The sequence below is a fragment of the Nocardioides sp. genome, from assembly GCF_035576065.1.
GTDB lineage: Bacteria > Actinomycetota > Actinomycetes > Propionibacteriales > Nocardioidaceae > Nocardioides.
The window spans coordinates 1-195,759 of the sequence record NZ_DATLWX010000030.1; the positions used below are offsets into that span (position 1 = coordinate 1).

A 195,759-nucleotide genomic window follows, 5' to 3' on the forward strand; every position below is an offset into this window, starting at 1 on the left:
GCTAGGCAAACCCCTCTCGAGCCTCTCCCGCTCATAGGTCGGCACCCGGGTCACGCAGGCCAAATGAGAGCCACACGACGAGTCGAGGGCAGCCGATGTGAGAGCGACGACCCGGGCACCTGGACCGAGCCTCGCCAGGCACCGGTCGTGGGTCAATAGAACAAGTAGCCGATGAGGGGTCGGGGGAATCAGGGCAATGATTGGCCCGGGAGCGGAACCGCGTCCGGCACGAGCTCGAGGGTGTGGCGAGTGCCTAACGAGCTTCGCGGGTTGTCCCCGTAGACGATCGACAACGGGACCGGGATCGCACCCACTCCGGAAGTCGGGTCGGACCCGGCCGCAGCGCACCAACTAGGTGAGCCTCGGTGGTTGTCGGTGGGGCTCCCTAGGCTTCCCGCGTCACCCACGCCGCACCGCACTGGAGGAACCAATGACCGAAACTTCGGACGCTACTTCGACGGGCCGAGATGCCTTCGACGTCGTCCTCGGCGAGTGGCACGTGTCCAACCGGAAGCGTGTCGACATGCTGGATCAGGACAGCGACGAATGGGTCGAATTCCGGTCTCGGGGAGTACACCGACCGCTTCCGGGCCGTGCTGGGAACCTCGAGACGTACGAGACCTATGAGATGCCAGGTGTGGGCGAGTTTCACGGACTGGCGTTGCGTCTGTACGACCCAGCCGAAGACATTTGGCGGATTTGGTGGTCCTCCAGTCTCACCCCCGGCAAGCTCGACCCACCGTTGGAGGGTCGGTTCGACGCTGGCCGAGGCACTTTCGTTACCGACGACGTCATCGCCGGGCGCTCGATCAGGGTGCGATTCGTATGGTCCGATCTCGGCGTGGACCGCGCGAGTTGGGAGCAGGCGTTCTCGCGCGACGAGGGGCAGACGTGGGACACGAACTGGGTGATGAACATGACGCGCGCCGAAGGCTAGGAAGCTCTCGATCGATCTGCGTCCGCTCGCCGGGACCGTCGCCGCCAGCAATCCCGAGCGAGCGATCCCGTACTGGCACGTCGCCGCGAGCCGATCCTCGTACGCCGACTCTCTTGGAGACGCAGCACCGATACGTTAAGTGCGTGAGCGATTTCAGCGTGTCCTACCTCGGACGACTTCGACAACGCGTAGGCCACGAGTTGCTGTTGTGCCCTGGTGCTCAAGTCCTTGTGGTGCGACAGGACAAACACGTCCTCGTCCAGCGGCGCGCTGACTCAGGGGTATGGGAGATTCCTGCTGGCGCGTGCGAGCCCGGTCAGTCGTTCGCGACCGCCGCCGTTGCGGAGCTCGCGCAGGAGGCTGGGATCGTCGCCGAACCGAGTGACCTCGAACCGTTCGCGTCCTTATCCGATCCAAGCGTGCACACCTTGCACTATCCCAACGGCGACCGCGTCCACGCATTCGCACTCTGCTTCGTGCTGAGAGTGACCGGCGCCGCAGCGACATCCACCGATGGCGAGGCCTTAGAGCATCGGTGGTGCCTTCCCACCCTGATTCCCGAACCTGTGCATGGGCCGACCCGTGTGGTGCTCGATCTATTCGCGCGGTATGAGCAAACGGGCAAATTTCAGGCGCGTTAGACCGTTGTCGCGCGTAGCGGGAATGGTTGGCAGTACCCTCCAGCCGCCTGTAGGCGCGCTCTTGTGGCGAATGAGCGGATGAGCTCTTCGCAGCCCCTTCTCGCATCCCGCAGGGCCCATCTTCTGTACCCGTCGCCGCCAACCAGAAGTTGGCAACTTGTCCGCCGTCCCCAGCGAAAGTTGCCCGGGGCTCCGCTGCATCCCCGGCAGCCCCATCGGTGATCCGCAATTGGGGAGACCCCGCGGATTGCGGAATTGCGGGCGCTCGCTGCATTGACAACTGCCCAAGCACCTGGCGCGTCATAGTTGGGGGCGGACGGTCGTCCGCGCCGACGGGAGGCACCCATGCACCGCCCTAACCGCCTGAGGACTGCCGCCTTCGCTGTGTTGCTAGCAACGCTGTTATCAGGATGCGGGGCTACCAACGGTGCGCCTGCCGAAACCGCGCCTGTGGCGGAGGCTGCCGACACCACCACGCCGACCGCGGCCACCACGCCATCCGGGAAGGCGTCGACGACGTCCCCTGCCCCGCCACCCTGCAAGTCGCCCTCCGAGGTGCCGGAGGCGCAGGACAGTGAGGTCCTTGTCTACTTCACGTGCGCCGCCGGGATGGAGGGCGACTTTCACTCGTTCGCTCGTCCTGTTCGAGCGTCCGACTCGGTCGAAGAGCGGCTTAACGCGGCTGTCGAGGCTTACCTTTCGGGTCCCCTTCCCGGCGAGGGGCAGAACTACTTCACGTTCGCAGGCAAGGATGCGCTCAACTCGACCGACGTGATCGGACCCCGAGCGATCATCGACATCAACTTCGATGGAGTCGGGATGTCGACGAGTGCCCAGTCGGGTCACATATGGAACGTGCTGGAGCTACTCGCATTTCAGTTCCCCGCCATAAGCGAGATGGAGCCCCGGTGGAACGGCAGTTGCGAGGCGTTCGGTGCTGCAGTGCAGGCAGGCGAATGCCTCATCGCACGACGCAATGGGGACTACGTACCCGGAGCGTGATGTGCCCGCTATCGGTGGGGCACGTGTCTGCAGGCCCTGAGCTTGGCCCTTCGAGCGTCCACTCATCAGCCCGAGCGTCCCGGAGGACGAACGATCGCCGGGCACGCGGCGGGTAGACAGCCGTCGGCTGCTGCTCGAGTCCCATGGGGCCGGTCCGGTGAGGTGTTCGGGACAGGAGCCTTCAACGGCGAGCATTTGTCGGATTCCGTGAACTGGCCGTATGCAGTCGGCTCGCTCGTCCTCAGGCGAGGTAGAGCTTCCGCAAGCGTTCGGAGATGACCCAGGTCGTGCGGTCCCCCTCGTGGAGCTCGACCAGGACCCCAGGCTGCAGGTCGACAGAGCTGCCATCGTCGAACGTGACGGTCCCGCTGCCGCTCAGGACGAGGAAGAGCTCGTCGGACTCGACATCGACGTCGTTGCCGGGGCCGGCCTCCCACAGTCCAATCGTGTGACCGCCGAGGGTCGATGCCCTGCGCCCCGGGCTGCCGAGCACGCGGTCCGCTGTGGCAAGCGCGTCGGAACCTCCGTCCGGTTCGACTGGCTCGAGCATCAGGTCGGGGGAGAGGAGTCGTGCTGCCGCGGTGCCGGTGGTGTTCATGCGTCGACCCTAGGCGCGCGACGGCAAGGCGCGTCGCCCTGCGGCTCCACGCACCTGCGTGGAGCTACAGCTTGATTCGAGTCAGGTACCTGAAGGGTCCACGCACCTGCGTGGACCTTCAGCCCTGCGCTGCATGTTGACGGGGTCTTGGCCGGGGCGATCGCCATACTGCCGCCATGTGGCAACCGCTCCGTGAGTCCTCGGTCGAGGGCGTGCACCGCGTCCTCGCCGAGGTCGACGTGGCCTTCGGTGACGTGGTGGAGCGGAGCGTCGCGGATGTCGGCGAGGTGCTCGCGGCCGGATCCTTCTGGGGCGTTCACAATCCGGAGGGTCGCTTGGTCGCCGTGGCCGGGTCCGTCCACGATGAGGAGTGCGTCCTGCGGGTCGCGGCTGCCCACCCCGGTCGGGCTGAGCTGTTGGCCGAGGCCGTTCCCCTGCTCGAGGAGGCACTGGCAGCGGGAGCTCCGCTGTGGTTGCCGACCCAGGACCGCGACGCCGGGGCGGTGGCTGCCGCGCACGGGCTGGCGTCGGCGTACACCGATCTGCAGATGCGCACCCGCACGGCAGTTGCCTCTGCGGGCCCGCCACCGGCGGGGATGAGGCCTGCGCGAGCTGGACCCCTCGGGCCTCCGAGACGTCCACGACCTGGTGTGTGCCGCTTGGGGCGTGGAGGACCACTGGCCCGCGTTCCTCCGCCGGTTCGAGCAGGCAGCGCGCGAGCCCGCGATGTGGGTCCTGCTCGAGAACGAGGAACGTGAGCTCGTTGCCGCCGGCATCGGGGGCGTCGAGGAGTTGGGGGACGGCCGGTTCGGGGTGGTCCGCCACCTGGACGTCGCGCCGAGCGCCAGGCGGCGCGGGCTCGGACGCTGGGCGCTCAACGAGCTCCTCGTCCGGTTCGCCCACGCTGGCCGGGACGAGGCGCAGCTCGGTGTGCACGCCGACAACGTGTCGGGAGCGCCCGACCTTTACCGCTCGCTCGGGTGGAGCGTCGTCTCCTCGCAGGACAAGTGGGTGCGCCCGCCCTCCTAGTCCCGGGCGAGGCTCTCATGCGCGTCGATGAGCGACGGGCCGTACCACGTGAGCAACCGTCCGCTGACCAGCTCGGTCGGGGTGAGCGTGAAGGCCTCGGGGCCGTCGGCTGAGGTGAAGACATAGGGCTCGTCCGGCAGCAGGATGGCGTCCGCACCGGCCGCGTCCAGGTCCGCCACGTCCAGGCTCGGATAGCGCTCGGGGTGGTCGGCGTAGACGTTGTCGAGGCCGAGGCGACGGGCCAGGTCGCCGGTGAAGGTCCGGCTGCCGACCACCATCCACGGGTCTCGCCAGACCGGGATCGCCACGCGTCGATGCACGGGCGGCATGGGTGCGGTCCACAGCTCGGTCGCCGCTTCGAGCCACGACGGGCGGGGCCAGCGCAGGGCCTCGTCGAAGAGCCGTCCCAGGGACGAGAGCGCCTGCGGGACGGTCTCGATGTCGGTGACCCACACCCGGACGCCACGCTCGCGCAGTCGGCGTACGTCCAGCTCCCGGTTCTCCTCCTTGTTGGCGATCACCAGGTCGGGGGAGAGCTGCGCGATCTTCGCGACGTCGGGATTCTTGGTGCCGCGCACCCGGGGGACGTCGAGGTCGGTCGGGTGCGTGCACCAGTCGGTGGCGCCCACGATCGACCCGGGGTCGACGCTCGCCAGGCTCTCGGTGATCGAGGGGACCAGGGAGACGACGCGGCGTGCCGGGCCGGCCGCGGCGAAGGGTTCGAGGGGATGGCCGAGGTCGTCCCGAGTCACGTCCGTGGGCACGGTCAGACGTTGCGGCGGTACTGGCCGCCGACCTCGAAGAACGCCTCGGTGACCTGCTGCAGCGAGCACACGCGGGCAGCGTCCATCAGCACGGCGAAGACGTTGTCGCCGGAGGCGGCCGCGTCCTTGAGCCGCGCGATGGCCTCGGCGGACTCGGAGGTGTGGGCCGCCTGGAACTCGCGCACCCGACGCAGCTGGGACTCCTTCTCCTCCTCCGTCGCGCGGGCCAGCTCGACCTCGGGCGGGGAGACGTCGGAGTCGGGCTTGACGAAGGTGTTGACGCCGACGATGGGCAGCGAGCCGTCGTGCTTGCGGTGCTCGTAGAGCATCGACTCGTCCTGGATGCGACCACGCTGATAGCCGGTCTCCATCGCCCCCAGCACACCGCCGCGCTCGTTGATGCTGTCGAACTCGGCCAGCACGGCCGCCTCCACCAGGTCGGTCAGCTCGTCGATGATGAAGGAACCCTGGAGCGGGTTCTCGTTCATCGCGAGACCCCACTCGCGGTTGATGATCAGCTGGATGGCCAGCGCCCGGCGCACGGACTCCTCGGTCGGGGTCGTGACCGCCTCGTCGTAGGCGTTGGTGTGCAGCGAGTTGGCGTTGTCGTAGATCGCGATCAGCGCCTGCAGCGTCGTGCGGATGTCGTTGAAGTCCATCTCCTGCGCGTGCAGGGAGCGACCGCTGGTCTGGACGTGGTATTTCAGCTTCTGCGAGCGGTCGTTGGCGCCGTACTTCTCCTTCATCGTGATCGCCCAGATGCGGCGCGCGACCCGGCCGATGACGGTGTATTCGGGGTCCATGCCGTTGGAGAAGAAGAAGGACAGGTTCGGCGCGAAGTCGTCGATGTCCATCCCGCGCGCGAGGTAGGCCTCGACGTAGGTGAAGCCGTTGGCCAAGGTGAAGGCGAGCTGGCTGATGGGGTTCGCCCCGGCCTCGGCGATGTGATAGCCCGAGATCGACACCGAGTAGAAGTTGCGGACCTTCTGCTCGATGAACCATTCCTGGATGTCGGCCATCATGCGCAGGCAGAACTCGGTGGAGAACAGCGCGGTGTTCTGCCCCTGGTCCTCCTTGAGGATGTCGGCCTGCACCGTGCCCCGGACATGTGCCAGGGCGTACGCCGTCAGCTCGGCGTGCTCCTGGTCGTCGGGCTCGCGTCCCTCGGACCCACGGAACTTCTCGACCTGCTGGTCGATGACGGTGTTGAGGAAGAACGCCAGCACGGTCGGCGCCGGACCGTTGATGGTCAGCGACACCGACGTCGACGGGGCGACCAGGTCGAAGCCGTCGAAGAGCGCCGACATGTCGTCCAGGGTGGCCACCGAGACGCCCGAGGTGCCGACCTTGCCGTAGACGTCGGGACGGGGATCGGGGTCGCGGCCATAGAGCGTCACCGAGTCAAAGGCCGTCGAGAGCCGGGTCGCGTCACCGTCCTGGCTCAGCAGCTTGAAGCGCCGGTTGGTCCGGAACGGGTCACCCTCGCCGGCGAACATCCGGGCGGGGTCCTCACCGTCGCGCTTGAACGGGAAAACGCCTGCGGTGAAGGGGAAGTAGCCCGGGAGGTTCTCGTTGCGCCAGAAGCGCACGAGCTCGCCGTGGTCGGTGAAGCGGGGGAGCGCCACCCGCGGGATCTTGTTGCCGCTCAGGGACTCCTTGGTGAGCAACGTGCGGATCTCGCGGTCGCGCACCTTCACGACCTGCTCGTCGCCCGAATAGGACGCCACGACCGCGGGCCACGCCTCGAGCTGGTCGGTGACCTCGTGGGGGACCGCCTTGCGGGCCTTCTCCAGCAGACCCGCCACGCCGTCGACCTGCTCGCCGGCGTCGGCGAGCTCGCCCTGGACGACCTCGAGCCGCTGCACCCGGCGGGCCGCCTCGACGTGCGCCTGGGTCTGCGCGTGGTAGCCGCGGATTGCCTCGGTGATCTCGGCGAGGTAGCGCACGCGGTCGGTGGGCACGACCTGACGGATGCCCGAGGAGTGGCGTACGTCGACATGCGGCAGCGTGCCCTCGGTGACGGGCAGGCCGCTCGCGGCGAGCGTGTCGCGGAGGTGTTGGTAGAGCGCCGTGACGCCGTCGTCGTTGAAGGTGGCGGCGCTGGTGCCGAACACGGGCATGTCGGCGGGCTGCTTGCCGAAGGCCTCGCGGTTGCGGACCATCTGCCGGCCGACGTCGCGCATCGCGTCCTTGGCCCCACGGCGCTCGAACTTGTTGATGGCGACGGTGTCGGCGAAGTCGAGCATGTCGATCTTCTCCAGCTGCGACGCGGCGCCGAACTCGGGCGTCATGACGTAGAGCGAGTGGTCGACGAACGGGACGATCGCCGCGTCTCCCTGCCCGATGCCGGGGGTCTCCACGATCACCAGGTCGAACCCGGCGGCCTTCATCACTGCGATGACGGTGTCGAGGTGCTCGGGCACCTCGTGGGCCCCGCGCGTGGCGAGGCTGCGGAAGAAGATTCGATCTCCATCGAGGGAGTTGGCGCGGATCCGGTCACCGAGCAGGGCGCCGCCACCCTTGCGGCGGGTCGGGTCAACGGCGATGACCGCAACCCGGAGCTTGTCCTGCTGGTCGACGCGGAAGCGCCGCACGATCTCGTCGGTGAGGCTGGACTTGCCCGAGCCGCCGGTGCCGGTGATGCCGAGCACAGGGGAGGTGTGGGCGGCTGCCGCCTGCTGGAGGCGCGCCAGCATCTCGGCGGTGAGCTGTCCGGTCTCCGCCCCGGTCAGGGCGCGGGCGATGGCGAGGCGGTCACCGGCGAGGACGGCGTCGATGTCTGCCGGCCGGGCCTGCCAGGGGTCGAAGTCGCAGTCGGCGACGACGGAGTTGATCATCCCCACCAAGCCCATGCGCTGGCCGTCCTCGGGGGAGAAGATCGTCACGCCCGAGTCGCGCAGGCGCTGGATCTCCGCCGGCACGATGACGCCCCCGCCACCGCCGACGACCTTGACGTGGTCGGCGCCGGCAGCCCGCAGCGACTCGACGAGGTATTCGAAGTATTCGACGTGCCCGCCCTGGTAGGACGAGACCGCGATGCCCTGGACGTCCTCCTCGAGCGCGGCGTCCACCACCTCCTGGACGGAGCGGTTGTGCCCGAGGTGGATCACCTCGCAGCCCTGGCTCATGAAGATCCGCCGCATGATGTTGATCGAGGCGTCGTGCCCGTCGAAGAGCGCCGAGGCGGTGACGAGGCGGACCGGGTGCTGGGGCTGGTGGAGCTCGACCATGAGGATCCTCAGGCGGTGTAGTTGGATGTCCTACTACCACGATGGTAGGACATCCAACTACCTATGGGAAGCGGTCGGCGGCACGGCCACGTGGTCACCCGCGGCGGCACGCACCTGCCCGAGCAGCTCGGTCAGGCGCAGGACGTCCTCGAGCGGGATCCCGGGCTGCTCGAAGACGTGCTGGTTGAGCCCGTCCGTCGCTCGCTCGACGACCTCGCGGCCGGCGTCGGTGAGGGAGGCGAGCACCACCCGTCGGTCGTGCTCCCGGCGCAGGCGCTCGACGTAACCCTGCCGGACGAGACGCTCAACGGCACTGGTGACGCTGGTCGGGTGCACCTGGAGCAAGGACCCGAGGCGGGTCATCGGCATGGAGCCGGACTGCACGAAGGACAGGAGCCGCAGCACCTCGTAGCGCGCGAAGCTCAGGTCGAGCGGGCGCAGCACCGCATCGATGCGCTCGGTGAGCAGCTGCTGGACCCTGGCCACCGACGTGACCATGGCCATCCCGTCGGCCGCGTCGGACCAGCCGTGACGGACCCACTGGCCGTGAGCCTCGCGGATCGGGTCTCTCTCGGGCGCCATCCCGACAGGCTACGCGAAGACGATAGGACGTCCTAGCATCGTGCTCAGCCGACGAGATCGCGGAGCTGCTGGGCGCGGAACGGCTTCTGCAGCACGGCCTGCACGCCGAGCCCCTCGGCGTCGAGCGTGTGGACCCCGGACCGGCCGCTGACGACGATCACGCGGAGGCCCACGGCCCACTCGCGGTGCTCGCTCATCCACCGCAGGACGTCCTCGCCGCTCATGCGCGGCATCGTCAGGTCGAGCAGCATGAAGTCGTAGCTCTCGGCGCCCAAGGCTTCGACGGCCTCGACACCGTCGCACGCCTTGTCGACGAAGTGTCCGAGTTGCCCGACCATCTCTCCCAGGACATCGCGCATGTCCTGGTCGTCATCGACCACCAGGAAGCGGAGCGGTGCCCTGTCGGAGCTCATGTCCGACCGTACTGCGACCGGTCCTGAGCTGTATGGCGGATGGATCACCGATGGCCCCTGGTCTAGTCGGCCGGGGCGGCCGCGCCGACGGGGACTGGGACCACACGCCGACGCGACCTATGGCCCCGCGGCATGGGGACGCAGGGCCGTACAAGCCATTCTAGGACGCCCCGGGCCACGAACTAAAGCGACGGTGCCGTTGCTCCCGGCAGGTCCATGTGGGCGACGAAGACGTGGAAGTCATCCTCCAGGCGGCGAGACGACACATGCAGGCTCACCGGCACCTCCGAGCCGTCGGCCCGGAGGATCGGGACGGTGATCCAGAGGTTGAGCAGGGCGTCGCGACCGTTGGTGACATGGAGCGTGGTGCCAGCGATGTGGGCCTGGTGGAACCGTTCGGGGACGACGGTGAGGATGCGCTGACCGAGCAGCTCGTCCTCGCGGGAGTAGCCGAGGAAGTCGACCACGGTCGGTGTCACCGCGACGATGATGCTCGAGTCGTCCGTCACGAGGAACGCCTCATCGCTCTCGGAGAGCTCGTGGTAGACGTGAGCCCGGGCCGTGCCGGGGTCGAGGGCCGCGCGCGCCGAGCTGCTGGTCCGCCAGGGCTTCGGCTCCGCGAAATTTGCCTGGCCGGCCACTTCGCCGCACAACCACGAGCGCATCTCGGCCATCTCGGGTTGGGTCGGCGGGCTCAGGAGCGCGCCGCTCTCCGCTGCCGCCACTGCTCGGGTCAGCAGATCGTCAAGGACCTCGAAGTGCCGGACGGACTGGGCCGGGATGCGCACGACGACCCTCGGGGCGGTGACGACAGGCTCGACCGAGCTGGCCATGAGTGCCTCGGGGTCGGTGGGCAGCTGCGGCGGAGGCAGGTGCTCGTCGAGGATGCTGAGCGCGTCGCTCGCGGCAGCATGGTCGTCGAGAGCGTGGTCATCGCGCTCGAGCGCGTAGAGCAGGTGCTCCCTCAGCAGGGTCGCGGCGTGCTCCTGCCATGCCCAGTGCATGAGGAGCGGCATGTCGAGCAACGTCACCTCGATCCGGTCTGGTCCGGTCGCCAGCAGGGGTGCGGTGGGGCTGAGGAGTAGCGGACTGGAGAGGTCGCCGATCTCGAACCAGACGACCTTCCCGCCGTTGGTGAGTTGCGCGTCCCACCGGTCGGCGTGCTCCTCCACGATCCGCAGGCCGCGTCCCGTCCCGGCGGTGTCGGTCCACGTGCGGCGGATCGGCAGTCGGACACTCCCGTCCTCGACCTCCACCCTGAGCGCTGCCGGCTCGGCGGTGATCCGCAGGCTCACCATCGTGCCGGCGTGCACCACGGCGTTGGTCACGAGCTCGGAGACGACCAGCTCCGCCACGTCTCGCAGGTGGGTGGCCCCCGCAACCTCCAGGGCACGCCGCACCGCCCGCCTCGCCTGCCCCGCCGTCATCGGCTCCGCAGGAAGGTTCAGCTCCGTGGTCCCAGATCCGGTCACACTCACCACCAAGGACGTAGATCGGGGCCCACGCTCGGCAGCGGGCGATGGTTGAACCGTACCGGGAAACCCCGCCCCGGACTGGGAAAGGACCGACTACGGACGCAGATCAGCGGCCACGAGCAGAGCGGGTAGCAGTGCGTCCGCGATGACGGCATAGCCCGCACTCGAGGGGTGGAACCGATCGGCGGAGAAGAGCGACGGATCCCCGGCGAAGGCGCGGGACGCGCGCTGATCGGCGTCCGCGACGTGGCCGCCCGCCTCCACCACAGCTGCCACCTGGTGCTGGCGGAGGGACTCCCCGGCTGCTCGGACCGCGTCTCGCAGGAACGCCGGCACGTGCGGGACCGAGCTGAGGTCGGGTGCCGGAGCCACGACCACCTCGACGTCAGCCTCACGGAGCCGTCGTACGGCGGCCGCGAGGGCTTGTACGGCGTCTGCCACCGGCGCGCGATGGGTGAGGTCGTTGGCGCCGATCACCACCACCGCAAGGGACGGCGACCACGCCAGCGCAGCGCGGACCTGCGAGGCCAGACCGGAGCTCCGCGCACCCGGGACGGCGAACACCTGGACGTCCACCTCGAGCCCGCACAGGGCGAGGCCGTCCGCCAGGCGTGGGGCGAGCCGGTCGCGCTCGCGCGCCGCTCCCTGCCCCCATGCGATGGAGTCCCCCAGGACTGCCAGCCGAGTCACCATGTGTCAAGCAGAGCAAACGCCGCCAACTTCCCTCAGGGCTTCCCGGCGTCGGCGTAGGACCGCACGGTCGAGATGTTCAGCGGGAAGTCGATGCTGAGGTCGCGGAACAGCAGGCCCCCGGCGGCCGTGGCCGCCTCGGCGATCTGCTCGGCGGTCGCGTCGGCGAGCGCGGCCGGGGTGTGCACGACGACCTCGTCGTGGAGGAAGAACACGAGGTGCGGGCGGGAGTCGAGGGGACCGGTGTCGTGCAGACGCCACAGCCGGTTGCGCAGGTCGGCGATCCAGCACAGCGCCCACTCGGCACCCGTGCCCTGCACGACGAAGTTGCGGGTGAACCTGCCGTACGCCCGCCGCCGGCGCGCCTGGGCGTCCGGGTCGGCGGGGCGCCCGTCGGCGTCGAGCCCCCAGTCGTCGCCCAGGCCGGGTGATCCTCGTCCCAGCAGGGTCCGCACCACCTGGCCGCGCTCACCTGCCCGGGCCGCCTCCTCGACCAGGCCGAAGGCCTCGGGGTAGCGACGGGTGAGCCCGGCGACCATCCGGCCGCTCTCGCCGCTGGTGGCGCCGTACATCGCACCGAGCAGTCCCAGCTTGGCGTCGTTGCGACTGGCCACGGCCCCGTCGTCGACCATGCCCTGGTAGAGGTCGGCGCCGCGAGCCGACCGGGCGAGCGCGCGGTCGCCGCTCATGCCCGCCAACACCCGCGGCTCGAGCTGTGCCACGTCGGCGACGACGAACACCCAGCCCTCGTCGGCCACCGCCGCGGGCCGGATCTGCACCGGGAAGGACAGCGCGCCGCCTCCGTTGGACGACCACCGCCCGGTGCTGGAGCCGGCTGGCTGGTAGGACGGCCGGAAGCGGCCGCCGCTCACCCACTGGTCGATCCAGGCCCAGCCGTTGGTCTGGAACAGGTGAGCGAGGTGCTTGTAGCGCAGTAGCGGGATGATGCCCGGGTGCTCGAGCCTGCGCAGTGACGAAGCGCGGGTGTCCGTGGCGTCCAGCCCGGCTCGGCGCAGCGCCGCCAGCAGCTCTGGGCGCGAGTCGGGGTTGAGTGCCGGTGCGCCGAACGCCTCTCGCACCTCCGCGACCACAGCCTCGAGCCCCCGCGGCCGGGCACCGCGCGGCGGCCGCGGCCCGAGCAGGTCGTTGAGCAGCCGCTCGTGCACGTCGACGCGCCAGGGGACCCCGGCGTACGTCATCTCGGCTGCGGCCAATGCGCCCGCCGACTCCGCCGCGAGCAGCAGACCCAGCCTGGCGGCCTCGCCGGAGGCCGCCACCGCGGCCAGCTGCCGGGCATCCTCATGGTCGGCATCGAGGAACTCGACCCTGTCGTCGACGGAGAACAGTGCCGGATCCGAGGGCGTGCTCGGTCGCAGCCGGTCCCAGTGCTCGGACTCCTCCCCCTCGAGCAGCCGCGGATCCGCCGCGGGTGCCCGCCGCAGCAGGTGGCGACCCAGCCGCAGGTCGTGGCAGCGCTCGACCCGCACACCAGCGGCCAGCAGCGACGGATACCACCGAGCGGTGTCGTCCCACACCCAGCGGGGACCGTCTGCCTCCCGCGCCCGGACGTAGGCCTCGAGGTCGCCGGCCGCCAACCCGAGCTCGGTGCCGCCATCGCGGACCCGCACCAGCTCGCCCGGCAGGCGCGAGAGCGTGATGCGGGTCATGACGACAGCGTCTCAGCACCGCGCCGCGGTGTTACGTTCACCGCTCGTGGTCCCTCGACGAGCGGCCCAGCAAGGAAACGGGGAGAGACATGATGCGCAAACGCCTTGTGATCACGGCAACTCTCGTACTTCTGCTCGCTGCCGGTGGGACATGGCTCCTCCTTGACTCGAGGAAGGGGTTTCCGACGACAGCCAGCGCCTCCTACGACAGCAGCTCGGAGGCGGGCCCTCGCCCCACGAACGTGGGCGAGCTGGTCGCCACGGCGACCTTCACCTTCGAGGGGAAGGTCCTGCGCGTCGAGCAGGGCGAACCAGTGCCCTACGACGATGGAAGCGGAGACGTGACCGTCCCCCGCTACCTCGTCGTGGAGGTCGGCACCGTGTTCCACAGCCGGGACCCGGCGGCGACCGTTCCCTCCACCCTGCTCGTCTGGGACGGCTACTGGGAAGACGGCGTCGGCTACGAGCGGGAGCCGATCGGCTGGGCCCAGCCAGGACAGAGCGGGTTCTTTTTCGTGAGACAAGGTCGTGGACCCGACGGCGACTTCCGGGGTAGGTACACGCCGATCGCCGAGGGCCTCGCGCTGATCGGCGGAGAAGAGGTCGAGTACGGCCACGAGGGCGTCTGGCAGTCCCTGGGTTCGTCTGCATCCCCGGACATGTTCCGCAGCGCCATCTCTGAGGGTGCGAGAGCCGCGAGGAGCGGCGAGGCGGAGCCAGTCCTTCAGACGATCTGCTACCCGTCCGTCCCGGGCGATGAGAACTCCGAACCCATCTGTGTGGAGGAGTGATCCAGCCCTGACATCGCGCCGACCTAGGGTGAGTCCATGAGGGCCGTGCGCTGGATCTACGCGATCGAGAACACCTGGGACGCGAGGCGCCAGCGCCGGGCGGCACGCAGGTCCCCGGCGAACTTCCGCATCGAGGCGTACGGCGCACACGGGACCAGCACCGCCGTGGTCGTCCGCGGCCGGGTCGTCGACGACCCGCCCCTCTCGGAGGCCGTCGACGGCGAGGGGGTGTGGACTGCCATGCGGCGTACGCTCCGCGGCTTCCTCACCGACGAGCTGCCCGGGGTGCCGCTACGCGTGGAGGTCGCCGGCACGGAGGTGCTCACCACCTCCGACTCCGAGGGCTACTTCCTCGTCCAGGTGGCCCCGGGACCGCTGGACGGTCAGCTGACCACCGGCACCGTGGAGCTCGTCGGCGACTACCGCGGGGTGACCGGACCGCATACCGTGCCGCTCACCGTGCACGTCACCGCTCCAGGTGCCGCCTTCGGGATCGTCTCCGACATCGACGACACGATCCTCGAGACGGGCGTCCAGCGGATCGCCCGGATGGTCGTCCAGACGTTCACCGGCTCGGCCGTCACCCGCGTCGCCTTCCCGGGCGCCGCGGAGCTCTACCGCGACCTCACCCACTCCCGTACCAACCCCGTCTTCTACATCTCCTCCAGTCCGTGGAACCTGTACGCCTTCATCGTCGGCTTCCTGCGACACCGGGGCTTCCCGAGCGGTCCGGTGCTGCTGCGTGACCTGCTGGGCAGGGCGGCCGGCGAGCGGGAGGAGAAGCATGCCCGGATCCGCGAGGTGCTGGACCTGCACCCGGACCTCGCCTTCGTCCTCATCGGCGACTCGGGGGAGAAGGACCCGGAGATCTATGCCGACATCGTCCGCGAATATCCCGGCCGCATCCTGGCCGTCTACATCCGCGAGGTCCGGCTCGACCCGGGCGACGGCCGGGTGGAGCGGATCTCCGGCACCTGGGCCCACGAGACACCGTTCGTCCTGGCGGCCGACAGCGACGCCGTCCGCGCTCACGCAGAAAAGCTGGGACTCATCCCTCGCCATTCGTAGGCACCGAGGTCGACGCGGCCGACGACCGGGCGGCGTACGCGGGCGGTGGGATGGGCGTACTCCCAGCGAGCCCGCCAGCGAGGCGGCACCGCGGCACCCCGGTCGATCGCGCGTGAGCCAGCGCTGAGCCGGAAGTCGTCGCGGGCGGGGTCGACGAAGTCGGTCAGGCCGACCCTCTTGTTGGCCACCGACGTGACACCGACGAGGTTGGTCAGGTCGCCCGGTCCGACGAGCAGGTTGTTGCGCAGGTCGACCCGGCTGCCGTCGGCGGCAGCGACAAAGGTGCCGGCCGTGCGCCGGTTGACGAAGGTGTTGTTGACGACCCACAGCCGCCGCGAGCTGTTCGTGAGGCCCTCCGCGCCGTAGGAGACCAGGGCCGAGTTCTCGGAGTTGGGTCCCTGGATGATCACGTTGCCGGCGATGAGCGAGCTGCCCCCGTTGGGCAGGTCGATGGAATAGCTCGCGCTCGCGTCCCGGTCGGTGATCCGGTTGCCGGTGATGGTGTTCCTCGCGGCCCGGGACTTGAGCTCGTGGCCCACGTCGGCCCCCCACAGATAGCTGCCGGTGACGGTCAGCGAGCGCACCGCACCTACGTAGAGGTTGTGGGTGTAGCCGTCGCCGTTGCCGCTGCGGAAGAACCTCGAGTCCCGGATCACGATGTCGCTGTCCGGGTGGGCGCCGGTGAGGATGCCGTTCTGGTTGTCGTGGAACCAGCTGCGGGTCACCGTGAGTCCGGCGCCCTCCTGGCGGATGCCGGCGCCGTTCTGGTCGGGCACCGTCGCGCCGCTGAACTCGATGCGGTCGACCACGGTGCGATCGCCCGCGATCACCCAGATCGCCTTGCCCTGGGCGTTGTTCCCGGCTGCTCGCAGGTGGGCCCGGCCGCCGTCCCCGCGCAGGGTCAGGTCGTCCTGGGTCCAGGTCGCGACGTCACCGGAGTAGGTGCCGGCGTCGATCAGCACCGTGTCGCCGTCCTGTGCCACTGCCGCGGCGGCGCTGGGCACGGTGAGCGACCTGTCGGGGCCGACGCGCCACGTGTGCGGACCCTCCTCGACCGGCGCAGCAGCAGCGGGGGACAGCCCCGCGACGGTCAGGACGGCGGCGGTCAGGACCGACTTCCACACGGGTCGCATCGGACCATTGTGGAGGACTTGGGCGTAACCAACGCCCGGCGGTGCCGTTTGACCCCACGCACGCCCCTGCAAATCGAAGGAAGACCCCTCATGCGCAGAAGCCTGGCCATCATCGCCGCCACCACCCTCGTCGCCGCCGGAGGGCTCGCGTCCACCGTCGGGACCATCACGGCGTCCGCCAGCCCGGCCGACGACTACGTGGGCCCCTACTTCGGGGACAAGAACCTCCCGCCGGGGTGCATCAAGGACATGAGCCGGGACAACCCGGAGAACGTCTGCTACCACGGGAAGGTCGGGCTCAACGCCCTTGACTCCCCGAAGATCGACGTCGCCGTGCTCGTCCCGGCGTCGCCCACCGCCGAGCGCGACCTCCGCATCATGCGCCAGGCCGCCAAGGCCTGGGAGGGCGGCATCGACTACCTCTCCGGCGAGATGGGCCTCGACTGGCTGCAGCAGGGCGTGGACTTCAACATCTCGGCCGACATCGTCAGCCTCACCGAGGGCGAGCAGCCGAGCACCTACCCGTTGTACGACCCTGAGATCGTCATCCTCGCCACCAACCCGGTCGGCGGCATCGGCATCGGCATCGACCCCGTCTACCTCACCGACGCGATCGGTGTCCTCGACGAGAACGCCGCCCCCTGCCACAACATCGAGAACCCCTTCGCGATGGAGACCTGGGAGGGCATGCCCGGCTACGACGGCCACCACGGCGAGGGCGGCGGCTACTACGTCGAGGACTGCGGCGGTGCCGGCGGCAACGTGTGCTTCTCGGTCAACGGAGCCATCGACCCGGTGCCGGGCAAGACCGACACCTTCTCCCTCTTCGACCTGGTCCTCCACGAGACGGGCCACTGCCTGACGCTGGGCCACGTGGGTGACGGCGCCGAGGGCGCGTGGGGCCCCGTCCCGACCGCCGACATCATGGCCTACAGCGCCGACCCGGCCGGGCAGAGCAAGTGCGTCTCCACGCTCAACGTCGAGGCCTTTGCCACCCGCATGAGCCGCTACCTCGACGTCGACGGCGACGGTGCCGTCACCGAGGGTGACCACCTCGATCCGAACGACGTGGCCGGCGACGGGTCCAACTCCTTCCAGGTGCAGCACCCCGACGACCACCTGTACGCCTCGTCCACCGGCTCGGTCTGGGACTGCCCGCAGCCGGACTTCGGGCTCGTGCCCGGGACCCCGACCGACTGGACGCCGGAGCCCGAGGAGACCACCACCCCGGTGCTGACCGTCACCGACCCCGCCCACGGGGCGGAGACCAGCGACGGTCACGTCCACGTCGCCGGCACGGTCGAGCGCCGTACGAATGGTGCGCCAACCTCCCCGACCGCGTCGCACGACGACCCGGAGGGTGACTCGCTGACCAGCGTCACCGACATCCAGGGCATCCAGGCCGAGGTGAGCGCCCTCGACGTCGTCGCGACGCTCAAGGTGACCGACCTGTGGCCCGAGGGCGTGGTCGGTCTGCCGAAGTACGGCGTCAGCATCGGCGGGCGGGAGATCGAGTCGACCATCCCCGACCCGAGGAACCCCTCCCGCGTGGTCACCTACGACCACTCGATGGAGACCTACCTGCCGAGCGAGTGGTCGCAGTGGGACGCGACGGCCGACACGGTCACGTTCCGCATCCCGCGCAGCTACCTCGCCGGCGCCAAGGTCGTTGCGCCGTACGACGTCTTCGCGCTGACCAGCTATCGCTCGCCCAGCAACATGTGGACCGTCCTCGCTGACGACCGCGCACCTGACGAGGGATCGATCGGGGTCGCGGCGCCCGCCGGCGAGGCTGCCGCCAGCGGCACGTCCTCATCCTCCGGCGCCGGCGGCGGCGCAGGAGCGAGTGGCCTGCTCAACCCCGTCGTCCTCGAGCGCCCCGGCGGCAACACCTTCACCGTCACCGACAGCACCCTCGGCAGCACCGGCGGGCCCGGGCACGCGTTCAGCCTGCCCGTGCCGGAGGCAAGCACCGTCGAGCTGCTGCTCAGCTGGCCCGACGCCAGTGACCTCGACATGACCGTCACCGGGGCCGCCTCAGGTTCGGCCGCCACCGCGGGCCAGCCCGAGCGGCTCGTCCTCGAGGACGTCCAGGCCACGCTGGACATCAAGATCGACCCCTACCTCGTCGTCGGTGTGCCTTCGACGACGTACACCCTCCAGGCCACGATCATCCCGGCCGGCAGTGGCGGGGGAGGGACACCGATCGACTCCGACGGGGACGGCGTGAGCGATGACGCCGACGCCTGCCCTGACGTGCCCGGCACCGGGAGCACCGGTTGTCCCGTCCCCTCGGACGAGACCGTGACGGTGTACGTCGACGGCGTCGCCGTGGCGAGCGAGGAGGTCGAGTCCAGCAACGGAGCCGACAGCTACGCCCTCCACGTCACGGTCCCCACCGGGGCTCACGAGCTGAGGACGGTGTGGACGCAGGACGACGAAGTGCTCGCTAGCGACGTGCGGACGGTCGTCCACACGGCCCCCGGCGTGGACCGTGACGGTGACGGGGTCGCGGACGCTCGCGACAACTGCGTGCGGCAGCCCAACGCCAACCAGGCCGACCTCGACCGTGACGGCCAGGGCGACGCCTGCGACAGCGACATCGACGGCGACGGGCACTCCAACGCCAAGGAGCGGTCGGCAGGCACCGATCCCTACGACCCGGGGTCCTACCCCGGCCGCAAGAAGGGCAACCTCGTGTAAGCCCCCCACCAGGCGGTCCGGGGTCGGTGTCGTCGTTGTCAGGCGACCCTGGACCGCCGCTTGCGGAGCACGATGTCGACGCGCCAGAAGATCGCCGCGAGGGCGAGCGCGAAGAGCAGCACGAAGAACAGGTTGCGGGCGACGGTGGCATAGCCCAGCTCGACGACGTTGGCGAAGCCGTAGGGATAGTCGTCGAGCACGGCGCCACGGGCGAGCATCCACACGATCCACAACAGGGGTACGGCGAGGGCGCCCGGCAGCAGCCGGGCAGTGATCCAGCCGCGCGGACCCCAGACCGCCCAGACGACGACGGTCACGAGCGGCGTGACGGCGTGGAGGATCGGGTCGGTCAGCAGGGACCAGCCCTCCACGTCGATGCCGGGCGCCAGCACCACCTGGTAGACGATCGCAGTGACGGTGATCATCAGCAGCGACGAGAGTCGTAGGACCCGACGGGCGACCGTGTCCCGGAGCGGGTCCAGCGCGAGCAGCGTGACTGCCACCGCGACGGCGATGTTGGACCAGATCGTGAAGTAGCTGAGGGTGTCTGCCACCCGCGCGAGCGCACCGGCGGCGCCGTCCGGGGTGTCGCCGTACAACCCGGGCTCCACCGGTGCGTCCGCGTACCAACCGAGCGCCGAGAACAGCACCGTCAGCACGACGCCCGTCCACGCCACGCCCGCGTTGATGGCATAGGCGCGGTGAGCGGTCCGGCTGGTCTGCGTCTGGGCGGTCGTGTCGGTCACGACCGCAGTATGGGGCCACGAGGCCTCGACGCACGAGAGCCCCGCAGCAAGGCGCCGCGGGGCTCTCGGGAGTGCAACGTGGTCAGACCGTCAGGTCGAACCGGTCGTTCTCCATCACCTTCACCCAGGCGGCGACGAAGTCCTGGACGAACTTCTCCTGTGCATCGTCGCTGGCGTAGACCTCCGCGAGCGCGCGGAGCTGGGAGTGTGACCCGAGGGTGAGGTCGACGGCGGTGGCCGTCCACTTCACCTCGCCGGTGGTGCCGTCCTGGATCTCGTAGGCGCCCTCGGCGTCCTGCGAGGCCTTCCACCGGGTGCCCGGGGACAACAGGTTGGCGAAGAAGTCGTTCGTGAGGACTCCGACCCGGTCGGTCAGCACGCCGTGCGCCGCGCCGTCGTGGTTGGTGCCGAGCGCCCGCAGGCCACCGAGCAGCACCACCATCTCGGGGGCGCTGAGGTTGAGCATGTAGGCACGGTCCACGAGCAGGGTCTCCGGCTGGAGCTTCGAGCCGGGCTGGACGTAGTTGCGGAAGCCGTCGGCGCGTGGCTCGAGGACCCGGAACGACTCGACGTCGGTCTGCTCCTGGGTGGCGTCGGTACGCCCCGCGTGGAACGGCACCGTCACCTCGACGCCGGCGTCGCGCGCAGCCTTCTCGACCGCGGCCGATCCGGCGAGGACGATCAGGTCGGCCAGCGAGACCTGCGCGCCACCGCGGGCGTTGAACTCGGACCGGACGGTCTCGAGTCCCCGGAGGACCTTGTCCAGCTGCTCGGGCTGGTTGATCGCCCAGCCGCGCTGCGGCTCCAGGCGGATGCGGGCACCGTTGGCGCCGCCGCGCTTGTCGGTGTGGCGGTACGGCGCAGCCGACGCCCACGCAGTGGTGACGAGCTCGGAGACGGAGAGCCCGGAGTCGAGGACGGCCTGCTTCAGGCCGGCCACGTCGGCGTCGCTGACGAGCTCACCCTCGACGGCCGGGACCGGGTCCTGCCACAGCTGCGGCTCCGGCACCCACGGGCCGAGGTAGCGCGAGACCGGACCCATGTCGCGGTGCAGCAGCTTGAACCACGCCTTGGCGAAGGCAAGCCGGAACTCCTCGGGGTTGTCCAGGAAGCGGCGCGAGATCCTGTCGTACTCCGGGTCGAAGCGCAGCGCGAGGTCGGACGTCAGCATCGTGGGCAGGCGCTTGGGGGAGTCGGCGGTCGGTCCGGGGATGATGGCCTCGGCGTCCTTGGCGACCCACTGCTTGGCGCCGGCGGGGCTCTCGGTGAGCTCCCACTCGAAGCCGTAGAGGATCTCGAAGTAGCGGTTGCTCCACTGGGTCGGCCGGTCGGTCCAGGTGACCTCGAGGCCGCTGGTGATCGTGTCCTCGCCCTTGCCGGAGCCGTGCTCGCTGAGCCAGCCGAGGCCTTGGTTCTCGATCGGGGCGCCCTCGGGCTCCGGACCGATCAGGTCGGGGTTGCCGTTGCCGTGGGTCTTGCCGAAGGTGTGGCCGCCCGCGATCAGGGCAACGGTCTCCTCGTCGTTCATCGCCATCCGGGCGAAGGTGGTGCGGATGTCGCGCGCCGAGGCGAGCGGGTCGGGGTTGCCGTTGGGGCCCTCGGGGTTGACGTAGATCAGGCCCATCTGGACCGCGCCGAGGTGCTCGTGGAGCTCGCGCTCGCCGGAGTAGCGCTCGTCGCCGAGCCAGGTGTCCTCGGGACCCCAGAAGATCTCCTCGGGCTCCCACACGTCCTCGCGGCCGAAGGCGAAGCCGAAGGTCTCGAAGCCCATGTCCTCGAGGGCGACGTTGCCGGCCAGCACGAGCAGGTCGGCCCAGGAGATCTTCTGGCCGTGCTTCTGCTTCACCGGCCACAGCAGGCGTCGCGCCTTGTCGAGGTTGGCGTTGTCGGGCCAGCTGTTGAGCGGCGCGAACCGCTGCCCGCCGTCGCCGGCGCCGCCACGCCCGTCGTAGATCCGGTAGGTGCCGGCCGCGTGCCAGCTCAGGCGGATCATCAGCCCGCCGTAGTGACCGAAGTCGGCGGGCCACCAGTCCTGGCTGGTGTTGAGGACCTGCGCGATGTCGCGCTTGATGCCCTCGAGGTCGAGCTGCGCCACTGCGGCGCGGTAGTCGAAGTCCGAACCCAGCGGGCTGCTCCGGGGTGAATGCGCGTGCAGCACGGAGAGGTCGACCTGCTCGGGCCACCAGTCGCGGATGCCGTGCGGGCGGCCGCCGGTCTTCACGGTGGGCGAGTCGATGGCCGGGTTCTCGCTCTCGCTGCCCTCGGCGGTCGCCGAGCCGGGCATGACGGGGCAGCCCGCCTCTTCCTTCCGGTCGACGCCCTGGGGGCTCTCGGGAACGCTGGGGTCCTGGGTGTCGCTCATGTGCTTCCTTCCATGCTGCTGGCGATCCTTCTGGGTCACTCGTAGGGGCGTGCGGTCGCGCAGCCGGGGCAGGTGCCCCAATACACGACCTCCGCCTCGTCGACCACGAAGCCGTGGTCCTGCGAGGCGGTCAGACAAGGGGCGGAGCCAACGGCGCAGTCGACGTCCGCGATGGCGCCGCAGGAGCGGCAGACGACGTGGTGGTGGTTGTCGCCCACTCGGGTCTCGTAGCGGGCGACGGCGCCTGCCGGCTGGATGCGCCGGACGAGGCCGGCGTCGGTCAGCACGCGGAGGACGTCGTAGACCGCTTGGTGCGAGACGGCGCCGAGCTCGTTCCTCACCGTCGCGATGACCGTCTCGGTGTCGACGTGCGGCCGCTCCTGCAGCGCTGCCAGGACGGCCAGCCGGGGCCGCGTCACGCGCAGTGACGCGGCACGGAGCCGGGTCTCGTGCTCGCGCGTCGCCATGCCCCGACCGTAGGGGTTCTTCTGGAATGAATCAAGATAAAGCGGGTGCGTCAGGGTCGGATGTCCGGCAAACCTGCGTCAGGCTCCGCCTCCGGAATGGGTGCGCCCGGCTGGTCGTCGGGGTCCATCGGATCCATGCTCGGGTCACCTGCTGGCGCCAGCCCAGGCTCGGCGGCGGGTTCGGCGGGTGTGCTGGTCATGGCTCCTCCTGGGCGGTGACACTCGGACCTGAGTCTTGGGAGGACTCAGGTCCGAGCGAGTCGTGGGTCGCCTCACGGCTGGTCGCGCGTCAGGTGCAGGAGCCAGTTGTCGCCGGTGTGGATCATCGCGTAGCGCCGGGGCCTGCCCTGTCCGTGCAGGACGAACACGAAGCGCCGCTCGTTGCGGTCCTCGAGGTCCCACCAACCGGTGTCCGCGATGGTCTTCGTCGCGTCGGTGTAGGTCGCGTGGTCGAGGTCGTGGTCGTCGACGGCAACTGCCAGGCGGTCGGCTCGGGCGTCGGTCGGCAGTCCCTTCGGGACGGCCCAGGACCTGAGCACCCCGTCCTCCTCGAGGCGGAGGTCGAAGTGGTGGGACGGCCGGTGGTGCTCGTGCAGGACGAAGGCGGGCTGTCGGTGCTCGGGTGCCACGTGGGGGACGGTACCCGTAAGGGGGTAGACACGATTTGGTATCGGTGACTGGCGTGTCGGCCGCAAGAGGCGCATGCTGTGCTGTAGAGGCCGGGGGGGCGCTCGCCGCCGTGCGCGGGTTGGAAGGAAAAGCTGTGTTTGAGACCACCAACATCGCGACGCCGCGCGTTCCGCGACGGCGGATCGCCATCACCACCGACGGGGCGGTGACCGGGGCCGACGGGGCTGATCAGCTCGCCGCCGCCTTGCGGTACGCCACCCGGATGGCTGGCCAGATCGAGCCGCTGCTCGACATCGGACGTCTCCAGTGGTTGACGGCCCTCAGCGGCACCGCCGTGACTGCCCGGTTGGGCCACGGCGCAGGCGAGGTCCTGCTCACCGCGGAGGTCGAGGATCGCGGCACTCGTCAGCCCACGCCCGTGTCGGTGGCCGCAGGCGGCGCCAACACGGCGATCAGGAAGTGCCTGCGCCGGGTGCGAGACGACCTCTACGCCGACTGGTCCGCGGTCATGACCTGGGACAAGCGGATTGTCGGTGCTCTGCTGCCGGAAGGGAGTCGGAGCGGCTCCCTCGACGTGGGCGCAGTGCTGCCCGAGGTGGGCCTTCGGCTTCAAGCCGTGCTGGCATCGCTCGACGAGACCTCCCGGGAGACGGCCGTCGTCCTGGAGTATCGCGGCGGCTCCCTGCTGGCGGCTGCCGTCGAGGGTGATGTGTTGTTCGCCTTCGCCGACAAGTTCGACACCGAGGTGGCCGTGCCCCTCATCGACAAGGTGCGTTCGGTGCTGGCCCCGCACGACCTCGACCTGGTGTGGACCTGGGGCGAGAGCTGGACGCAGCGCTAGTCCGCGCGTCTAGCGTGTCCCCATGGTCGGCACACCGGGCGGTACACCAGACAGGCCAGCGACGTTCTTCGCCTCGGCGGAGGAGTTCCGAGCGTGGCTCGAGGCCAACCACGAGACCGCGACCGAGCTCTGGATGGGGCTGCGGAAGAAGCACGTCCCCGACCGCGGCCTGACCTGGGCTGACGCGGTCCCCGAGGCGCTGTGCTTCGGCTGGATCGACAGCGTGGCCCAGCGCATCGACGAGGACGCCGTGCGGCAGCGCTGGACCCCCCGCAAGTCCACCAGCATCTGGAGCGCGATCAACCTCGCGCACGTCGAGCGACTCGTCGCCGAGGGCCGGATGCGGGCGGCCGGGCTGGCGGCATACGAGAAGAGGACGCCCGAACGCAGCGGCATCTACGCCTACGAGTCGGGCCGGACGCTGAGCGACGAGCAGCGCGAGCGGTTGCTGGCCGACCCTTCGGCGGCGGCCTTCTGGGAGCAGGCGACGCCCTCCTATCGCAAGCTGGCCGAGAACTGGGTGGTCAGTGCGAAGCGCGAGCAGACCCGCGAGAGCCGACTCGTGCAGCTGATCGAGGACTGTGCCGCAGGCCGCCTGATCGCCCCGCAGCGGTATGGCGACGAGCCGAAGTGGGTCGCAAGAGCGGCGGCCGCTGCCTTCGATGTGACCTGACGCGCGAGCCCCACCCCTTGGAAGGAGCAGGGGCGGATTCTCCGTGGACGCTGAGGCATGATGCCTGCGTGTTCGTACGCCTCCTCGTCCCCGCTGCGCTCGTCCTGAGCGTGAGCCTGACCGCCGCGCCGGCCCTGGCCGAGCCCGACTTCAGCGTGACCGCCCACCGCGGCGCGCCCACCAGGACGCTGGGCGAGAACACCCTGCCTGCCTTCGGGCGTGCGCTCGCTGACGGCGCCACCGCCATCGAGACCGACTGGCGTCGGACCAAGGACGACAAGCTCGTGGTGCTGCACGACAGCGGTGTCGGGCGGACCACCAACTGCGCCGGACCCATCGGCTCCTGGACCCTGCGCGACCTGGTCAGGAAGTGCCGCGAGAACACGACGAAGCAGCCGGTCCTCACCGCCGTCGAGTCGCTCACGTGGGCCGCGGAGAACGACGCCTCCCTGATGATCGAGCTCAAGGGGAGCAACTGGTCGATCGAGCAGGTCCGCGCCGTGGTGACCCTGCTCAAGAAGTCCGACGTCTTCGAGCAGGTGGCGGTCTCGTCGCTGCGCCTCACCGTGCTCGAGCGCGTCCGTCGGCTGGCACCCAGGCTCGACACGCAGCTGATCGTCAGCGGCTGGCAGAAGGTGCGTGCCTCGCTCGGGAAGGTCCAGGGCTACAACGTGCCCGCGGCCAGCTTGACGAAGTCGCGCGTCAAGCGGTTGCACCGCAAGGGCGTGATCGTGGTCGGCGGCTACGCCGACTCGCCCGCGCAGTGGGGCGTCCTGTCCAGGCTCGGCGTCGACGGCATCGTCACCCCGTCCGTGCGCGAGTACGCCACCTGGGCGGACTCGGCGGGGTGAACATGACGGGAGACGTCGACACTCGCGCCTCGTCCTCGGCCGTGGTCGGGCTGGTGGCCGCCGCTCACATCGGCCCCGCCCTCGCCGTGACCGTGCTCGCGGCCCTGCTGGCAGCGGCACAAGAGCTCGACCCCGGCCGGTCCGCGCTCGTCGTGGCCAGCGTGCTGGCAGGGCAGCTGTCCGTCGGCTGGAGCAACGACCTCGTCGATCTCTCCCGCGACCATCACAACGATCGCCGCGACAAGCCCCTGGTCGCCGGCACCGTGCCGGTCGGCGTCGTCCGGGCGGCGTGCGGCGTCGCCGTACTGCTGTGTGTCGTGCTCTCGCTCGCGTGCGGCCTGGTCGCCGGACTGGTGCACCTGGCCTGCGTCGCGGCGGCCTGGAGCTACAACCTCGGGCTCAAGTCGACGGTGTGGTCGTGGCTGCCGTACGCCGTCGCCTTCGGCGCCCTGACGGCCTTCGTCGCGCTGGCCGGCGACGCCTTCCCGCCGTGGTGGTGGCCGGTCGGAGGTGCGCTGCTCGGTGTCGGCGCGCACCTCCTCAACGTGCTCCCCGACCTCGACGACGACGCCGCCACCGGCGTCCGCGGGCTCCCGCACCGGCTGGGCCGACGCTGGATAGCTCCCGTGGCGACTGCCGTGCTGGTGGCGGCGACGGCAGTGGTGCTGCTTGGTGGCTCGCCGCCGGTGGCGGTCGCCCTGCCTGCGGCCCTCCTCGTTGCTGCGCTGGCTGCCGTCGTGGTCACCGCGTCGGGCCGCGCCCCGTTCCTGGCGGCGATCGGGATCGCCTTGGTCGACGCGGCCATGCTGGTGAGTGCGCGATGACCAATCCGATCCCGTCGTCCCTGCACGTCCACCAGGAAGTTGCCATGAGGATCACGTCCGTCCGCGGTGCCCTGCCGCCGCACTCCCACTCGCAGGCGGAGATCACCGAGGCGTTCACGGGTGTGATCGCCCACGGCAGCCTCGACCAGGCCCTGCTCCGCCGCTTCCATGCCAACGCCGGTGTCGATCGCCGGCACACGGTGCTGCCGTTGGCGGACTATGCCGAGCTGCGCGACTTCGGGCACAGCAACGACCTCTTCATCGAGCATGCCGTCGAGCTCGGCGCGCGCGCCCTGGTCGATGCGCTCAAGGCCGCCGACCTGACGCCCTCCGACGTCGACCTGGTGGTGACGGCCACGGTCACCGGGCTGGCGGTCCCGTCACTGGACTCGCGGATCGCGGCCGTCGTCGGCCTGCGGCCCGACGTGAAACGGATGCCGCTCGTCGGCCTCGGGTGCGTGGCCGGTGCTGCCGGCATCGCCCGCGTCCATGACTACCTGCTCGGCCACCCCGACGAGACGGCGGCGCTGATCGCTGTCGAGCTGTGCTCGCTCACCCTGCAGCGCGACGACGTGTCCGTCCCCAACCTCGTCGCGAGCGGGCTCTTCGGTGACGGAGCCGCCGCCGTCGTCGCCGTCGGCTCAGCACGCAGCACCGGGCCGGTCGAGGTCCTCGCGTCGCGGAGCAGGCTCTACCCCGACAGCGAGCGGACGATGGGGTTCGACGTCAGCGGCAACGGCCTCCGGATCGTCCTCGACGCGCAGGTGCCGGCGCTGGTCGAGCGCTACCTGCGCGAGGACGTCGACGGCTTCCTCGCCGAGCACGACCTCACCCGCGACGACATCGGGTGGTGGGTCTGCCACCCGGGCGGGCCCAAGGTGATCGAGGCGCTCCAGACAGCCCTGGAGGTGTCGCCCGACGACCTGGCCCTCACCTGGGAGTCCCTGGCGCGGGTCGGCAACCTCTCCTCCGCCTCGGTCCTGCACGTCCTCGAGGACACCCTGCGCGACCGGCCCCCGACGCCGGGCACCTACGGAGTGCTGCTGGCGATGGGGCCGGGGTTCTGCTCCGAGCTCGTGCTGCTGCGGGCCTCAACGGGAGCCCAGTCGTGACCACCCTTGTCGCCTTCACCATCCTGGTCGCGCTCGTCGGCGTCGAGCGCCTCGCCGAGCTCGTCGTCTCCAAGCGCAACGCTGCCTGGAGCCTGGAGCGCGGTGGCGTCGAGACCGGCTTCGGGCACTACCCCTTCATGGTCGTCCTGCACACCGGTCTGCTGGTGGGCGCTCTCGTGGAGGCATGGGTACGCCGACCCGACGTGCCGTCCGCCCTCGCCTGGTCGATGTTGGGGCTGGTCATCGCGTCGCAGGCCCTGCGGTGGTGGTGCATCGGCACCCTGGGTCGGCGCTGGAACACCCGCGTGATCGTGGTCCCGGGGCTGCCGCCCGTGGATTCTGGGCCCTACCGCTTCCTCCGTCACCCCAACTACGTCGCCGTCGTCGTCGAGGGCGTGGCGCTGCCCCTCGTCCATGCCTCCTGGATCACGGCACTGGTCTTCACGGTCGTCAACGCAGGCCTGCTCACGGTGCGCATTCGCGCCGAGGACGCAGCCCTCGCGACCCTGCCCCCTGTGGAGTCCGGGGTCTCGGGTGCGTGACCTCATCGTCGCCGGCGGCGGTCCGGTCGGGCTCGCCGCCGCGCTGCACGCCGCCCGCGCCGGACTCGACGTCTCGGTGCGTGAGCCCCGGCAGGGTCCCATCGACAAGGCCTGCGGTGAGGGACTCATGCCCGGCGCCCTGGCCGAGCTCGATGCGTTGTCCGTGCACCCGGCAGGGCACCGCCTCGACGGCATCCGCTACCTCGACGGGTCCGGGGCCCGCGCGGAAGCAGCGTTCCGGGTCGGGCCTGGGCGCGGCGTGCGGCGTACGACCTTGCACGCGGCGCTGTCCGAGCCGCTCGCTGATACGGGCGTGAAGATCGACGACCGCGCCGTGAGGTCGGTGCGGGACGAGGGCGACCACCTGCTCGTCGACGGCGAGGCCACGCGCTACCTCGTCGCCGCCGACGGACTGCACTCGCCGGTGCGGCGGCTGCTGGGGCTCGAGGTCGCCGCGGGTCGCCGGCGACGCTTCGGACTCCGCTGCCACGTGGAGCAGGCTCCGTGGACGCCGTTCGTGGAGGTGCACTGGTCCTCCGGGGCCGAGGCCTACGTCACGCCGGTTGCGGGTGACCTGATCGGCGTCGCGCTGCTGACCGACGCGGGCACGAGCTTCGAGGACGCGCTCGAGGGCTTCCCGGTGCTGCGCGAGCGGCTCACGGGTCCCCGGTCCAAGGTGATGGGCGCCGGACCGCTCCGACAGCGCGCACGCCGGCGGGTGGTCGGCCGGGTGCTGCTGGTCGGGGACGCGGCGGGCTACGTCGACGCCCTGACCGGCGAGGGCATCGCGATCGGTCTGGCCCAGGCCCGGGCCGCCGTCGGGTGCGTGGTCGCCGAGACCCCCGCGCGCTACGAGGAAAAGGCCCGGCGGATCGGCCGCCGCCACGAGCTGTTGACCCACGCGCTGCTGATGGCCACCGCCCGTCAACCCGTGCGCAGGCGACTCGTCGCGACCGCGGCACGCGCCCCCTGGGTCTTCTCCGCAGCGGTCAACCAGCTCGCCCGACCGATCGAGGTGCCGGCGTGACCGCCGAGTCGGTGGTCCTGCTCGACGAGCAGGGCCGGGCCGTCGGCACGGCGGACAAGCGCGGGGTGCACCACGGCGACACGCCCCTCCACCTCGCCTTCTCCTGCTACATCTTCGACGAGCAAGGGTCCGTCCTCGTGACCCGGCGGGCACTGGACAAGGCGACCTTCCCCGGGGTGTGGACCAACGCCTGCTGTGGTCACCCCGCGCCGGGGGAGCCCTTGCCTGCGGCCGTACGCCGACGCGTGCACGAGGAGCTCGGGCTGCGGCTCGACGACCTACGACTGCTGCTGCCCCGCTTCCGCTATCGCGCCGTGCAGGACGGGACGGTGGAGAACGAGATGTGCCCGGTCTTCGTGGCGACGACGTCGGACGAGGTCCGGCTCGATCCGAGCGAGGTGGAGGCGATCCGCTGGGAGCCGTGGGCGGAGTTCCGCCGGGGGGTGCTCGACGGCAGCCGGCCCATCTCCTCGTGGTGCCGTGAGCAGGTCGAGCTGCTGCCCGCCGACCCGTTGTCCGCGCCCGCCGCCTCCGAGGAGGACCTGCCGCCTGCGGCGCGCAGGCTCAGCGCCCCCTGAGATCGGGAGCAGGCGTCAGACGCAGCGGATCCAGACGACCTCTTGGTGAGCCCCGCCCCCGGGATGGCGGATCCACATCACGCCCGCCTCGACCGGAGCTTCGCGGTCCTCCTTCAGGCAGGGGACTTGTCCGGTCCCGCTGCTCGAATCGGTGAACCACCAGATGCTCGACGCGTCAAGGCAGCCATGTCGGAGTCACCCCACTCCACGCTGGCGAGCCCGGTCTCGGGGTCTTCCAGGAAGGCTGTGCCCTCGACCGTCCGGGCTGACTTCTCGCCCCATGGAAGCTTGGTCCCCATGAACAGGCCGAGGCCGAGCAGCACGATCGTCGCGACAACGAGGACAGCCCACGGCACCGCCACCTTGGTCTTCAGCATTCCGGTTCCGTCATCAGCACGAGCCGAAGCGTAGGGGGCGATGGAAGACAGCGGTGCTTTGCTGCCACCTGGTGGCAGTGAACTACCGCTGTGTCCGGCCCTGCCCATCGGGGATCGGCTGTTCGCGGCCGCGGGCGAGGCGGTCCACCCTGGACAGGGCAGCAGGGATGCGATGGGGTCCGACCATCGCAGACACGATCTGTGCGGCCTCGGCCAGGTCGAGGCCGCCGGCCGTCGTCACGTAGAGCGGTCGGGTGGACCCGCCGCGGACGACCTCGGCGGCATGGGTGGCGCTGCGGAAGGGTGTCTTCGCCACACCGATGACGGGCAGCCCGAAGGCCTCTGCTGCGTGGGCGCCGAGACCGGGCCTGCCGTCGGGATCGAGGGTGGCATAGCCGTCGACCACCAGGAGCTGCAGCGGTAGGCCGACCTCCAGCACCGCCGCGATGCAGGGGAGCTCGCGTCTGAAGAGGGCCCCCGGCTCGTACGGCGCCGTGTTGGAGATGTCGACGACGTGCTCGGACACATGAGTCGAGAGAGTGAGCTCGTCACCGACGACCAGCGCTGCCCTCGCTCCGCCGCCGTCGTCGTACTGCACGTCGACTGCTCCGACGGCGGGACTCACGTCGGTTGCACGGTCATGATCTCCGCGCCGTCCTCCGTGATCAGGACGGTGTGCTCGCTGTGGGCGGTCCGGCAGCCGGTGGCACTCCGCAGCGTCCACCCGTCGGCGTCGGTGACGAGCTCGTCCGTGTCGGCCATCACCCAGGGCTCGAGCGCCAGCAGCAGACCGGGCCGCAACGCGAACCCGCGACCGGGCCGTCCCGAGTTCGAGATGTGGGGGTCCTGGTGCATCGTCGAGCCGACCCCGTGGCCGCCGAACTCCAGGTTGATGGAATAGCCCGACTCGGTGAGCACCGATCCGATGGCGTGGGACAGGTCGCCGATGCGGGCGCCGGGACGAGCAGCGGCGATCCCGGCGGCCCGCGCGCGCTCCGTGACCTCGATCATCGCGAGGTCCTCCGCCGACCCGGAGGTGCCCACGACGAAGCTGACGGCTGAGTCGGAGACGACCCCTCCGAGCGACACCGCGAGGTCGAGGGAGAGCAGGTCACCGTCCGCCAGGGCGTAGTCGTGCGGCAGGCCGTGCAGCACCGCGTCGTTGACCGACGTGCAGATGTGGTGAGCGAAGGGCCCGCGCCCGAAGCTCGGCGCGTAGCCGACGTAGCAGGAGAGGGCACCGGCCTCCACGATCATCGTCTGCGCCCACCGGTCGATGTCCAGGAGGTTGGTGCCGACCGTGCTGCGCGCCTTCAGGGTCGCCAGGATGTGGCCGACCAGCGCTCCCGCCTCTCGCGCCTGTGGCCAACGGCTCGGGCTCAGCACCTCGATCATGGGGACATCCTCGCGCAGTCGACGCAGCGCCGAGCCGTGGGCCGGGCCTCGAGCCGTGCTTCCGGTATGGCGCAACGGCACACCTCGCAGGTGCCGTACGTCCCTGCCTCGAGGCGACCGACCGCGTCGTCGATCTCGGCGAGGTGCGCGCGAGCCTGACGCACCAGCGCCCCGATCTGCGAGCGCTCGAAGGCGATCGTGGCACCCTCGGGGTCGTGCTCGTCATCGGCGTTGGTGTCGAGGGACGCAGCGACCACGGAGTCGTGGTCAGCCGTCAGCGCAGCCAGCCGGGTGACGACCCGCGCACGCTCGTCGTCCAGCAGCGCGCGTACGTCGTCCATCCCCTCACACTGCCACCCGCCACCGACGACGGGGACCTAGGCTCCGCGGGGTGACCTCCACCGCGCAGGCGATCTCTCCGGACTCGGGCACCCACTGGACCGAGCCCGGTGCCTGGCCGGTTGCGCCGGGGGTGCACCGGATCCCGCTCCCGCTGCCGATGGACGGGTTGCAGGCGGTCAACGTCTATGCCGTGGAGGCGGACGACGGGCTCACCCTCATCGACGGCGGCTGGGCCATCGAGGTGGCGCGCACCTTGCTGGAGACGTCGCTGCGCGGCATCGGGTTCGACGTCCGCGACATCCAGCGCTTCCTGGTCACGCACGTGCACCGCGACCACTACACGCAGGCGGTGACGATCCGCCGCGAGTTCGGCTCGCACGTCTCGCTGGGCATCGGCGACAAGGCGACGCTGGATCTCATCCACGCCGGCGAGCTCAGTGGTCAGGACCCCCACGTCGCGATGTTCGCCGCCGCGGGCGCGGCCGACATCGCGCGCCAGTGGGGAGACTTCACCCGCAACCACACCCCTGACCTGTCGCTGTGGGACTACCCCGACGAGTGGCTCGACGGCGACATCGCGCTGACGGTGGGACAGCGCACCATCGACGCCGTCCACACGCCGGGCCACACGCAGGGGCACTACGTCTTCGCCGACCGACCGGGCGGGCTGCTCTTCGCCGGCGACCACGTCCTGCCGACCATCACTCCCTCGATCGGCTTCGAGCCCGCGCTGGCCGACCAACCCCTCGGGGACTTCATGGCCTCGCTCGCCAAGGTGCGCGGGCTGCCCGACCTCATGCTGCTGCCCGCCCACGGTCCGGTCGCGCCGTCCGTGCACGTGCGCGTCGACGAACTGCTGGCGCACCACGACACCCGGCTCGGCCTGTGCGTGGCCGCCTTCGGCGACCAGTCGCTGACGGCGTACGACGTCGCCGACGCCCTCCCGTGGACCCGGCACGAGCACACGTTGAAGGACCTCGATGTCTTCAACGCCGCGCTCGCCACACTCGAGACCCGCGCCCACCTCGAGCTGCTCGTCGCGCGGGGCACGCTGACCCGAGGAGACGTCGACGGCGTGGTGCTCTACTCGGCCTGAGCCCTGCGCATCGGCAGGTGTGCGACACCGTCCTCGACGAACTCCGGCCCGCTGACCTCGAAGCTATAGCGGGCATACCAGTCGCTGAGCCCCGTCTGCGCGTCCAGCCGGATCTCGCGACCGCCGATCTCGGCCATCGCGGCGTCCATGAGCTCGCGCGCGAGCCCGCGGCCCCGGGCGGCCGGGGCGACCACGACACGGCCGATCCGGGCGCACGTCCCGTCGTCCAGCACCCGCAGGCAGCCGACGAGCTCCTGGTCGTCGGCGGAGCCGTCGGTCGCCAGGACGTGACGGGTGGCGGGTTCGAGGTCGCGCCCGTCGAGATCGGGGTACGGCGACTGCTGCTCGACCACGAACACCTGCTGCCGCAGGCGCCACAGTGCGTAGGCCGTGCGGCTGTCGAGGTCGTCGAAGCCCAGCACGCGCACGGTCATGTCGGCAACCTATCGCCCGACCCGCCGCCGGGTCGCCGAGCTCGGGTCGCGCTCCCCTCATCCGCACACACGAGAACGCGGGCACCCCGTCGCCGCCATGGCGTCGGGGTGCCCGCGTCAACGGACCTGCTGCTCCTGCCTACCGGGTGTAGGAGGGCTGGGACTGCGGGTTGAAGACGTCCATGCGTAGGCCCTTGGCCTTCGCGGTCCGCGGGTCGCGGATCTCCAGCACGTCGAAGCCGCGCTGGATCTCGTTGGAGTAGATGTAGCCGTTGTAGTAGTACGCCGACCACGAGCCGCCGATGACCGGCTTGGTCTCGTCGATCGGGCCGCGGTCCCACCAGCCGATCTCGACAGGGTTCTTGGAGTCGGTGAAGTCGAAGACCGAGACCCCACCCTGGTACCAGGCCTGGACCATGATGTCGCGACCGGGCACCGGGATCAGCGAGCCGTTGTGCGCGACGCAGTTCTCGGTGTTGGACTGGGTCCGCGGGATCTTGTAGTAGCTCTGGAACTCCAAGTCGCCGGCGACGATGTCGTAGATGCCGTTGGCGCCGCGGTTCGGGCCGATGTCGGGGTTGCACGTCGCGCCGCCGCCGCCGCCCAGCTCGTCGGTGAAGACGACCTTGGTGCCGGTGTCGTTGAACGTGGCCGAGTGCCAGAACGCGAAGTTCTCGCGGTCCTGGACCCGCTCGGTCACCACCGGGTTGGCCCGGTCGGTGATGTCGAGCAGGATGCCGTCACCCATGCATGCGCCGGCCGCGAGGTTCTTCTCCGGGTAGGCCGTGATGTCGTGGCAGCCACTGGTCTCACGGGAGTAGTTGCCGGTCGGGTTGCCCCCGTCCGGGAACAGCACGGGAGTGCTCTCCACAGCCGCGGCGGCCATGTTGTCGATCGGGATCTTCACCACGCTGATCTTGTCGTGGGGCGGCTGGCAGTCGGGGAAGGACGCGCTCGGGAAGTAGGACGAGACGTAGACGAAGAGGTCCTTGCCGTCCTGGCTCGGGGCGAGGGTGTTGGTGTGCGAGCCGCAGTTGGTCTCCACTGCTGCGACGTACTCCGGTGCTGCCGGGTTGCTGATGTCGAAGATCCGAAGACCCTCCCACGAGCTCTTGTTGGCGGCGCTCTGCGCGGTGCTGTTGCACGACGCGTCGCTGCGGCTGGAGTCGACGCTGAACACCAGGATGTCGTTCCACACCGACATGTCGCCCTGAGCGCCCGGGCACACGACCTGGGTGACCGCCACCGGGGTGGTCGGCTCACTGATGTCGTAGACCATGAAACCGTTGTAGTTGCCCGCGTAGGCGTACTGGCCCTGGAAGGCCAGATCGCTGTTCAACGCGGCCAGGTTGTCGAACGCCCCCTGCTTCGGTGTGTTGTGCCGCAGACGCATGTTGTTGCTGCTGGCGATCTCGTCCTTCGCGAGACTCGTCGAGTTGGGCCCCATGTCCGTCAGGTCGAGGCCGGGCTGACAGGCCAGGACGAAGTTGTCGCCCGCCTCGCGCAGCTCGGCTCGCTCCTCGGCAGTGCAGTCGTCGGCGCCGTTGGAGGCGCCGCTCTGCTGGCCCTGCTCGTGCTCCCCGTCGGACGCGGCCACGGGGCCGGCGACGAGGAGGCTGGCGCCCAGCGCCACGGCCGCGGCGGTGGCGCGCGACCTGTGACGTGAGCGGTGGGTGAGCGCCGTGGTACGACGCCGTGTGAACTTCATGGCTGAGCAACCTCCCGGAGAACGCCGCCCCTTGCGGACGGTGAGGATCCCTTCGTACCGTGCCCTGTGCTTCGAGTAAAGAGTCTTTGTCCACGTCGCCGTCCCAGCTCGGCCCCCGCGGCTGCTCGGCTGCTCGCCAGCGCCGTCGCAGGGGCGGTCGCGACCATGGCGCTGTCCGCCTGCTCCGCCGACGAACCGCCCGATCAGGCAGCGAAGCAGGAGGCGCGTCCCGGCGAGACTGCGACCACCCCCGGCGAGGTCGTCACCCTGCAGCCGGGCCTCCCCGGCGAGCCGGCGACGACTGGTCCCGCCGAGGTGGCGGAGGAGGAGCCCGAGAACCACTCCGACATCGCCTTCATGCAGATGATGATCCCGCACCACGCCCAAGCGGTCTCGATGGCCGAGCTCGCGGAGAAGCATGCCAGGACACCCGCCGTCCGCCGCCTCGCCGACCGGGTGAAGGCCGCGCAGGGACCGGAGATCCTGTTCATGGCCGCCTGGCTCGAGGAGCGCGGCCTGGACGTGCCCGTGGCAGCCGACCATCCGGACAGCTTCGACCACTCGGCGCACGGCCACGACGGGATGGAGGGCATGCTGACTCCCGCGCAGATGCAGACGCTCGCCCACGCGCGCGGAAAGCAGTTCGACGGGTTGTTCCTGCGCCGGATGATCCAGCACCACGCGGGGGCCATCGCGATGGCCGGACGGGCTGCCGAGGAGGGCACGGACCGCACCGTCCTCGAGGTAGCAGCCGACGTGTCGGTCACCCAGAACACCGAGATCGCTCGCATGCAGGACCTGCTGGGCGCTCTGTGAGGGCACACAGCACGAGGGCGACACAGCACGAGGGCCCGGACCTCTCCTGAGCTTCCTGAGCTCGCCAGCGCCGGACGCCCGGTCCCGGCGCCCCGGCGAGGCCCACCCTGCCGCGTCATCGGCGCTGCGGCGTACGCTGATCCCACAAGACAGGGGAGCACACCAGTGCTGAGAGTGCGGTTCGTCCGCAGACCCTCCGAACCTGATCCGGTTAGCACCGGCGATAGGGAGTCACACGCATGTTGCGTTGCCTACGAACGATCTCGATCGCGTCCCTCACCCTTCTGGCCACCGCCTGCAGCACCATGGGCGAGTCGGGCTCCAGCGCCACCGAGTCGAGCCCTGAGGCCGCCGCCGGCTCGCAGGAGGTCGGCGGGAAGGTCGTGCTGGTCAGCCACGAGTCGTTCAACCTGCCCAAGAAGCTGGTCACCGCCTTCGAGCGCGAGAGCGGGATCGACCTCGTGACCCGGTCGGCGGGTGACGCGGGGACACTCACGGCCAAGCTGTCGCTGACCAAGGGCAACCCCACCGGAGACCTGGCCTTCGGGGTCGACAACACCTTCGCGTCGCGTCCGCTCGACGAGGGTGTGTTCGCGACCTACGAGCCTTCCCTGCCCGACGGCGCGGCGGAGTTCGCGCTCGAGGAGGGCGCCGACAAGCTGACCCCGATCGACGTGGGCCACGTGTGCGTCAACGTCGACACGGAGTGGTTCGAGAAGGAGGGCATCGCCCCGCCCGAGACGTTGGCCGACCTCGTCGACCCGACCTACCAGAACCTCTTCGTCACCCCCGGGGCCTCCACGAGCTCGCCCGGGATGGCGTTCTTCCTGAGCACGGTCGCGGAGTACGGCGACGACTGGCCCGACTACTGGACGAGCCTGCTCGACAACGGCGCCAAGGTCGTCGACGGCTGGGAGGACGCCTACTTCGGCGACTTCACCCAGGGCGGCGGCAAGGGCGTCCGCCCGATTGTTCTCTCCTACGACTCGTCCCCGGCGTTCACCGTGCCCAAGGGCAGCGCCGAGTCCTCCACGGCCGCGCTGCTCGACACCTGCTTCCGGCAGGTCGAATATGCCGGGGTGCTCGAGGGGGCAGCCAACCCGGCCGGTGCCGAGGCGGTCATCGACTGGTTGCTGAGCACCGAGGTGCAGGCCGCCCTGCCGACGGCGATGTACGTCTTCCCCGTCAGCGACGAGGCCGAGGTGCCCGCGGACTGGGCCGTGCACGCCGTCCAACCGAGCGCGCCGTTGACGGTGTCGCCGGCGGACATCGCTGCCAACCGCGAGCAGTGGCTGACCGAGTGGACGGACGTTGTCACCAGGTAGGGCCGTCCGGTGAGGCGGTGGCTGACGCTCGCGCTGCTCGCCGCAGGCCCGGTCCTCGTGGTCGGCGTGTTCTTCGTGCTGCCGGTCAGTGGCATGGTCGCGCGGGGGTTCTGGGCCGACGGAGCCTTCGATCCCGGCGGTGTCCTCCAGGTGCTGACCCGGCCCCGGGTCGTCCGCGTCGCCTGGTTCACGGTCTGGAGCGCGGGGGCCGCCACGGTGATCTCCGTCCTGCTCGGGCTCCCGGCGGCCTTCGTGCTGCATCGCCTGGCGCTGCCGGGTCGCAAGATCATCCGGGCGGCGTTGCTGGTGCCGTTCGTGCTGCCGACCGTGGTGGTCGGGGTCGCGTTCAGGTTGCTCCTCGGCGAGGCCGGACCTCTGGGCTTCCTCGGGCTCGACGGCACACCGGTGGCCATCGTCGCCGGACTGGTCTTCTTCAACCTCGCGGTCGTGATCCGCGCGGTCGGCGCAGCCTGGGAGTCCCTCGACGTCAGGCCCGCCGAGGCGGCGGCGGCGCTGGGCGCCTCCCCGTCGCAGGTGTGGTGGACGGTGACCCTGCCGGCCCTGCGCCCGGCCATCGTCTCGGCGGCCAGCATCGTCTTCCTCTTCTGCGCCACCGCGTTCGGCATCGTGCTGACGCTCGGCGGCGTGCGCTACGCGACGGTCGAGACCGAGATCTATCTGCTGACGACCACCTTGTTCGATCTCCAGGCCGCTGCCGCCCTGTCCGTGCTCCAGCTGGTCGTCGTGGTCGCCCTGCTCGGGCTCGCGGCGAGGCTGCGGGCCGTCCCGGACCCGACGGCCGATCGTTCCTCGTCCCGTCCGCGGCGGATCCGTCGCGGTGACGGGCCCGCTCTGGTCGCCACGGCGTTGGTGCTGGGGCTCGTCGCGGCCCCGATCGTGACGCTGGTGCTGGGCTCGTTCCGCACCGAGGCGGGCTGGTCGCTGGGCAACTACCGGGCACTCTCCGGTGTCGGCAGCAACGACGCGCTGCTGGTGCCGGTGACCGAAGCGCTGCTCACGTCGGTGCGGACCGCCGTCGATGCGACCTGGATGGCTCTGATCATGGGACTGGCCGTGGCCGTGCTGGTCACGCGTCGCTCCCAGTCGCGGCCCGAGCGGCGGGTGCGTGGCCTGCTCGACGGCTTCTTCATGCTGCCGCTGGGCGTGAGCGCCGTGACCCTGGGCTTCGGCTTCCTGATCACCCTCGACCGCCCACCCGTCGACCTGCGCGACTCGGCCCTGCTCGTGCCGATCGCGCAGGCGCTCGTGGCGCTGCCCCTCGTCGTACGCACGCTCGTCCCTGTCCTCGCCGGGATCGACGACCGCCAGCGCCAGGCGGCGGCCTCGCTCGGAGCGTCTCCGTGGCGGGCGCTGCTGACGGTCGACCTGCCGGTCGTGTGGAAGCCGCTGCTGGCGGCCAGCGGCTTTGCCTTCGCCGCGTCGCTGGGCGAGTTCGGTGCCACGTCGTTCCTGGCCCGGGACGACAACCCGACCGTGCCGATCGTGATCTTCCGGCTCATCGGCCACCCGGGCGAGCTCAACTTCGGGATGGCTCTCGCCGCCTCGGTCGTGCTGGCCGGGACGACGGCGATCGTGATGCTCGCGGTCGAGCGGCTGCGCGTGCCGAGCGTGGGAGCCTTCTGAGGTGTTGGCACTCACGGACGTCTCAGTGGCCTACGACGGTGTCGTGGCCGTCGACGACGTGTCCCTCGAGATGCCGGAGGGATCCATCCTCGCGGTGCTCGGCCCCTCGGGGTGCGGCAAGTCCACGTTGCTGCGTGCCGTGGCCGGCCTGGAGCCGCTCACCTCCGGCAGCATCTCCTTCGACGGCCGCGTCGTCGATCGGTTGCCCACCCACAAGCGGGGCTTCGCGCTGATGTTCCAGGACGGCCAGCTCTTCGCGCACATGACGGTCGCCCGTAACGTCGGCTACGCCCTGCGCCTGCGCCGTCGACCCAGCCCTCAGCGTGTCGACGACCTCCTGTCGCTCGTCGGCCTCGAGGGGTACGCCGACCGCCTGCCAGCGACGCTGAGCGGCGGCGAGCGCCAGCGGGTCGCTCTGGCGCGGGCCCTGGCCGTGGAGCCGAGGCTGCTGCTCCTCGACGAACCGCTCTCCGCGCTCGACGCGGGTCTTCGCGAGCGGCTGGCGGTCGACCTGCGCAAGATCCTGCACGCGGCCGGGACCACGGCGCTGATGGTCACCCACGACCACGACGAGGCCTTCCAGGTCGCCGACCAGCTCGCGGTCATGCGGGCGGGCCGGGTCGTCCAGTCGGGCGCGATCGATGCCGTGTGGTCGGCTCCGGTTGACGAGGAGACTGCGCTGTTCCTCGGCTACGCCCGGGTGCTGTCCGGGTCCCCGGCGGCGACGGTGCTGGCGGCGGTCCGGTCCGGATGCGAGCGCCCCGTGAGCCCCCCGAGTCTCGCCCTACGCCGCTCCGCCCTCGTGGCCGACGAGCACGGTCCGCTCATCGGCACGGTCGAGTCGGCGAGGGCCACCCCCGAGGTGCTGCGGCTCGTCGTCGACGTACGTGATGTTGGCCTCATCGACGCCGTCGCTGCTCGGGACAGCCACTGGGGTCCGGGCCAGACGGTCCGGCTCAGCGTCGATCCGGCCCGGATCGCCCGCGTCGGCAAATCCGAGCAGTCACGAACGACTGCCTAGACTGACGGCCGTGTATCGCCCCGCCTACGCCCTCCTCATCGGGGTCGCCACCCTCATGGGCTTGCTGGCGCTCGTTGCTGCGATCACCCTGGACCGGAAGCTGGTCGACCCGGAGGGCTTCCTCGGCCCGTCGTGGCTGCGGCTGCCGCTGCTGGTGGCCGGAGCCTTCATGCTCGACATGCTGCCCCGATCCCTGTGGGCCTCGCGGATGAACCCCAAGCTGATCCCGGGCATCGTGCGGGAGCGGGTGCGCACGCACTGGACCCGCGAGCGACTGATCCTCGTGGTCTCGGGCCTGGTGTGCTTCTACGTCACCTACGTGAGCTACCGGAACCTCAAGTCCTTCCTCCCCTTCATCATGGGTCCGGAGAAGTACGACCGCGAGCTCCACCTGATGGACCGGGTGCTGTTCTTCGGCAACGAGCCGGCCACCGTGCTCCACACCATCTTCGGCACCGGCGTGAGTGCCCACGTGCTGTCCTCGATCTACCTGTGGTTCCTCCCGCTCGTCCCCCTCGCGCTCGCCGCATGGCTCGTCTGGTCGCGCAACATCACCTTCGGCTACTGGTTCGCCACGTCCCAGTGCCTGGCGTGGACGCTGGGCACTGCGTCCTACTACGCCCTGCCGACGCTCGGCCCGGGCTTCCAGTACCAGCACCTGTACCGCGACCTCGCCGACACGGGCTCCGGCTCGTTGATGGACACGCTCTACTACGCGCGCCAGGGCGTCATCGTGGACGGCACCGTGGGTGCTGTGCAGTCCGTCGCCGGCTTCGCCAGCCTGCACGTCGCGATCACCCTGCTGGTCGCCCTGATGGTGCAGTACACCCTGCGCAGCCGGATCCTGCACTGGGTCTTCTGGATCAACTTCGTCATCACCGTCATCGCCACCCTCTACTTCGGCTGGCACTACATCGCCGACGACATCGCCGGTGTCGCCATCGCCCTCGTCTCGTTCTGGCTCGGCGGTCTGGCCAGCGGCCAGAAGTTCGACCGTGGCGGCCTGGCCTCGCACCCGACGTCGACCACGTCCAAGGTGCCCGTCGAGGTCGACGAGCGCGTCTAGCTCGACGGCGCCTCGGCATCCAGCGGCGTACGGCGAGGACCTCGATCCCGCTCCGCGCGGGCGGTGCGTGAGTCAACTTTTCCGACGCGCCGAAAGCTGGCTCACTGACCGCTGGCGAGTCCTACAGGCGTGTTCCGGGAATTACATTCTTGTAGTTCGCAAGTCGACACGCCGTGGCCCCGTGTAATTTTTGGGAAAGTTGTTCCCTTTGGGGCTCCTGAGCACTAGCGTGCCTCGAGTGTCACCGGTGAAAGGGAAGTCACCGGTGGCCATCTACTGTCAAGGGGAACCACCGTGCAAGCCCTGTCTGCGTCTGCGCCACGTCGATCGTCGGTCCACTGGATCCTGGCGGCGACGTTGAGCCTGACCCTCGTCGGCGGGGCGCTTGGGGCGGTCGGGACGGTCACGGTCGCCTCCGCGGACGAGGGAGTCCCGTCCCAGCAGGACGTTGCTGCGGCGGGGGCGGCCGCAGACGAGGCTGCCAGGGACGTGTCCGCCGTACGCGCCGAGCTGGCCGTCGCCAACGAGCGCGTGCGCTCGTCCGCCGTGTCCGCAGCCCAGGCTGCCGAGGCGTACAACGGTGCACGATGGGCGGCCGACCAGGCCCGCAAGGCCGCGGCCGCAGCCACCGAGGCAGCAGTCACCGCCGAAGAGGACCTGGAGTCGAGCCGTGGGGTGTACGCCGCCTCGCTGCTCGACAGCTACCAGCTCAGCTCGGAGCTGCAGGGCTTTGCGGCCGTCGTCGAGGCCGACGGCATCGAGTCCGTCCTGGACACCTCCGCGACGTTGCAGGCGACCGAGGAGATCCTCGACAGCAAGTACGACGCCTTCAGCGCCGCCGCCACGCTGACGACCGTGGCCGACGAGCGAGCCGAAGCGGCGCTGGCCGCGGCCGAGGAGCTCGAGGATCAGGCTGCCGAGGCCCGCGAGGGTGCAGCCGCAGCGGAGGCATCAGCCGGCGCCCAAGCCGCGGAGGTCGCCCGGACCAGGACCGAGCTGATCCAGGAGCTGGCCGAGCTCCAGGGCACCAGCTACGCCCTTGCAGAGGCACGCCAGGCCGCGCTGGAGAAGAAGGCTGCTGAGGCTGCAGCGCGCGCCGCTGAGCAAGCCGCCGAGCAGGCTGCCGCGGAAGCCGCCGCAGAGGCTGCCGCCGAGGCAGCGGCCCAGAAGGCCGCCGAGGAGGCCGCGGCGACGGCGACCCCGACGCCCTCCCCGACTCCGAATCCGAGCCCCAAGCCGACGGTGACGCCGACCGCGACCCCCACCGCGACCCCCACCGCGACCCCCACCGCGACACCGACCCCGACGAAGGCGCCGGTCCCCACGCCGACGCGGACGCCCACGCCGACGCCGACCCCGACGCCGACGCCGACCCCGACGCCGACGCCGCCCGCGCCGACCGGTGACGCCGCCGCTGCCATCGCCTTCGCCACTGCGCAGATCGGTGACCCCTACAAGTGGGGCGCGTCCGGCCCGAATGCCTGGGACTGCTCCGGCCTGACGGCGGGGGCATGGGCAGCCGGCGGCAAGTCCCTGCCCCACTACTCGGTCGCGCAGTACACCGGGTCCACGGCGATCACCGCGGCGGACCTGGTCCCCGGAGACCTCGTCTTCTGGGGCTCCAGCTCGAGGTCGTCCTCGATCTACCACGTCGCCCTCTACGTCGGCGACGGTCAGATCATCCACGCCCCGCGCACCGGTCGCCCGGTCGTGAAGGAGTCGATGTACTCCTGGACGACGCCGAACTTCTTCGCCCGGCCCTGACGGCGGTGCCACAGCCACATTCCCGGCGCGAGAAATGTGGCTCACTCACCGCTGGTGCGGCGACACGTTCGCCAGGCCCTGACGGCGGTGCCACAGCCACATTCCCGGCGCGAGGAATGTGGCTCACTCACCGCTGGTGCGGCGACCCGCGTCACCGCCGAGAGCTGAGCGAGGGGTCAGGCTGTCAGCCGGACGGCGGCGCGACCTTCGCCGCCAGCTTCGCCGCCAGCTCCTCGGGGTCGAGGGTCCCGGCCAGGATCCGGGTCGTCGGCCACTGGGAGGTGTCGAGCCCCGAGAGCCGGTCGAAGACGGCCAGGTCTGCGGCGTACAGCTCAGCCAGGGACGCCAGGTCGGCGCCGGTCGGAGCCGTCCCGGTCACCAGCTCGGCTCCCGCATAGCGGTTGCGCAGGGGAGGGTGCTCCCGGAAGCGGGGCAGGCCCAGGTGGTCGGTGGCGCGGTCCACGGAGGCGTCGAAGTCGCTGAGCATCGCGCGGAACTCGAGCAGCAGCCACTGCGCGGGGTCGAAGACCGAGAACCCGCGCTCGAGCTGCGCGCCGTAGTAGCCGCGGGCGATGCCGGACATGTGCTTGTAGCGCATCGGCTTCACGTCGGTGGGCACGGAGGTCGGCAGGGACGTCGGGCGGAACTCGGTCAGGAAGACCGGCCAGTCAGGCCAGTCGGGGTGCCGGGTGCGCAGCATCGTCCAATGGGAGAAGAGTCGCTCGATGGGGTCGCGGAAGACGGCGATCAGCGGCAGGTCCGGGTCGTAGGCGCGCATGCGCTCGAGCGCGTGGGGCCAGAAGAGGTAGACCGGGGTCGAGTCGCCGACCATCGTGTGCACCTTGGCCCGTCGCGGAGCGGTGTAGTCGCGCTCGTAGTCGGGGTGGGCCCAGTCGTAGCCCTCGTCGTTGAAGAAGTGGGCCTCCTTGCGGGGAGGCCGGCAGACGAGACGGTGCTGGCTGATCGTCCCGGACAGGGTGGAGGTGCCGCTCTTCTGCACCCCGACGATGGAGAAGTTGTAGCGCATCCGTCCCAGATCGGTCTCGGGCTCGGGACGGTTCACGCGCGCGAGGCTACCTTGTGGGGCATGCCTACGACTGACGCTGTCGACCCCGTGACCGACGCCGGAGACCTCCAGCCCACGGAGGAGCAGCGATCCGAACCGACCGAGGTCCGAGCCGGCTACGTGCAGCCGGTCGTCGACGTGCCGGCCCTGAAGACACTCCTCGACGGCAAGTACGCCGATGAGCGCGACCTCGTCCGCAAGAACCTCGCCGAGCACCGTCAGATCCTGCTCGACGAGGAGACGATGACCACGGCCGAGTTCCGTGACCGCGTCCGCGACGTCGTCGTCGAGATGGCCGGCACCGGCCAGACCGGGATGGGCTTTCCGACCGAGTACGGCGGCGGCGGCGACATCGGCGCCTCGGTCGCGGCCTTCGAGACGCTCGCCTTCGGCGACCTCAGCGTGCTCGTCAAGGTCGGCGTGCAGTTCGGGCTCTTCGGCGGCGCGATCCTCCAGCTCGGCACGAAGGTGCACCACGACGCCTACCTGGCCGACCTGATCACCGGCCGGCTGATGGGCTGCTTCGCCATGACCGAGACCGGTCACGGGTCCAACGTCCAGGCGCTGGGGACCACTGCGACGTACGACACCGCGACCCAGGAGTTCGTCATCACCACCCCGGACGACGCGAGTCGCAAGGACTACATCGGCAACGCCGCAGCGCACGCAGACGTCGCCGCCGTCTTCGCCCAGCTCGAGATCGACGGCGAGGGCCGGGGCGTGCACGCGTTCGTCGTGCCTCTGCGGGAGGACGGCGAGGTCCTGCCGGGCGTCCGTATCGAGGACTGCGGCCACAAGATGGGCCTCAACGGAGTCGACAACGGCCGGATCTGGTTCGACGGCGTGCGGGTGCCGCGGGCCAACCTCCTCAACCAGTTCGCCGACGTCACCGCGGACGGTGTCTACGAGAGCTCGATCGACAATGCCAACCGCCGCTTCTTCACCATGCTCGGCACCCTGGTCCAGGGCCGGGTCTGCGTGGGTGGCGCCGGGATCAACGCGTCCAAGGTCGCGCTGACGATCACGACGAAGTACGCCGCGCGACGCCGCCAGTTCGAGGCGACGGACCCGGAGGTGGAGCAGCTGATCCTCGACTACGGCATGCACCAGCGACGGCTGTTCCCGCTGCTCGCCCGCACCTATGCGTTGCACTTCGCGCAGGAGTACGTCGCAGGCGCGCTCCACGACGTCTTCAGCGGGCTCACCGACGACGACCAGGCCCGGCGCCGGCTCGAGGCCCGGGCTGCCGGGACGAAGGTCCTCGGCACCTGGCACGCGACCCGGACGATCCAGGAGTGCCGCGAGGCCTGCGGAGGCGCGGGCTACCTCAGCGCCAACCGCTTCACCGCGTTGAAGGCCGACACCGACGTCTTCACCACCTTCGAGGGCGACAACCACGTCCTGCTCCAGCTTGTCGCCAAGGGCCTCCTGACCGACTACTCGAGCGAGTTCGAGGACATGGACCAGTTCGGGATGGTCAAGTTCGTCGCCGGCCTCGCCGTCGAGACCGTGCTCGAGAGGACCAGCGCGCACAAGCTCTTCCAGCGGATCAAGGACGTGCTGCCGGGCGGTGACGAGTGGGACCAGGAGGCCGGCCTGCTCGACTCGAACTACCACCGCGCCATGCTGCGGTTCCGTGAGGAACACATGCTCGGCGGCGTGGCCCGCCGGCTCAAGCGCGGCATCGACCAGGGGATGAACCCCGGCGAGGTCTTCTCGCGCGTGCAGGACCACGTCATCGGAGCGGCGCGGGCCCACGTCGAGCGCATGGTGCTGGACTCCTTCATCGAGAAGACCCGCGCGTTGCCCGACGGCGACCAGAAGGTCGCGCTGAACCTCCTGTGCGACCTGCACGCGCTGAGCACGATCGAGGCCGACCGCGCCTGGTTCATGGAGCACGGTCGGCTGTCCAGTGCCCGCTCCAAGGCCATCAGTCGCGAGGTCAACGACCTGTGCCGCAAGATCAGGCCGCTGGCCGTCGACTTCGTCGATGCCTTCGGGGTGCCGCCGGAGATGCTGCGCAGCGAGGAGCTGCTCGGCTGAGTGTCCTGCACTCCCCACGACCGGCAATACAGATCTGGCCCGCGCCACATCGAGAGCCTCTATACAGGACCTCGACGAGGGGTGGCACCAGTGAGCGGATCCACTGTCCAGCACCAGATCCTGGCCGCTGTCACCGACATCGGCCAAGCACTGAAGTCGGTCGCCGACACCAACGCGACGTTCATGGCCACCGCCGACAAGGCGACTGCTCTGGTCGAGCTGTCGCAGATTGAGGCGAGGGTCAGCGAGCTTCGGTTGCGGATTCTCGTCGACGCCGGGGACGTTGCCGAGGCGACCGGTGCACGCGACGCAGCAGCGTGGCTGGCGCACGCGACGCACGCCCGGTTCGAGGACGCCCACGCCGACCTGCGTCTCACGACCTCCCTCGACCGCGCCTGCGGGCCGTCGCGGCTGCGCTCCGCAAGGGCGCAGCCAACCCCACCCAGGCCCGCGTCATCGTCCGTGCCCTCGACGCCCTGCCCGACGAGGTCCCTGCCGAGGTGACTGCCGTCGCGGAGCAGGCGCTGGTGGGCTACGCGGCCGACTTCGGACCCCGTGAGCTCGTCCGGCTCGGTCGCCACATCCTCGAGGTCGTCGCCCCCGACCTGGTGGATGCCGCCGAGGGGCGACGGCTCTAGAAGCTTGAGGCTGAGGCCCGCCGGCACCCACGGCGGCGACGCCACCACCGTCATCGTCGCCATCACCCTCGACGGCCTGCGCACCGACCTCGCCGCAGCGGGACTGCTCGGAGGTGGACTCGTGCCGGGCGACGACAACATCGGCGACACGCTGTCGGCCGCGCAGGCACGGCGGCTGGCCTGTAGCGCCAAGATCATCCCCGCCGTCCTCGGCGGCAAAGTCCGAGGTCCTCGACCTCGGCAGGGCCAGGCGTCCCCTGGACCCTCGGAGGTCACACCGACCTCGTCAACGCCGTGCTGCTCTGCAGCCACCATCACCATCGCGCCCACGACACCGCATACCTGACAGAGCGACTACCCAATGGAGACGTCCGGTTCAGCCTGAGACCATAGCCTGCGTCCGGGTCGCTCGGTCGAGAGCCGGTGGACGCCCCCCTCACCGGACAATCCGTCCGGACGGCCTATACGGACAAACCCTCGCCCGCAGGCCGCATGGCCCGCGTCTGTCCGGTGAGGTTCGGGTTACGAGACGTCCGGAGCCGAGAGTCGGACGCCAAGGCGCGCTGTCAGTCTTTGAAACGTTCCCATGCTGCCTGACGGCTCACGCCGCAAGCAGTGCCAATGTCGTCCCAGGTCGCGCCTCCGTCACGCGCGGCACGGACGGCCTTCCGCTGCCACTTCTCCAATGTGCGGTGACTCTCTTGGATACCCGCAATGACACGCATTGGGTCGGACTTCCAGCCATCCTCAACAGTGAGGGTGACGCTGACAAGCGGCTCGACGCTTGTCGTCTGGCTGGTGTCTGTCATCTGAATTTCGTCCATGCGTCAAGGTTCCCTGACAGACAACAATCTGTCAAGCAGCCCTGACAAGCCCACCGCACCCCATCCGCGCCAGCAGGCTGCGACGAGCCGCCCGGCTCTGCCGCGACCCGCGGCTCATTCCCGAAACCCGATCGTCACGCGGAGGAGTGAGCCCCGGCTCATGACAGGAGTCCCAGTACTGCTGGCGGGCTGCATGGCGTGGATGACCACCTCGTCGGCAGCCGACAACGACAGAACCGCCCTGGACGCCACAGTGGTCGGTTTCCCGGGTGACCTGGTACTTCGGCTTATGCGGTTGCCGCGGTCCCGCTGTGGTGCCTACGGTGGATGCGTCGGAGAACCCGTCACGACAGATCCCAGGAAGAGGCATCGAGATGCGAGCAACGCACGCGCCCGTCCGCATCCGCCTCCTCGAAGGGACCCAGCGTGCAGCCCCGCTCCTCATCCGATCGCTCGCTCAACCTCGGCATCCTCGCTCACGTCGACGCCGGTAAGACCACCCTCACCGAACGCCTGCTCCACCTCGCCGGGGTCATCGATCGCCCCGGGTCGGTCGACGCCGGCACGACGCAGACCGACAGCCTCGACCTCGAGCGCCGTCGCGGCATCACCATCAAGGCCGCCGTCGTGGCGTTTCCCCTCGACGACCTCGTCGTTAACGTCATCGACACGCCCGGGCACCCCGACTTCATCGCCGAGGTCGAGCGCGTGCTCGGGGTGCTCGACGGTGCCGTGCTGGTCCTCTCAGCGGTCGAGGGCGTGCAGCCCCAGACCCGGATTCTGATGCGGGCGCTGCAGCGGCTCGGCGTACCGACGCTACTGTTCGTCAACAAGATCGACCGAGCGGGCGCGGACGTTGACGCGGTCCTCGACGCGATCCGGTCCCGGCTCACGCCGGACGTCCTACCCATGGGGACGACTGCCGGCCTCGGCGGCCGGACCGCGGCCTTCACCGCTTACGCCACCGACGACCCCGCGTTCCGCGAGCGCGAGACAGTGGCGCTCGCCGAGCACGACAACGCCCTGCTCACCGCGTACGTCGAGGGGCGGGAGCCGACGGCCGCTGAGCTGGCGTCCTCGGTCGCCGAGCAGACTCGCGCGGGCCGGCTGCACCCGGTGTTCGCGGGGTCGGCGGCCACGGGCGCGGGCGTCGCCGACTTGGTGGAGGGCATCGCCGCGTTCCTGCCGCCCGCGGACCTGGACGTCGACGGTCCCGTCTCGGGCCGGGTGTTCAAGGTCGACCGCGGTCCAGCGGGTGAGAAGGTCGCCTACGCTCGGCTGTTCGCCGGCGAGCTCCGGGTCCGCCAGCAGCTCGAGCTGACCGGCGGCCGGTCGGGGAAGGTCGCCGGCATCGAGGTGTTCGGGCATGGCCAGTGGGCACGCGCCACCAAGGCGCGGTCGGGCCAGGTCGCTCGGTTGCTCGGGCTCGGTGCGGTTCGCGTTGGCGACGGCTTTGGCGCGTCGGCGCGGGCGGAGGAGCACCAGTTCCCGCCGCCGACGCTCGAGGCGTCCGTCGAGGCGCTGGACCCCGCCCAGCGTTCCAGCCTCCGCGTCGCGCTGGCCCAGCTGGCGGACCAGGATCCCCTGATCGCGGCCCGCACCGACCAGGACGGCCGCCCGACCGTGTCGCTCTACGGCCGGGTGCAGCAGGAGGTGATTGCCGCGACGCTGGCCGAGGAGCATGGCATCGAGGTCGAGTTCTCCGAGGCCAGCGTGCTGCACATCGAGCGTCTGCGGCGGGTCGGGACCGCGATCGAGCGGTTCAACACCCCGTCCAACCCCTACGGCGCCACCATCGGGATTCGCCTCGCCCCCGCCGCCCCCGGGAGCGGGGTCGTCCTCGACCTCGACGTCGCGCTGCGCGACCTGCCGCTGTTCCTCTTCAAGACCGTCGACCACTTCACCGCTGTGATGAGGCAGCACGTCGACCGCGCGCTGGCGCGCGGCCTCTCGGGCTGGGCGGTCACGGATTGCCGAGTGACGCTGACAGAGGTGGGCTACACGTCGTGGGACGGCCCGCCGTCGCAGCGCGGCGATCTGCCGACGGCCTTGGACTATCGCAAGCTGACCCCCCTCGTCGTACGCCAGGCGCTGGCCGCGGCGACGACGCAGGTCTGCGAGCCGGCGCTCCGCGTCGACCTGGAGGTGCCGACCAGCGACGCCCCGCAGCTACTCCGACTGCTCGGCCGGTGGGGCGCCGAAGTCGCCGGCCAGACTGCGGCCGGGGACCTCACCCGGCTTGACGTCCGGCTGCTCGCCGCCCGGTTGCACGACCTACAGCACCAGCTGCCGGACCTGACCGGCGGCGAAGGCGTGCTCGAGGCGCGCTTCGACGGCTACCGGCCCGTCCGAGGGCGGGGACCGGTCCGGCGACGCTGATCAGCTCGCCCGCCGCGATCGAACCGCGTACCGGTGATGATGCCTGGCACCGCTGGGGCTCTGTCGCCGGTCTGGGTGAAGAAGGGATCCGGAACTGGCTGGACTTTGGTGCGGCCACCACTTGGGCGAACCTGACCGACGCTCAGCGAGAGCGCATCGAGGCATCGCTGGGGCGAGCGCATCTAGACGACGAACGTCGACGGACCGTCGCGTTTCACGCCGGCATCAAGCCCGCGCCCGCGCCACCCCGCATTGCCGACCTCACCGCCGCAGGCGACCCCGTCCGGCACCGACACCTCGAGTGACGGACGAAGGAAGCGGCGAAGGTGGCCGTTCGCCAATGGCTCCAAGTAGACGAGTGAGACGCAAACCCGGCAATCTGCTGTAGGTCTTGACGCGCGTGGTCGGACGTCCCGCTCGTCGAACCGCGATCGGTACAAGCTCCGGGGCGTGGGGCAGTGCGCCGGCGGCTGTGCGCGTTGTCCCGCAGACGTTCGGCATACGAGACTCGGCAGGGAGGAACCCAGCGCAGGATCGCGGACTTGGCCTTGGTGCCAGGCGCGCGAATCGCTGGCCGCCGCGCACGGGTCGCGCCAGTAGCTCGACACACGGCGAGCCGCCCCCTGGGGTCGGGTACGAGAGCGAGATCGCACATCTCTCTTGAGAAGGACCGGCCAGCGGGGGGCGCCGGGTTGGGTGGTCAGGATCGGTGGGGAGACACAGCGAGGTGCACCGCGAACCCGCCGAGAAGCGAGCCGGTGATCCAGCGTTGCAGGCGTTGTGCAATCGGTCGCGCGCTGAAGAGGGCGGCCACCCAGGCCGCGGCGAGCACCCAGCCGGCGTTGACCGTGACGGCTACGGCGATCTGCACCAGCCCGAGCATCAGCAGTTGCAGCGAGGCTGGTGCGGCGGGGTCGATGAACTGTGGGAGTAGCGCGGCGTACATCAGCGCGATCTTCGGGTTGAGCAGGCATGTGGTCAGGCCCATGACGAACAGTCTCCGCGGTGAATGCGGTTTCGTGCCCGTGTCGGGTGTGAACATGTTGCGACCCCCAGGACGCAGAATGCTCCAGGCCAGATACAGCAGGTAGGCGGCACCGAGCAGCTTCACAACGGTGAAGAGGGCGGGCACAGCCGCGAACAGGGCGGCGAGACCAGCGGCGGTCGCCATCAGGTAGGCGAGAAATCCGCAGGCTACGCCGGCGAGCGAGATTAGACCCGCACGCCGGCCCTGGGACAGTGACCGCGACACGAGATAGATCATGTTCGGGCCTGGAGTGATGACTAGGCCGAACGCGATTGCCGCAACTGCGAGGACGGCACCGAGACTGATCACGGGGTTACCGTACGTGAAGAGCGTGACGTCGGCGCCAGGCAATCCAAGGCGAGGTAGAGCGCCAGGTCGGCGGCCGCGGCGGCTCGGAGACTGACGCCAGTTCCGCAAGCGAATCCGGGTACGGGACTGACCTTGGAGTTGGCCTACGAGTCGGTCACAGCGGTCAACCAGCGCCGGAGTTCCATGCCCAGACCAACGGGCACGTCGAGATGGACGAGATGACCGGCACCGGGCAGCAGGGTGAGCGTGCTCGCTGGGATCGCAGCCTGCAGGCGGTGAGCACGGTCTACCGGAATCCAGGTGTCGTCCTCACCCCACACGATGTGGGTCGGGACGGCGATGGCGCCGAGGAGCGGTTCGAACTCGGCGGTGAAGGACTCGTCGGCTTGCTCGATCTGGCGGTAGAAGGCGGCTTGTCCCTCGTCGTCGCACCAGGGCTCTGCAAGCATGGCCAGGTCCTCCACGCGGAGACCGCGCCGGCTCGCGCCGGCGATGTAGGCCTCCAGCGCACCGCGATGCACGGTTGCGGGCAGCTGTGTGAAGACGGCCGCGTTCTCCTTGACGAGGGCGAAGAATGGCGAGCCCCACGGCCGTAGCGCGACGACGTCGACAAGGCAGAGCGACGCGTAGGGCACGTGGTGCAGTAGATGCGTGCGAAGAGATACGGCGCCGCCGTAGTCGTGCGCGATGACATGTGGTCCGTCGACGCCCCAATGCTCGAGCAAAGCGGTGAAGGCGGCAGCCTGCACGTCCAGATCGACGTCGTGCTCGGCGTCCTTCGACGAGGCGCCGTAGCCGGGCATGTCCCACAGGTAGACGGTGAAGTTGGTCGCCAGCGCGTCGGCGAACGGCGACCAGAGCGCCGATGACCACGGCGTGCCATGGCAAAAGATCACAGCCGGACCGGAGCCACGGCAAGCCCACGCGATGCGCCGAGCCCGCCAGTTGAACTCCTGATCAAGCATCACCGGCCAATCGTCGCAGAAGAGGTTTCAGTGTCCGGCTGAGGATCCCGCACCGGGTCACTCCGCGAGCCCATCCCGAACTGGTGACGATCCGTCATCAGACTGCCTCCGACGGGTGAAGGTCGGCTCCGAAAATCAGTGCTGGACCACCGAGCTTGTGGACCTCGCGCTCGAACGCCAGACCGATCTTGGTTGCGACACCCTGGGACGCCATGTTGTCCGGTCGAATGATCGCGACTAGGTGCTCGACTCCGAGGCCACGAGCGGTCTCGCGCACCGCTCCAGCTGCCTCGGCGGCGTACCCCCGGCGGCGCAGGGCACTGCGAACGTGCCATCCGACCTCAACCAGCCACTCACCCTCCACCTCCTGCATGGTCAGACCGCAGTCCCCGACGAACTCTCCGGCATGGGTCTCAGTCACCCACAGCCCGAATCCGTGCTGGGTGTAGTTGCGGCGCGTCCGCGCGATCCAGCCCTCGGAGCTGGCGCCAGGGAAAAGTTCCAACGTGGCGATGTCGGCTAGATCGGCCTCTGCCATCTCGCGGAATCGGATCCTCGTCGTCGGGGGTGGAAACATCCGAGCACTGTAGAGCGTCTCGCTCTACGGGCGGTACGAGCAGTTCTCGCCGTTCACGACCGGGAGGTGCGTCGCCACAACGAGGGGTCCCTGCATCTGCTCATCGCGCCAGACGAGGTCGCCGACACCCTGCTCGATGTCGCCGCCCACCTTGTCAAGCGCCACGCCAAGTCGACCCTCGCCCGCAAGGCCATCGGGCTTGCGCTCGGGCCCCGTCAGTGTCCACAGACGGATCGGTTTCCGGTGATGACCCCTGCCCAGGCTTCCGTGAGGGCGCACTGCGGGTCGCCGTTCGAGGCGTTAGGCTGTGCAGGCGCGGCCGGGGCCGCCGCTGGTCCGCAGGTAGGACGTGACGTCCACCCCGACGCTGTAGCGAGAGCCGGACGACCTTCTGCCCTCCCAGCCCGGCACGCGGACCGACGGGCGCTTTCACGGAAGGTGGACCTTCGTGGCCACTACGCATCGCATCCTGCCCCCGTCGCCCGACCTCGAGCAGCTGCGTCGCGACGCAAAGTCGCTGCTCAAGGCACTGCAAGCCGGAGATATCTCCGCCCGCGCCCGGGTCCACGCGGTGGCAAGCGGTCTCCCGGTTCGCCTGAGCACAGCCCAGCTCGTCGTTGCCCGCGAGTACGGCGTCGACTCGTGGCCGCAACTCAAGGAATTGGTCGACCGCGTGGTCGCCCAGGGCACGCGCTACGACGTCATTGGACACGGCTACGCGGCTTACCGCCGGCCCGACCCGCGGATCGCCGCTGCCATCCACGACGCCCTGGGCGACGCCCGAACGGTGCTTAACATCGGCGCGGGCACCGGCTCCTACGAGCCGACAGACCGGCCGGTTCTCGCAGTCGAGCCCTCGACCGCGATGGCCCAGCAGCGTCCGGCGCACCTGCCGCCGGCAGTGCGTGCCGTCGCTGAGAGCCTGCCGCTCGCCGACCAGTGCGTCGACGCCTCGATGGCGATCATGACGATCCAGCACTGGACCGACTGGCGTCGGGGTCTGACCGAGCTGCGACGCGTGACGCGCCGCAGGATTGTGCTCCTCACCATCGACGTCGCCGCCGAGGCAGACATGTGGCTTTTCGCAGACTACGCACCGCAATTCCTTACCAACGACAGCGCAGAGTTCCCCCTCCCCGAGGTCATGGCGTCTTTCCTCGAGGTACTGGTCGACGTGCGGGTCGTGCCGGTTCCTGCCGACTGCACCGATGGGATGGGCCTGTCCTTCTGGAGCCGGCCCGAGACCGTCCTTGACCCCGGCGCGCGCCGGGCGACCAGCGGCTTCGCGCGAATGGACGACGACGAGGAGCAGGCCATCGTCGACCGGCTGGCCGCCGACCTCAGCAGCGGGGCGTGGGACGAGCAATACGGTCGTCTGCGCATGCTGAGCGAGCTCGACGTCGGTCTGCGCCTGGTGGTCGCCGAACTGGGGTGACGTCGCTCCATCCAATCTCGGCGGCCAGCGGCGGCTTACGGCCAGTGCCTGCGCTCCGCTCAACGAACGGCTATCGGCTCCGCGGGCAGGCACCTGCAACATGCGGCGCCGGTCCCTTTCGGGACGGGACGGACGCCTCTCGATGCTCTGTGTCTGTCTACTTCACCGCGATGACGTCGACGGTCTTGATGTCGGGGCCGGTGGCGAGCAGGTCCGGTCCGATCTGACCCAGGGCCGCCGGGATCTGGCCGTTGAGGTGAGCCTGACGACCCTCCTCACCCTCGAACGTGTCGAAGATGCCGTACGTCGTGTCGCTGATCTTGAAGGCGTACCACGTCACCGTGCCGTCTTCGGCGACAGCGAGCTCGCGTCCCTGCTTCAAAAATTCGCCTAACGCGTCCCCCTTGCCGGCCTTGGCCTCCAGCAGGGCGAGCAGTCCTCGGTCGACAGCCATGGGTGGTTCCTCTCGTCGGTGTCTCTCGACACTACTGGGTCACCTGCGCCGGGGCTCGTCCACGTCGGGCGGTCCCCTCCTGGGCCTGCTCCGGGTTGCCCCCCTGCACTCACAGCATTCGTATGCTCGCCACGAACAGTTTGGGGCCACCCTCGACAAGCCGCGGCTGCACCTTCAGCGCCACCATCACTTCGGTCCCGTCAGACCGGGACATCGGGACGTCTATCCACTTGTCGAGGAGCACGTCACGGCCATGGGTGACGTGCAACGTCATACCGGCGATGTGAGCCTGGTGGAAACGAGCCGGGATGAGCATCAAGATACGCCGTCCGAGTAGTTCCGACTCGTCCGCATAACCCAAGAACTGCACCGCCGTGGCGCTTGCGGCGACGATCACGCTTGCCTGGCTCATCGCGATCAGCGGCTCGGCGGACGCAGCGAGCTTGCGCGCGGCGATCGCCACGGCCGCCTCCGGGTCGGGCGGCACGAAGACATCGGTCAGGGCCCGCCACGCGACGGGGCGAGCGCCTCGAGCCTGGCCCGCGATCTCGCTGCAAAGCCAGCCGCGCATCTCGGAGATTTCTGGCTGTGTGGGCGGACCGAGCAGCAAACCGTCTCGCGCCGCGACCAACGCCCGCGCCAGCGTGTTGTCGAGGACTTCGAATTCCCTCAGCGACGACGAGGGAAGGTGAAGCACGACCTGGGCCGCAGTCACGCCCGGCTCGACCGAGCTGGCCATGAGCGCCCCGGGATCGGTGGGCAGGTGAGGGACAGGAAGCTGCTCGCTCAACGTGCTGAGAGCGGCGCTGGCGCAGGCGTGGTGATCCAGTGCCTGGGGGTCCACCTCGAGCGTGAGGAGCAGGTACTCGCGCAGCAGTGTGGCCGCGTGCTCCTGCCAGGCCCAATGCATCAGCAGGGGTACGTCGAGCAGCGTGACCTCGACCGTGTCGACAGGCGGAGCCGTGGTGACCTCGAGTCGCGAGTGCCCTTCCGGCATCTGCCCGATCTCGAACCACACCACCTTGCCGTGCTCAGTCCTGGTCACGCTCAACCGGTCGACGTGCTCCTCGACGATCAGGATGCCCCTGCCGGTGCCGGCACTCGCCGACCAGCCCCGCATCACCGGGAGGTGACGACTGCCGTCCTCGACCTCGACGCGCACAGCAGCACCGTTGGCGACGATGCGCACACAGACGTCCGTGCCGGCATGGACCACAGCGTTGGTCACGAGCTCGGAGACCGCCAGCACAGCTGAGTCACGCAGCTCAGCGTCACCGGTCCCGCACAGCGCCTCACGGACTGCGCGGCGGGCACGGCCGACCGTCTGAGCCTCAGGGGGAAGCGTGAGCTGGGTCGTCGTCGCGACTGCGGACATGCCGATCATCAGCCTTCCTGGGGTCGCCCACCCGGGGGAAGTGCGCGGCCACTCGTACAACGACGCACGCGTCTGGAAGTCACTCCCGTGACGAGTGCGGGATCGTCTTTGAGCGATGACCGGTCCCACCATTCAGGTTGCGCCGGAGATGCTGCGCAGCGCCGATCTCATCGGCTGACCTGTCACAGATCTGCTTCGGCCGGTGTCTTGATGGCACCGAACCGATCAGAGGAGATGACATGCCCAGCAACTTCCGCATCCCGAAGGCTCCACCGACGGGCGCCTACGCCCGCGTCATGACCGTGGTCGCTCAGCGCATGTGGGGCGAGGTCCCCGACAACGCGCACGTCCTCCTGCACAACAAGCCGGTGCTCAAGGCGGTCTTCGGCTTCGAGGGCAAGGTCGCCAAGTGGAAGGCGTTGGACCCGGACCTCAAGACGTATGCCGTGATGGCCAGTGCCGCCACGATCGGCTGCTCGTGGTGCCTCGACTTCGGCTACTTCCTGGCTCACAACGACGGTCTCGACCTCGCCAAGATCCGCGAGGTGCCCCGGTGGCGCGACTCGGACGTCTTCTCCGACCTCGAGCGTGACGTCATGGCGTACGCCGAAGCGATGACTGTCACCCCGCCCGAGGTGACCGACGAGATGGTCGCCAGCCTCGCTACGGCGCTGGGTCACGAGGCGGTGGTGGAGCTGACGATGATGGTGGCGGTCGAGAACCAGCGCTCGCGCTTCAACTCCGCGATGGGTCTGGCGAGCCAGGGCTACTCCGACCGCTGCGAGCTCGCGCCACTCGCCGTACCCTCCCAGTCGTGAGCCGCACGGACGCCTTCGTCTCCCACCGCAACCTGCTCTTCACCGTCGCCTACGAGATGCTCGGCTCAGCGGCCGACGCGGAGGACGTGCTGCAGGAGGTCTGGCTGCGGTGGGCCGAGGTGACCGAGGCGGTGCTCGACGAGCGTGCCTACCTCGTGCGGGTCACGACCCGGCTCTCGCTCAACCGGATGCGGACCGCGGCGCGCCGGCGGGAGGAGTACGTCGGTCCCTGGCTGCCCGAGCCGTTGCTGACGGCACCCGACGTCGCCGAGGACGTGGAGCTCGCCGACAGCGTGTCGACCGCGATGCTGCTCGTCCTCGAGACGCTCCCACCGGTCGAGCGGGCGGTGTTCGTGCTGCGCGAGGTGTTCGACGTGTCGTACGCCGAGATCGCCGCGGCCGTCGACAAGACGGAGCCCGCCGTACGCCAGATCGCCCACCGGGCCCGGTCGCACGTCGAGGCGCGCCGGCCCAAGAACAAGGTCCCCCAGAGGGTGGCCAGCGAGGTGCTGGAGAGGTTCATGATCGCGACGGCGACGGGAGACCTGCAGAGCCTGATGGACGTGCTGGCGCCCGACATCGTGCTCATCACCGACGGTGGCGGGCAGAAGCAGGCGGCGCTGCGGCCGATCCTGGGCGTGGAGAAGGTGCTGCGCTTCCTGGCGGGCGTCTACGACGCCTCGAGCACCGCCGACGTGGTGATGGTCAACGGCGCGTCCGCGCTACGGCTGGAGCTCGACGGCGAGCTGGAGGCGGTCGCCACCTTCACCGTCGCGGACGGCGTCGTCACTGCGGCATACATCGTGCGCAACCCGCACAAGCTGGCCCGTCTCGACGGTCAGGTGCGAGCGCTCACCCGCTGAGGGGCGAGATGCTCAGTGCCCGCCGGTGGTCTTCAGGCGTGCGAAGGACGCACGGACCTCGGCCTCGGCCTCCTTGCGACCGACCCAGTTGGCGCCCTCGACGGACTTGCCGGGCTCGAGGTCCTTGTAGACCTCGAAGAAGTGCTGGATCTCCAGGCGGTCGAACTTCGAGACGTCCTCGATGTCCTGGAGGTGCTGGAGCCGCGGGTCGTGGGAGGGGACGCACAGGACCTTGTCGTCGCCGCCGGCCTCGTCGGTCATGCGGAACATCCCGATCGCGCGGCACTCGATGAGGCAGCCCGGGAAGGTCGGTGCCTGGAGGAGGACCAGCGCGTCCAGCGGGTCGCCGTCCTGCCCGAGGGTGTTCTCGATGAAGCCGTAGTCCTCGGGGTAGGCGGTCGAGGTGAAGAGCATCCGGTCCAGCCGGAGCCGGCCCGTCTCGTGGTCGACCTCGTACTTGTTGCGCGAGCCCTTCGGGATCTCGATGAGTACGTCGAACAGCAGCTGCCCGTCCGTCGAGGGGCGAAGCTCCGCCTGGCTGATCTCGTCGCGGACGTCGTCGGCTACCTGCTCGTCGGGCACTGTCTTCTCCTGGGGCGCGTGGAATGTTCGGCGCTAGTGTCGCGCACAATGGCGGCAAACGACCAAAGGAGTGGGGGCAAAACGCGTGGGACGTGACCGACGCCACCCCGCCGGGCCCGGTCCGTGGGCCCACTGGCTGCCCACGCTGCTCGTGCTGGCTCTCGTCGCTGCCGCCTTCGCGGCGCATCGCTTCGAGTGGGGGCCGCGCTACCTGGGCTGGTCCGACGACGACCCGACCAGTGACCCCGCTGCCGTCGCCCCACCGGCCGGACTCGAGCTGCCCGCCTGGTCGCCTCCGCCGCCGGTGGCGACCGCGACGGCACCAGCCGCGACCAGCGCCGCCGCAGTGGAAGCCGTCCTGGCCAAGGGGCTTCGCAACAAGACCCTCGGCAAGCACGTCGTCGCAGCGGTCGGCGACCTCGGCGGTGACGGGGCCGTCTGGACGCACCAGGACGACCAGTTCCTGCCGGCGTCGACGACCAAGCTGCTGACCAGCGTCGCGGCCCTCGCGGCCCTCGGTCCGGACGCGCGGTTCACGACCCGCGTCGTCCGGGGGGCCGGCCCCCGCGAGATCGTGCTGGTCGGCGGCGGGGACCCCTACCTGTCCAGCAAGCCGCTCACCCCCGAGGAGCGGGCGGCCACCTATCCGGCGCGTTCGGACGTCGTCACCCTGGCCCGGGCGGTCGCGGGCGGGCTGACGGGCCGCAAGCCGGTGAGCGTGGCCTACGACGACTCCCTCTTCTCGGGACCGACCAACAACCCGATGTGGCGCGCGGACTACGTCCCGGACGACATCGTCTCGCCGATCACCGCCCTCTGGGTCGACCGCGGCGCCTCCCCGACGGGATTCGGCCGCAGCGACGACCCGTCGCTCACCGCGGCAGCCACGTTCGCGAGCGCCCTGGCGAAGACGGGCGTCAAGGTCGTCGGCACCCCGACCCGGGTCGTGGCCGCCCCGGGCGCCGTCGAGCTCGCCAGCGTCGAGAGTGCCCCCGTGTCGCAGATCGTCGAGCGGGTGCTCGACGTCAGCGACAACGAGGCCGCGGAGGTGCTCGCCCACCATGTCGGGCTCGCGGTGAGCGGTGACGGTTCCTTCACGGGAGGAGCTGCCGGCGTGATCAGCACCCTGCAGGCACTCGGCGTCGAGACCGGGACGGACGTGGTGCACGACGGCTCGGGTCTGTCCCGGCTCAACCGGCTCTCCCCGGGGACCCTCGTGCAGGTGCTCCAGGTGGCGGCGCGGCCCGAACGACCCGAGCTGCGGACGTTGATCACGGGCCTGCCGGTGGCCGGCTTCACCGGGTCGCTCACCAACAGGTTCTCGGCCGCGGGAGTGGACGCGCTGGGCGACGTACGCGCCAAGACAGGCACCCTGAGCGGGGTGAGCTCGCTGGCCGGGGTCGTCGCCGGCCGTGACGGCACGGACATGGTCTTCGTGCTCGCGGTCGACAAGACGGGCAAGGCCCTCGAGTCGGAGGTCGAGGCCGCCCTCGACCGTCTGGCCGCCGACCTGGCTGCCTGCCGTTGTGGCTCCGGCTGAAGGGTCTGGTCCCAATCCCATGGCCTGCTGCGCGTCGCCCGGCATGCACGCTGGCTGCGTTCTCGTCAGTCGCCATGGCTCCGCCATGTCTCCCTCCTCGGCCTTGCCATCGCACACGCCGAACGACGCTCGCTAGGGCCGAGAATTGGGACCACACCCTTAGGTTGGCTGACATGACTGGAATGGTCGACTGGAACTTCGCGGTGACCCTCGGCGCCAAGGTGGCCGGGGACGGTCCCGAGGTCAGCCCGGAGGACGCGGCGGCCGCCGTCGCCGAGCTGCGGGCCGGCGCGGACAGGTCAACCGCGCTGGTGCGCGACTTCACCGGGCTGGTGGCCCAGGACAACAACGCGCCGGTGCTCGTCGTCGACCGCCGCGGGTGGGTGCAGGCCAACGCCGACGGCTTCGCCAAGATCATCGAGCCCCTGATCGAGAAGCTCGCCGCCAAGAAGGGCGTCCCCACGGGCCTCTCGCTCGCGATCGGGTCGCGCGTGACCGGGGCCGAGGTCGGGCTGCTGCTCGGCTTCCTCGGCACCAAGGTGCTCGGCCAGTTCGACCCGTTCCACGACCCCTCAGGGCGGCTGCTCCTCGTCGCCCCCAACATCGTCCACGTCGAGCGCGAGCTCTCCGCCGACCCCACCGACTTCCGGCTCTGGGTCTGCCTGCACGAGGAGACCCACCGCGTGCAGTTCACCGCTGTCCCGTGGATGCGCGACCACTTGTTCGCCGAGATGATGTCGCTGACCGACAGCATCGAGCCCTCACACCTCGCCGAGGACGCCCTGCGCCGGGTCTCCGAGGCCATCCGCGGGAGTGGCGGCAGCCTGGTGGACATGATGAGCACGCCCGAGCAGCGCGAGATCATGGATCGGATCACCGGTGTGATGTCCCTGCTCGAGGGCCACGCCGACGTGGTCATGGACGGCGTCGGTCCGTCGGTGATCCCATCGGTCGAGTCGATCCGCGCGTCGTTCAACGAGCGGCGCAAGGGCATCGGCACGCTCGACCGGGTCCTGCGCAGGCTGCTGGGCCTCGACGCGAAGATGGCGCAGTACCGCGACGGCGCCGCCTTCGTGAACCACGTCGTCGGCAAGGTCGGGATGGAACAGTTCAACGCCGTGTGGGCCGGGCCGGAGAACCTCCCGTCCAAGGCCGAGATCGGCGACCCGGACGCCTGGATCACCCGAGTCCTATGACGTTGCACCCCTCGCTCGCGGCCGTGCGCCGAGGCGTGCGGGCGGTGCTCGAACCCACCGATCCGGGCGCTGTCGTCGTGGTGGCCTGCAGCGGCGGCGCCGACTCGGTCGCCCTGTTGTCGGCGACGGTCCACGAGGGTCGCAAGCGCGCGCTGCGGGTCGTCGGCGTGACCGTCGACCACGGGCTGCAGGAGGGGTCGGCGGCCCGGGCGGACGAGGTGGTCGCGCAGATGGCCGCGATGGGCGCGGACGAGACCATGACGGCGACCGTCTCGGTCGAGGCAGCGGGGATCGGCCCCGAAGCCGCGGCCCGGCAGGCGCGCTACGCGGTGCTGGAGGAGGTCGCGGAACGACTCGGGGCCGCCGTGGTCCTGCTCGGCCACACCCTCGACGACCAGGCCGAGACGGTGCTCCTGGGCCTTGCCCGGGGGTCTGGCGGACGATCCTTGGCCGGGATGCGGCGGGGGTTCGACGTCTTCGCCCGCCCGCTCCTCGACGTACGCCGCGACGACACCGTCACCGCCTGCCAGGTCGAGGGCCTGACGGTGTGGCAGGACCCGCACAACTCCGATCCCGCCTACACCCGCGTGCGCGTACGCCGACGGGTGCTGCCGCTGCTGGAGGACGAGCTCGGCCCGGGGGTGGCCACCACCCTGGCCCGGACCGCCGACCAGCTGCGCGCCGACATGGCGCTCCTCGACGAGCTCGCGGAGGAGGTGCATGTCCGGGTCGCCGGCCCGCGCGGCCTCTCCATCCCTCTCCTGACTCCCCAGCACCCGGCTCTTCGTCGCCGGGTGATCCGCTCCGCGGCCCTCCTCGCCGGTGCCCCCGCCTCGGAGCTGTTCCACGAGCACGTCCTGGCCGTCGATGCGCTCCTCACCGACTGGCACGGGCAGAAGTGGATCGACCTTCCCGGGCACCTCCGCGCCGTACGCCGCGACGGGCTCCTCGTGCTCGAGCCGGGCCTGCCCCTAGGCTGACGGCCATGGAGTCAGCCCACCTCGAGAACGACCTGGTCAACGTGCTGTTCACCGAGGCCCAGATCCAGGACCGACTGGCCGAGATGGCGGTGCAGATCGGCGCCGACTACGAAGGTCAGGACCTGTTGATGGTCGGGGTCCTCCGCGGCGCCGTCATGGTGATGGCCGACCTGTCCCGCGCGCTTCCGGGACACTGCGAGATGGACTGGATGGCGATCAGCTCCTACGGCTCCGGCACCAAGTCGAGCGGCGTGGTGCGGATCCTCAAGGACCTCGACACCGACATCACCGGGCGCCACGTCCTGATCGTCGACGAGATCATCGACACCGGGCTCACGTTGAGCTGGCTCAGCAACAGCCTCAGCAGCCGCGGCCCGGCCAGCGTCGAGATCGCCACCCTGCTGCGCAAGCCCGAGGCCCTGAGCATGCCCGTGGAGCCGAAGTACGTCGGCTGGGACATCCCCAACGAGTTTGTGGTCGGCTACGGCCTCGACTACCGAGAGAAGTACCGCAACCTGCGCGACATCGGCACCCTGGCGCCGCACGTCTACTCCTGAAGCTCCTCCTCCGGGCGCTCCGCTTCACCCCGCCTGAAACAATGGTGCCGAACGGCACGACGGTTCGACCAAGACGACTGATCACCCCTGGCGAAAGATGCAAGTGAAGCGCATATTCAAGGGCCCATGGCTGTGGATGGTGCTGGCCATGTTCGCCGTCCTCCTGGCCATCCAGTACCTCGCACCCAACGGCGGCTACGACGAGGTCAAGACCTCCGAGATGACCTCCTGGATCGAGGACGGGGACGTCAAGGAGATCCTCTTCATCGACGGTGACCAGGTGATCGAGGCGACCCTCGACGACGACACGCGCCCGGGCACCCAGAAGGTGACGGCCCACTACATCAAGGGCGAGCAGGCGGCGCTGCTCGCCGAGGTCAAGAAGCAGTTCGACGAGGGGAGCATCGAGGAGTACGACTCCGACTTCCCCCAGCCCAGCGTGCTCAGCTCGCTGCTCTACACCCTGCTGCCGTTCGCACTCATCGTGCTCCTGTTCATCTTCTTGATGAACCAGGCCCAGGGTGGAGGGCGAGGCATCATGCAGTTCTCCAAGTCCAAGGCCAAGCTCATCACCAAGGACATGCCCAAGTCGACGTTTGCCGACGTCGCCGGCTGCGAAGAGGCGATCGAAGAGCTGGGCGAGATCAAGGAGTTCCTGCAGGAGCCCGCGAAGTTCCAGGCCGTCGGCGCCAAGATCCCCAAGGGTGTCCTCCTCTACGGTCCCCCCGGGACCGGCAAGACGCTGCTCGCCCGCGCGGTCGCCGGCGAGGCAGGCGTGCCGTTCTACTCGATCTCCGGGTCCGACTTCGTCGAGATGTTCGTCGGCGTCGGCGCCAGCCGGGTGCGTGACCTGTTCGAGCAGGCCAAGGAGAACGCTCCGGCCATCGTCTTCATCGACGAGATCGACGCGGTCGGTCGTCACCGCGGTGCCGGCATGGGCGGCGGCCACGACGAGCGCGAGCAGACCCTCAACCAGCTGCTGGTCGAGATGGACGGCTTCGACGTCCGCGGTGGCGTCATCCTCATCGCCGCCACCAACCGTCCCGACGTCCTGGACCCGGCGCTGCTGCGCCCGGGCCGGTTCGACCGCCAGATCCAGGTCGACGCGCCCGACCTCAACGGCCGCCACCAGGTCCTCAAGGTGCACTCGCGGGGCAAGCCGATCGCCGAGGGCATCGATCTGCTGAGCGTCGCGCGCCGGACGCCGGGCTTCACCGGCGCCGACCTGGCCAACGTGCTCAACGAGGCTGCGCTGCTCACCGCCCGCCAGAACGAGAAGCTGATCACCGCCGAGAGCCTCGACGAGGCCATCGACCGCGTGATCGCGGGCCCCCAGCGCCGTACCCGCCTCATGAACGAGAAGGAAAAGCTGATCACGGCCTACCACGAGGGCGGCCACGCCCTGGTCGCGGCTGCGCTCCCGGGCACCGACCCGGTGCACAAGGTCACGATCCTGCCGCGCGGTCGCGCCCTGGGCTACACGATGGTGCTGCCCGACGAGGACAAGTACAGCCAGACGCGCAGCGAGATGCTCGACAAGCTCGCCTACATGCTGGGTGGCATGGCTGCCGAGGCGCTGATCTTCCACGACATCACCAGCGGGGCCGGCAACGACATCGAGAAGGCGACCCACCTCGCTCGCGCGATGGTCACCCAGTACGGCATGAGCGAGCGGCTCGGCGCCATCAAGCTCGGCGAGGACAACTCCCAGCCCTTCCTGGGCCGCGACATGGGCCACCAGCGCAACTACTCCGAGGAAGTGGCTGCGGTCATCGACGAGGAGACCAAGCGGCTGCTGTCCACGGCCCACCAGGAGGCCTACGACCTCCTCGAGCAGAACCGCGACGTCCTTGACGCCCTCGTGCTCGAGCTGCTCGACAAGGAGACCCTCGACAAGGCGCAGATCGCGGAGATCTTCCGACCCCTGCGCCTGCACCCCATTCGTCCTGCCTGGACCGGTTCCGACGCGCGGACTCCCAGCGCCATCCCGCCGGTCGAGATCCCGCAGGAGATCCGTGACCGGGCCGCGGCGGGCGCCGCTGTCGAGCAGCCCGAGGGTGGGTTGATCCTCACGCCGCCGGGTCCCGGTGGCGACACGCACGGAGACGTCGTCGGCGGCAGCACGCCCGCGACGCCCCCGACCAGCACCTGAACGGACCTCCATGACCGACCGCATCAGCCTCGAGCAGCGTGAGGTGCCGGACTTCGACCACCCCCGTGCCGAGGCAGCCGTCCGCGAGCTCCTGGCTGCGATCGGCGAGGACCCCGACCGCGAGGGCCTGCGCGAGACGCCGGCACGGGTGGCGCGCGCCTACGCCGAGCTCACCCAGGGTCTGCGCCAGCGCCCGGAGGAGGTCCTCACCACGACCTTCGACATCGGTCACGACGAGATGGTGCTGGTGCGCGACATCGAGCTGTGGTCGATGTGCGAGCACCACCTGGTGCCCTTCACCGGGGTCGCCCATGTGGGCTACATCCCGGCGGCCACCGGCATGATCACCGGCCTGTCCAAGCTCGCGCGCCTCGTCGACGTCTACGCCAAGCGCCCCCAGGTGCAGGAGCGACTCACCACCCAGATCGCCGACGCGCTGATGGACCTCCTCCAGGCGCGGGGCGTCATCGTGGTGATCGAGGCCGAGCACCTCTGCATGACGATGCGAGGTGTCCGCAAGGCCGGAGCCCGCACCCTCACGAGTGCTGTCCGGGGGGTCATGTTGACGAACGCCGCGACCCGCGCCGAGGCGATGGCCCTGATCAACTCCAGACGATGACACGTCCCCGCGTGATGGGGATCGTCAACGTCACCCCGGACTCGTTCTCCGATGGTGGGTTGTACGCCGACGCGGAGCGAGCGGTCGCCCACGGGCGACAGCTGCTCGCCGACGGCGCGCACGTGCTCGACATCGGCGGCGAGTCGACGCGACCGGGTGCCCCCAGGACGCTGGTCGACGAGGAGCTCGACCGCGTGCTGCCGGTCATCACCCCTCTGGCGGCCCAGGGAGCGGTCGTCTCCGTCGACACGATGCGGGCGTCGGTGGCGGCGGCTGCGCTGGAGGCCGGCGCGCAGATCGTCAACGACGTGTCCGGGGGGCTGGCTGACCCGGAGATGCTCTCGGTGCTGGCAGGGAGCGACGCGACCTACGTCGCCATGCACTGGCGCGCGCACGCCGCCGCCATGGCGGACTTCACCGACTACGGCCCTGACGGAGTGGTCGAGGGCGTCCGCCGCGAGCTGGGGGAGCGGCTCGACGCGATCACCGCCGCCGGAGTGGACGCAGAGCGGGTCATCCTCGACCCCGGGCTGGGGTTCGCCAAGACGCCGGCCCACAACTGGGCGCTGCTCGCGGGACTCGCCTCGCTCGAAGCGCTCGGCAGGCCGCTCCTCATCGGCGCGAGCCGCAAGTCCTTCCTCGGCCGGCTGCTCGCGGACGGGGAGCAGCCGCGTGAGGTCGGGGAGCGGGAGTTCGCCCATGCGGCCCTGGTGGCGCTGTTGGCTGAGCGCGGCGTGGCCTACCTGCGGGTGCACGACGTGCGCGCCACCTGTGACGCGCTCGCGGTCGTCGACGCCCTGGCTGACGCAGAGACCGCAGGCGGCGTACGGCAGGGTGGGCTCCCATGACCGACGAGCTCACCATCAGCGGGGTCGAGTGCTTCGCCCACCACGGCGTGTTCGACTTCGAACGACGCCAGGGGCAGACGTTCGTGATCGACCTCACGCTCGGCTTCGACACCGCGACGGCTGCGGCCTCGGACGACTTGCAGGACACGGTGGACTACGGAACCCTCGTCGCGCAGGTCAAGGCGGCCGTGGAGTCCGACCCGGTCGACCTCATCGAGACCGTGGCCCAGCGCATCGCCGACGTGTGCCTGGCACCGGGTCGTGTTGAATGGGCCCGCGTCACGATCCACAAACCAGATGCACCAATTGACGCGACATTTCGGGATGTCGCGCTGACCATCACCAGGAACGCGAGGCCAGCACCATGACCGAGAGCCCCAATCCCAACATCGTGGACACCGACTCCCTCACCGGTGAGATGCACCCGATCCGCCGGGTGGTCGTCGCTCTCGGATCCAACCTCGGTGAGCGTTTCAACGCCCTCCAGGGCGCGGTCGACGCGCTGGCGGACACCCCCGACTTCTTCCTGACCGGCGTCTCACCCGTCTACGAGACCGAGCCCGTCGATTCCCCGGTCGGATCGGAGAAGTTCCTCAACGCCATCCTGCTCGCCGACACCACCCTGCCGGCCGCTCGCCTGATGGAGCGTGCGCTCGCGGTGGAGGATGCCTTCGACCGCGAGCGCAGCGAGCTCCGCAACGCACCGCGCACGCTCGACGTCGACCTCATCGTGGTCGGCGACCGACGTGCCGACGACGACTTCCTGCAGCTCCCGCACCCGCGGGCGCACCAGCGCGCCTTCGTCCTCCAGCCCTGGCACGACCTCGAGCCCGATGCGGTCTTCCCCGACCACGGGCCCATCGCCGAGCTCCTCGCCGAGCTCGACGGGTCGGGCCTGACCAAGCGCGACGACCTGGTGCTCGAGGTCCAGTGACGCAGGCGCCGGATCCTCCGGAGGGCCATCTGCGCCCCATCTCGGGGGCGGTGCTCGCAACGTCGGCGATCCTCGGACTGGTGTCCGGGTGGCTCCTGCGGCCGATCATGGTCCGGGCGACCGGCACTGCCCCGTTCGTCACCTGGATCCAGGCGCTGACGCTCGTCTTCGTCGCGGCCTTCCTGGCGTACGTCGCCTGGAACACCTGGCAGACCATCCAGGTCCAGCGTCGCCGACTGGACGGAAACAAGGCCGTCAACCGCCTCGTGCTCGCTCGCGCGTCTGCCATCGTCGGCGCGCTGGCGGCCGGCTGCTATGCCGGCTACGGCATCACGTGGCTCGGGGACCCCTCCGAGCTGGCCGGCGAACGACTCCTTCGCTGTGCCGTGGCGGCCATCGGCGGGCTGCTGGTCATGGCCGCCTCCCTCGGGCTCGAGCGCGCGTGTCGCGTGCCATCCGACCCTCCGGGGCCCTAGCCTGACCCCATGTCTTCCCTCCTGCCTCAGCAGTCACAGCCGTCACGCACGGCTGCCCGACGTCGCCAGCGCAGCACCCGCCTCAGCGTGGCCGTCGCGCTGCTGGGCTTGTCCGCACTGCTCGTTCTCGGTGCGGTGGTCTCCGGTTCCTTCCTTCTCACCGCCCTCGCGGGGGTGGTCGCAGTCCTGCTCGGTGGCGCCGCCACCAAGATGACCAACGCCGAGCTCGCAGACTCTCGGGTCGAGGCAGCACGCGACCGTGCGGAGCAGGCCCGCGCCTACGCCGCGCTCACTGAGCACAAGACGGCCGAGAACATGGCCTTCGCCCTCGACATGCGCCGCAAGATCGCGGCTCGCGAAGAGGTCATCGTCGGCCTGGAGAAGGCCCTGATCAACTCTCAACGCCTGATGTTCGAGCAGACCCGCAAGCTCGGTGCCGAGGCTCGACGGGCCGAGGGCGCTGAGCGCTCCTTGTCCGACTCCGAGGACCGGGCCGCCGACGCGATCGTCCTCGTCGCGGAGCTGGAGGCCGAGATCGACGTGCTCAGGGCCGAGCTCACGTCGTGGCGCACAGCCACCCCGGGCAAGCGCGCCAGCTCTGCCTGACATCTCGTACGGCACAATCGCTCGATGTGATCCCTGACGACAGCCGGTTCGAGAGTGATCCTGCAGAGGTGCTCGCCGACGACCCCGGACTTCCACAGGGTTGGCAGGTCGGGACCATCGACGGGGCCGACCTTTCTGACGTCGACCGCCTGATCGAGCTGCTGCGGGCCCACGAGCGTGCCGGCCGGGGCTGGGCGACCGGGTCCGAGGACGACGTCCTCGTCGAGCTGCAGGGCATCGAGATGCGCGAGAACGTCGTGCTCCGCGACGAGGTGGGCGTGATCCGGGCGTGGGGCAGCGTGCACGACCGTGCCGAGGGTCGGATGCTCTACGTCCACATCGTCGACCAGACCCTTCGCGACAGCGCGGCCCGGGCGTGCTCGGACCTCCTCTTCGAGTGGGCCAGCGGACAGGCGGAGCGGGTCGGGGCCGAGCGTGGCCGGACTGTGCAGCAGATCGACACCGGCGCCTTCGCCGACGACGTGCGTCAGCACGAGTGGCTCGAGGCAGCCGGCTTCGACAAGGTCCGCACCTGGTGGCAGATGAGTCGGTCCGTGACGCCTGAGGAGTCCGAGCTCGTCCCCGACCCGGCGAGCTGGGAAGAGGGCGGGGTCGTCTTCCGTCGCGTGGAGCGACAGGGTGACGGCATGCCCGACGAAGTGGACCTGCGGGCGGTGCACGACGTCCTCGAGGGCGCCTTCACGGATCACTTCAACTCCGCAGAGGAGACCTTCCACGAGTTCATCCACCGGCTGCGGGAGGACCCCGGCCACCGGTGGGACCACTGGTGGCTGGCCGAGGTGGACGGCGTGGCCGCCGGCGCCCTCGTCGGGACGGTGAGCACGGGGACGTCCGGACCGGACGGGTCCTACGTCGCCTACCTCGGGGTCCTGGCGTCGGCGCGCGGGCGCGGCGTCGCGAAGGGCCTGCTCCACACGATCATCGCGGACGCTGCGGCGTGTGGCCGCGATCGCGTCGGGCTCGAGGTCGACGCGGACTCCCCGACGCGTGCCGACGGGTTGTACCTCGCCATGGGCTGGGGCACCAAGTACGTCACCGAGTCGTGGCACAAGGACGTGCCCGTCCCGACCTGAGGGATCAGCGCAGCGATTCGCGCAGCGCCCGGTGGATGCCGTTGGGGGTGAGGACACCCACGAACTGCGCGCCGCTCCTCACGCCGACCATGGGCAAGTCGCCGCGCATCAACGCTGCCAGCGCCTCCTCGAGGGAGGACTCCAGCTCGATGGCCGCGCCGAGCTGGCTCGCGACGACGCCGTCCATGGGTTCGAGGTGCTCCTGACGAAGAGGCGTGACCGTGAGACGGCGCAACCCGCGCGTCGAGCCGACGAAGTCGGCCACGAAGTCGTCCGCCGGTCGGGCGAGCAGCTCCATCGGGGTGGCGTACTGCGCGAGGCGGCCGCCTTCGGCGAAGACCGCCACGCGGTCACCCATGCGCACTGCCTCGTCAATGTCGTGGGTCACCAGCACGACCGTCTTGCCCAGCTCGCGCTGCAACCGCAGGAACTCGTCCTGCAGCCGGGACCGGACCACCGGGTCGACGGCACCGAAGGGCTCGTCCATGAGCAACACCGGAGGATTGGCCGCCAGGGCGCGTGCGACCCCGACGCGCTGACGCTGGCCACCCGACAGCTGGTGGGGGTAGCGGTCGGCGTACTGCCCCGGGTCGAGACCGACGGTCTCCAGGAGCTCCAGGGCCCGGGCCCGCGCGGTGGACTTGGACTCGCCGTACAACAACGGCACGGTCATCACGTTGGTGATGACCTTCTGGTGCGGGAACAGTCCGACCTGCTGGATGACGTAACCGATGCCGCGACGCAGCTGCACCGGATCTGCGTCGGTGACGTCCGCGCCGTCGAGGATGATGCGCCCGGTGGTGGGCTCGATCAGCCGGTTGATCATCTTCAGCGTGGTGGACTTGCCGCACCCTGACGGTCCGACCAGGCAGACCATCTCGCCGCGCTGGACGTCGAGGTCGAGCTCCTGCACAGCGACGGTGCCGTCGGCGTAGGTCTTGCCCAACCCTTGCAGGCGGATCATCGCCTCGCCCGAAGCGGTAGCGTCCATGCCGTGACCCTACTCGCGGAGGCCGGCACCCACGTGCTCGCGGCCGCCGACGGGCCGTCGTGCTACAGCCGGGCGGTCAACGACTGGATCTGTGGGCAGTACCTCACCGACCGCCAGCAGGAGGTCATCGACGCGACGACCCAGCACGTCGTCCTCACCGTCGTCTCCGTGCTCGTCGGCCTGGTCATCGCGTTCCCGCTGGCACTCCTGGCCCGCAGGCTCCCCCGGTTGGAGTCGCTCATCCTGGCGGTCACCACCGGCATCTACACGATCCCGTCACTGGCGCTCTTCCCGCTCATGGTGCCCTTCACCGGGCTCACCGCGACCACAGTGGTGCTGGGGCTGGCGCTCTACGCCCTGACGATCCTGGTGCGGAGCCTCCTCGAGGGCTTCCGCTCCGTGCCCGACGAGGTGCGGGAGTCCGCGATCGGTCTCGGCTACAGCCGGTCGAAGCTGCTGTTCGGGGTCGAGCTGCCGCTCATGGTGCCGGTGGTGATGGCCGGGCTCCGGGTCGCCACGGTGTCGACGGTGGCGCTGACGACGGTGGGCTCGCTGGTCTCCTACGGCGGTCTCGGCAACCTCATCAAGGACGGCGTCAGCACCAACTTCCGCGCCGAGCTGCTCACCGCCTCGGTCATCTGCGTGCTGCTGGCGGTCCTGCTCGACGTGCTGCTCGTGGGTGCTCAACGGCTCCTCACGCCCTGGACCAGGAGAGTGCGGTCATGAACGTGATGTCCGAGGCCTGGCGCTACCTGCGTGAGGGTGACAACTGGACGGGCGACGGAGGTATGGCGAACCTCCTCGGCCAACAGCTCCTGCTGACGGTGACCGCCCTCGTGGCAGCCCTCGTCATCGGGCTGCCCGTCGCCCTGTGGCTCGGTCACCTCGGGCGAGGCGGCTTCCTGGCCATCAACGTCTCCAACGTCGGTCGTGCAGTCCCGACCTTCGCGCTGCTTGCCCTGCTCGTGGTGGCGGAGTGGCCGGGCACGCAGTCGTTCGGTCCCTACGGCCGGGCAGGTCTGGCGACGCTGATCGCCCTCACGCTGTTCGCGCTGCCGCCGATCATCACCAACGCCTACGTCGCCGTGCGCGAGGTCCCGGCGGACGTGCGCGAGTCGGCTCGCGGCATGGGCATGACGGGTCCGCAGCAGTTCTTCCGGGTGGAGCTGCCACTCGCCCTGCCCCTGGTGATGTCGGGCATCCGGCTCGCTCTCGTCCAGGTGTGGGCCACGGCCACCATCGCTGCCCTGGTCGCCGGGCCAGGCCTGGGCCGGGTCATCACGGACGGCTTCTTCCGCTCCAACTACGGCAAGGGGATCGCCGGTGCGATCGTGGTGGCCGCGGTCGCCCTGGTCCTCGAGCTGCTCGCCGCGCTGGTCCAGCGACTGCTCGAGCCGGCCCACCGAGTCGCGGCGACTCCAAATCGTGACGTGGGAATGTCGGCGGTTGCCTCTACGGTTGAGGAATCAACCGACGTCGTCGGCTGATCGCACCATCCGGACACGCGTGGCTGATGCCGCGGGACACAGAAGGAATTCCATGTTCGTACGACGCTCTCTCGCCGCGGTCATCTCCGTGGGCGCACTCCTCCTCGCCGGCTGTGCGGGAGACGACCTTGCCGACGACGACGGATCTGACCCGTCTTCGGCCAGTGCTGACAAGGGGTCGGTCACCATGGCCGGCCAGAACTTCCCCGAAGCCACCCTCATGGCGTCGATGTACGAGCAGCTCCTCGAGAACGAGGGCTACACCGTCGAGACCAAGCTCGTCGACTCCCGTGACGCCTACATGCCCACGTTCCCCGGCGACGTCGACATCGTCCCCGAATACGTCGGCGGCATCGTCAACTTCCTCAACACCCAGGAGAGCGGCGCCGAGGCCGAGCCGTTCGAGACCGGTGACGGCGCCCAGCTGGCCGAGGACGGCGCCGACCTGCTGGAGGCAGCCGGCATCACGCTCCTCGACACGTCGCCCGCGACCGACACGAATGCGTTCTTCGTGACGAAGGAATACAGCGAGGCCAACGGCGTCACGAAGCTCTCCGACCTCGAGGGGGTGTCGGTCACGTTGGCGGCCGCGCCCGACTGCGAGGGTCGCCTCGACTGCGAGGGCGGGTTGTCGGAGGAATACGGCATCGACGTGACCGAGGTGCTGCCGCTCGGCTACGCCAGTGACCAGACCTACCAGTCCGTGCTCAGCGGTGAGTCGGAGCTCGGCGAGACCAGCACTACGGACGGCACGCTCGAGTCCGAGGGCCTGGTGGTCCTCGAGGACGACAAGCAGATCCAGCCGGCCCAGAATCTCGTGCCGGCCGTGTCGACGGAGTGGCTCGCCGACAACCAGGACGTCGAGCAAGTGCTCAACGACCTGATGGCCGCGCTGACCACGGAGAAGCTGACCGAGCTCAACGGTCGGATCGCCGTCGACCGGGAGAAGCCCGAGGACGTCGCCGCCGACTTCCTCGCCGAGGCCGGCCTGCTCTGACGCCGGCCCAGCGTCAGCGGACCTCTGAGGGCCGCAGGGCAAGCGCGGCTGGGCCGACCGTCGACAGATCGAGCACCTCGCCCGGTATGTCGACGCGTCGGCCCTCGCCGTTCCCGGTCTGTGGGGCCGGGCCGGGCAGCGAGGCGACCCACGTCATCAGGGCGGCCGCGTCGGCACGCCGGTCGTGCTCGACCAGCCACCCGCACAGCCGGTGCACCGGCGGCAGCCCTGAGCCGGTCAGCGACCGGCGCTCCCCCCAGAACTCGTGCACCCCGTCGCAGAGCAGGGTCCACCACTCGTCGCTCGCGCCGGGGATCTCCAGGAAGTAGCGCCACAGGTCGCCGGCGAGCACCCGGTCGAGGAACACGCCTTCTACTGCCGGGTCCCCCGCCGAGCGGACCGAGGTGTAGGACATCCGCTTGGTCTCCCAGCGGTCCGCGAGGTCGCGCACGGACGATCGTTGCTGGGTGATCGAGGAGCCGTCGTCGCGGATGCGCCAGTGGTAGACGATCGCGGGCAGCACGTCGAAGGTGCCGGCCATGAAGGCGCGCGTGGTCGTGGGCTGGTCCTCGTAGCGGATGCCTTCGGGCCAGTCGAGCCCGGCAGCGTCCCAGAACGAGCGGCGAAAGATCTTGTTCCAGGCGAAGACGTCGCCGAGGATCTCGGGTCGCTGGGCGATCCGAAGGCCCGTCCCGCGCGCATGGAGGCGCTTCATCCACGGCGGCTCGTGCAGGTTGGTGTTGTCGAAGGGCGCCTCCCAGCGCACGATCGAGCCGGTCGCGAAGTCAGAGCCGGACTCGTGCAGCGACGTCATCAGCGAGGCCATGGCGTTGCGTGGCAGGGCGTCGTCGGAGTCGAGGAACGCGAGGAACTCGGCGTCTGCGTGGCGCGCCCCGATGTTGCGCGCTGACCCGAGCCCGCCGTTCTCGACGTGCACCACCCGGATCCGCGCGTCTCGCGATGCGTATGACTCGGCGATCTCACCGCTGCGGTCGGGCGACCCGTCGTCCACGACGATCGCCTCCCAGGACTTCCAGTGCTGCGCGAGCAGGGAGTCCAGGCAGGCGGGGAGGTAGGCCTCCACGGAGTAGGCCGGGACGACGACCGAGACCTGGGGGGCGAGCCGACGCCGCACGAGCCTCATGGGAGCGCACCTTAGGGCACGCCCAGCGTGCCCTAGTAGGCTCCCCGCCGTGACTGCTCAGGCCCGCGCCATCGACGAGATGAACCCCGACGGCGTCCCGCGGAAGGTCCTCTTCGTCGCAGGTGCCGGCCGCAGCGGCACCTCCACCATGGCCGGCATCGCGAGCAAGCTGGGCATGCACGTCCCGTTGCCCGAGGTGCCGCCGGACGCGTCCAACCCGCGTGGGTTCTCCGAGCCGCAGTGGGTGGTCGACCTGCACGACCGGCTGCTCAAGGAGGCCGGGGTCCAGGTCAGCGACTCCCGCCCCGGAGCCTGGTTCGAGACGGGCCGCATCTCCACCCGAGAGCCCGCCCGGATCCGGGTCGCGGAATGGCTCGAGCCGCACTTCGACGTACACCCCGAGCTCGTCGTGAAGGACCCGCGGTTGAGCTGGTTCCTGGGCCTGTGGCGGGTCGGCGCGATTCGCACCGGCGCGAAGCCGGTCTTCGTGACGATGCTGCGCCCGCCGGCCGAGGTGGTCGGCAGCAAGCAGAAGTACTACGCCAACAAGCTCGGCTCCGCGCACCTGACCGCCAGCTGGCTCAACATGCTGCTCCACACCGAGCGGGCCACGCGCGAAGAGGCGAGGTCGGCGCGGGTGTTCGTGCGCTACGAGGACCTGCTGACCGACTGGGTCAAGACCACCATGCACGTGGGGCACACGCTTGACCTGCAGTCGATCGTCCACACCCGCAGCGACCTGATCCGCGAGGTGCACCGCTTCATCGATCCCACGCTGCGTCGCGTCACCTCCTCGCTCGACGACCTCGCGCTGCCCCCGCGCCTGCACGAGCTGACCGGGCAGACGTGGGAAGAGCTCAACCGGCTGGCCGACCCGGACGGCGACGTCACGGAGGTCCACGCCACCCTCGACCAGCTCCGGGAGGCCTACACCGACCTCTACGAGGAGGCCGAGGCCATCAGCAAGTCGTCGGTCGTGGCGGCCCGCATCGCCGGAGCGCAGGCCGCCGCCGAGCCCGCGGAACCTGTGGCGACCGGCTTGGCCGACAAGATCCCGCACGACGTCCGGGCGAAGATCCCGCCGTCCCTGCGCCGCGGCGCCCGCAAGGTGCTGGGCCGCGAGCGGACGACAGGCCAACCGACAGGGGACCAGTGAGCGTCCCGATCGGCGGGGGCCACGGGCTGACGAACATCGAGGGGCACACCGACTTCGACATCGTGTGGCCCTGGAACGCCACGGAGGACAACGCGCCCCTGCGCCGAGGGGCGACGGCCGTGCTCCGGGTCAAGAACGAGGCCGACTCGATGCGGTTCGTGCTGCCGCCGCTCCTGCGGGCGTGCGACCACGTGCTGCTGGTGGACAACATGTCGACCGACGGGACAGGTGAGGCGGCGCTGGCCGTGGCCGCCGCACACGATCTCGCGTCCAAGTTCACCCTGGAGCACTATCCCTTCGAGGTGGCCCGTGCCGGCGCCGAGCACCTTGCCGTGCCCGAGCGCAGCGTCCACTCGCTGGCCTACTTCTACAACTGGTGCTTCTCCCACGTGCGCACCCGCTACTCGTGGAAGTGGGACGGCGACATGGTCCTCACGACCGAGGGGGAGGTGTCGATGGCCGACCTCTCCTGGCAGGTCGGCCGGGCCGACGCCGTCATCCGCTTCCCGCGGCACGGGCTGTACCTCGAGTCCGACACCCGCGCCTTCCTCGACCTCGGCCTGCGCAACATCGAGGAGTGGGGCTTCCCGATGACGCCGGACTTCGTCTACTCCAAGGCGCCGGAGTGGGAGATCCGGACGACGCCGAAGGAGATCCGCCAGTTCGCCCTGCCGCAGGGACTCGTCGTCGAGCTGAAGTATCTCGACGGCGACGAGTTCGCCCACTGGACCAACCCGGAGTCGTTCGCCACCAGCGTCCGCAACCGGCGCAAGCGTCGCGAGTGGCTGGTCTTCAACGCACTGAACAACGGCGAGGTCCCCGACGGGGTCATCGAGATCAACGCCCCGGAGGGTGAGCACGTCGTCGACCACGTGACCCACACCTGGCTGCCGCGGGCTCCACGCCCGTTCGTCGTCGACGATCCCGACCACGCGAAGCTGCACCTGCGCGCCTGAGGTCGTACGCCGCAGTGTCGGCTACGTCACGTTCACTTCCTGTTCCCAGGGGTGGCACTGCGGCGTACTGTCCGGGACAAGAGATCGAGCACCAAGTCTGGTACCCACACCGGCCCCGCCCAGGGGTGGTCGGCGGGACTGGAACGAAAGGGTTCGCAATGTCTCACTTCCGTGTGGGTGTGATCGGAGCAGGCCGTGTCGGCGCGGTCCTGGCCGCAGCACTGCGCGACGCCGGCCACGAGATCGTCGCCGCAGCCGGCGAGTCCGACGCCTCGCGCCGCCGCATCGCGTCCCTGCTGCCCGGCACCCCGGTCGTCAAGCCGAGCGATGCCGCGCGGGCAGCGGACCTGCTGCTCCTCACGGTCCCCGACGACATGCTGCCCAACGTGGTCGCGATGTTGAGCGCCAGCGGCGCCATCCGTGAGGGCCAGTACGTCGTCCACACCAGCGGCGCGCACGGGCTGGCCGTCCTGGCCGACGCGGCTGCCGTCGGCGCGCGACCGATCGCCCTGCACCCCGCCATGACCTTCACCGGCACTGAGGTCGATCTTCCCCGCCTGCGCGACGTGGTCTTCGGGGTGACCGCCGGCGACCGCGAGCGTGCCGTCACCCAGCAGCTCGTCGCCGACCTCGGTGGTCGGTCCATGTGGGTCGACGAAGACAAGCGCACGCTCTACCACGCGGGCCTGGCACACGGCGCCAATCACCTCGTCACGCTGGTCACCCAGGCCATGGAGATGCTGTCGGCCGCCGGTGGCGACGCCCCCGCCGACATCCTGCGCCCGCTCCTCAACGCCGCCCTCGACAACGCCCTCGCCCAGGGCGATGCGGCGCTCACCGGGCCGATCGTGCGCGGCGACGTCGAGACCGTCCGGGCACACCTGGTGGAGATCCGGGCCAACGCCCCGGAGACCACCGCGTCCTACATCGCGATGGCGCGGGCCACCCTCGACCGGGTCGTCACGGACGGCCGCATGCTGCCGATCCGCGCCGCGAAGATGGCCCAGGTGCTCGACGCCGAGTTGAGTGATGAAGTGGCTCCAGCCACGGTGCGGCCCGTCACTCGACTCGGACGCTCCTCGCGTCGATGAGCCCCACTCCCACCCTCGCGGACACTCGCGAGGAGCTCACGCACGCGCTCGCCGAGGCCCGCAAGCAGGGCCGCCGTGTCGGGTTCGTGCCGACGATGGGTGCGCTGCACGAGGGTCACGCCAGCCTGATGCGCGAGGCCGCCCGCCACGCCGACCTGGTCGTCGTCAGCATCTTCGTCAACCCGATGCAGTTCGGTCCGTCGGAGGACCTCGACCGCTATCCGCGCACGCTGCCCGACGACCTCGAGCTCTGCGCCGCCAACGGCGTCGCGTTCGCGTTCGCACCGGCCGTCGAGGAGATGTATGCCGGCGGCTTCAGCCACGAGAGCATCCGCGACGGCGTCACGGTGCATCCGGGCAAGCTCGCCACGATCCTCGACGGGGAGTCGCGGCCGGGTCACTTCGACGGCGTCCTGACCGTCGTCGCCAAGCTGTTCGGCCTCGTCCGGCCCGACGTCGCGGTGTTCGGGCAGAAGGACTACCAGCAGCTGACGCTGATCCGCGCGATGGTGCGCGACCTGTGCCTGCCGGTCGAGATCGTCGGTGCCGAGACGGTGCGCGAACCCGACGGTCTGGCGATGTCGAGCCGCAACCGTTATCTCGACCCCGCGCAGCGCGAGGCCGCAACCACCCTGTCCCGTGCGCTCCGAGCGGCGCAGGAGCGGGCGGCGTACGGCGTGCCGGCAGCCCGCTGGGCCGCGATGAGCGTGCTCAAGAGCGAGCCGTCGATCGAGCTCGACTACCTCGCCCTCACCAGCGTCGACCTCGGTGAGCCTCCGGACGACGGAGAGGGCCGGATCCTTGTGGCCGCCCGGCTCGGCAGCACGCGGCTGATCGACAACATGAGCATCGAGTTCACCACGCCGGACCGGAGGGACAGCTGATGCTTCGCACGATGATGAAGTCGAAGATCCACCGAGCAGTGGTGACCCAGGCCGACCTCCACTACGTCGGCTCGGTCACCGTGGACGAAGACCTCCTCGACGCGGCCGACCTCCTGGCCGGTGAGCTCGTCCACATCGTCGACGTCACCAACGGCGCGCGCCTGGAGACCTACACGATCGCCGGCGAGCGGGGGTCGGGGGTCATCGGCATCAACGGGGCCGCCGCACGGCTCGTCCACCCGGGCGACACGGTCATCCTGATCGCCTATGCGCAGGTGGAGGATGCAGAGGCCAGGCAGCTCCAACCGCACGTGGTCTTCGTCGACGCGGACAACCGGATCATGGCCACGGGCTTTGACCCCGCCGAGACGTTCGGCGACCCGGCGCTGTCCCGCGGCGACTCCCCGGCCCGCTAGCCTGCCCCGATGAGCCCATCGCCTGCCGCTCGGGTGCCGCAACGGCTGACCGCCCCCGATCCCGGCTGGACCACCCGAGCCGACGTCGTGGTCATCGGCTCCGGCATCGCGGGGCTGACCGCCGCGCTGCGGATCCACGCGGCGGACAAGAGTCTCAAGCTGCTCGTCGTCACCAAGGACGTCCTCAACGCAGGCTCCACGCAGTGGGCGCAGGGCGGCATCGCCGCGGCCCTCGGGCCGGAGGACACCCCCGACCAGCACCTCCACGACACCCTCGTGGCGGGGGCAGGCGCCTGCGACGTCGACGCCGTGCGGATCCTGGTCACCGAGGGCCCTGACGCGGTCCACGAGCTGATCGCGCTCGGCACCGAGTTCGACCACCACGAGGGGGAGCTGTCCCTGACCCGGGAGGGCGGCCACCTGCGCGACCGGATCGCGCACGCCGGCGGCGACGCCACCGGCGCGGAGATCCAGCGAGCCCTCATCGCCGCCATCGAGCGCGCGCCCGCGATCGAGGTCATCCAGCACGCCCTTGCGGTCGACCTGCTGCTCACCGAGCCGGACGAGGACGGCCAGGCAGGAGTAGCAGGCGTGACCCTGCACGTGCTCGGCGAGGGCCAGCGCGACGGCGTGGGCGCAGCGCACTGCCGTGCGGTCGTCCTGGCGAGCGGCGGGCTGGGGCAGGTGTTCTCGCAGTCGACCAACCCGAGCGTGTCGACCGGCGACGGGATGGCCATCGCACTGCGTGCCGGGGCGACGCTGCGTGACCTGGAGTTCGTCCAGTTCCACCCGACGGTCATGTATCTCGGGGCCGAGTCGCAAGGCCAGCAACCCCTCATCTCCGAGGCGGTCCGCGGGGAGGGCGCCTTCCTGGTCGACGGTCTGCCCGAAGAGGGCGGCACCCGGTTCATGGTCGGCCAGCACGAGCTCGCCGACCTCGCGCCCCGTGACGTCGTCGCCAAGGCGATCACGCGCAGGATGCTCGAGACCGGCAGGCCCCACATGTGGCTGGACGCTCGCCACCTCGGCGCCGAGTTCTGGGAGAAGCGCTTCCCGACCATCCTCGCCGTCTGTCGCCAGCACGGCGTCGACCCCACGACCGAGCTGATCCCCGTCGCCCCTGCCCAGCACTACGCATCGGGCGGGGTGGCCACCGACCTCGATGGCCGCTGTGATGTGCCGGGGCTCTATGCGACCGGGGAGGTCGCGTGCAGCGGGGTCCACGGAGCCAACCGGCTCGCCTCCAACTCGCTGCTGGAAGGGCTCGTCTTCTCGCGACGGATCGCCCAGGTCCTGCCCGGTGAGCTTCGCGCGTGGTCGGAGCCGGCCGACGACCCACGAGCCGCCGGACTCGTCGACTTCGAGCAGCGCCTCGAGCTGCAGGCGACCATGACCAGCCGCGTCGGTGTCCTGCGTTCGGCTGACGGGCTGACCGAGGCCATCAGCTGGCTGAGCCGCCTCGACGACGGCATTCGCGACGTCCCCGGTGTCGACGGCTGGGAGACCACCAACCTCCACGCCATCAGCAGCGCTCTCGCGCACGCCGCGCTCCGCCGCGAGGAGACCCGAGGCTCGCACTGGCGCGAGGACTTCGGTGACCGCGACGACACGACGCAGGCAGGCCATATCGACACGCGCCTCGTCGACGGCCGGCTGGAACAACGGTTCTGGCCGGCCGCGTCCACCGATCCATCGACTGTTGGAGACGTCACATGAGCTTCACCCCGTACGCCGCACTTCCGCCCGACCTCATCGCTGAGATCAGGGACGGGGGGCTCGACCCGGAGGCGATCTACACCGACATTGCGCGCGCGCTGGAGGAGGACCTGCCAGGAGGAGCCGACGACACGACCAGTGCGGCCACGATCTCTGCTGACGCGCGCGGCACCGCCGACTGGCAGGCCCGCGAGCCCGGTGTGGTGGCCGGCCTCGCGATCGCCGCCATGGTCTTTCGCTACGTCATGGGCGACGAGGTCGACATCACCGACCGTCTCAGCGACGGCAGTCGCGTTGCGGAGCGCGACGTGGTCATGCGGGTCGCCGGCCCGACTCGTGGCCTGCTCACTGCTGAGCGCACGGCCCTCAACTTCGCCTGCCACCTCTCCGGCGTCGCCACTGCGACCGCCACGTGGGTCGACGCCCTCGCCGGGACCAACGCCCGGGTGCTCGACACCCGCAAGACGCTGCCGGGATGGCGCGCCCTGCAGAAGTACGCCGTGCGCTGCGGCGGCGGCGTCAACCACCGCTTCTCCCTGGCCGACATGGCGATGGTCAAGGACAACCACGTCATCGCAGCGGGCGGTGTCGTGGCCGCCCTCGAGGCCGTGCGCGCGGCGTACCCCGACCTCCCCATCGAGGTGGAGGTGACCGACCTCGAGCAGCTGCGCGAGCTCCTCGCCGCGGGCTGTGAGCGCATCCTGCTCGACAACATGTCGTCGGCGATGATGGCCGAGGCGGTGCAGATCACTGCCGGACGAGCCGTGCTGGAGGCCTCCGGCGGCCTCACCATCGACCGGGCGCGCGAGGTGGCCGAGACCGGCGTCGACTTCATCTCGGTCGGGGCGTTGACGCACTCGGTCAAGGTGTTCGACATCGGCATGGACCTCCTCACCCCATGACTCTGCTCGCCGCTGACGTCCGCAACTCCGACACCGTCCTGGGCCTGCTCGAAGCCCGCGAGGTCGTCGCTCACTGGCGGGTCTCGACCGATGAGAGGCGCACTGCCGACGAATGGGCGGTCCTGCTGCGCGGGCTCCTGACGGACGCCGGTCGCGAGATGGACGGGCTCGTGGTCTGTTCGACGGTGCCGGCCGTGATGCACGAATGGCGCGACATGGTGGGCAGACATTTCTCCACAATCCCCAGTGTTGTCGTCGAACCAGGGGTGCGCACCGGGGTGCCGGTGCTCACGGACAATCCGCGCGAGGTCGGCGCTGACCGGATCGTCAATGCCCTCGCTGCGGCCGATGAATTCGGCGGGCCGGCGATTGTCGTGGACTTCGGCGGAACGGCGACCACGTTCGACGTCGTCAATCCCGCCGGCCAATACGTCGGCGGTGCGATCGCACCGGGCATCGAGCTCTCGCTGGAGGCACTGGGACAGCGCGGCGCGCAGCTCCGCAAGGTGGAGCTCCAGCGGCCCCGCACGGTCATCGCCAAGAACACCGTCGAGGCGCTGCAGAGCGGGATGATCTTCGGGATGGCGGCCCAGGTGGACGGGGTCGTGGCGCGGATGATCACCGAGATGGGCGTCCCGATCGACGAGGTGAAGGTGATCGCCACCGGCCGTCTCGCGCCCCTCGTGCGCGACGATTGCTCGTGCTTCACCGCTCATTCCCCCTGGCTCACCTTGCAGGGATTGCGACTCGTCTTCGAGCGAAACGCCTGAGGTGTTTGACTCACCGTTTTTCCATTCGTTTGGCACGAGCGGTCGAACGGGTCTTTAATGGAGACGCAATTCGCCTTGGAAGTCGGCTCGGGGACCCGGCTTCTCACCCCCACCTTGTGCAAAGGAATTCAGATGGCGCAAAAAGTCAGCATCGTCCTCGTCGATGACCTCGACGGCAGTGAAGCCGACGAGACGGTCACCTTCGGGCTCGACGGCACGACCTACGAGATCGACCTCACACAGCGCAACGCGGACGCCCTCCGCGAGGCCCTGAGCGGCTACGTCGGGCACGCCCGCAAGGTCAGCGGCGGCTCGCGCCGCGGCCGCAAGTCGTCCGGCTCCTCGGGCGGCGGCTCCGGCAGCAACTCGAACACCAAGCAGATGCGCGAGTGGGCCAGGGGCCAGGGCATGGACGTGTCCGAGCGTGGCCGGATCTCCGCGGACGTCCAGCAGGCGTACGACGCAGCGCACTGATCCGCTGAGCACACAACGCCGCCCCCTGTCGGGGGCGGCGTTGTTCGCTGAGAGCGGACGCCTCGGATGTGTCGGTGGGAACACGTAGGGTGGAGTCGGGCGTTGAGCCCATTGTCCGCACACCGCTGCCGGTGGCCTCGCGGACGCATATACGCAAGCTAGGAGCGCACATGTTCGAGCGGTTCACCGACCGAGCCCGGCGAGTTGTCGTGCTGGCCCAGGAAGAGGCCCGCATGCTCTCCCACAACTACATCGGGACCGAGCACATCCTGCTCGGTCTCATCCACGAGGGCGAAGGCGTCGCAGCCAAGGCCCTGGAGTCCCTCGACATCTCCCTGGAGGCCGTGCGCGCCCAGGTCGAGGAGATCATCGGCCAGGGCCAGCAGGCGCCGTCCGGTCACATCCCCTTCACCCCGCGCGCCAAGAAGGTGCTCGAGCTGTCCCTGCGCGAGGCGCTGCAGCTCGGTCACTCCTACATCGGCACCGAGCACATCCTGCTCGGTCTGATCCGCGAGGGCGAGGGAGTCGCGGCGCAGGTGCTGCAGAAGCTCGGCGCCGACCTCAACCGGGTCCGTCAGCAGGTCATCCAGCTGCTCTCCGGCTTCCAGGGCAAGGAGTCGGCCGCGTCCGGCGCCGCCGCCAGCGGGACGGCCGAGGCGCCGTCCAGCTCGCTGGTCCTCGACCAGTTCGGCCGCAACCTGACGCAGGCTGCCCGCGAGGGCAAGCTCGACCCGGTGATCGGGCGCGAGCAGGAGATCGAGCGCGTCATGCAGATCTTGTCGCGACGCACGAAGAACAACCCGGTGCTGATCGGCGAGCCGGGCGTCGGCAAGACGACGATCGTCGAGGGCCTCGCCCAGGACATCGTCCGGGGCAACGTGCCCGAGACCCTCAAGGACAAGCAGATCTACACCCTCGACCTGGGTGCGTTGGTCGCCGGCTCGCGCTACCGCGGCGACTTCGAGGAGCGCCTCAAGAAGGTGCTCAAGGAGATCCGCACCCGCGGTGACATCGTGCTGTTCATCGACGAGATCCACACCCTCGTCGGTGCCGGTGCGGCTGAGGGCGCGATCGATGCAGCCTCCATCCTCAAGCCGATGCTGGCTCGAGGCGAGCTGCAGACGATCGGTGCGACCACGCTCGACGAATACCGCAAATACCTGGAGAAGGACGCTGCGCTCGAGCGCCGCTTCCAGCCGATCCAGGTCGCCGAGCCGTCGATCGCCCACACCATCGAGATGCTCAAGGGGCTGCGCGACCGCTACGAGGCTCACCACCGCGTCACGATCACCGACGAGGCCCTCGTCTCGGCGGCCACCCTGGCCGACCGCTACATCTCTGACCGGTTCCTCCCCGACAAGGCGATCGACCTGATCGACGAGGCGGGCTCCCGGTTGCGCATCCGTCGCATGACCGCGCCGGCTGACCTGCGCGAATACGACGACAAGATCGCCGACGTCCGCCAGCGCAAGGAGTCGGCCATCGACGGCCAGGACTTCGAGGCCGCCGCCCGCCTGCGCGACGAGGAGAAGCAGCTCATCGCCCGCAAGTCCGAGCGGGAGACCCAGTGGCGCTCCGGTGACATGGACGAGGTCGCCGAGGTCGACGAGGAGCTCATCGCCGAGGTGCTGGCGGTGGCGACCGGCATCCCGATCGTCAAGCTCTCCGAGGAGGAGTCCTCGCGGCTGCTCAACATGGAAGAGGAGCTGCACAAGCGCGTCATCGGCCAGGAGGAGGCCGTCAAGGCCCTCTCTCGTGCGATCCGGCGCACGCGTGCTGGTCTCAAGGACCCCAAGCGTCCCGGCGGCTCGTTCATCTTCGCCGGCCCCTCTGGTGTCGGAAAGACGTGGCTGTCCAAGACGCTGGCCGACTTCCTCTTCGGTGACGAGGACTCCCTGATCCAGCTCGACATGAGCGAGTTCAGCGAGAAGCACACGGTCTCGCGGCTCTTCGGTTCGCCTCCCGGTTACGTCGGCTACGAAGAGGGTGGCCAGCTGACCGAGAAGGTGCGCCGCAAGCCGTTCTCCGTGGTGCTCTTCGACGAGGTCGAGAAGGCCCACCCCGACATCTTCAACAGCCTGTTGCAGATCCTCGAGGAAGGTCGTCTGACCGACTCCCAGGGCCGGGTGGTCGACTTCAAGAACACCGTCATCATCATGACCACCAACCTCGGCACGCGCGACATCTCCAAGGGCCAGAACCTCGGCTTCCAGCAGACGGGCGACGGCAGCAGCTACGACCGGATGAAGACGAAGGTCGCCGAAGAGCTCAAGCAGCACTTCAAGCCCGAGTTCCTCAACCGTGTCGACGAGATCATCGTCTTCCCGCCGCTGTCGCAGGAGCAGATCGTCTCCATGGTCGACAACATGATCGCCGGCGTCGAGCTGCGGCTCCGCGACCGCGACATGGCTCTCGAGCTCACCCAGCCGGCCAAGAACCTGCTGGCCGAGCGGGGCTTCGACCCCGTGCTGGGCGCTCGTCCGCTGCGTCGCACGATCCAGCGCGAGATCGAGGACGTGCTGGCCGAGAAGATGCTCTTCGGTGAGGTCGGCCCCGGCCAGATCATCCTCGTGGACGTCGAGGGCGAAGGCCCGGGTGCGAAGTTCACGTTCAAGGGTCAGAAGGTCTCGGCCATGCCGGACCTGCCCCCCTTCGAGACCGCGGACATCGTCGGCGACGGCGAGACCCTCATCGAAGGCCCTGACGACAGCGCTGGTCCGGTCGACATCGAGAAGTCGACCGACTGATCGACGAGCAGCACGGGCCTCCGACCTGTCCGGTCGGGGGCTCGGTCGCTTCTCCGCCCTTCGCGAGCTCCTCAGGCAGGTAGGGAGAACGCCGACGGACCGGCCGCCACCAGCAGCCCGTCGTCGACGAGGCTGGTCAGGCACCGATCGCGCTGGGTCGCCTCCGGCCAGACGGCCTCGATGCTGCTGCGGTGGACGGGCCCCTCGGCGTCTCGGAGGACCCCCATGATCCGCCCGCGGCACTGGCGATCGGTGCCCGCCCACGCCTGGCCCCGGCGGGGCGGCCCGTCGTGGGCAGGGCTCCCGGCCGCCAGCCAGGCGCACTGGTCCGCGATCGGGCACCGGGTGCACCGAGGGTCGCGGGCCGTGCACACCAGGGCGCCGAGCTCCATGACGGCGACCGCCCAGGTCGCCGCTGTCGGCGCGTCATCGGGCAACAGCCCCGACGCGACGTCGCGTTCGCCGCGCGTCACCGCAGGGGGAGGGAACTCGTTGCCACTGACGGCTCGACCCAGCACCCGGCGGACGTTGGTATCGAGCACGACGTGTCGCTGACCGAACGCGAAGCTCGCGATCGCCGCCGCGGTGTAGTCCCCGATCCCGGGCAGCGCCAGCAGATCGGCGTACGCCGAAGGCACCTCGCCCCCGTGAGCCGACACGATCGCCACCGCGGCCGCATGCAACCGGAGCGCTCGTCGGGGGTAGCCGAGGCGACCCCACATCCGCACCGCGTCGCCGACGGGATCGGCGGCCAGGGCAGCGGGCGACGGCCAACGCTCCAGCCAGGCCTCGTGGACAGGGAGCACCCGAGCCACCGGGGTCTGCTGGAGCATGAACTCTGACACCATCACCGACCACGGTGACGCTGAGTCCGAGCGCCAGGGCAGCTCGCGTGCATGCCGGTCGTACCACCCGAGCACGGGGTCGTGAAGCTCACTCATCACCTGAATCGTAGGTGCTTTGCCAGCTACGTCGGTGTGGCAGCACCGCGCACGATCCGCGGCTGTCTACCGTTGCGCCCATGCCCCCTTCGCCCCTTCACACGCGCGGTCCGTTGCCCGCACGCGTCTACTGGACACGGCGTCTGGTGCTGCTGGGCGTGACCCTGGCGTTGGTGGCGGGACTTGCGCGGCTCCTCGGCGCCGCCAGCGACGGCTCCGACGGGGGCGGTGACAAGGCGACCACGGCGGGTGCGACGACGACCACGACGACACCGGAACCCTCGAAGGATCCGGTCCGGCGCAAGCGCAAGAAGAACCGCACCCCCACCGAGCCGCCCCTCGCCGAGCCGTCCGGACCCTGCGTGAGCAGCGACATCGTCGCGACGCCGGTGATCGAGACCGCCACGGGCGACACCGACGTGCCGATCACGGTCAACCTCCGCACCCTGCAGACCGCTGCCTGCACCTGGCGGGTCGCGCCGGACAGCCTGACCGTGTCGATCACCTCGGGTGACGACTTCATCTGGTCGAGCCGCGAGTGCCCCGCCAGCATCGCCTTGCAGGACGTGATCGTCAGGTCGGCCACCGACACCCCCGTCGTGGTGACGTGGGCCGACGCGCGCCGCTCCGACGAGGAATGCTCCGCGCTGGCCGACTGGGCACGCCCGGGCTACTACCACGTGGAGGCTGCCGCCCTGGGTGGCGAGCCCACCGACGTCCAGTTCGAGCTGGTCCCCCCGCCCAGCGCCGTCATCACCAAGACCGTGACCCCGAAGCCGGAGCCGGCCCCGAAGGGCAAGACGGACAAGCAGGACGACACGGAGCACACGCCCGGCGAGCAGGGCGACGGCAACTCGGAGGGCTGAGCGAGCTCAGATGTAGCGCTCGGTGATGCTCGACTCGGCCAGCCGGGAGAGGCCTTCGCGGACGCTCCGGGCACGGAGCTCACCCACGCCCTCGACCGCCTGCAGGTCATCGATCCCGGCAGAGAGCAGCTGTTGGAGACCGCCGAAGTGTTCGACGAGGCGGTCGACCACCGCCGTCGGCAGCCGCGGCACCTTGGCCAGCAGCCGGTAGCCGCGGGGGGCGACGGCGCCATCGAGGTGCTCGGCCGAGCCGAGGCCCAGGACCGTCGCCACGGCTCCCTGGTCGACGAGGTCGGTGGGGGAGAGGTTGGCGAGGTCGGCCAGCATCGTCTCGGGCGTGGTCTTGCGCTTCTTGCTGGCGGGTAGGTAGTCGCGGACGACGAGCTCGCGTTCGGCGTCCACGCCGGTGATGAGCTCCTCGAGCTGCAACGACAGGAGCCGCCCGTCGGTGCCGAGCTCGAGGACGTAGTCGTCGATCTCGCTCGCGATGCGGGTCACCATCTCCAGTCGCTGGGCAACCGCCGCGACGTCGCGGACCGTGACCAGGTCTTCGATCTCGAGGGCCGAGAGGGTCGCGGAGACCTCATCGAGGCGGAGCTTGTAGCGCTCGAGCGTCGCCAGGGCCTGGTTGGCACGGGAGAGGATCTGGTTGGAGCCCTCCAGGACGTGACGGATGCCGCCGACGTAGGCGGCGATGGTCTGCATCGACTGTGACACCGAGATCACCGGGAAACCGGTCTGGCGGGCCACCCGGTCGGCCGTGCGGTGGCGGGTGCCGGTCTCGTCAGAGGGGATCGTGTGGTCGGGCATGAGGTGCACAGCGGCTCGGTGGATGCGGTTGATGTCCTTGTCCAGGATGATCGCGCCGTCCATCTTGGCGAGCTCGCGCAGCCCGGTCGCAGTGAAAGGGACGTCGAGGGTGAAGCCACCCGTGCCGATCGAGTCGACCGTCTTATCGATGCCCAGCACGATCAGTGCTCCGGTGCGCCCACGCAGGATGCGCTCGAGACCGTCTCGCAGGGGGGTGCCCGGCGCGATCTCGGCCAACGTCGCCCGCAGGCGTCGCATCTCATCGGTCGGCTCCGCCAACGTAGGTCCCTCCCCCAGACGTGCGCGGGCTCGCGCGCGGTCAGTCTAGGGGACTTCGACCACGTCGATCGCCGGTGGTGACCTGTGCCGTGCGGAGGGCCGAGAACACCGACGACACGTCAAGGACCGTCATCCCGTCCACGTCGCGACTGACCGGGCGGCGGGGATCGTCGGTGGCACCCGGCTCGCACGGGACGATGGCGACACGGAAGCCGAGTCGTGCGGCCTCCGCGAGCCGTTGTGGCAGGTCCCTGACCCGTCGCAGCTCGCCCGCCAGCCCGATCTCCCCCATGGCCACGACTCCCTTGGGCGGCGCCAGGCCGGTGGTCGAGCTGGCGATGGCGATCGCGATCGCGAGGTCCGCTGCCGGCTCGGTGATCCGGGCGCCCCCGACCGTCGAGGCGAAGACGTCGTGCTGGTGCAGCTTGATCTGGGCGTGCTGCTGCAGCACGGCGAGGATCATTGCGACGCGCGATCCGTCGATGCCGGACGTGGTCCGTCGCGGCCGCTCCAGGGGCGAGGGCGTCACCAAGGCCTGCACCTCGGCCAGCATCGGGCGTCGTCCCTCCATCGTCACGGCGACGCAGGTGCCCGGGACCTCCGACGAGTGGTGCTCAACGAAGAGCCCGGTCGGGTCCGTGACCGCTCGGATGCCGGCGGGCGACAGGTCGAAGCAACCGACCTCGTCCACCGGGCCGAACCGGTTCTTCATCGCCCGCACCATCCTGAAGCGCGAGTTGCGGTCGCCCTCGAAGTGGAGCACGACGTCGACGAGGTGCTCGAGGACGCGCGGGCCGGCGATGGACCCGTCCTTGGTGACGTGTCCGACGATCACCGTCGTGATGTTGCGGGTCTTGGCGACCCGGATGAGCGCCGCCGCGACCTCCTTGACCTGCGTCACGCCGCCGGGAACGCCCTCGATCCCGCTCGCGCCGATCGTCTGGATGGAGTCGATGACCAGCAGCGTCGGGCGGACCTGCTCGATGTGGGTCAGGACGGCGCCGAGGTCGGTCTCGGCGGCGAGGAAGAGCTCGTCGTGCACGCCGCCGGTGCGGTCGGCACGGAGCCGGACCTGGGACGCCGACTCCTCGCCGGTGACGTAGAGCGTGCGGGTCCGCACGCGGGCGGTCTGGGCGGCGACCTCCAGCAGCAGCGTGCTCTTGCCGACGCCCGGCTCGCCGGCAAGCAGGATCGCTGCGCCCGGCACGAGCCCACCGCCCAGCACCCGGTCGAGCTCGGGGACGCCACTCGTGCGGAACTGGGAGTCCTCCACCGAGACCTGTCCGATCGGCACGGCCGGGGTCGTCACCGGCGACGCGGACGTGCGCATCGTCGGCGCGGCGCTCTCGGCGACCGATCCCCACGCCTGGCACTCCCCACAGCGACCGACCCACTTGGAGGTCTCCCAGCCGCACTCCGTGCAGCGGTGGGCGGGCCGGGGCTTGGCGGTTTTGCTCATGCGCTGAACCGTAGGCGACGGCACCGACAGGCCTGCCCCCGTTATGCTGCAGGTGGATTGGAACGATCAAGGAGTCGTTGATGTCGCGCACTGAGCCTCGAGCCGCCGGGTTCATCCCCGTCTCGCCGCCGACGCTCGCGGACGTCGCCGAGCGCGCCGGGGTCTCGCGCCAGACGGTCTCCAACGCCGTCAACAACCCGGACCTGCTGCGACCCGGCACCCTCGAACGCGTGCGTCAGGTGATCGAGGAGATGGGCTACTCGCCCAATCGTGCCGCCCGCAACCTCCGCACCCGCAGCTCGCAGCTCATCGGGCTCCGCGTCGCTCCGGCCCAGGAGGGGACGGCCAACGCGATGATGGATCGCTTCGTCCACACCCTGGTTGACACCTCGGCCGACGCTGGCTACCACGTGCTGCTCTTCCCCGGCGACAACGATGACCCGGTCGGCGGCTATGACAACCTCCTGCGCTCGACGGCAGTCGACGCCTTCGTCGTCACCGACACCTACCTCGGCAACCCGCAGGCAGTCTGGCTCTCCGAGCACCGTGCGCCGTTCGTCGCCTTCGGTCGGCCGTGGGACCACCCCGACGCCACCCACCCCTGGGTCGATGTCGACGGCGCGGCCGGCACCCGGCTGGCCACCGAGCACCTGCTCGCGAAGGGGCACACGCGGATCGCCTGGATCGGCTGGCGCAAGGACTCACCCATCGGTGAGGACCGCCGGGCCGGCTGGCTGGGCGCGATGCACGACGCGGGCCTCCCCACGACCGGTCTCGCCTCGCGGGTGGAGGACTTGGTCCAGAGCGGAGCAGGGGCGGCCGCCGTGCTCCTCGACGAGTCGGCGCCGACGGCGTTCGTGTGCGCGTCCGACACACTCGCCATGGGCGTGCTGCACACGCTGTGGATCCGACAGCTCGCTCCCGGCACCGACATCGCTGTCGTCGGTTTCGACGACTCGCAGGTGGCGCAGGTCTTCCCCGTCGGGCTGACCTCGGTGCGCCAGCCACTCGAGGACGTCGCCGTCGGGATCGTGCGCGCCCTGGAGGATCTGCTGAGCCACCTGCCTGCTGCGACGCAGGGCCTGCTGCTCACCCCCACCCTCGCGATCCGGGAGTCCAGCTAGTAGCGGCGCCACCACACGTTGACCGCGTAGTCGACGTCGGTCCCCTCGTGCTCGGCCAGGATGGCATCCGCGAGGTCCGGGGCGAACTCGATCCGCACGACTGCCTCCAGGTCCGCGCGGCGCTCGAACGACCAGCCCATGTCGACCGGGATCCGGGTCCACCCCCGCACTGACCAGAAGCGCTCGACGACGTCGGGGTCGATCTCGGGGCAGCCCCGCCGGAACCACCCACCGAAGGTGGAGCGGCATGCGTCGTTGTCCACGACGAACGCTGTCCCGTCGCGGGCCATCACCCGGTCGAGCTCGAGCAGTCCGGGCTCGCAGCCGGGTCCGAAGAAGTAGGCCCAGCGCGCCTGCATGACGTCGATGCTGCTGTCCGCGACAGGGAGGGCTTGCGCCGTACCGACCTCGACCGAGACGTTACGCATCCGGCGAGTACGCCGCCGTGCCAGCGCCGCGAGGTCCTGGTGCGGCTCGACGCCGATGACTGTCGCGGCCACCGATGCCCAACCCGGCAGGTGGAACCCGCTCCCGCAACCCACGTCGAGGAACCGTGACCCTTCCCAGGACATGATCGATGCCATGGCGGCCTCGATCCGCCCGGCCGGGTCGGCAGCGAGGTTCTCGAGCTCGTAGGTCGCCGGGTGGTACCAGATGTTCGGCGACGGGATGATCAGAGTCGGACCAGCCCCGAGGGGGTCTGGAACTGAGCCGCCAGGATCCCGGGGGTGCCGTTGGGAGCGACCCACTCGACCTTGACGTCCTCGAGGGGGGCCTCGACGCTCTGGCCGAGCCACTCGCTGACTCGCTGCGGGTCGCCGGCGATCTCGAGGGTGGCGAGGCAGAAGTCCGGGTCGGCGCCGGTGCTCGGGTGCATCTCGGCCGGCGTCTCCCACTTGATGAAGAACGGCAGCTGCGGGTCGGTGATCAGGCTGTTGACCCCGATCTGCTGCCACAGCAGCTCCTCCCCGGTCGGCAGGTGCCGGTTGCCCTTGACGGCCTCGCGGCCGAGACGCGTCTCGAGCTCGGCGATGTCGTCCACCGCGACGACCCAGCCGAGCCAGCCGCCGCCGGCCGCGGACCGGGCGCGCACGGCCTGACCGAAGGGCGCCTTGTCGGAGGCGGGGTGGTCGAGGCACTCCACGATCTCGAGGTAGTTGCCCCCGTCCAGCGGCATGATCATGTTGCGGGTGCCGAAGCGCGGGTGGATCCCCCCCTCGGTGAACTCCTTGCCGAGCAGGCCCCCGAGGCGCTGGGCGGTGCTGGCGAGACCATCAGGTCCGGCTGCGAAAGAGAGGTGGTCCAGGCGCATGCAGGCATTCTTATCCCGCTGTCTGCGACGCCCGCACCGGGGGTCATGTTTTCTTGACGTCGAGAAAGTTGGGCCTAGCGGGGGTCTGCCGGATGGAGCGCCAGCGCGGACCGTGAGCGCACATGCGCCTCCGCGTGACGGACGAGCTCGGCGTATGCTCCCACGCCCATCAGCTCGGTCAGCTCGGGCGCGTGGGTGACGAAGACGGCGTCGACGGCGACGTGGGCCTCGGTGTTCCCCGAGCAGTACCAGTCGAGGTCGTGCCCGCCGGGACCCCAGCCGCGCCGGTCGTATTCCCCGATCGCCACCTCGGTGTAGGACGTGCCGTCCTGGCGTTCGACCGTGCGGTAGGTGCGCCGGATCGGCAGCTGCCAGCACACGTCGGGCTTGGTCTCCAGCGGGTTGCGGCCCTGCTCCAACGCGAGCCCGTGGAGCGCACAACCGGCGCCGCCGGGCCCCGTCCCGGGCCCGAAGTCGGCTCGGTTGTGGAACACGCACGCGCTCTGGCCGGCGTGCTCGCGGGTCCGCGTCTTCCGCTCGCCCTCGTCGTCCTTCTCGATCCAGTCGCTCTTCTTGACGCTTCGGCCCGGGTGGAACTGCCAGTGGTCAGGGGTGAGCTGGGCGACGTACGCCGCAACACGCGACTCGTCGTCCTTGTCCGCGAAGTGCGCCCCCAGCGTGCAGCACCCGGTGTCGGGCGCGTCCGCGTAGATCCCCTGGCAACCCTGGCCGAAGATGCACATGTAGCTCGACGTCAACCAGGTCAGGTCGCACCGGAAGACCTGGTCCTCGTCGGCGGGGTCGACGAACTCGACATAGGCACGTGGGAACACGAGGTCGACTTCAGGCACCACGCGATCCTACGGGCGACCCTCGCGCGTCAGGCTTCCCTAGTAGTTTGGACCCATGCGTCTGGGCGTGCTCGACATCGGCTCCAACACGGGTCACCTCCTCGTGGTGGATGCGCACGGTGGCGCGGCCCCCCTTCCGGCCTTCTCCCACAAGCAGGCCCTTCGGCTGGCGGAGCACCTCGACGAGCGGGGGGCGGTGACACCGGCCGGCATCGACGCGCTCACTGAGTTCTGCGCCTCGGCCGTCCGGGTGGCCGACGACAAGGGGTGCGAGGACATGCTCGGGTTCGCCACCTCGGCAGTGCGCGACGCCGTCAACTCCCACGAGGTGCTTGCCCACGTCAAGGCCGTGAGCGGCGTCGACCTCGAGGTCCTCTCCGGCGAGGACGAGGCCAGATTGACGTTCCTCGCCGTACGCCGGTGGTTCGGGTGGTCTGCGGGCCGGCTGGCGATCTTCGACATCGGTGGCGGCTCGCTGGAGATCGCCGGCGGCTCGGACGAGTCCCCCGACGTCGCGTGGTCGCTGCCACTCGGTGCCGCGAGGCTGGCGCGGACGTGGTTCGCGGGCGACCGGCCCGACGACGAGACGGTCCGTCGGCTGCGTCGGGAGATCCGCACCGAGATCGCTCGTGACGCCGGCAACCTGCTCCGTCCCGGTCCGCCGGACCACGCGGCCGCCACGTCGAAGACCTTCCGGTCGCTGGCCCGCATCTGCGGCGCCGCACCCAGTGGCGACGGCGCCCTCGTCCCCCGCGTGCTGGAGCGCCAGACCCTTGCCGAGTGGATCCCCAAGCTGATCTCGCTGTCGGCCGACGAGCTGGCGCACCTGCCGGGGGTCTCGCTGAGCCGGACGCATCAGATCGTCCCGGGCGCGCTCGTCGCTGAGGCGTGCATGGACATCTTCGACCTGCCCGCGCTGGAGATCTGTCCCTGGGCGCTGCGCGAGGGCGTCATCCTCGAGAGCCTCGACCAGATCTCGGTGCTGGGGCGCTCGTGAACCTCATCGCCCTGTCGACCGCGTCGGTCTATCCCGAGTCGACCGCCCACGCCTTCGGCTATGCCGCCCAGACCGGCTACGACGCCGTCGAGGTGATGGTCGGCATTGACGCGCTGTCCCAGCAGACGGCGGCCATCAAGCAGCTGGTGGACCACCACGAGATGCCGGTGTGCGCCATCCACGCGCCGTGCCTGCTGTGGACCCAACGGGTGTGGGGGACCGAGCCCTGGGGCAAGCTCGAACGCTCCGCCGAGCTCGCAGCCGACGTCGGCGCCGAGGTGGTCGTCGTCCACCCGCCGTTTCGCTGGCAGAAGGACTACGCCGCCGGCTTCGTCGACGGCATCGCTGCGCTGGAAGCGTCCACCGGGGTGGCCTTCGCGGTGGAGAACATGTATCCGTGGCGTGCCTCGTCGCGTCGGGGGATGGAGATGTACCTCCCGGGCTGGGACCCCAGTGAGCAGCCCTACGCCAACACCACGATCGACCTCTCGCACGCTGCCATCGCGGGATCTGACGTGATCGAGATGGCCGAGCGCATGGGCGACCGGCTCCGCCACATCCACCTCACCGACGGCAGCGGGTCCGCCAAGGACGAGCACCTGGTGCCGGGCCGCGGCGTGATGAAGGCGGCCGCGTTCCTCTCCCACCTCGCCGAGCGTGAGTTCGGTGGCCACATCGTGCTGGAGATCAACACCCGCAAGTGCACCAGTCGGGCGGAGCGCGTGAACGACCTGATCGAGTCGCTGGACTTCGCGCGTCAACACTTCGCCATACGAACACCCTGATGGCCCGACCTTCGCGGGGTCGCCGTCCGGGCGGTCCGGACACCCGCGCCGATGTGCTCGCGGCCGCTCGGCAGAGCTTCGCCGAGAAGGGCTTCCGAGGCACGACGATCCGCGCCGTCGCTGCGCAGGCGGGGGTCGATCCGTCGCTGGTGCACCACTACTTCGGCACCAAGGACACCTTGTTCGTGGCCGCGATGGAGCTGCCGGTGGACCCGCGGGAGGTCCTCCTTCCCGTGATCGACGGTCCGGTCGACCGAGTGGCCGAGCGCTTCCTCGGCGCCTTCCTGGGTGTCTGGGACGACCCGGCCCTCCAGCCGGCGTTGCTCACCGTGGTCCGCAGTGCGCTCGAACCCGGCGGCGACCGGTTGTTCTCCGAGGGTTTCCTGCCCGTGATCGTCCAGCCGATCGGTGTCGCGCTGGGGCTGGACCGTCCCGAGCACCGGATGCCGCTGCTCGCCAGCCAGGTGCTGGGGCTGATCCTGATGCGTTACGTGCTCCGAGTGGAGCCCATCGCCTCGATGTCCCCGGCTCTCCTGATCGCCACCTATGCGCCGACCCTCCAGCGCTACCTCACCGGCGAGCTCCCCTGACGTCAGGTCGGTCTGCTGACTGTTCACCATGGGATGTCGGTCAATGGGCACTTCCCATGGTCAATTGACCAAGGGAAGTGCCCATTCGTCGACATCCCATGGTGAACAGTCACCACGTGGCGGCTTGACACCACGAGGTCGCAGGATCACAATTCAACACGTGGTGAATAACGTCATCGAGATCAAGGACCTCCGCGTTGCGCGCGGGGGTCGCGAGGTGCTCCCCGGTCTGAGTCTGGAGGTCGGAGGCGGCGTCACCGGCCTGCTCGGTCCGAGCGGGTGCGGGAAGTCGACGCTGATGCGCTCGATCGTCGGTGTCCAGAAGATCGACGCCGGGACCGTGGAGATCCTCGGTCTGCCGGCCGGCTGCCCGTCGCTGCGCAACCGCATCGGCTACCTCACCCAGGCGCCGAGCGTGTACGACGACCTGTCGGTCGCCGAGAACCTCCGCTTCTTCGCCCGCGTGCTCCGCGTGCCCGGGAACATCGATCGTGTGGTCGAGGAGGCGGCGGATGCTGTCGACCTCGGCGACCACCGCGACCAGGTGGTGGGCCGGCTCAGTGGCGGACAGCGTTCGCGGGCCAGCCTGGCGGTCGCCCTGCTCGGAGAGCCCGACGTGCTCGTGCTGGACGAGCCCACCGTCGGACTTGACCCCGTGCTCCGCCGCGATCTCTGGGCGCTGTTCCACCGGATCGCCGAGGCAGGCACGGCCGTGCTGGTCTCCAGTCACGTGATGGACGAGGCCGAACGCTGTGGCCACCTGGTGCTGATGCGGGACGGGCAGATCATTGCGAGCGGCTCACCTGCCGACATACGTGGCGACTCCCACGACATCGAAGCCGCCTTCCTGCGGATCGTCGAAGGGACTGCCGCATGAGACCCGCCACCACCCTCGCCGTCGCCGGCCGCGTCCTGACCCAGATCCGCCGCGACCACCGGACCCTGGTCATGCTGCTGGTGGTCCCGTGCGCACTGGTCAGCCTGCTGTGGTGGATGTTCGAGGACCTTCCGGGCAACTCGTTCGACACCCTCGGCCCCGGGCTGCTGGCGATGTTCCCCTTCATCATCATGTTCCTGGTCACCAGCGTCACCACGCTGCGCGAGCGGAGCAGTGGCACCCTCGAGCGCCTGCTCGCGATGCCGATGGGCAAGCTCGACTTCCTGCTGGGCTACGCCCTCGCGTTCGGAGCCATCGCAGCGGTGCAGGCGAGCCTGGCCGTGGGTGTCAGCGTCGGGTTCCTGGGGCTCGATGTGAACGGTCCGGTCTGGCTGCTCGGGATCGTGGCCATCGTCGACGCGGTCCTCGGCACCGCGCTCGGTCTGTTCGTCAGCGCCTTCGCGACGAGCGAGTTCCAGGCCGTGCAGTTCATGCCGCTGGTGGTCATCCCTCAGCTCCTGCTGTGCGGGCTCTTCGTGCCGCGAGAGGCGTTGCCGCCCGTGCTGGAGGCGATCAGCGACGTGCTGCCCCTGTCCTACGCCATCGATGCGATGCAGGAGCTCGTCGTCTCGGCCGACGAGTCCTTGGTATGGCGCAACATCGCAGTCGTCCTGGCCTTCGCCGTCGCCGGGCTCGCGCTCGGGGCAGCGACGCTACGGCGGCGTACGGCCTGACTGGGTCTGTCGGGGCGCTTCGGCGTAGCCTTGCCTGCATGTCACTGCTTCGTCGGCCGATCCTCCTGCTCGCCAAGAGCGACGTCGTCAAGAACCTCGTCAGCACGATGCCCGTGTCCTCCGGCATCGTGACAAGTCACGTCCCGGGCGAGACCACCGACTCGGCCGTCGACGCCACGGCCCGGCTGATCGACGGCGGACTGTTCGTCACCTTGGACTTCCTCGGCGAGGACACCTTGGACGCAGCCCAGGCCGAGGCGACCGTGGCCGCCTACAAGGACCTCCTCGCGGAGCTCGGTCGCCGCGGCCTCGCCAGCAAGGCCGAGGTCAGCGTGAAGCTGTCAGCGGTGGGCCAGGCGCTGCCCGAGAACGGCGAGAAGGTCGCGCTCGAGAACGCCCGGGAGATCTGCCGCGCCGCCCGCAACGCCGGCACGACCGTCACGCTGGACATGGAGGACCACACCACCACCGACTCGACGCTGGGGATCCTGCGTGAGCTGCGCAAGGACTTCCCCGAGACCGGTGCCGTGCTCCAGGCCATGCTGCACCGCACCGAGGCCGACTGCCGCTCGCTGGCCTACGATGGCTCGCGCGTGCGGTTGTGCAAGGGCGCCTACCACGAGCCCGAAGCCGTGGCGTTCCAGGACAAGCTCGACATCGACAAGTCCTACGTCCGCTGCCTCAAGGTGCTGCTGGCGGGTCAGGGCTATCCGATGATCGCCAGCCACGACCCCCGGATGATCCAGATCGCGTCGTCGCTGGCGAGCCGGCACGGCCGCCGCCCCGGCACCTACGAGTTCCAAATGCTCTACGGCATCCGGCCCGACGAGCAGAAGCGCCTGGCGAAGGCAGGGGAGACCGTGCGGGTCTACATCCCCTACGGCCAGGAGTGGTACGGCTACCTCATGAGACGCCTCGCCGAGCGTCCCCAGAACCTGACATTCTTCCTGCGCTCCCTCGTCTCGAAGAAGTAGGAGTGACCATGGCCCAGACGGCCATCATCGGCGCCGGCGTGATGGGCGAGACGCTGCTCTCCGGACTCGTCCGCGCCGGACGCCGGGTCGACCTCCTGCTCGTCGGTGAGAAGCGCGCCGAGCGTGGTCGTGAGCTTGAGGAGCGGTACGGCGTCTCGGTGGTGTCCAACATCGAGGCGGCCCGCAAAGCCGACACCGTCGCGCTCGTCGTCAAGCCGCAGGACATGGCAGCCGTGCTCGAGGAGATCGGACCCGAGCTGCGACCGGGCCAGCTCCTCGTCAGCCTGGCCGCCGGCATCACCACGGCCTTCATCGAGTCGCGCGTGCCCGAGGGTGTCGCGGTCGTCCGGGTCATGCCCAACACGCCCGCGCTCGTGGACGAGGGGATGGCGGCGATCTCGCCCGGCTCCCACTGCGACGAGGCGCACCTCGCCGAGGCCGAGGCGCTGCTCGCCTCCACCGGCCGCGTCGTGCGGGTGCCGGAGAAGCAGCAGGACGCGGTCACCGCGATCAGTGGCTCAGGTCCGGCCTACATCTTCTTCGTGGTGGAGTCGATGATCGAGGCAGGCGTCCACCTCGGCCTGCCCCGCGCCACCGCCACGGAGCTGGTCATCCAGACGCTCTACGGCTCGGCCAAGATGCTCCGCGAGACCGGCACCCACCCGGTGGTCCTGCGCGAGCAGGTCACCTCGCCCGGTGGGACCACGGCCTCGGCGCTGCGAGAGCTCGAGGTGCACCGGGTCCGCGCCGCCTTCCTCGCCGCGATGGAAGCAGCCCGGGACCGTTCCCGGGAGCTGGCCGAGGGATCCTGAGCCGGCTCGAGGCTCCTCAGGCGTAGGGATCGGGCAGCAACCCCGGCGTCGCTGCCAGGATCGTGCGGGCCGCCTCGCGGTGCTTGTGCTCGACCAGCACCTCATAGCGCGTGGCCACCACCGCCGTCACCGAGCTGAAGTCGCGCCGCCCGCGTGTGGCGGCATAGCCGGTCAGGGCCCACACGACGCCGAAGAGGGCGCCGAACAGCGCCGTGGACAACAAGATGCCGACCACCCCGCCGTCCTCGACCCACAGCGCGAAAACCAGTCCGACGAAGACGCCGAACCACAGTCCGGTGATGGCGCCTGCGAGGGCCACGCGTCCCCAGGTCAGACGTCCGGTCACGCGCTCGATCCGCTTGAGGTCGGTGCCGACGATCATCAGGTTCTCGACCGGGAACTCGTTGTCGGAGAGGTGGTCGACCGCGCGCTGCGCCTCGTCGTAGGTGTCATAGACGGCCAGCGACTGCGGAAAGTCCAGGTCGAGGTCGGCTGGGCGCTTGGCTGGTTTGTCCATGCGTCGAGTGTCGCACCGTGGTCGGGGCGGCTCAATCGTCGAACGAGTCGAGCAGGGCGACGACGTCGTTGACGACGCCGCGCACGACCGGCACTCGCGAGAGTCGCCCGAGCTTGTCGATGAGCGGGACGGCGCCGGCTACGAGGGTGCGGGTGCGCTCCTGTCGCGGACTCCGGTCGTGCACCCAGAACAGCACGACGCCCATGTGGAGCAGCCAGAGCAGCTCGGGGAGCCGTGGCCGCAGCGAGCTGGCGACCTTGAGGTCGGAACCCTCGACCACGTCGCGGAAGATCGCTGTGCTCGCCGCCCGGGCGTCTGCAGACTCGGGGGAGAAGGGCGAGAGCGGGCTGGTCGGATCGGCGGCGTTCTTGAAGAACGTGCCGGCGAATTCGTGGTACGGCGCCGCGACGTCGACCCAGACCGTGAGCACCCCGCGCAGACGCGCCGCGAAGTCGGACTCGGTCTCCAGGACCTTCCGCGCCGCCGCCAGGTGGTCGTCCTGCATCTGGCTGTAGAACGCCTGGATCAGGTGTTCCTTGCCGCTGAAGTAGTAGTAGGCGCTGCCCAGCGAGACGCCGGCGCCGTCCGCGATGCCGCGCATCGTGGTGCCGTCGAACCCGTTGGTGCGGAAGAGATCCATCGCGGCGGCGACGATGGTCGCGCGGGTCTGCTCAGCCTTGGGCGTTCGGGGCGCAGGTTCCGGCACAGTCCTCAGGGTAGTCACCCCCGACGGCGGACAGCCGGGCCGCGCTGGTGGTGCGCATCCCGGCTGCGAGATGGGCGACGCCCCTGGCGATGGGAAGCCGTGACGGGCGAGCGAGACTCTCGGCCAGGACACGATGGGCAGCGGTGGCCCACAGGCACATCACCCAGGCGTGGCCACCCGTCCAGACCTCCCCGGCGTCGCTGACCACCGTGATCTCCTCGAGCGTCCGACCGTGGTCGAGCGCCGGGAAGCGGCGCTGCGCCACGGCCGACGCGGCGGGGACGAGGTCGACCTCGACCAGGTGCGCCTGGTTGCCGAGCCAGGCGCTGAACGTCCGGCACATGCCGCACCGATCGTCGTACAGCACCGTCAGTCGCATCGGAGGCTCACCGCGGGTAGGCGGGCTGGGCGGGGCCGACGAACTGTTGGGGCGCCAGCGGCGGGGTGCGGAGGTTTTCCATCCGGACCCGGCGGCGGATCGAGTTGAAGACGTAGACGTTGGTGAAGTGGATCAGGCCGAGGACGACCATCACCGCGCCCACCTTGACACTGACGACCTCGATCAGGGTGGAGAGGTCGATGACGAGACTGCCGGTCTGGAGGTAGAGCATCACGAAACCGACGTTGAGCAGGTAGAAGCCGACGACGAGCATCTTGTTGATGGCGTCGGCGAGGGCCGCGTTGTCGTCGAAGACGTCCTCGAGGAAGACGCGCCCATTGGTCGAGAGCGTCCGTGCGACCCAGATGGTCAGGGGCACGGTCACGGCGAGGTAGGTGAAGTAGGAAGCGGCGGTCCAGTCCATGGTGATCTCTCTTCTTGGGGAATTGAACGTGTTCAAAACACTGTGGCACAAATGTTGAACGCGTTCAACTCGGGGCGTGGCGCGTCTCGCGGCAGAGGTCGAGGCCACGGGGAGATAGGTTCCCCCCCATGCTCGAGTGCTCCGGACCGGCGTCGGTCGTCTTCGACCCCTCGCTGACCGAATACAACTTCGGACCGTCGCACCCCATGTCGCCGATCCGGGTCGACCTGACGATGCGGCTGGCGGAATCCCTCGGCATCCTCGATCACCTCACCGTCGTGCCCGCCCCGATGGCCGACGACGACCTGATCGCCGCGGTGCACACCCGAGAGCTGATCTCGGCCGTCACGCGGTTGGGGACCGAAGGAGGCGAGGACCTCAAGCACGGCCTCGGCAGTGAGGACAACCCGGTCTTCCACGACATGCACGTGGCCGCCGCCCACGTGGTCGGCGCCACCGTCGAGGCGTTCCGGCAGGTGCACAGCGGCGAGTCCCTGCACAGCGCCAACATCACCGGCGGTCTGCACCACGGGATGGCCGACCGCTCGAGCGGCTTCTGCATCTACAACGACATCGCCGTCGGGATCCAGACCCTGCTCGACCAGGGCGTCGAGCGGGTCGCCTACGTCGACATCGACGTCCACCACGGCGACGGCGTGGAGAAGATCTTCTACGACGACCCGCGCGTGCTCACCGTCTCCCTGCACGAGACCGGCCAGATGCTGTTCCCCGGCACCGGCTTCGCCCAGGACTCCGGCGGAGTGGGCGCGGAGGGCAGTGCGGTCAACGTCTCCCTGCCGCCCGGCACGGCCGACGCAGGGTGGCTGCGCGCCTTCCACGCCGTCGTTCCGCACGTGCTGCGAGAGTTCCAGCCACAGATCCTGGTGACCCAGCACGGTTGCGACTCGCACATGGAGGACCCGCTGGCGCACCTGATGCTGAGCGTCGACGGGCAGCGTGCGGCGTACCTCGCTCTCCATGAGCTGGCCCATGAGCTGTGTGAGGGCAAGTGGGTCGTCACCGGCGGGGGCGGCTATGCGCTCGTCGAGGTGGTGCCCCGCGCCTGGAGCCACCTGCTGGCGATCGTCGCCGGGCGCCCGTTGGAGCCGACGACAGAGACGCCCGCGGACTGGCGAGCCCACGTCCTCGACGCCACCGGCCGCACGGCGCCATACCGCCTCACCGACGGCCGCACTCCTGCCTATCGCGACTGGTCGGGCGGCTACGATCCGGCGACCTGGCTCGATCGGGAGATCATGGCCACGCGCACCGAGGTCTTCCCGCTGCACGGGCTCGACCCCTACCACTGACGGGTCTGCCGGGCGGTCGAGGAGTCAAATCAACCCGACACGCCGGTAGTCCCTCATGTTTCTCTAGTAACACCCTTCCCCACGGGTCACATTGGCCCTATTGTCACCCACAGAGCGCCACGAATTCGTGTCACCGGTGGGGAAGCCGGTGCCGTTGCGCAGAAGGAACGGTGCACCGATGGCTGCCAACATCCCTGGAGACATGTCCGACGTCGTCTTCCTGACGATTGCTGAGGTCGCGGCCAAGATGCGCGTCTCGAAGATGACCGTCTATCGCCTCGTCCACGGCGGCGAGCTGCCGGCCGTCCGGGTCGGCCGATCGTTCCGGGTGACCGAGGACGACGTCAACGAATACCTGCGCAAGAGCTTCTACAACGCCGGCTGACCGCCACCGAGCTGGCGCCGAGCGGGTGATCGGACACCGATTCTCGCCCGTCAAGCCCGCACAGTAGGCTGTCTGAGTCGTGCGGGCAGTCGCCTGCGCGCCGGGGGCGCATCTCTTGCGTCCGCGCAGGTTCGTGAAAGGTTCTTTCGTGGGTTCAGTCATCAAGAAGCGGCGCAAGCGCATGGCCAAGAAGAAGCACCGCAAGCTGCTGAAGAAGACGCGCGTGCAGCGTCGCAAGCTCGGCAAGTAACCACTCGCCGTACTCACACAGCTGAGGTCGACAGGTCATGGGACGGGTCGTGCTGGTCACCGGGATCTCCCGGGACGTGGGTCGCCGCTTCGCGCGCGCAGCCGCCAGCCACCCTTCCATCGACCGCGTCATCGGCGTGGATGTCGTCCCTCCTCGCGGTGACATCGGCGACGTGTCCTTCGTGCGGGCCGACATCCGCAGTCCCGTCATCGCCAAGGTGCTGGCGAAGGAGGACGTCGACACGGTCGTCCACATGAGCGTCATCGCGACCCCCGGCTCCGCCGGCGGTCGCAACACGATGAAGGAGCTCAACGTGATGGGCACCATGCAGCTGCTGGCTGCATGCCAGAAGTCGCCCATCGTCAAGCACCTGGTCGTGAAGTCGACGACCACGATGTATGGCGCCAGCTCGCGTGACCCGGCGATGTTCACCGAGGAGATGGGACCCAAGAGGCTGCCCAGCTCCGGATACGCCAAGGACGTCTACGAGGTCGAGGGCTACGTCCGCGGCTTCGCGCGCCGACGTCCTGACGTGACGGTCACGACGATCCGCGCCGCCAACGTCATCGGCCCCGACGTCGTCAGTCCCCTCACCAGCTACTTCCGGCTGCCCGTGCTCCCGCGCGTGATCGGCTTCGATCCGCGCCTGCAGTTCCTGCACGAGGACGACCTGCTCGACGTGCTCAAGCACGCAGTTGTCAGCGGAGTCCCCGGCACCTTCAACGTCGCCGGCGACGGGATCCTCATGCTGTCGCAGGCGATCCGTCGCCTGGGCAAGCCGAGCGTCTCCATGCCCGCCTTCGCCGTGGGCCGGCTCGGGTCCGTGCTGCGACAGGCTCGGGTCGCTGACTTCTCACCCGAGCAGATCGGCTTCCTGACCTTCGGTCGGGGGGTCGACACCACCCGGATGCGTGAGGTGCTCGGCTTCGAGCCGCGGTTCACCACGGCTTCGGCCTTCGCCGACTTCGGTGTCTCCCTCGGCGTGCCGGTGCGCGGCGCTGTGCTCGGACCTGCTGAAGGGGGAGTCGCACATGTCTGACGCAGGCAGCTCGGATGCGCAGATCATCCCGATCGGCACCAACGGTCGCCCCGGCCGCGGCACCGGGCGTGAGCGCCCCTCTGCTGCGGCTCGTAGCCTCGCCGGCGGCTCGAAGAAGCGGACGCCGAAGGAGAAGGCGTCAGCTCAGAGGCAGCGGAAGCAGCCCGCGCACGAGCCTGCTGCCACGCCTCCTCCCGTCGCCGTGACCCGGACACCCGTCACCACCGAGGAGCGGCACCCGCTCGCAGGCGTGCCCGTCGGCGACTGGCTCGCCGCCTTCCAGGACGCCGCGCTGGAGGTCTTCGGGGAGCAGTGGGAGCGCCGGCTCGCCGAGATGATGGCCTTCATGCGGCGCCGGCTCGCCGGCGAATACGTCGTCGACGAATACGGCTTCGACGCCGAGGTCACCGAGCGTTTCCTGATGGCCGCCCTGCGCCCGATCGCCCAGAAGTGGTTCCGGGTCGAGGTGCGCGGTGTCGAGAACATCCCCGCCACCGGCGGCGCCCTCGTGGTGTCCAACCACTCCGGGACAGTCCCCGTCGACGGTCTGATGACGATGGTGGCCATCCACGACGAGACGGGGCGCTTCCTGCGACCGCTCGGGGCCGACCTGGTCTTCAAGATGCCGTTCGTCAGCTCGATGGCGCGCAAGAGCGGTGCGACGCTGGCCTGCGGTGAGGACGCGGAGCGGATGCTCTCGGGCGGCGAGCTCGTCGGTGTGTGGCCCGAAGGGTTCAAGGGCATCGGCAAGCCGTTCAGCGAGCGTTACAAGCTCCAGCGGTTCGGACGAGGCGGGTTCGTCTCCGCCGCCCTGCGCACCGGCGTGCCGATCGTGCCGCTCTCGGTCGTGGGTGCGGAGGAGATCTATCCCATGGTGGGCAATCTCCCCTCCCTGGCCCGACTCCTCGGCATCCCCTACATCCCCATCACCCCGTTCTTCCCGCTGCTGGGACCCCTGGGTCTGGTGCCACTGCCCTCCAAGTGGCTGCTGGAGTTCGGGGAGCCCATCCGCACCGACTCCTACGACGCCAGCGAGGCGGAGGACCCGATGCTGGTCTTCAACGTCACCGACCAGGCGCGCGAGACCATCCAGCAGACGCTCTTCGCCCTGCTCCGCGAACGCAACAACGTCTTCCGCTGAGCCGGGTCGGCCCGGTCAGGGCAAGCGCCGATCAGGGCAGGGACGGAGGGGAGATCCCGTCCAGGGTGTCGTCCAGCTCCGCGAGCGTGCCGTCGACGGCCGTGCCCACGCCGTTGGTGACCTCGTTGGTGACCGGCAGCCCTGACGCGACGTCGTCCAGGTCGCCGGTGAGCAGCTTGGTCACCTCGTTGACGGGCTGATCGACGCCGGTGCCGGTGCCCGGGAGCTCGGTCCCGTTCCCGGTCCCCGTCCCGTTGCCAGTGCCGGTGCCGTTGCCAGTACCCGTCCCGGTGCCGGTGCCGGGGGTCGGCGCCGGTGTGCCCGTCGGGGTGACGCCGGGGTCGGGCACCGTCAGGTCGGGCACCTCCACACCCTCGACATCCTGTCCCGAGATCGGGGCGGGGGTGACGGGCGGGGCCTCAGGCCGGAACGGCTTGTTCAGCACCGGGTCCTGGCTCGCCGCGATGATCAGCGATCCCACGTCAGAGGAGGAAACGGCGCCGGCAAGCAGGTTGGACGGGACCGAGGCAGGCACCCCACCGCAGGAGGGACACACCTCGCTCGCCCGGCGGTCGATGTCGCTGAGCGTCTCGGCGGCTGCGACCAGCTCTTCGCGTGACGACACGGGGAGAGCGGACTGGAGGCTGGCGAGACGGCCGATGCTGGTCTCGGTGAATGTACGCAGCTCGATGATGACCGCCTCGTCGCCGGTCTGGTCGTACGCCGTCAGCAGCACCGCAGACGCGTCGCTCGCCTGGTCGCTGAAGGTGTCGAGGGTCGAGCCGATCGCACTCACGCTGGCGGGGTTGCTGCGGTCGGCCAGCTCGTCGATCTCGTCGAGCCGTCCTTGTGCGTGGGCGAGCATGGCCTCGCCCTTGGCGGCGTCGCTGCCGGCGACGCGGGTCTCGACATCCTCCAGGGCACGCTTGACCGGGTAGAGCGACTCTCCGGGCAGTGCCGTCTGGGCAGCGACCGCCATCGACGTGGTGGCCCCGATGAGCGCGGCACCACCCAGCACCGCGGCCACCCGGCGGTCGCGCCTGTTGGTCCGGACCGGCACAGAGATCCGTTGTTCCTCCGCAGTGAGGGTGCGGACGGCTTGGGGGAGCAGGGCAGTCTCGGCCTCGACCATCAGTCGTGATCGCAGGTCGGCCACGAACTCGGGACGTGGTTGGAGCTCCGGGATCGAGCGGAGGTCGCTCACGACGGCGAGCAGATCCGCGAACTGTCGCGCATCACGCTCGGTCAGTGGCGTGGAGGGGTGACTGAGAGCCGAGTTGAACTCATCGGCTCTTCGGCGTACCGAGAAAGGCCCTGTCATCGCGATCTTCCTTGCTTCAGCTGGCCGTCTCTCACGGCCGTTCGGTGCCCCTCCACCCGGTCAAACGACGCGGGGGGCCCGAAGGTTACGGCCCGGGTCATGAGTCCCTCATCCCCTCGGGCATCAGCTTGGCGAGGTTGCGCACACCCCGGAGCTGGAGCTGCTTGACCGCGCCGTCGGAGCGGCCCAGCGCCAAGGCCGTCTCGGCGATGCTCATGCCTTGGAGGAAGCGCATAATCAGGCACTCGCGCTGCTCGTTGGGCAGCTCGCTGAGGGCGGTCAGCAGGACCTCGTTGGTGAGCCCGGCCAGCACCTCGGACTCCGGCCCCTCGGTCGCGTCGTCGTGGAGGCCCATGTCCTCGGTGGCCATCTCGAGCCGGGTCCGTCCGGCCTTGAAGTGGTCGGTCGTCAGGTTGCGGGCGATCGTCATCAACCACGCGCCGAAGTCTCGGCCCTGCCAACGGAAGTTGTTCATGCTGCGCAGCGCCCGGAAGAACGTGTCGGACGTGAGGTCCTCGGCCAGCGTCGCCGAGCGGGTGCGGTAGTAGAGGAACCGGTAGACCGAGGGCTGGTAGTGGTCGTAGAGCAGGCCGAAGGCCTCCTTGTCGCCGCCACGCGCCAGCTCGACCAGCGCGATGAGGCGCGTGCGCTCCGCCTCGTCCTCCTCGGAGGAGACGGCCTGGTCGGCGTCACCGAACCCGGACGGGGGGGCGGTTGCGGGCACGGCCGCCTCGGTCATCAGGACCCCGAACGCGGGGTGGGGAGCCGGCACGAGCGCGAGGGCGACGGCGCGACGCAGGGCATCGAGCCCGGCCGCGAACTCCGTGTCACCCCACATGAATCTGTCAACCCTCCCAGGTGCGGCCAGCACATCGGCCAAACAAGCAGGGTATGCCGTGCCCGGGCTGATGGGAACCCACGTTGGGGTGGCGGGGATCGGTGAGGGCGGTCAGTGACGACGGGAGCGGACGGCCGCACCGGCGGCCAGGGCGCCGCTCACTCCGCCGGCCGCTGCCGCCACGACGAGACCGGCGCGGGCGGCACGGCGACCGGTGCGGTAGTCGCGGATCCGCCAGCCCTGGACCTTGGCGTGGGCGCGCAGCCGGGCGTCGGGGTTGATGGCGCATGCGTCGCCGACCATGGACAGCATCGGGAGGTCGTTGACCGAGTCGGAATAGGCCGAGCAGCGGCTCAGGTCGAGGTTCTCGCGCAGCGCGAGCGCCTTGACTGCCTCGGCCTTCGCCGGTCCGTGCAAAAGGTCGCCGACGAGACGCCCCGTGTAGACGCCGTCCTCGTGCTCCGCGACGGTGCCCATCGCCCCGGTGAGGCCCAGGCGCCGCGCGATGATGGAGGCGATCTCGATCGGGGCTGCGGTGACCAGCCAGACCCGTTGGCCCTGGTCGAGGTGCATCTGGGCGAGCGCTCGCGTGCCCGGCCAGATGCGATGGGCCATCCCCTCGTCGAAGATCTCCTCGCCGATCTCCTCGAGCTCGGTGACCGTGTGACCGGCGATGAAGCTCAAGGCGGAGTTGCGTGCCTCGGCGACGTGCTCGGGGTCCTCGACGCCCACCAGCCGGAAGTAGGTCTGCTTCCAGGCCGCTCCGACGATCTCGCGCGTCGTGAAGAAATTGCGGCGGTGCAGCCCGCGAGCGAAGTGGAAGATGCTGGCGCCCTGCATGAGGGTGTTGTCCACGTCGAAGAACGCCGCTGCCGTGAGGTCGCTGGGTATGTTCAGCGCCGTCTCCACGTCGGCAGCCGCCGCAGCCGCCTCTCCCGCCATCGTGGAACGCTGTTGCAGGTTGAGTCGGCGGGTCCGGTCAGGCGGCGTCACGCCCGTCAGCGTAGACCGCGAGCCCCTTCCCAGGGGTGAAGCGTGTGGAAGTATCGGCCCATGCCGCAGATCGACGTCGCAGACCTCGTGCTGAACGCGTCGGTGGAGGCGCCGGACCGCCTGGCGCTGGTGGAGTCCGGCGGTCGGGGCCGCACCTGGCTCGAGCTCGAGAGCGAGGTCGCATCGCTCGCCACCGGCCTGGGTCGCCTCGGGATCCTGGCCGGCCACCGCGTCATGATCGTGGTGGGCAACCGGGTCGAGTTCGTCAGCAGCTATCTCGGCGTGCTGCGAGCCCAGGTCGTCGCCGTACCGGTCAACCCGCGCTCGACCTCCGACGAGCTGGCGCGGATGATCGCCGACTCCGGGACCCGCCTGGTCATCACCGATGCGGGTGCGTTGTCCGCCGTACGCACCGCCTGCGCCGACGTCGGCGCCGCGCTGCGCGGGGAGTCGACCGACCTCGACGACGACCTCGTCGCTCGGGCACAGCGCCCCCGCATCGTGGTGATCGACGAGGCGCCCGGCGACGGCGAAGTGCCGTTCGCCGACCTGGTCGCGACGGCGGCGATCCCGGTGCCGCCGCTCCCCGACCCCGAGAAGCTCGCCGCCCTCCTCTACACCAGTGGGACCTCCGGACGGCCGCGTGCGGCGATGCTGACCCACCGGGCGCTGGTGTCCAACCTGGACCAGGTCGGCCGGATCGACCCGCCGATGATCCACGGGGACGACGTCGTGCTGGGAGTGCTCCCGCTCTTTCACGTCTACGGGCTGAACGCGGTCCTCGGCGGCGTCCTCCGCCACCGGGCCAAGCTGCTGCTCGTCGAGCACTGGGACCCGATCGGGGTGCTGGACCTGATCGAGGACGAGGCGGTCAGCGTGGTCCCGATCGCGCCACCGGTCTTCGCCCACTGGCGAGGGATCGAGGACCTCGCCGAGCGGTTGGGACCCGTCCGGCTCGTCCTGTCCGGCTCCGCCCCGCTGGCGCGGGAGGTGATCGAGGAGTTCACCGCCCTCACCTCCATCCCTGTCCACCAGGGATACGGGCTGACGGAGGCCGCGCCCGTGGTGACCAGCACCCTGTGCAGCGCCAAGGTCCAGAACGGCTCGGTCGGCGCAGCGCTGCCCGGCATCGAGCTGAGGTTGGTCGACGCCCGCGGCGGGTTCGCGAGCGGTGACGATCCCGGCGAGATCCAGGTCAAGGGCGACAACCTCTTCAGTGGCTACTGGCCCGACGCGGACGGCGGCCCGAGCGCGGAAGGCTGGTGGTCGACGGGTGACGTCGGCCTGCTCGACGACACCGGCGACCTCTTCCTCGTCGACCGGATCAAGGAGCTGGTCATCGTCAGCGGGTTCAACGTCTATCCCTCGGAGGTCGAGGACGTCATCCGGGAGGTGCCCGGTGTCCTCGACGCGGCGGTGATCGGGGTCGAGGACGCAGCGACCGGCGAGACCGTCGTGGCCTACGTCGTCACGACGGGCGCGGACGACGAGCTCGCCGAGAGCGTGCGTCGACACGCCGCCGTACGCCTGGCCCGCTTCAAGCAACCCACGCGCATCGAGGTGGTCGACCAGCTCCCGTTGACCGTCACCGGCAAGGTGCAGAAGGGCCGGTTGCGGGGGATGGAGCGGCGGCGCGCCCTGGGTCTGTTGGAGTGAGCCAGCCACGCGTCATCCTCTACGGCCGCCCGAGCTGTCACCTCTGCGACGACGCCCGGACGATCATCGCGGCCGTCTGTGCCGAGCTGGGCGAGTCCTTCTCCGAGGTCGACATCGACACCGACCCGACCCTGCAGGAGCGCTTCACCGAGGAGGTGCCGGTGACGTTCGTCGACGGCAAGCAGCACGACTTCTGGCGGGTCGATCCGGACCGCCTGCGCTTTGCCCTCCTCGGCTGATCCTGCCCGGCCACCCCGGTGCTGGTGGGCCTCGTCACATGTGCTAGCCGCCATGTCGGCTCAGTTTGTTCTCTCGTTCACAAACTCCTACAGTGATCGCGTCCGATCGACTTCACACGGGTTTCCCACACCCGGGATCGAGAGGACTGGAGAGAAGACGCGGTGACTGCACGCACGTCCAACGACACGGCCCGGGACATCCCCGAGGCCACCGTCGCTCGGCTGCCCATCTACCTCCGTGCCCTCATCACGCTGGCCGAGGACGGCACCGAGACCTGCTCCTCGGAGGAGCTCGCCACCGCTGCCGGCGTCAACTCGGCCAAGCTCCGCAAGGACCTCTCCTACCTCGGCAGCTACGGCACGCGCGGTGTCGGCTACGACGTCGAATACCTCCGCTACCAGATCGCCCGCGAGATCGGCGTGACCCAGGACTGGCCGGTCGTCATCGTCGGCATCGGAAACCTCGGGCACGCCCTCGCCAACTACTCCGGCTTCCGCAGTCGCGGCTTCCGCGTGGTGGCACTGCTCGACGCTGATCCCGACCGGCACGACGAAGTCGTCGCCGGCGTCGACGTCCGCCCCTTCGACGAGCTCGAGGAGATTGCCGCCGAGCACGGCGTCGCCATCGGCGTCATCGCCACGCCCGCGCTCGCAGCCCAGGACGTCGCCGACCGCATGGTCACCGCGGGCATCACCAGCATCCTGAACTTCGCCCCCACCGTGCTCTCGGTGCCGGCCGGGGTGGACGTGCGCAAGGTCGACCTCTCCATCGAGCTCCAGATCCTCGCCTTCCACGTCCAGCGCAAGGCCGCGGCCAACGCGCTCGCCCAGGAGAGCTCAGCGTGAGCGTCCTGGTGGTGGGTGTCTCCCACAAGTCCGCGCCCGTCGCGCTGCTGGAGCGGCTCGCGCTGGATGCCGACGGCGTCACCAAGCTCGTCGACGACGTGATGGGCAGCGAGCACGTCAGCGAGGCCACCGTCATCTCGACGTGCAACCGCCTCGAGATCTATGCCGACGTCGACCGGTTCCACGGCAGCATCGAGGAAGTCTCGCGGCTGCTCGTCGAGCGTGCCGGCGAGTCGACCGAGGCGCTCGTCCCGCACCTCTACGTCCACTACGACGACGGCGCCGTCTCCCACCTGTTCAACGTCGCCTCCGGGCTCGACTCGATGGTCGTCGGCGAGGGCCAGATCCTGGGTCAGACCAGGGACGCACTCCGTCTCGGCCAGGAGCTGGGCACCGTCGGTCCGGCCCTCAACGTCCTCTTCCAGCAGGCACTGCGCGTCGGCAAGCGCTCCCACGCCGAGACCGACATCGACCGGGCCGCTCCCTCCCTGGTGACTGCTGCGCTCGAGCGCATCCCGGGTTCGGTCGCGGGTCGGCGCGTCGTCGTGGTCGGTGCAGGCGCCATGGCCTCCCTCGCCATCTCGACCTGTTCCAGGCTGGGCGCCAGCGACATCGTCGTCGTCAACCGCACGAGCAGCAAGGCCGACCGGCTCGCCCGCCAGTACGCCGCCCGGCCGCTGCCCTTCTCCGAGCTGGACAGCGCCCTGCGCGACGCAGACGTGGTCGTCTCGTGCACCGGCGCCGCCGGGGTGCTGATCACGCGTGACGCGCTCGCCGGCGCGCGGGCCGGCGTCAGCCATCCGCTGGCGATCATCGACCTCGCCCTGCCGCACGACGTGGCCCCCGACGTCCAGGAGCTCCCCGGCGTCAGCCTGGTCGGTCTGGCCACGCTCGCCGACGAGCTGCGCGACACAGAGGCGGCCCTGGAGGTCGAAGGCGTCCGCGACATCGTCGCGCAGGAGATCAGCGCCTTCCTCTCGGCCCGCCGCCAGTCGAGTGTCACCCCGACCGTCGTGGCCCTGCGTTCCATGGCCACCGCGGTGGTCGAGGCGGAGATGGAGCGACTTGCAGTCCGCTTGCCCGATCTCGACCCGGCAACCCGCGCCGAGGTCCTGCACACGGTCCGTCGCGTCGCCGACAAGCTCCTTCACGAGCCGACCGTGCGCGTCAAGGAGCTGGCCGACGAGGCCGGCGCCGTGTCCTACGCCACCGCCCTGGCGGAGCTCTTCGCGCTCGATCCCGACGCCGTCGATGCCGTCACCCGCGCCGCGGTCGAGGACGGCCGCCCATGACTGTCCTGCGCATCGGCACCCGCCGCTCCGCACTTGCCACCACCCAGTCCGGGCACGTCGCCGATTTGATTCGCGAGCGGCTGGGGCGTGAAGTGGAGCTCGTGGAGATCACGACCGAGGGTGACGTCAACAGCGCGCCTCTGGCCACCATGGGTGGCGCGGGCGTGTTCGTGGGCGCCGTCCGCGACGCCCTCCTCCGAGGCGACGTCGACGTGGCCGTCCACTCGCTCAAGGACCTGCCCACCCAGCCTGCTGCGGGCATCGCCCTGGCCGCGGTGCCCACCCGGGAGGACCCCCGCGACGCCGTCGTCGGCCGCGACGGTCTCACCCTGGGCGAGCTGCCCAGTGGCAGTCGTGTCGGCACCGGCTCCCCGCGCCGGGCCGCGCAGCTCGAAGCCCTCGGTCTGGGCCTCGAGATCCAAGACATCCGAGGCAACGTCGACACCCGCCTCGGCAAGGTCGCCAGCGGTGAGTACGACGCCGTCGTGCTCGCCCTCGCCGGCCTGGTCCGCCTCGGTCGTGCCGACGAGGCCACCGAGGTGATGGACCCGCTCCAGATGATCCCTGCCCCCGGGCAGGGCGCGCTGGCGATCGAGTGCCGCAGTGACGACACCGAGCTGCTCGGCCGGCTGGCCGAGCTCGAGGACCCGGCTTCTCGTGCCGCAGTCAACGCTGAGCGCGCCGTGCTGGCCACCCTCGAGGCCGGTTGCTCCGCACCACTCGGGGCGTTGGCGGAGGTCGTCGAGGGCGAGGACGGCGACGAGCTCTGGATCAGGGCCGTCGCACTGTCGTCCGACGGTGGTTTGTCGGTTCGGATGAGCATGACCGGTGCGGTTGACGACGCCGCCGGCACCGGGACCCGCCTCGCGAGCGAGATGCTCGCCGATGGCGCCGCAGATTTGATGCACGCACCAGTGAGGAAGCAGCAGGCATGACGCGACCAGCGAAGACCACAGACACCACCACCGCGACCCGGGGGTGGGTGTCGTTCGTCGGCAGCGGCCCCGGCGATCCCGGCCTGATGACGGTGCGGGCGGTGGAGCTGCTGCGCGAGGCCGAGGTGATCGTGACCGAGGCCCCCGAGCACATCGACCTGGTGCGCACCCTGATCGGGGTGAGCGACGGCGGTCCGGTGATCGTCGACGGCGGCTTCGGCGAGGACGGCCAGCCCCTGACCCACGCGGCGCGCGCGAAGGTCGTGGTCAAGCACGGCAAGAAGCACCGCGTCGTGCGGCTGATGACCGGCGACCCGTTCCTCTACGCCTCCGGTCCCGAAGAGGCGCAGGCCTGCGCCAAGGCCGGTGTCGGCTTCGACATCGTCCCCGGCATCTCGTCGGTCTCCGCGGTCCCGGCCTACGCCGGCATCCCGCTGACGACCAAGGACCACCGGGAGGTGGCCGTGGTGACGTGCGGCAGCAGCAAGATCGACTGGACGCAGTATGCCGACGACCGCACCCTCGTGCTGCTCTCCGGCGTGGGATCCATCGGTGAGACCGCCGCCGCCCTGGTCGCCGCGGGTCGCTCCGCGGACACCCCGGTCGCGATGACTCGCGTCGGCACCACCACCGAGCAGTCCACCGTCATCTCCACCCTGGCCAACATCGCCGCCGACGCTCGCGCCGCGCGCATCGCACCGCCGGCCATCACTGTCATCGGTCGCGTGGTCAACCTGCGCGAGACCCTGTCGTGGTTCGAGACCAAGCCGCTGTTCGGCTGGCGTGTCCTCGTGCCGCGCACGAAGGAGCAGGCTGGTTCGCTCTCGCGCCGCGTGCGTGAATACGGCGCAGTCCCGGAGGAGGTGCCGACGATCTCCGTCGAGCCGCCCCGCAACCCGCTGCAGATGGACAAGGCCGTCCGCGGTCTCGTCGAGGGCCGCTACGAGTGGATCGCCTTCACCTCGGTGAACGCGGTCCGGGCCGTGCGCGAGAAGTTCGAGGAGTACGGCCTCGACGCGCGTGCGTTCTCGGGGCTGAAGATCGCCGCCGTCGGCGACAAGACCGCCGAGGCGATCGCCGCCTGGGGCCTGCGAGCCGACCTGGTGCCCTCGGGCGAGCAGTCCGCTGCTGGCCTGCTGGCCGACTGGCCGCCGTACGACAACGTGCTCGACCCGATCAACAGGGTCTTCCTCCCGCGCGCCGACATCGCGACCGAGAACCTCGTCGCGGGTCTGATCGATCTCGGCTGGGAGTGCGACGACGTGACGGCCTACCGCACGGTGCGCGCAACCCCGCCGCCGGCCGAGACCCGTGACGCGATCAAGTCCGGCAAGTTCGACGCCGTCGTCTTCACCTCGTCCTCGACCGTGCGCAACCTGGTCGGCATCGCTGGCAAGCCGCACCCCTCGACGATCATCGCGGTCATCGGCCCGGCCACGGCGAAGACCGCCGAGGAGCACGGTCTGCGGGTCGACGTGCTGGCTCCCCAGCCCGACGTCGAGCTCCTCGTGGACGCCCTCGCGGACTTCGGTGCGAGCCGTCGCCTCGACCTGCTGGAGGCTGGCGAGCCGGTCACCAAGCCCAGCGAACGCAAGCCCACGGCGCGCCGCAAGGTCCGCGCGAAGTGACCGTCGGCGCGGGCGAGCCGCAGGACGTCGTGGGTCCGGTCATCCGCCCGCGTCGCCTGCGGCGGACTCCCGCGCTGCGCCGACTCGTGGGGGAGACGACGGTGCAGGCAGGTCAGCTGATCCTGCCGGTCTTCATCCGCGAGGACATCTCCGAGCCGGTGCCGATCTCCTCGATGCCCGGGGTGGTGCAGCACACGCGCGACTCCCTGCGCGCAGCCGTCTCCGAGGCAGCGGACCTGGGCCTCGGCGGCGTCATGCTGTTCGGCGTGCCCTCGTCGAAGGACGCCACCGGCAGCGGGGCGATCGACCCCACCGGCATCCTCAACCTCGCCATCAACGACGCGGTCGCCGAGGTGGGCGACGCCCTGACGGTGATGAGCGACCTGTGCCTGGACGAGTTCACCGACCACGGTCACTGCGGGCTGCTCACCGCCGACGGTGAGGTGGACAACGACAAGACGCTCGCGGCGTACGCCGACATGGCCCTCGCCCAGGCCGAGGCCGGCGTCGACATGGTCGGTCCCAGCGGGATGATGGACGGTCAGGTCGCGGTGGTCCGGCGCGCTCTCGATGCCGCCGAGCACTCGCGGGTGGGGATCCTGGCCTACTCGGCGAAATATGCCTCGGCCTTCTTCGGACCGTTCCGAGAAGCAGTCGGCTCGTCCCTCGAGGGCGATCGGCGGACCTACCAGCAGGACCCCGGCAACGTCCGCGAGGGCGTGCGTGAGGCACTGCTCGATGTGGCTGAAGGCGCCGACATCGTCATGGTGAAGCCGGCGCTGGCCTACCTCGACGTGGTCCGTCGCGTGCGTGAGGCTGTCGACGTGCCGGTCGCCGCCTACAACGTCTCCGGCGAATACGCCATGATCGAGGCCGCGGCTGCCCACGGCTGGATCGACCGCGACGCCGCTGTGCTCGAGACACTGACCAGCATTCGGCGAGCCGGAGCCGACGTGATCCTCACCTACTGGGCTGCGGACGCAGCCCGCCTGCTCGCGCGCTGAGCGCTAAGGCGTCAGCAGGTCGTTCGCACAGTCGTTGAGCTCGTTGTTCGCGGTGAGCGGGTTGTCGACCACACCTTGGGCGGCGCACTGAGCCAGGGCCTCGGCCAGGGTCAGCGTCGGCGGGAGTGACGTGCTGGTCGGGACCGGCACCGTGGGCACCGGCGGCGGTGAGGTGGAGACCGGGACCTTCGTCGGCACGCTGGTCGGGGTGCTCGTGGGCACCGGGGTCGACGTCTGGCTCGGGGACGGGGTCGCCGTGGGCGTGGTGCTCGGTGTGTTCGTGGGCGTCGGCTTCGGCGTCTTGGTCGAGGTCGTCGAGCCGCCGTTGCCACCGGTGCCGACCGCATTGTTGCCAGCCTTGCCGCCCTTGCCGCCACCGACGTTCCGCGCTGTTCCGCCCGTGGGGCGGGCGGGGTTGGGCAGGAAGACGCCGGCGGACGTGGTGCCGTTGGCCACCGAGGTGAAGTCGCCGGCCATGTAGGCCTTCATGATCGAGAGCACCAGGTCGACGTAGTCGTTGGAGTGGTTGTAGCGGTAGACGCTGGCGCGCTGACCCTGGTCGGTGGACAGGTCGTCATCACCGGAGCAGAGGTAGACCGACGAGGCGAGAGCAGCGTCGTCGATGTCCTGGGGGTTGCGCTTGCCGTCGTTGTCGCCGTCCACGCCGACGACCGACCAGGTCGAGGGGATGAACTGCATCGGACCGACCGCGCGGTCGTACAACGTGTCGTTGTCGTAGAGGCCGGCGTCGGTGTCCGCGATGTTCTGTGTGTTGTTCTTGCCGTTGAGCGCAATGCCGTAGATGCCGGGCTGGGCCACTCCGTCGTCACTGAGGGTGTTGCCGCCGAAACGACCGTGGTCGGACTCGACGCGACCGATCGCCGCGATCAGCTGCCACGGCAGCTCGCACGACTTGTCGGCCGAGTTGATGACGGCCTCGGCGCGCTGGTAGGCGGCCAGGGCCGCGGAGGGGATGCCGCTGGTCGAGGCGGTGGCGATGATCGAGCCGGTGTCGCCCTGGGCGGCGGGCGCCAGGGTGTCGGGGGACGACACGCTGGCGGGGGCCTCGATGGCCTCGGTAGGAACGGTGCTCCCGTCGGGGAGGGTGCCGGCCGCCTCGTCCGCACTGGCGGAGGAGGCTCCGCCGGCCAGGCTGATGCTCCAGGCTGCGGAGAGGAGCGCGAGCGGCACGATCGCCGTCGCCTTGTGCAGTCGAGTGGTAGCTGACATCGCTTGGGTCTCCCTGAGGTGCTGGAATCCGAACACGATCTCCCTCAAGACCGTGCATGGGCTCCAACGAATGTTGTGACACTGAGTTACGCACCTGCCGCTCCGATGTGATCCAGGCCACATCAGAACCCTGCGTGCAGGAACCAAGGACCCATCATCGCTGCCGCTACCGAGCGAGACAAGGGATCCCTACCCCTTGGTGAGGCCTGGGTCACGGACGGGACCCGATGGGTCGGTGCCGAGTCGTGGCGTCCTGGGGGGCTGGGCGACAATGGGCGCGTGACCGACCGCTCCGTGACCAGCTCCGCCGCGCTCTTCGAGCGGGCCCGAGCCGTGACGCCGGGCGGGGTGAACTCTCCCGTCCGGGCATTCTCGGCCGTCGGCGGCACTCCGCGCTTCATGCGCAGCGCCCAGGGTGCGTGGCTCACCGACGTGGACGGCAACGAATACGTCGACCTGATCTGCTCGTGGGGGCCGATGCTGCTCGGCCACGCGCACCCGCAGGTCCAGGCGGCCATCGCCGAAGCCGTGTCCCGGGGCACCTCCTACGGCACGCCCACCGAGCCCGAGGTGCTGCTCGCCGAGGAGATCGTGTCGCGTACCCCCGTCGACAAGGTCCGCTTCGTCTCCAGCGGCACCGAGGCGACGATGTCGGCGATCCGGCTCGCGCGGGGGTTCACCGGTCGCGACCTCGTGATCAAGTTCGCCGGGTGCTACCACGGGCACGTCGACACGCTGCTCGCGAGTGCCGGCTCGGGCCTGGCCACCCTGGCCGTGCCGGGCACTCCCGGCGTCTCCGCCAGCACGGCAGCAGAGACCATCGTGCTGCCCTTCAACGACCGTGAGGCCGTGAGGCTTGCCTTCGCCCAGCACGGCTCGCGCATCGCCTGCCTGATCACCGAGGCCACCCCCGGCAACATGGGCGTCGTCCCGCCCGGACCGGGCTTCAACGGGTTCCTCGCCCAGACATGTCATGACCACGGAGCCCTGTTCATCAGCGACGAGGTGATGACGGGCTTCCGCGCCACCCGCCAGGGCGGCTGGGGCCTCGACGGCGCGCTCGAGGGGTGGGCCCCCGACCTGATGACCTTCGGCAAGGTGATGGGTGGCGGCTTCCCCGCCGCCGCGTTCGGCGGTCGCGCCGACGTGATGGCGTACCTCGCACCCGACGGACCCGTCTACCAAGCAGGCACGCTGTCGGGCAACCCGATCGCGACCACGGCCGGGCTGGCCACCCTCCGCCTGGCCACGCCGGAGGTGTACGCCGCACTCGCAGCGAGCGCCGAGACGATCATGACCGCCGCTGCTGATGCACTCACCGCCGCCGGCGTGCCCCACGTCGTACAAGCAGCAGGCACCATGTTCTCGGTCTTCTTCCGCGACGGGGCGGTGACCGACTTCGCGGCCGCCAGCGGCCAGGACACGGCCGCCTACGCCGCCTTCTTCCACGCCATGCTCGATGCGGGGGTCTACCTCCCGCCGTCGGCCTACGAAGCGTGGTTCGTCTCGGCGGCCCACGACGACCGAGCGCTGTCCACCATTCTCGATGCCCTGCCCGGTGCAGCCACGGCTGCCGCAGCGATAGGAAAGACCGCATGAGCGAGCGAAGCGAGCGAATCATCCAACACCGTGCGACATGTGCCTCATGCGCGCACGGAGCGAAGCGAGTACGTGCATGAGCGAGAAGACGATCGTCCACCTGCTCCGTCACGGCGAGGTCCACAACCCGGGCGGCGTGCTCTACGGCCGCCGCGACGGGTTCCACCTCTCCGAGCTCGGCAACAAGATGGCCGAACGCATCGGCGAGGCCCTCGGTGACCGCGACATCGTCCACATGCGGACCTCCCCCCTCGAGCGAGCCCAGGAGACGGCCGCACCCCTCGCCGCAGCCCGCGGGTTGACGCCGACCATCGAGCCGCGGGTGATCGAGTCGTCCAACAAGTTCGAGGGCATCGGGTTCAGCGACGGGGCCATGACCTTCGTCAAGCGCCCCAGCCTGCTGCGGCACATGTACAACCCCCTCAAGCCCTCCTGGGGCGAGCCCTACGACGAGATCACCGCCCGGATGATGGCGGCCGTGGAAGACGCACGCGACGCAGCGCGCGGCCATGAAGCGGTGGTGGTCTCCCACCAGCTGCCGATCTGGATCACTCGACTGTTCCTGGAGAAGCGCTCCTACCTGCACCACCCGAAGGCGCGCCAGTGCACGCTGTGCTCGGTGACCTCCATCCACTTCGAGGACGACAAGCTGCGCCAGGTCGCCTACTCCGAGCCGGCCGCCGACCTCATCCCGGTCGCCGACCGCAACGCGCCCTTCTCCGCCGGGGGCGCCAAGCCCGAAGACCGACCGTGACCGCTCGCTCGGTCGCGTGTCTCCTTGCGGTCATCGCACTCGTCATGAGCGGGTGCTCGTCGCTGAAGGGGACCGGCGACAAGGGCTACATCGCCCAGGACGCGGCCGTCAGGCAGATCCCGATCGACGAGCGCGACCAGCCCATCGACGTGAGCGGGACGGACCTCGAGGGCGAGGCGATCTCGCTCGCAGACCTTCGCGGCGGCGTCGTCGTGGTCAACGTGTGGGGCTCGTGGTGCGGGCCGTGCGAGGTTGAGCAACCCGATCTGAACGAAGGGGCTCAGGAGACCGCTGGCGTCGCTGAGTTCGTCGGCATCAACATCCGTGACGCCTCGGTGGACAACGCCCGCTCGTTCGTCCGCAACTTCGACGTGTCCTACCCGTCGATCTACGATCCCGACAGCCAGGCGCTGCTCGCCTTCTCCGCGGTCATCCCGGTGAGGTCCCCACCGACGACCTTCGTGCTCGACGCCGAGGGCCGGATCGCCGCAGTCATCGTCGGTGCGCTGCCGTCGGTGACGACCCTGGTGGAAATCGTCGAGGAGATCGCCGACGAGACGGCCGGTCAGTCCAGTGGGTGAGTGGTTCCAGCAGACCGCGGGATCCGGTTCCCTCATCCTCGCGCTCCCCGTCGCCCTGATCGCGGGTCTGGTCTCCTTCTTCTCGCCCTGCGTGATCCCCCTGCTTCCCGGCTACCTGTCCTACGCCACCGGCATCTCGGGCGCCGACCTCGCCGAGGGCCGGCACGGGCGCGGGCGGCTGCTGCTCGGCTCCGTCCTGTTCGTCCTGGGGTTCGCGGTGGTCTTCGTCGCCCTGGGCGCCATCACCGGTCAGTTCGGGCTCTGGCTCAACGCCAACATGCGCGAGCTCAACGTCGTGCTGGGTGTCTTCGTGATCGTGATGGGCCTGGCGTTCGTCGGCCTCGTGCCACTGCTCCAGCGCGACGTGCGGTTCCACAAGGTGCCGGCGGTCGGACTGGCCGCAGCCCCGCTGCTGGGGTTCCTCTTCGGCCTCGGCTGGATCCCGTGCGTGGGTCCCACGCTGGCCGTCATCTTCTCCCTCTCGGCCAACGAGGCCACCGCGTCGCGGGGCGCCCTCCTCTCTGCGGTCTATGCGGTCGGTCTCGGTTTGCCGTTCATCGTCGCGGCGCTGGCCTACCGGCGTGCCTTGTCCGCGTTCGCCGTGGTGCGTCGCCACCAGCAGTGGGTGACCCGGACCGGCGGCCTGATGCTCGTGCTCGTCGGGGTCCTGCTCGTCACCGGCGCCTGGGACTGGGTGGTGCAGTGGCTGCAGATCCGGCTGATCACCGGATTCGAGCCGGTCGTATGAGCGACACCGGCGGTCGCGACCGCCAGGCCACCCCGATGCCCCACGACATGAGCGCGCGCGAGCTCGGTCGCTGGTTGTGGCGACAGCTCACGTCGATGCGGACGGCCCTGGTGCTGCTGCTCCTCCTCGCCCTGGCTGCCATCCCGGGCTCGGTCGTGCCTCAGGAGGACGTCGACTCGATCGGGGTCTCCCGGTGGCAGGACGCCCACCCGAGGCTGACCCCGGTCTACGAGAAGCTCGGTCTGTTCTCGGTCTACGACTCGCCGTGGTTCTCGGCCATCTACATCCTGCTGATGATCTCGCTGGTCGGCTGCATCGTGCCCAGGACCGGCGTCTACTGGCGGGCCCTCCGGGCCCAGCCGCCGCGGGCTCCACGGAACCTGTCGCGGCTGCCCGAGCATGCGGCGTACACCACCTCGGACAGCCCTGTCGACGTGCTCGAGCGGGCGGCGGCCGAGCTGAAGCGACGCCGCTACCGCGTCGTGGTCGGCGAGGACTCGGTCTCGGCGGAGAAGGGCTACCTGCGCGAAGCCGGCAATCTCGTGTTCCACATCTCCGTGCTGGTCGTGCTCGTCGGCTTCGCCATGGGTGGGCTGTTCGGCTACAAGGGCGGTGTCATCGTGGTGGAGGGCCAAGGCTTCTCCAACGACCTGACGCAGTACGACGACTTCGTGCCCGGCAGCATGTTCACTGCCACCGACCTGGAACCCTTCACCTTCACCGTCGAGGACTTCGAGGTGGACTGGTTGACCGACGGGCCGCGCGCCGGGATGGCTCGCAAGTTCGTGAGCACATTGGGCTACCAGGAGACGCCGGGCTCCCCCGTGAAGTCCTACGACCTCCGGGTCAACCACCCGTTGAAGATCGGCACCACCGAGATCTTCCTGATCGGCCACGGATATGCGCCGGTCATCACGATCAGGGACGGGAACGGTGACGTGGCCTACAGCGGGCCGACCATCTTCCTGCCTGTCGACCAGACCTTCCAGTCCTTCGGCGTGGTGCCTGCTCGCTTCGCCAATCCCCAGGCGATCGGGCTGGAAGGCGAGTTCTACCCGACGTTCGCGCTGGGCGACGGGCTGCCCCGATCCAGCTTCGGCGACCTGGGCAACCCGGTGCTGTCGATGCTCGTCTACACCGGGGACCTCGGCACAGCGCAGTCCGTCTACGTGCTCGACAAGAGCAACGCCGAGCCGGTGCTGAACGAGGACGGGGAGCCGTTGCGGCTCGACATGCAACCCGGCGACAGGGTCGTCCTGCCTGACGACCTGGGCACGGTCACCTTCGAGGGCATCGAGCGCTGGAACAAGATCCAGATCAGCCGTACCCCCGGCAAGCTCATCGCCCTGACCGGCGTCAGCCTGGCGCTTCTCGGGCTGTGTGCCTCGCTCTTCATCCGGCCGCGCCGGGTCTGGGTGCGGACCCGGCGCAGCGAGAACGGGGAGACCGTCGTGGACCTGGGCGCACTCGATCGCAGCAACGGCGGCGACCCGGAGCGCGGAGAGCACGAGCTCGCGGCGATCACGCTGTCACTGCAAGGAACTGGAAAGGTGTCTTCATGACCGACGCATCGTGGGAAGTGTTGAGCAATCAGGCGGTGGCGGCCAGCGGTGTCGTCTACTTCCTGGCGTTGCTGGCACACCTCGTCCAGTGGGCGGGGCTGCGCAAGCTCCCTGCCGAGCAGCAGGTGACGTCGGGTCCGATCGCGATGGCCGGCCGCCTCGGCGTGCTCCTCACCGTCGTCGCCGTCGGGGTGCACCTCATCGCGCTCGTCGGCCGGGGGATGGCCGCTGACCCCAACCGCGTGCCGTGGGGCAACATGTATGAGTTCACGTTGTCGGGGACGTTCTTCGTCGGGTTCCTCTACCTGCTCTTCCTGCGTCGCTTCAAGCTGGAGTGGATGGGTCCGCTGGTCGTCGCCTTCGTGCTGACGATGATGATGCTGGCGGTGGTCTGGCTCTACGACCCGGTCGCCCCGCTCACGGAGGCGCTCTACTCCCCGTGGCTGGTCATCCACGTCGTCTCCGCAGTCATCGCGACCGCCGCTTTCACCCTCGGCGGGATCTGCTCGGTGCTCTACCTCTTCAAGGAGCGGTCGAGGGCCCAGCGCGGCTATCTCGCCCGCCTGCCGGCGCTCACGTCGCTGGACCGGATCTCCTACCGGATGCACGCGTTCGGCTTCCCGGTGTGGACCTTCGCGGTGCTGATCACCGGCCCGATCTGGGCGCACGAGGCGTGGTCGTCCTACTGGAACTGGGACCCCAAGGAGGTCTGGGCCTTCATCACGTGGGTGGTCTATGCGGCGTACCTCCACGCCCGCGCGACCGCCGGCTGGAAGGGCCGCAACGCCGCGATCGTGGCCCTGGTGGGGTTGGCCACGCTCTGGTTCAACTTCATCGGCATCAACTTCTTCAGCTCGAACAGCCAGCACTCCTACGCGGCCCCCATGGTGTCGTCCGTCGCCATCCACTCCACCACCTCGGAGGTGTCACGGTGAAGGAATTCGTCGTCTACACGGGCCTGCGCATCCTGCTCTTCGTGGCCACGCTGATCACTGTGATGCTCATCTGGTCCCTCCTGAGTGGAGGTGAGGTCCCGGCGCTCTGGCCCGTCGTGCTGTCCTTCGCCATCTCCGGGGTGCTCTCCTACTACCTGCTCCACCGCCAGCGGGCCGCCTTCGCCCGCCGCGTCGAGGAGCGCGCGTCCCGCGCCACGGCGGCCTTCGAGGCGCGCAACGCCCGCGAGGACAAGGACTGAGCAGTCGGTCCGTCTAGAAGCCAGTGATGTTGTACGGCGGCACGGCCAGGTCGGCCATCTCGGCAAACCCGGCGAGGGCGGACTCCCGTCCCTGCAGCCGGCCGGCTCGGGCCAGGGCCGAGGAGCTCGCACCTCCGAGGTAGAGCGAGCCGAGCGTCTCGGCGTCGAGCGTGACGTCGGCGGGGTCCTCGGTGCGGGTGACCGACGCGCGGCCCTGTTCGCTCACGACGCGGAAGTGCCCGGCGGCATACTCCTGGGCGTCGTCCACCGCTATCACCACCTGGCCGTCGGCCGACCAGGGACGGGCCGCGAGAGCGGTCTCGACGTCGAGGATGCGCACCCAGAGGAACTCGCTGACGGCCGTGTAGCTGACGGCATTGATGTCGGTCAGGGCCCACTGGAGCGGGTCGTCGGGGTGGGCGAGACCGAAGGACACCTTCTTCACCATGTCGATCCCGCCCAGGAACTCCCACAGTGCGAGACCGGCTGGGGTGGTCAGGGCCACCATCTCGGTGACGTCGATCTTGCGGTCGTCGCCCTTGCCGTCCGCCTTGTAGAGCGCGAAGCCGTCCACGGCTCCGTCGGCGTCGAGGTGGACTGCGCCGCGCAGCTTCTTGTCCGGTCCGCCCTCGTTGAAGTCGAACGCCCCGGTGTGGAGCACCTCGTAGAACTGCGGCCAGTCCACCGATCCCCGGGTGAGGCCGTGGAACCGGTCGAAGACGTCCTTGACGATCGGCCACGAGTGCGGTGGCTCGATCAGCTCGACGCGACCGGTGTCGCGGAAGTCGCGCAGGCCGAAGCGCGGGCCGGTGTCGACGTCCACCTTCTGCGCGAACGTCGCCGCTCCGAAGCCCCAGCGGCCGTAGATCGTCGCCTCCGAGGCGGTCAGGGCCGCGACCGGGATCCCCTTGGCGACCGCGTCGGCGAGGTCGTCCTCCATGAGTCGGCGTACGAGGCCGCGGCGTCGATGTGCGGGGCTTGCGGTGACGTCGGTGACCATCCGGAGCGGGAGCAGCTCGTGCCCGGCGTTGAGGGTCTTGTCGAAGCTGGCGAAGGTGGCGACCGGGAGGGGTCCGGCCCCGAACACGCCGTCGGGCAGCCACGCCCCGCGACAGACCACGTCGTCGGCCGCCACGTGGGTCAGCCAGCGCTCCTCGTGCTCAGGGTCGGGGCGCCCGTCGTGGAAGCCGCGCAGCACCGCCGCCAGCCACGCGGAGCGCCGCGCACGTCCGGAGTCCGAGTCGTCGGAGAAGTCGAGGGTCGCGAATTCGTAGTCCACGCGTCCACGGTAGTCAGCGCGGCAACGGAGTTTCTCCGCTGTCAGCGAGCCGGCCGCACCTTCTTCGCCATGCTGAAGCTCCGCCAGCGGTCCAACCCGGGAGCGGTGACGGTGACACGTACGCCGACCCGGTGGCCGACCATGGCGGGCGTCAGCCGGAGCTGGCGTGCCGTGGCCTTCTTGACCCGGCGGCCGTCCTGGAACCAGGCGTAGCTCACGGTCGCGCTGGCCGGGCTCACCGTGCCGATCGTGGCGCGGACGCGCTGACCCACATGCATGGTGCCGGCGACGCGCGGCGCCCGGTCGACCGAGACGCTGGTCGGGACCGGGACGGGCGGGACGGGCGGCACGGGCGGCGGCGGGACGGGCAGCGGCTCATGGGAGACGAGGACGTCGATCTTCGTGACACTGCCCCCCGGCGGCAGGGTCAGCACCCGGGCCTGGTCAGCGGTGGCGACGTTGTCGTAGTACTCCGCGGCGTAGTAGCGCTTGAAGTCGCCGAACCAGACCGTGTAGTTGCCCCCGGCCAGACCGCCTACGTAGTAGGTCCCGTCCGGCTCCATGAAGGCGTTGTCGACCTCGACCCAGAAGCCGCCGGAGGACCGCTCCATGACGTGCACGTTGCCGTCGACGGCTGGGCCATCGGCCGGGATGTTGAAGCGGCCCTGGATGTTGGCGCCCGGATCGAGGACGGCGTCGACGACGACCGTGGCGTCCGCGGTCACGCTCACCGGCGCGGACACATAGGTGCGGTAGTTCATGTTGGTGAACTGCATCCGGTACGTGCCGGGGACCAGCTGACCCGTTTCGTAGTGCCCGGGGTAGCCGGTGGAGACGTTGGAGTCGACGGAGGTCCAGGTGCTGCCGTTCAGGACCTGGACCGACGCGTTGGTCGGCATCCAGGTGCCTCCTGAGCCGGTCGCGGTGATGGTGCCGGAGATCGTGCCCGTCCCTGCAGCCGCAGCCGGCGGCGCGAGGAGCCCCGCGAGACCCAGGAGGAGGGCGATGAGGGGGAGAAGGGCACGGTTCCTGCGGGTCGTCATGCGGAGACCCTAGGGGTCCGGGCGGCGCGCACCGTCTTCGCCGTGCTGAAGCTCCGCCAGCGGTCCAACCCGGGAGCGGTGACGGTCACCCGCACGCCGACCCGGTGGCCGACCATGGCGGGCGTCAGCCGGAGCTGGCGTGCCGTGGCCTTCTTGATCCGGCGCCCGTCCTGGAACCAGGCGTAGGCCACGGTCGCGCTGGTCGGGCTCACTGTGCCGATCGTCGCGCGCACACGCTGGCCCACGCGCATGATGCCGGCGACGCGCGGCCCGCGGTCGACCGAGACGCTGGTCGGGACCGGTGCGGGCGGCGCGGGCGGCAGCGGCGGCGCAGGCGGTGGCGGGACCGGCAGTGGCTCGTGGGAGACGAGGACGTCGATGCTCGTGAGACTGCCCCCCGGCGGCACGGTCAGCAGCCGGGCCTGGTCGAGGGTGGCAACGTTGTCGTAGTACTCCTTGGCGTAGTAGCCCGTGAAGTCTCCGAACCCGACCTTGTAGGTGCCCCCGGGAAGGCCGCTCAGGTAGTAGGTCCCGTCGGGCTCCGCGACCGCTTTGTCGATCTCGACCCAGAAGCCGGAGGAGGAGGACCGCTCCATGACCTGCACGCTGCCGGAGACTGCGGGTCCACCGGCCGGGACCGTGAAGCGCCCCTGGATGTTGGCGCCCGGATCAAGGGTGACGTCGAGGTCGACCGTGGTGTCCGCGGTGACGTTCACCGGCCCGGACACCTGGGTGAGGTAGTCCCTGTTGTGGAATTCAATGCGGTACGTGCCGGGGTCGAGCGCCGCGGTCTCGTAGTGCCCTGTCCCGCCGTTGGGGTCGACCCCACCGTTGAGGTCGTCAAACCAAGTCCAGGTGCCGCCGTTGAGGACCTGGATCTGTCCGTGGGTGACCCAGAGCTTGCCGCTGCCGCCGGCCAGGGTGACCGTGCCCGAGATGGTGCCGGTGCCGGCGGCGGTCGCCGGCTGCACGAAGAAGAGGGTCGGCACTGCGAGGAGGAGGGCGAGGACGAGGGCAGGTGCACGCTGGGCTGGGCTCACGGGCGTGACCCTAGACCGTCTGGCGTGCCTTCATTCCAGAATGAGCAGGGGTACGGCGACCAGGACCGCCCAGACGAGCTGCCCGACACCGGTCTGCTGCAGCACCGGGATCAGCACCGGGCCCGTCACCTTGTGCTCGCCACCGCCCACCACCGTCCGCAGCGGCGCCGCCATCCGCACCAGGAAGAGCAGCCCGAGCAGGCACCACCACGTCGACGCAGCGGCCACGGCGACGACCGCCACGGCCGCGACACCGACAAGAAGGGCGTAGAAGTAGCGGGTGCGCTCGTCGCCGAGCAGCACCGCGAGGGTGCGCTTGCCGGCGACGGTGTCGGTGGGGATGTCGCGCAGGTTGTTGACCACGAGGATCGCGCACGCCAGGGCGCCGATCCCGACTGCGGCGTACAACGCCAGAAGCTCGAAGGACTCGGTCTGCACGTAGGTCGTGCCGATGACGGCCACCAGCCCGAAGAACACGAACACCATCAGCTCGCCGAGCCCGAGGTAGCCGTAGGGCTTCGGCCCGCCGGTGTAGAACCAGGCGGCCAGCACGCACACCAACCCGACCACGGCCAGCCACCACGCGGTCGTCGCCGCGAGGGTGAGGCCGGCCACGCCGGCGACGCCGACGGCCAGGAGTGCTGCTGTCCTGACAGCCGCCGGGGTTGCTGCCCCCGAGCCGACGAGTCGCATCGGACCGACCCGCAGGTCGTCGGTGCCGCGGATGCCGTCGGAGTAGTCGTTGGCGTAGTTGACTGCGATCTGGAGCGCCAGGCTGACCACGAGGGCGAGCGCCGCCTTCCACCAGACCGGCTCATCGACGTACGCCGCGACGCCGGTGCCCGCCAGGACGGGCGCGACGGCTGCGGGCAGCGTGCGAGGGCGTGTTCCGGCGAGCCAGTCAGAGGGTGTTGCCACCGGTGGATTGTGGCAGGCGGCTGACGCCTCCTGGTTCGGCGGGCTGCTCCATGGTGGGCGGACCGACCGGGGCGAGGTCGTCGGGGTCCTCGGAAGCCGATGCTTCGGCCAGCACGTCGGCCGGGACGTGGCGTTCGAGGAACCGCCGCGCCATCGCCGTGGTGGGGTGCAGTGCGGCGGCGGCCACGGTGATGATCGAGGCGATCGCCAACCAACCGGTCCCTCCGAGGGACACCAGGATCGTGAACGCGGCGGGGGCCCAGACCCGGCCCAGGGTGCCGCTGAGCTCGGCGGCGCCCTGGTATTCCCCACGCCGGCGCGGATCCATCAGCTCAGCCTCGAAGGTCCAGCTCGCGGCCGAGAGGAAGAGCTCGGCCCCGGTGAGGGTGACGTGGCCGAGGAAGAAGAGGGCAATGGTGGCCCAGCCGATGGACTCGTGCGTCGAGAGTGTGATGACGCACGAGACGACGAAGAAGACGGTCGAGATGCGGATGGCGCGAAGCGCGGTGCGGTTGTCCTTGACGCCGCGAGCGGCCGCCATCGGCAGCACGATGCACATCACCGTGTTGGTGCCGAAGAGCAGAGCCAGCACTACTTTTGGTGCGTCGGTCTCCGTCACCAGCCACAACGGGATGATGAGGTTGAGGACCACCTGGTTGGTCCACAGCACCCCGAGGAGGAAGGTGGTGGCGAGCCAGCCGACGTTGCGCATCGGTCCGGCGCCGGGCACCTTGACCTTGCGCTCCTCGGTGGACTTCAGGTCGTGCGGGGCATCGGGGAGGCGCCTGATGCAGAACGCGTTGAACGCGAAGACCAGGCCGGTGAAGACTGGCACCACCATCAGCACGGTGAGCGAGTCGGGGACCAGGGCGATCATGGCGAGCAGCGCGCCGAGCGTGAAGCCGACGTTGAGCGCGGAGTACATGTAGGCCCGCGACGTCACCCGCTCTTGGGGGGGCAGGACGTCGATCGTGTAGGCGCCGTAGGCGACGCCGCCGAGAGCGCCGATCACTTCCATCGCCACAGCCATCGTGACGAAGCCCTGGAAACTGTCGATGAACGGCCAGACCATGAACATCGCCGCCTGACCGGCACTGCTGATCGCCCAGCACCGTTTGGCCCCCAAGCGATCGACGACGCGTCCCATCGGGTAGGCCGCGATGAACGCGGCGATGCCGGCGATGGTCAGGCCGACCCCGACTTGGATCTTGGTCAGTCCCACGACCTCGATGAAGAAGACCGCCGAGCCAGCCATGAAGGTGCCCTCGCCGAGTGCGAAGAGCAGCGACTGGGTCGCCAGCCGCCCCGCGAGAGGTGACGGGGGCTTTGCCTGGTCGATCAGCCGGGGGCGCGGAGCGGAGTCGGTGGTGGTCATCGCAGACCATTGTCCCGGGAGGGGCCGTATCCGTCGCATCAATATCCGAACAGTGAGCCCCGCGTGACGCTAGCCGTTGCGGGCCGGCAGCACACAGAACTCGTTGCCGGACGGGTCGGCAAAGTGTCGCCAGGGCAGGTCTCCCCAGCCGAAGTGGAGCTCACGCCCGCCCCCGCGTGCGATCTCGTCCGCGATCCGATCGGCATCGTCGTCTGACTCCAGGCGGAGGTCGAGGTGGATCCGGTTCTTGGCCGCCGGCTTCGGCTCCTCCTCCGGCACCAGCGCAAGCACGGGCCCGCGCCCGGATGGGTGCTGGAGGCTACGCACCTCGTTGTCCGCGACTTCGTTCCAGCCGGTCAGCGACTGCCAGAATGCGAGGTCGCGGGCCGGGTCGGCACACTCGAGCCTCAACGCCAGGAGCTCTCCGGCCCGGACATCGAAGTGGAGTCGCGGTCGCTCGGTCGGCTCGTCCGGCACCCGCTGGAAGCACAGGTCGAGCTCAGGTCCGCCCGGCACCGATAGGCGCGTCTCGAACCCGGCCTCCTCGTCCGTCAGCGTCTCGGTTCCGAGCTCGGCCTCCCATGCCCGCCCGGTGGCCTGCGGATCGGTGGCGTCGAAGACCACGTTCTCGAAGTACACGCCCTCAGCCTAGGACCCTTCAAGGGCGTTCCGCTCGGTCAGACACGGCATGTGCTGAGTAGCTGATGACCCACAATGGCCTGGTGGTCACCGAAAAGGCAGAAGTCTCATGTTCCATCCGCGAAGCTGTCCACCAGCTTGGCGAAGTCTTCGCAGTCTTCGATTCGCGGACGCAAGACTCCGGTCACGTCTCTTATGGGGTTCGAGACGACCTAGGTCGCCAGTGGTTCGTCAAGACTTCAGGCGACGACAACTTGACCAGTGCCGGCGGGGCGACTCGAGACGACAGGGTGCGAGCCCTTCTCCTGTCCGCCGAAGTGTCCACACTGATCGTGCACCCAGCACTGATCCCGGCTGAACGAATCATGCGGGCGCACGACGGGGTGTTGACGCTGAGCGCGTGGTTCGGCGGCGAGCTGCTGCACAGCCCGCGCGAGCGTCGAGATGATCCTGATGAGCCTTTCCGCAGATTCCAGCGACTGCCCGCGTCCGAGATAGCCACCGCTCTGGACCTCGTCATCGACCTGCACGTCCGGCTCGACGCGGAGGGTTGGACCGCGGGCGACCTCTACGACGGTTGCCTGATGTACGACTTCCCCAGTCGGACTGTCAAGGTGATCGACTTCGAGTTCTACCACCATGGTCCGTACCGCAATGAGGTCGGTCGGTTGCCGGGCTCCACCAGGTTCATGGCACCCGAGGAGTTCACCAAGGGCGCTGTGATCGACGCACGCACCACGGTCTTCACCCTGGCTCAGATGATCGAGGTCTTCCTCGTTCACCAGCATGTCGATCACCCTTCGAGCGCACTTGCGCGCGCGGCAACGCGCGCCGATCCAAGCGAGCGACCTGCCTCCTTGTTGGAGTTCCAACGCACGTGGCGCTCCGTGGCGATGCACGAGATCTGAGCTCGACAAACCGGAACGACTCTTGACTCGAACATGTGTTCGAGAGACAATGGTGTATGCCGATCGACACAGCCGCCGAGGACGCCGCAGCAGCCGCGCTGCCGGGCGTGCGGGCGACCGGCGGAGAGCAGGACGTGCCCGACCGCGCGTTCCTCGAGGCGGTCGCTGCCGGCGTCACGGCACGGCGGCGGGCCGAGGTCGCGGAGCTGGAGTTGGTGGCCGCCTGGGTGGCTCGCCACGGACGGCGGGGCGACGACGAGAAGGATCCTCTCGTCGCGCCCGGCGGGGACGGCACGCCCGAGGTGCGCGAATACGCGCTGCCCGAGCTCGCCATGGCGCGAGAGGAGCACACGCTGCGGACTCGTTCGATGGTCGCCGACGTCCTCGACCTCCAGCACCGTCTCCCACGCACCTGGGCCAAGGTCGTCGCGCTGGAGTGTGAGTCGTGGGTGGCGCGCAGGGTCGCGTCGATGACCCGCCGGCTGCTCGCCGGTCAGGTTGGGGTCGTCGACGTCGCCGTGGCTCGCGCCATCGCCGGGCACGCACCGTCGACCGTCTTCGAGATCGCCAGCGCCAAGGTGATCGAGGCCGATCCCGAGGCGCACGCGATGGAGCGCGAGCGGCAACGGCACGAGCGCTACGTCAGCCTCTCGCGCGCCGACGAGTTCGGCTTCCGGCACGTCATCGCCAAGGTCACCGCCGGCGACGCGGTGTGGGTGGATGCGATGGTCGAGCGGGTGGCGGAGATCCTGGCCGTCGAGCACGGCCATGACCACAACCACGACGAGCTCCGGTCGCTGGCGTTCGGGTGGCTGGGCCGTCCCGCTGATCTGCTGCAGCTGCTCCTGACGCACACCCAGGTCGACTCGTCCCCAGACGTTCCGCCAGCCCCGCCCGTCTGGGCCCCAGAGCACCTGGCCTCCACCGTCGAGCGGCTGGCCGCGATGTCGACCCGTCAGCTCGCGTCGCTGAGAGGCAGGGGGCGCGTGTTCGTGCACGTCACGGACCGCGACCTGCTGAGGCAGTCGGGGATCGCGCGGGTCGAGGGCCAGGGCCCGATGTTGGTCCAGTCTCTCGGCGAGCTCCTCGGTCATGCCGCCGTCGTGGTCACCCAGGTCGTCGACCACCGCGTCCGTCATCGCGCCGATGCCTACGAGCACGCCGAGCCTCTCAAGGACCACGTCTGGACGCAGGTCGGGGGAGACGCGTTCCCCTTCAGCCCGCGGACCGCCACCCGCGCGGACGTGGACTTCGACCACGCGTCGCCATACGTCCCACGCGATCGCGACGGACCGCCCGGTCAGACCGGGAGCCACAACTCATCGCCACTGCGTCGATCTCACCACCGCTGGAAGACCCACGGCGGCTATCGCGTGCGCCAGGCCGGCCCCGGTCGCCACGTCTGGCAGACCCCACACGGGCTCTGCTACCTCGTCGACGCCGAAGGCACGCGGCGACTCCCCGACCGCGATGCCGAGCTCATCCTCACCGCGCCCCCGGGAGTGGACGCCTATCCAGCCGACCACGCGTTGATGCTGGCTGGGGCGTACGCCGAGTAGGCAACCCAGCGGCCCTTGGTGGCGGCTAGGCCGTCCTTGTCCAGACGCTCGCCACTTCCTTGCGATAGCGACGGCCGAACGGGCCACCGAGCAACACCAGGACGGCGGCTGGCACGTGAGCTCGCAAGGCGGACTTCTCCTCAGGCGTGGCGCCGTCCTGCATCCAGGCGAAGAACGTCCCTGACGTGGCCGGCCCGGATCGGCGACTGAACTGTCGACCCATCTCCTTCATGGCCGGGTGGTCTGCACGCTGGGTCAGTTCATCCTCGATCTCCGCCTCCTCGTGGTCGAGGTGGGTCACGGTCGTCTCCTGCAGCCTCTCCATGGCCGCGAGGGTGACGTCGGCGTCAGCTCGAGTCGCAGAGGACTTGAGTCTGGACATGGCGCCCCGAGCCGCCGCCAGATCTGTGGCCATGGCCTCGTGCTCCACATCGAAGGTCTGGATCGTCGAATCGGCGACACCCATGGCGTGCAGCGCCGGCCACGCAATGTCGTGCTCGCCCTCATGGTGACTGGTCAGCTGCTCGTCGAAGTTCTGCCAGGCGCGGTGCAGGTCGGCAGCCCGTCCCTTGTCACCGTCGGCGAACGACTCGAGGGCCTGCCGGAACCGGGCGAGGTCGCGACGGATGGCGCAATGGATGGTCTTGTTCATGCTCATGCCGGACCGGGACGTCTCCATGTCCGCACTGTAGGAGCCGAGGGGCCGCCCGGGAAGAGGATTCGGGTCGGGCCACGTCGCTGATCTGGGTGTGCGGAGGACCTAGTCCTTGACGCACTCAGTCACTGCCACCAGGTCCGGACCGCCTCATCCCGGCGACGTAGCCATCGCCACGTCGAGGTGGCCGACACGACCGCTAGGGCAACGCTGCCGAGCAGCCAGGCTGTCTCGTACGGATACGTGCGGTCCGGGAAGGGAAAGCTCAACACGTCCAGGAGGACTCCCGCGACCATCAGGGCCATCCACAGGCCGATGCCCGCCATGGTGCCCAGCAGGACGGCACTCAACTCAAGGAGGAACCTGACAGGCTTCACCTGGCCAGCATGCTGGGCAGGTCCGCGCTCGGCGTCGGCCCCCGTACTCATCCACGGTGATGGGGGATGGCTGATCCCGCGTGACGGCACAGGTATAGCCCCCGCACCCGTAGGGGTACTAAGTTCACCCCATGCCCATTCGTGTTGCCCTCGTCAACGACGATGAAATTGTTCTTCGGGGCCTGGACGCCATGCTTCGCAACCATGGCGAGCGCGTACAGGTCGTCGAGATCGCGGCTTCCAAACCGGTCGCCACGGCGGTGGACATCGCGCTCTATGACACCTTCGCCGTGGGCCAGGGCAACAGCCACGGAGTGGCCAAGCTGATCGCCAATCCGTACGTTTCCAAGGTCGTCGTCTACACCTCGAACTTCCAGCCCTGGCTGGCCCGCGAGACGATGGCGACCGGGGTCCGCGGATACCTCTCCAAGAGCCTGTCGGCCGCCCAGCTGGTCGAGGCCCTGCAGATGGTCCATGCCGGGCAGAAGGTCTTGTCGCCCGCGCCGGGTCGCCGTGGTCAGGTCGGCGGCGATTGGCCGGGTCGCGAGGAAGGGCTGACGCCACGCGAGGCCGAGGTCCTCTCGCTCATCACGATGGGCCTGAGCAACCTCGAGATCGCTGACCGCACGTCCCTGTCGGTCAACTCGATCAAGTCCTACATCCGCTCCTGCTACCGCAAGATCGATGTCGACAGCCGGTCGAAGGCAGTGCTGTGGGGTATGGCGCATGGCCTGCGACCCGATCGGGTCCGGATCCAGGGCTCGCCTGCCCAGGCGCAGGCCGAGGCGTCCGGGCGTCCACGGCCCTAGGGGTGAAGGACCGCTCCTGCGGCAAGGCGTTGGGACGCTCGCTGCGGTAGACAGGTCGCATGACAGAGACGCCGCAGCCCACGACCGCACTCAGCGAGGACGAGCAGAAGACCGTCCGGTCCGCCGCGCTGCGCGCCGGCGCCCTCGTCGCCCAGGCGGAGCCGGGGTTCTTCGACACGTTCAAGGAGTCCTTCGCGGCGAGCAAGGCGGTCAAGGGCGCCTCGCCCGAGGTGCAGAAGCTCGTCACCGGGGGCCTCCCGGAGATGCCCTCCGGCGGCATGGAGCAGGTCAACGCACGGACATTCGAGCTGCTCACGCAGGCTGTTGGCATCCTGAAGGAGAAGGCCCCGCAGCTCGTCGAGGAGTACAAGCAGGTCGTGCTCCAGTCCGCGAAGGACGTTGCGGCTGCCGCTGACGACACGTCCCAGAAGGAGACCGCGGCCATCGGCGAGATCGAGCGCGCCCTCGCCGGCTGATCTCTCACTCCGTGGCGAACCTGTCCCGGTAGGAGGTCGGCGTGGTGGCGTACGCCGAGACGAAGTTCTGGCGGAACGTGACGACGCTCTGGAACCCGCACGTGGCAGCGATACGCGTCATGGGCCACGTGGTGGTCTCGAGGAGGCTGCGGGCCTCGTCGAGCCGGCGTGCCAGGACCCACCGTGCGGGCGTGGTGCCGGTGACCTCCGCGAAGCGGCGGGTGAAGTTCCTGCGACTCATGCCCGCGTGATGGGCGAGCTGATCGACGCCGAGGTCCAGGTCGAGGTGCTCGAGTGCCCAGTCGAGGGTCGGACCCAGGTGGCCGACCCCGCCGGGCTCCGGCACCGGGCGATCGACGTACTGCGCCTGGTTGCCTTCGCGGTGGGGAGCGATGACGAGGTGCCGCGCCACCGTCGTGGCTGCAGCGGCGCCGAGGTGGGAGCGGACGATGTGGAGACACGCATCCAGCGCCGACGCGGTCCCGGCGGAGGTGAGGACGTCGCCGTGGTCCAGATAGAGAGCCACGGGATCGACATGCACGCCGGGCCGCCGCTCGCTGAGCTGAACGGTGGCCGCCCAGTGCGTCACCACGCTCCTGCTCTCGAGAGGCAGTCCGTCGACCACCGGGAAGGCTCCGAGACAGAGGCCGGCGATTCCGGCGCCGCGGGCGTGAGCCGCGCTGATGAGGGACGTGAGTGTCTGACCGGCAGGAGGGAGGTCGTTGGGCCAGGACGGGAAGACCAGGAGGTCGGCCGCGGCGACGCTCGCGGGCCCGTGGACGTCGTCGATCATCAAGCCTTCGGCAGTCCGAATGGCTAGCCCGTCCTCGGTCCACACGATGGTGTCCCAGCCGGCGGCGAGGCCCAGGCGGCCGACCTCTCCGAACACGAGCAGGGGCGCCGCGAGGTGGAACATCGTCATACCGGAGAAAGCGTGTACGCCGATCAGCACTTTGGCCCGATTCCATCGAAGGTAGTCACAACTGCCGCTCACAGTAGTCGGTCTCGGCGCGCCAGGCTGTCCAGGTCAGCACATCTCACTGAGGAGAACCCATGAGCAGTCCCCGTCGCGCCCTCGTCGTCGTCGATGTCCAGCAGGAGTACTTCGACGGCCCCCTCCAGGTGCAGCACCCGCCCCGCGAGGAGTCCTTGACCAACATCATCGAAGCCTTGGACATCGCGACCGAGCACGGCCTTCCTGTCGTGGTGGTGCAGCACGAGCAACCCGAAGGTTCTCCCGTCTTTGCTGCCGGGTCCGCCGGCTGGGCGCTGCACCCTGAGATCGAGAAGCGACTGCAGCCCTCGTGGAAGAGCATCACGAAGGACAAGAGCAGCGTGTTCGCAGGCACCGGCGTCGCCGACTGGCTGAAGGGGCAGGGAGTCGACACCATCACGTTGGTCGGCCACATGACCAACAACTGCGACATCGCAAGTGCCGTCGAAGCGGAGGGCCTCGGCCTTGCCGCGGAGGTGCTCTCTGACGCGACGGGCGCCATCCACCTGGCAAACGAGATGGGCAAGGTACGCGCTGAGGTCCTCCACGAGGTCCTGCTGGTGCTGCTCCAGTCCAACTTCGCCGCTGTCGGGTCCACCGAGGCCTGGGCGGACGCGGTCCGGTCCGGTCAGGCCCTGCCCAAGAGCAACCTCGTCACCTCAGCCATGCAGGGACGCGCTGCCTTCGCCGGCTGAGGCCTAGTGTGCGCCGAGGAATCCCTGTTGGCGCCAGGCCTCATACATCACGACCGCCGCGGAGTTCGCGAGGTTCAGCGATCGGCGGCCAGGCAGCATGGGGATCCGTAGTCGCTCGGTGACTCGCGTGTGGTTCAGGACGTCGTCCGACAGGCCGGTCGGCTCAGGTCCGAAGAGCAGCACGTCGCCGGGTCGGAACTCGACGTCGGTGTACCACTGGGTCGCGTGGGCGGTGAAGGCGAACACCCTCGACGACGTCAGCGCCGCGCTGCCCAGGGCGGCGTCGAGGTCGGGGTGCACCTCCATGGATGCGAGGTCGTGGTAGTCGAGTCCCGCGCGCTTCAGCTTCGGTTCGCTCAGGTCGAAGCCGAGGGGCTCGACCAGGTGCAGGGTCGCTCCCGTGCCGGCGGCGAGCCGAATCGCGTTCCCCGTGTTGGGCGGGATGCGGGGCTCGAGGAACATCACGTGGAACACGCCTCAGGCTATCCCGGCCGGTGGCGGGACTCTGAACGCCACCACGAGGGCCGACACCGCGAACAGGACGGCCCCGACGGCCAGGATGGGGGAGTAGCCGAGGCGGTCGGCCAGGACTCCGACCAGCGGCGAGACCACGACGACGACTCCGCGGTTCATCGACCGGAGGGTCGTGTTGGTGCGGGCCTGGAGCGCATCGGGCGTCGCTCGCTGGCGATACGTCATCTCGTGCGAGTTGCTGAGTCCCATCGACCAGCCGTGGCACAGCTGCCCCGCGGCCAGGACGGCTGCCGCGGCCCATCCGATGGAGACCCAGGTCGCCGCCAGCATGGCCACGACTGCCGCGGCGGAGACCGCGTAGGAGCACGTGATGGCACCGACTGTGCCCACCCGACGACCCACCCAGCCGCTCGTGGAGGCACCGACCAGCGCGCCGATGCCGGCGATGGCAAGGACCAGGCCGAGCTGAGTCTCGGTGAGGCCCAGCTCCTTGAACGCGTAGGGACCGATCAGGACCACGACCACCGCCTGCCCCGCGAACCACACGTGCGTGGCCAGCGCCAACGGCCGCAGCCCTGATGCGCCGTACGCCCAGCGAGCGCCGTCACGGATCTCCCGCCCCAGCTGTCGGGCTCCTGGGGTCGCGGTCGACCTGACCGGCTCGGGCGTATGCCGCATGGAGGCGACCATGACGGCAGAGAACAGGTACGTCGCCGCGTCGAAGAGGAACGCGAGCGGCGCCCCGACGACACGCACCAGCGGCCCTCCCAGCGCCGGACCGGCGGTCTGGGCCGCCGCGCCCGCCTGGTCGAGCCGGGCATGGGCTCGTTGCAGTCCCTCGCGGGCCACGAGCCGGGGGACGATGGACTGCGAGGCGGCGTCGTTGACCACGGACGCCGTACCGAACAAGAGCATGATGGCAAACAGGATCGGGAACGAGAGCACGTCGAGGGCCCAGGTCAACGGGATGAGGAGCAGCAGTCCCGCCCGCGCGAGGTCCGACACCACCATCACCGGTCGTCGTCGTACGCGGTCGACGAGGGCTCCGACCACCAGCCCGATGACCAGATAGGGGAGCCATCGCGCTGCGTTGAGCCAGCCGGTCTCGGTCGTCCCACCGGCCAGGGTGAACACGACCAGGCTCTGCAGGGCGACGGTCGTGACCGCGCTCCCCATGCTGGAGACGGCCTCGCCCCACCAGAAGCGACGGAAGTCCGGCGTCAGGTCGTCGACGCGCCCCCCGCTGGTCATGCGGAGACTTTTGCAGACGGTGCCGCTGTGGTTTCGTCTCGGGGTGACCACGGACATCCCCTTCACGCCGCTCGCCCTCGACCAGTCGGACGTCCGATACGTCCATGGTCCCGACTCCACGAGACAGGACGGCGTGCCCTCGGGCACGGTCACGATGCTGGAGTGGAACACCAGCAGCATCTATCCCGGGACGTCTCGCAGGTTCTGGGTCTACGTGCCGGCGCAGTACGACGCAGGCGACCCGCCGTCGCTGCTGGTCTTGCAGGACGGGGAGGGCTTCCTGGACCCGGAGGACGACGTCCGCGTGACCATCGTCCTGGACAACCTGATCCACCGCGGCGACCTGCCCGCGACGATCGCCGTGTTTGTGGACCCCGGGAACCGGAACGCGGAGTACGACGCGTTCGACGACCGCTACGTCCGCTTCCTAACGGAGGAGGTCCTGCCCGAGGTGAGGCAGCGCTGGACGATCACCGACGATCACGACCGGTGGGCCATCTGCGGGTTCAGCTGCGGCGGCAACTGTGCGTTCACCGCTGCGTGGCTGCGCCCCGACATCTTCCGCCGAGTCGTCTGCTTGTCGCCCACCTTCCCGCAGATGCCCGGAGGCAATCCCTACCCGGAGCTGATCGCCCAGACGCCGGCAAAGCCGCTACGGATCTTCATGCAGGCGCCCCACCGCGACCTGGGGTGGAACGAGCCCGCGCCCGAGTACAACTGGCTCGCCGACAACCTGCGCGTGGCCGCTGCGCTGGCCGAGGCGGCATACGACTTCAGACTCGTCCTCGGGGACGGCGAGCACAGCTCGAACCACGGCGGCGTGCTGTTCCCCGACGCGCTCCGCTGGCTGTTCCGAGCGCCGGAGGCTCAGCGCACGTAGTCGTCGTAGAACGCCTTGCTCCTGAACGGCATGGCGGTCTGGGCGACGAAGCCTCGCGGCACGGACTCGAGGGTGAACACGCCGTACTCCTCCGGCCAGCTGTGATCCTTCGGCAGCTTGAACGTGCCCATCACCATGTCGACGAGCGGCAGGTGGATCGCGTAGTTGCAGTCCCAGTATTCTTTGTGGCGTGCGTGGTGCCAGTGGTGGTAGCGCGGGAGGGTGATCACGTATTCGAGCCACCCGAACCGGATGTCGATGTTCGCGTGGGCGACCACGGCCTGCAGACCGACAAGGACCGCGTAGGCGTTGACCACCGGCTGTTCGAACCCGAGCGCGAGCAGCGGAAGGACGACGATGCTGCGGGTCAGCACGGTCTCGACCAGGTGGACGCGCGACCCTGCGAGCCAGTCGAGGTCACGGCTGGAGTGGTGCACCGAGTGGAACTTCCACAACGTCGTGATGCGGTGGTAGCAGCGGTGCAGCAAGGCCTGCGCAAGGTCCGCGAGGAAGACGGCGAGGAGGAACTGGACGACGAACGGCATCGCGCTCACGAAGGCCTGGACGTCGGGCATGTGGGCGGCCCCGACGACGATCGAGGTCGAGGCGGTGACCATGAGCAGGATGAACTGGACCATCACGTGGCTCATGAAGAAGTAGACCGCGTCGGTCCGCCAGCCGTCCCGGAACACCGCGATCGGGCGCCGGGCGAAGTGGTGCTCCAGCGGGATGAAGACGAGTGCTGAGAAGAACAGGGCAAGCACGAACCAGTCGAGCCCGAGCGAGTACGGCGTCTGGTCGATCTTCTCGAACTGGACCGTGGCGCCGCCGAGCACGATGGCCAGGGTGCCACTCGCGAGACCGACGTAGGCGTAGCGGCGGTAGTGGCCGCGCAGAATGGCGATCGGGCCCATGATGAAGGTGAGCACGAGGCCGACGGTCAGCATGTTGCGGGCGAAGTCCTCGGTGTAGACCGCCCGGAACTCCTGGCTGGTGAGCAGCCTGGGGAAGTGGAAGCACAGCACCGTGAGGAGGCTGAGGACCCCGAGCAGGCAGGTGGTCCCGGAGGCAAACTGCGGATGGGTGACCAGTGCCCGGATCCCGCGTCGCTGGACGAGGGTGGAGGTATCGCTCATGGCGCCAGTATCAGCGCACGAGCGGGAGAACGTGACCGTATTCGTACTTAGCGCCATGATCGGTGCATGCGAAAGATCTCGGATGCGGAACTTGTCGAGCGGATTGCTGCGGAGCACCTGCCGGATCCGGTGAGACAGCGCTGGCTCGGCCTTCTGCGGCCAGGTGTCCGCCTCGTCCCCGCGGTGGGGGAGGCGACGCATGTCGCGCGGCTCGGCGGCCAGCCCAAGCTGCCGACAGGTGAGCTGTGGCCGACCTGGACCAGCCAGGGCCCCCTGTCGTACATCGGGGAGATCTTCTGCGAGCCGCTGTCGGCGTTCCCATTGGATCTCGCGATCCCGACGTCGGGGCGTCTGTTGTTCTTCTACTTCGACGGCTCCTACGACGATGGCGTCAACACCGTCGGGACCTGGGACGCGGCCACGCTCGAGGGAGCCCGCGCCTTGTATGTGCCTACCGACGTCGCGTGTTCACCGCAACCCACCCCCGATGGCATCTCGAGCTACCCCGAGCGGTGGTACTCCGGCGAATCCGTCGTGACGGCCCCGGACTGGGAGCACTCTGATCTCAGAGAGGCCTTCTCCGAGCCCGGCGATGACCCGGGCGCGTTCGTGGAGCACCCGGTCGCCGCGGACGCGTTCGCCGAGGCCCTGCACGAGCGGCACACGATGCCGCTTCACCAGATCGGTGGATACGCCCAACCCATCCAGGGGCCGGTGGAGCATGAGGTTGCCGAGGCTGCTCTGGAGAACAACGTGTCGTACAGCGACCCTCTCTTGGCAAGAGAGGCACGTCGGTGGGCACTTGTGCTCCAGATCGACTCCGACGACGACCTCGGCATGATGTGGGGCGACTGCGGCATTCTCTACTGGATGGCTCGTCCGGAAGACCTGGCCGCTGGAGACCTGCGCAACGTCTCGTTCACCTGGCAGTGCAGCTGAGCGGGGATCAGCGAGGGCGGCTACCCCGGCTGCGTCGCTCCTTGACCGTCTGCATCGCCTGCTTGATCTTGGCTTGGTTGTGCGGCTTGCGAGCCTCGGTGTAGACCATCCTGGCGACTCCGAGGGCGCCTGCCTTCTTCATGATTCCCATGCTTGAAAACTAGCCAAGGTGCGAAGCGCGCGGTAGCGCCCTTGGGGTGGTGGACGCTGCCGGCGCGCAGGGTTAGCGTGGGGGGATGGGCACACGGAGCAGGGGAGAGGCCGGGCTGCGGGGTCTCCCGTCGCTCGCCGATGCTGGGCGCCCGGCCAGCCATGACGACCGCTTCATCGAGGGACTGCGCCTGGCCAGCCAGCTGAGTGCGCGCGCCACCGTCGGGGACGGGGTGCTCCCCGCCGCGACCCACGGCGAGGTCGCGCTCGAGCTGCGCGAGCTGTTCCCGCTCGTCGACGACGACGTCTTCGACCAGCACATGTCGCGCCTCGACCGGGCCGCGCGTTTCGTCAGCACTGCCGAGGTCGCGGAGGCCGACGATGTGGCGGCCTATGCCGACGCAGCGTGGGAGGCCGGGCTCGACCCGGCCGACTTCGCAGAGGACGTCCACGAGCTCCGGGCCGAGGTGATCCAGCACTGGGACCTGGCGTTGCTCGACGCGGTGTCGGAGTTGGTGGCGGCGGACGACGCGACGCGGCCGGTCGGCGACAGCCTTCCCAGCGGCGCACGCGCCGGCTGATCCGTGTAGCAATCGGCTGCAGACGTGGATATCGTCTACAGGCAGGCGGCTGGCTCGGACGCCGGAGGCACGCACGATCTGTCGGAGGACCCATGGGCGAGCTGAATTTCGACGGGCGGCCCAACAACACCCCGGTTGGCTACTTCTCCTACTTCGTCGAGGACGACGTCTGGTCCTGGTCCGACGGGATGTACGAGCTCCACGGCTACGAGCCCCGCGCAATGCCGGCGACGACCGACCTCATGCTCAAGCACAAGCACCCGGACGATGCCCTGCGGGCCTACGAGGTGCTCGAAGCCGTCACGAGTGACGGGCTGCCCTTCAGCTGCTACCACCGCATCATCAGTACCGACGACCAGGTCCGCTACGTGCTCTCGGTGGGTCGTGGGGTGCTCGGGCCCCATGGCCGGGTGGAGTCGGTCACGGGCTACTTCGTCGACCTGACCGGGGTGCGCGAGCGGCAGGTCCCGCAGGACGGGGAGACCGCTCTGGTCCGCGCCGCGGAGGCCCGGTCGACGGTCGACCAGGCGAAGGGGATCGTCATGGTCGCCCTGGGGTGCGACGACGTCGCGGCCTTCACGATGCTGCGTGAGCATGCTGACAGGAGCGACCTCAAGGTCGGCGAGCTCGCTCAGATGCTCGTCGAAGAAGTCGCGGCACGGCCGCTGGCGGAGGGTCAGAGTCAGCGGACCAGGCTGGACGAGCTGCTGGGCCGGATCCTGAGCTGAGCTGGCCTGAATGACGTGGACCGCGCCAGCGGAATACTACGAATAGTCCTCCGCTGGCGCGGCGAGGTGATGCCACGCTCATGGCCGGGGTGAGGGTCGGGCCGAAGCCACCCAAACTCGCCATCCTCCCCCTCCCCCAATGACTTGAGTTCGGGCCTCCCATAACAGGAGGTGGAGCCTTCAGCATAGAACGGGCATGCGACGCGTCAATGAATTGTGAGAAGTTGTGCCCAGATGGTTGACGAAAGAGGCGACGGATAGCGTGCAGGGGTGGAGTTCCTGAGGCCGTCCGACGAGGCAGGGACGGCCATTGGCCAGCTGAGGGCCTGGCTGGCCGACCCACAGCCGGGGCGGCTGCTCATCGAGACCTCCGGATCGACGGGCCGCCCCAAGCGGGTCGTCCTGTCCAGGTCCGCGGTCGTGGCCTCGGTCGAGGCGAGCGCCCGGCGCCTCGGGGCCCGTGGGCAGTGGCTGCTGGCGTTGCCGGCGTCGTACGTCGCAGGCGTGCAGGTCATCGCCCGCTCGGTGCTCGCCGGTCACGACCCCCTCGTGGTCCGCGACCTCGACTTCGCCGAGGCGGTCGGGACGGGGGACGGGGCCACTCTGTTCACCTCTCTCGTGCCGACCCAGCTCCACCGTCTCCTCGACCGGCCCGACCAGGTTGAGGCGCTCCGCGCGATGCACACGATCTTGCTGGGGGGCGGGCCCATCGACCCGGCGCTCAGGTCCCGGGCGACGGCCGACGGACTCCGCGTGGTCGCGACGTACGGTGCCTCGGAGACCGCCGGTGGTTGCGTCTACGACGGAGTGCCGCTCGACGGCGTTGCCCTGGCCCTCGGGACCGACGGGCGGATCCGGATCGGTGGCCCCACGGTGTTCGACGGCTACGACGGCGACCCCGCCCTGACCGCCGAGGCGCTCGGCGACGGCTGGTTCGTCACTGCCGACGCCGGCCGCCTCGATGACGACGGGCGGCTGCAGGTGCTCGGACGGATCGATGACGTGGTGATCAGCGGTGGGGTGAACGTCCCACTGCCCGCCGTTGCCGCGCGGCTGCGGGAGCACCCCGCCGTGGTGGCGGTCGAGGTCCTCGGTGTGCCCGACAAGGAGTGGGGCTCGCGCGTGGTGGCCTTCGTGGTGGGCTGTGACGATGACCTGCGCGACTGGGTGGCCGAGGTCCACCCGCGCTCGTGGGCACCGCAAGAGGTTGTCCTCCTCCCCGAGCTGCCGCTCCTGGCCACGGGCAAGGTGGACCGCGAGTCCCTCAGGGGGTTGGTGTGACGCACGTCTTCTCGATCCCGCTGCGCACGACCTTCCGGGGCATCACCGTCCGCGAGGGGATGCTGCTGCGCGGTGACGCCGGCTGGGGCGAGTGGAGCCCGTTCCTCGAATACGACCCCGAGGTCGCCGCCCCGTGGTTGCAGTGTGCCCTCGAGGCCGCCGCCGGCGACTGGCCGACACCGGTGCGCGACACCGTGCCCGTCAACGTGACCGTGCCCGCCTGCAGCCCCGAGCGGGCCCACGAGATCGTCCGCGCCGGTGGCTGCACGACGGCCAAGGTGAAGGTCGCCGAACGGGGCCAGACGTTGGCCGACGACATCGCCCGCGTCGAAGCCGTCCGCGACGCGCTCGGCGCGGGCGGCCTCATCCGCGTCGACGCCAACGGTGGGTGGGACCTGGACGAGGCGACCCGTGCGATCACGCTGCTGGAGCGAGCGGCCGGCGGCCTGGAGTATGTCGAGCAGCCCTGCGAGAGCGTCGAGGGGCTCGCCGCAGTCCGGCGGGCCGTCGACGTGCGGATCGCTGCCGACGAGTCGATCCGGCGTGCCGCTGACCCCTATCGGGTGCGCGACCTGGCCGCAGCGGACATCGCGGTGCTCAAGGTCCAGCCGCTCGGGGGAGTGCGTGCCTGCCTGCGGATCGCCGAGGACATCGGCATGCCCGTCGTGGTGTCCAGCGCGGTCGAGTCGAGCGTGGGCATCGCGGCCGGCGTCGCCCTGGCCGCGGCGCTGCCGTCGCTGGAGCACGCCTGCGGACTGGCCACGGTCCAGCTGCTGAGCGACGACGTCGCGCTCGAGCCGCTCCTGCCCGTGGACGGGATGCTGTCCGTCGGGCCGGTCGAGGTCGACGAGGCGGCGATGGCCCGGGTCTCGGCGTCGCCGGAGCGTCGTGCCCACTGGGAGAGGCGCCTTCTCGCCGTACGGCAGGATCTCGGGCTGTGACCTCGTCGACCGACCTTGCGCGCACCGTCGTGGCGGCCCTGATGCAGGCCGGCGTCACCGACGTGGTGATCGCGCCCGGCTCGCGCAACGCACCCCTGTCGTTCGCGGCCTTCGCCGCGGCTGAGGCGGGCGCCCTGCGGCTGCACACCCGCATCGACGAACGTACGGCCGCCTTCCTCGCACTGGGCCTGTCCAAGGTGTCGCGACGTCCCGCCGCGGTGGTCTGCACCAGCGGGACGGCCGTGGCCAACTTCCACCCGGCGGCCCTCGAGGCGGCGCACGCCGGAGTGGCCCTCGTCCTGGTCACCGCTGACCGCCCGGCCAGCCTCCGCGGCACCAGCGCCAACCAGACGACCGACCAGGTGCGGATGATCCCGGGACTCGACTTCCTCGACGTCGCCGGCACGGACCAGCGCGCCGAGGTCGACGGCCTCCTCGCCGGGCGTGAGCTGCCACTGCACCTCAACGTGCAGCTTGCCGATCCGCTCGTGCCCCCGGACGCGTGGCAGGTCCCGGCCGTCGAGCCGGTGGACAACCGGCGCCCGCGTCACCACGAGGTCGAGATCCCGCACGGCCCCCGGACCGTCGTGGTCGCCGGTGACGACGCCGGCCCGGCGGCGCGGGTGCTCGCGCAACGCGGCCAGTGGCCGCTCCTGGCCGAGCCGACCAGCGGATCGCGCACCGGCACGCATGCCCTTCGGACCTACCGCCTGCTCCTCGACGGGGAGCTCGGCGAGCAGGTGGAGCGGGTCGTCGTGGCCGGGCACCCGACGCTGTCCCGCCCGGTCAGTCGTCTCCTCGCCCGCGACGACGTCGAGGTCTGGGACATCGAGGACCGAGGCCTCTGGCGCGAGCGTCCGTTCGCGGTCGCCCGGGCTGTCGCCCGTGCGACGACGGCGGAGTCGACCGACACGAGCTGGTTCGACGCGTGGGTCGCCGCGGACCGGTCGGTGGCGCGGCAGCTGGACGACCTGCTGAGGGCGGAGGCCGACCTCACGCCGTACGACGTGGCCGGTGTCGTCAGTCGAGCGGTACCGCCCGGCGGCCTGCTCTGGGTCGGTGCGTCCAGTCCCATCCGCGACCTGGACCTGATGGCCGCGCGCTACGACGTCGGCGACCGGCGCAAGGTGGTCGCCAACCGCGGGCTCGCCGGCATCGACGGCACCGTGTCCAGCGCGATCGGCGCCACCCTCGGACGACCGCGCAGCAGCCGGGCGCTGGCCCTGATGGGCGACGTGACCTTCCTGCACGACGCGACCGGCATGATCCTCGGCCCGGGGCAACCGCGGCCCGACCTCACCATCGTGGTCGTCAACGACAACGGCGGGTCGATCTTCACGATGCTCGAGCAGGGCGCGCCCGAGTTCGCTGACCGCTACGACGCGCTCTTCGGCACCCCGCACGACGTCGACATCGCCAGCCTGTGCGCCGCGACGCGGACCCCGCACCTGAGGGTCACGAGCCTGCCCGAGCTCGAGCAGGCGCTGGCCTCGCCCAACGGGGGCATCGAGGTGGTCGAGGCCGTGGTGCGTCGGGACAACCGGCGGGATCTTGACCGGAGGATCCGCGCCCTCAGGGGGTGACTGCAACCTCGCTGTAGGTCGCGCCCAACACCCTCGCAGGTCCCTTCGAGGGCAGGTGGATCACGCCGACGGCGAGGTGCGCGAAGGACAGGACGCCATCCGCACTGGGGCGATACTCCCCGTATGGCGGCGCCCACCGCACTCGCAGGTCGGGCCGTCCCGCCAGCCGGGTCGTCATCCGCAGCGCAACGATCGCCAGTGCTCCGTCGTCGACCTCCACGACGCGCGACAGGCCGCTCTTCCCGGCGGCCTCGACCGAGACGGTGTAGCTGCGGAACATCGCCCGGCTGCCGAGGTCGGCGACGTTCTCGCGCCACTCCTCGGAGTCGGGGTCGAGCACCAGCCCGTCGTCCGTGGTGCCCGAGCGCAGGTAGGTGCGCCACCTCGCCGTCGCGGCCGCCGCTTGCTCACTGCTCGCAGCCCGGGCCGGGCGTCCCGCTTCGGGCAGGCCGCGGGAGACCGTCGTGCCCGCCTGGCGCAGCCACGGTGCCTGCACGGACGCCTTGGTGAACAGGTCGATGCGCTTGTCGTCGCCCGTCGTCGACGCCACGAGCGACCACATCGGATAGGACGCGAACCGTGGAGCATAGACCCCCACCGGGTCGTGGGGGACGGACGAGCGGCCGCCGACCGCGGTCAGCCGGGCGACGCGGGTGCCGAAGAGGTCGCTCTCCAAAGCCGGTCCGCGGTCGGCGAGCCGCCACAGGTCCGCGCCGTAGCGCGGGGGTTGGGCCGCCTCGATGGCCTGGCCCAAGCGACGGTCGTAGGACGCAAGAAGGGCAGGCAGCTCAGCCTTCGTCAACGCCACCTTCGTCGCTGCGAGGTCGGTCGGCTGTCGCTTCGCCGGCATCAGGTCCTCCCACGTGCAACCGGTCGCGGAGAGGACCACCGCCATGGCGACCGCCGTCCGCTGCGCCCGGTGCCTGCCGGCTGGCCTCTCGACCACTGGCCTGTCGACCACTGGCCTGTCGACCAATGGCCTGTCGACCACTGGCCCGTCCACCTCTGGCGGAGCCTCGATGGCCGGTCGCTCGGGTGCTCGCGGCGTCCGGCGCCAGCGGAGCAGCAGCTCCACGCACGCCAGGAGCGCCAGGGCCCCGAGACCGAAGGCGAGCAGTGCTGCGCGGAACAACCCGGGGACCGTCACCCCGAAGGAGACCGTGGTGGGTCCCTTGCCCGTGAGCGGAGCGATCACCCACTGGGAGGCAGCGGAGTCCCGGTCGAGGGTCAGCTCCTCCACGCCCTCGCCCCTCATCGAGCTGGTCCAGAAGCCCGCCGACGCCGGGCGTACGGGCTCAGCGGAGCCTGCGTCCTCCGCGACGACCCCCGAGCGGGTCACCCGGGTCAGCCGGATCCGGGACGAGTCGCCGACGAAGTCAGCCACGTCCACCGGGTGCGCCGTACCGATGAAGACGCCGCCGGGCGCAGACGCGCGCAACGTGACCGTGATGCCCTCGTAGGCCAGCAGGTCGGGGGAGGTGAGGACCGGGCGCCCGTCATCGCCGAGGTCCGTGGGGCGGTTGAAGACCGTGTCGTCGGAGCCCACGACCCCGGCGACGGCCGCGCCGGCTGCCATGACGAGGAGGCCCAGCAGGGCGAGGATGCCCAGGGCGACCCTGCCTACGATCCCGACTCCTCGCACCCGGGGGATTATCCACGGCCGGTCGGGGCAGGCTGTCATCCGTGACCGAACCCTTCCGCCCTGCCGACCCCACGTCCAACTGGGCTGCCATGCCGGGTGTCATCCCCTACGTCGAGTTCCACACCGGACCGAGGCGCCTGCTGACGATCGACCTCGCCATCGGCAACTCGCGGATCCTCCGGACGTGGTTCCCTGTCGTCAGCATCGACGGGCGCCAGTACCTCGTCGTGCCGGGGCCCGTGTCGTGGGAGATCCCGGCCGACCGCAACGTGCACGTCAGCGCGCACCTCGAGGGCGAACACAGCGGCCAGGCGGCGTCGACCATCCTGCCGCCGGGGGAGGAACGCGTGTTCCTCGTCTTCTCGACCGCCGGCGGGGGTGCCCTCGTCGAGGCCCCGCGGCAGGCGCCTGGCAGCTGAGAGGGCGCCTGAGAGACTTCCGGGGTGGAGATCGCCCTTTTCCTGGTCGCGCTCGTCGTCGTGGTGCTGGCCGGTGCTGCCCTCGCTGACCGCCTCGACGTGCCCGCGCCCCTGCTGCTCATCGCCCTCGGCCTCGTCGGCACATTCCTGCCGTTCGTGCCGGAGGTCCGTCTCGAGCCGGAGATCGTGCTGCTGGGGCTGCTGCCACCCCTGCTCTATGCCGCGGCGATCCAGACCTCACTGGTCGACTTCAACGCCAACCGTCGACCGATCCTCTTCCTCTCGATCGGTCTCGTCGTCTTCACCGCGTTCGGCGTCGGCGCCGTGGTCCACCTCGTCGTGCCGAGCATCTCGTGGCCGATGGCGATCGCCATCGGTGCGGTCGTGGCGCCTCCGGATGCGGTCGCGGCCACCGCGATCGCCCGCAGGATCGGCCTGCCTCGCCGGGTCGTCACGATCCTGGAGGGCGAGTCCCTGCTCAACGACGCCACGGCACTCGTCTCGCTGCGTACGGCGCTCGCGGCCGCGTCAGTGGGCGTGCACGCCGTCGAGGTCGGCCTCGACTTCCTGTGGGCCTCCGTCGGCGGTGCTGCCCTGGGCTTCCTCGTGTTCGTCGTGGTGGCCAAGCTCCGCAAGCTGGTCACCGACCCCTTGATGGACACCGCGATCTCGCTCGTGACGCCCTTCGTGGCCTACCTCCTCGCGGAGGAGCTCCACTCATCCGGAGTCATCTCGGTCGTCGTCGCCGGTCTGCTGCTCGGTCACAAGGCTCCGGTCATCCAGACGGCGCAGTCGCGGATCGCCGAACGCATCAACTGGCGGACCGTGGCCTTCCTGCTGGAGAACACCGTCTTCCTGCTCATCGGCCTCCAGGCCCGCTGGATCCTCGAAGGGGCCGCCGACAGCGACATCTCACCGGCCCGCATCGCCGGGGTGTGCCTCGGCGCTCTGCTCGCCACGATCGCGCTCCGTCTGGTCTGGGTCCTCGGCGCGCGCTCGCTGCTGGTCCGTCCCGGCGCCGACCCGGCCACCAGCGGGGTCGCACCGTGGCGCGACACCGTCATCATCGGCTGGGCCGGCATGCGCGGCGTGGTGACGCTGGCAGCGGCGTTCGTCATCCCCGAGGAGACCGAGCACCGGGAGGTGCTGCTCCTGATCGCCTTTGCCGTCGTGGCCGGGACGCTGTTCCTCCAGGGACTCTCCCTGCCCTGGCTCGCCCGCCGGCTGGGAGCACCGCCTCCGGACCCGCTCGAGGACGCCCTGGCCCGGGCAGCGTTGCTGCAGCAGGCCTCCAAGGCCGGCTTCGGCGCCCTCGACGAGCTGGAGCACGAGGACCCGCACGGGGTCTCCGACCTGCTCCGGCAGCGCGTGGAGCAGCGCAACTTCGCGGCGTGGGAGCAGCTCTCCACCACCCCCGGGCAGGAGTCGCCCAGCAGCCACTACGCCCGGGCCCGCCTGGTGATGATCGCTGCCGAGCGAGCGAAGGTGCTCGAGGTCCGCAACACCGGGGTGGTCGCCAGCGAGGTCGTCCGCGACGTCCTGAGGATCCTCGACGTCGAGGAGTCGATGCTCGACGTGGCGGAGCTCGACGACGACTCGACGACCGTGCGCGCAGTCCGGGTCGCGGCCGGCGACTCCTGTGACCATCTCGCCGCCGCCGGTCCCGCGACCGTGGCGGCCACCTCCGAGGAGATGGCGTGCGAGCAGTGCGAGGCGCTGGGGGCGCACTGGGTGTCCTTGCGGCGCTGTCTGTCCTGCGGCAATGTCGCCTGCTGCGACTCCTCCCCGCACCGGCACGCCACGGAGCACTTCCACGACACCACGCACCCCGTCATGCAGTCCGCCCAGCCGGGCGAGGACTGGCGCTGGTGCTTCGTCCACCACCTCACCGGCTGAGAGCGCATGCGAAACGCGCCGCCCCGCTGAAGCGGGACGGCGCGTCGCCGTACGTCAGATGGGGACGATCAGGCCTGCCAGAGCCGCACCCAGTCGACGTTCATCGTCTGGGGCAGCTTGGCGTCGCCGCCCTTCATCTGCGAGATCTCGTAGTCGGAGCTGAGCAGGCTCAGGATCGGGTACTGCTCCTGGCCCGAGACGCCGACCTTCGTGCGCCAGGTCTCCTTGCCGTCGATGCGGAAGATGTAGACCGAGGGGGTCCACTCGACGGAGAAGACGTGGTAGTTCTTCGACCAGCCGTCCTTGCGGTTCTTGAGGAAGGACGTGGAGTCCTTGATCCACGAGCCGGTCTTGACGTCCTTGCCCGAGCTGGTCTTCGAGTAGATGAACGAGGTCAGTCCACCCTCGGGGTGCTGGTCGCCGAAGTACTCGATGACGTCGATCTCCGCGCCGATGCTCTTCGGGCTGAAGGAGCCCGGGACGGTCGTTGCCGGCTGCATCCAGAAGCCACCGTGCTGACCGCGGAGCTTGTGCATCTTGATCCGGGCGGCCGCGAAGCCGTACTTGAGGGAGACATTGCCCTGCGTGCCGATGTGGCCGTTGAGCCGGTAGGCGAACTTGCCGGTCGACTTGCCGTCCTTCTTCGCGACGCACTTCTCAGCGGTGCGGGTCGGGTCCTTGATCACGCTGATCTTGACGGTGCCACCGCTCACGGCGACGGCGCGCGAGTCGCCACGCGAGCACTCGCGCAGGCTCGACGGCTCGTAGTTGACACCGCGGTGGGTCCAGCTCGGGCTGAGGCTGGAGCCGGTGAAGTCGTCGGTGAAGCTTGCCGTCAGCCAACGGGCGGTGCTGACCGGCTTGCTGGTCACGGCGCTGGCACCCTTGAAGCTGGCGGCGGTGACGCGATAGTTGAGGGCCTTGCCACTCTTGGAGATCGGGGCGCCGAACTGGGCGAGACCCTTGGAGGTGAGCTGGGTCTTGCTGACCGTCTTCCAGCTCGAGCCCTTCTGCACCTGGAGCGCGACCGGGCGGCCGGCCTTGGCGGGCTTGACCGTGGCGGTCAGGGCGGCCTTGGCGGAGCTGGCGCTTGCCGGGGTCCTGCCCTGCTGCACGATCTGCGGCATGGCGACCAGCTTGGCCTTGCTCTTGGCCTTGGCCTGGACAGCGCTTGTCCTGGTCGAGGTGTTGGCGGCGTCCGCTGTGGTGGTCGCGGTGACCATCAGCAGCGAGGTGGGCATGAGCAGCGCGGCGAACGTTCCAGCCACTGCGCGGCGGTTAGACATGAATTCTCTCTTCGGTCGGGTGCGTGTGAAACCCCCTGCATCCGTCGGAGGGCTTCATCACCATACGTGGGGGGCGAAGGTCTTCTGAATTCTGACTCACAAACGAACCACTTGGTTGTCATACGGCCGAACTCGTGCTCCTGGATCAGGTGGTCAGGGCGTCACGGACGGGCACGAACTTCGCCTGCGACTCGGCGAGCTCGGCCTCCGGGACGGACTCGGCCACGATCCCGCAGCCGGCGAAGAGCCGGACGGTGTTGCCGCTGACCTCGGCCGAGCGCAGCGCGATGCCCCACTCGCCGTCTCCGTGGGAGTCGATCCAGCCGACCGGCCCGGCGTAGCGGCCGCGACCCATGCCTTCGATCTCGTTGATGAGCCGGAGCGCGGGGGCGGTTGGTGTGCCTCCCACCGCAGCGGACGGGTGGAGCGCCTCGGCCAGCAGCAACGACGAGACGGTCGCGGCGTCGTGGACCACCCCGGCCACGTCCGTGGCGAGGTGCATCACGTTGGGCAGGTGCAGGACGAAGGGGACCTCGGGCACGTTCATCGAGGAGCAGTGGGGCTCGAGGGCGTCGGCGACCGAGCGGACGGCGTATTCGTGCTCCTCGAGGTCCTTCGACGACCGCGCCAGGGTGCCGGCGAGGGCGGCGTCACGCACCTCGTCACCTGTACGGCGAATGGTGCCCGCCAGGACTCGCGAGGTCACGAGTCCGCGCTCGCGGCGGACGAGCATCTCCGGCGTCGCACCGAAGAGTCCGTCGACGTGGAAGGTCCAGCACATCGAGTAGTCGCGGGCGAGCTCTCGCAGCGGCCAGCGCACGTCGACGGGCTCCTCGCAGGTCGCGACGAGGTCTCGAGCGAGCACGACCTTCTCCAGGTCGCCGGCGTTGATGCGCGCGACGGCATCGGCCACGACCGACATCCAGGCCTCGCTGTTGAGGGCACCGTCGGCGAAGCTCAGGCCGACCGGTGCCAGCGGCTGCTCGACGGGGGCCACCTCGGTCAGGTCCACGCCGACGGTCGTCAGCCAGGCGCGGTCACCCCGGCGACCGACGACGACCTGTGGCACCACCAGCACCGAGTCGCCGGGGTCGTCGGCGAAGCCGAAGGACCCGAAGGCCACCAGGCCCGTGCCTGGCTCGTTGACCTGGTCGTCGACCTCGGCCCGGCCGGTGACCTCTGACCACCACTTGTCGGCGTCGCGGAAGCGGGCGGTGCCGGACGTCCTGAGGACGGCGGCGACGCCCCAGCCGACGAGGCCCTGGCCTCGGCGCAGCCAGGTGACGGGTGCGTCGCTCGGCAGGAGGTCGAGCAGGGAGTCGGTCTCAGCCAGATCGACCGCGACCGTACGCACGACGAGGGGCTCGCCGGGGGTCGCGCTGGTCGTCACGACCATGGAGCCTACGCGGGGGGCGATGCTGCTCATCACGATCGGTAGACGATGACCTTGTCGCCGAGCTGCACCCGGCCGAAGAGCCAGCGGACGGCGTTGTAGTCGCGCACGTTGACGCACCCGTGGGAGGCGCCGTTGTAGCCGGTGGCGGCGAAGTCGGGGGAGTAGTGCACGGCCTGCCCGCCCGAGAAGAACATCGCGAAGGGCATCGAGGTGTTGTAGAGGCTCGAGACGTGGTCGCGCGACTTGCGGAACACCGAGAACGCGCCCTCGCGGGTCGGCAGCTCGTCGGAGCCGAAGCGCACGTCGAAGCGGAGCTTGACGACGCCGTCGACCACCCAGCGGAGCGAGCGAGACGACTTGTCGACGCACATGGCCCGACCCGTCATGCAGCGCGGATCGAGGGCGGGGCCGGTCGGCTCGATGTTGAACAGCTCGGCCTTCGTGGGCTCGCGCGTCATCTGGGCCAACCGGTCGAGGGTGCGTCGGTCCACTTCGCCGGTGACAGGGATCTTGCGCTTGGTCTGGAACCCGGTCACCGCAGCGGCGGTCTTCTCGTCGTAGACCCCCGTGACGTCCCCGGCGTACCAGTTGAGCTGTGCGAGCCGTGCCTGCACCCGGCGGACGGGGAGGCCCTGGTCACCAGCCCGAAGGATCGCGGGGCCCGGGGTGTAGATGTTCTTCAGGGCCTCCTTCGTCGGCTCGACGGTCTTGGCGAGGAGCTTGTCCCACGTGGCGCGGTCGACGACGCCGCTGGTGGGCCGCTGACGACGGGCCTGGAAGGTCCGGACGCCGTCGCGGGTCTCGGCGTCGAAGCGACTGGTGACGACCTCGGAGTGGAGGCCGAGCTGGTGCAGTCGGCTCTGGAGCTCGCGCACCCGCCAGCCGGTGTCGCCGAACTCGAGCCGGGTGAAGCCCGCACGCTCGCCCGTCGACTCCACGGTCGCGCGGGCCGACGTGGCGAACGAGAAGGCGCCCAGAGCCATGACCAGGGCCATCGCGAGCACGACGAGGAGGTGGAGGAAACGAGGCGTACGCATGTCGACAATCGTAGGGACGCCCACCTACATCGCGAATTCATCACCGCACTAGGCTCGCGGCCGTGGCCCGCGCGGAACTCGACAAGCAACCGACCGACGTCCGACGCATGTTCGACGCCGTCGCCAAGCGCTACGACGTCACCAACGACGTGCTGTCCCTCGGGCAGGACCGGCGCTGGCGCCACGACGTGATCGAGGCGGTCGACCCGTCCCCGGGTGACGTGGTGCTGGACCTCGCCGCCGGGACGGGCACGTCGAGCCAGCCCTTCGCCGACCGCGGGGCGACGGTGGTCCCGTGCGACTTCTCCCTCGGGATGCTCCAGGTCGGCAAGCGGGCACGACCGGGACTGCCCTTCACCGCTGGCGACGCCACGCTCTTGCCCTTCGCGGACGACACCTTCGACGCGGTGACCATCTCGTTCGGGCTGCGCAACATCGTCGACCCCGAGCGCGGGCTGCGCGAGATGCTTCGGGTCACCCGCCCCGGCGGCCGGTTGGTCGTCTGCGAGTTCAGCAGCCCGACCTGGACCCCGTTCCGGACCGTCTACATGGAATACCTGATGAAGGCGCTGCCGGCGATCTCCCGAGCGGTCTCGTCCTCGCCGGACGCCTACGTCTACCTCGCCGAGTCGATCCGCGCGTGGCCCGACCAGCAGGGCCTCGCGGCGCTGATCGCGTCGGCCGGTTGGACGGAGCCGCAGTGGCGCAACCTCTCGGGCGGAGTCGTGGCGCTCCACCGGGCCACTGCCTGACCCGCTCCACGCAATCCGCGTGCGTGATGGCTTGACTCGCCTGGGTGCGTACGCCCAGATGGCAATCCCCTCCGTTTCGTGCGCCACCACGAGGGTTTGGCTGATGTCGAACTCAGAACGACGTCCCGATGACTGAATGTCTGCTCGTGCCATCGGTGTGCCGGTGACATCTTTCTGGCCTTTGGTATGAGTCAATTCCTGTTCTTTCGGCTGATCCGCAGGCCCGAGGGTTGTCGCTAGCCTCCGTCCATGAACGTGCGCTCCCTCGGTTTCCGGACCGACCTGGCCCTGCTCACCGCGAGCGGCAGCGTGGTCGAGGACCTCGGGACCCACCTCGTGGTCCGCACGCCGGCCAACCCGTCCCACTTCTGGGGCAACTTCCTCCTCCTCGCCGAGCCGCCTGCCCTTGGCGGCGAGCCCGAGGTGGTCGGGGCGTTCCGCACGGAGTTCCCACGGGCCGACCACGTGAGCATCGGGATCGACGCCGCGGAGCTGTCCGAAGAGTCGCGGGAGGCGTTCGAGACTGCCGGCTTGACCGTCGACGTGGCGGCGGTGCTCACGGCAACCTCCCTGGTGCCGCCGCGGGACGTGGACGCCGAGGTGCGGCCGCTCTCCTCCGAGGAGGACTGGGAGAGTCGAGCGCGGCTCAGCCAAGCTCTCTACGCCCGCGCCGATGAGGACACCTTCCTCACGTTCGCGCGCGGACGGAACGAGCAGGAGAAGCCCCTCGTCGCTGCCGGCCGGGGCCAGCGCTTCGGGGCCGTCGTCGACGGCCGGGTCGTCAGCACGGCGGCGGTCTTCCGGACCGAGGACGGCGTCGCGCGCTTCCAGAGCGTCGAGACGCATCCCGATCACCGCCGTCGTGGTCTGGCGGCCGCGGTGGTCTACGCGGCCGGGACCCACGCCCTCGAGGACCTCGCGATCGGCACCCTGGTGATCGTCGCCGATGACGACGGTGAGGCGGTCCGGGTCTACCACCGCTTGGGATTCGTCGAGTCCGAGCGGCAGCTGATGCTGGAACAGCGCAGCGGCGCGTGGGCCGACATGGAGGAGGTGTAGGGACTGACCAGGGCCCGGATCGAGTCCGTCGGGCCGCGATCTCGTCCGCGACCCGACCTGCCCGCTTGCGGTCCTGGAGGACCTCGCAACCAGGGTGGAGGTCGAGCTCGCGCTACGACTGCGAACTCGGCAAGCGCCTATCGTTCGGGGACGCCTGCAGCGGACCATCGACGCCGCTGCCAGCATCGCCATCGTCGCTGCCGTCAGTGACGGGGTGATCGTCCTGGCGACGGGCCAAGGACCTCATCGGCATGAGTTCCCAGACCCTGGGGTGTTGGGGCTGGCGCCCGCAAGGTCTCAGGCCGGCCGAAGGAATGAGAAATGACCCATACCTTCGGCCAGGAAGATCGAGCCCGAGGACCAGTGGCATCGAACAGACGTTCAGCCATAGTGACATCGACGACCCGATGAGAGAGAAGAGACCTTTGAGCGCCACGACCAAGACCACGACCACGACAGAGCTACATGATCCACCCGCGCCGGTCAGAGCCAAGCTGACCGCCGCTTGGACCAGCTACATGTTCTTCTACATCTACGTCGACTACCTCCACCTGTACATCCCCGGCGCCGTCGACGACATCCTGGCCGGCGTCGTCTTCGAGTTCGACATCAGCCAGACCTTCGTCGTGTCTTCGCTCGTGATCGTGGGGATACCGGCCCTCATGATTCTGCTCTCCATGGCACTGCCCGCCCGCGCGAACCGCACGCTCAACCTGGTCGTGGCATCGCTCTGCATTCCCATCGCGGCCTTCAACGTGCTCGGCGCATCCTGGGTGTACTTCTACGGCCTCGGCGTCGTGGTCGAAGTGGCCATCCTCGTCTACATCCTCCGCTCCGCCTGGACCTGGCCCCGCACGGTGGCTTAGGAGGGAGATGCGGCGAGCGCGGTGGCCGCGGCAGCCAATCGCCTGATTCGGTCCCAGTCCTTGTCCGCGAGGGCGTCCGCTGGTGTCAGCCACGAGCCGCCGACGCACCCGACGTTGGACAGCGCGAGGTAGGACGGGGCCGTTGCCGCTGTGATCCCGCCCGTCGGGCAGAAGCGCGCGGCCGGCAGGGGGGACGCGATGGACGTGAGGTATGCCGCACCGCCCGATGCCTCGGCGGGAAAGAACTTCATCGCGGTGTGGCCCGCCTCGAGCACCGCCAGGGCCTCGGAGACTGTGGACGTGCCGGGCAGGAACCCGACGCCCGACGCGGCCATCGCCGACAACAGCGCCGGCGTGCAACCGGGGGACACGAGGAACTCGGCACCGGCGTCGATGGCCTGCTTCACCTGGCCGGGCGTCACGATGGTGCCGGCGCCGACCAGGATCTCGGGCACCTCGGCGGCGATCGCCGCGATGGCGTCGAGCGCGACGGGCGTACGCAGCGTGAGCTCGATCATCGGCAGCCCGCCCTCGACGAGGGCGCGAGCGACCGGGACGGCGTGGGCGAGGTCCTCGATGACGACCACCGGGACGACAGGGACGATCGACAACAGGGACTCAGGCGTGCTGGACAACGGGGATCTCCTCGTGGGGGGCGGGCAGCGGACGGATGACGCTGGCGCCGTTCTCGGCCGTGCCGACGATGGCGCGGAAGCCGGAGAAGAGCTCGCGCCCGGTGCCGGCCCACTCGACGTCATCGGGGGCCCGGCCGGTCATCTCGCGGTGGTCGAACTCGGCGTCCGGCACGTCGAGGTCCAGGGTGCCCAGCTCGGCGTCGACGGTGACCAGGTCGCCGTCGCGCACCCGGGCGAGCGGACCACCGAGCGCGGCCTCGGGGGTCACGTGGATCGCGGCGGTCACCTTGCCCGACGCACCGGACATCCGGCCGTCGGTGACGATCGCGACGCGTTGGCCGCGGTCCTGCAGCACGCCCAGGGCCGGCATCAGCTTGTGGAGCTCCGGCATCCCGTTGGCGGCCGGGCCCTGGTAGCGGATGACGGCCACCAGGTCCCGCCCGTCGAGCCGGCCTTCGGCGAAGGCAGCCAGGAAGTCGGCCTGGTCGTCGAAGACCACCGCCGGCGCGGTGATCACCCGGTGCTCCGGCGCGACCGCGGACGTCTTCACCACGGCTCGACCAAGCCGGCCCGACAGCATGCGCAGGCCGCCGTCCGGGGCGAACGGGTCGTCGGCCGGGCGGAGGACCGTGAGGTCGAGGGACTGCTTGGGCCCCTCCTCCCAGGCGACCGAGTCGCCGTCGAGGCGCGCTTCGGCCGTGTGCCGCCACAGTCCGCGGCCGGAGACCGTCAGCACGTCGTCGTACAGGTAACCGTGCTTCAGCAGGGTGTGGATGAGGAAGGGGGTGCCGCCGGCGGCGACGAAGTGGTTGATGTCGGCGCTGCCGTTGGGATAGATCCGGGTGAGCAGCGGCACCACGGCCGACAGGTCGGACAGGTCGTCCCAGGTCAGCGAGATGCCGGCCGCGGCTGCGATCGCGACCAGGTGCATCGTGTGGTTGGTGGACCCGCCGGTGGCCAGCAGCGCGACGCAGGCGTTGACGATCGCCTTCTCGTCGACGAGGTGGCCGATCGGTGTCGGCTCCCCACCGGCGGCGGTGATCGCGACGGCCCGCGCGCCCGCGGCGCGGTCCAGGGCGGCACGCAGGGGCGTGCCCGGGTTGGCGAAGGTGGCGTCGGGCAGGTGGAGGCCCATGACCTCCATCAGCATCTGGTTGCTGTTGGCGGTGCCGTAGAAGGTGCAGGTCCCCTTCGAGTGGTAGGACGCGGACTCGGCCTCGAGCAGCTCCTCGCGGCCGACCTTGCCCTCGGCGTACAGCTGGCGCACCCGCGCCTTCTCGCCGTTCGGGAGCCCGGACGTCATGGGCCCTGCGGGCACGAACACTACTGGCAGGTGCCCGAAGGACAACGCCCCGATCAGCATGCCGGGCACGATCTTGTCGCAGACCCCCAGCATCATCGCCGCGTCGAACATGTCGTGCGAGAGCGCGATCGCGGTGGACATGGCGATCAGGTCGCGGCTGAAGAGCGAGAGCTCCATGCCGGCGCGGCCCTGGGTGATCCCGTCGCACATGGCGGGCACGCCACCGGCGAACTGCGCCAGCCCGCCGGCCCGGACGATCGACTTCTTGAGCACCTCCGGGACGTCGCGGAACGGCTGGTGGGCCGAGAGCATGTCGTTGTACGCCGACACGATCGCCACGTTGGGCTTGCGACCCGATCGCAGCCCGGCCCTGACCGGCTCCTCGGAGGCGGCGAAGCCGTGGGCGAGGTTGGCGCACGCCAGCTTGCCGCGGGCCGGGCCCTTGTGGGTCGCTGCAGCGACGCGGGCGAGATAGGCAGCCCGGGTGCCGCGGCTGCGCGCGGAGATGCGCGCGGTCACCTCGGCGACGCCTGCGTTGATGGTGGTCATTCGGTCTCCTGCCAGGATCGGCCGTCCCGCTCGAGGAGCGTGACGGCGGCGACGGGTCCGTTGGTACCGGCGGGGTAGCGCCGCGGACGGTGGGTGGGCCGGGCCCAGTGGTCGAGGATCGGTGCGACCCAGGCCCAGGCCGCCTCCACCTCGTCGCGGCGCATGAACAACGTGGTGTTGCCGCGGACGACGTCCATGAGCAGTCGTTCGTACGCGTCGGGTGAGCGACCGCCGAAGGCGGCTGCGTAGCTTAGGTCGAGGGACACCGGACGCAACCGGATCCCGCCGGGGCCGGGCTCCTTGGCGGTCATGTGCAGCCGCATGCCGTCGTCGGGCTGCACCCGGATGTGCAGCCGGTTGGGCTCGGTCGCACCCTCGCTGTGCGGGAACATCGCGTGCGGCGGCTCCTTGAAGACCACCACGATCTCCGAGACCCGCTCCGACATCCGCTTGCCGGTGCGCAGGTAGAACGGCACGCCAGCCCAGCGCCAGTTCTGCACCTCGGTCTTGAGCGCCACGAAGGTCTCGGTGTGACTCTCGTGGCCGATCTCGTCGGCGTACGACGGGGCGGCCGCGCCGCTGCACAGGCCGGCGGCGTACTGCCCGGCGACGGCGTCGCGCTCGAGCAGCTCGGGGGTCATCGGTCGCAGGGCCTGGAGGACCTTGAGCTTCTCGTCGCGGACGGTCTCCCGGTCGACGTACGTCGGCGGCTCCATCGCGACGAGGCACAACAGCTGGAGGAGATGGTTCTGCACCATGTCGCGCAGCGCGCCGGAGCGGTCGTAGTAGGAGCCCCGGTCGCCGACGCCGAGCGACTCCGAGACGGTGATCTGCACGTGGTCGACCCAGTGGCTGTTCCACAGCGGCTCGAGGAAGGTGTTGGCGAAGCGCGTGACCAGGAGGTTCTGGACGCTCTCCTTGCCGAGGTAGTGGTCGATGCGGAAGATGTGCGACTCGTCGAAGACCCGGCCCACGGCCTCGTTGATGGTCTCGGCGCTCGCGAGATCGGTGCCGATGGGCTTCTCGAGCACGACCCGGGAGCGGTCGGTGGCCAGCCCGAGCTGGTCGAGGTGCTCGCAGATCGGACCGAACAGGGCGGGCGCCACCGCGAGGTAGAAGACCCGGATGACCTCCTCACCGGCAGCGCCGTCCTTGAGCCGGTCGTGCAGGGAGTGCCAGGCGGTGACGTCCTCGACGTCGAGCGTCACGTGGAGCAGTCGGCCGAGCAGGCGCTCGGTGATCGTCGGGTCCAGCTCCTCGGCCGCGACGTGCTCGACGAGGGCGTCCTTCACCAGCGCGCGGTAGCCCTCGTCGTCGACCTCGGCGCGCGAGACGCCGATGATCCGGAACTCGTCCGGCAGCTGGCCGTCGCGGTCGCGCAGGTAGAGGGCCGGCAACAGCTTGCGGAGGGCGAGGTCACCGGTGCCGCCGAAGACCGTGAAGTCACATGGCTCGACCGAAGGTCCGTTCATGTTGACTCACCGTACGGACCATTAGGGACCTTGACAACCAAAGATAGGTATTTGTGGAACAGAAGTGGCAGATGCTTGAATGCCGGGCATCATGTCCGCCGAGTCCACGACCGCCCCGACCGCCCCGCCGCCCGCCGGCGCGACTGCCGGCGACCTCCTGGACCTCATCCGCTCGGGCGGTGCGACCACCCGCGGCGAGCTCGGGCGGGTCACCGGCCTGTCCCGCACCGCGGTGAATGCCCGCCTCGCCGCGCTGGCCGCGGCCGGGCTCGTCCTGGAAGGCGATGAGGAGTCCGCGACGGGAGGCCGACCCGCCTCGACGCTCGTGCTCAACCGCGACGCCGGGCTCGTGCTCGCAGTGGCGATCGGCCGCAGCCGCTCCCAGCTGTCCGTCTGCTCGTTGGACGGCGTCGAGCTCGCCCAGGTCAGCCACGACCAGGAGATCGGTGTCGGGCCGGACGTGCTGATGCCGGTCGTCACGGGTCACCTCGCCCGGTTGCTGGCCGAGCTCGGCCGCTCGGGCGAGGAGGTGATCGGGGTCGGCCTCTCCTTGCCGGGGACGGTCGACCGTGAGCGGGTCGTGAGCGTCGACTCGCCAGCGCTTGCCGGCTGGGACGGCATCCCGCTTGCGCCGTACCTCCGCGAGGTCACCGACGCCCCGCTGGTGATCGACAACGACTGCAACGTGATGGCCCTCTCCGAGCGGGACGGTCACCTGCGCGACCATGACGACGTGCTGGTCCTCAAGGCCTCCACCGGGCTGGGCATCGGGATCATCGCCGGCGGCCGACTCATCCAGGGCCACCTCGGCGCCGCCGGCGAGATCGGCCACGTCAAGGTCGCGGCGGCCGAGGGGTTGCTGTGCCGCTGCGGCGACATCGGCTGCCTCGAGACGGTCGCCGGGGGCTGGGCGCTCGTCGAGCGGCTGCGAGCGCAGGGCCAGGAGGTCGACCACGTCCGCGACCTCGTCGCCCAGGCGGTGCACGGCAACGGTGCAGCCAGGTCGGTGGTGCGTGAGTCGGGGCGACGGGTGGGTGAGGCGCTGGCGGCCACGGTCACCGTCCTCAACCCCAGCGCCGTCGTCGTCGGCGGCGACATGGCGGGGGCGTTCGACACCTTCGCTGCGGGCCTGCGGGACACGCTCTTCCCGGCCACGACCGCGCTGGCCGGCCGCAACCTCCAGGTGCTGCCGTCGACGTACGGCGAACGCGCTGGTCTGGTCGGCTGCGTGCGACTCGCCCTGGAGGCCGTGCTGTCACCGCGAGCCGTGGATGCCGCGTTGGCGCGGGGGCGCGCATGACGAGTTCGACCATCGGCTGGCCCCCGGCCCGGTCGTGGAGGTGCTCGCCCTGGGCGCCACCGCACAGCGGGTCGACGTCACCGGCGGCGACGGGGTGCGCCGCAACATCGTCCTCGGCCACCGGAGTGCGGACGAGCGGCTGGCCAGCCCTGACCACATCGGCGGCACGATCGGGCGGTATGCCAACCGGATCGCCTCGGGGCGGTTCCCGCTCGACGGTCGCGAGGTCGTCGTCGGGGCCCACGACCGTGGGAACAGCCTCCACGGTGGACCGGACGGCTTCCACCGCCGGATCTGGGACGTCGTTGCGCACGACCGCGACGAGGTGGTGCTCAGCCTCGTCAGCCCGGATGGTGACCAGGGGTTCCCCGGCACAGTCCGCGCGCGAGTGACCTACCGCGTTGACGGCGACGCGGTCCGCGTCGTGATGGAGGCGACGACCGACGCGCCGACCGTCGTCAACCTGACCAACCACGCCTACTTCAACCTCGACGGAGAGGGCGCCGGCACGATCGACGACCACCTCCTGACCGTGCCGGCCGACGACTACACGCCGGTCGACGCCACGGGCATCCCTGTCGGGGGCCGTGCCCCGGTCGAAGGGACCCGGTTCGACCTCCGCGACGGGGGGAGGGTCGGGGACGCCGGCGGCATCGACCACAACTACGTGGTGCGAGGGGACGGCCTGCGCGTGGCCGCCGTCGTCGAGTCGCCTCGCACGCGCACCCGCCTCGAGGTGCACAGCGACCAGCCCGGGCTGCAGGTCTACACCGGCAACTTCCTCGACGGTACGCACATCGGGCCGAGCGGACGCCGCTACGACCGCGGAGCCGGCATCGCGCTGGAGCCCCAGTTCTTCCCCGACTCACCCAACCGGCCGGAGTGGCCCTCGGCCGCCCTCCGTCCTGGAGAGAGCTACCGCAGCGAGCTCGTCTGGCGATTCACGAGGCTCGGGCAGCTGGCGTTGCCCAGCGCCTAGGATGCGCGCATGGCTGAGCATGAGCTGCGCCGGGGCGGTGCGCCGCGCGCACCGAGCATGGCCCAGGTCGCTGCGCGGGCAGGGGTTTCCCACCAGACGGTGTCGCGCGTCCTGAACGACGCCTCGCTCGTCAAGGAGGACACCAGGTCCCGTGTCCTTGCCGCCATCGAGGAGCTCGGTTACCGCCGCAACTTCGCAGCACGCCTGCTGGCGACCAACCGGTCACGCCGCATCGGGATGATCACTGCGCATCTCGGCCTCCACGGTCCGAGCATGATCGCGACCGCTGTCCAGGAGGCAGGGAGCGTCGAGGGCTATGACGTGTCCCTGGTCGGGGTCTCGGAGTTGTCGGCCGAAGCGCTCCACGGCGCGGTGGACCGACTGTCCGACCAGGCCGTCGAAGCGATCGTCGTGGCCGTGGCCCACCGGGAGGCTGCGGAGATGACGCGGTCCCTGCAGCTCTCGATCCCGGTGGTCCTCGTCGAGGGCGTCTCCGGGGGTCAACCGCTCTCGGCTGGCATCGACCAGGTGCTCGGTGCCCAGCTGGCGACGGGGCACCTGCTCGACCTGGGTCACCGACATGTCGCACACGTGAGCGGTCCGCACGACTGGGTGGAAGCAGCCCATCGTCGCGCCGGATGGCGCCGGGCGCACGAGGAGCGTGGCCTGCTGCCCGGACCGGAGCTGGACGGGGACTGGTCGCCCGCAAGTGGCTATCGAGCGGGACTGCTGATCGCGGACGACAGCGACACCACCGCGGTCTTCGCGGGCAACGACTCGATGGCGCTCGGACTGCTGCGCGCACTCCACGAGCGTGGTCGCCGGGTGCCTGAGGACCTCAGCGTGGTGGGTTTCGACGACCTGCCAGAGGCGGCGTTCTACTGGCCCGCTCTCACCACGGTGGCGCAGGACTTCTCCGAGCTGGGCCGGCGTGCGCTGTCGCTTGCTGTCGCCGCCATCCGCGGAGACCACGAGGCCTCGCTCGACCTCATCGTCCCGACCCTGCAGGTCCGAGCGTCGACCGGCGCGCCCCCTCAGTAGGCGACACGGCTGAGCGCAAGAAGTGAGCGCTCACATTTATCTCAAGAGAATCCATCAGAAGTCTTGACTGGTGCAATGTTAACGCTCACACTCGTCTCACAGTGACACCGGTCACATGGGCAACAAGGCCCCATTGATTTGGAGGAAGACCAGTGCTGAAGAAGACCCTGATCGCCGCGAGTGCGATCTCCATGACAGTCATGACGCTGTCGGCCTGCGGCTCCGATGACTCGGGCGGTAGCGACGACGGCAAGATCACGATGGGCTTCGCCCAGGTCGGCGCCGAGAGCGGGTGGCGCACCGCCAACACCAAGTCCATCCAGGAGACGGCCGAGGCCGAGGGAGTCGAGCTCAAGTTCACCGACGCCCAGGGCAAGCAGGAGAACCAGATCCAGGCGATCAGGTCCTACATCCAGCAGAAGGTCGACGTCATCGCCTTCAGTCCGGTGGTCGAGACCGGGTTCGAGTCAGTCCTCCAGGAGGCGAAGGCGGCCGGCATCCCGGTCATCCTCACCGACCGTGCGGTCGACGTGGAGGACACCTCGCTCTACGAGACCTTCTTGGGCTCCGACTTCGTCCTCGAGGGGGAGAAGGCGGGCGAGTGGCTGGTGGAGAACGCCGACGACTCCGACGTGGACGGCGACGGGAAGATCAACGTCGTGCAGCTTGAAGGCACGACCGGTGCCGCCCCGGCGATTGACCGTGCCGAGGGCTTCGCGTCGGCCATCGGGGCAGACCCGTCCATGTCGGTGATCGCATCCCAGACCGGTGACTTCACCCGCGAAGGCGGCAAGCAGGTCATGGAGTCCTTCCTGCAGTCCGAGGAGGGGATCGACGTCGTGTTCGCGCACAACGACGACATGGGCCTGGGCGCCATCGAGGCGATCGAGGCTGCCGGTCTCGAGCCGGGCAAGGACATCAAGATCATCACCATCGATGCCGTCAAGGACGGCATGGCCGCCCTGGCCGAGGGCAAGATCAACTACATCGTCGAGTGCAACCCGCTCCTCGGGCCGCAGCTGATGGAGCTGGCCAAGAAGGTGCTCGACGGTGAAGAGGTTCCCGAGCGCGTCGTCACCGAGGAGACGACGTTCACCCAGGAACAGGCCGCCGACGTCCTGGCCGACCGCCAGTACTGAGCAACTCGTGCGGCCCGGAGGTTCGACGCGTCCGGGCCGCACGCATGACGAACGCGTGCCAGAGAGGACGTGAGATGACGCAGATGGAGACACAGGCGCAGGCGCACTCCCCGCAGGGGTTGACGCCGAGTCCCGTGATCGAGATGCAGGACATCACGATCGAATTCGGCGGTGTGCGCGCTCTCGACGGCGTCAGCCTGCGGTTGTTCCCCGGTGAGGTGCACGCCTTGATGGGGGAGAACGGGGCTGGCAAGTCCACGTTGATCAAGGCGTTGACCGGGGTCTACTCCATCGACTCCGGCACGGTGCTCGTCGACGGCGTGGAGCACGCGTTCTCCTCGCCGGCCGCCTCCCAGGCAGCTGGCATCAGCACGGTGTATCAGGAGGTCAACCTGCTGCCCAACCTCACGGTGGCGGAGAACATGCTGCTGGGCCGCGAGCCGCGCCGGTTCGGCGGGATCAACGTCAGCGCCATGAACCGTCGGGCGCGAGAGACCCTCGAAGGGCTGGGCATCGCGGTGGACCCGACCTCCGTGCTCGGCGATCACCCGATCGCCATACAACAGCTGGTCGCCATCGCCCGGGCGGTGGACGTGGACGCTCGCGTGCTGATCCTCGACGAGCCCACCTCCAGCCTCGACACCGACGAGGTCGCCAAGCTCTTCGACGTCATCCGTCGGCTCCGTGCAGACGGCGTCGCCATCGTCTTCGTCTCCCATTTCCTGGACCAGGTCTACGAGGTCTCCGACCGGATGACGATCCTGCGCAACGGTCAGCTGGTCGAAGAGCGCATGGTCGCCGAGACCTCCCGGCTTGAGCTCGTGCAGCTGATGATCGGCCGCGAGATCGAGGTGCTCGACCGGCTCGACCGTCAAGAGCACACGGCTGTCGACAAGGCGAAGACCGCGCCGGTGCTCGTTGCAGTCGGACTGGGGCGCAAGGGCTCGCTCGAGGCGACCGACCTCGAGCTGTTCGAGGGCGAGGTCATCGGCTTCGCGGGCCTCCTGGGTTCGGGCCGCACCGAGCTCGCACGCCTCCTCTTCGGGGCCGACACCGCCGACAAGGGAGAGGTCACAGTCCGCTCCGAGCGTCGCCGGCTGCGCAGTCCGCGCCATGCGATCGACCGCAAGCTCGCCTTCTCGAGTGAGGACCGCAAGGCCGAGGGAGTCGTGGCGGACCTGACCGTCGCCGACAACATGGTGCTGGCGTTGCAGGCATCGCGCGGCTGGTTGAGGCCCATCCCGCAGAACACCCGCACCGAGCTCGTGCAGCGCTACATCCAGGCCCTCGACATCCGGCCGGCCGACCCCGATGCACTGATGCGCAACCTCTCGGGAGGCAACCAGCAGAAGGTGCTGCTCGCACGGTGGTTGATCACTGAGCCCGACATCCTCATCCTCGACGAGCCCACCCGCGGGATCGACATCGGCGCCAAGGCCCAGATCCAGGCCACGGTCGCAGAGCTGGCAGCCAAGGGGATGTCGGTGGTCTTCATCTCCGCCGAGCTCGAGGAGGTGCTCCGCCTCAGTGACCGCCTCGTCGTGATGCGAGACCGCCACAAGATCGACGAACGCCCCAACGACGACGTGAGCGTCAGCGACGTCCTCGAGATCATCGCAGGCGAGGCCCGGTCCGAGCAGGGGAGCCACCATGCCTGAGTCCCCGACCCGCTACCAGCGCATCCTGGGCAGTCCGCTCCTGTGGCCCGCGCTCGCGCTGGCCATGCTGCTTCTCGTCAACCTGGTGGCAACACCCACGTTCTTCAACATCCGGATGCAGGACGGTCACCTGTACGGCAGCCTGGTCGACATCGTGCGCAACAGCGCGCCGGTGCTGCTCGTGGCGCTGGGGATGACCCTCGTGATCGCCACGCGGGGGATCGACCTCTCCGTCGGTGCGATCGCCGCCATCAGCGGCTCCGTGGCGTGCACGCGGATCGCCGGCGCGGGCGATGAAGCGGCGCTCAGCACGGCGATCATGGCGTGCACCCTCGCGCTGGCGGTGTGCGTCGCGCTCGGTCTCTGGAACGGTTTCCTGGTCTCGGTGCTCGGCATCCAGCCCATCATCGCGACGCTGGTGCTGATGGTCGCCGGACGGGGACTTGCCATGGCGGTGACTGACGGTCAGATCACCACCGTCAACAACGCCTTCTTCAGCGACCTCGCGTCGGGCTTCGTCCTCACCCTCCCGTTGGCGTTCATCGTCGCGATGGTCGTCTTCGCGTTCACTGCAGTCCTCACCCGGCGCACCGCGCTCGGCATGCTGATCGAGGCCGTAGGCATCAACCCCGAGGCCAGTCGGCTCGCTGGGGTCCGGTCGCGGACGATCGTCTGGACCGTCTACGCGTTCTCCGGCCTGTGCTCCGGGGTCGCGGGCCTGATCATCGCGGCCAACACCAACTCGGTGAACCCCAACCGCCTCGGGCTCTGGATCGAGCTCGACGCCATCCTCGCCGTGGTCATCGGGGGCACCTCGCTGGCCGGCGGGCGATTCTCGTTGACGGGCACGCTCATCGGCGCCCTGTTCATCGCGACGCTCGTGCGCACGATCCCCAACATCGGAATCCCCTCCGAGGCCAACTACCTCTTCAAGGCGCTTGTCGTCGTGGCGGTGTGCCTCCTCCAGTCCCCCAAGGCACGCAGAGCGCTGCGGCGCAGACGCCGAACCATCCCCGTCCTGGCAGAGGCAGGTCACGCATGAGCGCCGCAACTCTCCCCGTCTCCGCGTCGGCGTGGGACCGGCTCCGGCAGTTCTCCCCGCCGTCGCGCTACGTGCCCGTCCTGACCACGCTGGCCCTGTTCATCGGCATGTTCGGCATCGGGGGCCTGCGCTACGACGGGTTCGCCGACCCGCAGGTGCTGTTGAGCCTGCTCATCGACAACGCGTTCCTCATCGTGCTCGCGGTCGGCATGACCTTCGTCATCCTCACCGGTGGCATCGACCTGTCCGTCGGATCGGTCGTCGCCCTCTCCACGATGGTGGCGGCGAAGACTCTCCAGCTGGGCTGGGACCCCTACCTGTCCATGGTTGCCGTGCTCCTGACCGGGACCCTCCTGGGCCTGCTGATGGGCCTGCTCATCCACTACTTCGACATCCAGCCGTTCATCGCCACGCTCGCAGGACTGTTCCTGGCCCGGGGGATCACCTACCTGATCAGCGTCGAGTCGATCTCGATCAACGATCCGACCTTCACCGCTCTGGCCTACGAGACCGTCGACCTCGGCGGCTACTACCTGCGATGGACGGCGATCGTGGCGCTCGTGGTGGTGGGGATTGCGGCGTACGTCCTTGCCCGGACCCGCTTCGGTCGCACGGTCTACGCCATCGGCGGAAGCGAGAGCTCGGCGATGTTGATGGGCCTGCGGGTGGCCTTCACCAAGGTCGGCGTCTATGTCATCAGCGGCTTCTGCGCCTCCCTCGGCGGGTTGATGTTCTCCCTCTACATCCTGTCCGGCAACCCCTTGCACGCGGTCGGCACCGAGCTCGACGCCATCGCCGCTGTCGTCATCGGGGGCACGTTGCTCACGGGCGGGCGGGGCTACGTCGTGGGCTCACTCCTGGGCGTGCTCGTCCTCGGGATCATCTTGACGTTGATCTCCTTCGACGGCTCCCTGAGCTCCTACTGGGTGCGCATCGTCATCGGGGCGCTGCTGCTGGCGTTCGTGGTGGCGCAGCGATTCGCGACTCGGCGACAGACATGACCGACATCGCAGCGCGGAAGCCCGTCATGGCAGACGTCGCCCGGCTCGCTGGCGTCTCGCACCAGACGGTCTCCCGGGTCATCAACGGACAGGCCAACCTGCGTCCGGCGACCCGTGAGCGGGTCGAGATGGCGATCCGTCAGCTCGGCTATCGACCCAACTCGGCTGCCCGAGCCCTGGTCACCAGGCGGTCGGCCACCATCGGCGTGATCGGCTCCAAGAGCGGCTTCTGGGGACCGTCCACCGTGCACCGCACCATCCAGGCCGCAGGGCGGGAGGCCGGCTACTTCGTCAGCTCGGTCAACCTGCAGAGTCTGACCCGCGAGGAGCTGGTCGATGCGATCGACCACCTGCGCGGGCAGTCCGTCGAAGGCATCGTGCTGATCTCTGCTACGGACGAGGCTCTTGAGGTGGCGCGCGCGCAGGAGAATCTCGGCACCCCTGTCGTGGTCGTAGAGGGCAATGCGGAGAAGGCCCGGTGGACCGTCGGGGTCGACCAGGTCGCCGGCGCCGAGCTCGGGACTCGGCACCTGATCGGGCTCGGGCACACCGACATCCTCCACCTCGCCGGACCCCCCTCGTGGACCGAGGCGCGCGCTCGGCTCCTGGGGTGGCAGAACGCGATGTATGCCGCAGGCCTGACCCCCGGGCAGCCCCTGGTCGGCGACTGGTCGGCCGCCAGTGGCTTCGCCTGCGGACAGGAGATCGCTGCGCGTGGCGAGATCACGGCGGTGTTCTGCGCCAACGACCAGATGGCGCTCGGCCTGATGCGAGCCCTGACCGAAGCCGGGCGGGGCGTGCCGCGCGGGGCGGGCGGTGTCAGTGTCGTCGGCTTCGACGACATCCCCGAGGCGGCGTACCTCATCCCGCCGCTCACCACCGTGCGCCAGGACTTCCAGGCCGTGGGCCACCGGGCGATCGAGATCCTCCAGGCCGCCATGGCCGGCGAGTCGACACCGGAAAGCCTGATCAGACCCGAGCTGGTGGTGCGCGCCAGCAGCGCGTCCCCCGTCGAGAGGAACCCATGACCGTCTCCGAGAACCAGATCGACGACCACTACGTCGTGGGCGTCGACTTCGGCACCCTGTCCGGGCGCGCCGTGGTGGTGCGCGTCTCCGACGGCGCCGAGCTCGGGACCGGCGTACACGCCTATCCGCACGCGGTGCTCGAGGAGTGCCTTCCCGCGGAGCTCGCCGGCAGCGCGCTTCCCCTGCCGCCTGAGTGGGCGCTGCAAGTCCCGGAGGACTACCGCGAGGTGCTCAAGGTGGCTGTGCCAGCTGCTGTGGCCGCAGCCGGCATCGACCCCGACCAGGTCGTCGGCATCGCCACGGACTTCACCGCCTGCACGATGGTGCCCACGCTGGCCGACGGCACCCCGCTCAACGAGGTCGAGGGCCTCGCCGACCGGCCGCACGCCTACGTGAAGCTGTGGAAGCACCACGCCGCTCAGGCGCAGGCCGACCGCATCAACGAGCTCGCCCGGATCCGGGGGGAATCGTGGCTACCGCGCTACGGCGGCCTCATCTCCTCGGAGTGGGAGTTCGCCAAGGGACTCCAGCTCTTCGAGGAGGACTACGACGCCTATGAACGGATGGAGCACTGGGTCGAGGCGGCCGACTGGATCGTGTGGCAGCTCTGCGGGACCTACGTCCGCAACGCGTGCACCGCCGGTTACAAGGGCATCCGGCAGGACGGCGACTACCCATCGCCGCAGTTCCTCACTGCCCTGTCACCCGGCTTCGGCTCCTTCGTGTCCGACAAGGTCGAGCATCCGATCGGCGAGCTCGGCGACCGCGCCGGTGCGCTGAGTGCCGAGGCGGCAGGCTGGACGGGGCTTCGCGAAGGCATTGCCGTGGCTGTTGGCAACGTCGACGCCCACGTCACGGCACCGGCGGCCCAGGCCACCGGTCCCGGCCAGATGGTGGCCATCATGGGCACGTCGACGTGCCACGTCATGAGTGCTTCGGTGCTCCGTGAGGTCCCGGGGATGTGCGGCGTCGTGGACGGCGGCATCGTGTCGGGGCTGTGGGGTTACGAGGCGGGCCAGAGCGGCGTCGGCGACATCTTCGGGTGGTTCGTCGACAACGGCGTCCCGGCGGCCTACGCCGAGGCCGCCGCGGCCGCGGGGGAGTCGGTGCACGAGCACCTCACCCGGCTGGCCGCCGCCCAGGCGATCGGTGAGCACGGGCTCGTCGCCCTCGACTGGCACTCAGGCAACCGTTCGGTGCTCGTCGACCACGAGCTCTCCGGCGTCGTGGTCGGCCAGACACTGGCGACCCGGCCGCCGGACATCTACCGAGCCCTGCTCGAGGCCACCGCCTTCGGGACCCGCGTGATCGTCGAGACCTTCCGCCGCAGCGGCGTCCCGGTCGAGGAGTTCATCGTGGCCGGCGGGCTGGCGAAGAACGCGCTGCTCATGCAGATCTATGCCGACGTGACCCGGCTGCCGCTCTCGATCATCGACTCCGAGCAGGGCCCGGCTCTCGGCTCCGCCATCCACGCAGCTGTCGCAGCCGGTGCCTACCCGGACGTCCCGACCGCTGCCAAGCAGATGGGCAAGGTCCGTCGTCACGTCTATCTGCCCGACCAGACGCGTGCCAGCGCCTACGACGCGTTGTTCGAGCAGTACGTCGCACTGCACGACCACTTCGGGCGCAGCTCCACCACGATGCGACGGCTCAAGGCGATCCGTCGCGACGCGGTGGCCCGCCGGCGTGCCGCCACCCAGGAAGAGGACTGACATGACTGTCGTGACCGAGGTCCGAGAGACCATCGACACGCTGCGCCGCGAGGTGTGTGCGCTGCACGAGCAGCTGACCCGCTATCAGCTGGTGGTGTGGACCGCCGGCAACGTGAGCGCGCGGGTGCCTGGGCACGACCTCTTGGTGATCAAGCCGAGCGGCGTGGCGTACGACGATCTCACTCCCGAGAACATGGTCCTGTGCGACCTGCACGGGCGCGTGGTGGAGGGCGAGCACGCCCCGTCGTCCGACACCGAGGCGCAGGCCTACGTCTATCGCGAGATGCCCCATGTCGGCGGGGTGGTCCACACGCACTCGACCTACGCCGCCGCTTGGGCGATCCGCGGCGAGCCGGTGCCCTGTGTGCTCACGATGTGCGCCGACGAGTTCGGCGGCGAGATCCCGATCGGGCCCTTTGCGATCATCGGCGGCGACTCGATCGGCCGCGGTGTCGTCGAGACCCTGCGTGGCAGCCGGTCGTCGGCCGTGATCATGCGCAACCACGGCGTCTTCAGCATCGGTCCCACTCCGCGCAAGGCCGTGGCGGCAGCCGTGATGTGCGAGGACGTCGCTCGCACCGTCCACATCTCGCGCCAGCTCGGCGAGCCGCAGCCGATCGAGCAGCAGCACGTCGACGCCCTCCACGACCGCTACCAGAACGTGTACGGCCAGCGCTGACCCGACCGGTCGGCACCCAGACTCACGAAGGAACACCCACATGAGCATGACGTCCGTCCCCGTCCCCGAGGTCTGGTTCCTCACCGGCAGCCAGGGGCTGTACGGCCCCGAGACACTGGACCAGGTCGCGTCGCAGTCCCAGGCGATCGTGTCCCGGCTCAACGAGACCGCAGACCTGCCGGTCACCGTGGTGTGGAAGCCCGTCCTCCTCGATGCCGGCTCCATCCACCGGCAGATGCTGGACGCGAACTCCGACCCTGCGTGTGTCGGGGTGATGGCATGGATGCACACCTTCTCCCCGGCGAAGATGTGGATCGCGGGCCTCGACGCCCTCCAGAAGCCGTTGCTGCACCTGCACACGCAGGCCGGCATGGAGCTCCCGTGGTCGACCATCGACATGGACTTCATGAACCTCAACCAGGCCGCGCACGGCGACCGCGAGTTCGGCTACATCCAGTCCCGGCTCGGTGTCCTGCGCAAGACGGTCGCGGGTCACGTCGACTCGCCAGCGGTCCGGGCACGAGTGGCCCAGTGGACCCGCGCGGCGTTGGGGCGCCACGAGCTGCGACACCTCAGGCTCGCGCGTTTCGGTGACAACATGCGCGACGTCGCAGTGACCGAGGGAGACAAGATCGAGGCGCAGCTCCGCTTCGGCGTCTCCGTCAACACCTACGGCGTCAACGACCTCGTTGCTGTCGTCGATGAGGTCGCCGACACCGACATCGACAAGCTGGTCATCGAGTACGCGGACACCTACCGCGTCGCTCCCGAGCTGCTTCCGGGCGGGGAGCGTCACGACTCGCTCCGCTACGGGGCACGCATCGAGCTCGGCATGCGCGCCTTCCTCACCGCGGGCGGCTTCGGCGCCTTCACGACCAACTTCGAGGACCTCGGCGGCCTGCGCCAGCTGCCGGGTCTGGCCGTCCAGCGGCTCATGGCCGACGGCTTCGGCTTCGGCGGCGAAGGGGACTGGAAGACGTCGGTGCTGCTCCGCGCAACCAAGGCCATGGCGGCCGGATTGCCCGGCGGCACGTCCTTCATGGAGGACTACACCTACCACCTCGTTCCCGGCGAGGAGAAGATCCTCGGCGCCCACATGCTCGAGGTCTGCCCCAGCATCACGACGCAGCGCGCGTCCCTGGAGGTGCATCCGCTCGCGATCGGCGGCCGTGAGGACCCGGTCCGCCTCCGGTTCACCGCGGACCCCGGGGCGGCGGTGGTCGCCGGCCTGTCCGACCTCGGCGACCGCTTCCGGCTCACGGTCAACGAGATCGACGTCGTGGAGCCGGACGAGGAGCTGCCGCATCTTCCCGTCGCGTGCGCCGTCTGGGAGCCGCGGCCCTCGCTGTCGACCTCCGCCGAGGCCTGGTTGATGGCGGGTGCGCCGCACCACACCGTGCTCTCCAAGGCGATCGGCGTGGAGGTGCTCGAGGACTTTGCCGAGATGACGGGCACCGAGATGGTGACCATCGACGCCGAGACCACGCCGCGCACCTTCAAGCGCGAGCTGCGCTGGAACGCCGCCTACCACCGCCTGGCCCAAGGTCTGTGAGGATGGGACGCATGAAGCAACGAACTCTCGAACGGATCGGTCGCCCGGTCTCCGTGGTGGGTCTCGGCACCTGGCAGCTCGGCGCCGACTGGGGTGAGGTCACCGAGGCCGACGCGCTGGCGGTGCTGGAGGCCTCCGCTGAGGCGGGCGTGACGTTCTACGACACCGCCGACGTCTACGGCGACGGACGAAGCGAGCGAATCCTCGGTCGCTTCGTGGCGGAGCACTCCGACGCGGGGTTCATGGTCGCCACCAAGATGGGCAGGCGGGCCGAGCAGGTGCCTGCCAACTACAGCGAGGCGAACTTCCGTTCCTGGATCGACCGGTCGCGCACCAACCTCGGCACCGATCGGCTCGACCTGGTCCAGCTGCACTGCCCGCCGAGCGAGGTCATCGACGACGACCGCACCTACGACGTGCTCGACCGACTCGTCGAGGACGGGTCGATTGCGGCGTACGGCGTCAGCGTCGAGACCGCCGCCCAGGCGCTCAGTGCGATCGGCCGACCGCACGTCGCCAGCGTGCAGATCATCCTGAACGCCTTCCGCGCCAAGCCCCTGGACGAGGTGCTGCCCGCCGCCGAGGCCGCCGGGGTCGGCATCATCGCCCGCGTCCCGCTCGCGTCGGGGTTGCTGTCGGGCAAGTACCACCTCAACACCACGTTCGCCGCCGACGACCACCGGACCTACAACCGCGACGGCAGCGCCTTCGACGTGGGGGAGACCTTCTCCGGGGTCGACTACGCCACCGGCGTGGAGGCGGCGCGGGAGTTCTCGGAGCTGGTGGCCGAGAGCGACCTCGACATCACTCCGGCGCAGGCCGCCATCGCGTGGATTGCCCACCAGCCAGGCGTCTCCACGGTGATCCCCGGAGCTCGCAACGTCGCGCAGGCCCAGGCGAACGCGGCGGCCGGTGTGGTCGCTGAGCTGCCGGCCTCGTTCCTGGAGGGCGTCGCGGACCTCTACGACCGTCGGATCCGTGCTCAGGTGCACGCGCGCTGGTAAGGCGCTGCCGCCACGGAACGGGTCCGGTCGCCACGACGACGTCGTCAGGCGGTGATGTTGGCGTTGTAGCGCAGGACGTTGGTGGGGTCGTGGCGTCGCTTGACCTCGCGGAGCCGGGTCCATCGCTCGGTGCCGAACATCGTCTGTGCCCGACCTGGCGGCACGTCGTGCGCGGCGTAGTTGGAGTACCCGCCGCCGAGCAACGACCACGGCGCAACGGCCTGCGAGATGCTGCGCGACCAGCTCACGTGTTCATCGTCGTGACTGGGGTCGCTCCAGATTCCGAGTCCGGTCACGTTCCAGCGGGCCTCGCGGGCGGGGAACGCGGCTGTCTCGGGGTCGATGCGTCGGGCCAGACCCGTCAGGGGCTCGAGCAAGATGGTGTTCAGGCCCGGCGTCTGTTCCAGGCGCTCGCACACCGCCGAGACCGTTTCCGGGTGCAGGTCGGTGACGAAGTGCCCGGACCAGTAGTGCCGGAGCCCGAACGGCAGCAGCCCGTTCATTCCTTGGACATCCTGATAGCTCATCACGCGGAGGTCGTCGCTCACCGGCACCGCCAGTCGGCGGACCGCGTCGGCGTAGCGTCGGGCGTCCTCGGGCGGGCCGGCGTAGGCGAACAGGACCCCGCAACCGGGTTGGGTGTGCCCGACCCCCACCCTGACCGCGGACTGGATGACCAGCTCGTCGGGTGCGTCGCGCATCAGATCGGCGATCCCGTCGAGCACTTCCGCGGTGTCCTGGATGTCGAAGAGGAGTCGTCCGCCGAACATCGGTCCGCGTTCGTGCAGGGCCATCTCGAACGAGGTGACCACACCGAAGTTGCCGCCTCCACCTCGCAGTGCCCACAACAGCTCGGGGTCTCCGTCCTGGCCGGCGACGACCACCTCGCCCGCAGGCGTGACGAGCTCGGCGCGCACGAGGTTGTCGCACGTCAGCCCCCCGGTGCCGATGAGCCACCCGATCCCTCCACCCAGGGTGAGGCCCCCGACCCCGGTGTCACCGAAGGTCCCGCCCGGAACCGCCAGGCCATGGCTCTGCGTGGCCGGGTCGACGTCGTTCCACACCGCCCCTCCAGCCACCCGGGCCCGGCGCGCGACCGGGTCGACCGCCACGTCCCGCATCAGGGACAGGTCCACCAACAGCGAGTCGGCGCCCACCCCGTGGCCGGCCACGCTGTGACCGCCACCCCGCACCGAGACCGGCAGATCCAACCGCGTCGCGGACTCCAGGGCTCGGCGTACGTCGTCGACGGTTCGGCACGAGACCGCGAGGACCGGCCTGCGGTCCAGCAACCCGTTGAAGGTACGGCGTGCGGTCGCGTAACGCTCCTGGCCGGGCACCGAGACCCAGCCCTCGACAAGACCACTGAGCCGGGCTACCTCGACATCGACGTCACTCTGGTCCACCACGGTCACGGGGCGATACTTCCGGAGTTGAGCGAGGACCGCCAGACCTCCACCAGGCTCAGTGCAGCGACAGGACCGCGATCGACACGGTTGCCGAGACCGTCAACAGGAGGATCGTGGGAAGGCGCTCGTCGCCGATGACTGATCGCGGCGCCGTGGCTGCGGCGACGAGGTGGCCGGCGACCACGACCGCCAGCTGCAGCGCGACCAGACCCGCGGCGCCCAGCGGGGCTTCCTGGAGGCGCTCGGTCGGCGAGCCGAGCAGGTCCCAGCCAGCTCCCAGCGGGTCGCCCAGCAGACCGGGCAGCAGCTGGACGCTGGTGAAGAACCGGTTGCGCGCCAGCGCCACTGCAAGCGCGACGGCGACCGCGACCGGCACGAGCGCCTGCACCACGGCGGCCCGCTGCTCCACGGGGCCGACCCGAGCCGCCAGGTGCCCGCTGCCGGCACCGAGGATGAACCCGAGGACGAGAGCCGCGGTGGACCACAGGAGGGCGTCCGGACGTACGGCAACCCCGCTCCAGAGCTCTGTACGGCGCACGGCACCCACGAGGAGGCCTCCGACCACCCCACCGAGCAGCGCGCCGGCACCGTGCGGGGGGTCCCAGGCGATCAGCCGGCGGGGCACCAGCCCCGCCCAGCTGAGCAGCAGCCCCACCGGCTCGGCCGAGGCGAGCCACCGCGCCCGACCGAGGGCGACGCAGCCGGCGACGGTCACCACCGTGTACGCCGCCAGGGCGACGCCGACCGCGCGGGGGTCGAACGGCCGGGGATGGACGCCGAGGAACCACAGCCACGGCAGGGCGAGGGCAACGGCCGGCCACACGTGGCCCGGCGGACGCGAGCGGTCGCCGGGTGCGAGCACCCGCGCGACGGCGTCCCACGGATCGACCCACCGCCACAGCACGCCCACGACCAGGCACCCCAGCAGGAGCAGCGGCCACCCTGCTCCGACCGTGAGCGCCGGAGCGAGGTTCTCCAGCTCGTCGTCGACGCCGATGCGGCCCGCCACCAGCGCGGTCACCAGCAGGAGCACCGACAGGGCTCGGGTCGCCCGCTGCGCAACGCTCAAGCTGCCCGCCCAGGACGTCACGGTCTCCTCCGCCGGTGGCGCGTCGGCGTCGGTGCCCGACCGGCGAAGGGGGACTGCGACAGCCACGACCACCACGAGGAACAAGGTGACCAGGAGGACCAGCAGGGTCGGGACCTCGACGTGTGGGTGGGACGTCTCGGCGTGCGCGACCGGCATGACGGCGCTGGTCAGGGGGATGGTGAGCGGCACCGGGCGAGCGTAGGCTTGTCGGCCGTGACCTGCCACACATTCGGTCGTTGAGCCCATGTCGCTGCCGGCCACCCGCACCGGTGCGACCCGAGAGAGGAGCTCCCATGCGTCGTACCATCTCCGCCGCCGCCATGTGCGTCCTGGCCCTGGGATTCGTCGGCGTCGCCGCGCCAGCGGTCGCCGACCACACCGACCCGCGCACGCCGCTCGCGCCGACGCAGGGTGCCGTCGTCGACGGCCTCACCCGCGGTGACGGCGTGTGGAAGCACATCGCCAACTTTCCCGGCCTTGCCAGCCCGGCCCTGACCGGCGGTGGCACCGACCTGGAGTTCTTCACCCCCGCGGGCACCTCGGACGTCTACGGCACGTTCGGCACGCTCGGTCAGGACGAGGCCGGCAGCATCGGCCAGCGGATCATCAAGCTCACCGACGGCGGCCGCGTGGCTCCTCGCTGGGTCGCCGACCACGGGTCCGGCCACTGCGCGACCTCCAACACCAGCGTCACCGGCCTCCAGCACGACAGCCAGGTCACCAAGAGCAACGGCGTCACGCTGCTGACGGACACGACCGACGCCTCCGGTCGGTGCCACGACACCGGCGGTGGTGGCATCGAGATCGTCGACGTGAGCAAGATCGCCGACGCAGCGGCCAAGCCGCGGGAGGTGCACCTCGTGCGGTTCCCGGGCTTCTCGCACACCAACACCGTCGACGGGCGATACCCGAACATCATCTACAGCAGCGCCTCCGACTTCGACGGCCGCAACTGGATCGACGTGATGGACATCCGGTCGTGCTTCGGCAAGTCCTCGTGGACCCAGAGCACCCGGCGCACCGAGTGCCGCCCGCAGGTCTACCGGATCCAGATGCAGCCGGAGTGGACCCAGCAGCGCGACCAGACCACCGGACAGCTCGAGCCCGGCTCAGCGACGTGCCACGACATCACCTTCAAGGGCACCCGCCTCTACTGCGCGGCGCTCAACGCCACCGTGATCCTCGACGTGTCGAACGTCGTGAGGTCCAACGGTCGGGTCAACGGCACGGCGCTGCCCTGCACAGTCACCGATGGCACGCGTACGACCGCCAAGGTGACCGACTGCAGCAAGATGGGCCTCGACCGCACGGAGCGGCTCTCCGGCTGGAGCTTCCTGGGCACGACCAACCACCCCGGCCGTGACTGTGGTCCGGCCGGCACCGACGTCCGCACCTGCAACACCAATGTCAACGTTCGCTCCGACGAGGGTGTCGCCGTCTCGCACGAGGCCGACCCCTCCCACGACGGTCGGTTCATGTTCGTCACCGACGAGCGCGGCGGTGGGGTCGTCCCGCCCGGCTCGTCGTGTGCCCCCGGCATCGAGAACCCGATCGGCAACGGTGGCGCGCACGCCTTCGACATCAGCAACCCGGCGGCGATCGAGTATGCGACCACCCCGGCAGGCAAGAAGGCGGTCTACATCAGCGACGCGGTCGTCCCGGCCGAGACCTTCTGCGACGTGCACGTGATCGAGCACTTCCCCGACGAGCAGCGCTTCATCGCGGCCTACTACAGCCAGGGCATCAAGATCGTCGACTACTTCGTCGACGGCCAGGGTCACCTGCAGTTCGTCGAGCGTGCGTCGTACACGTTGCCCAACACCAACGTCTGGGCGGCGGAGCACTTCAAGATCCAGGACAACCCCGACGGCACGCGGACCTACTTCATCGCTGCTGACGACATCAACCGCGGCATCGACGTGCTGAGCTGGACCGGTACGCCCAACCGCATCGGCGCGCAGGCACCGGCGGGCACGGAGGCCGTGACCAACGCCAGCCTCATGGGTGCCTCAGTGCTCCTGCTCGGGGTTGCAGCCCTCTATCGCCGCCGCCGGCAGCAGCTGGTCGACGACGAGGATTGAGCCTCCGGCGCGTTTCAGACCCCGCGGTATGAATGGGTATGCGCATCTTCTTCACCGGCGGCAGCGGAAAGGCCGGCAAGCACGTCGCGCCCTACCTCGCAGAGCAGGGTCACCAGGTGACCAACGCCGACCTCGTCCCGCTCAGCCACCCGGCGGTTGCCGACCTCCGCGTCGACCTCACCGACGCGGGGGAGACGTACTCGGCGCTGGCAGGACTCGCGACCTTCGACGAGCTGGACCTTCCTGCGAAGCCGACCTATGACGCCGTGGTGCACTTCGCCGCGGTGCCGGCCATCCTTCTCAGGCCGGACGCAGCGACGTACGCCGCGAACGTCCTGAGCACCTACAACGTGCTTGAGGCCGCGACCCGTCTGGGCGTGCGCAAGATCGTGTTCGCCTCCTCGGAGACGACGTACGCCGTCTGCTTCGCCCAAGGGGAACGGCGACCGCTCTACGTGCCTGTCGACGAGGACCACCCGACCGTCCCCGAGGACTCCTACGCCATGTCGAAGGTGGCGAACGAGGTGACCGCGCGGTCGTTCCAGGCCCGCACCGGGGCAGACGTCTACGGCTTGCGGATCAACAACGTGATCGAGCCGCACGAGTACGCCGAGAACTTCCCTGCCTTCCTCGCCGACCCGTCGCTGCGCCGCCGCAACATCTTCGCCTACATCGACGTCCGCGACCTGGGTCAGATGGTGCAGCGCTGCCTGGAGGTCGACGGGTTGGGCTACGAGGTCTTCAACGTCGCCAACGCGGACATGTCCGTTGCTGCGACGACCCAGGCGATCCAGGCCCGCTTCTATGAGGGAGTGGACGTCCGTCGGGACATGGGCCGTGACGAGACCTTCTACGCCATCGACAAGGCGCGCGAGCTGGTGGGGTTTGCTCCCCGGCACTCCTGGCGCGACGTGCTGGCCGACCCTCGCTAGGGGTTGGGTCCTGCGGTGGGGTCGGGCGTCTCGTCGAGCGCGAGCGCGGCGCCATTGATGCACCAGCGCTGACCCGTGGACGCGGGACCGTCATTGAAGACGTGCCCCAGGTGGCCGCCGCAGGTGGCGCAGGTGACCTCGCGGCGCGGGAACAGCATCTTGAAGTCGGTGCGGATGAGCACAGCATCTCCAGTCGCTGAGTCCGAGAAGCTGGGCCAGCCCGTCCCGGAGTCGAACTGATCCTCCGCGCGGAACAGCTCGGCATCGCAGCCTGCGCATCGGTAGACGCCGTCCGAGTCGGGTGACGGGTGTGTGTAAGGACTGCTCCCTGGCGCTTCTGTGCCCGACCGGCGGAGCACGCGGTAGGCATCCGGTCCCAGCTTCTCGCGCCATTCGGCGTCCGTGCGCACCTCCTGGGGACCGGGCCGTGCGCGCCGCTTGAACATGTGACCAGCCTAGGGACCGCGCCCTGAGAGGATGGGGAGGGTGACTCCCCTTCATGACCCGGACCACCGCAGTTTCGCCTCCGACAACTATGCGGGTGCACACCCCGAGATCCTCGCGGCGATTGCCGAGGCCAACGGCGGGCACCAGGTGTCGTACGGCGAGGACGTGTACACCGCGCGGCTCCAGGAGGTCATGAAGGAGCACTTCGGCAGCTCGACCGAGACGTTCCCGGTGTTCAACGGCACCGGTGCCAACGTGACCGCCCTGACCAGCATGCTGCCGCGCTGGGGCGCCGTCATCACGGCGAGGACCGCTCACGTCCACACGGACGAGAACGGTGCTCCTGAGCGGATCAGCGGCCTCAAGCTCCTCACGGTCGACACGCCTGATGGCAAGCTCACGCCAGACCTCATCGATCAGGAGGCGTGGGGCTGGGGCGACGAGCACCGGGCCCAACCACTCGCTGTGAGCATCACCAACACCACCGAGCTCGGCACGCTCTACTCGGTCGAGGAGATCGCTGCGATCGCCGACCACGTCCACGCAAGGGGCATGCGTCTCCACCTGGACGGCGCGCGCATCAGCAACGCCGCTGCAGCGCTGGGGCTCACACTCGGAGAGTTCACCACCGAGGCGGGCGTCGACATCGTCAGCTTCGGCGGGACCAAGAACGGCCTCCTGTACGGCGAAGCGATCGTCGTCCTTGACCCGTCCGCATCGGACGGTCTGCTGTTCCTGCGGAAGCTCAACATGCAGCTCGCCTCAAAGATGCGGTTCGTGTCTGCGCAGCTCATCGCGCTGCTCACCGATGATCTCCACGTGCGCTCGGCCACCCACGCCAACGCGATGGCCACTCGCCTCCGTGACAACCTCGAGGGGCGTGACCTGCCCGGACTGGACTTCACCCAGGCGACCCAGGCCAATGCCGTGTTCGCCGTGCTGCCGCCCGGGGTCGCCGACCTGCTCCGCGAACGCTTCCGCTTCTACGACTGGAACGCAGCCGCCCGGGAGGTGCGGTGGATGACCGCCTTCGACACGAAGGAGGAAGACGTCGACGAGTTCGCGGAAGCCATCGCTGCTGCGCTCACCTGCTAGCGCACCTTCTCGGCGAAGATCACGACCCGCCTGCTGTAGTCATTGGTCTTGCAGCCGATGAGCACGATCTGCGGGGGTCCACCGACGGTGAAGAGGTGCTTCATCGACCGCTTGGCGGACCAGAGCTCCTTGCGCGTGACCTCGAAGGTGCAGCCGGAGACGTGGATGCGATCTCCGCGCCGCAGGCTTCCCCACCTGTCCGCCACGCCGTTGCCGGCACGCCACGCGTGGCCGGCATAGACAGTGGTACCTGTCGGGTCGCACGGCGGGTCAGCGTTTCGCCAGGTGTAGACCGTTCCTCGAAGGCGGTCACCGATCGCCAGAGATCCGCTATCGGTGAGCCCGACCTCGAGGACTTGGGCATGTACGCCGATCTTCGGGATGTCCAACCGCCCTGGGGCGGCGCCCGCCGCTCCCTGACCGGTGAAGGCCAGGAGAGCGACGGACGCCACGAGCAGAGCTAGCCGTCGGGTCATGCTCCGGTCGCGGGCAGCACCTGCGGCGGAGTCGCGCAGGACCTGTTCGTGAACCGCAGGACCCACGTGTCCTGGCCCACCACCCTGTAGTCCACGCTGGCAGCCACGGCTCGGACCTTGACGGTCCGCGTCATCGCCTTCAGCCAGGTGCCCTTACGGATGGTCTCGCCCTTGACCAGGTATCGCACTCCCTCGACCCGCTTCGCGAAGAACATGTCACCGGCGCGACCGCACTTGTCGATCTTCCTGACGTCAGCCCTGACCGCCACCGCTGCTTCTGCTGCCGCTTCTGCTGCCGCTTGGGCTGCTGCTGCTTCCGCTGCTGCTCTTGCTGCCGGACAGATCACGAAGAGCACGGCGCTCTTGGTGACTTCGTTCCCGCCGCTGGTGGTCTTGACCACGGCCTCCACCTTCAGCTTGTAGTCAAAGTCCTGAGCCACGGCAGGAGCGATCTTGCTCAGGTCCTGGGTGAGGTCGACGTCCAAGGTGCCGCTGAGGTCGGACCCTTGGGCCTCCTGGACCACCGCGGTCCGCTCCGCGAAGAGGCCCTCACCGCTGGGGGGCATCAACACGAACCGGATCGGCACCGTCCCGGCTGCCATCCCGAAGAAATCGAGGCTGAAGTCGCACCCCACCTTCACCTCGTTGGAAGGTGTCGCGTCGGTGACCTCAGTCTCGGAGATCTTGACCGTGCCTCGCGCTGAATCATGCGCAGGGTCGTGGTCGGCGTGAGCGGGAACCGCCACACCGCCGGCGAGTAGCAGTCCCGCGAGAAGCGGAGGAATCATCGTCTTGATCTTCATGGGGCCGTCCTTTGTCCGATTGTGTGGTGGGTGGGCGCAGCCAGGTGCGCTGCCTGTGGCGTGGTCACACTGACGCTAGGTACGCCTGTGGCGGCCCGCAGGTGAACATGGGCCAATACACCTTTAGGGGTGGCGGGGAGCCGCTCCAGTGAGCCGCCAGGGCCACCAGCTGTCGGGAAGCTGCCGGGGAGTGTGGAAGGTCGCGAAGCGTGGCGGAGAAAAACCCCTAGGTCGGTTGGCACCACGACCCCTACCCTCGTTCTTGGTCGAGCCAGAAGCTCGGCCAACGACGCACGTACTGAAGGGACATCGGACATGGGCAAGCACCTCATCCACGCCGTCGCGAGCCGCAATGCGGTTCGGGCGCTGGATGCTGCCCACCGCCCGTCGACCAACGGATATGAGCCCTGTTTCGATTTCAGGATTCAGCGCCCTATGGGCCAGCTGGAGCCGCCTGTGTAGGTGCCGCAACGCACCGGTACGTACCGGGCCGCTCCAGTTGAGGCGGAGTCCATGAGGTCACCACGACCCAGGACCCGCAACCTCAGGGGGCGGCCCTTCTGCATTTCTTGCACAACTCAACATCAGCGTGGAAGGCCCTACGGGCACCGGACCCGCGACCTGGCCGAGAGGCCAGCGAGCAACGTGGCACCGGGCTAACACCTCACCTGGCCGTAGGACACCTCTCCCGACTCAGACCCCGGCAATTGGGGGAGTGGGGGCGAACTCGATAGTGAACAGCATCAGGCAGGAGCCGGACCCGCACCGCGGGGAGCGGACTCCTGTCGTCGCAGCGACCCACGGCGGAGATGTCGGGGACGCCAACGCTGCGGCACATGCGTCGGTTGGGCAATTGGCTGGCCCGCCTGGCTGTAGACCAGGTCCCCTCGCGGGCTTGCAGGTTCGAGTCCTGCCCGGCGCACGCGACCAGGAGCCCGGTCCGGTGTGGGCGCCTCGCTGATAACGAGGAAGTCGGAGGTTCAAATCCTCCCTGGTCGACCAATGCGACATGGGGCTGAAGCGTTGCAGGCGGCGCGGCCGGTTGAAGCCCGGCAGGGCGAGGTTCGATCCCTCGCAGTCCCACCAGTTCCACGATGCTCGATAGCTCAGTTGGCAGAGCAGCGCCCTGTTGAGGCGACGGTCCCAGGTTCGAGTCCTGGTCGGGCAGCTCCATGCGGGTGTCGGGAGACGCCATGGGTCTCATAAGCCCGTCGGTCCGCGTTCGACTCGCGGCCTCGCAACCACCTCGCACCGTTGGCTCAGTTGGTAGAGCAGCGTCCTCTTAAGTCGAAGGTCCTCGGTTCGAGCCCGAGACGGTGTACCGCTGCCCCACGGGGTCGCCTGATGAGGACCGCACCGGCTGCGTGCGGGCGCGCGGGCGCGAAGGGACTCCCCAGCAGCCATGCCCCCTTGGTCCAACGGAGAAGGCGCCGGTCTACGGAACCGGGGATCCGGGTTCGATTCCTGGAGGGGGCGCTGTGACTGATCCACCGCACATTCGACGAGACCCTGGGAAGGAGGTGTCAGCGGTGAACACCACAACCGTGGCCCTGTCCTCGGTGATCCTCCTGAACGCCTCCTACGAGCCGCTCGGCAAGGTGTCGTTCAAGCAGGCCGTCCGCATGCTCTTCCGCGAGGTGGCGACCGTGGAGGAGGGTCACAACGACCGGATGATCGGCCCGCACCCGTGGCCCCAGGTCATCCGGCTGGTGCGCTACGTCGCCGCGAAGTGGATGTACCGTCCGGCCGGCTACACCCGGACGGGAGTGCTGAAGCGCGACCGACACCGGTGCGCCTATTGCGGCCGACGGGCCACAACGATCGACCACGTGCTCCCAGCAAGTCGTGGTGGCCCGTGGTCGTGGCTGAACACCGTCGCCGCCTGCGAGCCGTGCAACCTGCGCAAGGGCGCCCGGACACCACAGGAAGCCCGCATGCAGTTGCTCGTCCAGCCGTACGTGCCGACCCGCGCGCAGCTGGCGGCCGGCTGACAGGCGGTGCCGGCCGTTGGGCCGGCGGTTGGCCCCTTGGCCGAGAGGTTGAGGCAGCGGCTTGCAACGCCGCGTACCCCGGTTCGAGTCCGGGAGGGGCCTCGGCTGCTGTCCACTGTCAGCCCCGAAAACCCGTGGCACGCCATGTGTGTAGACCCCTACACTCTGAGGAACAAGAAAACAGTGATGGTTCGGGTGGGCCGGAGATCGTCGGTTAACGGATCCTGTTGTTGCGGGTTCGAATCCCGTCCTCGCTCGGCGAGGTAGCTCAATGGCAGAGCACATGACCCGGCGGTCACGACCATGCCCACCCGAACCTTCACGAGCCACCGCCGACGACGGCGGTGGCGGGCCGGAGCGAATCGGTTACCTCTCCCTGTCAAGGAGACCCTCGGAGGAGGGTCACCCGGGCTGACGCCTGGGCCTGTCCGGTACGCACAACACGCCCGCCACCGCCTCGTCGACTTCGAAGGAGAATGAAGATGGACGTCCTGCGCACGCTCGGCATTCGCCGTACGCCGCAATCCGAGCGAGCCGATGAGCGGCAGCACCTCAACTCGGCTGGCGGCTATGCGTTCACCATCGACGACGCGACTCGCCTGCGCCGCTTCCTGGTGCTCGGGGTCGACGGGGGCAGCTACTACGCCGCTCCGCGCGACCTCGCCCGCGACAACGCCGCGGTCGTCACCCGGATGGCGCAGGAAGATCCGGAGACCCTGGTCTCGACCATCGTCGAGGTGTCGCTGTCGGGCGCTGCGCCCAAGCAGAACCCCACGCTGTTCGCGCTGGCCCTGGCCGCGTCCTACCCGGAGTCCTCGGCGCTTGCGCTGGCTGCCCTGCCCAAGGTCGCGCGCACGGGCACGCACCTGTTCCTGTTCGCGGCCTACGTCGAGCAGTTCCGCGGGTGGGGCCGCGGTCTGCGCCGGGCCGTCGGCTCCTGGTACACCTCGCGGGAGGCCGGTGAGCTCGCCTACCAGGTCGTGAAGTATCGCCAGCGCGAAGGCTGGTCGCACCGTGACCTCCTGCGACTGGCGCACCCGGAGACCACGGTGCCCGAGGTTCGGGACGTCTTCGACTGGATCGTCCGCGGTTCGGTCGGCGAGCACACTCCGGCGCTCATCGAGGGCTTCATCCGTGCTCAGGAGGCGACTGACGTAGAGGCCTGGTCGGCGCTCGTGCGAGAGCACCGTCTGTCGTGGGAGATGCTTCCCGACGCTGCGCTCGGCGAGGTGGGCGTGTGGGACGCGCTGCTCGACGTGGGCGTGCCGCAGACCGCGCTGATGCGTCAGCTGCCCCGACTCACCCGGCTCGGCGTGCTGCCTGACCTCGGCGGCCGGACGGACGAAGTCGTGGCCCAGCTGACCGACGCGGACCGCCTGCGCGCAGGCCGGATCCACCCGGTCAACGTCCTGGTCGCTCAGCGGACGTATGCCGCGGGTCGATCGGCTCGCGGTGCAGGCGAGTGGACGCCTGCACGGAAGGTCACCGATGCGCTCGACGCCGCGTTCTACACGGCGTTCGGTGCGGTCGAACCGTCTGGCAAGCGCACCTTGCTGGCGGTCGACGTGTCCGGGTCGATGGGCGTACCCATCTCGGGAATGCCGATCACCGCCCGCGAGGCGTCAGCGGCACTCGCTCTCGTGCAGCTGGCCACGGAGCCCTTCGCGACCGCAGTCGGCTTCACCACGCGGGGCGGTCGGGGCTGGCACGACACGGCGCTTCAGCCACTCGCGATCTCCCCGCGCCAGCGGCTGGACGACGCGCTGAAGGTGGTCGACGCCATGCCGATGTCGGGCACCGACTGCGCGCTTCCCATGGTGCACGCGACCGAGAAGGGTCTCGAGGTGGACACGTTCGTGGTCTACACCGACAACGAGACGTGGGCAGGCAACATCCATCCGCACCAGGCTCTGGCCGACTACCGCCGTCGATCGGGGATCAACGCCAAGCTGATCGTGGTGGGCCTGACCGCCACCGAGTTCAGCATCGCCGATCCCGCCGACCCCGGCATGCTCGACGTGGTCGGGTTCGACGCGGCCGTGCCTTCGCTGATCACCGAGTTCGCGCGTGGGCTCTGACCCCTTGAGCGAAGTCCGGGGTCGCGCCCGGGGCGGCACCGAGACCGGTGCCGCACCGAGGCGTCGAGCGGCGCAAGGGATCTCAGACCCTCGGGCCGCTCGCGCCAAAGAGCTCCATGCGAAGGCTTTGGAGGCCGACCGGGTCGCGGCGCAGTACCGCGCCGACCGCGACCGCATCATCCACCAGCTGCGCGCCGACGATCGCCAGCGGTGGAGCTACGGAGCACTGGCGGCTGTATTGGGGTGTAGCCGCGAGCTGATAGCCCTGATCGTCAGACGCAACCGCTGATGTGTCTTGTGCCGAGGCATGGTGCGTGGTTTCGTAGCGAGCTGCCCAGTGAGTCGTGGATCTGCGAGTTCGACCGAACAAACGGAGGAGCAAGCGATGAGGTTCAGTCGAACGGCAGCCAGTGCGCTCGTCTTGGGGCTGTGCCTGTCATCCGGCGTAGCCGCAGCGGAGACCGTCGTGCGTGTGGACGAGACCGGGGACGCTCCGCGCGGCATTGACATCGACAGCGCGCGCTACTCCCATGCCAACGAGGAGGTTGCGGTAGTTGCGCGTGTGCCGGACCTGCAACGGATGGGCTCAGCATCCCTGAGCATTTCTCGCTTCGAGATCTTCGAGGCCGGTTACATCGTCAGGATCATCAAGACACGGGGGCGTCCGGCGCAGACAGCGTTGCTGTACTTCGACCACTTCGACGCTACTGAGCGGGCCTGTGACGGCGTACGTGGCCGATGGGGCCGCAGCCGAATTCGGCTTGTCGTTCCCACCGAGTGCCTCAGGGGTCACCGTACGAGCAGCCTGTTCGCTCAGTTCGGGATCAGCCACGCGGAGCGGGTGGATCACGCGCCAGCGGTCGTGCGACTGCAGAGCGACTGAGTTCTCTCCTGTCCGCCGATAGGTCAGTTCGTCCCAATCGCGCTGTTCGTCTGGGTCCGCAGGTACATGTCTTGCCCTTTCCAGCATCGCCTACCTTGTGCTTATGCGTCGACCGTGGATCTACATAGCAGTGGTGCTGACAGCCGGACTCGCCGCCGGCTCGTGGTTCGTCAGCACTGAGGAGGTAGACCCAGCAGCCACTGAGCCCAGTGCCTACGACCTCTTCCTTTGGCTCTTCGTCATGGCAGCAGTGGCCGGTGCGGTTGTGCTGTGCATCGCTGCCGAGATCGTCGTGAGGCTCGTCCGGAGACGCGACCGCAGATCCGCATGACCGCACGTGCGAACAGAGGCCTGCGCTGCCACGATGGCGTGATGGAGAAGTTCTCGCGCACGGCACTCGCCGGGTTGGCCGTAGGCGCTTCCGGCCCGGGCGCCGCGATGCTGGCGATCTGGCTTCTAGCACCCTCGCTGGTCGCCATCTCCTCCCCTGGAACCTCCGGGGGGACCGTGGAGCAAGCGGGAAATCTCTTCGTGGGGCTCGTTCTCGGAACTCTCCTGGTCTTGCCCATCGCTTACGTCGCCGGACTGGCGGCGACGTTCGCGGCTCTTCGAGGCACTGCTTGCCCCCGACCACACGTGGCGCTCCTGTTGTGCCTACTCCTGTCGGTTCCGTGGCTGGGGATGCTGTCCGTCATGGATGTGGACATCACCGCGTTCCTCGTCCTTGCGGGCATGCTGCCTGCGGGGATCCGCGTCGGCTTCGCATACCTGGAGCCGCGTCACGTCGACTATCCCGCGCAGACACCGACAGGCCACGGTTGAGATCCTGGCGACCATCGCCAGGTCGGGTGCTCGTGGTGCGCCAACAACCAATGCCGAGCCCCTCGCGTCCCAGAAGAGGCTGTCGCGTGGGACGTACTGTCCCCATGCTGCTTCCAATCGTCGGCAAGCAGCCCTACTAGGGGGAACCATGTTCCATCGGATGACCGCACTCACCTTCACCGCGCTCGTCACAGGGGTGCTGCTGACCCCACCGGCGACCGCCGTAGCGAAGGTCGAGACCTGTCAGGGCCGCCCGGCCACGATCGTTGGTTCAGGACCTGCGGTCGTCGGCACGCCTGGTGACGACGTCATCGTGTCCGGCGCATCGAAGGTGGTCAGTGCCGACGCGGGCAACGACCTGATCTGCCTGACCTACAACTCCGGTCCATCGTCATTCGAGACAGACGCCGGGGAAGGTGACGACGTCATTGACGCCTCCCAGCGAGGACCCGATGGCAGCGTTGCAAGGTTGGGCTCAGGGCGCGACCGCTACGTCGGCGGTGATGCGGTGGACTTCGTGTACGCCGACGGTCTCGACGATGAGGTCTCCACCGGGTTCGGGTACGACGAAGTGGACGTCACCGTCGTCAGCACATCGACGGGCGTGCGCGGGCACTACGACGCTGGGACTGGCCCTGAACGGGAAAAGTTCACCCTGCGAGGCGCGGCTTTTGACATTGGGCTTGACCTGGATGGGCCGGTCGTCTTCGAGGGCGTCATGGCCGCAGAGCTCGCCGGCTTCGACAAGGCCAGCCTCTACGCCCATCGCGCCGTTGTAGGAGGCAACTCTGAAAGCAACTACCTGGAAGCCTCGGGGTGTGACCTCCGCATCGACGGTGAGGTCGGCAACGACAGGCTGTTCGTCATGCACCCCTCCGGTGCCGACGACTCGCGGCCGAGGTGCGAAACGTCCGACCGCCGTACCCGCATGTCCGGTGGACGTGGGAAGGACATCATCTACGGCCGGTCCGGACCGGACCGGATTGAAGGCAACGCCGGGAATGACCGCATCCTCGGCCGAGACGCCTCGGATGTCCTGCTCGGTGGCAGTGGTGACGACTATCTGAAGGGGAACGACGGCAGGGACGTGCTGCGCGGCAACAGTGGCAACGACACGCTGCTCGGCAGCAGTGACCGCGACACCGCGGACGGAAACGCCGGTCGAGACTCCTGCACGGCCGAGACCGAACGGACCTGCGAGGTCTGACTGACCGGAAGTCTTCCCAACACCGTCTCTCAGCCCGCCTCGCGGCTCTAGCATTGCGTGTTTCCGCACGGCCGCGATCCGTCCCAACACACGGAGGTTCCCTTGCGCTGCATCCCACGCCTGCCCGTTGCGGCTTCCGCCGCGCTGATCGTGCTGACCGCTACGTTCGGTGTCCCCGGCGCGAGCCATGCGGAACCGTCGTGGCTCTCCAGTGTCACGACGGTCTGGGAGGGGCAGCTCAACGAGTCCGACCTGGTCCTCGATGCCGACGGCAACGCGGTGGTTGTCTGGTCGGCTCAGTGGGACGGCGTCTGGTCAGTCGTGGCGTCGACGCGGCCCGCCGGCGGAGATTGGAGCACGGCCAGGCGCATCTCTGAGGGTTCCAACGCGATCGAGCCCCAGGTAGCTGTTGACGGATCCGGCCGCGCGGTCGCCGTGTGGCGGGAGTGGACCGCCACTGCGAGCGTCATCCGCACGGCCACCCTCGTGGGCGGCGCCTGGACTGAGCGCCAGACCTTGTCGGCGGACGGGCAGCACGCGTTCCAGCCCCAGGTCGCCGTGTCCCCGCACGGGGCGGTGGCCGTCGCGTGGACGCGCAACGACGGCAGCCCCATGAGCACCAGCGTGGCCCAGGTCGCCGTCGGGGTGGTCGGCGAAACCTGGAAGACGACTACCTTGAGCGGTGCCGGCGCGGCCGGCGCCCGTGTCGGAGTCGCGGACGACGGTGCTGCTGTCGCAGTGTGGCAGCAGGGCGATGATGTGGTCACGGCGTCCGGGACGGCTCGCGGCCAGTGGTCGAAGCCCGAACAGTTGTCCACCCGACCGGACTCCCTGAGCCCCTCGGTCGCTGTCTCCCCCTCGGGCGAAGCGGTTGTGGTGTGGATGGCGTCGGGTTTCCGGGACAATCTGCCCGGGATCCAGTCGGCGAGCAGGAGTGCGGGTGGGGCTTGGACGACGGCTCAGGACCTCACTGCGCCTGGCTTTTCCGCCTGGGAGGTCGACCTCGGCGTGGACGCTAACGGCGATGCCGTAGCGGCTTGGACGGTGAATCCCCCGGGTGCACCCAGGGTGGTCCAGGCCGGGCGACGCGGGTCTGATGGCCGGTGGACGATCGCGACCGTCTCGGACCCGGCGACCCATGCCTCCGGTGCCCAGGTCGGCTTCGGGTCAGGGCAGACAAGCGCCGTACTGTGGACCGCGTCCACGGACCCGACGTCGGCAGGAGGGTTGTGGGTCTCGACTGCATCACAGGATGCTCGGTGGGCGGCTCCGACCCGTATCACCGACGACTCCGAGGCCGCGTCACCCGGAGATCTCGCGGTGGATCGGGACGGCAACGCCCTGGTGGTGTGGCGGGGTGGGGGCGCTGCTCCCGCACTGCGCTCCCGTGCTTTCGACGGGGTCGGACCGGTGATCACGCCCGTTGTGGACACCATCGGGCTCCCCGGGGCCAGACTCCAGTACGCAGTGAAGGCCCGCGATGCCTGGTCGGACGTTGCCAGCGTGCAGTGGACCTTCGCCGACGGCACCCGGTCGCACGGGACCCGCGCCACCCACCGCTACAAGCGTCCGGGCGTGTACGGCGTACGGGTCCGCGCGACGGACAGCGTGGGCAACACCACGACCACGACACTGAACGCTGTGGTCGCCGACCGGCGACCCGCGATCGAGCGGCTTCGCCTTACCCGGGCCTCAGCCCGCATCCGGCTCTCTGCGCCGGCGAGCGTGGAGCTGCGCGTCGTAGACCGCCGCACTCGAAGGGTCGTCGAATCAGTGGTCTTCGCGCGACGTGCGGGCACCTCCGCGGTGCCGTTGCCAGACGTTGCGCGCGGTCGCTACGCGGTCAAGGTGTCGGCGCGGAATGCGCTGGGCAAGGACCGCGAAGAAGCGCTCCTCGTCGTTCGACGCTGAGGCCTTCCGGCATCGGTTTGGTTTGCCCATGCGAGGTCACTGCAAGACCGCCACACGACACCGGCGGTCAGCCGACGAAGGAGAGGCTCACTTTACACTTGATACACTCGTGTAAAAGGTCGCGTTCGACGGTCGGATCACACGAGGTGCGCTGCGCGCCGACAGGAGGAACTCATGAAGAACGTTCCGATCGTCGTCGTAGGTGCGTCCCTGGCCGGGCTCCGGGCAGTGGAGGGGTGCCGCAGGGCGGGCTACGCCGGCCCGCTGACTCTGGTCGGAGCTGAGGAGCACCTGCCCTACGACCGACCGCCGCTGTCCAAGGCCTTCCTGGATGCCGGACATGACAGGCCCGCCGAGTCCACCTTCCGCTCCGAGGACGAGATCCACGAGCTCGACGTCGACCTGCGGCTCGGTCAACTGGCCACCCGCTTGGACATCGAGGCGTGCGCGATCGTCGTCGGTGAGGAGAGCCTGCCGTACAGCAGTCTCATCATCGCGACGGGAGCACATGCGCGGGCGCTGCCGGGTGAGGCGCTGCCTGGTGTGCACACGTTGAGGACCGTGGATGACGCCCGACGGATCCGGGAAGCCCTGGACGCCGGTGCGCGCACGGTCGTCGTCGGCGGTGGCTTCATCGGATCGGAGGTCGCCTCCGCCGCTCGCAAGCGAGGCGTCGATGTCACGATCGTGGAGGCCGCCGACACCCCCTTGGTCCACGCCGTCGGAAGCGAGATGGCGCAGGTGTGCGCCCGCCTCCACGCACGACATGACACGCGGCTTCTCTGCGGTGTGGGCGTGAGTGCCCTGGAGGGAGCCGGTCGGGTCCAGCGGGTGGTGCTCTCCGACAACACGTCCCTCGAGGCCGACCTCGTCGTGGTCGGCATCGGAGCCGCACCCGCCACCGGCTGGCTGGAGGACTCCGGACTCGACCTCGATGACGGCATCGTCTGTGACGAGACGCTGCGCACCAGTGCTCCGAACGTCTACGCCGCCGGCGATGTCGCCCGCTGGCACAACCCGCTGTTCGAACGGCGCATGCGACTCGAGCACTGGACCTCAGCCGCCGAGCAGGGCGCCTTCGCGGCACGCAACGCCCTCGAGCCTGACTCGGCGAAGCCGTTCGAGACGGTCCCGTACTTCTGGTCCGACTGGTACTCCCAGAGGCTGCAGATGGTCGGCATCGGTGACGCCGACGAGGTGCGGCTCCTCGGCGACCCGGACGCCGACAGCTGGATCGCCCTCTACCGGCTGGACGACCGGCTCGTCGGTGCGCTCTCGCTCAACCGCCCGGGAAGGATCATGAAGTACCGAGCTCTCATCAGCAGGCGGGCCGCATGGGATGAGGCCCTCGAGTTCGCGCACGCGTAATTTTGTCAACCTATGAAGGAGTGCCCTCATGAAGGTCTCAGCCGATCTCAACAAGTGCGAAGGTCTCGGCATGTGTGAGGCGATGGCCCCCGACGTCTTCGAGGTCCAGGACGAGGGGCAGGTCGTCGTGCTCGACCCCAGTCCCGCTGGGGTGGACCCCCAGGAGCTGCGAGCCGCCGTCGACGCCTGCCCCGTGAGCGCCCTGAGCCTGCAGGACTAGACGCTGGCTGTTGCCGCTTCCCTCACCGGCAGGTGGTCCTCCGGGTGCCCCTCCACGTGCAGCTCGGGAAGGAGCCGGCCGAGCCAGGCGGGCATCCACCAGTTGGCGTTGCCGAGCAGGTGCATCACCGCCGGGACGAGCAGCAGGCGCACCACCGTCGCGTCGATGAAGATCGCGGCAGCCATGCCCACTCCGATCATCTTCAGGACCACGTCGGGTGAGGGGACGAAGGCCGCGAACACCGCCACCATGATCGCCGCCGCGGCAGTGATCACCCGGCCGGTGCTGGCCAGGCCGCCGAGGATGGCCTGCTCGTTGCTGCGGGTGCGCAGCCAGACCTCGCGCATCCGGCTGACGAGGAAGACCTCGTAGTCCATCGACAGCCCGAAGAGCACCGCGAACATCAGCACCGGCACGAACGCCGGCAGCGGTGTGGGGGTGTCGATGCCGATGAGCTGACCGGCCCAGCCGCCCTGGAGGACGAGTGCCACGACGCCGTACGCCGCAGCAACCGACAGCAGGTTCATCACGGCCGCCTTCACTGCGACCGCGATCGAGCGGAACGACGCCACCAGGAGCAGCATCGACAGCAGCACCACGCCACCGATCAGCAGCGGGAGTCGCTTGGCGATGTTGTCGGAGCTGTCGATCGAGGTGGCCGTGACGCCGCCGACATGGACGGTCACGTCCGTGCCGTCGGTCGCGCCGGGCAGGGTCTCGTCGCGCAAGGTGTTGACCAGGTCGACGGTCTCGGCGTCCTGGGGTCCCGTCGTGGGGATCACGGTGATGACGGCCGTGTCGCCCTCGGGGTTGAGGCTCGCCGGCGCGACGCCGGCCACTCCCTCGGTCGCGGCGACGGCGGCCGAGATCTGGTCGAGGGCACTGGTCGCCGTACCGTCCGGGACCTCGGCCACGAGGACGAGCGGGCCGTTCATGCCGGGGCCGAAACCGTCAGCCATCGTGTCGTAGGCCTGGCGGCTGCTGGTCTCCTCGCGGTTGTTGCCGGCGTCGGGGAAGCCGAAGCGGACGTCGAGGAACGGCAGTGCGAGCGCCAGCAGGACGGCCACTCCGACGAGCGCAGCCACGATGCGGTGGCGGTCGACGAGACGGCTCCAGCTCATCCAGGCCCGCGACGGCTCGACGTGACCGCCTTCGGCGACGACGACGGTGTGTCCGCGGCCGATCGGCAGGCGCAGCCGGTCGACGTGCTTGCCGAGGTAACCCAGGAGGGCGGGGAACAGGGTCACGCTGGCGAGCATCACCACCAGCACGCTGAGGATGGTCACGACGGCCGCGCCGCGCATGAACGACAGGCCCATGGCGAAGAGGCCGAGCATGCTGATGACCACGGTGGTGCCGGCGACCATCACCGAGCGGCCCGCGGTGTCGAGGGTCGCGACCGTGGCGGCCTCGGGGTCGAGGCCGGCAGCCCGCCACTCGCGGAAGCGGGTGACCATGAGCAGCGCGTAGTCGATGCCGATGCCGATCCCCATCATCGTGGCGAGTGAGGTCGACCAGTCGGGCGCGTCGACGAAGGAGATGACGACGGTGGTGAGCGTGCTGCTCACGGCGAGTCCGGCGACCGCCACGAGGATCGGGAGCCCGGCCGCGACGACCGAGCCGAACATGATCAGCAGGATGATCGCTGCTGCGATGATGCCGACGCCCTCGGAGCCGATCTCGCCCTGCTCGGCCTGCACGATGCTCTCCCCGCCCAGGCCGACCTCGAAGTCGGCGCTCGAGGCGTCGTCGGCGATCTCGAGCAGCTGCTCGCTGGCGGCGTGCGGCATGTCGACGGGGTTCTCCACGTCGAGGCGCAGCTGTGCCACCAGCGTCGTGCCGTCCTGGCTGATGCTGCCCGGGGACTGGAAGGGATCGGAAGCCGCCTCGACGTGAGCGACCGAGCCGAGCTCGGCGAGCAGGTCCTGGACCGCCTGTTGTTGGTTCTGTACGCCGCCGTCGGCACGCACGACGACGTCGACCGTTGCACCCGCCTGGGACGGGAACCGGTCCTCGAGGAGGGTCTGCGCCTCCTTGGAGTCGGAGCCAGGGGCGGAGTAGTCGGCCTTGAAGTCACCGCCCATCGACATCGAGAGCACGACGGCGATGGCCAGCGCGGCCAGCCAGGCGAGCACGGTCTTGCCGCGGTGGCGGAAGGTGACTCGAGCGAGTCGGCCGAGCGGGCCGACCCGCGCGGGCGGACGGGTGGGGGCGAGCGGGCGCTCGGGGGACAAGGTGGTCATCGTGATGCTCCTTCGGAGGCGTGATGCCTCATAACGAACACTATGGGAGATCACTTGTCAAGTGGCATTACCTGTGTGAAGATGCATAACGCGTTCCAGTTCCGCCCACCTAGTCCCTCTCGGGGAGGAGACCACCGTGACCGTCGCCCCGACTCGCCGCGAGCGTCAGCGCGCGGCCACCGTGGAGGAGATCAAGGACGTCGCTCGCGGGCTGATGCGCAAGCAGGGCACCGTCGACGTCCGGTTCACCGACATCGCCAAGGAAATGGGGATGACCCCGCCGGCGCTGTACCGCTACTTCGCCGACCGTGACGAGCTGCTGACCGAGCTGATCGCCGAGGCCTACCGCGAGCTGGGTCGCGAGGTCGCCGAGGCCCGCGAGCAGTGCGATCCCGACGACATCGGGGGCAGGTGGATCGCGGTCGGGACGGCGTACCGCAACTGGGCGCGCCGCGAGTCCGAGCAGTTCGCCCTGATCCTGGGGATGCCCGTGCCCGGTTACGTCGCCCCGGAGGACGGGCCGACCACGGATGCCGCCAAGGACGCGATGGGGCAGCTGTCGCTGCTCTTCATCCGCGCCGCAGAGCTGGGCGTGCTCCGGGAGCCGCTCGTCCGCGACGTCTCCGACGAGATGGCCGCCTGCGCCGCCGAGAAGCACCCCGAGCTCGGCGGCCTGGTGCCGCCCGAGAGCTTCCAGGCCATGATGCAGGCTTGGGCGACCCTGCACGGATTCACCTGCCTCGACGCCTATGGCCAGTTCCACTGGATGAGCGACGAGGCCCGCGAAGCGTTGTTCGTCAGCACCCTGCGCTCAGCCGCCCTGGCGGCGGGGATCCCGATCGACTGATCGTGGAGCGGCATTGACCCGGCTGTAGGCGGTATGCCGAAACTGTCACCCGTTCAGCTGACCCGGGCTAGGGTTCGGCGGCCCCACCTTCGCGTTTGACTCTAGGAGCATTTCCTGTGCGTCCGAAACATGTTTCCGTGCTGGGCTTGTTGCTCGCCGTGTGTCTCGTTGCAAGCGGTATGTCGACCGCTGCTCTCGCAGGAACGAACGCTCCCGTTGAAACGGTGAAGATTGGTTCACCGTTGGTCGAGTCCAAGCCGAAG

Annotated in this window: 198 protein-coding genes, 7 tRNA genes and 1 riboswitch; of the genes, 134 read left to right on the forward strand and 71 right to left on the reverse strand. The window is 69.6% G+C overall.

Annotated elements, in window-relative coordinates; translation table 11 throughout:
• Positions 1 to 430 precede the first annotated feature (430 nt).
• The 3 genes from VNJ48_RS13795 (at position 431) to VNJ48_RS13805 (ending at position 2,580) form a co-directional block, all read left to right on the forward strand.
• Positions 431 to 937, forward strand: a complete 507-nt coding sequence (locus tag VNJ48_RS13795; RefSeq protein WP_325603046.1) for a hypothetical protein — start codon at positions 431 to 433, stop codon at positions 935 to 937.
• Between the two features lie 143 nt (positions 938 to 1,080).
• On the forward strand, positions 1,081 to 1,578 hold the full coding sequence (locus VNJ48_RS13800; protein WP_325603048.1) for an NUDIX domain-containing protein: 498 nt from the start codon (positions 1,081 to 1,083) through the stop codon (positions 1,576 to 1,578).
• A 345-nt stretch (positions 1,579 to 1,923) separates the two neighbouring features.
• On the forward strand, positions 1,924 to 2,580 hold the full coding sequence (locus VNJ48_RS13805; RefSeq protein ID WP_325603050.1) for a hypothetical protein: 657 nt from the start codon (positions 1,924 to 1,926) through the stop codon (positions 2,578 to 2,580).
• 241 nt (positions 2,581 to 2,821) lie between these two features.
• On the opposite strand, the gene VNJ48_RS13810 is transcribed toward VNJ48_RS13805, so the two are convergent.
• The gene (locus VNJ48_RS13810; protein ID WP_325603051.1) at positions 2,822 to 3,178 is read right to left on the reverse strand and encodes a cupin domain-containing protein; all 357 of its coding nucleotides are present in this window, start codon (positions 3,176 to 3,178) and stop codon (positions 2,822 to 2,824) included.
• Between the two features lie 176 nt (positions 3,179 to 3,354).
• Here VNJ48_RS13810 and VNJ48_RS13815 point away from each other — a divergent pair, with 176 nt between their 5' ends.
• Positions 3,355 to 3,936: a hypothetical protein gene (locus VNJ48_RS13815; protein ID WP_325603424.1), complete on the forward strand. Its 582-nt coding sequence runs from the start codon at positions 3,355 to 3,357 to the stop codon at positions 3,934 to 3,936.
• A complete protein-coding gene (locus tag VNJ48_RS13820) occupies positions 3,845 to 4,207 on the forward strand; it encodes a GNAT family N-acetyltransferase (RefSeq protein ID WP_325603052.1) in 363 nt (120 codons plus the stop codon). The genes VNJ48_RS13815 and VNJ48_RS13820 overlap by 92 nt, the downstream gene beginning before the upstream one ends.
• On the opposite strand, the gene VNJ48_RS13825 is transcribed toward VNJ48_RS13820, so the two are convergent.
• The 7 genes from VNJ48_RS13825 to VNJ48_RS13855 all read right to left on the reverse strand — a co-directional run bounded on the left by VNJ48_RS13825 (position 4,204) and on the right by VNJ48_RS13855 (position 13,028).
• Complete coding sequence (locus tag VNJ48_RS13825) at positions 4,204 to 4,971, reverse strand: helical backbone metal receptor (RefSeq protein WP_325603054.1); 768 nt, start codon at positions 4,969 to 4,971, stop codon at positions 4,204 to 4,206. The genes VNJ48_RS13820 and VNJ48_RS13825 overlap by 4 nt on opposite strands.
• A 2-nt stretch (positions 4,972 to 4,973) precedes the next feature.
• Positions 4,974 to 8,201 (reverse strand): fused isobutyryl-CoA mutase/GTPase IcmF, encoded by a 3,228-nt coding sequence (gene icmF, locus VNJ48_RS13830; protein WP_325603056.1) that lies wholly within the window; start codon positions 8,199 to 8,201, stop codon positions 4,974 to 4,976.
• Between the two features lie 57 nt (positions 8,202 to 8,258).
• Positions 8,259 to 8,783 carry a MarR family transcriptional regulator gene (locus tag VNJ48_RS13835; RefSeq protein ID WP_325603058.1) on the reverse strand — a complete coding sequence of 175 codons (525 nt, stop codon included), beginning with the start codon at positions 8,781 to 8,783 and terminating at the stop codon, positions 8,259 to 8,261.
• Between the two features lie 44 nt (positions 8,784 to 8,827).
• Positions 8,828 to 9,196: a response regulator gene (locus VNJ48_RS13840; RefSeq protein WP_325603060.1), complete on the reverse strand. Its 369-nt coding sequence runs from the start codon at positions 9,194 to 9,196 to the stop codon at positions 8,828 to 8,830.
• A gap of 182 nt (positions 9,197 to 9,378) precedes the next feature.
• Positions 9,379 to 10,668 (reverse strand): PAS domain S-box protein, encoded by a 1,290-nt coding sequence (locus VNJ48_RS13845; RefSeq protein ID WP_325603062.1) that lies wholly within the window; start codon positions 10,666 to 10,668, stop codon positions 9,379 to 9,381.
• 96 nt (positions 10,669 to 10,764) lie between these two features.
• A complete protein-coding gene (locus VNJ48_RS13850; RefSeq protein ID WP_325603064.1) occupies positions 10,765 to 11,364 on the reverse strand; it encodes a GDSL-type esterase/lipase family protein in 600 nt (199 codons plus the stop codon).
• Between the two features lie 32 nt (positions 11,365 to 11,396).
• Positions 11,397 to 13,028 carry a bifunctional 3'-5' exonuclease/DNA polymerase gene (locus VNJ48_RS13855; RefSeq protein ID WP_325603065.1) on the reverse strand — a complete coding sequence of 544 codons (1,632 nt, stop codon included), beginning with the start codon at positions 13,026 to 13,028 and terminating at the stop codon, positions 11,397 to 11,399.
• A 92-nt stretch (positions 13,029 to 13,120) separates the two neighbouring features.
• Between VNJ48_RS13855 and VNJ48_RS13860 the strand changes: the two genes are divergently transcribed.
• Positions 13,121 to 13,819 carry a hypothetical protein gene (locus tag VNJ48_RS13860; RefSeq protein WP_325603066.1) on the forward strand — a complete coding sequence of 233 codons (699 nt, stop codon included), beginning with the start codon at positions 13,121 to 13,123 and terminating at the stop codon, positions 13,817 to 13,819.
• 36 nt (positions 13,820 to 13,855) lie between these two features.
• Positions 13,856 to 14,887, forward strand: coding sequence for an App1 family protein (locus tag VNJ48_RS13865; protein ID WP_325603068.1), 1,032 nt, complete (start codon positions 13,856 to 13,858; stop codon positions 14,885 to 14,887).
• On the opposite strand, the gene VNJ48_RS13870 is transcribed toward VNJ48_RS13865, so the two are convergent.
• Positions 14,848 to 16,020 (reverse strand): NosD domain-containing protein, encoded by a 1,173-nt coding sequence (locus VNJ48_RS13870; RefSeq protein ID WP_325603070.1) that lies wholly within the window; start codon positions 16,018 to 16,020, stop codon positions 14,848 to 14,850. The two genes, VNJ48_RS13865 and VNJ48_RS13870, sit on opposite strands and share 40 nt — an antisense overlap.
• A 90-nt stretch (positions 16,021 to 16,110) precedes the next feature.
• Between VNJ48_RS13870 and VNJ48_RS13875 the strand changes: the two genes are divergently transcribed.
• Positions 16,111 to 18,723 (forward strand): thrombospondin type 3 repeat-containing protein, encoded by a 2,613-nt coding sequence (locus tag VNJ48_RS13875; protein WP_325603072.1) that lies wholly within the window; start codon positions 16,111 to 16,113, stop codon positions 18,721 to 18,723.
• A 38-nt stretch (positions 18,724 to 18,761) separates the two neighbouring features.
• On the opposite strand, the gene VNJ48_RS13880 is transcribed toward VNJ48_RS13875, so the two are convergent.
• The 5 genes from VNJ48_RS13880 to VNJ48_RS13900 all read right to left on the reverse strand — a co-directional run bounded on the left by VNJ48_RS13880 (position 18,762) and on the right by VNJ48_RS13900 (position 22,927).
• Complete coding sequence (locus VNJ48_RS13880; RefSeq protein WP_325603074.1) at positions 18,762 to 19,469, reverse strand: Pr6Pr family membrane protein; 708 nt, start codon at positions 19,467 to 19,469, stop codon at positions 18,762 to 18,764.
• A gap of 82 nt (positions 19,470 to 19,551) precedes the next feature.
• Complete coding sequence (katG, locus tag VNJ48_RS13885; RefSeq protein ID WP_325603076.1) at positions 19,552 to 21,831, reverse strand: catalase/peroxidase HPI; 2,280 nt, start codon at positions 21,829 to 21,831, stop codon at positions 19,552 to 19,554.
• Positions 21,832 to 21,866: 35 nt separating this feature from the next.
• On the reverse strand, positions 21,867 to 22,298 hold the full coding sequence (locus VNJ48_RS13890; protein WP_325603078.1) for a Fur family transcriptional regulator: 432 nt from the start codon (positions 22,296 to 22,298) through the stop codon (positions 21,867 to 21,869).
• Positions 22,299 to 22,348: 50 nt separating this feature from the next.
• Positions 22,349 to 22,498: a hypothetical protein gene (locus VNJ48_RS13895; protein ID WP_325603080.1), complete on the reverse strand. Its 150-nt coding sequence runs from the start codon at positions 22,496 to 22,498 to the stop codon at positions 22,349 to 22,351.
• A gap of 72 nt (positions 22,499 to 22,570) precedes the next feature.
• Positions 22,571 to 22,927: a DNA polymerase ligase N-terminal domain-containing protein gene (locus tag VNJ48_RS13900; RefSeq protein ID WP_325603082.1), complete on the reverse strand. Its 357-nt coding sequence runs from the start codon at positions 22,925 to 22,927 to the stop codon at positions 22,571 to 22,573.
• Positions 22,928 to 23,061: 134 nt separating this feature from the next.
• Between VNJ48_RS13900 and VNJ48_RS13905 the strand changes: the two genes are divergently transcribed.
• The 8 genes from VNJ48_RS13905 to idi all read left to right on the forward strand — a co-directional run bounded on the left by VNJ48_RS13905 (position 23,062) and on the right by idi (position 29,376).
• Positions 23,062 to 23,769: a hypothetical protein gene (locus tag VNJ48_RS13905; RefSeq protein ID WP_325603084.1), complete on the forward strand. Its 708-nt coding sequence runs from the start codon at positions 23,062 to 23,064 to the stop codon at positions 23,767 to 23,769.
• Between the two features lie 22 nt (positions 23,770 to 23,791).
• Positions 23,792 to 24,442, forward strand: a complete 651-nt coding sequence (locus VNJ48_RS13910) for a YdeI/OmpD-associated family protein (RefSeq protein ID WP_325603086.1) — start codon at positions 23,792 to 23,794, stop codon at positions 24,440 to 24,442.
• A gap of 68 nt (positions 24,443 to 24,510) precedes the next feature.
• Positions 24,511 to 25,293: a glycerophosphodiester phosphodiesterase gene (locus VNJ48_RS13915; RefSeq protein WP_325603088.1), complete on the forward strand. Its 783-nt coding sequence runs from the start codon at positions 24,511 to 24,513 to the stop codon at positions 25,291 to 25,293.
• A gap of 2 nt (positions 25,294 to 25,295) precedes the next feature.
• Positions 25,296 to 26,117, forward strand: coding sequence for a UbiA family prenyltransferase (locus tag VNJ48_RS13920; RefSeq protein WP_325603090.1), 822 nt, complete (start codon positions 25,296 to 25,298; stop codon positions 26,115 to 26,117).
• Positions 26,118 to 26,161: 44 nt separating this feature from the next.
• Positions 26,162 to 27,229, forward strand: coding sequence for a type III polyketide synthase (locus tag VNJ48_RS13925; RefSeq protein ID WP_325603092.1), 1,068 nt, complete (start codon positions 26,162 to 26,164; stop codon positions 27,227 to 27,229).
• Positions 27,226 to 27,771, forward strand: a complete 546-nt coding sequence (locus tag VNJ48_RS13930) for an isoprenylcysteine carboxyl methyltransferase family protein (protein WP_325603094.1) — start codon at positions 27,226 to 27,228, stop codon at positions 27,769 to 27,771. Before VNJ48_RS13925 ends, VNJ48_RS13930 begins: the two co-directional genes overlap by 4 nt.
• Positions 27,764 to 28,798 carry an NAD(P)/FAD-dependent oxidoreductase gene (locus VNJ48_RS13935; RefSeq protein ID WP_325603096.1) on the forward strand — a complete coding sequence of 345 codons (1,035 nt, stop codon included), beginning with the start codon at positions 27,764 to 27,766 and terminating at the stop codon, positions 28,796 to 28,798. Before VNJ48_RS13930 ends, VNJ48_RS13935 begins: the two co-directional genes overlap by 8 nt.
• Complete coding sequence (gene idi / locus VNJ48_RS13940) at positions 28,795 to 29,376, forward strand: isopentenyl-diphosphate Delta-isomerase (protein ID WP_325603097.1); 582 nt, start codon at positions 28,795 to 28,797, stop codon at positions 29,374 to 29,376. Before VNJ48_RS13935 ends, idi begins: the two co-directional genes overlap by 4 nt.
• 113 nt (positions 29,377 to 29,489) lie before the next feature.
• Here the strand turns inward: idi and VNJ48_RS13945 are convergent, their stop codons facing one another.
• From VNJ48_RS13945 to VNJ48_RS13960, 4 genes are all read right to left on the reverse strand, one after another.
• The gene (locus VNJ48_RS13945) at positions 29,490 to 29,753 is read right to left on the reverse strand and encodes a hypothetical protein (protein WP_325603099.1); all 264 of its coding nucleotides are present in this window, start codon (positions 29,751 to 29,753) and stop codon (positions 29,490 to 29,492) included.
• A gap of 82 nt (positions 29,754 to 29,835) precedes the next feature.
• Entirely contained in the window at positions 29,836 to 30,378 is a 543-nt protein-coding gene (locus VNJ48_RS13950) for an endonuclease V (RefSeq protein WP_325603101.1), read from the reverse strand.
• Positions 30,375 to 31,148 carry a type I methionyl aminopeptidase gene (gene map / locus VNJ48_RS13955; RefSeq protein WP_325603103.1) on the reverse strand — a complete coding sequence of 258 codons (774 nt, stop codon included), beginning with the start codon at positions 31,146 to 31,148 and terminating at the stop codon, positions 30,375 to 30,377. The genes VNJ48_RS13950 and map overlap by 4 nt, the downstream gene beginning before the upstream one ends.
• Positions 31,145 to 31,489, reverse strand: a complete 345-nt coding sequence (locus VNJ48_RS13960) for a TraR/DksA family transcriptional regulator (protein WP_325603105.1) — start codon at positions 31,487 to 31,489, stop codon at positions 31,145 to 31,147. Before VNJ48_RS13960 ends, map begins: the two co-directional genes overlap by 4 nt.
• Before the next feature lie 50 nt (positions 31,490 to 31,539).
• Here VNJ48_RS13960 and VNJ48_RS13965 point away from each other — a divergent pair, with 50 nt between their 5' ends.
• Positions 31,540 to 32,586, forward strand: a complete 1,047-nt coding sequence (locus VNJ48_RS13965; protein WP_325603107.1) for an MBL fold metallo-hydrolase — start codon at positions 31,540 to 31,542, stop codon at positions 32,584 to 32,586.
• Here VNJ48_RS13965 and VNJ48_RS13970 read toward each other — a convergent pair.
• Positions 32,574 to 33,020, reverse strand: coding sequence for a GNAT family N-acetyltransferase (locus VNJ48_RS13970; protein WP_325603109.1), 447 nt, complete (start codon positions 33,018 to 33,020; stop codon positions 32,574 to 32,576). The genes VNJ48_RS13965 and VNJ48_RS13970 overlap by 13 nt on opposite strands.
• A gap of 139 nt (positions 33,021 to 33,159) precedes the next feature.
• Positions 33,160 to 34,728, reverse strand: coding sequence for a hypothetical protein (locus VNJ48_RS13975; RefSeq protein ID WP_325603111.1), 1,569 nt, complete (start codon positions 34,726 to 34,728; stop codon positions 33,160 to 33,162).
• A gap of 165 nt (positions 34,729 to 34,893) precedes the next feature.
• Between VNJ48_RS13975 and VNJ48_RS13980 the strand changes: the two genes are divergently transcribed.
• The 6 genes from VNJ48_RS13980 (at position 34,894) to VNJ48_RS14005 (ending at position 42,364) form a co-directional block, all read left to right on the forward strand.
• Positions 34,894 to 35,544, forward strand: coding sequence for a DUF305 domain-containing protein (locus tag VNJ48_RS13980; RefSeq protein WP_325603113.1), 651 nt, complete (start codon positions 34,894 to 34,896; stop codon positions 35,542 to 35,544).
• Positions 35,545 to 35,685: 141 nt separating this feature from the next.
• Positions 35,686 to 35,791, forward strand: a riboswitch (TPP riboswitch).
• On the forward strand, positions 35,784 to 36,869 hold the full coding sequence (locus VNJ48_RS13985; protein ID WP_325603115.1) for a thiamine ABC transporter substrate-binding protein: 1,086 nt from the start codon (positions 35,784 to 35,786) through the stop codon (positions 36,867 to 36,869). It overlaps the preceding riboswitch by 8 nt.
• Before the next feature lie 9 nt (positions 36,870 to 36,878).
• A complete protein-coding gene (locus tag VNJ48_RS13990) occupies positions 36,879 to 38,513 on the forward strand; it encodes an iron ABC transporter permease (RefSeq protein ID WP_325603117.1) in 1,635 nt (544 codons plus the stop codon).
• Between the two features lies 1 nt (position 38,514).
• Positions 38,515 to 39,534: an ABC transporter ATP-binding protein gene (locus tag VNJ48_RS13995; protein ID WP_325603119.1), complete on the forward strand. Its 1,020-nt coding sequence runs from the start codon at positions 38,515 to 38,517 to the stop codon at positions 39,532 to 39,534.
• A gap of 10 nt (positions 39,535 to 39,544) precedes the next feature.
• Complete coding sequence (locus VNJ48_RS14000; RefSeq protein ID WP_325603121.1) at positions 39,545 to 40,600, forward strand: phosphatase PAP2 family protein; 1,056 nt, start codon at positions 39,545 to 39,547, stop codon at positions 40,598 to 40,600.
• 294 nt (positions 40,601 to 40,894) lie between these two features.
• Positions 40,895 to 42,364 (forward strand): C40 family peptidase, encoded by a 1,470-nt coding sequence (locus VNJ48_RS14005; RefSeq protein WP_325603123.1) that lies wholly within the window; start codon positions 40,895 to 40,897, stop codon positions 42,362 to 42,364.
• Positions 42,365 to 42,548: 184 nt separating this feature from the next.
• Here the strand turns inward: VNJ48_RS14005 and VNJ48_RS14010 are convergent, their stop codons facing one another.
• Positions 42,549 to 43,427: a sulfotransferase domain-containing protein gene (locus VNJ48_RS14010; protein ID WP_325603124.1), complete on the reverse strand. Its 879-nt coding sequence runs from the start codon at positions 43,425 to 43,427 to the stop codon at positions 42,549 to 42,551.
• Between the two features lie 24 nt (positions 43,428 to 43,451).
• Between VNJ48_RS14010 and VNJ48_RS14015 the strand changes: the two genes are divergently transcribed.
• The 4 genes from VNJ48_RS14015 to VNJ48_RS14030 all read left to right on the forward strand — a co-directional run bounded on the left by VNJ48_RS14015 (position 43,452) and on the right by VNJ48_RS14030 (position 46,457).
• Positions 43,452 to 45,473: an acyl-CoA dehydrogenase gene (locus VNJ48_RS14015; RefSeq protein ID WP_325603126.1), complete on the forward strand. Its 2,022-nt coding sequence runs from the start codon at positions 43,452 to 43,454 to the stop codon at positions 45,471 to 45,473.
• A gap of 90 nt (positions 45,474 to 45,563) precedes the next feature.
• The gene (locus tag VNJ48_RS14020) at positions 45,564 to 45,977 is read left to right on the forward strand and encodes a hypothetical protein (RefSeq protein WP_325603426.1); all 414 of its coding nucleotides are present in this window, start codon (positions 45,564 to 45,566) and stop codon (positions 45,975 to 45,977) included.
• Positions 45,869 to 46,111, forward strand: coding sequence for a DUF222 domain-containing protein (locus VNJ48_RS14025; RefSeq protein ID WP_325603405.1), 243 nt, complete (start codon positions 45,869 to 45,871; stop codon positions 46,109 to 46,111). Before VNJ48_RS14020 ends, VNJ48_RS14025 begins: the two co-directional genes overlap by 109 nt.
• A gap of 4 nt (positions 46,112 to 46,115) precedes the next feature.
• On the forward strand, positions 46,116 to 46,457 hold the full coding sequence (locus VNJ48_RS14030; protein ID WP_325603128.1) for a hypothetical protein: 342 nt from the start codon (positions 46,116 to 46,118) through the stop codon (positions 46,455 to 46,457).
• Between the two features lie 220 nt (positions 46,458 to 46,677).
• Here VNJ48_RS14030 and VNJ48_RS14035 read toward each other — a convergent pair whose 3' ends face one another.
• On the reverse strand, positions 46,678 to 46,935 hold the full coding sequence (locus VNJ48_RS14035; protein WP_325603130.1) for a hypothetical protein: 258 nt from the start codon (positions 46,933 to 46,935) through the stop codon (positions 46,678 to 46,680).
• A 426-nt stretch (positions 46,936 to 47,361) separates the two neighbouring features.
• Here VNJ48_RS14035 and VNJ48_RS14040 point away from each other — a divergent pair, with 426 nt between their 5' ends.
• Positions 47,362 to 49,314, forward strand: a complete 1,953-nt coding sequence (locus VNJ48_RS14040) for a translation factor GTPase family protein (RefSeq protein WP_325603132.1) — start codon at positions 47,362 to 47,364, stop codon at positions 49,312 to 49,314.
• A 700-nt stretch (positions 49,315 to 50,014) separates the two neighbouring features.
• Here VNJ48_RS14040 and VNJ48_RS14045 read toward each other — a convergent pair.
• From VNJ48_RS14045 to VNJ48_RS14060, 4 genes are all read right to left on the reverse strand, one after another.
• Entirely contained in the window at positions 50,015 to 50,650 is a 636-nt protein-coding gene (locus VNJ48_RS14045; protein ID WP_325603133.1) for a LysE family translocator, read from the reverse strand.
• Between the two features lie 143 nt (positions 50,651 to 50,793).
• On the reverse strand, positions 50,794 to 51,546 hold the full coding sequence (locus tag VNJ48_RS14050; protein WP_325603135.1) for an alpha/beta hydrolase: 753 nt from the start codon (positions 51,544 to 51,546) through the stop codon (positions 50,794 to 50,796).
• Positions 51,547 to 51,712: 166 nt separating this feature from the next.
• Positions 51,713 to 52,192 carry a GNAT family N-acetyltransferase gene (locus VNJ48_RS14055; RefSeq protein ID WP_325603137.1) on the reverse strand — a complete coding sequence of 160 codons (480 nt, stop codon included), beginning with the start codon at positions 52,190 to 52,192 and terminating at the stop codon, positions 51,713 to 51,715.
• A 24-nt stretch (positions 52,193 to 52,216) separates the two neighbouring features.
• Entirely contained in the window at positions 52,217 to 52,357 is a 141-nt protein-coding gene (locus VNJ48_RS14060; RefSeq protein ID WP_325603139.1) for a hypothetical protein, read from the reverse strand.
• A gap of 283 nt (positions 52,358 to 52,640) precedes the next feature.
• Between VNJ48_RS14060 and VNJ48_RS14065 the strand changes: the two genes are divergently transcribed.
• The gene (locus VNJ48_RS14065; protein WP_325603141.1) at positions 52,641 to 53,627 is read left to right on the forward strand and encodes a class I SAM-dependent methyltransferase; all 987 of its coding nucleotides are present in this window, start codon (positions 52,641 to 52,643) and stop codon (positions 53,625 to 53,627) included.
• Positions 53,628 to 53,784: 157 nt separating this feature from the next.
• Here the strand turns inward: VNJ48_RS14065 and VNJ48_RS14070 are convergent, their stop codons facing one another.
• The gene (locus VNJ48_RS14070) at positions 53,785 to 54,081 is read right to left on the reverse strand and encodes an antibiotic biosynthesis monooxygenase (protein ID WP_325603143.1); all 297 of its coding nucleotides are present in this window, start codon (positions 54,079 to 54,081) and stop codon (positions 53,785 to 53,787) included.
• Positions 54,082 to 54,190: 109 nt separating this feature from the next.
• Positions 54,191 to 55,465, reverse strand: coding sequence for an ATP-binding protein (locus VNJ48_RS14075; protein ID WP_325603144.1), 1,275 nt, complete (start codon positions 55,463 to 55,465; stop codon positions 54,191 to 54,193).
• 230 nt (positions 55,466 to 55,695) lie between these two features.
• Between VNJ48_RS14075 and VNJ48_RS14080 the strand changes: the two genes are divergently transcribed.
• Together VNJ48_RS14080 and VNJ48_RS14085 are read left to right on the forward strand one after the other, a co-directional pair.
• Complete coding sequence (locus VNJ48_RS14080) at positions 55,696 to 56,274, forward strand: carboxymuconolactone decarboxylase family protein (RefSeq protein ID WP_325603146.1); 579 nt, start codon at positions 55,696 to 55,698, stop codon at positions 56,272 to 56,274.
• Complete coding sequence (locus VNJ48_RS14085; protein WP_325603148.1) at positions 56,271 to 57,137, forward strand: RNA polymerase sigma-70 factor; 867 nt, start codon at positions 56,271 to 56,273, stop codon at positions 57,135 to 57,137. The genes VNJ48_RS14080 and VNJ48_RS14085 overlap by 4 nt, the downstream gene beginning before the upstream one ends.
• Positions 57,138 to 57,149: 12 nt before the next feature.
• Here the strand turns inward: VNJ48_RS14085 and VNJ48_RS14090 are convergent, their stop codons facing one another.
• The gene (locus VNJ48_RS14090) at positions 57,150 to 57,641 is read right to left on the reverse strand and encodes an inorganic diphosphatase (RefSeq protein ID WP_325603406.1); all 492 of its coding nucleotides are present in this window, start codon (positions 57,639 to 57,641) and stop codon (positions 57,150 to 57,152) included.
• Between the two features lie 163 nt (positions 57,642 to 57,804).
• Here VNJ48_RS14090 and dacB point away from each other — a divergent pair, with 163 nt between their 5' ends.
• The 12 genes from dacB (at position 57,805) to VNJ48_RS14150 (ending at position 68,721) form a co-directional block, all read left to right on the forward strand.
• Complete coding sequence (gene dacB / locus VNJ48_RS14095; protein WP_325603150.1) at positions 57,805 to 59,259, forward strand: D-alanyl-D-alanine carboxypeptidase/D-alanyl-D-alanine endopeptidase; 1,455 nt, start codon at positions 57,805 to 57,807, stop codon at positions 59,257 to 59,259.
• 173 nt (positions 59,260 to 59,432) lie between these two features.
• Positions 59,433 to 60,455 carry a zinc-dependent metalloprotease gene (locus tag VNJ48_RS14100; RefSeq protein ID WP_325603152.1) on the forward strand — a complete coding sequence of 341 codons (1,023 nt, stop codon included), beginning with the start codon at positions 59,433 to 59,435 and terminating at the stop codon, positions 60,453 to 60,455.
• A complete protein-coding gene (gene tilS, locus VNJ48_RS14105) occupies positions 60,452 to 61,435 on the forward strand; it encodes a tRNA lysidine(34) synthetase TilS (RefSeq protein WP_325603154.1) in 984 nt (327 codons plus the stop codon). Before VNJ48_RS14100 ends, tilS begins: the two co-directional genes overlap by 4 nt.
• Before the next feature lie 5 nt (positions 61,436 to 61,440).
• Entirely contained in the window at positions 61,441 to 61,992 is a 552-nt protein-coding gene (hpt, locus tag VNJ48_RS14110; protein ID WP_325603156.1) for a hypoxanthine phosphoribosyltransferase, read from the forward strand.
• Positions 61,993 to 62,089: 97 nt separating this feature from the next.
• Complete coding sequence (ftsH, locus tag VNJ48_RS14115) at positions 62,090 to 64,144, forward strand: ATP-dependent zinc metalloprotease FtsH (protein ID WP_325603158.1); 2,055 nt, start codon at positions 62,090 to 62,092, stop codon at positions 64,142 to 64,144.
• Positions 64,145 to 64,154: 10 nt separating this feature from the next.
• Complete coding sequence (gene folE, locus VNJ48_RS14120) at positions 64,155 to 64,763, forward strand: GTP cyclohydrolase I FolE (protein WP_325603160.1); 609 nt, start codon at positions 64,155 to 64,157, stop codon at positions 64,761 to 64,763.
• Positions 64,760 to 65,611, forward strand: a complete 852-nt coding sequence (gene folP / locus VNJ48_RS14125; protein ID WP_325603162.1) for a dihydropteroate synthase — start codon at positions 64,760 to 64,762, stop codon at positions 65,609 to 65,611. The genes folE and folP overlap by 4 nt, the downstream gene beginning before the upstream one ends.
• Complete coding sequence (gene folB, locus VNJ48_RS14130) at positions 65,608 to 65,979, forward strand: dihydroneopterin aldolase (protein ID WP_325603164.1); 372 nt, start codon at positions 65,608 to 65,610, stop codon at positions 65,977 to 65,979. Before folP ends, folB begins: the two co-directional genes overlap by 4 nt.
• Positions 65,976 to 66,545: a 2-amino-4-hydroxy-6-hydroxymethyldihydropteridine diphosphokinase gene (gene folK, locus VNJ48_RS14135; RefSeq protein ID WP_325603166.1), complete on the forward strand. Its 570-nt coding sequence runs from the start codon at positions 65,976 to 65,978 to the stop codon at positions 66,543 to 66,545. The genes folB and folK overlap by 4 nt, the downstream gene beginning before the upstream one ends.
• Positions 66,546 to 66,595: 50 nt before the next feature.
• Positions 66,596 to 67,021 (forward strand): DUF3180 domain-containing protein, encoded by a 426-nt coding sequence (locus tag VNJ48_RS14140; RefSeq protein ID WP_325603408.1) that lies wholly within the window; start codon positions 66,596 to 66,598, stop codon positions 67,019 to 67,021.
• 9 nt (positions 67,022 to 67,030) lie between these two features.
• Positions 67,031 to 67,627 carry a hypothetical protein gene (locus VNJ48_RS14145; RefSeq protein WP_325603168.1) on the forward strand — a complete coding sequence of 199 codons (597 nt, stop codon included), beginning with the start codon at positions 67,031 to 67,033 and terminating at the stop codon, positions 67,625 to 67,627.
• Positions 67,628 to 67,653: 26 nt separating this feature from the next.
• Entirely contained in the window at positions 67,654 to 68,721 is a 1,068-nt protein-coding gene (locus VNJ48_RS14150; RefSeq protein ID WP_325603172.1) for a GNAT family N-acetyltransferase, read from the forward strand.
• Positions 68,722 to 68,725: 4 nt separating this feature from the next.
• On the opposite strand, the gene VNJ48_RS14155 is transcribed toward VNJ48_RS14150, so the two are convergent.
• Positions 68,726 to 69,712, reverse strand: coding sequence for an ABC transporter ATP-binding protein (locus VNJ48_RS14155; RefSeq protein WP_414689957.1), 987 nt, complete (start codon positions 69,710 to 69,712; stop codon positions 68,726 to 68,728).
• Between the two features lie 3 nt (positions 69,713 to 69,715).
• Here VNJ48_RS14155 and VNJ48_RS14160 point away from each other — a divergent pair, with 3 nt between their 5' ends.
• The 3 genes from VNJ48_RS14160 to VNJ48_RS14170 are packed head-to-tail and all read left to right on the forward strand — an operon-like array spanning position 69,716 to position 72,196.
• Entirely contained in the window at positions 69,716 to 70,438 is a 723-nt protein-coding gene (locus VNJ48_RS14160) for an ABC transporter permease (RefSeq protein ID WP_325603174.1), read from the forward strand.
• Positions 70,435 to 71,199 (forward strand): ABC transporter permease, encoded by a 765-nt coding sequence (locus VNJ48_RS14165; protein ID WP_325603176.1) that lies wholly within the window; start codon positions 70,435 to 70,437, stop codon positions 71,197 to 71,199. The genes VNJ48_RS14160 and VNJ48_RS14165 overlap by 4 nt, the downstream gene beginning before the upstream one ends.
• 52 nt (positions 71,200 to 71,251) lie before the next feature.
• Positions 71,252 to 72,196, forward strand: coding sequence for an ABC transporter substrate-binding protein (locus VNJ48_RS14170; RefSeq protein WP_325603178.1), 945 nt, complete (start codon positions 71,252 to 71,254; stop codon positions 72,194 to 72,196).
• A 13-nt stretch (positions 72,197 to 72,209) separates the two neighbouring features.
• On the opposite strand, the gene VNJ48_RS14175 is transcribed toward VNJ48_RS14170, so the two are convergent.
• Entirely contained in the window at positions 72,210 to 73,340 is a 1,131-nt protein-coding gene (locus VNJ48_RS14175) for a glycosyltransferase family 2 protein (RefSeq protein ID WP_325603180.1), read from the reverse strand.
• A 49-nt stretch (positions 73,341 to 73,389) separates the two neighbouring features.
• Here VNJ48_RS14175 and VNJ48_RS14180 point away from each other — a divergent pair, with 49 nt between their 5' ends.
• The 10 genes from VNJ48_RS14180 to VNJ48_RS14225 all read left to right on the forward strand — a co-directional run bounded on the left by VNJ48_RS14180 (position 73,390) and on the right by VNJ48_RS14225 (position 84,452).
• The gene (locus VNJ48_RS14180; protein WP_325603182.1) at positions 73,390 to 74,496 is read left to right on the forward strand and encodes a sulfotransferase family protein; all 1,107 of its coding nucleotides are present in this window, start codon (positions 73,390 to 73,392) and stop codon (positions 74,494 to 74,496) included.
• Positions 74,493 to 75,452: a hypothetical protein gene (locus VNJ48_RS14185; protein ID WP_325603185.1), complete on the forward strand. Its 960-nt coding sequence runs from the start codon at positions 74,493 to 74,495 to the stop codon at positions 75,450 to 75,452. Before VNJ48_RS14180 ends, VNJ48_RS14185 begins: the two co-directional genes overlap by 4 nt.
• Positions 75,453 to 75,610: 158 nt before the next feature.
• Complete coding sequence (locus VNJ48_RS14190) at positions 75,611 to 76,543, forward strand: Rossmann-like and DUF2520 domain-containing protein (protein ID WP_325603187.1); 933 nt, start codon at positions 75,611 to 75,613, stop codon at positions 76,541 to 76,543.
• On the forward strand, positions 76,540 to 77,427 hold the full coding sequence (gene panC, locus VNJ48_RS14195) for a pantoate--beta-alanine ligase (protein ID WP_325603189.1): 888 nt from the start codon (positions 76,540 to 76,542) through the stop codon (positions 77,425 to 77,427). Before VNJ48_RS14190 ends, panC begins: the two co-directional genes overlap by 4 nt.
• A complete protein-coding gene (gene panD, locus VNJ48_RS14200) occupies positions 77,427 to 77,843 on the forward strand; it encodes an aspartate 1-decarboxylase (protein WP_325603190.1) in 417 nt (138 codons plus the stop codon). Before panC ends, panD begins: the two co-directional genes overlap by 1 nt.
• Positions 77,844 to 77,852: 9 nt before the next feature.
• Positions 77,853 to 79,559: an L-aspartate oxidase gene (locus VNJ48_RS14205; RefSeq protein ID WP_325603192.1), complete on the forward strand. Its 1,707-nt coding sequence runs from the start codon at positions 77,853 to 77,855 to the stop codon at positions 79,557 to 79,559.
• Positions 79,556 to 80,461: a carboxylating nicotinate-nucleotide diphosphorylase gene (gene nadC, locus VNJ48_RS14210; RefSeq protein WP_325603194.1), complete on the forward strand. Its 906-nt coding sequence runs from the start codon at positions 79,556 to 79,558 to the stop codon at positions 80,459 to 80,461. The genes VNJ48_RS14205 and nadC overlap by 4 nt, the downstream gene beginning before the upstream one ends.
• Positions 80,458 to 81,231 (forward strand): type III pantothenate kinase, encoded by a 774-nt coding sequence (locus tag VNJ48_RS14215; protein ID WP_325603196.1) that lies wholly within the window; start codon positions 80,458 to 80,460, stop codon positions 81,229 to 81,231. The genes nadC and VNJ48_RS14215 overlap by 4 nt, the downstream gene beginning before the upstream one ends.
• Positions 81,232 to 81,363: 132 nt before the next feature.
• A complete protein-coding gene (locus VNJ48_RS14220; RefSeq protein ID WP_325603198.1) occupies positions 81,364 to 81,705 on the forward strand; it encodes an Lsr2 family protein in 342 nt (113 codons plus the stop codon).
• Between the two features lie 170 nt (positions 81,706 to 81,875).
• Positions 81,876 to 84,452, forward strand: coding sequence for an ATP-dependent Clp protease ATP-binding subunit (locus VNJ48_RS14225; RefSeq protein ID WP_325603200.1), 2,577 nt, complete (start codon positions 81,876 to 81,878; stop codon positions 84,450 to 84,452).
• Between the two features lie 71 nt (positions 84,453 to 84,523).
• Here the strand turns inward: VNJ48_RS14225 and VNJ48_RS14230 are convergent, their stop codons facing one another.
• A complete protein-coding gene (locus tag VNJ48_RS14230; protein ID WP_325603202.1) occupies positions 84,524 to 85,393 on the reverse strand; it encodes an A/G-specific adenine glycosylase in 870 nt (289 codons plus the stop codon).
• Between the two features lie 80 nt (positions 85,394 to 85,473).
• On the opposite strand from VNJ48_RS14230, the gene VNJ48_RS14235 reads away from it, so the two are divergent.
• Positions 85,474 to 86,259, forward strand: coding sequence for a hypothetical protein (locus VNJ48_RS14235; protein ID WP_325603203.1), 786 nt, complete (start codon positions 85,474 to 85,476; stop codon positions 86,257 to 86,259).
• A 6-nt stretch (positions 86,260 to 86,265) separates the two neighbouring features.
• On the opposite strand, the gene disA is transcribed toward VNJ48_RS14235, so the two are convergent.
• Positions 86,266 to 87,327, reverse strand: a complete 1,062-nt coding sequence (disA, locus tag VNJ48_RS14240; RefSeq protein ID WP_325603412.1) for a DNA integrity scanning diadenylate cyclase DisA — start codon at positions 87,325 to 87,327, stop codon at positions 86,266 to 86,268.
• Between the two features lie 61 nt (positions 87,328 to 87,388).
• Complete coding sequence (gene radA / locus VNJ48_RS14245; RefSeq protein ID WP_325603205.1) at positions 87,389 to 88,807, reverse strand: DNA repair protein RadA; 1,419 nt, start codon at positions 88,805 to 88,807, stop codon at positions 87,389 to 87,391.
• Between the two features lie 80 nt (positions 88,808 to 88,887).
• Between radA and VNJ48_RS14250 the strand changes: the two genes are divergently transcribed.
• Positions 88,888 to 89,931: a LacI family DNA-binding transcriptional regulator gene (locus tag VNJ48_RS14250; RefSeq protein ID WP_325603207.1), complete on the forward strand. Its 1,044-nt coding sequence runs from the start codon at positions 88,888 to 88,890 to the stop codon at positions 89,929 to 89,931.
• Here the strand turns inward: VNJ48_RS14250 and VNJ48_RS14255 are convergent.
• From VNJ48_RS14255 to VNJ48_RS14265, 3 genes are all read right to left on the reverse strand, one after another.
• Positions 89,928 to 90,515 carry a class I SAM-dependent methyltransferase gene (locus VNJ48_RS14255; RefSeq protein ID WP_325603209.1) on the reverse strand — a complete coding sequence of 196 codons (588 nt, stop codon included), beginning with the start codon at positions 90,513 to 90,515 and terminating at the stop codon, positions 89,928 to 89,930. The genes VNJ48_RS14250 and VNJ48_RS14255 overlap by 4 nt on opposite strands.
• Before the next feature lie 89 nt (positions 90,516 to 90,604).
• On the reverse strand, positions 90,605 to 91,243 hold the full coding sequence (locus VNJ48_RS14260; RefSeq protein ID WP_325603212.1) for a VOC family protein: 639 nt from the start codon (positions 91,241 to 91,243) through the stop codon (positions 90,605 to 90,607).
• 74 nt (positions 91,244 to 91,317) lie between these two features.
• On the reverse strand, positions 91,318 to 92,094 hold the full coding sequence (locus VNJ48_RS14265; RefSeq protein ID WP_325603214.1) for a hypothetical protein: 777 nt from the start codon (positions 92,092 to 92,094) through the stop codon (positions 91,318 to 91,320).
• A gap of 55 nt (positions 92,095 to 92,149) precedes the next feature.
• Between VNJ48_RS14265 and VNJ48_RS14270 the strand changes: the two genes are divergently transcribed.
• From VNJ48_RS14270 to proC, 7 genes are all read left to right on the forward strand, one after another.
• Positions 92,150 to 93,091, forward strand: coding sequence for a Ppx/GppA phosphatase family protein (locus VNJ48_RS14270; RefSeq protein WP_325603216.1), 942 nt, complete (start codon positions 92,150 to 92,152; stop codon positions 93,089 to 93,091).
• Positions 93,088 to 93,876 carry a sugar phosphate isomerase/epimerase gene (locus tag VNJ48_RS14275; protein WP_325603218.1) on the forward strand — a complete coding sequence of 263 codons (789 nt, stop codon included), beginning with the start codon at positions 93,088 to 93,090 and terminating at the stop codon, positions 93,874 to 93,876. The genes VNJ48_RS14270 and VNJ48_RS14275 overlap by 4 nt, the downstream gene beginning before the upstream one ends.
• A complete protein-coding gene (locus VNJ48_RS14280) occupies positions 93,876 to 94,466 on the forward strand; it encodes a TetR family transcriptional regulator (protein WP_325603220.1) in 591 nt (196 codons plus the stop codon). The genes VNJ48_RS14275 and VNJ48_RS14280 overlap by 1 nt, the downstream gene beginning before the upstream one ends.
• A gap of 160 nt (positions 94,467 to 94,626) precedes the next feature.
• Entirely contained in the window at positions 94,627 to 95,343 is a 717-nt protein-coding gene (locus VNJ48_RS14285; protein WP_325603222.1) for an ABC transporter ATP-binding protein, read from the forward strand.
• Positions 95,340 to 96,077 (forward strand): ABC transporter permease, encoded by a 738-nt coding sequence (locus tag VNJ48_RS14290; protein WP_325603225.1) that lies wholly within the window; start codon positions 95,340 to 95,342, stop codon positions 96,075 to 96,077. The genes VNJ48_RS14285 and VNJ48_RS14290 overlap by 4 nt, the downstream gene beginning before the upstream one ends.
• Before the next feature lie 44 nt (positions 96,078 to 96,121).
• A complete protein-coding gene (locus tag VNJ48_RS14295) occupies positions 96,122 to 97,051 on the forward strand; it encodes a proline dehydrogenase family protein (RefSeq protein WP_325603414.1) in 930 nt (309 codons plus the stop codon).
• An 8-nt stretch (positions 97,052 to 97,059) separates the two neighbouring features.
• The gene (gene proC, locus VNJ48_RS14300; protein WP_325603416.1) at positions 97,060 to 97,863 is read left to right on the forward strand and encodes a pyrroline-5-carboxylate reductase; all 804 of its coding nucleotides are present in this window, start codon (positions 97,060 to 97,062) and stop codon (positions 97,861 to 97,863) included.
• A gap of 16 nt (positions 97,864 to 97,879) precedes the next feature.
• Here proC and VNJ48_RS14305 read toward each other — a convergent pair whose 3' ends face one another.
• The 4 genes from VNJ48_RS14305 to VNJ48_RS14320 are packed head-to-tail and all read right to left on the reverse strand — an operon-like array spanning position 97,880 to position 99,889.
• Positions 97,880 to 98,380, reverse strand: a complete 501-nt coding sequence (locus tag VNJ48_RS14305; protein ID WP_325603227.1) for a general stress protein — start codon at positions 98,378 to 98,380, stop codon at positions 97,880 to 97,882.
• A gap of 31 nt (positions 98,381 to 98,411) precedes the next feature.
• Positions 98,412 to 99,086, reverse strand: a complete 675-nt coding sequence (locus VNJ48_RS14310; protein WP_325603229.1) for a TetR family transcriptional regulator — start codon at positions 99,084 to 99,086, stop codon at positions 98,412 to 98,414.
• Positions 99,052 to 99,465 (reverse strand): thiol-disulfide oxidoreductase DCC family protein, encoded by a 414-nt coding sequence (locus VNJ48_RS14315; RefSeq protein ID WP_325603231.1) that lies wholly within the window; start codon positions 99,463 to 99,465, stop codon positions 99,052 to 99,054. The genes VNJ48_RS14310 and VNJ48_RS14315 overlap by 35 nt, the downstream gene beginning before the upstream one ends.
• Positions 99,466 to 99,472: 7 nt before the next feature.
• Complete coding sequence (locus tag VNJ48_RS14320) at positions 99,473 to 99,889, reverse strand: hypothetical protein (RefSeq protein WP_325603233.1); 417 nt, start codon at positions 99,887 to 99,889, stop codon at positions 99,473 to 99,475.
• A gap of 128 nt (positions 99,890 to 100,017) precedes the next feature.
• On the opposite strand from VNJ48_RS14320, the gene VNJ48_RS14325 reads away from it, so the two are divergent.
• From VNJ48_RS14325 to VNJ48_RS14345, 5 genes are all read left to right on the forward strand, one after another.
• Complete coding sequence (locus VNJ48_RS14325; RefSeq protein ID WP_325603234.1) at positions 100,018 to 101,199, forward strand: acetoin utilization protein AcuC; 1,182 nt, start codon at positions 100,018 to 100,020, stop codon at positions 101,197 to 101,199.
• A gap of 178 nt (positions 101,200 to 101,377) precedes the next feature.
• Positions 101,378 to 101,584, forward strand: a complete 207-nt coding sequence (locus VNJ48_RS14330) for a helix-turn-helix domain-containing protein (protein ID WP_325603236.1) — start codon at positions 101,378 to 101,380, stop codon at positions 101,582 to 101,584.
• A gap of 148 nt (positions 101,585 to 101,732) precedes the next feature.
• On the forward strand, positions 101,733 to 101,834 hold the full coding sequence (locus tag VNJ48_RS14335) for a 30S ribosomal protein bS22 (RefSeq protein ID WP_008356322.1): 102 nt from the start codon (positions 101,733 to 101,735) through the stop codon (positions 101,832 to 101,834).
• 37 nt (positions 101,835 to 101,871) lie between these two features.
• Positions 101,872 to 102,873 carry an NAD-dependent epimerase/dehydratase family protein gene (locus VNJ48_RS14340; protein WP_325603238.1) on the forward strand — a complete coding sequence of 334 codons (1,002 nt, stop codon included), beginning with the start codon at positions 101,872 to 101,874 and terminating at the stop codon, positions 102,871 to 102,873.
• Complete coding sequence (locus VNJ48_RS14345; RefSeq protein ID WP_325603240.1) at positions 102,866 to 104,014, forward strand: lysophospholipid acyltransferase family protein; 1,149 nt, start codon at positions 102,866 to 102,868, stop codon at positions 104,012 to 104,014. The genes VNJ48_RS14340 and VNJ48_RS14345 overlap by 8 nt, the downstream gene beginning before the upstream one ends.
• A gap of 31 nt (positions 104,015 to 104,045) precedes the next feature.
• On the opposite strand, the gene VNJ48_RS14350 is transcribed toward VNJ48_RS14345, so the two are convergent.
• The 3 genes from VNJ48_RS14350 to VNJ48_RS14360 all read right to left on the reverse strand — a co-directional run bounded on the left by VNJ48_RS14350 (position 104,046) and on the right by VNJ48_RS14360 (position 107,166).
• Positions 104,046 to 105,335 carry a DUF5667 domain-containing protein gene (locus VNJ48_RS14350; RefSeq protein WP_325603242.1) on the reverse strand — a complete coding sequence of 430 codons (1,290 nt, stop codon included), beginning with the start codon at positions 105,333 to 105,335 and terminating at the stop codon, positions 104,046 to 104,048.
• Positions 105,336 to 105,432: 97 nt separating this feature from the next.
• Complete coding sequence (locus VNJ48_RS14355; protein ID WP_325603244.1) at positions 105,433 to 106,173, reverse strand: sigma-70 family RNA polymerase sigma factor; 741 nt, start codon at positions 106,171 to 106,173, stop codon at positions 105,433 to 105,435.
• A 111-nt stretch (positions 106,174 to 106,284) separates the two neighbouring features.
• A complete protein-coding gene (locus VNJ48_RS14360; RefSeq protein WP_414689958.1) occupies positions 106,285 to 107,166 on the reverse strand; it encodes an HAD family hydrolase in 882 nt (293 codons plus the stop codon).
• 60 nt (positions 107,167 to 107,226) lie between these two features.
• On the opposite strand from VNJ48_RS14360, the gene VNJ48_RS14365 reads away from it, so the two are divergent.
• The 7 genes from VNJ48_RS14365 to hemB all read left to right on the forward strand — a co-directional run bounded on the left by VNJ48_RS14365 (position 107,227) and on the right by hemB (position 114,766).
• Complete coding sequence (locus tag VNJ48_RS14365) at positions 107,227 to 108,822, forward strand: class I adenylate-forming enzyme family protein (protein ID WP_325603246.1); 1,596 nt, start codon at positions 107,227 to 107,229, stop codon at positions 108,820 to 108,822.
• Positions 108,819 to 109,061, forward strand: coding sequence for a glutaredoxin family protein (locus VNJ48_RS14370; RefSeq protein WP_325603248.1), 243 nt, complete (start codon positions 108,819 to 108,821; stop codon positions 109,059 to 109,061). Before VNJ48_RS14365 ends, VNJ48_RS14370 begins: the two co-directional genes overlap by 4 nt.
• Before the next feature lie 162 nt (positions 109,062 to 109,223).
• A complete protein-coding gene (locus tag VNJ48_RS14375) occupies positions 109,224 to 109,907 on the forward strand; it encodes a redox-sensing transcriptional repressor Rex (protein ID WP_325603250.1) in 684 nt (227 codons plus the stop codon).
• Complete coding sequence (locus VNJ48_RS14380; protein WP_325603251.1) at positions 109,904 to 111,199, forward strand: glutamyl-tRNA reductase; 1,296 nt, start codon at positions 109,904 to 109,906, stop codon at positions 111,197 to 111,199. The genes VNJ48_RS14375 and VNJ48_RS14380 overlap by 4 nt, the downstream gene beginning before the upstream one ends.
• Positions 111,196 to 112,134, forward strand: coding sequence for a hydroxymethylbilane synthase (hemC, locus tag VNJ48_RS14385; protein ID WP_325603252.1), 939 nt, complete (start codon positions 111,196 to 111,198; stop codon positions 112,132 to 112,134). The genes VNJ48_RS14380 and hemC overlap by 4 nt, the downstream gene beginning before the upstream one ends.
• Positions 112,131 to 113,762, forward strand: a complete 1,632-nt coding sequence (locus tag VNJ48_RS14390) for a uroporphyrinogen-III synthase (RefSeq protein WP_325603255.1) — start codon at positions 112,131 to 112,133, stop codon at positions 113,760 to 113,762. Before hemC ends, VNJ48_RS14390 begins: the two co-directional genes overlap by 4 nt.
• Positions 113,759 to 114,766, forward strand: coding sequence for a porphobilinogen synthase (gene hemB, locus VNJ48_RS14395; RefSeq protein ID WP_325603258.1), 1,008 nt, complete (start codon positions 113,759 to 113,761; stop codon positions 114,764 to 114,766). The genes VNJ48_RS14390 and hemB overlap by 4 nt, the downstream gene beginning before the upstream one ends.
• A gap of 3 nt (positions 114,767 to 114,769) precedes the next feature.
• On the opposite strand, the gene VNJ48_RS14400 is transcribed toward hemB, so the two are convergent.
• On the reverse strand, positions 114,770 to 115,996 hold the full coding sequence (locus VNJ48_RS14400; RefSeq protein WP_325603260.1) for a lytic transglycosylase domain-containing protein: 1,227 nt from the start codon (positions 115,994 to 115,996) through the stop codon (positions 114,770 to 114,772).
• A gap of 279 nt (positions 115,997 to 116,275) precedes the next feature.
• Here VNJ48_RS14400 and hemL point away from each other — a divergent pair, with 279 nt between their 5' ends.
• The 7 genes from hemL (at position 116,276) to VNJ48_RS14435 (ending at position 122,435) form a co-directional block, all read left to right on the forward strand.
• Positions 116,276 to 117,595 (forward strand): glutamate-1-semialdehyde 2,1-aminomutase, encoded by a 1,320-nt coding sequence (gene hemL / locus VNJ48_RS14405; RefSeq protein WP_325603262.1) that lies wholly within the window; start codon positions 116,276 to 116,278, stop codon positions 117,593 to 117,595.
• 76 nt (positions 117,596 to 117,671) lie between these two features.
• Positions 117,672 to 118,349 carry a histidine phosphatase family protein gene (locus VNJ48_RS14410; protein WP_325603264.1) on the forward strand — a complete coding sequence of 226 codons (678 nt, stop codon included), beginning with the start codon at positions 117,672 to 117,674 and terminating at the stop codon, positions 118,347 to 118,349.
• Complete coding sequence (locus VNJ48_RS14415; protein ID WP_325603266.1) at positions 118,346 to 118,930, forward strand: TlpA disulfide reductase family protein; 585 nt, start codon at positions 118,346 to 118,348, stop codon at positions 118,928 to 118,930. The genes VNJ48_RS14410 and VNJ48_RS14415 overlap by 4 nt, the downstream gene beginning before the upstream one ends.
• Complete coding sequence (locus tag VNJ48_RS14420) at positions 118,923 to 119,678, forward strand: cytochrome c biogenesis CcdA family protein (RefSeq protein WP_325603268.1); 756 nt, start codon at positions 118,923 to 118,925, stop codon at positions 119,676 to 119,678. The genes VNJ48_RS14415 and VNJ48_RS14420 overlap by 8 nt, the downstream gene beginning before the upstream one ends.
• Complete coding sequence (gene resB / locus VNJ48_RS14425) at positions 119,675 to 121,240, forward strand: cytochrome c biogenesis protein ResB (protein WP_325603270.1); 1,566 nt, start codon at positions 119,675 to 119,677, stop codon at positions 121,238 to 121,240. The genes VNJ48_RS14420 and resB overlap by 4 nt, the downstream gene beginning before the upstream one ends.
• Complete coding sequence (ccsB, locus tag VNJ48_RS14430; protein WP_325603272.1) at positions 121,237 to 122,175, forward strand: c-type cytochrome biogenesis protein CcsB; 939 nt, start codon at positions 121,237 to 121,239, stop codon at positions 122,173 to 122,175. The genes resB and ccsB overlap by 4 nt, the downstream gene beginning before the upstream one ends.
• Positions 122,172 to 122,435: a DUF4229 domain-containing protein gene (locus tag VNJ48_RS14435; RefSeq protein ID WP_325603274.1), complete on the forward strand. Its 264-nt coding sequence runs from the start codon at positions 122,172 to 122,174 to the stop codon at positions 122,433 to 122,435. Before ccsB ends, VNJ48_RS14435 begins: the two co-directional genes overlap by 4 nt.
• Positions 122,436 to 122,448: 13 nt before the next feature.
• Here VNJ48_RS14435 and VNJ48_RS14440 read toward each other — a convergent pair whose 3' ends face one another.
• The 6 genes from VNJ48_RS14440 to VNJ48_RS14465 all read right to left on the reverse strand — a co-directional run bounded on the left by VNJ48_RS14440 (position 122,449) and on the right by VNJ48_RS14465 (position 128,729).
• Entirely contained in the window at positions 122,449 to 123,714 is a 1,266-nt protein-coding gene (locus VNJ48_RS14440) for a GNAT family N-acetyltransferase (protein WP_325603276.1), read from the reverse strand.
• Between the two features lie 41 nt (positions 123,715 to 123,755).
• Positions 123,756 to 124,757, reverse strand: coding sequence for a carboxypeptidase-like regulatory domain-containing protein (locus VNJ48_RS14445; protein WP_325603278.1), 1,002 nt, complete (start codon positions 124,755 to 124,757; stop codon positions 123,756 to 123,758).
• A complete protein-coding gene (locus tag VNJ48_RS14450) occupies positions 124,754 to 125,797 on the reverse strand; it encodes a carboxypeptidase-like regulatory domain-containing protein (RefSeq protein WP_325603280.1) in 1,044 nt (347 codons plus the stop codon). Before VNJ48_RS14450 ends, VNJ48_RS14445 begins: the two co-directional genes overlap by 4 nt.
• A gap of 30 nt (positions 125,798 to 125,827) precedes the next feature.
• Entirely contained in the window at positions 125,828 to 126,715 is an 888-nt protein-coding gene (locus VNJ48_RS14455) for a 1,4-dihydroxy-2-naphthoate polyprenyltransferase (protein WP_325603282.1), read from the reverse strand.
• Positions 126,699 to 128,090, reverse strand: coding sequence for an MFS transporter (locus VNJ48_RS14460; RefSeq protein WP_325603284.1), 1,392 nt, complete (start codon positions 128,088 to 128,090; stop codon positions 126,699 to 126,701). Before VNJ48_RS14460 ends, VNJ48_RS14455 begins: the two co-directional genes overlap by 17 nt.
• A 69-nt stretch (positions 128,091 to 128,159) precedes the next feature.
• The gene (locus VNJ48_RS14465) at positions 128,160 to 128,729 is read right to left on the reverse strand and encodes a VOC family protein (protein WP_325603286.1); all 570 of its coding nucleotides are present in this window, start codon (positions 128,727 to 128,729) and stop codon (positions 128,160 to 128,162) included.
• A 332-nt stretch (positions 128,730 to 129,061) separates the two neighbouring features.
• Here VNJ48_RS14465 and VNJ48_RS14470 point away from each other — a divergent pair, with 332 nt between their 5' ends.
• Positions 129,062 to 129,637, forward strand: a complete 576-nt coding sequence (locus tag VNJ48_RS14470) for a hypothetical protein (RefSeq protein WP_325603288.1) — start codon at positions 129,062 to 129,064, stop codon at positions 129,635 to 129,637.
• Between the two features lie 56 nt (positions 129,638 to 129,693).
• Positions 129,694 to 131,196 carry a hypothetical protein gene (locus VNJ48_RS14475; protein ID WP_325603290.1) on the forward strand — a complete coding sequence of 501 codons (1,503 nt, stop codon included), beginning with the start codon at positions 129,694 to 129,696 and terminating at the stop codon, positions 131,194 to 131,196.
• Between the two features lie 25 nt (positions 131,197 to 131,221).
• Here the strand turns inward: VNJ48_RS14475 and VNJ48_RS14480 are convergent, their stop codons facing one another.
• On the reverse strand, positions 131,222 to 131,875 hold the full coding sequence (locus tag VNJ48_RS14480; protein ID WP_325603292.1) for a hemerythrin domain-containing protein: 654 nt from the start codon (positions 131,873 to 131,875) through the stop codon (positions 131,222 to 131,224).
• A 101-nt stretch (positions 131,876 to 131,976) separates the two neighbouring features.
• A complete protein-coding gene (locus tag VNJ48_RS14485; RefSeq protein ID WP_325603293.1) occupies positions 131,977 to 132,228 on the reverse strand; it encodes a hypothetical protein in 252 nt (83 codons plus the stop codon).
• 131 nt (positions 132,229 to 132,359) lie between these two features.
• On the opposite strand from VNJ48_RS14485, the gene VNJ48_RS14490 reads away from it, so the two are divergent.
• Positions 132,360 to 133,037 (forward strand): response regulator transcription factor, encoded by a 678-nt coding sequence (locus tag VNJ48_RS14490; protein ID WP_325603295.1) that lies wholly within the window; start codon positions 132,360 to 132,362, stop codon positions 133,035 to 133,037.
• Positions 133,038 to 133,096: 59 nt separating this feature from the next.
• Positions 133,097 to 133,513, forward strand: a complete 417-nt coding sequence (locus VNJ48_RS14495; protein ID WP_325603297.1) for a hypothetical protein — start codon at positions 133,097 to 133,099, stop codon at positions 133,511 to 133,513.
• Between the two features lie 4 nt (positions 133,514 to 133,517).
• Here VNJ48_RS14495 and VNJ48_RS14500 read toward each other — a convergent pair whose 3' ends face one another.
• On the reverse strand, positions 133,518 to 134,435 hold the full coding sequence (locus VNJ48_RS14500; RefSeq protein WP_325603299.1) for a GlxA family transcriptional regulator: 918 nt from the start codon (positions 134,433 to 134,435) through the stop codon (positions 133,518 to 133,520).
• Positions 134,436 to 134,566: 131 nt separating this feature from the next.
• On the opposite strand from VNJ48_RS14500, the gene VNJ48_RS14505 reads away from it, so the two are divergent.
• Positions 134,567 to 135,202 carry an isochorismatase family protein gene (locus VNJ48_RS14505; protein ID WP_325603301.1) on the forward strand — a complete coding sequence of 212 codons (636 nt, stop codon included), beginning with the start codon at positions 134,567 to 134,569 and terminating at the stop codon, positions 135,200 to 135,202.
• 3 nt (positions 135,203 to 135,205) lie between these two features.
• On the opposite strand, the gene VNJ48_RS14510 is transcribed toward VNJ48_RS14505, so the two are convergent.
• Both VNJ48_RS14510 and VNJ48_RS14515 read right to left on the reverse strand, forming a co-directional pair.
• Positions 135,206 to 135,676 (reverse strand): tRNA (cytidine(34)-2'-O)-methyltransferase, encoded by a 471-nt coding sequence (locus VNJ48_RS14510; protein WP_325603303.1) that lies wholly within the window; start codon positions 135,674 to 135,676, stop codon positions 135,206 to 135,208.
• A gap of 3 nt (positions 135,677 to 135,679) precedes the next feature.
• Positions 135,680 to 136,927 (reverse strand): MFS transporter, encoded by a 1,248-nt coding sequence (locus VNJ48_RS14515; RefSeq protein WP_325603305.1) that lies wholly within the window; start codon positions 136,925 to 136,927, stop codon positions 135,680 to 135,682.
• A gap of 43 nt (positions 136,928 to 136,970) precedes the next feature.
• Between VNJ48_RS14515 and VNJ48_RS14520 the strand changes: the two genes are divergently transcribed.
• Entirely contained in the window at positions 136,971 to 137,807 is an 837-nt protein-coding gene (locus VNJ48_RS14520; RefSeq protein ID WP_325603307.1) for an alpha/beta hydrolase, read from the forward strand.
• On the opposite strand, the gene VNJ48_RS14525 is transcribed toward VNJ48_RS14520, so the two are convergent.
• A complete protein-coding gene (locus tag VNJ48_RS14525; protein WP_325603309.1) occupies positions 137,795 to 138,943 on the reverse strand; it encodes a sterol desaturase family protein in 1,149 nt (382 codons plus the stop codon). The genes VNJ48_RS14520 and VNJ48_RS14525 overlap by 13 nt on opposite strands.
• A 66-nt stretch (positions 138,944 to 139,009) precedes the next feature.
• Here VNJ48_RS14525 and VNJ48_RS14530 point away from each other — a divergent pair, with 66 nt between their 5' ends.
• The gene (locus VNJ48_RS14530) at positions 139,010 to 139,882 is read left to right on the forward strand and encodes a YwqG family protein (protein WP_325603311.1); all 873 of its coding nucleotides are present in this window, start codon (positions 139,010 to 139,012) and stop codon (positions 139,880 to 139,882) included.
• Positions 139,883 to 139,889: 7 nt separating this feature from the next.
• Here VNJ48_RS14530 and VNJ48_RS14535 read toward each other — a convergent pair whose 3' ends face one another.
• On the reverse strand, positions 139,890 to 140,033 hold the full coding sequence (locus tag VNJ48_RS14535; RefSeq protein WP_325603313.1) for a hypothetical protein: 144 nt from the start codon (positions 140,031 to 140,033) through the stop codon (positions 139,890 to 139,892).
• Between the two features lie 85 nt (positions 140,034 to 140,118).
• Here VNJ48_RS14535 and VNJ48_RS14540 point away from each other — a divergent pair, with 85 nt between their 5' ends.
• From VNJ48_RS14540 to menD, 5 genes are all read left to right on the forward strand, one after another.
• Entirely contained in the window at positions 140,119 to 140,613 is a 495-nt protein-coding gene (locus VNJ48_RS14540) for a hypothetical protein (protein WP_325603315.1), read from the forward strand.
• 92 nt (positions 140,614 to 140,705) lie between these two features.
• Positions 140,706 to 141,341: a PAS and ANTAR domain-containing protein gene (locus VNJ48_RS14545; protein ID WP_325603317.1), complete on the forward strand. Its 636-nt coding sequence runs from the start codon at positions 140,706 to 140,708 to the stop codon at positions 141,339 to 141,341.
• A 270-nt stretch (positions 141,342 to 141,611) separates the two neighbouring features.
• Positions 141,612 to 142,622: an AMP-binding protein gene (locus VNJ48_RS14550; RefSeq protein WP_325603319.1), complete on the forward strand. Its 1,011-nt coding sequence runs from the start codon at positions 141,612 to 141,614 to the stop codon at positions 142,620 to 142,622.
• The gene (locus tag VNJ48_RS14555) at positions 142,619 to 143,563 is read left to right on the forward strand and encodes an o-succinylbenzoate synthase (RefSeq protein WP_325603321.1); all 945 of its coding nucleotides are present in this window, start codon (positions 142,619 to 142,621) and stop codon (positions 143,561 to 143,563) included. Before VNJ48_RS14550 ends, VNJ48_RS14555 begins: the two co-directional genes overlap by 4 nt.
• The gene (menD, locus tag VNJ48_RS14560) at positions 143,560 to 145,146 is read left to right on the forward strand and encodes a 2-succinyl-5-enolpyruvyl-6-hydroxy-3-cyclohexene-1-carboxylic-acid synthase (protein ID WP_325603322.1); all 1,587 of its coding nucleotides are present in this window, start codon (positions 143,560 to 143,562) and stop codon (positions 145,144 to 145,146) included. The genes VNJ48_RS14555 and menD overlap by 4 nt, the downstream gene beginning before the upstream one ends.
• Here menD and VNJ48_RS14565 read toward each other — a convergent pair.
• A complete protein-coding gene (locus tag VNJ48_RS14565) occupies positions 145,136 to 146,788 on the reverse strand; it encodes a hypothetical protein (RefSeq protein WP_325603325.1) in 1,653 nt (550 codons plus the stop codon). The genes menD and VNJ48_RS14565 overlap by 11 nt on opposite strands.
• Positions 146,789 to 146,829: 41 nt before the next feature.
• Between VNJ48_RS14565 and VNJ48_RS14570 the strand changes: the two genes are divergently transcribed.
• On the forward strand, positions 146,830 to 147,207 hold the full coding sequence (locus VNJ48_RS14570; protein ID WP_325603327.1) for a hypothetical protein: 378 nt from the start codon (positions 146,830 to 146,832) through the stop codon (positions 147,205 to 147,207).
• Positions 147,208 to 147,231: 24 nt separating this feature from the next.
• Positions 147,232 to 149,103 carry a Na+/H+ antiporter gene (locus VNJ48_RS14575; RefSeq protein WP_325603328.1) on the forward strand — a complete coding sequence of 624 codons (1,872 nt, stop codon included), beginning with the start codon at positions 147,232 to 147,234 and terminating at the stop codon, positions 149,101 to 149,103.
• A 68-nt stretch (positions 149,104 to 149,171) separates the two neighbouring features.
• On the opposite strand, the gene VNJ48_RS14580 is transcribed toward VNJ48_RS14575, so the two are convergent.
• From VNJ48_RS14580 to VNJ48_RS14590, 3 genes are all read right to left on the reverse strand, one after another.
• A complete protein-coding gene (locus VNJ48_RS14580; protein WP_325603330.1) occupies positions 149,172 to 150,389 on the reverse strand; it encodes a glycoside hydrolase family 16 protein in 1,218 nt (405 codons plus the stop codon).
• A 145-nt stretch (positions 150,390 to 150,534) separates the two neighbouring features.
• A complete protein-coding gene (locus VNJ48_RS14585) occupies positions 150,535 to 151,785 on the reverse strand; it encodes an isochorismate synthase (protein WP_414689959.1) in 1,251 nt (416 codons plus the stop codon).
• Between the two features lie 29 nt (positions 151,786 to 151,814).
• Positions 151,815 to 152,822, reverse strand: a complete 1,008-nt coding sequence (locus tag VNJ48_RS14590) for a L,D-transpeptidase family protein (RefSeq protein WP_325603334.1) — start codon at positions 152,820 to 152,822, stop codon at positions 151,815 to 151,817.
• A gap of 62 nt (positions 152,823 to 152,884) precedes the next feature.
• On the opposite strand from VNJ48_RS14590, the gene VNJ48_RS14595 reads away from it, so the two are divergent.
• From VNJ48_RS14595 to VNJ48_RS14605, 3 genes are all read left to right on the forward strand, one after another.
• On the forward strand, positions 152,885 to 153,574 hold the full coding sequence (locus tag VNJ48_RS14595) for a demethylmenaquinone methyltransferase (protein ID WP_325603336.1): 690 nt from the start codon (positions 152,885 to 152,887) through the stop codon (positions 153,572 to 153,574).
• A gap of 249 nt (positions 153,575 to 153,823) precedes the next feature.
• Complete coding sequence (locus VNJ48_RS14600; protein ID WP_325603338.1) at positions 153,824 to 154,633, forward strand: GNAT family N-acetyltransferase; 810 nt, start codon at positions 153,824 to 153,826, stop codon at positions 154,631 to 154,633.
• A gap of 425 nt (positions 154,634 to 155,058) precedes the next feature.
• Positions 155,059 to 155,499 (forward strand): DUF6326 family protein, encoded by a 441-nt coding sequence (locus tag VNJ48_RS14605; RefSeq protein WP_325603340.1) that lies wholly within the window; start codon positions 155,059 to 155,061, stop codon positions 155,497 to 155,499.
• Here VNJ48_RS14605 and eda read toward each other — a convergent pair.
• The 3 genes from eda to zwf are packed head-to-tail and all read right to left on the reverse strand — an operon-like array spanning position 155,496 to position 159,458.
• The gene (eda, locus tag VNJ48_RS14610; RefSeq protein WP_325603342.1) at positions 155,496 to 156,134 is read right to left on the reverse strand and encodes a bifunctional 4-hydroxy-2-oxoglutarate aldolase/2-dehydro-3-deoxy-phosphogluconate aldolase; all 639 of its coding nucleotides are present in this window, start codon (positions 156,132 to 156,134) and stop codon (positions 155,496 to 155,498) included. The genes VNJ48_RS14605 and eda overlap by 4 nt on opposite strands.
• Positions 156,118 to 157,977: a phosphogluconate dehydratase gene (gene edd / locus VNJ48_RS14615; RefSeq protein WP_349255868.1), complete on the reverse strand. Its 1,860-nt coding sequence runs from the start codon at positions 157,975 to 157,977 to the stop codon at positions 156,118 to 156,120. The genes eda and edd overlap by 17 nt, the downstream gene beginning before the upstream one ends.
• Positions 157,978 to 157,982: 5 nt before the next feature.
• A complete protein-coding gene (gene zwf, locus VNJ48_RS14620) occupies positions 157,983 to 159,458 on the reverse strand; it encodes a glucose-6-phosphate dehydrogenase (protein WP_325603347.1) in 1,476 nt (491 codons plus the stop codon).
• A 91-nt stretch (positions 159,459 to 159,549) separates the two neighbouring features.
• Between zwf and VNJ48_RS14625 the strand changes: the two genes are divergently transcribed.
• The 12 genes from VNJ48_RS14625 (at position 159,550) to VNJ48_RS14680 (ending at position 173,593) form a co-directional block, all read left to right on the forward strand.
• Complete coding sequence (locus tag VNJ48_RS14625; protein WP_325603349.1) at positions 159,550 to 160,758, forward strand: ROK family protein; 1,209 nt, start codon at positions 159,550 to 159,552, stop codon at positions 160,756 to 160,758.
• Positions 160,730 to 161,737 carry an aldose epimerase family protein gene (locus VNJ48_RS14630; RefSeq protein ID WP_325603351.1) on the forward strand — a complete coding sequence of 336 codons (1,008 nt, stop codon included), beginning with the start codon at positions 160,730 to 160,732 and terminating at the stop codon, positions 161,735 to 161,737. The genes VNJ48_RS14625 and VNJ48_RS14630 overlap by 29 nt, the downstream gene beginning before the upstream one ends.
• Before the next feature lie 9 nt (positions 161,738 to 161,746).
• Positions 161,747 to 162,778: a LacI family DNA-binding transcriptional regulator gene (locus VNJ48_RS14635; protein WP_325603353.1), complete on the forward strand. Its 1,032-nt coding sequence runs from the start codon at positions 161,747 to 161,749 to the stop codon at positions 162,776 to 162,778.
• A 152-nt stretch (positions 162,779 to 162,930) separates the two neighbouring features.
• Positions 162,931 to 163,917 (forward strand): ABC transporter substrate-binding protein, encoded by a 987-nt coding sequence (locus VNJ48_RS14640; protein ID WP_325603355.1) that lies wholly within the window; start codon positions 162,931 to 162,933, stop codon positions 163,915 to 163,917.
• Between the two features lie 74 nt (positions 163,918 to 163,991).
• Positions 163,992 to 165,575 (forward strand): sugar ABC transporter ATP-binding protein, encoded by a 1,584-nt coding sequence (locus tag VNJ48_RS14645; protein ID WP_325603357.1) that lies wholly within the window; start codon positions 163,992 to 163,994, stop codon positions 165,573 to 165,575.
• Positions 165,568 to 166,617, forward strand: coding sequence for an ABC transporter permease (locus tag VNJ48_RS14650; protein WP_325603359.1), 1,050 nt, complete (start codon positions 165,568 to 165,570; stop codon positions 166,615 to 166,617). The genes VNJ48_RS14645 and VNJ48_RS14650 overlap by 8 nt, the downstream gene beginning before the upstream one ends.
• The gene (yjfF, locus tag VNJ48_RS14655) at positions 166,614 to 167,618 is read left to right on the forward strand and encodes a galactofuranose ABC transporter, permease protein YjfF (protein ID WP_325603360.1); all 1,005 of its coding nucleotides are present in this window, start codon (positions 166,614 to 166,616) and stop codon (positions 167,616 to 167,618) included. Before VNJ48_RS14650 ends, yjfF begins: the two co-directional genes overlap by 4 nt.
• Positions 167,615 to 168,646, forward strand: coding sequence for a LacI family DNA-binding transcriptional regulator (locus tag VNJ48_RS14660; protein WP_325603362.1), 1,032 nt, complete (start codon positions 167,615 to 167,617; stop codon positions 168,644 to 168,646). The genes yjfF and VNJ48_RS14660 overlap by 4 nt, the downstream gene beginning before the upstream one ends.
• A 17-nt stretch (positions 168,647 to 168,663) precedes the next feature.
• Positions 168,664 to 170,358 (forward strand): ribulokinase, encoded by a 1,695-nt coding sequence (gene araB, locus VNJ48_RS14665; RefSeq protein WP_325603420.1) that lies wholly within the window; start codon positions 168,664 to 168,666, stop codon positions 170,356 to 170,358.
• Position 170,359: 1 nt separating this feature from the next.
• On the forward strand, positions 170,360 to 171,037 hold the full coding sequence (locus VNJ48_RS14670; RefSeq protein ID WP_325603364.1) for an L-ribulose-5-phosphate 4-epimerase: 678 nt from the start codon (positions 170,360 to 170,362) through the stop codon (positions 171,035 to 171,037).
• Between the two features lie 46 nt (positions 171,038 to 171,083).
• Positions 171,084 to 172,589, forward strand: a complete 1,506-nt coding sequence (gene araA, locus VNJ48_RS14675) for an L-arabinose isomerase (RefSeq protein WP_325603422.1) — start codon at positions 171,084 to 171,086, stop codon at positions 172,587 to 172,589.
• 11 nt (positions 172,590 to 172,600) lie between these two features.
• A complete protein-coding gene (locus tag VNJ48_RS14680; RefSeq protein ID WP_325603366.1) occupies positions 172,601 to 173,593 on the forward strand; it encodes an aldo/keto reductase in 993 nt (330 codons plus the stop codon).
• Positions 173,594 to 173,637: 44 nt separating this feature from the next.
• On the opposite strand, the gene VNJ48_RS14685 is transcribed toward VNJ48_RS14680, so the two are convergent.
• Together VNJ48_RS14685 and VNJ48_RS14690 are read right to left on the reverse strand one after the other, a co-directional pair.
• Positions 173,638 to 175,008 carry an FAD-binding oxidoreductase gene (locus tag VNJ48_RS14685; RefSeq protein WP_325603368.1) on the reverse strand — a complete coding sequence of 457 codons (1,371 nt, stop codon included), beginning with the start codon at positions 175,006 to 175,008 and terminating at the stop codon, positions 173,638 to 173,640.
• Between the two features lie 49 nt (positions 175,009 to 175,057).
• Positions 175,058 to 176,281, reverse strand: coding sequence for a hypothetical protein (locus VNJ48_RS14690; protein WP_325603370.1), 1,224 nt, complete (start codon positions 176,279 to 176,281; stop codon positions 175,058 to 175,060).
• Positions 176,282 to 176,385: 104 nt separating this feature from the next.
• Here VNJ48_RS14690 and VNJ48_RS14695 point away from each other — a divergent pair, with 104 nt between their 5' ends.
• Complete coding sequence (locus VNJ48_RS14695; RefSeq protein WP_325603372.1) at positions 176,386 to 178,173, forward strand: hypothetical protein; 1,788 nt, start codon at positions 176,386 to 176,388, stop codon at positions 178,171 to 178,173.
• 38 nt (positions 178,174 to 178,211) lie between these two features.
• Entirely contained in the window at positions 178,212 to 179,105 is an 894-nt protein-coding gene (locus VNJ48_RS14700) for an NAD(P)-dependent oxidoreductase (RefSeq protein ID WP_325603374.1), read from the forward strand.
• Here VNJ48_RS14700 and msrB read toward each other — a convergent pair.
• The gene (gene msrB / locus VNJ48_RS14705; RefSeq protein WP_325603376.1) at positions 179,102 to 179,551 is read right to left on the reverse strand and encodes a peptide-methionine (R)-S-oxide reductase MsrB; all 450 of its coding nucleotides are present in this window, start codon (positions 179,549 to 179,551) and stop codon (positions 179,102 to 179,104) included. The genes VNJ48_RS14700 and msrB overlap by 4 nt on opposite strands.
• Before the next feature lie 40 nt (positions 179,552 to 179,591).
• Between msrB and VNJ48_RS14710 the strand changes: the two genes are divergently transcribed.
• Complete coding sequence (locus VNJ48_RS14710) at positions 179,592 to 180,647, forward strand: low specificity L-threonine aldolase (RefSeq protein WP_325603378.1); 1,056 nt, start codon at positions 179,592 to 179,594, stop codon at positions 180,645 to 180,647.
• On the opposite strand, the gene VNJ48_RS14715 is transcribed toward VNJ48_RS14710, so the two are convergent.
• Together VNJ48_RS14715 and VNJ48_RS14720 are read right to left on the reverse strand one after the other, a co-directional pair.
• Positions 180,644 to 181,123 carry a class F sortase gene (locus VNJ48_RS14715; RefSeq protein WP_325603380.1) on the reverse strand — a complete coding sequence of 160 codons (480 nt, stop codon included), beginning with the start codon at positions 181,121 to 181,123 and terminating at the stop codon, positions 180,644 to 180,646. The two genes, VNJ48_RS14710 and VNJ48_RS14715, sit on opposite strands and share 4 nt — an antisense overlap.
• Positions 181,120 to 181,926 carry a hypothetical protein gene (locus VNJ48_RS14720; RefSeq protein WP_325603382.1) on the reverse strand — a complete coding sequence of 269 codons (807 nt, stop codon included), beginning with the start codon at positions 181,924 to 181,926 and terminating at the stop codon, positions 181,120 to 181,122. The genes VNJ48_RS14715 and VNJ48_RS14720 overlap by 4 nt, the downstream gene beginning before the upstream one ends.
• Before the next feature lie 838 nt (positions 181,927 to 182,764).
• On the opposite strand from VNJ48_RS14720, the gene VNJ48_RS14725 reads away from it, so the two are divergent.
• The 17 genes from VNJ48_RS14725 (at position 182,765) to VNJ48_RS14805 (ending at position 192,406) form a co-directional block, all read left to right on the forward strand.
• A tRNA-Tyr gene (locus tag VNJ48_RS14725) sits at positions 182,765 to 182,848 on the forward strand.
• Between the two features lie 2 nt (positions 182,849 to 182,850).
• A tRNA-Ile gene (locus tag VNJ48_RS14730) sits at positions 182,851 to 182,928 on the forward strand.
• A 9-nt stretch (positions 182,929 to 182,937) separates the two neighbouring features.
• Positions 182,938 to 183,012: transfer RNA gene (locus VNJ48_RS14735), tRNA-Phe, on the forward strand.
• A gap of 9 nt (positions 183,013 to 183,021) precedes the next feature.
• A tRNA-Asn gene (locus VNJ48_RS14740) sits at positions 183,022 to 183,094 on the forward strand.
• Between the two features lie 80 nt (positions 183,095 to 183,174).
• Positions 183,175 to 183,247, forward strand: a tRNA-Lys gene (locus VNJ48_RS14745).
• A gap of 83 nt (positions 183,248 to 183,330) precedes the next feature.
• Positions 183,331 to 183,402: transfer RNA gene (locus VNJ48_RS14750), tRNA-Arg, on the forward strand.
• 53 nt (positions 183,403 to 183,455) lie between these two features.
• Positions 183,456 to 183,917, forward strand: coding sequence for an HNH endonuclease (locus VNJ48_RS14755; protein ID WP_325603384.1), 462 nt, complete (start codon positions 183,456 to 183,458; stop codon positions 183,915 to 183,917).
• A 30-nt stretch (positions 183,918 to 183,947) separates the two neighbouring features.
• Positions 183,948 to 184,019, forward strand: a tRNA-Cys gene (locus VNJ48_RS14760).
• 380 nt (positions 184,020 to 184,399) lie between these two features.
• A complete protein-coding gene (locus tag VNJ48_RS14765) occupies positions 184,400 to 185,995 on the forward strand; it encodes a TROVE domain-containing protein (RefSeq protein WP_325603386.1) in 1,596 nt (531 codons plus the stop codon).
• Between the two features lie 4 nt (positions 185,996 to 185,999).
• The gene (locus tag VNJ48_RS14770; RefSeq protein ID WP_325603388.1) at positions 186,000 to 186,284 is read left to right on the forward strand and encodes a hypothetical protein; all 285 of its coding nucleotides are present in this window, start codon (positions 186,000 to 186,002) and stop codon (positions 186,282 to 186,284) included.
• 183 nt (positions 186,285 to 186,467) lie between these two features.
• Positions 186,468 to 186,878 (forward strand): hypothetical protein, encoded by a 411-nt coding sequence (locus VNJ48_RS14775; protein WP_325603390.1) that lies wholly within the window; start codon positions 186,468 to 186,470, stop codon positions 186,876 to 186,878.
• 103 nt (positions 186,879 to 186,981) lie between these two features.
• Positions 186,982 to 187,209 (forward strand): hypothetical protein, encoded by a 228-nt coding sequence (locus VNJ48_RS14780; RefSeq protein WP_325603392.1) that lies wholly within the window; start codon positions 186,982 to 186,984, stop codon positions 187,207 to 187,209.
• A 41-nt stretch (positions 187,210 to 187,250) separates the two neighbouring features.
• Entirely contained in the window at positions 187,251 to 187,700 is a 450-nt protein-coding gene (locus VNJ48_RS14785) for a hypothetical protein (RefSeq protein ID WP_325603394.1), read from the forward strand.
• A gap of 160 nt (positions 187,701 to 187,860) precedes the next feature.
• Positions 187,861 to 188,907, forward strand: coding sequence for a calcium-binding protein (locus VNJ48_RS14790; protein ID WP_325603396.1), 1,047 nt, complete (start codon positions 187,861 to 187,863; stop codon positions 188,905 to 188,907).
• Positions 188,908 to 189,009: 102 nt separating this feature from the next.
• On the forward strand, positions 189,010 to 190,818 hold the full coding sequence (locus VNJ48_RS14795; RefSeq protein ID WP_325603398.1) for a PKD domain-containing protein: 1,809 nt from the start codon (positions 189,010 to 189,012) through the stop codon (positions 190,816 to 190,818).
• Positions 190,819 to 190,992: 174 nt separating this feature from the next.
• On the forward strand, positions 190,993 to 192,186 hold the full coding sequence (locus VNJ48_RS14800) for an NAD(P)/FAD-dependent oxidoreductase (RefSeq protein ID WP_325603400.1): 1,194 nt from the start codon (positions 190,993 to 190,995) through the stop codon (positions 192,184 to 192,186).
• Positions 192,187 to 192,214: 28 nt separating this feature from the next.
• Entirely contained in the window at positions 192,215 to 192,406 is a 192-nt protein-coding gene (locus VNJ48_RS14805) for a ferredoxin (protein ID WP_325603401.1), read from the forward strand.
• On the opposite strand, the gene VNJ48_RS14810 is transcribed toward VNJ48_RS14805, so the two are convergent.
• Positions 192,403 to 194,649 (reverse strand): MMPL family transporter, encoded by a 2,247-nt coding sequence (locus tag VNJ48_RS14810; protein ID WP_325603403.1) that lies wholly within the window; start codon positions 194,647 to 194,649, stop codon positions 192,403 to 192,405. The genes VNJ48_RS14805 and VNJ48_RS14810 overlap by 4 nt on opposite strands.
• 136 nt (positions 194,650 to 194,785) lie before the next feature.
• Between VNJ48_RS14810 and VNJ48_RS14815 the strand changes: the two genes are divergently transcribed.
• Entirely contained in the window at positions 194,786 to 195,496 is a 711-nt protein-coding gene (locus tag VNJ48_RS14815; protein WP_325603404.1) for a TetR/AcrR family transcriptional regulator, read from the forward strand.
• Positions 195,497 to 195,759: the final 263 nt, after the last annotated feature.

Coding starts and splice junctions, on each gene's coding strand:
- disA (WP_325603412.1), bottom strand. CDS start 87,327: ATGCGACGCCTGCGGGCGACGTTGGCCGAGATCGCGCCGGGCACCCCC.
- VNJ48_RS14290 (WP_325603225.1), top strand. CDS start 95,340: ATGAGACCCGCCACCACCCTCGCCGTCGCCGGCCGCGTCCTGACCCAG.
- VNJ48_RS14270 (WP_325603216.1), top strand. CDS start 92,150: ATGCGTCTGGGCGTGCTCGACATCGGCTCCAACACGGGTCACCTCCTC.
- VNJ48_RS14445 (WP_325603278.1), bottom strand. CDS start 124,757: ATGACGACCCGCAGGAACCGTGCCCTTCTCCCCCTCATCGCCCTCCTC.
- msrB (WP_325603376.1), bottom strand. CDS start 179,551: ATGTTCAAGCGGCGCGCACGGCCCGGTCCCCAGGAGGTGCGCACGGAC.
- VNJ48_RS14070 (WP_325603143.1), bottom strand. CDS start 54,081: ATGGCTGTCGACCGAGGACTGCTCGCCCTGCTGGAGGCCAAGGCCGGC.
- VNJ48_RS14700 (WP_325603374.1), top strand. CDS start 178,212: ATGCGCATCTTCTTCACCGGCGGCAGCGGAAAGGCCGGCAAGCACGTC.
- hpt (WP_325603156.1), top strand. CDS start 61,441: ATGGAGTCAGCCCACCTCGAGAACGACCTGGTCAACGTGCTGTTCACC.
- VNJ48_RS13890 (WP_325603078.1), bottom strand. CDS start 22,298: ATGGCGACGCGCGAGCACGAGACCCGGCTCCGTGCCGCGTCACTGCGC.
- VNJ48_RS14475 (WP_325603290.1), top strand. CDS start 129,694: ATGCCGATCGACACAGCCGCCGAGGACGCCGCAGCAGCCGCGCTGCCG.
- VNJ48_RS14350 (WP_325603242.1), bottom strand. CDS start 105,335: ATGACAGGGCCTTTCTCGGTACGCCGAAGAGCCGATGAGTTCAACTCG.
- VNJ48_RS14035 (WP_325603130.1), bottom strand. CDS start 46,935: ATGGACGAAATTCAGATGACAGACACCAGCCAGACGACAAGCGTCGAG.
- resB (WP_325603270.1), top strand. CDS start 119,675: ATGAGCGACACCGGCGGTCGCGACCGCCAGGCCACCCCGATGCCCCAC.
- VNJ48_RS13985 (WP_325603115.1), top strand. CDS start 35,784: ATGTTGCGTTGCCTACGAACGATCTCGATCGCGTCCCTCACCCTTCTG.
- VNJ48_RS13810 (WP_325603051.1), bottom strand. CDS start 3,178: ATGAACACCACCGGCACCGCGGCAGCACGACTCCTCTCCCCCGACCTG.
- VNJ48_RS14660 (WP_325603362.1), top strand. CDS start 167,615: ATGACCGACATCGCAGCGCGGAAGCCCGTCATGGCAGACGTCGCCCGG.
- VNJ48_RS14480 (WP_325603292.1), bottom strand. CDS start 131,875: ATGGAGACGTCCCGGTCCGGCATGAGCATGAACAAGACCATCCATTGC.
- folP (WP_325603162.1), top strand. CDS start 64,760: ATGACACGTCCCCGCGTGATGGGGATCGTCAACGTCACCCCGGACTCG.
- VNJ48_RS14585 (WP_414689959.1), bottom strand. CDS start 151,785: ATGGTCGTGACGACCAGCGCGACCCCCGGCGAGCCCCTCGTCGTGCGT.
- katG (WP_325603076.1), bottom strand. CDS start 21,831: ATGAGCGACACCCAGGACCCCAGCGTTCCCGAGAGCCCCCAGGGCGTC.
- araA (WP_325603422.1), top strand. CDS start 171,084: ATGACGTCCGTCCCCGTCCCCGAGGTCTGGTTCCTCACCGGCAGCCAG.
- VNJ48_RS14100 (WP_325603152.1), top strand. CDS start 59,433: ATGACTGGAATGGTCGACTGGAACTTCGCGGTGACCCTCGGCGCCAAG.
- VNJ48_RS14220 (WP_325603198.1), top strand. CDS start 81,364: ATGGCGCAAAAAGTCAGCATCGTCCTCGTCGATGACCTCGACGGCAGT.
- VNJ48_RS13795 (WP_325603046.1), top strand. CDS start 431: ATGACCGAAACTTCGGACGCTACTTCGACGGGCCGAGATGCCTTCGAC.
- radA (WP_325603205.1), bottom strand. CDS start 88,807: ATGAGCAAAACCGCCAAGCCCCGGCCCGCCCACCGCTGCACGGAGTGC.
- VNJ48_RS14530 (WP_325603311.1), top strand. CDS start 139,010: ATGCGAAAGATCTCGGATGCGGAACTTGTCGAGCGGATTGCTGCGGAG.
- VNJ48_RS14645 (WP_325603357.1), top strand. CDS start 163,992: ATGACGCAGATGGAGACACAGGCGCAGGCGCACTCCCCGCAGGGGTTG.
- VNJ48_RS13970 (WP_325603109.1), bottom strand. CDS start 33,020: ATGACCGTGCGCGTGCTGGGCTTCGACGACCTCGACAGCCGCACGGCC.
- panD (WP_325603190.1), top strand. CDS start 77,427: ATGCTTCGCACGATGATGAAGTCGAAGATCCACCGAGCAGTGGTGACC.
- VNJ48_RS13870 (WP_325603070.1), bottom strand. CDS start 16,020: ATGCGACCCGTGTGGAAGTCGGTCCTGACCGCCGCCGTCCTGACCGTC.
- VNJ48_RS14325 (WP_325603234.1), top strand. CDS start 100,018: ATGCTCGAGTGCTCCGGACCGGCGTCGGTCGTCTTCGACCCCTCGCTG.
- tilS (WP_325603154.1), top strand. CDS start 60,452: ATGACGTTGCACCCCTCGCTCGCGGCCGTGCGCCGAGGCGTGCGGGCG.
- VNJ48_RS14410 (WP_325603264.1), top strand. CDS start 117,672: ATGAGCGAGAAGACGATCGTCCACCTGCTCCGTCACGGCGAGGTCCAC.
- VNJ48_RS13875 (WP_325603072.1), top strand. CDS start 16,111: ATGCGCAGAAGCCTGGCCATCATCGCCGCCACCACCCTCGTCGCCGCC.
- VNJ48_RS13925 (WP_325603092.1), top strand. CDS start 26,162: ATGAGGATCACGTCCGTCCGCGGTGCCCTGCCGCCGCACTCCCACTCG.
- VNJ48_RS14365 (WP_325603246.1), top strand. CDS start 107,227: ATGCCGCAGATCGACGTCGCAGACCTCGTGCTGAACGCGTCGGTGGAG.
- VNJ48_RS14215 (WP_325603196.1), top strand. CDS start 80,458: ATGACTCTGCTCGCCGCTGACGTCCGCAACTCCGACACCGTCCTGGGC.
- VNJ48_RS14175 (WP_325603180.1), bottom strand. CDS start 73,340: ATGAGGCTCGTGCGGCGTCGGCTCGCCCCCCAGGTCTCGGTCGTCGTC.
- VNJ48_RS14260 (WP_325603212.1), bottom strand. CDS start 91,243: ATGCGCCTGGACCACCTCTCTTTCGCAGCCGGACCTGATGGTCTCGCC.
- VNJ48_RS14505 (WP_325603301.1), top strand. CDS start 134,567: ATGAGCAGTCCCCGTCGCGCCCTCGTCGTCGTCGATGTCCAGCAGGAG.
- VNJ48_RS13835 (WP_325603058.1), bottom strand. CDS start 8,783: ATGGCGCCCGAGAGAGACCCGATCCGCGAGGCTCACGGCCAGTGGGTC.
- hemC (WP_325603252.1), top strand. CDS start 111,196: ATGACTGTCCTGCGCATCGGCACCCGCCGCTCCGCACTTGCCACCACC.
- VNJ48_RS14670 (WP_325603364.1), top strand. CDS start 170,360: ATGACTGTCGTGACCGAGGTCCGAGAGACCATCGACACGCTGCGCCGC.
- VNJ48_RS14800 (WP_325603400.1), top strand. CDS start 190,993: ATGAAGAACGTTCCGATCGTCGTCGTAGGTGCGTCCCTGGCCGGGCTC.
- proC (WP_325603416.1), top strand. CDS start 97,060: ATGGCCCAGACGGCCATCATCGGCGCCGGCGTGATGGGCGAGACGCTG.
- VNJ48_RS14225 (WP_325603200.1), top strand. CDS start 81,876: ATGTTCGAGCGGTTCACCGACCGAGCCCGGCGAGTTGTCGTGCTGGCC.
- VNJ48_RS14765 (WP_325603386.1), top strand. CDS start 184,400: ATGGACGTCCTGCGCACGCTCGGCATTCGCCGTACGCCGCAATCCGAG.
- icmF (WP_325603056.1), bottom strand. CDS start 8,201: ATGGTCGAGCTCCACCAGCCCCAGCACCCGGTCCGCCTCGTCACCGCC.
- nadC (WP_325603194.1), top strand. CDS start 79,556: ATGAGCTTCACCCCGTACGCCGCACTTCCGCCCGACCTCATCGCTGAG.
- VNJ48_RS13895 (WP_325603080.1), bottom strand. CDS start 22,498: ATGACCAGCACACCCGCCGAACCCGCCGCCGAGCCTGGGCTGGCGCCA.
- VNJ48_RS13945 (WP_325603099.1), bottom strand. CDS start 29,753: ATGCTGAAGACCAAGGTGGCGGTGCCGTGGGCTGTCCTCGTTGTCGCG.
- VNJ48_RS14015 (WP_325603126.1), top strand. CDS start 43,452: ATGCCTACGACTGACGCTGTCGACCCCGTGACCGACGCCGGAGACCTC.
- VNJ48_RS14400 (WP_325603260.1), bottom strand. CDS start 115,996: ATGTCAGCTACCACTCGACTGCACAAGGCGACGGCGATCGTGCCGCTC.
- ftsH (WP_325603158.1), top strand. CDS start 62,090: ATGCAAGTGAAGCGCATATTCAAGGGCCCATGGCTGTGGATGGTGCTG.
- VNJ48_RS14145 (WP_325603168.1), top strand. CDS start 67,031: ATGTCTTCCCTCCTGCCTCAGCAGTCACAGCCGTCACGCACGGCTGCC.
- VNJ48_RS14600 (WP_325603338.1), top strand. CDS start 153,824: ATGAACGTGCGCTCCCTCGGTTTCCGGACCGACCTGGCCCTGCTCACC.
- VNJ48_RS13865 (WP_325603068.1), top strand. CDS start 13,856: ATGAGGGCCGTGCGCTGGATCTACGCGATCGAGAACACCTGGGACGCG.
- VNJ48_RS14580 (WP_325603330.1), bottom strand. CDS start 150,389: ATGTCTAACCGCCGCGCAGTGGCTGGAACGTTCGCCGCGCTGCTCATG.
- VNJ48_RS14205 (WP_325603192.1), top strand. CDS start 77,853: ATGAGCCCATCGCCTGCCGCTCGGGTGCCGCAACGGCTGACCGCCCCC.
- VNJ48_RS14355 (WP_325603244.1), bottom strand. CDS start 106,173: ATGTGGGGTGACACGGAGTTCGCGGCCGGGCTCGATGCCCTGCGTCGC.
- VNJ48_RS14540 (WP_325603315.1), top strand. CDS start 140,119: ATGGGCACACGGAGCAGGGGAGAGGCCGGGCTGCGGGGTCTCCCGTCG.
- VNJ48_RS14235 (WP_325603203.1), top strand. CDS start 85,474: ATGCCCCCTTCGCCCCTTCACACGCGCGGTCCGTTGCCCGCACGCGTC.
- VNJ48_RS14780 (WP_325603392.1), top strand. CDS start 186,982: ATGCGTCGACCGTGGATCTACATAGCAGTGGTGCTGACAGCCGGACTC.
- VNJ48_RS14495 (WP_325603297.1), top strand. CDS start 133,097: ATGACAGAGACGCCGCAGCCCACGACCGCACTCAGCGAGGACGAGCAG.
- VNJ48_RS14635 (WP_325603353.1), top strand. CDS start 161,747: ATGGCTGAGCATGAGCTGCGCCGGGGCGGTGCGCCGCGCGCACCGAGC.
- VNJ48_RS13840 (WP_325603060.1), bottom strand. CDS start 9,196: ATGAGCTCCGACAGGGCACCGCTCCGCTTCCTGGTGGTCGATGACGAC.
- VNJ48_RS14460 (WP_325603284.1), bottom strand. CDS start 128,090: ATGACCACCACCGACTCCGCTCCGCGCCCCCGGCTGATCGACCAGGCA.
- VNJ48_RS14170 (WP_325603178.1), top strand. CDS start 71,252: ATGTTCGTACGACGCTCTCTCGCCGCGGTCATCTCCGTGGGCGCACTC.
- VNJ48_RS14080 (WP_325603146.1), top strand. CDS start 55,696: ATGCCCAGCAACTTCCGCATCCCGAAGGCTCCACCGACGGGCGCCTAC.
- VNJ48_RS14345 (WP_325603240.1), top strand. CDS start 102,866: ATGTCTGACGCAGGCAGCTCGGATGCGCAGATCATCCCGATCGGCACC.
- VNJ48_RS14500 (WP_325603299.1), bottom strand. CDS start 134,435: ATGACGATGTTCCACCTCGCGGCGCCCCTGCTCGTGTTCGGAGAGGTC.
- VNJ48_RS13855 (WP_325603065.1), bottom strand. CDS start 13,028: ATGACCCGCATCACGCTCTCGCGCCTGCCGGGCGAGCTGGTGCGGGTC.
- VNJ48_RS14590 (WP_325603334.1), bottom strand. CDS start 152,822: ATGCGTACGCCTCGTTTCCTCCACCTCCTCGTCGTGCTCGCGATGGCC.
- VNJ48_RS14545 (WP_325603317.1), top strand. CDS start 140,706: ATGGGCGAGCTGAATTTCGACGGGCGGCCCAACAACACCCCGGTTGGC.
- VNJ48_RS14190 (WP_325603187.1), top strand. CDS start 75,611: ATGTCTCACTTCCGTGTGGGTGTGATCGGAGCAGGCCGTGTCGGCGCG.
- VNJ48_RS14315 (WP_325603231.1), bottom strand. CDS start 99,465: ATGCGACTGACGGTGCTGTACGACGATCGGTGCGGCATGTGCCGGACG.
- VNJ48_RS14340 (WP_325603238.1), top strand. CDS start 101,872: ATGGGACGGGTCGTGCTGGTCACCGGGATCTCCCGGGACGTGGGTCGC.
- VNJ48_RS14055 (WP_325603137.1), bottom strand. CDS start 52,192: ATGTTTCCACCCCCGACGACGAGGATCCGATTCCGCGAGATGGCAGAG.
- VNJ48_RS13920 (WP_325603090.1), top strand. CDS start 25,296: ATGACGGGAGACGTCGACACTCGCGCCTCGTCCTCGGCCGTGGTCGGG.
- VNJ48_RS14525 (WP_325603309.1), bottom strand. CDS start 138,943: ATGAGCGATACCTCCACCCTCGTCCAGCGACGCGGGATCCGGGCACTG.
- VNJ48_RS14165 (WP_325603176.1), top strand. CDS start 70,435: ATGAACGTGATGTCCGAGGCCTGGCGCTACCTGCGTGAGGGTGACAAC.
- VNJ48_RS14075 (WP_325603144.1), bottom strand. CDS start 55,465: ATGATCGGCATGTCCGCAGTCGCGACGACGACCCAGCTCACGCTTCCC.
- VNJ48_RS14715 (WP_325603380.1), bottom strand. CDS start 181,123: ATGACCCGACGGCTAGCTCTGCTCGTGGCGTCCGTCGCTCTCCTGGCC.
- yjfF (WP_325603360.1), top strand. CDS start 166,614: ATGAGCGCCGCAACTCTCCCCGTCTCCGCGTCGGCGTGGGACCGGCTC.
- VNJ48_RS13910 (WP_325603086.1), top strand. CDS start 23,792: ATGGTCGGCACACCGGGCGGTACACCAGACAGGCCAGCGACGTTCTTC.
- VNJ48_RS14695 (WP_325603372.1), top strand. CDS start 176,386: ATGCGTCGTACCATCTCCGCCGCCGCCATGTGCGTCCTGGCCCTGGGA.
- VNJ48_RS13805 (WP_325603050.1), top strand. CDS start 1,924: ATGCACCGCCCTAACCGCCTGAGGACTGCCGCCTTCGCTGTGTTGCTA.
- VNJ48_RS14535 (WP_325603313.1), bottom strand. CDS start 140,033: ATGGGAATCATGAAGAAGGCAGGCGCCCTCGGAGTCGCCAGGATGGTC.
- VNJ48_RS13960 (WP_325603105.1), bottom strand. CDS start 31,489: ATGGACGACGTACGCGCGCTGCTGGACGACGAGCGTGCGCGGGTCGTC.
- VNJ48_RS14720 (WP_325603382.1), bottom strand. CDS start 181,926: ATGAAGATCAAGACGATGATTCCTCCGCTTCTCGCGGGACTGCTACTC.
- VNJ48_RS14305 (WP_325603227.1), bottom strand. CDS start 98,380: ATGGACAAACCAGCCAAGCGCCCAGCCGACCTCGACCTGGACTTTCCG.
- VNJ48_RS14680 (WP_325603366.1), top strand. CDS start 172,601: ATGAAGCAACGAACTCTCGAACGGATCGGTCGCCCGGTCTCCGTGGTG.
- VNJ48_RS14320 (WP_325603233.1), bottom strand. CDS start 99,889: ATGGACTGGACCGCCGCTTCCTACTTCACCTACCTCGCCGTGACCGTG.
- ccsB (WP_325603272.1), top strand. CDS start 121,237: ATGACCGACGCATCGTGGGAAGTGTTGAGCAATCAGGCGGTGGCGGCC.
- zwf (WP_325603347.1), bottom strand. CDS start 159,458: ATGAACGGACCTTCGGTCGAGCCATGTGACTTCACGGTCTTCGGCGGC.
- VNJ48_RS14515 (WP_325603305.1), bottom strand. CDS start 136,927: ATGACCAGCGGGGGGCGCGTCGACGACCTGACGCCGGACTTCCGTCGC.
- VNJ48_RS14250 (WP_325603207.1), top strand. CDS start 88,888: ATGTCGCGCACTGAGCCTCGAGCCGCCGGGTTCATCCCCGTCTCGCCG.
- VNJ48_RS14785 (WP_325603394.1), top strand. CDS start 187,251: ATGGAGAAGTTCTCGCGCACGGCACTCGCCGGGTTGGCCGTAGGCGCT.
- map (WP_325603103.1), bottom strand. CDS start 31,148: ATGATCGAGGTGCTGAGCCCGAGCCGTTGGCCACAGGCGCGAGAGGCG.
- VNJ48_RS14280 (WP_325603220.1), top strand. CDS start 93,876: ATGGCCCGACCTTCGCGGGGTCGCCGTCCGGGCGGTCCGGACACCCGC.
- VNJ48_RS14810 (WP_325603403.1), bottom strand. CDS start 194,649: ATGACCACCTTGTCCCCCGAGCGCCCGCTCGCCCCCACCCGTCCGCCC.
- VNJ48_RS13980 (WP_325603113.1), top strand. CDS start 34,894: ATGGCGCTGTCCGCCTGCTCCGCCGACGAACCGCCCGATCAGGCAGCG.
- VNJ48_RS13850 (WP_325603064.1), bottom strand. CDS start 11,364: ATGGTGACTCGGCTGGCAGTCCTGGGGGACTCCATCGCATGGGGGCAG.
- VNJ48_RS14255 (WP_325603209.1), bottom strand. CDS start 90,515: ATGGCATCGATCATGTCCTGGGAAGGGTCACGGTTCCTCGACGTGGGT.
- folE (WP_325603160.1), top strand. CDS start 64,155: ATGACCGACCGCATCAGCCTCGAGCAGCGTGAGGTGCCGGACTTCGAC.
- VNJ48_RS14790 (WP_325603396.1), top strand. CDS start 187,861: ATGACCGCACTCACCTTCACCGCGCTCGTCACAGGGGTGCTGCTGACC.
- folK (WP_325603166.1), top strand. CDS start 65,976: ATGACCGAGAGCCCCAATCCCAACATCGTGGACACCGACTCCCTCACC.
- VNJ48_RS14390 (WP_325603255.1), top strand. CDS start 112,131: ATGACGCGACCAGCGAAGACCACAGACACCACCACCGCGACCCGGGGG.
- VNJ48_RS14330 (WP_325603236.1), top strand. CDS start 101,378: ATGGCTGCCAACATCCCTGGAGACATGTCCGACGTCGTCTTCCTGACG.
- VNJ48_RS14155 (WP_414689957.1), bottom strand. CDS start 69,712: ATGGACGCTACCGCTTCGGGCGAGGCGATGATCCGCCTGCAAGGGTTG.
- VNJ48_RS14490 (WP_325603295.1), top strand. CDS start 132,360: ATGCCCATTCGTGTTGCCCTCGTCAACGACGATGAAATTGTTCTTCGG.
- folB (WP_325603164.1), top strand. CDS start 65,608: ATGACCGACGAGCTCACCATCAGCGGGGTCGAGTGCTTCGCCCACCAC.
- VNJ48_RS13975 (WP_325603111.1), bottom strand. CDS start 34,728: ATGAAGTTCACACGGCGTCGTACCACGGCGCTCACCCACCGCTCACGT.
- VNJ48_RS13815 (WP_325603424.1), top strand. CDS start 3,355: ATGTGGCAACCGCTCCGTGAGTCCTCGGTCGAGGGCGTGCACCGCGTC.
- VNJ48_RS14805 (WP_325603401.1), top strand. CDS start 192,215: ATGAAGGTCTCAGCCGATCTCAACAAGTGCGAAGGTCTCGGCATGTGT.
- VNJ48_RS14650 (WP_325603359.1), top strand. CDS start 165,568: ATGCCTGAGTCCCCGACCCGCTACCAGCGCATCCTGGGCAGTCCGCTC.
- panC (WP_325603189.1), top strand. CDS start 76,540: ATGAGCCCCACTCCCACCCTCGCGGACACTCGCGAGGAGCTCACGCAC.
- VNJ48_RS14630 (WP_325603351.1), top strand. CDS start 160,730: ATGCCGCGTTGGCGCGGGGGCGCGCATGACGAGTTCGACCATCGGCTG.
- VNJ48_RS13860 (WP_325603066.1), top strand. CDS start 13,121: ATGCGCAAACGCCTTGTGATCACGGCAACTCTCGTACTTCTGCTCGCT.
- VNJ48_RS14625 (WP_325603349.1), top strand. CDS start 159,550: ATGTCCGCCGAGTCCACGACCGCCCCGACCGCCCCGCCGCCCGCCGGC.
- VNJ48_RS14230 (WP_325603202.1), bottom strand. CDS start 85,393: ATGAGTGAGCTTCACGACCCCGTGCTCGGGTGGTACGACCGGCATGCA.